The sequence below is a fragment of the Sulfitobacter sp. PS-8MA genome (genome assembly GCF_040933935.1).
In the GTDB taxonomy this organism is placed as follows: Bacteria; Pseudomonadota; Alphaproteobacteria; order Rhodobacterales; family Rhodobacteraceae; genus Sulfitobacter.
In genome coordinates this window covers 779,095-961,616 of the sequence record NZ_JBFQYJ010000007.1, presented here as the reverse complement: position 1 = coordinate 961,616, position 182,522 = coordinate 779,095, and the positions used below count along the sequence as shown (strand labels likewise).

At 63.6% G+C, this 182,522-nt stretch carries 175 protein-coding genes, 2 tRNA genes, 1 other RNA gene and 7 pseudogenes (1 of these 185 running past the window's edge); 79 read left to right on the top strand and 106 right to left on the bottom strand.

Going from position 1 to position 182,522, the window contains the following annotated elements; genetic code table 11:
• From AB4M76_RS18275 to mgtE, 4 genes and pseudogenes are all read right to left on the bottom strand, one after another.
• A pseudogene (locus tag AB4M76_RS18275) lies at positions 1-218 on the bottom strand (SLC13 family permease); the annotation flags it as partial.
• Between the two features lie 94 nt (positions 219-312).
• A complete protein-coding gene (locus AB4M76_RS18270; protein ID WP_368443505.1) occupies positions 313-1,125 on the bottom strand; it encodes a TIGR00282 family metallophosphoesterase in 813 nt (270 codons plus the stop codon).
• A 71-nt stretch (positions 1,126-1,196) separates the two neighbouring features.
• The gene (locus AB4M76_RS18265; protein ID WP_368443503.1) at positions 1,197-1,766 is read right to left on the bottom strand and encodes a 5-formyltetrahydrofolate cyclo-ligase; all 570 of its coding nucleotides are present in this window, start codon (positions 1,764-1,766) and stop codon (positions 1,197-1,199) included.
• Positions 1,763-3,166: a magnesium transporter gene (mgtE, locus tag AB4M76_RS18260; RefSeq protein ID WP_368443501.1), complete on the bottom strand. Its 1,404-nt coding sequence runs from the start codon at positions 3,164-3,166 to the stop codon at positions 1,763-1,765. Before mgtE ends, AB4M76_RS18265 begins: the two co-directional genes overlap by 4 nt.
• Before the next feature lie 121 nt (positions 3,167-3,287).
• Here mgtE and guaD point away from each other — a divergent pair, with 121 nt between their 5' ends.
• Entirely contained in the window at positions 3,288-4,589 is a 1,302-nt protein-coding gene (gene guaD, locus AB4M76_RS18255) for a guanine deaminase (RefSeq protein ID WP_368443499.1), read from the top strand.
• 28 nt (positions 4,590-4,617) lie between these two features.
• On the opposite strand, the gene AB4M76_RS18250 is transcribed toward guaD, so the two are convergent.
• From AB4M76_RS18250 to AB4M76_RS18235, 4 genes are all read right to left on the bottom strand, one after another.
• Positions 4,618-5,037, bottom strand: a complete 420-nt coding sequence (locus tag AB4M76_RS18250) for a CAP domain-containing protein (RefSeq protein ID WP_368443497.1) — start codon at positions 5,035-5,037, stop codon at positions 4,618-4,620.
• A complete protein-coding gene (locus AB4M76_RS18245) occupies positions 5,034-6,368 on the bottom strand; it encodes an 8-oxoguanine deaminase (protein ID WP_368443495.1) in 1,335 nt (444 codons plus the stop codon). The genes AB4M76_RS18250 and AB4M76_RS18245 overlap by 4 nt, the downstream gene beginning before the upstream one ends.
• A gap of 120 nt (positions 6,369-6,488) precedes the next feature.
• The gene (gene hisN / locus AB4M76_RS18240; protein ID WP_368443493.1) at positions 6,489-7,289 is read right to left on the bottom strand and encodes a histidinol-phosphatase; all 801 of its coding nucleotides are present in this window, start codon (positions 7,287-7,289) and stop codon (positions 6,489-6,491) included.
• 111 nt (positions 7,290-7,400) lie between these two features.
• Positions 7,401-7,772, bottom strand: coding sequence for a helix-turn-helix domain-containing protein (locus AB4M76_RS18235; protein WP_368443491.1), 372 nt, complete (start codon positions 7,770-7,772; stop codon positions 7,401-7,403).
• 664 nt (positions 7,773-8,436) lie between these two features.
• Between AB4M76_RS18235 and AB4M76_RS18230 the strand changes: the two genes are divergently transcribed.
• Positions 8,437-9,213, top strand: a complete 777-nt coding sequence (locus tag AB4M76_RS18230) for a Bax inhibitor-1 family protein (protein WP_368443489.1) — start codon at positions 8,437-8,439, stop codon at positions 9,211-9,213.
• 75 nt (positions 9,214-9,288) lie between these two features.
• On the opposite strand, the gene AB4M76_RS18225 is transcribed toward AB4M76_RS18230, so the two are convergent.
• The 3 genes from AB4M76_RS18225 to AB4M76_RS18215 form a co-directional block, all read right to left on the bottom strand.
• Positions 9,289-9,978, bottom strand: a complete 690-nt coding sequence (locus tag AB4M76_RS18225) for a VIT family protein (RefSeq protein ID WP_368443487.1) — start codon at positions 9,976-9,978, stop codon at positions 9,289-9,291.
• Positions 9,979-9,993: 15 nt separating this feature from the next.
• Complete coding sequence (locus AB4M76_RS18220; protein ID WP_368443485.1) at positions 9,994-10,152, bottom strand: hypothetical protein; 159 nt, start codon at positions 10,150-10,152, stop codon at positions 9,994-9,996.
• A 335-nt stretch (positions 10,153-10,487) separates the two neighbouring features.
• Entirely contained in the window at positions 10,488-11,180 is a 693-nt protein-coding gene (locus AB4M76_RS18215) for a metal-dependent hydrolase (RefSeq protein ID WP_368443483.1), read from the bottom strand.
• 481 nt (positions 11,181-11,661) lie between these two features.
• Here AB4M76_RS18215 and gatC point away from each other — a divergent pair, with 481 nt between their 5' ends.
• From gatC to rpmG, 6 genes are all read left to right on the top strand, one after another.
• Entirely contained in the window at positions 11,662-11,949 is a 288-nt protein-coding gene (gatC, locus tag AB4M76_RS18210; RefSeq protein WP_368443481.1) for an Asp-tRNA(Asn)/Glu-tRNA(Gln) amidotransferase subunit GatC, read from the top strand.
• Positions 11,949-13,436, top strand: a complete 1,488-nt coding sequence (gene gatA / locus AB4M76_RS18205) for an Asp-tRNA(Asn)/Glu-tRNA(Gln) amidotransferase subunit GatA (RefSeq protein ID WP_368443479.1) — start codon at positions 11,949-11,951, stop codon at positions 13,434-13,436. The genes gatC and gatA overlap by 1 nt, the downstream gene beginning before the upstream one ends.
• Before the next feature lie 37 nt (positions 13,437-13,473).
• Complete coding sequence (locus AB4M76_RS18200) at positions 13,474-14,184, top strand: hypothetical protein (protein ID WP_368443477.1); 711 nt, start codon at positions 13,474-13,476, stop codon at positions 14,182-14,184.
• A gap of 3 nt (positions 14,185-14,187) precedes the next feature.
• Positions 14,188-14,877, top strand: coding sequence for an N-acetylmuramoyl-L-alanine amidase (locus AB4M76_RS18195; protein WP_368443475.1), 690 nt, complete (start codon positions 14,188-14,190; stop codon positions 14,875-14,877).
• Positions 14,878-14,888: 11 nt separating this feature from the next.
• Positions 14,889-15,300: RNase P RNA component class A (gene rnpB, locus AB4M76_RS18190), an RNA gene on the top strand.
• Between the two features lie 159 nt (positions 15,301-15,459).
• Positions 15,460-15,627: a 50S ribosomal protein L33 gene (rpmG, locus tag AB4M76_RS18185; protein ID WP_007119221.1), complete on the top strand. Its 168-nt coding sequence runs from the start codon at positions 15,460-15,462 to the stop codon at positions 15,625-15,627.
• A 109-nt stretch (positions 15,628-15,736) separates the two neighbouring features.
• Here the strand turns inward: rpmG and AB4M76_RS18180 are convergent, their stop codons facing one another.
• The 3 genes from AB4M76_RS18180 to AB4M76_RS18170 are packed head-to-tail and all read right to left on the bottom strand — an operon-like array spanning position 15,737 to position 17,216.
• Entirely contained in the window at positions 15,737-16,141 is a 405-nt protein-coding gene (locus AB4M76_RS18180) for a hypothetical protein (RefSeq protein ID WP_368443473.1), read from the bottom strand.
• A complete protein-coding gene (locus AB4M76_RS18175) occupies positions 16,134-16,757 on the bottom strand; it encodes a DUF5671 domain-containing protein (protein WP_368443471.1) in 624 nt (207 codons plus the stop codon). The genes AB4M76_RS18180 and AB4M76_RS18175 overlap by 8 nt, the downstream gene beginning before the upstream one ends.
• Before the next feature lie 3 nt (positions 16,758-16,760).
• On the bottom strand, positions 16,761-17,216 hold the full coding sequence (locus tag AB4M76_RS18170; protein WP_368443469.1) for a nucleoside deaminase: 456 nt from the start codon (positions 17,214-17,216) through the stop codon (positions 16,761-16,763).
• Between the two features lie 62 nt (positions 17,217-17,278).
• Here AB4M76_RS18170 and AB4M76_RS18165 point away from each other — a divergent pair, with 62 nt between their 5' ends.
• The 9 genes from AB4M76_RS18165 to dtd all read left to right on the top strand — a co-directional run bounded on the left by AB4M76_RS18165 (position 17,279) and on the right by dtd (position 25,246).
• Positions 17,279-18,367, top strand: a complete 1,089-nt coding sequence (locus tag AB4M76_RS18165) for a pseudouridine synthase (protein ID WP_368443467.1) — start codon at positions 17,279-17,281, stop codon at positions 18,365-18,367.
• Between the two features lie 95 nt (positions 18,368-18,462).
• The gene (locus AB4M76_RS18160; protein ID WP_246253467.1) at positions 18,463-18,693 is read left to right on the top strand and encodes a hypothetical protein; all 231 of its coding nucleotides are present in this window, start codon (positions 18,463-18,465) and stop codon (positions 18,691-18,693) included.
• A 3-nt stretch (positions 18,694-18,696) separates the two neighbouring features.
• Positions 18,697-19,611, top strand: a complete 915-nt coding sequence (locus AB4M76_RS18155) for a 5-bromo-4-chloroindolyl phosphate hydrolysis family protein (RefSeq protein WP_368443465.1) — start codon at positions 18,697-18,699, stop codon at positions 19,609-19,611.
• On the top strand, positions 19,611-20,807 hold the full coding sequence (locus tag AB4M76_RS18150; RefSeq protein WP_368443463.1) for a toxic anion resistance protein: 1,197 nt from the start codon (positions 19,611-19,613) through the stop codon (positions 20,805-20,807). The genes AB4M76_RS18155 and AB4M76_RS18150 overlap by 1 nt, the downstream gene beginning before the upstream one ends.
• Before the next feature lie 22 nt (positions 20,808-20,829).
• On the top strand, positions 20,830-21,792 hold the full coding sequence (locus AB4M76_RS18145; RefSeq protein WP_368443461.1) for a DUF2927 domain-containing protein: 963 nt from the start codon (positions 20,830-20,832) through the stop codon (positions 21,790-21,792).
• A gap of 36 nt (positions 21,793-21,828) precedes the next feature.
• Positions 21,829-22,950 (top strand): SPFH domain-containing protein, encoded by a 1,122-nt coding sequence (locus AB4M76_RS18140; RefSeq protein ID WP_368443459.1) that lies wholly within the window; start codon positions 21,829-21,831, stop codon positions 22,948-22,950.
• 58 nt (positions 22,951-23,008) lie between these two features.
• Positions 23,009-24,124 (top strand): primosomal protein N' (replication factor Y) - superfamily II helicase, encoded by a 1,116-nt coding sequence (locus tag AB4M76_RS18135; protein WP_368443457.1) that lies wholly within the window; start codon positions 23,009-23,011, stop codon positions 24,122-24,124.
• Complete coding sequence (locus AB4M76_RS18130) at positions 24,121-24,798, top strand: nitroreductase (protein ID WP_368443455.1); 678 nt, start codon at positions 24,121-24,123, stop codon at positions 24,796-24,798. Before AB4M76_RS18135 ends, AB4M76_RS18130 begins: the two co-directional genes overlap by 4 nt.
• 1 nt (position 24,799) lies before the next feature.
• The gene (gene dtd / locus AB4M76_RS18125) at positions 24,800-25,246 is read left to right on the top strand and encodes a D-aminoacyl-tRNA deacylase (protein WP_368443454.1); all 447 of its coding nucleotides are present in this window, start codon (positions 24,800-24,802) and stop codon (positions 25,244-25,246) included.
• Positions 25,247-25,478: 232 nt separating this feature from the next.
• On the opposite strand, the gene AB4M76_RS18120 is transcribed toward dtd, so the two are convergent.
• The 6 genes from AB4M76_RS18120 to AB4M76_RS18095 all read right to left on the bottom strand — a co-directional run bounded on the left by AB4M76_RS18120 (position 25,479) and on the right by AB4M76_RS18095 (position 31,452).
• Positions 25,479-25,739 (bottom strand): hypothetical protein, encoded by a 261-nt coding sequence (locus AB4M76_RS18120; RefSeq protein WP_368443453.1) that lies wholly within the window; start codon positions 25,737-25,739, stop codon positions 25,479-25,481.
• Positions 25,740-25,743: 4 nt separating this feature from the next.
• On the bottom strand, positions 25,744-25,968 hold the full coding sequence (locus tag AB4M76_RS18115; RefSeq protein WP_368443452.1) for a DUF1127 domain-containing protein: 225 nt from the start codon (positions 25,966-25,968) through the stop codon (positions 25,744-25,746).
• Positions 25,969-26,277: 309 nt separating this feature from the next.
• A complete protein-coding gene (locus AB4M76_RS18110; RefSeq protein ID WP_368443451.1) occupies positions 26,278-28,161 on the bottom strand; it encodes an acyl-CoA synthetase in 1,884 nt (627 codons plus the stop codon).
• 135 nt (positions 28,162-28,296) lie between these two features.
• On the bottom strand, positions 28,297-30,105 hold the full coding sequence (locus AB4M76_RS18105) for an ABC transporter transmembrane domain-containing protein (protein WP_368443450.1): 1,809 nt from the start codon (positions 30,103-30,105) through the stop codon (positions 28,297-28,299).
• Between the two features lie 130 nt (positions 30,106-30,235).
• Positions 30,236-31,240: a purine nucleoside permease gene (locus tag AB4M76_RS18100; protein ID WP_368443449.1), complete on the bottom strand. Its 1,005-nt coding sequence runs from the start codon at positions 31,238-31,240 to the stop codon at positions 30,236-30,238.
• 138 nt (positions 31,241-31,378) lie between these two features.
• Positions 31,379-31,452, bottom strand: a tRNA-Gly gene (locus AB4M76_RS18095).
• Between the two features lie 180 nt (positions 31,453-31,632).
• Here AB4M76_RS18095 and AB4M76_RS18090 point away from each other — a divergent pair.
• Together AB4M76_RS18090 and AB4M76_RS18085 are read left to right on the top strand one after the other, a co-directional pair.
• Positions 31,633-31,899 carry a hypothetical protein gene (locus tag AB4M76_RS18090; RefSeq protein ID WP_368443448.1) on the top strand — a complete coding sequence of 89 codons (267 nt, stop codon included), beginning with the start codon at positions 31,633-31,635 and terminating at the stop codon, positions 31,897-31,899.
• A gap of 104 nt (positions 31,900-32,003) precedes the next feature.
• A complete protein-coding gene (locus tag AB4M76_RS18085) occupies positions 32,004-32,570 on the top strand; it encodes a YihY/virulence factor BrkB family protein (protein ID WP_368443447.1) in 567 nt (188 codons plus the stop codon).
• 3 nt (positions 32,571-32,573) lie between these two features.
• Here AB4M76_RS18085 and AB4M76_RS18080 read toward each other — a convergent pair whose 3' ends face one another.
• The 6 genes from AB4M76_RS18080 to AB4M76_RS18055 form a co-directional block, all read right to left on the bottom strand.
• On the bottom strand, positions 32,574-33,158 hold the full coding sequence (locus tag AB4M76_RS18080) for a hypothetical protein (RefSeq protein ID WP_368443446.1): 585 nt from the start codon (positions 33,156-33,158) through the stop codon (positions 32,574-32,576).
• A complete protein-coding gene (locus tag AB4M76_RS18075) occupies positions 33,155-35,395 on the bottom strand; it encodes a molybdopterin cofactor-binding domain-containing protein (RefSeq protein ID WP_368443445.1) in 2,241 nt (746 codons plus the stop codon). The genes AB4M76_RS18080 and AB4M76_RS18075 overlap by 4 nt, the downstream gene beginning before the upstream one ends.
• 2 nt (positions 35,396-35,397) lie before the next feature.
• Entirely contained in the window at positions 35,398-35,856 is a 459-nt protein-coding gene (locus tag AB4M76_RS18070) for a (2Fe-2S)-binding protein (protein WP_368443444.1), read from the bottom strand.
• Between the two features lie 117 nt (positions 35,857-35,973).
• The gene (locus tag AB4M76_RS18065) at positions 35,974-37,089 is read right to left on the bottom strand and encodes a hypothetical protein (RefSeq protein WP_368443443.1); all 1,116 of its coding nucleotides are present in this window, start codon (positions 37,087-37,089) and stop codon (positions 35,974-35,976) included.
• Between the two features lie 72 nt (positions 37,090-37,161).
• A complete protein-coding gene (locus AB4M76_RS18060; protein WP_368443442.1) occupies positions 37,162-38,586 on the bottom strand; it encodes a TolC family outer membrane protein in 1,425 nt (474 codons plus the stop codon).
• A gap of 125 nt (positions 38,587-38,711) precedes the next feature.
• Complete coding sequence (locus tag AB4M76_RS18055; RefSeq protein WP_368443441.1) at positions 38,712-39,365, bottom strand: protein-L-isoaspartate O-methyltransferase; 654 nt, start codon at positions 39,363-39,365, stop codon at positions 38,712-38,714.
• Between the two features lie 143 nt (positions 39,366-39,508).
• Here AB4M76_RS18055 and AB4M76_RS18050 point away from each other — a divergent pair.
• Positions 39,509-39,582, top strand: a tRNA-Cys gene (locus AB4M76_RS18050).
• A 590-nt stretch (positions 39,583-40,172) separates the two neighbouring features.
• Here AB4M76_RS18050 and istB read toward each other — a convergent pair.
• The 7 genes from istB to AB4M76_RS18015 all read right to left on the bottom strand — a co-directional run bounded on the left by istB (position 40,173) and on the right by AB4M76_RS18015 (position 47,222).
• The gene (gene istB / locus AB4M76_RS18045; RefSeq protein ID WP_317388941.1) at positions 40,173-40,901 is read right to left on the bottom strand and encodes an IS21-like element ISPkr1 family helper ATPase IstB; all 729 of its coding nucleotides are present in this window, start codon (positions 40,899-40,901) and stop codon (positions 40,173-40,175) included.
• Positions 40,831-42,399 (bottom strand): IS21 family transposase, encoded by a 1,569-nt coding sequence (istA, locus tag AB4M76_RS18040; protein ID WP_368440053.1) that lies wholly within the window; start codon positions 42,397-42,399, stop codon positions 40,831-40,833. The genes istB and istA overlap by 71 nt, the downstream gene beginning before the upstream one ends.
• A 408-nt stretch (positions 42,400-42,807) precedes the next feature.
• Positions 42,808-43,578, bottom strand: a complete 771-nt coding sequence (locus tag AB4M76_RS18035; RefSeq protein WP_368443440.1) for a thermonuclease family protein — start codon at positions 43,576-43,578, stop codon at positions 42,808-42,810.
• Positions 43,579-44,432: 854 nt separating this feature from the next.
• The gene (locus AB4M76_RS18030) at positions 44,433-45,374 is read right to left on the bottom strand and encodes a cytochrome c (RefSeq protein ID WP_368443439.1); all 942 of its coding nucleotides are present in this window, start codon (positions 45,372-45,374) and stop codon (positions 44,433-44,435) included.
• A 1-nt stretch (position 45,375) separates the two neighbouring features.
• Positions 45,376-45,996, bottom strand: a complete 621-nt coding sequence (locus AB4M76_RS18025; RefSeq protein WP_368443438.1) for a cytochrome c — start codon at positions 45,994-45,996, stop codon at positions 45,376-45,378.
• Between the two features lie 37 nt (positions 45,997-46,033).
• Entirely contained in the window at positions 46,034-46,387 is a 354-nt protein-coding gene (locus AB4M76_RS18020; RefSeq protein ID WP_368443437.1) for a hypothetical protein, read from the bottom strand.
• A gap of 382 nt (positions 46,388-46,769) precedes the next feature.
• Complete coding sequence (locus tag AB4M76_RS18015; RefSeq protein ID WP_368443436.1) at positions 46,770-47,222, bottom strand: ion channel; 453 nt, start codon at positions 47,220-47,222, stop codon at positions 46,770-46,772.
• A 183-nt stretch (positions 47,223-47,405) separates the two neighbouring features.
• Between AB4M76_RS18015 and AB4M76_RS18010 the strand changes: the two genes are divergently transcribed.
• The 3 genes from AB4M76_RS18010 to AB4M76_RS18000 all read left to right on the top strand — a co-directional run bounded on the left by AB4M76_RS18010 (position 47,406) and on the right by AB4M76_RS18000 (position 50,582).
• Positions 47,406-47,726 carry a hypothetical protein gene (locus AB4M76_RS18010; protein WP_368443435.1) on the top strand — a complete coding sequence of 107 codons (321 nt, stop codon included), beginning with the start codon at positions 47,406-47,408 and terminating at the stop codon, positions 47,724-47,726.
• A gap of 148 nt (positions 47,727-47,874) precedes the next feature.
• Positions 47,875-49,845, top strand: a complete 1,971-nt coding sequence (locus tag AB4M76_RS18005) for a copper resistance system multicopper oxidase (RefSeq protein ID WP_368443434.1) — start codon at positions 47,875-47,877, stop codon at positions 49,843-49,845.
• A 26-nt stretch (positions 49,846-49,871) separates the two neighbouring features.
• Positions 49,872-50,582, top strand: a complete 711-nt coding sequence (locus AB4M76_RS18000) for a copper resistance protein B (RefSeq protein WP_368443433.1) — start codon at positions 49,872-49,874, stop codon at positions 50,580-50,582.
• A gap of 239 nt (positions 50,583-50,821) precedes the next feature.
• Here the strand turns inward: AB4M76_RS18000 and AB4M76_RS17995 are convergent, their stop codons facing one another.
• A complete protein-coding gene (locus AB4M76_RS17995) occupies positions 50,822-51,499 on the bottom strand; it encodes a hypothetical protein (protein WP_368443432.1) in 678 nt (225 codons plus the stop codon).
• 185 nt (positions 51,500-51,684) lie between these two features.
• On the opposite strand from AB4M76_RS17995, the gene AB4M76_RS17990 reads away from it, so the two are divergent.
• Positions 51,685-52,149, top strand: a complete 465-nt coding sequence (locus AB4M76_RS17990) for a PRC-barrel domain-containing protein (RefSeq protein WP_368443431.1) — start codon at positions 51,685-51,687, stop codon at positions 52,147-52,149.
• A gap of 150 nt (positions 52,150-52,299) precedes the next feature.
• Here AB4M76_RS17990 and AB4M76_RS17985 read toward each other — a convergent pair whose 3' ends face one another.
• The 10 genes from AB4M76_RS17985 to AB4M76_RS17940 all read right to left on the bottom strand — a co-directional run bounded on the left by AB4M76_RS17985 (position 52,300) and on the right by AB4M76_RS17940 (position 64,497).
• Entirely contained in the window at positions 52,300-53,388 is a 1,089-nt protein-coding gene (locus tag AB4M76_RS17985; protein ID WP_368443430.1) for a C45 family autoproteolytic acyltransferase/hydolase, read from the bottom strand.
• 140 nt (positions 53,389-53,528) lie between these two features.
• Entirely contained in the window at positions 53,529-54,461 is a 933-nt protein-coding gene (locus AB4M76_RS17980; protein ID WP_368443429.1) for a MurR/RpiR family transcriptional regulator, read from the bottom strand.
• Positions 54,458-56,062, bottom strand: a complete 1,605-nt coding sequence (locus tag AB4M76_RS17975; protein WP_368443428.1) for a dipeptide ABC transporter ATP-binding protein — start codon at positions 56,060-56,062, stop codon at positions 54,458-54,460. The genes AB4M76_RS17980 and AB4M76_RS17975 overlap by 4 nt, the downstream gene beginning before the upstream one ends.
• Entirely contained in the window at positions 56,059-56,862 is an 804-nt protein-coding gene (locus tag AB4M76_RS17970) for an ABC transporter permease (RefSeq protein WP_368443427.1), read from the bottom strand. Before AB4M76_RS17970 ends, AB4M76_RS17975 begins: the two co-directional genes overlap by 4 nt.
• Complete coding sequence (locus tag AB4M76_RS17965; RefSeq protein ID WP_368443426.1) at positions 56,859-57,797, bottom strand: ABC transporter permease; 939 nt, start codon at positions 57,795-57,797, stop codon at positions 56,859-56,861. Before AB4M76_RS17965 ends, AB4M76_RS17970 begins: the two co-directional genes overlap by 4 nt.
• A gap of 73 nt (positions 57,798-57,870) precedes the next feature.
• Entirely contained in the window at positions 57,871-59,367 is a 1,497-nt protein-coding gene (locus tag AB4M76_RS17960) for an ABC transporter substrate-binding protein (protein WP_368443425.1), read from the bottom strand.
• A 410-nt stretch (positions 59,368-59,777) separates the two neighbouring features.
• Positions 59,778-60,911, bottom strand: a complete 1,134-nt coding sequence (locus tag AB4M76_RS17955) for a mechanosensitive ion channel family protein (protein WP_368443424.1) — start codon at positions 60,909-60,911, stop codon at positions 59,778-59,780.
• A gap of 3 nt (positions 60,912-60,914) precedes the next feature.
• The gene (locus tag AB4M76_RS17950) at positions 60,915-62,516 is read right to left on the bottom strand and encodes a sodium:solute symporter (protein WP_368443422.1); all 1,602 of its coding nucleotides are present in this window, start codon (positions 62,514-62,516) and stop codon (positions 60,915-60,917) included.
• Positions 62,517-62,575: 59 nt separating this feature from the next.
• Entirely contained in the window at positions 62,576-63,343 is a 768-nt protein-coding gene (locus AB4M76_RS17945) for a PRC-barrel domain-containing protein (protein ID WP_368443420.1), read from the bottom strand.
• Positions 63,344-63,441: 98 nt separating this feature from the next.
• Entirely contained in the window at positions 63,442-64,497 is a 1,056-nt protein-coding gene (locus AB4M76_RS17940; RefSeq protein WP_368443419.1) for a sodium:calcium antiporter, read from the bottom strand.
• Positions 64,498-64,588: 91 nt separating this feature from the next.
• Here AB4M76_RS17940 and AB4M76_RS17935 point away from each other — a divergent pair, with 91 nt between their 5' ends.
• Genes AB4M76_RS17935 through AB4M76_RS17900 form a run of 8 tightly spaced genes read left to right on the top strand, consistent with a single transcriptional unit; the run spans position 64,589 to position 72,940 of the window.
• Positions 64,589-65,278, top strand: a complete 690-nt coding sequence (locus AB4M76_RS17935) for a gluconate 2-dehydrogenase subunit 3 family protein (RefSeq protein WP_368443418.1) — start codon at positions 64,589-64,591, stop codon at positions 65,276-65,278.
• The gene (locus AB4M76_RS17930) at positions 65,278-67,062 is read left to right on the top strand and encodes a GMC family oxidoreductase (protein WP_368443416.1); all 1,785 of its coding nucleotides are present in this window, start codon (positions 65,278-65,280) and stop codon (positions 67,060-67,062) included. The genes AB4M76_RS17935 and AB4M76_RS17930 overlap by 1 nt, the downstream gene beginning before the upstream one ends.
• Positions 67,063-67,084: 22 nt before the next feature.
• Positions 67,085-67,903 carry a cytochrome c gene (locus AB4M76_RS17925; protein ID WP_368443415.1) on the top strand — a complete coding sequence of 273 codons (819 nt, stop codon included), beginning with the start codon at positions 67,085-67,087 and terminating at the stop codon, positions 67,901-67,903.
• A gap of 9 nt (positions 67,904-67,912) precedes the next feature.
• Complete coding sequence (locus AB4M76_RS17920) at positions 67,913-68,413, top strand: cytochrome c family protein (protein ID WP_368443414.1); 501 nt, start codon at positions 67,913-67,915, stop codon at positions 68,411-68,413.
• Positions 68,410-69,351, top strand: coding sequence for a cytochrome c oxidase subunit II (gene coxB / locus AB4M76_RS17915; RefSeq protein WP_368443413.1), 942 nt, complete (start codon positions 68,410-68,412; stop codon positions 69,349-69,351). The genes AB4M76_RS17920 and coxB (AB4M76_RS17915) overlap by 4 nt, the downstream gene beginning before the upstream one ends.
• Positions 69,348-71,885: a cytochrome c oxidase subunit I gene (gene ctaD, locus AB4M76_RS17910; RefSeq protein ID WP_368443411.1), complete on the top strand. Its 2,538-nt coding sequence runs from the start codon at positions 69,348-69,350 to the stop codon at positions 71,883-71,885. The genes coxB (AB4M76_RS17915) and ctaD (AB4M76_RS17910) overlap by 4 nt, the downstream gene beginning before the upstream one ends.
• Positions 71,882-72,211 carry a hypothetical protein gene (locus AB4M76_RS17905; protein WP_368443410.1) on the top strand — a complete coding sequence of 110 codons (330 nt, stop codon included), beginning with the start codon at positions 71,882-71,884 and terminating at the stop codon, positions 72,209-72,211. The genes ctaD (AB4M76_RS17910) and AB4M76_RS17905 overlap by 4 nt, the downstream gene beginning before the upstream one ends.
• 12 nt (positions 72,212-72,223) lie before the next feature.
• Entirely contained in the window at positions 72,224-72,940 is a 717-nt protein-coding gene (locus tag AB4M76_RS17900; protein ID WP_368443408.1) for a cytochrome c oxidase assembly protein, read from the top strand.
• Positions 72,941-72,946: 6 nt separating this feature from the next.
• On the opposite strand, the gene AB4M76_RS17895 is transcribed toward AB4M76_RS17900, so the two are convergent.
• From AB4M76_RS17895 to AB4M76_RS17850, 10 genes are all read right to left on the bottom strand, one after another.
• Positions 72,947-73,585 carry a TrkA family potassium uptake protein gene (locus tag AB4M76_RS17895; protein WP_368443407.1) on the bottom strand — a complete coding sequence of 213 codons (639 nt, stop codon included), beginning with the start codon at positions 73,583-73,585 and terminating at the stop codon, positions 72,947-72,949.
• A 10-nt stretch (positions 73,586-73,595) separates the two neighbouring features.
• Positions 73,596-75,065 carry a TrkH family potassium uptake protein gene (locus tag AB4M76_RS17890; protein ID WP_368443406.1) on the bottom strand — a complete coding sequence of 490 codons (1,470 nt, stop codon included), beginning with the start codon at positions 75,063-75,065 and terminating at the stop codon, positions 73,596-73,598.
• 30 nt (positions 75,066-75,095) lie between these two features.
• Positions 75,096-75,800, bottom strand: a complete 705-nt coding sequence (locus AB4M76_RS17885) for a cytochrome c (protein WP_368443405.1) — start codon at positions 75,798-75,800, stop codon at positions 75,096-75,098.
• 2 nt (positions 75,801-75,802) lie between these two features.
• Positions 75,803-76,237 carry a cytochrome c gene (locus tag AB4M76_RS17880; RefSeq protein ID WP_368443404.1) on the bottom strand — a complete coding sequence of 145 codons (435 nt, stop codon included), beginning with the start codon at positions 76,235-76,237 and terminating at the stop codon, positions 75,803-75,805.
• 3 nt (positions 76,238-76,240) lie between these two features.
• Positions 76,241-77,845: a flavin monoamine oxidase family protein gene (locus AB4M76_RS17875; protein ID WP_368443403.1), complete on the bottom strand. Its 1,605-nt coding sequence runs from the start codon at positions 77,843-77,845 to the stop codon at positions 76,241-76,243.
• A 103-nt stretch (positions 77,846-77,948) separates the two neighbouring features.
• The gene (locus AB4M76_RS17870; RefSeq protein WP_368443402.1) at positions 77,949-78,917 is read right to left on the bottom strand and encodes a Gfo/Idh/MocA family protein; all 969 of its coding nucleotides are present in this window, start codon (positions 78,915-78,917) and stop codon (positions 77,949-77,951) included.
• 223 nt (positions 78,918-79,140) lie between these two features.
• Positions 79,141-79,518 carry a hypothetical protein gene (locus AB4M76_RS17865; protein ID WP_368443401.1) on the bottom strand — a complete coding sequence of 126 codons (378 nt, stop codon included), beginning with the start codon at positions 79,516-79,518 and terminating at the stop codon, positions 79,141-79,143.
• Between the two features lie 10 nt (positions 79,519-79,528).
• Positions 79,529-80,752, bottom strand: a complete 1,224-nt coding sequence (locus tag AB4M76_RS17860) for a cytochrome c (protein ID WP_368443400.1) — start codon at positions 80,750-80,752, stop codon at positions 79,529-79,531.
• Positions 80,749-82,509, bottom strand: coding sequence for a GMC family oxidoreductase (locus AB4M76_RS17855; protein WP_368443399.1), 1,761 nt, complete (start codon positions 82,507-82,509; stop codon positions 80,749-80,751). Before AB4M76_RS17855 ends, AB4M76_RS17860 begins: the two co-directional genes overlap by 4 nt.
• 16 nt (positions 82,510-82,525) lie before the next feature.
• Positions 82,526-83,266, bottom strand: coding sequence for a gluconate 2-dehydrogenase subunit 3 family protein (locus tag AB4M76_RS17850; protein WP_368443398.1), 741 nt, complete (start codon positions 83,264-83,266; stop codon positions 82,526-82,528).
• Positions 83,267-83,454: 188 nt separating this feature from the next.
• Between AB4M76_RS17850 and AB4M76_RS17845 the strand changes: the two genes are divergently transcribed.
• Positions 83,455-84,174, top strand: a complete 720-nt coding sequence (locus tag AB4M76_RS17845; protein ID WP_368443397.1) for a cytochrome c oxidase assembly protein — start codon at positions 83,455-83,457, stop codon at positions 84,172-84,174.
• Entirely contained in the window at positions 84,171-84,683 is a 513-nt protein-coding gene (locus AB4M76_RS17840) for a CopD family protein (RefSeq protein ID WP_368443395.1), read from the top strand. The genes AB4M76_RS17845 and AB4M76_RS17840 overlap by 4 nt, the downstream gene beginning before the upstream one ends.
• On the opposite strand, the gene AB4M76_RS17835 is transcribed toward AB4M76_RS17840, so the two are convergent.
• Positions 84,653-85,168 (bottom strand): DUF2231 domain-containing protein, encoded by a 516-nt coding sequence (locus AB4M76_RS17835; RefSeq protein WP_368443394.1) that lies wholly within the window; start codon positions 85,166-85,168, stop codon positions 84,653-84,655. The two genes, AB4M76_RS17840 and AB4M76_RS17835, sit on opposite strands and share 31 nt — an antisense overlap.
• Positions 85,169-85,189: 21 nt before the next feature.
• Here AB4M76_RS17835 and AB4M76_RS17830 point away from each other — a divergent pair, with 21 nt between their 5' ends.
• From AB4M76_RS17830 to AB4M76_RS17820, 3 genes are read left to right on the top strand one after another with little or no spacing between them, the layout of a single operon-like run.
• Positions 85,190-85,855 (top strand): cytochrome c oxidase subunit II, encoded by a 666-nt coding sequence (locus AB4M76_RS17830; RefSeq protein WP_368443393.1) that lies wholly within the window; start codon positions 85,190-85,192, stop codon positions 85,853-85,855.
• Positions 85,852-88,335 (top strand): cytochrome c oxidase subunit I, encoded by a 2,484-nt coding sequence (gene ctaD, locus AB4M76_RS17825; RefSeq protein ID WP_368443392.1) that lies wholly within the window; start codon positions 85,852-85,854, stop codon positions 88,333-88,335. Before AB4M76_RS17830 ends, ctaD (AB4M76_RS17825) begins: the two co-directional genes overlap by 4 nt.
• Positions 88,332-88,655 carry a hypothetical protein gene (locus tag AB4M76_RS17820; RefSeq protein WP_368443391.1) on the top strand — a complete coding sequence of 108 codons (324 nt, stop codon included), beginning with the start codon at positions 88,332-88,334 and terminating at the stop codon, positions 88,653-88,655. The genes ctaD (AB4M76_RS17825) and AB4M76_RS17820 overlap by 4 nt, the downstream gene beginning before the upstream one ends.
• A gap of 42 nt (positions 88,656-88,697) precedes the next feature.
• On the opposite strand, the gene ptsP is transcribed toward AB4M76_RS17820, so the two are convergent.
• The 5 genes from ptsP to AB4M76_RS17795 form a co-directional block, all read right to left on the bottom strand.
• Positions 88,698-90,941 (bottom strand): phosphoenolpyruvate--protein phosphotransferase, encoded by a 2,244-nt coding sequence (gene ptsP, locus AB4M76_RS17815; RefSeq protein WP_368443390.1) that lies wholly within the window; start codon positions 90,939-90,941, stop codon positions 88,698-88,700.
• A 170-nt stretch (positions 90,942-91,111) separates the two neighbouring features.
• Positions 91,112-92,350 (bottom strand): aspartate kinase, encoded by a 1,239-nt coding sequence (locus AB4M76_RS17810; RefSeq protein ID WP_368443389.1) that lies wholly within the window; start codon positions 92,348-92,350, stop codon positions 91,112-91,114.
• Positions 92,351-92,433: 83 nt separating this feature from the next.
• Positions 92,434-93,078 carry an SDR family NAD(P)-dependent oxidoreductase gene (locus AB4M76_RS17805; protein WP_368443388.1) on the bottom strand — a complete coding sequence of 215 codons (645 nt, stop codon included), beginning with the start codon at positions 93,076-93,078 and terminating at the stop codon, positions 92,434-92,436.
• Positions 93,079-93,088: 10 nt separating this feature from the next.
• Entirely contained in the window at positions 93,089-93,550 is a 462-nt protein-coding gene (locus AB4M76_RS17800; protein ID WP_368443387.1) for a DUF1178 family protein, read from the bottom strand.
• A gap of 90 nt (positions 93,551-93,640) precedes the next feature.
• A complete protein-coding gene (locus AB4M76_RS17795) occupies positions 93,641-94,102 on the bottom strand; it encodes an NUDIX hydrolase (protein ID WP_368443386.1) in 462 nt (153 codons plus the stop codon).
• Between the two features lie 94 nt (positions 94,103-94,196).
• On the opposite strand from AB4M76_RS17795, the gene modA reads away from it, so the two are divergent.
• The 3 genes from modA to modC are packed head-to-tail and all read left to right on the top strand — an operon-like array spanning position 94,197 to position 96,701.
• The gene (gene modA, locus AB4M76_RS17790; protein ID WP_368443385.1) at positions 94,197-94,934 is read left to right on the top strand and encodes a molybdate ABC transporter substrate-binding protein; all 738 of its coding nucleotides are present in this window, start codon (positions 94,197-94,199) and stop codon (positions 94,932-94,934) included.
• Positions 94,924-95,616: a molybdate ABC transporter permease subunit gene (gene modB / locus AB4M76_RS17785; RefSeq protein WP_368443383.1), complete on the top strand. Its 693-nt coding sequence runs from the start codon at positions 94,924-94,926 to the stop codon at positions 95,614-95,616. The genes modA and modB overlap by 11 nt, the downstream gene beginning before the upstream one ends.
• Positions 95,613-96,701 (top strand): molybdenum ABC transporter ATP-binding protein, encoded by a 1,089-nt coding sequence (gene modC, locus AB4M76_RS17780; protein ID WP_368443557.1) that lies wholly within the window; start codon positions 95,613-95,615, stop codon positions 96,699-96,701. The genes modB and modC overlap by 4 nt, the downstream gene beginning before the upstream one ends.
• Before the next feature lie 39 nt (positions 96,702-96,740).
• Here the strand turns inward: modC and AB4M76_RS17775 are convergent, their stop codons facing one another.
• Together AB4M76_RS17775 and AB4M76_RS17770 are read right to left on the bottom strand one after the other, a co-directional pair.
• Positions 96,741-97,508 (bottom strand): EcsC family protein, encoded by a 768-nt coding sequence (locus AB4M76_RS17775; protein ID WP_368443381.1) that lies wholly within the window; start codon positions 97,506-97,508, stop codon positions 96,741-96,743.
• Between the two features lie 51 nt (positions 97,509-97,559).
• Positions 97,560-98,036 carry a GNAT family N-acetyltransferase gene (locus tag AB4M76_RS17770; protein ID WP_368443556.1) on the bottom strand — a complete coding sequence of 159 codons (477 nt, stop codon included), beginning with the start codon at positions 98,034-98,036 and terminating at the stop codon, positions 97,560-97,562.
• A 105-nt stretch (positions 98,037-98,141) separates the two neighbouring features.
• Here AB4M76_RS17770 and AB4M76_RS17765 point away from each other — a divergent pair, with 105 nt between their 5' ends.
• Positions 98,142-98,747, top strand: coding sequence for a flavin reductase family protein (locus AB4M76_RS17765; RefSeq protein ID WP_368443379.1), 606 nt, complete (start codon positions 98,142-98,144; stop codon positions 98,745-98,747).
• Positions 98,748-98,844: 97 nt separating this feature from the next.
• Here AB4M76_RS17765 and AB4M76_RS17760 read toward each other — a convergent pair whose 3' ends face one another.
• Positions 98,845-100,476 (bottom strand): SulP family inorganic anion transporter, encoded by a 1,632-nt coding sequence (locus tag AB4M76_RS17760; protein WP_368443377.1) that lies wholly within the window; start codon positions 100,474-100,476, stop codon positions 98,845-98,847.
• 267 nt (positions 100,477-100,743) lie between these two features.
• On the opposite strand from AB4M76_RS17760, the gene AB4M76_RS17755 reads away from it, so the two are divergent.
• Together AB4M76_RS17755 and AB4M76_RS17750 are read left to right on the top strand one after the other, a co-directional pair.
• Entirely contained in the window at positions 100,744-101,616 is an 873-nt protein-coding gene (locus AB4M76_RS17755) for an S-methyl-5'-thioadenosine phosphorylase (RefSeq protein ID WP_368443375.1), read from the top strand.
• A 166-nt stretch (positions 101,617-101,782) separates the two neighbouring features.
• A complete protein-coding gene (locus AB4M76_RS17750; protein WP_368443373.1) occupies positions 101,783-102,313 on the top strand; it encodes an adenine phosphoribosyltransferase in 531 nt (176 codons plus the stop codon).
• On the opposite strand, the gene AB4M76_RS17745 is transcribed toward AB4M76_RS17750, so the two are convergent.
• The 10 genes from AB4M76_RS17745 to coxB (AB4M76_RS17700) all read right to left on the bottom strand — a co-directional run bounded on the left by AB4M76_RS17745 (position 102,310) and on the right by coxB (AB4M76_RS17700) (position 111,285).
• On the bottom strand, positions 102,310-103,725 hold the full coding sequence (locus AB4M76_RS17745) for an FAD-binding oxidoreductase (RefSeq protein ID WP_368443371.1): 1,416 nt from the start codon (positions 103,723-103,725) through the stop codon (positions 102,310-102,312). The genes AB4M76_RS17750 and AB4M76_RS17745 overlap by 4 nt on opposite strands.
• A 41-nt stretch (positions 103,726-103,766) precedes the next feature.
• On the bottom strand, positions 103,767-104,351 hold the full coding sequence (locus AB4M76_RS17740) for a GNAT family N-acetyltransferase (RefSeq protein WP_368443369.1): 585 nt from the start codon (positions 104,349-104,351) through the stop codon (positions 103,767-103,769).
• Positions 104,351-105,613 carry a M16 family metallopeptidase gene (locus tag AB4M76_RS17735; RefSeq protein WP_368443367.1) on the bottom strand — a complete coding sequence of 421 codons (1,263 nt, stop codon included), beginning with the start codon at positions 105,611-105,613 and terminating at the stop codon, positions 104,351-104,353. Before AB4M76_RS17735 ends, AB4M76_RS17740 begins: the two co-directional genes overlap by 1 nt.
• Entirely contained in the window at positions 105,610-106,998 is a 1,389-nt protein-coding gene (gene thrC, locus AB4M76_RS17730) for a threonine synthase (protein WP_368443365.1), read from the bottom strand. The genes AB4M76_RS17735 and thrC overlap by 4 nt, the downstream gene beginning before the upstream one ends.
• A 4-nt stretch (positions 106,999-107,002) precedes the next feature.
• Positions 107,003-107,689 (bottom strand): SURF1 family protein, encoded by a 687-nt coding sequence (locus tag AB4M76_RS17725; RefSeq protein WP_368443363.1) that lies wholly within the window; start codon positions 107,687-107,689, stop codon positions 107,003-107,005.
• Positions 107,690-107,784: 95 nt separating this feature from the next.
• Positions 107,785-108,591: a cytochrome c oxidase subunit 3 gene (locus AB4M76_RS17720; RefSeq protein WP_368443361.1), complete on the bottom strand. Its 807-nt coding sequence runs from the start codon at positions 108,589-108,591 to the stop codon at positions 107,785-107,787.
• A gap of 35 nt (positions 108,592-108,626) precedes the next feature.
• Positions 108,627-109,202: a cytochrome c oxidase assembly protein gene (locus AB4M76_RS17715; protein ID WP_368443359.1), complete on the bottom strand. Its 576-nt coding sequence runs from the start codon at positions 109,200-109,202 to the stop codon at positions 108,627-108,629.
• On the bottom strand, positions 109,202-109,369 hold the full coding sequence (locus AB4M76_RS17710; RefSeq protein WP_174859925.1) for a cytochrome C oxidase assembly protein: 168 nt from the start codon (positions 109,367-109,369) through the stop codon (positions 109,202-109,204). Before AB4M76_RS17710 ends, AB4M76_RS17715 begins: the two co-directional genes overlap by 1 nt.
• Positions 109,369-110,304, bottom strand: coding sequence for a heme o synthase (gene cyoE / locus AB4M76_RS17705; protein ID WP_368443356.1), 936 nt, complete (start codon positions 110,302-110,304; stop codon positions 109,369-109,371). The genes AB4M76_RS17710 and cyoE overlap by 1 nt, the downstream gene beginning before the upstream one ends.
• Positions 110,305-110,367: 63 nt before the next feature.
• Positions 110,368-111,285 carry a cytochrome c oxidase subunit II gene (gene coxB / locus AB4M76_RS17700; RefSeq protein ID WP_368443354.1) on the bottom strand — a complete coding sequence of 306 codons (918 nt, stop codon included), beginning with the start codon at positions 111,283-111,285 and terminating at the stop codon, positions 110,368-110,370.
• A gap of 179 nt (positions 111,286-111,464) precedes the next feature.
• Between coxB (AB4M76_RS17700) and tldD the strand changes: the two genes are divergently transcribed.
• The 6 genes from tldD (at position 111,465) to AB4M76_RS17670 (ending at position 119,173) form a co-directional block, all read left to right on the top strand.
• On the top strand, positions 111,465-112,886 hold the full coding sequence (gene tldD, locus AB4M76_RS17695) for a metalloprotease TldD (protein WP_368443352.1): 1,422 nt from the start codon (positions 111,465-111,467) through the stop codon (positions 112,884-112,886).
• 96 nt (positions 112,887-112,982) lie between these two features.
• Complete coding sequence (dprA, locus tag AB4M76_RS17690; protein ID WP_368443350.1) at positions 112,983-114,158, top strand: DNA-processing protein DprA; 1,176 nt, start codon at positions 112,983-112,985, stop codon at positions 114,156-114,158.
• A 171-nt stretch (positions 114,159-114,329) separates the two neighbouring features.
• Complete coding sequence (gene topA, locus AB4M76_RS17685; RefSeq protein WP_368443348.1) at positions 114,330-117,017, top strand: type I DNA topoisomerase; 2,688 nt, start codon at positions 114,330-114,332, stop codon at positions 117,015-117,017.
• A 140-nt stretch (positions 117,018-117,157) separates the two neighbouring features.
• Complete coding sequence (locus AB4M76_RS17680) at positions 117,158-117,745, top strand: L,D-transpeptidase (protein ID WP_368443346.1); 588 nt, start codon at positions 117,158-117,160, stop codon at positions 117,743-117,745.
• Positions 117,746-117,845: 100 nt separating this feature from the next.
• Positions 117,846-118,550, top strand: a complete 705-nt coding sequence (locus tag AB4M76_RS17675) for a CoA transferase subunit A (RefSeq protein WP_368443344.1) — start codon at positions 117,846-117,848, stop codon at positions 118,548-118,550.
• Positions 118,550-119,173 carry a CoA transferase subunit B gene (locus AB4M76_RS17670; RefSeq protein ID WP_174859917.1) on the top strand — a complete coding sequence of 208 codons (624 nt, stop codon included), beginning with the start codon at positions 118,550-118,552 and terminating at the stop codon, positions 119,171-119,173. The genes AB4M76_RS17675 and AB4M76_RS17670 overlap by 1 nt, the downstream gene beginning before the upstream one ends.
• A 73-nt stretch (positions 119,174-119,246) precedes the next feature.
• On the opposite strand, the gene AB4M76_RS17665 is transcribed toward AB4M76_RS17670, so the two are convergent.
• Positions 119,247-120,080, bottom strand: coding sequence for a lytic transglycosylase domain-containing protein (locus AB4M76_RS17665; protein WP_368443341.1), 834 nt, complete (start codon positions 120,078-120,080; stop codon positions 119,247-119,249).
• Between the two features lie 362 nt (positions 120,081-120,442).
• Between AB4M76_RS17665 and AB4M76_RS17660 the strand changes: the two genes are divergently transcribed.
• From AB4M76_RS17660 to AB4M76_RS17585, 16 genes and pseudogenes are all read left to right on the top strand, one after another.
• Complete coding sequence (locus tag AB4M76_RS17660) at positions 120,443-120,625, top strand: Flp family type IVb pilin (RefSeq protein ID WP_368443339.1); 183 nt, start codon at positions 120,443-120,445, stop codon at positions 120,623-120,625.
• Positions 120,626-120,744: 119 nt separating this feature from the next.
• Entirely contained in the window at positions 120,745-120,912 is a 168-nt protein-coding gene (locus AB4M76_RS17655) for a hypothetical protein (protein ID WP_368443337.1), read from the top strand.
• A gap of 144 nt (positions 120,913-121,056) precedes the next feature.
• Positions 121,057-121,917 (top strand): Flp pilus assembly protein CpaB, encoded by an 861-nt coding sequence (gene cpaB / locus AB4M76_RS17650; protein ID WP_368443335.1) that lies wholly within the window; start codon positions 121,057-121,059, stop codon positions 121,915-121,917.
• Positions 121,918-122,122: 205 nt separating this feature from the next.
• Positions 122,123-123,559 (top strand): type II and III secretion system protein family protein, encoded by a 1,437-nt coding sequence (locus AB4M76_RS17645; RefSeq protein WP_368443333.1) that lies wholly within the window; start codon positions 122,123-122,125, stop codon positions 123,557-123,559.
• Positions 123,546-124,241 carry an OmpA family protein gene (locus tag AB4M76_RS17640; protein WP_368443331.1) on the top strand — a complete coding sequence of 232 codons (696 nt, stop codon included), beginning with the start codon at positions 123,546-123,548 and terminating at the stop codon, positions 124,239-124,241. Before AB4M76_RS17645 ends, AB4M76_RS17640 begins: the two co-directional genes overlap by 14 nt.
• Before the next feature lie 301 nt (positions 124,242-124,542).
• Positions 124,543-125,787 carry a CpaE family protein gene (locus tag AB4M76_RS17635; protein WP_368443329.1) on the top strand — a complete coding sequence of 415 codons (1,245 nt, stop codon included), beginning with the start codon at positions 124,543-124,545 and terminating at the stop codon, positions 125,785-125,787.
• 23 nt (positions 125,788-125,810) lie between these two features.
• Positions 125,811-127,277 (top strand): CpaF family protein, encoded by a 1,467-nt coding sequence (locus tag AB4M76_RS17630; RefSeq protein ID WP_368443327.1) that lies wholly within the window; start codon positions 125,811-125,813, stop codon positions 127,275-127,277.
• An 11-nt stretch (positions 127,278-127,288) separates the two neighbouring features.
• Positions 127,289-128,251, top strand: a complete 963-nt coding sequence (locus AB4M76_RS17625; RefSeq protein ID WP_368443325.1) for a type II secretion system F family protein — start codon at positions 127,289-127,291, stop codon at positions 128,249-128,251.
• Between the two features lie 10 nt (positions 128,252-128,261).
• Entirely contained in the window at positions 128,262-129,239 is a 978-nt protein-coding gene (locus tag AB4M76_RS17620; protein ID WP_368443323.1) for a type II secretion system F family protein, read from the top strand.
• The gene (locus AB4M76_RS17615) at positions 129,239-129,838 is read left to right on the top strand and encodes a tetratricopeptide repeat protein (RefSeq protein ID WP_368443321.1); all 600 of its coding nucleotides are present in this window, start codon (positions 129,239-129,241) and stop codon (positions 129,836-129,838) included. The genes AB4M76_RS17620 and AB4M76_RS17615 overlap by 1 nt, the downstream gene beginning before the upstream one ends.
• Before the next feature lie 29 nt (positions 129,839-129,867).
• Positions 129,868-130,721 (top strand): annotated as a pseudogene (locus AB4M76_RS17610) (tetratricopeptide repeat protein).
• A 3-nt stretch (positions 130,722-130,724) separates the two neighbouring features.
• Positions 130,725-131,219 (top strand): prepilin peptidase, encoded by a 495-nt coding sequence (locus AB4M76_RS17605; protein ID WP_368443319.1) that lies wholly within the window; start codon positions 130,725-130,727, stop codon positions 131,217-131,219.
• A 118-nt stretch (positions 131,220-131,337) separates the two neighbouring features.
• Positions 131,338-132,641, top strand: a pseudogene (locus AB4M76_RS17600) (ATPase).
• A gap of 52 nt (positions 132,642-132,693) precedes the next feature.
• A pseudogene (locus AB4M76_RS17595) lies at positions 132,694-135,093 on the top strand (ligase-associated DNA damage response DEXH box helicase); the annotation flags it as partial.
• Between the two features lie 328 nt (positions 135,094-135,421).
• Positions 135,422-136,090: pseudogene (gene pdeM, locus AB4M76_RS17590) on the top strand (ligase-associated DNA damage response endonuclease PdeM).
• Positions 136,090-136,511, top strand: a pseudogene (locus AB4M76_RS17585) (PaaI family thioesterase). The pseudogenes pdeM and AB4M76_RS17585 overlap by 1 nt, the downstream one beginning before the upstream one ends.
• Here AB4M76_RS17585 and folD read toward each other — a convergent pair.
• From folD to AB4M76_RS17480, 21 genes and pseudogenes are all read right to left on the bottom strand, one after another.
• A pseudogene (gene folD / locus AB4M76_RS17580) lies at positions 136,508-137,399 on the bottom strand (bifunctional methylenetetrahydrofolate dehydrogenase/methenyltetrahydrofolate cyclohydrolase FolD). The pseudogenes AB4M76_RS17585 and folD sit on opposite strands and share 4 nt — an antisense overlap.
• Positions 137,400-137,474: 75 nt before the next feature.
• Entirely contained in the window at positions 137,475-139,151 is a 1,677-nt protein-coding gene (locus tag AB4M76_RS17575; protein ID WP_368443317.1) for a formate--tetrahydrofolate ligase, read from the bottom strand.
• A gap of 111 nt (positions 139,152-139,262) precedes the next feature.
• Entirely contained in the window at positions 139,263-139,847 is a 585-nt protein-coding gene (locus AB4M76_RS17570) for a sulfurase (protein ID WP_368443315.1), read from the bottom strand.
• Between the two features lie 22 nt (positions 139,848-139,869).
• Positions 139,870-140,523, bottom strand: coding sequence for a hypothetical protein (locus tag AB4M76_RS17565; RefSeq protein WP_368443313.1), 654 nt, complete (start codon positions 140,521-140,523; stop codon positions 139,870-139,872).
• Between the two features lie 169 nt (positions 140,524-140,692).
• Complete coding sequence (gene ftsH / locus AB4M76_RS17560) at positions 140,693-142,609, bottom strand: ATP-dependent zinc metalloprotease FtsH (protein ID WP_368443310.1); 1,917 nt, start codon at positions 142,607-142,609, stop codon at positions 140,693-140,695.
• A 101-nt stretch (positions 142,610-142,710) separates the two neighbouring features.
• A complete protein-coding gene (tilS, locus tag AB4M76_RS17555) occupies positions 142,711-143,982 on the bottom strand; it encodes a tRNA lysidine(34) synthetase TilS (RefSeq protein ID WP_368443308.1) in 1,272 nt (423 codons plus the stop codon).
• A 6-nt stretch (positions 143,983-143,988) separates the two neighbouring features.
• A complete protein-coding gene (gene ybgF, locus AB4M76_RS17550; RefSeq protein WP_368443555.1) occupies positions 143,989-144,837 on the bottom strand; it encodes a tol-pal system protein YbgF in 849 nt (282 codons plus the stop codon).
• Between the two features lie 75 nt (positions 144,838-144,912).
• Entirely contained in the window at positions 144,913-145,437 is a 525-nt protein-coding gene (pal, locus tag AB4M76_RS17545; protein ID WP_368443306.1) for a peptidoglycan-associated lipoprotein Pal, read from the bottom strand.
• A gap of 98 nt (positions 145,438-145,535) precedes the next feature.
• The gene (tolB, locus tag AB4M76_RS17540; RefSeq protein WP_368443304.1) at positions 145,536-146,879 is read right to left on the bottom strand and encodes a Tol-Pal system beta propeller repeat protein TolB; all 1,344 of its coding nucleotides are present in this window, start codon (positions 146,877-146,879) and stop codon (positions 145,536-145,538) included.
• A gap of 1 nt (position 146,880) precedes the next feature.
• Positions 146,881-148,062, bottom strand: a complete 1,182-nt coding sequence (locus tag AB4M76_RS17535; RefSeq protein WP_368443302.1) for an energy transducer TonB — start codon at positions 148,060-148,062, stop codon at positions 146,881-146,883.
• 3 nt (positions 148,063-148,065) lie between these two features.
• On the bottom strand, positions 148,066-148,539 hold the full coding sequence (tolR, locus tag AB4M76_RS17530; protein WP_368443300.1) for a protein TolR: 474 nt from the start codon (positions 148,537-148,539) through the stop codon (positions 148,066-148,068).
• Between the two features lie 3 nt (positions 148,540-148,542).
• Positions 148,543-149,238: a protein TolQ gene (tolQ, locus tag AB4M76_RS17525; RefSeq protein ID WP_368443298.1), complete on the bottom strand. Its 696-nt coding sequence runs from the start codon at positions 149,236-149,238 to the stop codon at positions 148,543-148,545.
• Positions 149,239-149,358: 120 nt separating this feature from the next.
• A complete protein-coding gene (locus tag AB4M76_RS17520; protein WP_368443296.1) occupies positions 149,359-149,757 on the bottom strand; it encodes a YbgC/FadM family acyl-CoA thioesterase in 399 nt (132 codons plus the stop codon).
• The gene (locus AB4M76_RS17515; RefSeq protein WP_368443553.1) at positions 149,754-150,377 is read right to left on the bottom strand and encodes a hypothetical protein; all 624 of its coding nucleotides are present in this window, start codon (positions 150,375-150,377) and stop codon (positions 149,754-149,756) included. The genes AB4M76_RS17520 and AB4M76_RS17515 overlap by 4 nt, the downstream gene beginning before the upstream one ends.
• A gap of 31 nt (positions 150,378-150,408) precedes the next feature.
• On the bottom strand, positions 150,409-151,428 hold the full coding sequence (gene ruvB / locus AB4M76_RS17510; protein WP_368443294.1) for a Holliday junction branch migration DNA helicase RuvB: 1,020 nt from the start codon (positions 151,426-151,428) through the stop codon (positions 150,409-150,411).
• Between the two features lie 70 nt (positions 151,429-151,498).
• On the bottom strand, positions 151,499-152,176 hold the full coding sequence (ruvA, locus tag AB4M76_RS17505) for a Holliday junction branch migration protein RuvA (protein WP_368443293.1): 678 nt from the start codon (positions 152,174-152,176) through the stop codon (positions 151,499-151,501).
• Positions 152,173-152,679 (bottom strand): crossover junction endodeoxyribonuclease RuvC, encoded by a 507-nt coding sequence (gene ruvC, locus AB4M76_RS17500; protein WP_368443291.1) that lies wholly within the window; start codon positions 152,677-152,679, stop codon positions 152,173-152,175. Before ruvC ends, ruvA begins: the two co-directional genes overlap by 4 nt.
• Positions 152,680-152,909: 230 nt before the next feature.
• Positions 152,910-153,254 carry a hypothetical protein gene (locus AB4M76_RS17495; protein WP_368443289.1) on the bottom strand — a complete coding sequence of 115 codons (345 nt, stop codon included), beginning with the start codon at positions 153,252-153,254 and terminating at the stop codon, positions 152,910-152,912.
• 110 nt (positions 153,255-153,364) lie between these two features.
• A complete protein-coding gene (locus tag AB4M76_RS17490; protein WP_368443287.1) occupies positions 153,365-154,237 on the bottom strand; it encodes a 50S ribosomal protein L11 methyltransferase in 873 nt (290 codons plus the stop codon).
• 82 nt (positions 154,238-154,319) lie between these two features.
• Positions 154,320-155,552, bottom strand: a complete 1,233-nt coding sequence (locus tag AB4M76_RS17485) for an MFS transporter (RefSeq protein WP_368443285.1) — start codon at positions 155,550-155,552, stop codon at positions 154,320-154,322.
• Between the two features lie 304 nt (positions 155,553-155,856).
• Positions 155,857-158,046 carry a primosomal protein N' gene (locus AB4M76_RS17480; RefSeq protein WP_368443283.1) on the bottom strand — a complete coding sequence of 730 codons (2,190 nt, stop codon included), beginning with the start codon at positions 158,044-158,046 and terminating at the stop codon, positions 155,857-155,859.
• 122 nt (positions 158,047-158,168) lie between these two features.
• Between AB4M76_RS17480 and fsa the strand changes: the two genes are divergently transcribed.
• The gene (gene fsa, locus AB4M76_RS17475; protein ID WP_368443281.1) at positions 158,169-158,822 is read left to right on the top strand and encodes a fructose-6-phosphate aldolase; all 654 of its coding nucleotides are present in this window, start codon (positions 158,169-158,171) and stop codon (positions 158,820-158,822) included.
• A 55-nt stretch (positions 158,823-158,877) separates the two neighbouring features.
• Here fsa and AB4M76_RS17470 read toward each other — a convergent pair whose 3' ends face one another.
• Entirely contained in the window at positions 158,878-159,798 is a 921-nt protein-coding gene (locus AB4M76_RS17470; RefSeq protein ID WP_368443279.1) for a nitrilase-related carbon-nitrogen hydrolase, read from the bottom strand.
• Between the two features lie 267 nt (positions 159,799-160,065).
• On the opposite strand from AB4M76_RS17470, the gene AB4M76_RS17465 reads away from it, so the two are divergent.
• The 3 genes from AB4M76_RS17465 to AB4M76_RS17455 all read left to right on the top strand — a co-directional run bounded on the left by AB4M76_RS17465 (position 160,066) and on the right by AB4M76_RS17455 (position 162,249).
• A complete protein-coding gene (locus tag AB4M76_RS17465; RefSeq protein ID WP_368443277.1) occupies positions 160,066-160,773 on the top strand; it encodes a DUF484 family protein in 708 nt (235 codons plus the stop codon).
• Positions 160,774-160,826: 53 nt separating this feature from the next.
• Positions 160,827-161,714 (top strand): tyrosine recombinase XerC, encoded by an 888-nt coding sequence (locus AB4M76_RS17460; RefSeq protein WP_368443552.1) that lies wholly within the window; start codon positions 160,827-160,829, stop codon positions 161,712-161,714.
• 106 nt (positions 161,715-161,820) lie between these two features.
• Positions 161,821-162,249 carry a PACE efflux transporter gene (locus AB4M76_RS17455; RefSeq protein WP_368443275.1) on the top strand — a complete coding sequence of 143 codons (429 nt, stop codon included), beginning with the start codon at positions 161,821-161,823 and terminating at the stop codon, positions 162,247-162,249.
• On the opposite strand, the gene meaB is transcribed toward AB4M76_RS17455, so the two are convergent.
• A complete protein-coding gene (gene meaB / locus AB4M76_RS17450) occupies positions 162,240-163,220 on the bottom strand; it encodes a methylmalonyl Co-A mutase-associated GTPase MeaB (protein ID WP_368443273.1) in 981 nt (326 codons plus the stop codon). The genes AB4M76_RS17455 and meaB overlap by 10 nt on opposite strands.
• Before the next feature lie 79 nt (positions 163,221-163,299).
• On the opposite strand from meaB, the gene hrpB reads away from it, so the two are divergent.
• Positions 163,300-165,723, top strand: coding sequence for an ATP-dependent helicase HrpB (gene hrpB / locus AB4M76_RS17445; protein ID WP_368443550.1), 2,424 nt, complete (start codon positions 163,300-163,302; stop codon positions 165,721-165,723).
• Positions 165,724-165,753: 30 nt separating this feature from the next.
• On the opposite strand, the gene msrB is transcribed toward hrpB, so the two are convergent.
• The 4 genes from msrB to AB4M76_RS17425 all read right to left on the bottom strand — a co-directional run bounded on the left by msrB (position 165,754) and on the right by AB4M76_RS17425 (position 168,214).
• Complete coding sequence (msrB, locus tag AB4M76_RS17440) at positions 165,754-166,236, bottom strand: peptide-methionine (R)-S-oxide reductase MsrB (protein ID WP_368443271.1); 483 nt, start codon at positions 166,234-166,236, stop codon at positions 165,754-165,756.
• 68 nt (positions 166,237-166,304) lie between these two features.
• Positions 166,305-166,859, bottom strand: a complete 555-nt coding sequence (locus AB4M76_RS17435) for a fasciclin domain-containing protein (protein ID WP_368443269.1) — start codon at positions 166,857-166,859, stop codon at positions 166,305-166,307.
• A 165-nt stretch (positions 166,860-167,024) separates the two neighbouring features.
• Entirely contained in the window at positions 167,025-167,717 is a 693-nt protein-coding gene (locus tag AB4M76_RS17430; protein WP_368443267.1) for an anti-sigma factor, read from the bottom strand.
• Positions 167,714-168,214 carry a sigma-70 family RNA polymerase sigma factor gene (locus AB4M76_RS17425; RefSeq protein WP_368443549.1) on the bottom strand — a complete coding sequence of 167 codons (501 nt, stop codon included), beginning with the start codon at positions 168,212-168,214 and terminating at the stop codon, positions 167,714-167,716. Before AB4M76_RS17425 ends, AB4M76_RS17430 begins: the two co-directional genes overlap by 4 nt.
• 300 nt (positions 168,215-168,514) lie before the next feature.
• Between AB4M76_RS17425 and AB4M76_RS17420 the strand changes: the two genes are divergently transcribed.
• Genes AB4M76_RS17420 through AB4M76_RS17410 form a run of 3 tightly spaced genes read left to right on the top strand, consistent with a single transcriptional unit; the run spans position 168,515 to position 171,348 of the window.
• Positions 168,515-169,717 (top strand): NAD(P)/FAD-dependent oxidoreductase, encoded by a 1,203-nt coding sequence (locus tag AB4M76_RS17420; RefSeq protein ID WP_368443265.1) that lies wholly within the window; start codon positions 168,515-168,517, stop codon positions 169,715-169,717.
• Positions 169,714-170,493, top strand: coding sequence for an HpcH/HpaI aldolase/citrate lyase family protein (locus AB4M76_RS17415; protein WP_368443263.1), 780 nt, complete (start codon positions 169,714-169,716; stop codon positions 170,491-170,493). The genes AB4M76_RS17420 and AB4M76_RS17415 overlap by 4 nt, the downstream gene beginning before the upstream one ends.
• Before the next feature lie 12 nt (positions 170,494-170,505).
• On the top strand, positions 170,506-171,348 hold the full coding sequence (locus AB4M76_RS17410; protein WP_368443261.1) for an NAD-dependent epimerase/dehydratase family protein: 843 nt from the start codon (positions 170,506-170,508) through the stop codon (positions 171,346-171,348).
• A 107-nt stretch (positions 171,349-171,455) separates the two neighbouring features.
• Here the strand turns inward: AB4M76_RS17410 and AB4M76_RS17405 are convergent, their stop codons facing one another.
• The gene (locus tag AB4M76_RS17405) at positions 171,456-173,630 is read right to left on the bottom strand and encodes a thiamine pyrophosphate-dependent enzyme (protein WP_368443260.1); all 2,175 of its coding nucleotides are present in this window, start codon (positions 173,628-173,630) and stop codon (positions 171,456-171,458) included.
• A gap of 134 nt (positions 173,631-173,764) precedes the next feature.
• Positions 173,765-174,988 carry an acyl-CoA dehydrogenase gene (locus AB4M76_RS17400; RefSeq protein ID WP_368443258.1) on the bottom strand — a complete coding sequence of 408 codons (1,224 nt, stop codon included), beginning with the start codon at positions 174,986-174,988 and terminating at the stop codon, positions 173,765-173,767.
• Between the two features lie 97 nt (positions 174,989-175,085).
• Here AB4M76_RS17400 and AB4M76_RS17395 point away from each other — a divergent pair, with 97 nt between their 5' ends.
• A complete protein-coding gene (locus AB4M76_RS17395) occupies positions 175,086-175,976 on the top strand; it encodes a LysR substrate-binding domain-containing protein (protein ID WP_368443256.1) in 891 nt (296 codons plus the stop codon).
• A gap of 91 nt (positions 175,977-176,067) precedes the next feature.
• Positions 176,068-176,421 (top strand): hypothetical protein, encoded by a 354-nt coding sequence (locus tag AB4M76_RS17390; RefSeq protein ID WP_368443254.1) that lies wholly within the window; start codon positions 176,068-176,070, stop codon positions 176,419-176,421.
• Positions 176,422-176,475: 54 nt separating this feature from the next.
• On the opposite strand, the gene AB4M76_RS17385 is transcribed toward AB4M76_RS17390, so the two are convergent.
• Positions 176,476-176,889, bottom strand: a complete 414-nt coding sequence (locus AB4M76_RS17385; protein WP_368443252.1) for a VOC family protein — start codon at positions 176,887-176,889, stop codon at positions 176,476-176,478.
• 308 nt (positions 176,890-177,197) lie between these two features.
• Here AB4M76_RS17385 and AB4M76_RS17380 point away from each other — a divergent pair, with 308 nt between their 5' ends.
• Positions 177,198-177,671, top strand: a complete 474-nt coding sequence (locus AB4M76_RS17380) for a DUF4188 domain-containing protein (RefSeq protein ID WP_368443250.1) — start codon at positions 177,198-177,200, stop codon at positions 177,669-177,671.
• A gap of 146 nt (positions 177,672-177,817) precedes the next feature.
• On the opposite strand, the gene AB4M76_RS17375 is transcribed toward AB4M76_RS17380, so the two are convergent.
• Positions 177,818-179,374 carry a bifunctional UDP-sugar hydrolase/5'-nucleotidase gene (locus AB4M76_RS17375; protein ID WP_368443248.1) on the bottom strand — a complete coding sequence of 519 codons (1,557 nt, stop codon included), beginning with the start codon at positions 179,372-179,374 and terminating at the stop codon, positions 177,818-177,820.
• Positions 179,375-179,505: 131 nt separating this feature from the next.
• On the opposite strand from AB4M76_RS17375, the gene AB4M76_RS17370 reads away from it, so the two are divergent.
• Genes AB4M76_RS17370 through arsC form a run of 3 tightly spaced genes read left to right on the top strand, consistent with a single transcriptional unit; the run spans position 179,506 to position 181,234 of the window.
• The gene (locus AB4M76_RS17370) at positions 179,506-179,856 is read left to right on the top strand and encodes a DUF952 domain-containing protein (RefSeq protein ID WP_368443246.1); all 351 of its coding nucleotides are present in this window, start codon (positions 179,506-179,508) and stop codon (positions 179,854-179,856) included.
• The gene (locus AB4M76_RS17365) at positions 179,853-180,896 is read left to right on the top strand and encodes a quinone-dependent dihydroorotate dehydrogenase (protein WP_368443245.1); all 1,044 of its coding nucleotides are present in this window, start codon (positions 179,853-179,855) and stop codon (positions 180,894-180,896) included. The genes AB4M76_RS17370 and AB4M76_RS17365 overlap by 4 nt, the downstream gene beginning before the upstream one ends.
• Positions 180,893-181,234 (top strand): arsenate reductase (glutaredoxin), encoded by a 342-nt coding sequence (gene arsC, locus AB4M76_RS17360; protein ID WP_368443547.1) that lies wholly within the window; start codon positions 180,893-180,895, stop codon positions 181,232-181,234. The genes AB4M76_RS17365 and arsC overlap by 4 nt, the downstream gene beginning before the upstream one ends.
• Here arsC and AB4M76_RS17355 read toward each other — a convergent pair.
• Positions 181,231-182,522, bottom strand: the 3' portion of a protein-coding gene (locus AB4M76_RS17355; protein ID WP_368443545.1) for an MATE family efflux transporter. Its footprint extends 22 nt past the window's final position; only the last 1,292 of its 1,314 coding nucleotides appear in the window; its start codon lies beyond the right edge, outside the window — the gene reads right to left on this strand; its stop codon occupies positions 181,231-181,233. The two genes, arsC and AB4M76_RS17355, sit on opposite strands and share 4 nt — an antisense overlap.

Here is a 182,522-nt window from a genome sequence, read left to right as displayed (position 1 = left end):
ATGATAAACATCGCCGCAATGGTCCAGGGCGCGGGGTTCGACAGCACCTCCAGCGCATCGTCATAGGGCAGCACACCAAGCGCCAGCAACAGGGCCGCCCCGGCGATGGCAACCACTTCGGTCGGAAAGGCTTCGCGCAGGAAAAGCACGAACATCATGCCGACGACCACCAAAGTGAGCACCGACGTCTCCATCGGAGAGAAGCTGAAGAATTCCATCAAGAACCTGTCGTTCGGGCAAAGGCGCGTTGTCCAGTTACCCTGATTGCCGCGCATGGCGCAAGCATCACGCGGCGCGCCCCAGGGTCCGTTTTCAGGGCGCGCTGGCCTGCAAAGCACCCCCGTCGCGCACCGGCACAATCCGCGTGGCACGCCCGCTGCGGTCATCGGTCTCGATATAGACCCCCGACAGGGTCGCTTCGCCATTGGCGGGGGTGAAACGCTCCTTTGGCATGCCGGTGATGAAACGCCGCAGCGGCTCGGTCTTCTCCATGCCGATCACCGAATGATAATCGCCACACATGCCCGCATCGGTCAGATAGCCGGTGCCGCCCGGCAGCAGCATCGCATCCGCCGTCGGCACATGGGTATGGGTGCCGACCACAAGGCTCGCCCGCCCGTCGCACCAATGGCCCATGGCCATTTTCTCGCTCGTCGCCTCGCAATGCATGTCGACGATGATCGCCTGCGCCAACCCGCCCAGCGGATGCGCCTTCAACACCGGCTCAAGCGCCGAGAAAGGATCATCAAAGGGCCGTTTCATAAAGACCTGCCCAAGCGCCTGGGTCACCAGAACCTTCTTGCCGTTCTGCGCCGTGAACAGCCGCGCGCCCCTGCCCGGGGCGGATTTGGAAAAGTTCAGCGGCCGGATCACCCGCGGTTCCTGCTCGATAAAGCTCAGCATGTCCTTTTGGTCAAAGGCATGATCGCCCAGGGTCAGACAATCCGCCCCGGCCTCCAGCAGGGTCTTTGCATGCGCCCCCGACAGGCCCATGCCGCCGGTGGCATTCTCGCCATTCACCACAATGAAATCGAGCTTCCAGTCGCGCCGCAGCCGGGTGAGATTTTCTGTGATCGCCCGCCGTCCGGCCCGGCCCATCACATCGCCAAGGAATAGAATTTTCATGGGCTATGGGTTAGGACGCCGAGCCCGCCGCAGCAAGTCTTATTCCACCTGACCGCGCGGCGGCCCGCAGATCAGACCGATGTTCCCACTTCGATCACCCCGGCCTCGGTCACGATCAAATCCAATGGCTCATCGGTCGCTTCCAGCGGAATGTCATCCCATTCCTGCCCGGCAAAGGCGAAACCGATGGCCATGGTTGCCCGCCGGGCGCGCAGCATCGCCAGCGTTCGGTCATAGAAGCCCCCGCCATAGCCCAGCCGCGCACCCCTGCGGTTGAACGCCAAAAGCGGCAGGATCACGATCTCCGGCTCGAAAAAATCATTATGCTCCGGGATCATCGCGCCAAATGTCCCCGCCACCATCGGCGTCTCCGGCGTCCAGCGCGAAAAGGACAGCGGGTGGTTGGGCCGGGTGATCACCGGCACGCCGACCGGCCCATGCGCCGAGGCCTCGGCCATCGCCGGGCGCGGATCAATCTCGGTCCGGATCGGCATGAAGCCCGAAAGCGGCACCCCGCGGTAGCCCGCCAGCACTTCCGAGAGGTACCCCGCCTGCGCCGGCGTCGCCTGTTCAAACAATGGCTTGCGCCGGGCGAAAGCCGCCGCGCGCGCCGCCGCCTTGCCGCCCGCCGCGGCGCTCACAAGAGCACCCAGGCGGCAAGACCGAGGAAGGCAAAGAAACCCACCACATCCGTCACCGTCGTCACAAAGGCCCCCGAGGCCAGCGCCGGGTCGACCCCGATCCGCTCCAGCAAGATCGGGATCCCCGTCCCCGCAAGCCCGGCCACCACAAGGTTGATCACCATGGCGGCGGCAATGACATATCCAAGCGCCGGCGAGCCAAACCAGACCACCCCGACGATCCCCATGATCAGGGCAAAGATCAGCCCGTTGACCAGCCCCACCAGACATTCGCGGCGGATCACCCGCCAGACGTTGGAGCCGGTCAAATCCTTGGTCGCAATCGCCCGCACCGCCACCGTAAGGCTCTGCGTCCCGGCATTGCCCCCCATCGAGGCCACGATCGGCATCAGCACCGCCAGCGCCACGATCTGCGCAATCGCCGCCTCGAACTGAGAGATCACCATGGAGGCCGCAATCGCCGTCACAAGGTTCACCGCCAACCAGGGCAGCCGCTGTTTCGTGGTCTCCGACACCCGGTCCGACAGTGACCCCTCGCCCACACCGGCCAGACGCAGAATGTCTTCCTCATGTTCTTCGTCCAGCACCGCCATCGCGTCATCGATGGTGATCACCCCAATAAGCCGCCCTTCCTCGTCCACCACGGGGGCCGAGATCAGATGGTATTGGTTGAAAGCATAGGCGACATCGGCCTCGGCCCGCGTCGCGGGGATGATCTGAAAGGTTTCCTCCAGAATATCCGCCAGCCGGGTCTCGCGGCGCGAGCGCATCAGCTTGCCCAGCGTGACATTGCCCAGCGGCCGCAGCCGCGGGTCGACCATGACGATGTGGTAAAACTGATCCGGCAGGTCTTCTTCCTTTGTGGCGCGCAGGTGGTCGATGGCCTGGCCCACCGTCCAATGCTCCGGCGCCATGACCACTTCGCGCTGCATCATCCGGCCTGCGGAATACTCCGGCCAGTTCAGCGCCTGTTCGACGGCAACCCGGTCGGTTTCCTCCAGCGCGTCGAGGATGGTTTCCTGCTGGTCGTCCTCCAGATCCTCGATCAGATCGACCACATCGTCGCTGTCAAGCTCGCGCACCGCCTGGGTCAACACCTGCGGCGTCAGGATCGAGATCACTTCCTCGCGGATCGACTCGTCGAGTTCCGACAGGATCTCGCCGTCAAACTCCTGCCCGTAAAGCCGGATCAGCGCCGCCCGGTCGGCCTCGTCAATCTGCTCCAAAAGGTCCGCGATATCCGCCGCATGCAGCGGCTCCATCAACTGGGTCAGATGCGCCTGATCCCCGGCATGCACCGTCTCAAGGATCGCGGCCACCGCCTTGCGATCAAGCATATAGGCCTCGGCCCGATCCTCGGGGGCGGCTGTCGGATCCAGTTCTTCGATCTGCTCTGACATCCAGCCGTCTCCTGCCTGTGGTGGTCGTGGGGCCGACAATAGGCAAGCGCCCTGTCTCGCACAATGCCGCCCGGGCCGCTTCGCTATTGTTCCCCGTCCCGGCGTCACCTAAACCATTGGCATGACAAATCAACGACTCCTTTTGGGCGCGACGCTCACCTATTCCGGCAACCCGATGCAGACCGCCTGGGAAGATGCCGTTCAGATCGACACCAATGGCGGGGTGCTGATCGAAAATGGCCATATCGCCGCCGTGGGCGATGCCGAGACCCTGCGTGCCGCCCATCCGCAGGCCGAGGTGACAAGCTACACCGATGCGCTGATCTGCCCGGGTTTCGTTGATGCCCATGTGCATTACCCGCAGACCGCGATCATCGCCTCTTGGGGCAAACGGCTGATTGACTGGCTGAACAGCTATACGTTCCCCGAAGAGATGCGCCTGTCGGACCCGGCCTATGCCGAAGAGATCGCTTCGCGTTATCTCGACCTGACACTGGCCCATGGCACCACCACCGCCGCCTCCTATTGTACGATCCACCCGCATAGCGCCGATGCGCTGTTCCAGGCGGCGGCGGATCGGGGCCAGCGCATCGTGGCGGGCAAGACCTGTATGGACCGCAACGCCCCCGACGGTCTGCGCGACACGGCGCAATCGGCCTATGACGACAGCAAAGCGCTGATCGCGCGGTGGCACGGCAAGGGACGTGCGAGCTATGCGATCACGCCGCGTTTCTCGCCCACCTCGACGCCCGAGCAGCTTTCGGCGCTCGGCGCGCTTTGGGCGGAACATCCAGGCTGTCTGATGCAGACCCATCTCAGCGAGCAGACCGATGAGATCGCATGGGTGCGGGAGCTCTACCCCGAGGCCCGCGACTACCTCGACACCTATGAGGCGCATGGGCTTCTGGGCGAACGCGGTCTCTACGGCCATGCCATCCACCTTGAGCCGCGCGAGATTGACCGGCTGGCGGAAGTCGGCGGCGCGCTGGTGCATTGCCCGACCTCAAACACTTTCATCGGCTCGGGCCTCTTCGACATGACCGGGCTTGCGCAGCGCGACATCCCCCTCGCGCTGGCCACGGATACCGGCGGCGGCTCGTCCTTTTCGATGCTGCGGACCATGGCGGCGGCCTATGAGGTCGGCCAGCTGCGCGGGACACCGCTGCACGCGGCGCAGTTGATCTGGCTCGGCACCGCAGGCTCGGCCCGCGCGCTGCATCTGCAGGATCAGGTGGGCAGGCTGGCCGCGGGGATGGAGGCGGATATCACCGTGCTGTCGCTCGACTCCACCCCCGCGATTGCGCAGCGGCATGACGCGGCGAAGGATATCTGGGAGAGCCTTTTTGCAACGATCATGATGGGCGATGATCGGGCGGTGAAGGATGTCTGGGTCGCGGGAAAACGTGTCGGTCAGACCCAATAACCACGGGCGGTGGCGAGGCCGCGTCGCCTCAACAGGGCGCGGCCAGGACCATTACCCACACATCATCCCCTGCCCGCGCCAGCCCCATCTCCCGGGCGCGGGTCTCGACCATATTGCGATAATGCCCCGGTGAATTGGTCCAGCCCGTCATCACCGCCTCCAAAGACCGCTGCCCCTTGGCGACATTCTCGGCCACAAAGCACCATTTATACCCCGCCGCCGTCACCCGGTCCCCCACGGTCGCGCCATCGCGCCCTTGGTGACCGAAATACCCATGTTGCGCCATATCGCGGGCATGGGCCTCTGCCGCCTGCTCCAACTGGCTGTTATAGCTCAGCGGCTCCAGCCCTTTCACATCGCGCAGCGCATTGACCGCCTCTACCCCCATCGGATCGGCCAAAGCCGGCAGCGCCGCCAGCGCGAGTATCGCCCCGGAAACCTGTTTCATTCAGCCAGCCCCCTTGCCAGTTCATTCTGCCGCGCCACCTGTGCGGCCAGATCAATCGTCATGACCTGACCATCGCGCACCACCTGCCGGCCCTCAACAAAAAGGTCGCGCACCGCGGTCGGGCCAGCAAGAAGCAGCGCAGCCGGGTCCCAGCTGCCCGCGCTGGCGACGCCCGAGACATCCCAGATCGCCACATCGGCGCGTTTGCCGACCGCCAGCCGCCCGCAATCGCGCCGCCCGAGCACATCCGCCCCGCCCCGCGTGGCCAGCTCCAGCGCTGTGCGCGGGCTCATCGCATCGGCGCCGCGCGCCACCCGTTGAAGCAGCATCGCCTGTCGCGCCTCTGCCGCCAGATTGCCGCTGTCATTGCTGGCCGAACCGTCGACCCCCAGCCCCACCGGCACCCCCGCATCCAGCATCGCCCGCAGCGGCGCGATGCCCGAGCCCAGACGGCAATTCGAACAGGGACAATGCGCCACCCCGGTGCGGCTGCGGGCGAAAAGATCGATCTCCCCCGCATCAAGCTCCACGCAATGCGCATGCCACACATCATCGCCGAGCCAGCCCAGATCTTCGGCATATTGCCCCGGACGGCAACCGAATGTCGCAAGCGAATAGGCCACATCCTCGGCATTCTCGGCCAGATGGGTGTGCAGCATCACCCCCTTGTCGCGGGCCAGCAGCGCGGTGTCGCGCATCAGCTCGCGGCCTACGGAAAACGGCGAACAGGGCGCGAGGCCGACCCGGCACATCGCGCCTTCGGCGGGATCGTGGAAGGCATCGACCACGCGGATACTGTCCTCCAGAATCGCCGCCTCTCGCTCGACCAGCAGATCGGGCGGCAAGCCGCCATCGCTTTCGCCAATGCTCATCGCGCCCCGGGTGGGGTGAAACCGCAGCCCCAATTCGGCAGCCGCGTGGATCGTATCTTCGAGCCGCACGCCGTTGGGATAGAGATAAAGATGGTCCGAACTCAGGCTACAGCCCGACAGCGCCAGTTCCGCCAGCCCGATCTGCGCCGAGACGAACATATGCTCCGGCCCCATGCGCGCCCAGATCGGATAGAGCCGTTGCAACCAGCCAAAAAGCAGCGCGTCCTGTGCGCCGGGCACCGCGCGGGTCATGCTTTGGTAGAGATGGTGGTGGGTGTTGACCAAGCCCGGGGTCACGACGCAGCCTTTGGCCTCGACCACCGCGCCGGTGCTCTGCAAGCCCGCCCCGATCTCGACAATCACCCCGTCGCGCAGCAGCAGGTCAGCGCCGGCAAGCTCGCGGCGGTCGTCGTCCATGGTTACAAGATGGTCCGCCGCGCGGATGAGGATTTCGGCCATAGGTCACACACTCTTCACCTGCCCGTCTCATGAAGAATGTGGGGCCGGTGGAAAACGGGCATGAGAACCGGCCTGCCCTGTCTATAACGACAGGCGGCGGCTTCCGTCAACGCGGGCGGCTTACCTCCGCGAGAGGAGCGCCAAAGCCTGCGCGTGAATCTCTGCATTGGCCGCCGCCACGGCGCAGCCGCCTTCATGCACCGGGTTGCCCTGCCAGTCGGTCACGATCCCGCCTGCGGCCTGCACCACCGCGATCGGGGCCTGAATGTCATAGGCGTTGAGCCCCGCTTCAATCACCAGATCGACCTGCCCCGCCGCGACCAGAGCATAGGCGTAGCAATCCATCCCGTAGCGGGTCAGCAAAGCCTGCGACGCCACGGCCCGAAAGGCGGCGGCTTCCTCGGCATTTCCAACCTCGGGAAAAGTCGTGAAAACAATGGCTTGCCGCAGGTCGCGTGGCGTACGTGTGGCCAGAGGGCGCGACCCCTGCGGGCCGGTCATCGTGGCCCCATCCGGCGCGCCTTCGAAACGTTCCCCGATATAGGGCTGGTCGATGAGGCCATAAAACGGCCCCGACACATCGCTGACCGCAATGAGCACACCCCAGGTGGGCGTGCCGCTCAGAAAACCGCGGGTGCCGTCGATCGGGTCCAACACCCATGTCAGCCCTGACACCCCCGGCTGCGCGCCATATTCCTCCCCCAAGATGCCATCGGCAGGCCGCTCGCGGGCCAGCACCTCGCGCATGGCGCGTTCGGCGGCGCGGTCGGCCTCTGTCACCGGATCGAAACCGGCGCCGAGCTTGTTGTCAGCAATCAGATCAAGCGCGCGAAAATAGGGCAAGATCACAGCCCGCGCCGCATCCGCCATCAAATGCGCCACGCGGCGGATATCGGGGTCAAAATCAGTCGTGTTCACCATATCAAAGGCTTGGCAGTTTGCAGGTCGCTGCGCAAGCCTTAGCCCGCAAATGCCACCGCGTTTCCGCGCCGGAACGGCCCGTAGCCCCTTGAAGGCAAACCAAAGCCGCGATCAAGCCACGTCGCTCAGCACACGCGCCAGTTCAAACAGGCGCCGCCGCTGGTTTTCGGGGATCGCGTAATAGGACCGCACCAGTTCCATCGCCTCTTTATCGCCCATCAAATCGGTCGGCAGCCCCTCTTCCGAGGCGGCTTCGCTACCGTCTTCCTTCAGCCCTTCGAAAAAGAACGACACCGGCACGCCAAGCGCGTCCGCGATATCCCAAAGCCGCGAGGCACTGACGCGGTTCGCGCCGGTCTCATATTTCTGTATCTGCTGGAACTTGATGCCCACCATCTCTGCCAGCTTTTGCTGGGTCATCCCCGTGAGCCAGCGGCGCTGTCGAATACGCTTGCCAACATGCACATCCACCACATGAACCATCTTGCTACTCCTTGTTGAAGGCACCCATCCTGTGCCGCCCCCTGTTTAACGGCGAAATAACCGTTCGCCCCACTGTGCCGCGGTACCGCAGAGGTTGAACCAAGGACCGCATAACAAACATACCGGTTGCACGGCATTCTTCAAAGTCATTTCGCGCAACTGTGATCCACGACGGCCCCTGTCCCCCGGCAACCACAGGCAGAACCGCCCGCCGCGTAGGCCGCGAGAGACGCTCCTGCAACAGCTTGGCCCTGCATTTCATTCGCGTCGTGGGAGAGCAACCCGAAGATGAATCCGCCGTATATCAAAGAGTTCTTGGCGATGCTTGAGACGGGCTGCCCGGAGCAGCGCCAAAGCGCCAGACAGCAAGTAAAGCGGGCGGAAACGGACGTGCGGGGGCGGCAGGGCGATAGGAAAAAAACCGCCGATATGACGCCGAAGCGGCTGCCTCCCCCGCCCGATGGTCTGTCAAGGATTTTCTGTAGCCGCTCAAATCGGCGGGATAACCGCGCCGCAGCCCCCGTTTGGCGCCGAAAATCAGCCTAAAAAAGCGCCCATGATCAGCGGTCAAGAGACTTGAATTCCAAGCCTTCAGACCCGATATTCGACGCAACAACGTGCCGCTGCGCTATCGGCACGCAACTTTGCCAATGGGAGTCACTAAATGGCTGACGTCAATACAATTCGCTCAACCACCGGGTCGCGCGCCTCCGCGATCGATGAGGGTCTGCGCGCGCATATGAACAAGGTGTATGGCACCATGTCGATCGGCATGCTCATCACCTTTGCCGCCGCTTGGGCCATTTCGGGCCTGTCGGTCACCACGGACCCATCCGCTGCCGTGGCACAGTTGAGCCAGGATAAATACCTCACGCAGCTTGGCTATGCGCTCTATGCCTCGCCGCTGAAATGGGTCGTGATGTTCGCGCCCTTGGCCTTTGTTTTCGGCTTTAGCGCGATGATCAACAAAATGTCTGCCGCCACGGCGCAGACGGTGTTCTATGTCTTCGCCGCCGTGATGGGCATTTCGATCAGCTCGATCTTCCTGGTGTTCACCGGCTATTCCATCGCGCAGGTCTTCCTGATCACCTCGATCGCCTTCGCGGGCCTGTCGCTCTGGGGCTACACCACCAAGAAGGACATCTCCGGCTGGGGTAGCTTCCTGATCATGGGTGTGATCGGCCTGATCGTGGCGTCGATTGTGAACATCTTCCTCGCCTCCTCGGCCTTGATGTTTGCGATCTCTGCGATTGGTGTTCTGATCTTTGCCGGGCTGACCGCCTATGACACGCAGAAGATCAAGACCGAATATCTGGCCCATGCGCATCACGGCGACACCGAATGGCTTGGCAAGTCCGCGATCATGGGCGCGCTCAGCCTCTATCTGGACTTCATCAACATGTTCATGATGCTGCTGTCGCTCTTCGGCAATCGCGAATAAGCCTTACGGCGGTAGAAAACACAGGGGCCGGTTCCGAAAGGGACCGGCCCTTTTTCATGGGCGGCCCGTGGCCTGTTAGCCCGCGGCGCCAAAGATCTGGCCGACGGCGGCGGTCACACCCATGGCCAGCCCGCCCCAGAACACCACCCGCCGCACCGCAGGCCAGAGCGGCGCGCCGCCCAGCCCGGCGCCGCCGGCCCCGAGCAGCACCAGCGCCAGCCCGGCCACAAGCGCCACCACCCCGCCGCGCAGCCCCTGCGGCGCAAGGATCGCCGCCAAGAGCGGCAGCCCGCCGCCCAATGCGAAAGCTGCCGCGGATGCGCCCGCGGCTTGCAAAGGGTCGGCCTGCCCGGCAAGGCCGAACATCCCCAGCTCTTCCCGCGCATGGGCGCCCAGAGCGTCGTGATCGGTCATCTGGGCGGCGACTTCGAGCGCGAGGTCACTTTCGACCCCCCGATTCTCCAGCCCTTCGGCCAATTCGCTGAGCTCATAATCCGGGTCCTCGATCAGCGCGACACGCTCGCGCTCCAGATCGGCCTGTTCCACATCCGCCTGGGCCGAGACCGAGACATATTCCCCCGCCGCCATCGACAGCGCGCCGGCGGTGAGACCGGCAAGCCCGGTCAGCACCACATTGTCATGGGTCATGCCCGCCGCACTGACCCCGACCAACAGGCTGGCCGAGGACACGATGCCATCATTCGCCCCCAAGACGGCGGCGCGCAGCCAGTTGCTGCGGTTGATGTAGTGACCTTCTTTGGGCATGGCGCGGGGCGTCGGTCAGTTTGGCTGCCAGATCAGAGGGTCGACCGGATAGATCACCGGACGGTCCCCGCCGAGCCCGGTAAAGCCGACGCTCCCCGTCGGCTGCGCCTGCTGCATCGGCACGCAGGCGGTGGTCAGCAGGATCAGGATGGCGGCACTTACTTTGGCAGACATGGTATTTCCCCCAGCAGGTTGGCCTTATGTATCACGGCTATGGCGGCGCAAGGCAACAGCGTTGCGGCGTCTGCGCACGCTGCGGTCAGCCCTTGGTAAGCGCAGGGGCGTAGAACGCTCGGCAATCGCGATTGCGCCAAAGGGCTTTCCACCCTTCTGGCAGACCATAGGATGAAAGGCCCCATAGGGGTCACGTCAATGCGCTTTGAGGTGCAGGGAAACCTGCTTTGCACATCCGATCTGGCGGCGCCGTCTTTTTTATCTCCCGCCCCCGTTCCTGAATGAAGCCGCCCCCCGATGTCTTTGCCGGACAGCGGGGCTTGCGGCGTGGCCGGTCAGAGCTTGATCGGCTGCATCACCTGCGGCTCGACCACATCGACACCGGGCAGCCCCTCGGCCAGCGCCTCTGCCGATTGCTCCAATAGGTCAAAGGTGCGGTAGTGGCAGGGGATGACGGTCTTGAAATCAAAGTAGCGTTTCGCGGCATAGGCGGCCTGCGCCATATCCATGGTGAAATGCCCGCCCGCCGAGAGGATGCCGATGTCGGGTTTGTGATAATCGCCCATCCAATCCATATCCGCCATGATCGCCGTGTCGCCGGAGTGGTAGATCGTGTGGTCTTCGCCCGAGATCATGAAACCGGTCTCCATCCCGGTGTAGATCGGCCCGTTCTCGCCATCCACCGATGAGGAATGCGAGGCCGGGACCATGGTCACCGCGACATTGCCCGCGCGGATCGTGCCGCCCTTGTTGAAACCGGTGCAATTCTCGACGCCCCGCCCCTCGAACCAGGCCATCAGCTCATACATGCCCGCGACCGGCGCATTGGTGCGGCTGGCGATATCGGCGATGTCCTGGGTGTGGTCGAAATGGCCATGGGTAACGAGGATCTGCGTGGCGCCCTTTATGGCCTCGGCATGCTGGTCTTCGCCCAGCATCGGGTTGCCGTTGAGCCAGGGGTCGATGAGCAGGACCTGATCTTCGATCTCGATGCGGAATGAGCCGTGGCCGAGCCAGATGATGTTCATGGGGGCCTCCTGAGGTTGTTGCTTGCCGTAGACTTGCGCGTCCTTGCGACGGAATCAAGAAGACGGTTCCCTCTGCCACTCCGGCCCGGAATCGAGCCGTAGGCGCCGGGCCGTCGACCGTGACGGCGCAGGCGGGCCGTCAATCATGACGCACCTTTGGCGCGGCGATCAGACGACGATGCCTAATGATGAGATTGCTCCCTTGGCCACAGCCTCAATCGCAACGTCTTTGAAACCAGCTGGCCCGGAATCAAGCCGAAGGCGCCGGGCCATCGCCTGCCCGCCCGGACGGGTAGGCGATTTGGCGAGGCTGGGTGCGACCTCTCGAACACACATCTTGGCTGAGGCATAAAGTGGCACGAGGCCACCGGGGATCGCCAACCCGCGGTCAGGCGCTGGCCCTCCCCTTCCAAACCGCCCCCAAACCCTTGCGAGGCCCGCCCCGGAGCGGTAGAGGACCAACAAAGAGATGGAGATGTTCATGTCGATCGACGAAAACACCGCCGCACGCGTGGCGAAACTGGCCCGGATCAAGGTCGAACCCGATGCGCTTCCGGCGCTGGCGGAAGAGTTCAACAATATCCTCGGCTTTATCGAACAGCTGGGCGAAGTGGATGTCGAGGGCGTGGAGCCGATGACCTCTGTCACCCCGCAACGGCTGAAACGGCGCGAGGATGTGGTCACCGATGGTGACCAGCAGGACCGCGTCTTGGCCAATGCGCCCGATGCCCGTGAAGGGTTCTTTGCCGTGCCGAAGGTGGTGGAATAATGAGTGATCTGAACAAACTCGGCCTCGCCGAGGCCCGCGATGCCCTGCGCAAGGGTGAAACCACATCCCGCGACCTGACCGAAGCCTGCCTCAAGGCCATCGACGGCGCCGGCGCGCTCAATGCCTTTGTGCACCGCACGCCCGAGATCGCGATGGAACAGGCCAGCGCCGCAGACGCGCGGATCAAGCAAGGCGACGCCCCCGCCATGTGCGGCCTGCCCATCGGCATCAAAGACCTCTTCTGCACCAAAGGCGTGCCGAGCCAAGCCGGCAGCCGTATCCTCGAAGGCTTTCTGCCCGAGTATGAAAGCACCGTCAGCCAAAAGCTGAAAGACAGTGGTGCTGTGATGCTGGGCAAGCTCAACATGGATGAATTTGCCATGGGCTCGTCGAACGAGACCTCCGTCTATGGCAATGCGGTGAACCCCTGGCGTCGCGAGGGTGACACAGCGGAACTGACACCGGGCGGCTCCTCGGGTGGCTCCGCCGCCGCCGTGGCGGCTGACCTCTGCCTCGCCGCGACCGGCACCGACACCGGCGGCTCGATCCGCCAGCCTGCGGCTTTCACCGGCACCGTAGGGATCAAGCCGACCTATGGCCGCTGCTCCCGCTGGGGCATCGTCGCCTTCGCCTCCTCGCTCGACCAAGCCGGGCCGATGACCAAGACCGTGCGCGACGCGGCGATCATGTTGGAGGCCATGTGCGGCCATGACGCCAAGGACAGCACCAGCGCCGATCTCGCGGTGCCGGATTTCGAAGCGGCGCTGACCGGCGACATCCGCGGCAAGAAAATCGGCATCCCGCGCGAATACCGCATGGAGGGCATGCCCGCCGAGATCGAAAAGCTCTGGCAAGACGGCATCGCCATGATGAAGGACGCGGGCGCCGAGATCGTCGACATCTCACTGCCGCATACGAAATACGCCCTGCCCGCCTATTACGTCATCGCCCCCGCCGAGGCGTCCTCGAACCTCGCCCGCTATGACGGCGTGCGCTTTGGCCACCGCGCCAAGCTCGACCACGGCGACGGCATCACCGAGATGTACGAGAAGACCCGCGCCGAAGGTTTCGGCCATGAGGTGCAGCGCCGCGTGATGGTCGGCACCTATGTGCTTTCGGCCGGTTTCTACGACGCCTATTACAACCGCGCCCGCAAGGTCCGCACCCTGATCAAGAAAGACTTCGAAGACGTCTTTGCCCAGGGCATCGACAGCATCCTGACCCCGGCCACCCCCTCGGCGGCCTTCGGTCTGGGTGAGATGAAGGACGCAGACCCGGTGGCGATGTATCTCAACGACGTCTTCACCGTGACCGTGAACCTCGCCGGTCTGCCCGGTGTCGCCCTGCCCACGGGTCAAAGCGCGACGGGTCTGCCGCTCGGGCTGCAGCTGATCGGGCGGCCATGGGAAGAGGCAGACCTGCTGTCCTCCGCCTATGCGCTGGAACGGGCCGCCGGTTTTGTGGCCAAGCCTGAGAAATGGTGGTAAACCCGCGGACGTTAGTCATTAGGCAAGAGCGGATCAGATGATCACACGGACACTTCTAGCGATCACGGCGGGCGGTCTTCTGGCGGCCTGCCAACCGGCCATTCCCGACTCCGGGCGCGGCGTGGGCTTTGGCGATGGCGATTTCGAGGCCGAGCAACGCGCCCGCGATGCGGCGCTGGCGGGCAGCAATATCGACAGCGCCATCGCCGCTTCCACGCCGACCGCGACCCCGGCCCCCGAAGCGGGCTCCCCCGAAGCCACCGCGGCTGAGACCGCCCGCGTGCTTGCCGCCACCCGCCCCGGCGGCGCGCTCATAAACGCCAGCCCGTCGAACCCGGCCCCTGCGGTGGTCAATTCCGTCGGCATCTCGAATGAGAACAACTTCGACGCCGTCTCGGACCAGCGCAGCATTGAGGATGACGCCGCCCGTGTCGCCGCGAACCGCGCGCAATATCAGGTCGTACGGCCCGAAGCCCTGCCCGAGCGGCGCGACAGTGGCCCCAATATCGTGGCCTATGCGCTGCAGACAACGCAGTCCGTCGGACAGAAACTCTATAGCCGCATCGGCTTTAACAAGGCGCGCAAATATGAACGGGCCTGTGCCGAATATGGTCATGCCGATCAGGCGCAGATCGCCTTTCTCTCCGCCGGTGGCCCTGAAAAGGACCGCTTGGGGATGGACCCGGATGGCGACGGCTTTGCCTGCGACTGGGACCCATCGCCCTTCCGCCGGGCCGCCCAGGGCTGAAACATGACCCGCGCGCCTGACGTCGTGGCGCATCTCTCGCCCAATTGCGGCCCGCGACGCGGCGGGCTGCGCCCGCATCTGATCGTGCTGCACCACACCGCGATGGACAGCGCCGAAGCGGCGCTGGCGCGGCTCTGCGACGCCTCTGCCGCGGTCTCGGCGCATTATCTGATCTGCGGTGACGGGCGCATCCTGCAACTGGTCGATGAGGACCAGCGCGCCTGGCACGCCGGGGTCGGCGAATGGGCGGGGCAAGACGACATCAACTCGCGCTCCATCGGCATTGAGCTGGACAACCGCGGCGATCATCCTTTTTCCGACCCGCAGATGCGCGCGCTCGAAGCGCTGCTGCCCGGCATCATGGCGCGCCACGGTATCGCGCCCGAAGCGGTCATTGGCCATTCCGACATGGCGCCGGGGCGCAAGGTTGACCCCGGCCCCCGATTCGATTGGGCGCGGCTGGCGCGTCAGGGTCTGGCACGGGCGGCGGGGAACGGCTCTCGGCCCCGGCAGGTCACCGCCGAGAGTTTCCGCCGGGCCGCCCAAGCCGCCGGATACACCGCGCCCTGCGACGATGCCACGCTGCTCCGCACCATCAGGATGCGTTTCCGCCCCCATGGGCGCGGCCTGCTCTCCCCCGCCGATCTTGCCGTGCTGCCGGCCCCCATTGACGCGGCCTGCGCCCCCGTCTAGGGCGGTTGGGCGCGGAAGGCTGGATGGCCGCTTTGGTGCCCGCAGGGGCGCCGGGGAGGAAAGTCCGGACTCCAAGAAGGAACGGTGCCGGGTAACGCCCGGGCGGGGCAACCCGACGGAAAGCGCCACAGAAATGAAACCGCCCCTTGGCCCGGCTTGCCGGAATGCCCAGGGGGTAAGGGTGAAACGGTGGGGTAAGAGCCCACCGCGGGGCTGGCAACAGCTCTGGCACGGCAAGCCCCACCGGGAGCAATGCCAAATAGGGACCGCGCGCCGCTGATCTTCGGGTCAGAGGCGGGGCTCTTCTGCCCCAGCAGGTCCGGGTTGGCAGCTGTAGCCGCATCGGCAACGGTGCGGTCAGAGGAATGGTCATCGCCTGTTTTCGGACAGGTACAGAATCCGGCTTATAGGCCTTCCGCGCAATTTCCTGCTCTTTCGGCACCGAAAGACAGGTTTTTCGACGAAACCGGCGTCTTTTGACCTCGGGCGGGCAAATAGCGGTTGACTCGGGCGCGGGTCTGACTAGAACCCGAAATTCAGAATTCACGCAGGCCTGCGCGGCGCTGCAGCAGGAGAAGACACATGGCGAAGCCAACCACGATCAAGATCCGTCTGAACTCGTCCGCGGGCACAGGCCATTTCTACGTCACCAAAAAGAACGCACGTACCATGACCGAGAAGATGGTCATCAAAAAGTACGACCCCGTTGCGCGCAAGCACGTGGAATACAAAGAAGGCAAGATCAAGTAAGATCGCCTGATTTGAACGGTTTGAAGGGCCACGTGCATTGCGCGTGGTCTTTTGCGTTGGGGGGGCAGAGGTTGGCAGCCTTCAACCTCTGCGAATATCCCTGCCCGGCTCAGCGCTCCTGCATCACCCATTGCCTCGAAGTCGGCACAAGCCGATAGCGCAGGCACCCGCGCGCCCCGTCAAAATCGAGCGGCTCGCGCCGAAGGACCGCTCCCGCCTCCGGTGCCACTTCGAAGGTCGCGCAGACTGCAAATGCGCCCTCACTCTGCTCCAGATCATATTCCTCCCCGGTCAGCGGATCATGCGCCTCCCCCGCCCCGCGACAGGCCCGCGCAAAATCCGCCTGACCGCCGCTCTCGCAGATCACGCCCTGCGCGATTCGCCGCAGGTCCGCCCGCCGTCTGTCGTCGCGGTTTTCGGCCCGCGCATGTTCCGGCCCGCCGACCACGGCGAAACCCGCAGCCAGCGCCGCCAGTCCCAAGACGAGCACGCCCCAGAAAAACAGCCTATGCACCGGCCTCCCCCCGGCGCCCATCGCTGCGGTAATAGCCGAAAATCCCCCCGGCCACGCCTGCCACCACCAGCGCCTTCAGCGCGAATTGCAGCGTGAAATCACCGTTCAGAAAGGCATAGATCACCGCCACCAGATCGCCCAAGAGCACGGCAGCGGCGAAAAGCAGCGTCAGGGACACCATCCAATTGCGAATGGCCGAACGCTGCATTGCCGGGTCTGCCGAGGACCGCCTGCGCTCACGCGCGGCAAGCCAGAGATAGAGCGGCAGCGTCACGATCAGCACCGCCATGGCCCAGCGGATTTGCCGCGCCGCGCCATGGCCCGCGGGGTCGAGCAGCTGGTCGATCAGCGCGTGCAGCAGCCCCACCAGATAGCCCGCGCCAAACAAGAGCGCGCCGAACATCAGCGCATAGACAAAGAAATCCCGCGCCGTGACAATCGGCTGCGGGCGCGGCACCGGCGGGGCGAAAGGCACATCGGCCCAACCGTCAAGCGCCTCCGCCACCTCCTGCGCCGACCAGCCCGCCTGCGTGAGCACCGTGGCAATCTCCGCCCGGCCCCGCCCCGCGCTCAGCGCATCGCGCACGAAGACCGCCAGATCCTTGCTGCTCGCCATGGGTTACCCCCCTCTTTTTGCTTTGAAAAATCCCGACAGAAGGGCTTCGGCTTCGCCCGCTGCGATCCCGTCATAGACCTCTGGCGCATGGTGGCATTGGGGATGGGAAAACACCCGCGCCCCCTGCGCCACGCCGCCTGATTTGGGGTCGGCCGCGCCATAAAACAACCGCGCCACCCGCGCCGCCGCAATCGCCCCCGCGCACATCGCGCAGGGCTCAAGCGTGACATAGAGCGCGTGGTCGATCAGCCGCTCGGACCCCAGTGCGGCACAGGCCGCCCGCAGGGCCAGCATTTCGGCATGGGCGGTGGGATCATGGCGCGCGCGGGTCTCATTGCCCGCCGCCGCCACGATCTCGCCGGTCGGAGAGACCACAACCGCCCCCACCGGCACCTCGCCCCGCGCCGCCGCTGCGCGGGCCTCGGCCAGCGCCTGCCCCATATATGAGCGAAACTCCATTCCGCCACATGGCCGCAAACGCCACCCTTTCGCAAGGGCGTGAAACAGGGTAAGCGCAGTATATGACCGCAAAACCTCCCGCCTCCGGCTCCGGCCCGACCGCTGATTCGTCCGATGCCGCTAAAGGCGACCGCATCGCCAAAGTGCTGTCCCGCGCAGGCATCGCCTCGCGCCGGGAGGCCGAGCGCATGATCGAAGCGGGCCGGGTGCGGGTGAACGGGGAGCAGATCACCTCGCCCGCGCTGAACGTGACCTCCGAGGATCGGATCACTGTCGACAACACCCCCGTCGGCGCGCCAGAGCCGCCGCGCATCTGGCTCTATCACAAGCCCAACGGGCTGGTGACCACGAACGCCGACGAAAAGGGCCGCGAGACGATTTTTGACGCCCTGCCCGAAGACATGCCACGGGTGATGACCGTGGGGCGGCTTGACCTCAATTCCGAAGGGCTCTTGCTGCTGACCAATGATGGCGGGGTGAAACGCAAACTGGAACTGCCCAGCACCGGCTGGCTGCGCCGCTACCGCGCCCGGGTGAATGGCCGCCCGAGCGATGAGATGCTGGAGCCCTTGCGCCGCGGCATCAACATCGAGGGCGAGCAGTTCCAGCCGATGGAGGTAACGATCGACCGCCAGCAGGGCGCGAACGCCTGGCTCACCATCGGTCTGCGCGAAGGCCGCAACCGTGAGATTCGCCGCGCGATGGAAGCCGTGGGCCTGAGCGTGAACCGGCTGATCCGCATCTCTTATGGCCCCTTCCAACTGGGCGAACTGAAGGTCGGCGAGGTCGAAGAACTGCGCCGTAAGGTCGTGCGCGATCAACTGGGGCTGGAGTTGGAAGACCCCTCTGGCACCGCCGCCAAAAAGCCCACCTCCGTGCGTCGCCCGCCCCGGCGCAAGCCCGGCGGTTTCGGGGGCGCGGGCCAGCCCGGCCTGCCGGTCGCGCCCAGCGAAGATGATGCCCCGCCGCCCCGCCGGGGCGGGGGCAAGGCCAAGAATGCGCCCCGCGGCAAGGCGGCGGCGGGCAAGACGGCGGCGGGCAAGACGGCGGCGGGCAAGGCGCCCGCGCGCTCCGGTGGACGACCGGGCGGCAAAGCCGGTGCGCGGCCCTCCGCGCGGCCCGGTGGCAAGGGGCCAAAGCCCCGCCGCTGAGGCCCGCCTCTTTCGGAACGCCGCAGCGCAGCGCCGCGTTGGGCCAGCACTGCCGGGCTACGCCGGCATGAAACCGCCGGAAGAGGAGCGCCGATTTGGCACGTATATTGCTGTTTTTGTTGGTCTTCGCCGCGCTCGCCGTTATCATCCTTGCTGTGGTCTCATTTCTGAGCCGCGCAGCCGACAGCGCCGATGCGGCGCTGCGCCCGATCTGGGGCAGCAAAAGGGGAAATGTCATGGCGCCGACCAGCTTTCAAAAGATCGCCTATGTGGCGCTGCTGCTTGTGTTGCTCGGCGTGACCTCGGGCCTTCTGGGAGGGCTTTGAGCCATGGCGCAACGGTTTGGCGGGCAGTATAGCCCCGATCCCGAAAACACGCCCGGCGACAGGCCCCGCCCCCGGCCAAGGCTGCGCGTCAATCCGGTGGGCGGTCGGGTGAACCTCTTGTTCCTGCCGCCTGTCGTGCTCGCCGTGACCTCCTTCACCGGCGGTGCCAGCACGCTGCTTATGGGGCTGGTCGGCGCCTTTCTGCTGGCCTCTGGTGTCTGGCTGCTGCGCGAAGGGCTGCTGGCCGAAGCCGAATACCACGACCGCAAAGTCGCCCGCCGCCCGGCCTTCCCGCGCAAGATCTTTGCCGCCCTCCTGGCCGGGCTCGGCGCCGCTGTCGCCGCCTATAGCTCCGAGCCGGGCGTCGTGGCCCCGGTGCTCTTTGGCCTTGTCGCAGGCGGTCTGCACCTCGCCGCCTTTGGCATTGATCCGTTGAAAAACAAAGGCATGGAAGGGGTTGATACCTTTCAGCAAGACCGCGTGGCCCGGGTGGTGGATGAGGCCGAAAAACTGCTCGCCAGCATGGGCAGCGCCATCAAACGCGCCGGCGACCGCCGCGCCGAAACCCGGCTCGCCGAATTTCAGGACACCGCCCGCACGCTGATCCGCACGGTCGAGGAAGACCCCCGCGATCTGACCGCCGCGCGCAAATACCTTGTCGTCTACCTGCGCGGCGCGCATGATGCGACGGTGAAGTTTGCCGACCTCTATGCCCGCAACCGCGATGAAAAAGCCCGCGACGATTACCTCGCGCTGCTCGACGATCTGGACGAGAATTTCGCCGCCCGCACGGCGAAATCCCTGCTCGATGACCGCAGCGATCTGAATGTCGAAATTGACGTGCTGCGCGCGCGTCTTTCCCGCGAAGGGGTCCGGTTGGCGCAACCGGCCTCCGATCATACGAAGGATGATATTTGATGACCGATGCTGTCCGCGAAAAAGCCGCCCAATCGCAAGGGCTGGTCGAAGAAGTCAACGCCCATGTCCTGCCCGAACCCGCAAAGGCCGATGCCATCGTGCCCTTGAACAAAGCCGACCCCGCGCAGAGCTTTGAGATCGAAAAGCGCATGGCCGAGATTGACGTGACCGACACCCAGTCGATTGTCAGCTTCGGCTCCAACGCACAGGCGGAACTGCAGGAGATCAGCCAGTCGATGCTTGCCGATGTGCGCAACAAGGACGTCGGCCCGGCGGGCGACAGCCTGCGCTCCATGGTCAGCGCGATCCGGGGGTTCTCGGTCTCGGAACTGGACGTGCGGCGCAAGCAAAGCTGGTGGGAGAAACTGCTGGGCCGCGCCACGCCTTTCGCCAAATTCACCGCCCGTTTCGAAGAGGTGCAGAGCCAGATCGACCGGATCACCGATAATCTGCTCGGCCATGAGCATACCTTGCTGAAAGACATCAAATCGCTCGACCTGCTCTATGAAAAGACGCTGCAGTTCTACGACGAATTGGCGCTCTATATCGCGGCGGGCGAGGCCAAGATCACCGAGTTGGATCACAAGACGATCCCCGCCAAACAGACCGCGCTCGATAAGGCCAAGGACGAGAAACAGGTGATGATGGCGCAGGAGTTGCGCGACCTGCGGGCCGCCCGCGACGATCTGGAACGCCGGGTGCATGACCTCAAGCTGACGCGGCAGGTGACCATGCAGTCCCTGCCCTCGATCCGGCTGGTGCAGGAGAATGACAAGAGCCTGGTGACCAAGATCAACTCGACGCTGGTCAACACCGTGCCGCTTTGGGAGACGCAATTGGCGCAGGCCGTGACCATCCAGCGCAGCAGCGAGGCCGCGGGCGCGGTGCGCGAGGCCAATGACCTGACCAATGAATTGCTCACCTCCAACGCCAAGAACCTGCGCGACAGCAACAAGGTGATCCGTCAGGAGATGGAGCGCGGGGTCTTTGACATCGAAGCGGTGAAACAGGCCAATGAAGATCTGATTGGCACGATCGAAGAATCGCTGCAGATTGCCGATGAAGGCAAAGCCAAACGCGCCGCCGCCGAGCAGGAGTTGCAAGAGATGGAAACCCGCCTGCGTGACACGCTGGCCGCGGCCAAAGCCCGCGAGACGGGGCTTGGCGATGCCACCGGCGGTGCGGTGCCAAGCTGAGATCTGAGTGAGGTTCGCGACGATGTATAGACGTCTGCAGCGGCATCTGCGGACCAGCGTGGTGCTGGCATTGGGCATGGCCCTGCTGGGCTGTGTCGAGCCACCGCAGGCCCCGTCGCGCGTGGTCAAACCCAAGCCGCGCGTCGAGGCACCGCCGGCGCGCCCGCCAAAGGTCGCCCGCCCCACCTCGCAGAAAAGCGCGATGCTGCGGAATTATCTGCACCAGGTGCAGAAAGCGCAGCTGGAACAGGGGCTGCTGCGGCGCGATGGCGGCGGCGATGACACGCCGTTCACCAGCGATATGCTGGCGCGCAACTTTGAGCAGATCGCGCTTTACAACGAATATGACGGCAATTTCGCCGGGCGCGGCGGGCAAAGCCCCCTGCGCCGCTGGGAGGCGCCCATTCGCATGGGCATCCTGTTCGGCGATTCCGTCCCGCCCTCGCAGCGGCGCAGCGATACCGCCAATATCGAAGCCTATGCCCGCCGTCTGGGGCGCATCACCGGCCATCCGATCTCCACCAGCGGCACGCCCAATTTCATGGTGGTGGTGGCCTCCGAGGATGACCGGGTCGAGACGCTGGCGCTGGCCGCGCAGCAGGTCGCGGGGGTCAGCGCGTCCTCCTTGCGCGCCATGCGCAATATGCGCCGCGACACCTATTGCGCCGTGGCCGCCTATGCCGCCGGGGCCAATCCCAATGTCTATACCGCCGCCGTGGCCGTGATCCGCTCGGAAAACCCGGCGCTGCTGCGGCTCTCTTGCATCCACGAAGAACTGGCGCAGGGCTTGGGGCTGGCCAATGACTACCCTGCCGCCCGGCCTTCGATCTTTAACGATGACGATGAATTTGCGCTGCTGACGCGGCAGGACGAGCTGCTGCTGAAAATGCTCTATGATCCGCGCCTGCGCCCCGGCATGACCGCCGCCGAGGTCAACCCCCGCACCCGCATCATTGCCCGCGAGTTGACGGACGGGCCGTTGTAGCGCACCCTTTGGCAAGACGACAGAAGGACCATCCCCATGGGCATTTTCGATTTCCTCTCCGGCCAGTTCATCGACGTCATTCACTGGACCGACGACAGCCGTGACACGATGGTCTGGCGCTTTGAGCGTGAGGGGCATGAGATCAAATATGGCGCCAAGCTGACGGTGCGCGAGGGGCAGGCGGCGGTCTTTGTGCATGAGGGGCAGTTGGCGGATGTCTTCACCCCCGGTCTCTATATGCTTGAGACCAATAACATGCCGATCATGACCTCGCTTCAGCATTGGGATCACGGCTTTCGCAGCCCGTTCAAATCCGAGATCTATTTCGTCAACACGACCCGGTTCAACGATCTGAAATGGGGCACCAAGAACCCGATCATCGCCCGCGACCCCGAGTTCGGCCCGGTGCGCCTGCGCGCCTATGGCACCTATTCGGTGCGCGTCAAAGACCCGGCGCGTTTCCTGACCGAGATCGTCGGCACCGATGGCGAATTCACCATGGATGAGATCTCATTCCAGATCCGCAACATCATCGTGCAGGCGTTTTCGCGCACGCTGGCAAGTTCGGGCATCCCGGTGCTCGACATGGCCGCCAACACCCGCGAGTTGGGGCAATTGGTCGGCAAGGAGATCGAAGCGCAGATCGCGGAATATGGTCTGGCGATGCCGGAGCTTTATATCGAAAACATCTCGCTCCCGCCCGCGGTCGAGGCGGTGATGGACAAGCGCACCTCCATGGGTGTGGTTGGGAACCTCAACGAATACATGCAGTTCCAGGCCGCCGAAGCGCTTGGCCGCGAGGGGGCCGGGGGGGCCGCGATGCAGACCGGCCTTGGCGCGGGTCTGGGGATGAGCATGGCGCAGGCCGCCACCGCACAGGCCGGCCCCTGGGGTGCCCGCCCTGCGCCCACGGCGGCAGCCCCGGTGCCCCCGCCGCCCCCGCCGGTGGAAAAGGTCTGGCATATTGCCAAAGATGGCGCCACCTCCGGCCCCTTCTCCAAGGCGGCGATGGGGCGCAAGGCGGCCGAGGGCAGCCTGGGGCGCGACAGCATGGTCTGGACGCCGGGCCAAGACGGCTGGCAACGGGCCGAGGATGTGGCCGAACTGGCGCAGCTCTTTACCGTGATGCCGCCGCCCCCGCCGCCACCCGCGCCCTGACATCGCGCCGCCGCTCGCGCGCCCTGCCCTCCCCGATTGCTTTCGCAAGGTCTGATCCATGCCCCCTCCCCGTCCGCGCCCTGCAGCCCCGCTCGAAGAGCACCGCTTTCCCTGCGACACCTGCGGCTCGGACATGCGCTTTGACCCTGCGCAGGCGCGGCTGGTCTGCGACCATTGCGGCAATGTCGAACCCATCGACGGCAGCGGTCGCCACGCCGAGGCCATCGCCGAGCAGGATTTCCGGGCCGGTTTGCAAGCCGCCCTGCCCGGCGCCGAGATGGAGGAAACCCGCGTCACCACCTGCCCCAATTGCGCGGCAGAGGTGGAGTTCGAGCCCGGCAAACATGCCACCGAATGCCCCTTCTGCGCCACGCCGATCGTGGTCGACACCGGCACCAACCGCCACATCAAACCCCGCGCCGTGCTGCCCTTTGCCCAATCCGAGGAAAGCGCCCGCAGCGCGATGAAAGACTGGCTCGGCAGCCTCTGGTTCGCGCCCAATGGCCTGCAGCAATACGCCCGCAAGGGGCGGAAGATGCAGGGGATCTACGTGCCCTACTGGACCTATGACGCGCAGACGGCCTCGCGTTATCGCGGCGAACGGGGGACGGTCTATTACGTCACCCGAACCGTCATGCGCAACGGCAAGCGGGTGCAGCAGCAGGTGCCGAAAGTGCGCTGGCGCAGCGCCTCGGGCCGGGTGGCGCGGTTCTTTGACGACGTGCTGGTGCTGGCCTCGCGCTCCCTGCCTAAGACACATACCGATGCGCTGCACCCTTGGGATCTGGCGTCGCTGGAACCCTATGCGCCGGAATATCTCGCCGGTTTCCGGGCCGAAGCCTATGGGGTCTCGCTGGAAGAAGGCTTTGCCCAGGCCCGCGCCCATATGGACCGGGTGATCGAGCGGGACGTGAAATTCGACATCGGCGGTGACCGCCAGCGGGTGCATGACATCCAGACAGAGTTGGGCGACGTGACGTTTAAACACATCCTGCTGCCGGTCTGGCTCGCCGCCTATAAATACCGTGGCAAGACCTATCGTTTCGTGGTCAATGGCCATTCCGGCAAGGTGCAGGGCGAACGGCCCTATTCCGCAATCAAGATCACCATCGCCGTGGTGCTGGGGCTGATCGCTGCCGCCATCCTCGGCTATTTCGTGGCGCAGCAACAATGACCCAGACCTATGACGCATTCACCGCGCTTTTGCGCGCGCGCTATTCCTGCCGCGCCTTCCGGCCAGACCCGCTGCCGGAGGAAATGATCACCCGGATCGTCAGCGCCGCGCGCCATGTGCCCTCTTGGTGCAACGCGCAGCCCTGGCAGCTCACCATTACGCGCGGCGCGGCCACCGAACGGTTCCGCGACACCCTGCTCGACGCCGCAGGCAGCGACACCCCCGTCGCCCCCGACCTGCCCTGGCCCACAGGCTACTCCGGCGCCTATGCCCAACGCCGCCGCAGCTGCGGCTTTCAGCTTTATGACGCGGTGGGCATCGAAAAATCCGACCGCGCCGCCCGCAAGGCCCAGATGCTGCGCAACTTCGCCCTGTTCGACGCGCCCCATGTGGCCATTGTGACCTCTCCCGCCGAGCTTGGCCCCTATGGCGCGATGGACTGCGGCGGCTTTGTCACCGCCTTTACCCTGGCGGCCACGGCCCTTGGCGTCGCCAGCATCCCACAGGCCGCCATCGCCTCCTACGCCCCGCAGGTGCGCGCGCATCTGGGCCTGCCCGATGACCGGCTGGTGCTCTGCGCCATCTCTTTCGGCTATGCCGACCCTGACCACCCCGCCAATGGCTTTCGCACCGACCGCGCGACGCCAGAGGCCATTATCGACTGGAAAGACTGATATGCGCGCCCTGCTGCAACGGGTGACCGAAGCCTCGGTCACCGTGGAGAACGACGTGATCGGAGAGATCGGCCCCGGCCTGCTGATCCTCACCTGCGCCATGCCCGAGGACACGGCAGAAACCGCCGCGAAACTGGCCGAGAAAATCGCCAAGCTCCGGCTTTTCAAAGATGACGCGGGCAAGATGAACCTGAACCTCAGCCAGACCGGCGGCGCGGCCTTGGTGGTCAGCCAGTTCACCCTCGCCGCCGATACCTCGCGCGGCAACCGCCCCGGCTTTTCCGGCGCGGCCAAGCCCGAGATGGCGAAAGAGCTCTACGAAGCCTTCGCCCGGCACCTCGGCACGCTCGGCATTCCGGTTGAGACGGGCCGCTTTGGCGCGGATATGTCGGTGGCCCTGACCAATGACGGCCCGGTGACCATCTGGCTCGACAGCGCGGCCCCCTAGCTTTTCTGGCCGGACATACTGTCAGAGGATCGCAGCCCAACGCTGCCCCTAAAAAAGCAAAGGCCGACAAGCTAGGGAGGAAGCTTGCCGGCCGGTATAACGGGTCCGGGAGGAGGACCGTTAACATGCGGCGTCGGATCAGCGCGGGGGGAGGACCCGGGTCCGACACCTGACAATGCCGCCCCGGGAGGAAGGGCGTGCATTGATCTTGGGACAACGTGTAGCGCGGGGCTTACAGACCGTCGTATTCGTCAAGCACCAGCGCGCGGGCGTGCTGGGGGATGTCTTTGCGGGTGACCCCTGCAGTGGCGAGCTGCTCATCGCTCATGCCGTTCAGCACGGATTGCATCCGCGAGATTTGCATATGCGTGATCGCATTGCCGAAACCGGCGCGCAGCTTGCCACCGAATGTGCCAGCGCCAGTCGACAGGTTGGCCAGAAGGTCACGCAGCGGTGCGCCATGGGAGGCGGTGAGGGTGTTGTGGTTGTTCATCGGTTCAATCCTTCAGAAGTTCTTCACGGGCCAGGCGGCGGATGTCACAGCGGGCGAGGCCGATATCGGCCAATTCGCGGTCGCTGAGCGCCTGAAGCTCGTTCAGGGTTTGGCGATAAGAAGCGCGGCGCGCGCGCGCCTCTGTCATGGCCGTCCAGAGCGACGCAAAGTAGCTCAGCGGCCCTTTAGCGGCGCCGAATTGCGCGCTGCGGTCTGTTGTATGTGCCATCGACATGGTGCGGCTCCTTTTCGAATGCTGCGGTGCAACATCAATGCTGCAATGCGGAGATAGGCCCGCGCCATGGGGTTTTAAACGGCCAAATCTGCATAGGGGCTATGCTCACAGCGAAGGGCAGTGAGGGGTCCGCTGCCCGGGGAGAAAGTCTTTTGGAAAAAGGGTTTACTCAAGGGAAAGGCCGATGGGCTGGACCGCCCCCGCCCATCGAAGCGGCTGGCCCCAAGCGCATCGCAGCAGGGGCAAACGCAAAAGCCGCCGGCCTTTCGGCCAGCGGCTTTACCTATCGTCCTGTCAGGCCGGTCAGCCCGCGGCAGGCTCCCAAGGCCGGGTGAAGACGCTCAGCACCTTGCTGACCTCCTCATGGCTGGCCCCGTTCATCGTGACCTGCGCCACCAGCCCGCGCTTCTTGTCGTCGGTCACCTCGGTCACCCGCGCGGCGCAATCGGCTTTCTGCAAACAATCGTTATAGATCCGGGTGATCGCATGTTTGCGCAGATCGGGCTTAAAGATCTTGCCCACCGCGGTCTTGGGCAGCTCGTCCATGATCGTCAGATGTTTGGGCTGGGCCGCGCGTTCCGTGACCCGTTCCTTCACAAAGGCCAGCAGGTCTTCTTCGCGCGCCTCGCCCCCATCGACCAGTTCGACAAAGGCGCAGGGCACCTCGCCCGCATGGGCGTCGGGCTGGCCGATGGCCCCGGCAAAGGCGACGGATTCATGGCCCAGCAGCGCCTCTTCGATCTCTGCCGGGTCGATGTTGTGGCCGCCGCGAATGATCAGATCCTTGGCGCGGCCGGTGATCCAGATATAGCCGTCGCTGTCGATCCGGCCCAGATCGCCGGTGCGCAGGTATTTGCCGTGGTAGAAGAGATCCTTGTTCTTCTCCTCTTCGACATAGGTGTGGCCGGCATAGACACCGGGGTTCGACACGCAGATCTCGCCGATCTCATCCACATCCGCATCAATCGGACCGTCCGGCGTGCTTTTGATGATGCGCACATCGGAATAGGGAAAGGCGATGCCAATCGAGCCGACCTTCTTGATGCCATCGGTGGGGTTGCAGGAGACCAGACAGGTCGCCTCGGTCAACCCGTAGCCTTCGACCAAAGTGACGCCGGTGGCTTTCTCAAACCGGCGGAAGAGTTCCAGCGGCAGCGGCGCGGAGCCCGAGAAGGCGGTTTTTACGGTGCTGACATCGGCATCGATGGGCCGCTGCATCTTGGCGGAAATCGCCGTGGGCACGGTGATGATAAAGGTGATCTTCCAGCGCTCGATGAGCTTCCAGAAATTGTCGAACACGCCCTCGCCGCGGTAGCCCTGCGGCGTGGGGAAGACCACATGCGCGCCTGAGGCCACGGCCGCCATCAGGATCACATGGCAGGCAAAGACATGGAACAGCGGCAGCGGACACATGATATTGTCGTTTTCCGTGAACAGCAGCCGATGACCCAGCCAGCCGTTATAGATCAGCCCGGAGTATTTATGCTGCGCCACTTTCGGCAGGCCGGTGGTGCCGCCGGTGTGGAAATAGCAGGCGACGCGGTCTTCCTGCACATCCTCGAAATTGAGCGTGGTGCTTTGTTTGGCGATCTCGGCGTTGAAGTTCTTGTAGGTCGCTTGGTTTTCGGCCAGCCCCTTGGGCCGGACCAGCGGCACGATCCAGCTTTTCGGCGGGGTCAGGTAGCGGACAAGATCGACTTCAAGCACGGTATGGACATTGGGCGCGAGCTTGACCGCCTCGGCGGTTTTCTGGGCCACATCCGTCTTTGGGAAAGGCCGCAGGGTGACAACGACCGAGGCGCCCACTTCGCGCAGGATCGCGCCGATCTGCTCGGCGTCCAAGAGCGGGTTGATCGGGCTCACGATCCCCGCCACGGCGCCGCCCAGCAGGGTGATCGTGGTCTCGTTGCAGTTCGGCAGCACATAGGCCACCACGTCTTTCTCGCCCACGCCAAGGCTGCGAAAGAGGTTCGCGGCCTGGGTCACGCGGCCATGCAGTTCCTTCCAGCTCAGCGTCTCGGCCTTGTCCTTGGGGCCCGAGAATATCTGATAGCTGACCGCATTGTGGTCCGGGAATTTCCCGGCCGTATTGCTCAGCATCCCGTAAAGCGTCTTGGCGACATCGCGCTCTTCCCACGGCATTTCCGCCGCAATGGCATTGCGGTCCTCGATCCCGGCGAATGTCATGGTCGTTCCTCCCCTGTTGCCGGTATTCCGGCGCGTTTTCTTCCCACCAGACTGCGGCGAAACGCCCCGCTTCGCAAGCAATCGGATAGAGGAAACGCTGCGTTACGAGGGGTGACGTTGCGCCAGTGGCGGGCTTTACGCGGCCACAGCCCCATCGGTGAACTGAAGCCGCGCCAGACGGGCATAGAGACCATCACGCGCGACCAGTTCCTCATGGGTGCCAATGGCGGCGATGCGCCCGGCTTCCATGACGACAATGCGGTCGGCCTTTTTCACCGTCGCCAGACGGTGCGCCACGATCAGCGTGGTGCGGTCGGCGCTGAGCCGGTCGACGGCGGCCTGCACCAGCCCTTCGCTTTCCGAATCCAGCGCGCTGGTGGCCTCATCGAGCAGCAACACCAGCGCGTCGCGCAGGATGGCGCGGGCGATGGCGATGCGCTGTTTCTGCCCGCCCGAGAGCATCACGCCACGTTCGCCGAGGTAGCTGTCATAGCCTTCGGGCAGCGCGGTGATGAACTCATGCGCGGCAGCGGCGCGGGCGGCTTCTTCGACCTCGGCATCCGTGGCATCCGGGCGCCCAAAGCGGATGTTTTCTGCAGCGGTGGCAGCAAAGATCACCGGGTCTTGCGGCACCAGCGCCACGGCGCGGCGGAAGTGGTCCCGCGCCATCTTGCGCAGGTCCACCCCATCAAGGGTGATGCGGCCAGAGGCGGGGTCGTAAAAGCGCAGGATCAACTGGATGATCGTGGTCTTGCCCGCGCCCGAAGGGCCGACGAAGGCCACGGTTTCGCCGGGCCGAATGTCGAGGTTGATGCCATCAAGGGCCGAGACATCAGGCCGCGCGGGATAGGTGAATTGCACGTTTTCAAAGGTGATATGCCCGGCGACCTTGGCCGGCAGGGTCTGGGCCGCGTCGGGGGCCGGGTCATTGACCGTGTCTTCCGATTGCAGCAGGTCGATCAGCCGCTCGGTGGCCCCGGCGGCGCGTTGCAGCTCGCTCCAGATTTCCGACAGGGCGGCGACCGCCCCGGCGACCATCACGGCATAGATCACGAATTGCACCAGCGCGCCCGCGCTCATCGCATCGGCCCGCACGTCCCGCGCCCCGATCCAGAGCACGCCGACCACCCCGGTGAAGACCAGAAAGATCACGATCACGGTCATCGCGGCGCGGGTCTTGATCCGGCGCTGCGCGGCGTCAAAGGAGGCTTCGGTCATCTGCGCGAACTGGCTCCGACTGGCGGCTTCATGGGTGAAGGCCTGCACCGTCTGCACGGCGGTCAGCGATTCGGAGGCATTGCCGGAGCTGGCCGCGATCCAGTCCTGATTTTCGCGGCTGAGCCCGCGCAGCCTGCGGCCCAGGGTCAGGATCGGGATGATCACGGCCGGCACGATCAGCAGCACCAGCCCGGTGAGCTTGGCCGAGGTCAGCAGCATCAGCCCCAGACCACCGATGAAAATCAGCAGATTGCGCAGGGCGATGGAGACCGAAGAGCCGATCACCGAGAGGATCAGCGTGGTGTCGGTGGTGATCCGGCTCAGCACCTCGCCGGTCATGATGCGCTCATAGAAGGTCGGGCTCATGCCGATCACCCGGTCAAAGACCGCACGGCGAATGTCGGCCACGACACGTTCGCCCAGCCGGGTCACCAGCGCATAGCGCAGCCCGGTGCCGACCGCGAGCAGCCCCGCGATTGCCAAGGCCGCGATGAAATACTGGTCGAGCAATGCGGTTTCATCGACGCTGAAATTGTCGATCACCCGGCGCACGGCTAAGGGCAGCGTGAGCGAGATCACCGCCGTCAGCACCAAGGCCGCCCCGGCGGCCAGCATCAGCCAACGGTAGGGCCGCATGAAGGGCATGAGCGCTGCAAGCGCCCCGATCCGCCGCGATTTTTCGCGTTCGTCTTTGGCAGTCGGGGCGGGCGTGGGCGTGCGGGCCATGGGCAATCCTTTGTCTGTCGACAACGGTCATGGCGCGGGCGTTGGGCGGGTCAAGCAAGACTGCCCCCTCGGGACAATCTGCCGCCCCTGCCCTGCGGCGCCAAGATCAGCGCCGCAGGGGGGATTGGGATCACTCGTTGGGCAGTGTCGGGACGCCGTCTTTCCACTGGTCCCACTCTGCCACGATCCGGTCGACCAAAGGCGCGCCCACAAGGGTGATGTTCGCAACCGTCTCGGCAAAGCCGCCTGCGGTCTCGCCCGGCGCCGGGTCGAGATGCGCGAGCGTGGTTTCATCCGGGTGGCCCTGGTCAAAGTTCACCGCGCCGCGCAGGCTGGCGATCCGGTCGGTGCCATGCAGACGTTTGATGACCAGCGCAATGGCGGCGGCCTCCATTTCGGTGATCATATAGTCGTCCGCACCGTAGAGCTCGGCCATATACTGCGCCTCTTGCGACAGGCCGGGCCCGTGGAAGAAGGTATCGCCGGTCATATGGGTGCCGACCTTGACGCTGGGCGCGGCCTGGGCCGCCGCATCGGGGTAGCGCTGGCGGTATGTCCGGGCGGCATCGGAATCCTGCATCTCGACATCTTCCGACAGTTTCACGCCCCAGGCGACCAGATCCTCGTTCATCTCGAAACGGCGGTAATCCTCATAGCCCGCGCGGGGCATAAAGACGGGCGCGCCCGGCTCGCCTTCCTCGGGGGCCCAGCGGTGGCCAAGGTCATAATCCACCAGCCAGCTGCCCCAGACCACATCGCCAATGGTCCCGCGCGAGGGTGGCGTGCCGGCCACGCCCGAGAGCAGGAAATAGCTCTGTGAGAAGTCGTAATCGGGGTTGAGCAGAATCGCCTGCATGGAGGCCGAGGCGTTCACCTTGCCCATGCCCAGCACCGCGCCGCAGACGCCGTCCGCGTTGCAATACATCTCGGAGAACGCGCCGGGGATCTCTTGGGCTTCGGCCTCGGTCCAGTATGTCTCATACCAATGCTGAAGCTCGCCGGCGCGGTCGCCGCTGTTCTCGCCAATCTCGAACATCGCGCCGATGAAGACTTTGACAGGCAGGGGATCTTGGGCGGCCAACGGTGTGGCCAGCGCGGCCAGAGCGACAAGGCCCGAGGCGGAATATTTCAGCATGATATGTCCTTTATGGATGTGGCCCGCGCGCCGCGCGCAGACAGGGGCTGTCCTTAAAGGGTGACCTAGCGGAAACCAAGCCCGAAGCAAGCCGCTTGGGGCGGTAGCGGCGGGTGATTGAAGTGGGGGGGGAGAGGCTGGAGCGGGCGACGGGAATCGAACCCGTATCATCAGCTTGGAAGGCTGAGGTCTTACCATTACACAACGCCCGCGTTGCGGCTTTGGGTCTATTTTATCGCCGAGGGGTCGTCAAGTGGGGCGCGGCGCCTGTCTGCGAATAGTGGCTCGGCCCGGTTTTGCCAGTCTGCCGGTTTGGCGGTGGCAAGGGCGCGCGTGGCGCACTAGCTTATGCGGCAGGCGAAAGACGCGCCTGAGCAATGACGGGGCAGAGGATGGACGCCAGACCGGCTCATGACCAGAAGCGCGAAGTCGTGATGACCCATGGGATTCTCAGCGAGAACCCGGAGGATCTGTTCCACGGCACCGGCTGGCGGGTCGGGCGCGCGGTGCTGCATGAGGCGATCTTGCGGCTTTGGAGCGATGATGCTTTCGGCATGGCGGGCAATGTGGCCTTTCGCGCCCCTGCTGGCGATATTCCCCTTTCTGATCTTCACCAGTTCGCTCACCGCCTTTGTCGGGGACCGGTCGATGGCCGATGATCTGATCCATTTCCTCATCGCCATCGTGCCCCCTGCGCTGATTGATCCCATTGTCGCGGAGGTGGAAAAGGTGATGACCGTGCCGCGCGGGCGATCTGCTCAGCGTGGGTATCCTGCTGACGATCTGGTTTGCCGTTGGCGGGGTCGATGGCATCCGGGTCGGGCTGAACCGCGCCTATGGGCTGCGCGAGACCCGGTCGACCGTGATGCTCTTTGCGGTGCAGATCGCCATGGTGCTGCTGGCCAGTCTGATCCTTGTGATTGTGGGCTATCTGCTGGTGCTGGCCCCGCGTGCCGGGTCTTGGCTGCATATGCTGATGCCGGGGTTTGACCCCGGGTCGGTGACGGTTGGTCTGATCCGCTTTCCGGTGTCCTTTACCATCCTGCTGATCGCGCTTTTTGCGGCGCATGTGATCCTGCCCGCGCGGCGCACCAAGTTTAACAACATCTGGCCCGGCGTGCTGGTCACCGCAAGCGCCTGGTCGCTGCTGGCGGTGGTGTTTTCCTATTACCTGCGCAGTTTCGGCACCTATGCGAGCTATTACGCGGGCATGGCGGGGATCATCGCGGCGCTGTATTTCATGTATCTTGCGGCGCTGGTGCTGATCTTTGGCGGAGAGTTGAACCGCGCCCTGCGCATTCGGCGGCTGGCGCGGGTGATGCGGGAGTAGGTGCTAGTCCGTCGTGCAGGGTGTGCCGGCAGCGCCCCAGAGCGTGACATCATGGACCAGCGCATCGAGCGTGGTTTTGGGCGCGGACCGCCCTGCGCCGGGGGTGAACCCCCAGGCCACAAAGGCCGAGTTGCGCAGGTGATCGACGAGCGAGGCAATGTCATGGCCATCGTTGCGCTCAGGATCGCGCAACTGGGTACAGACCTCGGCGGAGGTCTTGCCGAACCATTCCAGTTCCACCGGCGGCAGACGCCAAGCATCATCGATATGGGGCGGCGCATGGGGTGTGGTATTCGCGGCGGCGGAGGTGACATGGCAGGCGGCGCAGGGAATGCTTTCCGCCCCGATCCGGCTTTCACCTGCCTGTACCTTCATGCCGTGCACCGCCTCTGGCCCATAGCCCAAGCCCTGCCACATCGGCAGACCGCGCGCGCCCACATGGCAATTGGTGCAGCGCGGGTGCGAGGTGACGGTATAGATCCGCTCCCAGGCGGCAAGGCCCGCGTCGCGGGTCACGCTGTCTTGCGCCGCCTCTTGCGCAGCGGCGGGGGCGGCCAGCAGGGCGACGCAAAGGGTCAGGTATTTCATGCGAAAGCCACCGACTTGGAGAGCGGCAGCGCGCGGATGCGCTGGCCGGTGGCGGCAAAGATCGCATTGGCCAGCGCCGGGGCCGCCGGCGGCACGCCCGGCTCCCCGATGCCGCGCAGCTTGCCGCCGGTTTCCAATCCGCGCACCTGAATCTTGGGGGTCTGATAGAGGCGCAGACCGGCATAGAGGTGGTAATTGTCCTGCTGCGGCACACCGTCCTTATAGGTCAGCTCGCAGTTCATCGCATGGCCCAAGCCCCAGATCACACCGCCCGAAAGCTGTGCCTCAAAGTTCACCGGATCAAGCACACGGCCCACCTCGGCGGCGACGGAGACCTTGTCGATGCGCAGCCCCGCCTCGGTCTGGCTGACCTCAACCACCTCGGCCACCGGCACGCCGAAAGACAGGCAAAAGGCCAGCCCCCGGCCCTGCCCCGGGCCGAGCGCGGCACCCCAGTCGGACATTTCGCCCACGGCCTCCAGCACCCTGCGCGACGGCGCATGGCTGCACAGCCGCAAACGTTCCTCCAGCGGGTCGGCCCCGGCGGCGTGGCAGAGCTCGTCCATGAAGCTTTCGTGCAAAAAGGCATTGCCCGAGGCCCCGACCGAGCGCCATGAGCTGACCGGCACCATGGCAGGCACCCGGTGGCCGGTGACGCGGTAGTGGGGGATGGCGAAGGGCTGATCCCATGCGCCCGCGACGATGGCGACATCGGGGCCAAAGACCGGCTGATGGACGCGGCCAAGCTGCGATTCCATCACCGAGGGGGCGGCGATGGCGAGGTCATAGGCCGTGAGCCTGCCCTCGCTGACCTTGCCCTGCGCGCGGGCCATGGCCAGCGGGCGGGGGAAGTCATGGGTGAAATCCTCTTCGCGCGACCAGACCATTTTGACCGGGGTGCCGGGCATCTGCTGGGCCACTTCGACCGCGCGCATGACATAGTCATCTTCCAGCCGCCGCCCGAAACTGCCGCCTGCCATAAGCACATGGACATGGACATTCTCGGCCTCGACCCCGGTGAGCCGCGCGACATTGGCCTGCATGAAACGCGGGATCTGCGTGGCGGTCCAGATGTCGACGCGGGTCTTGGTGAATTTGACCAGCACGCTCATCGGTTCCAGCGGCGCATGGGCAAGATAGGGGATGCGGTATTCGGCCTTGAGCACTTCGCCTTCGGACAATGCGGTGGTCACATCGCCATCATCGCGGAACTGGCTGTCTTGCGTGTCTTCGGTGAAGGCGGCGGCGACGGCTTCGAACTGGTCCGCCGTGTCGCCGATATAGGGCGATGGCCCCCAGTCGCAGTCCACCGCCTGCGCGGCCTGAAAGGCGCGCCAGGTGTTGTCGGCCACCACCGCCACGCCGCCGGTGATCGGCAGCACCGCCTTGACGCCGCGCATCTTCTCGGCGCGGCCTGCGTCAAAGCCCTGAATAGCGCCGCCCTGTGCCGGGTTGGTGCGGGTGGTGGCAAAGACCATGCCCTCCATCACCATGTCGATGCCATAGGTCTGGGTGCCGGTGGATTTGGCCAGCATATCGGTCCGCATCTGCGGCTGGCCCAGATGCTTCCATTCGGCGGGATCGCGCAGGGTGACATCGGTGACCGGGTCAATCTCTGCCGCCCCGGCGGCGAGATCCTGATAAGCGAGCCGCGCCCCATCGGGGAGGACCACGGCCCCCGCCTCGGTCCTGAGCTGGTCGCGCGGCAGGCCGGTTTGCGCCATTGCGGCGGCGATCAGCGTCTCGCGCGCCACCGCCCCGGCCATGCGCAGCCGGTCGTACATATCCGGCACGGTGGAACTGCCGCCGGTGAGTTGCAGCCCCAGCAGCTTGCCCGCCACATCCGAGGCGCCGCGTCCGGCGCGGGCAAAGAAACTTTCCGAGGTGGCGGCGATGGGCATGCCCTCGGCGCTGACGACGCCGTTGTAATAGACCGGCGAGGGCGGGCCGGGGGTGATCGTGACCTGCGCCAGATCGACGTCCAATTCCTCAGCAATCATATGGGCTTGGATGGAATAGCCCCCCTGCCCCACATCGGCGCGCGGGGTGATCAGGGTGACGCCGCTGGCATCGACTTTGACATAGGGGGTGATGGCGGCGGCGCCCGGTTCCAACCCGTCGAGCAGCGGGTTGTCGAGCTCGCGTTTATAGAGATAGGTGCCAAAGGCCACGCCCCCGGCGATGGCAGCGGAGCCGACAAGGAAGCTGCGGCGGGTGATGGTGCCGAGACGCGACATGCTCAGGCCCCGCGCAATTCGGCGGCGGCGTCATGAATGGCGGCGCGAATCCGGGGATAGGTGCCGCAGCGGCAGAGATTGCCGCTCATCGCGGCATCGATCTGGGCGTCGCTCGGGTCGGGGTTGAGGTCAAGGAAGGCGGCCGCCTGCATGATCTGGCCGGACTGGCAGTAGCCGCATTGCGCGACCTGATGTTTGACCCAAGCGGCCTGCACCACATGCAAAGCCTCAGGCGTGCCGAGCCCTTCGATGGTGGTCACATCGCCCGCCACATCACCGGCGCGCAACTGGCAGGAGCGGACCGCCATCCCGTCGATATGCACGGTGCAAGCGCCACATTGCGCGATGCCGCAGCCGTATTTCGGGCCGGTGATGCCAAGCGTATCGCGCAGCACCCACAGCAGCGGCATGTCGTCTTCGACATCCACCTCATGGACCTTGCCGTTCACCGTCAGCTCCATGCTGTCCCCTTTTGAAGTCTATCGCCTATAATGTAACGATCCATGGGGCCGCAACAAGGTCCGCGCCCAAAGATGGCGCAGCGTCATGGCCAAGGGAACAGCCGAGAGAATGACGCGTTATTCGAGGTCTTGCGCGGTCAGGGCGCGGTGAATCTCGCGGCGCACCAGCTTGCGGACGTTGCGGGTGATCCGCTCGCCCAAGGCACCCTGCAATTCGGCCCGCACGATCTCTGTCACCAGATCGCGCAACGCCTCTTCGTCGAGGAACTGATCCTCGATCCCGATCCCGGCGGCGGCATCGGCCTCAGCCGGTTCCGGCGCGCGCGGCCCACTGTCCGCAAAGCGGCGCACCTGTTCCTCAATCTCGGGGGTGGGGCTGCGCTGCGGCTGTGGCTCGGCCGGCGCGGTCGGGCCGGCGGCCGCCGGCGCTTCGGCCTCGGGCTCCTCGTCATCTTCCCAGGCCATGGCAGGCGGTTCGGTGCCGGAATAGTCATTGTCGCCGGGGCTGTCCGGTTCCCATTCTTCGGAAATCTGGCCAATCGCGGTTTCAAGCGCGGCGATCTTATCGCTCAGCTTGGCCTGCGGCTGGTCCGAGACCACCGGGGTGAATTGCGCCGGGTCAAAGCCCGCGTCATCGGCCATGTCGAAAGCCGGCGTTTGCGCGGCCGTGGCGGGCGTGGCTTCCGCATCCTCCGCATGAAGATCGGCGGGATCATCATGCAGCATGTCATAATCATAGGGCGATATGGCGGGGCTGGCCGAAATCTCCTCCTCCGCTTCGCGCGGCGCGCTGCCTGCGGGCTGCGGCAGGTCCTTCCCGTCAGAGGTCGCGACCCGCAAGGCCGGGGTCAGAACCAGCCGATCGGTGGCGGCGGGCGCCTGCTCTTCCTGCGGGGGGTTCATCACTTTGCGCGAGGTAAAGAAAGGCCGCTCTTTCGAGGCTCTGGGCGCGGCCTCTGCCCCGCGGCGCGTGAACGACGGGGTTTGTGGTTTCGCGCCCTCTGCCGCTACCTCCGCCGCGCTGGATGGTGGCACATGCGGGGTGAAATCCCCAGAGGCGACGGTCGCCTCCGCCGCTGCCCCCGGCGCTGTGGATGGCGCAGCCGCTTGGGGCGCCGCAGCCTGATCAGAAGCGGGCTGGGACGGTTGCTTGGGGCGTTTGTCTTCGGACACCAGACGGCGAATGGAAGACAAGACATCTTCGACTTCCGCGTTTGAAACGGGTTCGGACATATATTCACCACTCTTTCCTCCCCGTCAGCTTAACCGCGCGGGAGGATTCTCACAATGGGGCGCTTTGAATTGTCAGTCTTTTTGCAGCGCGCGCAGCACACGGTCCAGCGCTCTGCCCTGTCGGGAATGCAGCGGCGGCCCGTCTTTCACGAGGTTGTAATAGGCGCTGGCGTCATAGAGCTGCACCGGCAGACGCAGATCGCGGGCGGTCAGCTGGCCGGTTGCCGCCAGCACCGAATAGGCCGCGACATAGAGGTTGGCGCGGGCCGACACGCGGATCACCTCGGCATTGAGCAGCGCCTGTTCGGCATCCAGCACGTCCAATGTGGTCCGCGCGCCAAGGGTGGCTTCTTCGCGCACGCCGCGAAAGGCGATACGTGCGGCGCGAATCTGACGGTCGGAGGCTTCGAGCTGGGCCCGGGCCGAGGAGAGCGCGGCATAGGCATTGCCCACGTCCTGCTCCACATTCATGCGGACCACGTGAAGGTTGGCGCGTTGCGCGTCACGCTGCGCCATGGCGCGGCGCAGGGCCGAGGACAGCGCCCCGCCCTGATAGATCGTCTGGCCCACATCGACCCCAACGGTGCCGCTGCGGGTATAGCGCTCACTGTCAAAGCTTTCGGTCAGCCCATATTGGCCTCTCAGCGTAACCCGCGGCGACATCGCCGCCTCGCTGGCCAGCACTGCCAGATCGGCCCCGGCGACCTGATGCTGGGCGGCAAGGATCGAAGGGTGCTGTCGCACCGCAAGCGCCTTGGCCGAGGCCATTTTACCGGCCACATCTGGCGGGCTCGGCGGTGTGGTGAGCTTGCCGGGCTTGTGACCGACCGCGTTGCGATATTCCTCGACCGCGCGCAGCAGAATCCCTTCGGCCCCGGCCAGACCGCTGCGGGCATTGGCCAGTTGCGCCTCGGCAAGTGCGACATCGGTGCGGGTCACTTCGCCTACGTCGAAACGGTCCCGCGCGGCGCGCAGTTCCTGGGTCAGCAGACGCAGGTTGTTGTTGCGCAGCGCCACGGTTTCCGAGGCTTCGATCACGCCCATATAGGCGGAAACCGCGCGCAGCAGCACCTGTTGTTCGATGTTGAGCAGGGTGTGACGGGTCGCCAGAACGGTCTCTTTCGCCGCCTCGATCCGATATTTGCTGGCCCCGAAATCATAGAGCAGCATCTCAGCGATCAGGTTTATCGAGGTGGATAGATCCTCGATCGATTGGGCGGGCTGCAGGGCGGAACTGCGGCTGGTGCCGAAACTCTGGGTCAGGTTGCCGGCCCATCGCAGAACCGGCTTCAGCGCGGCTTTGGCGGCGGCGACATCCTCATCCGCGGCCCGCAACAGCGCGCGGTTCTGGTCCAGCAGGCCGGAATGTTCATAGGCCCCGACCAGCGCATCGGCCAGCGTTTCCGCAACCGCCGGGCGCGGCAGCGCCAGCGCCAGCCCCAGGGGCAGCGCCAAAGCGAGGGTTTTAAAAGATGTCTTGAAACTGGTTACGCGCATGGCTGGACCACCCTTAAATCAATCTATCAATCTTGCAGGCCGGGCCAAAGACCCCGCCGAAAGGAGCGCCAAGCGCCCGAAATTGGGGCTGCGCTTATCACCGCCCCCATGCGACACAGCATCGGTCAAAGTTGAAAAGCCACCTGACGCTCGAACCCGCGCAACACCGGCGCGCCGGCATTGAACTCGGAGCGCCAAGACAGCTGCGCGCCCTGCTTATACCCGATCCGCACTTCCCCCAGACCCTCTTCCATAAAGAGACAGGCGATGCGCCCGCCGTCCTTGATCTGATCCACCAGCGCCTCGGGCAGCTCTGCCACCGCCCCCTGTATGATCACCACGTCATAGGGACCATGCTGCGGCGCACCTTCGGCCAATGGCCCGACATGAACGACCACGTTATCGGCCCCGACCTGCGCCAGCGCTTCCTGCGCCTCGGCCGCCATGGCCTCGTCCTCTTCCACGGCGACGACGGCTTCGGCCATATGCGCGATCACGGCGCTGGAATAGCCCATGGCACAGCCCACATCGAGCACCAGTTCGTCATTCTCGATCGCCAGGTGATCCAGCATCTTGGCCAGGGTGCGCGGGTCGAGCACCACACGCCCCTGCCCCAGATCGAGGTTTTCCCCCAGATAGGCGGCCTCGCGCTGCGCGGCGGGCACGAAATCCTCGCGCGGCACGGTCAGCATGGCGTCAATGATCGGGAATTTGGTCACATCCGACGGGCGGACCTGCGTATCGACCATGGTGGTGCGGCGGGCGGCGAAATCACTCATCAGCGAAACTCATGTGTTCTAGGTATCTGCGACCTGATGTGCCACATCGCCGGACCAGCGGCAACGGTGCGCGATCATTTTCACGCGCATATGGGTCTTGCGGCCCACAGCGCGATCCGGTAGCACTGCGCCAACCACAGGACGGCGAGTTGGCGGAGTGGTTACGCAGCGGATTGCAAATCCGTGTACACCGGTTCGATTCCGGTACTCGCCTCCATTTATTTTCAATGACTTAGCAGATTTTTGAAGAATTCGCCGCCGCGCGTCTAAACATTCGTCTAAACATTCTGTTTTTGTTCTGTTCGCACTTACCCCTCGAAAATCGCGAGGTAAGACTCTCGCGGCCTCGCTATCGGCAGCCGCCTTCGTCACTATGACCGTTGCGAAATCTGTGCCCGTGCAAGCCTTGTCGGAGCTGTCCGCTAAGGCGCCAGAGCGATCCCCCTAGAACCTTTAGGCCTGGGGCTTGCGCTTGGTGCGCTGCTGCTGCGCTTGGAGCGCCTTAACTTTCTGGCGGACCTTCTTGGTGTAGCGCAACACCATGGCCGGACTTTGGCCCGTCACCGCAGCCACAAAATCATCGCTGCAGCCTGCCTCTACGAGCTCGCAGGCAGCGTTGTAGCGCCAGCTGTGAATATCGTAGTCCAGAACGCCGATGCGCTCCCGAACGCTCCTGTGTCAATCGGCAGGCAATCTTGACCCCCTATCGGCATCCAAAAATGACCCCCCATCGGAGCGCTCGGGTAGCTGGCCCGATGCGGTGTAGCCTTTATACAGCGCAGCCGTATCGGGCCAGCGGGGTTTAGGTCATTCGCGGGTCTTGAAGCGCCAGCTCTCGTTGCCGGTTTCGACGATGTCGCAGTGGTGTGTAAGGCGATCGAGCAGTGCTGTCGTCATCTTGGCGTCTCCGAAGACTGATGGCCACTCACCGAAGTCGAGGTTGGTCGTTACGATGATGGACGTGCGCTCGTAGAGGCGACTGACGAGGTGGAACAGCAGCTGACCGCCAGTCTGGGCGAAGGGGAGATAGCCGAGCTCGTCGAGGATCAGGAAGTCGAGGCGGCACAAGAGATCCGCAGTGCGCCCCTGGCGATCAGCCCGGGCTTCTGCGTCGAGTTTGTTCACAAGGTCGACGATGTTGAAGAAGCGGCCGCGTTTACCACGGCGGATGCAGGCCCTGGCGATGCTCACGGCAAGATGGGATTTGCCGGTCCCGGTGCCGCCGATCAGCACGACGTTGCGTTGATGTTCAAGGAACTCTCCGGAGGCCAGATCGCGCACCAGCGTCTCGTTGACCGGCGTGTTCTCGAAGCTGAACTCATCGACCTCCTTGGCCAGTGGTAGTTTGGCAATCCTCATCTGGTATCTGATCGAACGCGCCTGCTTTTCGCTGATCTCGGCGTGCAGGAGGTCGCCGACGATCTGTTGCGGTTCGTGCTGACGCTTCACTGCTGTCGTGATGATCTCATCGTAGGCGGCCTTCATGCCGTAGAGCTTCAGCTGGCTCATCGCATCCAGCACTTGTGATCTTTCCATGGTTGGGTCTCCTGAGGCTGTCGTAACGTTGGCAATCGGCCACGGGCTGGCAAGTCAGCCGCAACGCGTCCGGCGTATCGATGGTCAACGGCGGCGGCGGCTCACGATGCCGGGCCAAGATGTTAATGATGACGGAGGCGGCGTGAGCCCCTTCATTCAGGGCTTCGGCACAAGCGGCATCCACGGCATCCAGCCCGTCGGTTGGGATCATGCTCAGGATCTGAACCATCTGGCGGTCGCCGTTCGGCACCTTACCAAGCTTGCGCTGCACACGCCTGATTGCTGGCGGCAGCTCCCAGTCCTTGAAGGGCGCACCATTCCTGAGCGCGCCCGGTTTGCGAGCCAGAACAGGGATGTAGTGCAGCGGGTTGTAAATCGACTTATCGCGGCCGAAGGCTCGGTCGTGCTGCCCCACAATCTTACCGTCCTGCCAGAACTCGACTCGCTCGGCATAAGCACGGATCTCAACTGGGCGTCCGACGGCTCGACCATCCACCGAGTAGCGGTTCTTATCGAACCGAACGAGGCAGGTTTTGGACACCGAGGCAGGCAGCGCGTGGAAGCCATTGAAGGGGCCGACATACGGCACCAAGCTGGCTCGTTCTTGCTTGAACACCTCCCAAGTTGTCCGATCCCGGAGCTCGGGGTGCGGGTTGGACTGAGCCCAGGCAACGCACCGGTCTTCAAGCCAAGCGTTCAGTTCGGCATAGCTTTTAAACTTCGGTCGCGGCACGAAGAACCGCCGCCGGACAACGCCGACCTGGTTCTCGACCTGTCCCTTCTCCCAGCCCGAGGCGGGGGTGCAGGCGACCGGATCGACCAAGTAATGTCCGCACATCTGCTGGAACCGGCGATTATAGGCGCGGTCGCGACCGACAAAGATCGTATCCACCGCCGTCTTCATGTTGTCGTAAATCCCCCGAGCACAGGCTCCGCCGAAGAAGGCAAAAGCTTTGTCGTGGGCGTCAAAGACCATCTCCTGTGACTCGCGCGGGTAGGCTCGTACGAACAGCATTCGGCTATGGCAAAGGCGGACGTGCGCCACCTTCACTGTCGTCGTCGCGCCATCGATCACCACGATCTCATGGCTCCAATCAAACTGATAGGCCTCACCGGGATCGAAGGTCAGCGGCACATAGGCAGCGGCTGATGCCCCCTGTTCCTCCTTGGACCATGAGGCCGCGTAGCGCCGGACAGCATCGTAGCCGCCGTCATATCCGAGGGCTCTGAGTTCTTCGAAGACCCTAATCCGGGTCAGCCTCTCACGCTTGGGCTTGCGCGCGTTCACTGACAGCATCTCGTCGAGCTTGTCTTTCCAGGGCCCAATCTTCGGCTGCGGCTGGACCGTCCGCTCGTAGGTGAGCTCCGTCACACCGGATCGGATTACCTTGCGCACCGTGTTCCGCGATACCCGTAACTCCCGGCAAATCTGCTTAATCGGCTTCTTGTCCTGAAAATACGCCCGCCGGATCTTCGCAATCGTCTCCACAACCAACATCCCACACTGTGCTCCCCGATAGCCTCGGGGGCATTATCCACATCAGTGTAAGGGGGTCATTTTTGGACGCCGATCACCCCTCTACGGGGTCAAAATTGCATGCTTGTTCACACCTTGTGCAGCCGATCTCCAGCGCTCTCGAAGGCGGACTGGATTTTTATCTCCTCACACCCCGTCAGGGCGCGTCCGACGCCTCTATACAGGTGCGGCGCTGGCTGCTCGGCATGAGGAACGACACAGACTGAATTGCTCGGCCCTGCATTGTTGCCGTTCGTGTCCGTTGCAGCGAAGGTCTGCGATCCGCCCCACTTGCCGGGGGATTTTGATGGCGCAATTGCACTGTTCATGTCCGCCTTAGGACGAGAACCATTGTTCGCGATGCATAGTTTTTTAGTCCAGTTTCGCCCCCTAGCGCCCACTGGTCTTCTGTGCATCAAATTTCTGCCAAACGTGCATGTGCCCTTTCTGCCGCGCAGCTGCGAGCCAAAGCTTTTTTCGAGCATCTTTGGTCTCAAGCTGCAGGTAAGCACCCCCGGAATATTTCGGCCAGTCGATCGCAAGTCCCTGCTCTACCATCTCTGCTGACAGGTCCCGGCCATCTGAAAGGAAGCACTTCGCTACAGTTCTTCCATAATCATCTTCTTCCAATATTTCCGCCCGAACGTTCTGCCCCTTACATAGCGAGACCAAAGCCCATTTGGCTTTCTTTCCGTAGGGGTGGTCCAATTCAGGCGCGTCAATGCCGAACATGCGTATCTGCGTTTTCTGGATGACCACTGTGTCGCCATCTACAACGCGCGCATGTCCCGAGATGATACGGCAAGCGGGTATTTGCCTGGCCGATTGTTCATCAAAAGTTGCCGCTGGGGTCGACTCTGCATCCTGATTGCCATGGTCCGTATCGGGATCGCTAAGAGCCGGAGGGGCGACATTCTGCGTAAAACCCTCGGCGCGGGGTGGCTCCCCGCTCGAATGATCTGCTGCCGACCTGCGTTGTGGCCCCGCCTTAGTGTACAGCTCTTTGCCACTCTTCAACGGCGCTTTGCGCGTCTTTGGCCAATCGGCGGCCGTCCTATCAAGGCGGCTGGAAGATGGCTTCTCTCGCCCTCGCTCGTTGCCCCAGAATAAAAATGCAGAAACGACAAGAGCCAATATCAGAAATAGAATCAGGAGCTCCACAGTACTTTTTTCTCAGTGTGATCGCCGAGCACAGGTACAGGATTGAGGATGTGCTAAGCGCGGATATTCAACCCGGAACCTTTCCACGTTGTCAACCAAACGGCCCCACGAAGCCTGTAAACATTCTTGATATGTTCCGCAGATTTCAGGCTCTATTCTAAACACAAAATATTATTTTTCAGCAACTTACCTAGCCTTGCAAATCCGTGCACACCGGTTCGATTCCGGTACTCGCCTCCATTTATTTTCATCGAAAATTCGGCATTCGGCTCTCTAGCCAATGCGCTAAAAATTGATCGGTTTACCGACCAACCCACAAACGGCACCTGGTAGAACCTACTGGGAGCCCCCTATCCTACAGCAAGGCTGTGCAGATTGCTCTACGCGGCATCTATTCTACCGATATCCTTCGAATTTCGTGAGGCCACCACGTTAGGATAACCAAATCATCCGCCGGGCTTCTTCCCAAAGCCAATTGGGGCTTCTCATTCATTTAATCTTGCCTTCGTATCCCCGCGCTTAGGCTGATTCAAAGAACATCCGGCACGCAATAAGCGCCGCCACGGCAGTCCCCCCATTTCGCAGGGCTGCAATTGGACGCGAATGCGGTCGGGCGAAAAGCCCGGCATTATGCGTCGCGGGACTGCGTTCAGAGAAGCCATATCTGTTGAAATCTCTTCAGGGCGCGACCGGGCGCGCCCGCTGCTTCAGCCGTTTTTCCGACACAGCCACGGCGCGCATGCGTTCGGCTAGTACGGCCGCGCCCATACGGTATCGTGGACTAGACAGAGCCACGTCCGAATGCTGCCAGATATGCTCTCAAGCATCATGGGGCGGCGCACCGCCCCACCGCCTCATTCCACGGTACTGCCGCTGTCGGGGGTGCCCGCCAATCGGGTGCCATCGGCGACGTCACTATCAAGAAGGTAGGTCGCAATGGCCTCCAGATCCGCCGGGGTCAGAAAGCGCGTGCCGTTTTGGACGACCTCGCCCATGCTGCCGCCGAAGACATCCCCTGACGGGGTCACGCCGCTCTTGAGCGCATAGGCCAGGTTCCTGACCGTCCATCCCCCCGCTGCGAGGTCGGAAGGCAGGATTGACGGTGCCTTGTTCCCCCCCGGCAGGTCGTCGTTGCCGGCGAAGACCGCATCGGGCATCCGTCCTCCGGCGAGGTTGCGTCCGGTATGACAGGCCCCGCAATGCGCCGCGCCGCGCACCAGTTTGCGGCCGCGGTTCCAGACATCGCTCTTGCCGGGGATCGGTTCGGTTTCCGGATCACGGTTGAACAGCGCGCGCCAGGCTTTGAGCCCCCAGCGTTGGTTGAAGGGAAAGCCCACATCATGGTCCGGGGCCGCTTCGGCGACCGGGGCGACGGTTTGAAACGCTGCCCAGAGATCGGCGATGTCCTGATCGGTGAAATCCGCATAGAAGGGATAGGTGAAGGCCGGAAAATAGGGCTCCCCCTCGGGCGAGACGCCCTGCCTTACCGCCTTGGCAAAATCCGTCACCTGCCATCTGCCGATGCCGCCTTCGGGATCGGGCGTGATATTTGGTGGGTGAAAGCTGCCAAAGGGCGTGTTGAGAGGCGCGCCGCCGGCCAGCGGCGCGCCTCCTTGCTCAAAGTTCGTGTGGCAGGCGATACAGCCACTGGCCCGCGCCAGATAGGCGCCGCGTTGCACGTCACCGTCGAGATCTATCGTGGCGGGCGGCGTGCCGATCGGCCAAACGACCAAGGCGGCGATTGCCGCAGCGCCTGTCAGCCCCGCTGCGGCAACTCCTGTCAAAACCCCTCTCATTCTAGTTGCCCTTACTGCGGAAGCGGGTGTGGCAGGCCGCGCAGGTCCCGCTGACTTTCGAGAAAACTTGATCAACGGGCAGTTCAGCGAGGTCTTCGGGGGTCGGCAGATCTTTCGCGGTCTGGCTGTCGCCGCCCATCATGGTAGAGCCGCCCATCATCTCGGAGCCGCCCATCATTTCAGAGCTACCCATCATCTCGGAGCCCCCCATCATGGCCCCAGCGTCTGGCGTCGCCTGAGTGGCCGGTGCAGGCGGATTATCGGCGGCCAGCGCCAGCCCTTTGGCATAAAGCGCCAACTCCTGCGCGAGCCGTTCGAATGCGTCCCATTCCTCCCAAATGTTGTCTTTGGCAACGGAGGGCATGCCGCTGCTGCCTTCGGGAAACAGACGTGTCATATCCTCGCCGGCATGTGTTTCGATCTGCCCCGCTGCGGCGCGGAGACGCTCGGCATCATAGGGCGCCTCACCACTCATCATGGGGGTGATCTGTTTAACGGCCTTGCCCATTGCGACCATCGCGTCCATGCGCTCTTTGACGATCCCGGTGGCACCATTATGCGCCAAGGCAGCCGTGGTCAGGCCCGCCACAAGGGCTGCCGTGATAAGTCCAGTATTCTTCATATTTTAGTCCTTGAGTTCTGAATCCGTGAAAGGGAGATCAGACCCAAAGTCTCGGTGGCGGGGGCTCATAGGCCGGGCCGCTTCCATCGCGGGTAATGGGAGAATGGCGAAAAACCGTGGCCGTGGCGGGGCTGAACCGCAGGGCAAAGATTTGCTCTGCCGGAACCGCCATGAGGGCACAATCCACCCCCAATTCGCATTGCTCAAAGGCTTCCGAGATCAGCGCATGGTCCTCCCCATGCGGCATTGAACTGGCGGCCCCCTCGCCCATCCCGGATGCCGGGGAATGTGCCTCGGCAGCCTGCGGAGAAAGACCAAACACAAGCATCGCGCAGAGCAGCAGCGCGCGCGTCAGGTCCACAAGCCAGATTACATGTCGGTTACCGCTCAAGAGCATTTTTCCTACTGAGGTTCCCGAATGTAGCGCATAATGATCCTCACGTCACCACCCGTCGCATGTAGGCTGGCTGCGGGCGGTCAAATGGCCGAAGTTTCAGCCCTAGGCCGCTCTTTGCGGTATGGGGGTCTCGGTTCATGGACCTTGCGGAAACGGCGGAGTTATTCTTTGTCGACCTGCAGAATATCCGCCGGCTTATCAGCTGGTCCTTGGTGGCGCTGGCGGGCTACAGCTTGATGGCTGTCGCGGTGCTCGGAGTGAGCGCAATTGCGCTGATCGCCCTGCTTGCCTTGCCTCAAACCCTATTTCTGCAGATCATCCTTCAGACCAGCCAAGCCTTCAACTGGCGGACTGAACAAAGCCACTATCGCAGTTCTTATCCCCCCTCTGTCTTTGTCAGCGGAGCCTTACCCGCCATCACCTGCAAAATGAAACTGCCCGAGGCGGTAATCATAAGAAACCCATGGAAGGCTTCGATCCCGGTTATGAACCTCAGATGTCCGTCAGGGTTCAGATCCCCACGCCCCAATGTGGTGAAATTGACCAGAGAGAAGTAATAGTAATCCATGAGCGTGACATTGGCCCTTGGCCCTGAAGCCTCAAGGTCACCGATGTGCAGCCCTTCCGCCGCCCACCAGAAGAACAGCGTATACACCAATGCCTCGACCACATGCGCCATGGTGATGGCGCCGACGGTCAGCCCGAGGTTTCGCCCGGGGCGGTTTCTGCCACTTCGTGCAATGATATCCGATGTTTGTTTGAGGGTGCCGTAATGCAACACGGTGCAGATGGCCACCACAAGGGCCGAGAGGATCATTGCCTGAATCATGAGATTTCAACACCTACCCTCATGGTCTGGTTCCCAGCGACATCTTGGGCGCTGGCAGCGTTCACATTTAACAGGTCACCTGGCTTTGTTCGGATAGTCACGGCTGGGCGGCGCAGAAAATGCGCCTTTAAATCACCACCCCACCATGCTAACGAGCCTCAACCCACCCCCGGACCGGACAACATGTTGAACATAAAGCATAGATTGCTGGCCCTGCTGATGGCGTTGACGATGGCTTTGTCATCGGGGGTTGCCCATGCTGAGGCCGTGATGAACGGCCAGCATGACTGTGTGCATAGCGTTTCCATGTGTGAGCTTCCTGCCGAAACAAGCGAGAGCATGGCCGATTGTATGGCCATGATCGGGCATTGCCTCATCGCCATGGGTGATATTTACGAATTGTCAGAGCCGTCGGTCACGCGGTTTGACGCCTTTCATCCCGCCTTGGCGATCAAGATCGACAGCCCTTTCGTCAGGTTCGAGCCGCCGCCGCCACGCGGCTGACCCGCGCGGGAACCGGCTTTTCATCACGCATGTATGAAACATTAGGCTGCGCCATCAGGTCAGCTCGCCCTTCCGCGCATTCAACTATCCCGACCCGATAAGGCGCATAGTGCGCCCAAATATTTCTGACTATTTGAAAGGAATGGAAATGGATTCCATTGCCATCTTCCGTGCGGCCCTCCTAGGGTTGGCGGTCACGACATCGGCCGGGCATAGCGCCCTTGCCGGAACCTATGATATCAGCGTCGACAATATCCGGATCGATACCGGCGACTTCAAGAAAAAGGGCGTTGGCTACAACAACAGCCAAATTCCGACCGTCTTGCGCTTCAAGGAAGGCGAGAATGTCACTCTGAACGTCAAGAACAACCTGCGGGAGTCCACCTCGATTCACTGGCACGGCCTGATCCTACCCTTCCGGCAGGACGGCGTGCCGGGCATCAGCTTTGACGGCATCAAACCGGGCGAGACCTTTACATACAATTTCCCGATCGAGCAGGCCGGGACCTATTGGTTTCACAGCCATTCAGGTTTTCAGGAGCCCGACGGCGCCTATGGTGCCATTGTTATCGAACCAAAGGGGCATGATCCGATCCATGCCGATCGCGACTATGTGGTGCAATTGACTGACAAACACCCCCATAGCGGCGATAAAATTTTTCGGAACGTCAAGCGCTCCGCTGACTACTACAACCGTTCGCAGCGCACTTTGGCTGATCTGCTGCGCGACAGTCGGGCGAACGGTGTAAAAGAGACACTGAAGGACCGCAAAATGTGGGGCCAAATGCGGATGCTTTCGACGGACATCGAAGACATTCAAGGCTTTACCGCGCTGATCAACGGGCAGAGCACCAAACAGAACTGGACCGGGCTGTTCAGACCGGGCGAGAAGATACGTCTCCGTCTGATCAACTCGTCGGCGATGACTTACTTCGACGTCCGGTTGCCGGGGCTGAAGATGACCGTGGTGCAAGCGGATGGCAATCCCGTGAAACCGGTAGTGGTGGACGAACTCCGCATTGCAGTGGCCGAAACCTATGACGTCATCGTAGAGCCGCGCCAGAATGCTGTGTACTCGATCATCGCTGAATCGATGGGCCGTACCGGGCTTGTTCGCGGCACTCTTTCACCCCAGCCCGGCCTTGCTGGCGGCGTTCCTCGTCTGCGCCCTCAGCCCTCTCTCACGATGGCCGATATGTCTGGCATGATGGGCGATATGGATATGGGCGGCATGGAGATGGATCACATGGACATGGGGGGCATGAAGATGGATGTCTCGGAACTGAAGGGGCCGAGAATGAACCTGACGGACAGCGGGGCGGACGTCGATCCCCATGCTGGCCATGATATGTCGAACACGAAGAAGAAGCCTGCAGAAGCTAACCCGCATGCGGGCCACGACATGTCGGTCATGAAAATGGAAGAACCGGCAGCGGCTGATCCCCACGCAGGCCATGACATGTCGGAGATGACGGCTCAAAAACCAGCGAAGGCCGATCCGCACGCAGGTCACAACATGGGTTCGATGGCAACAAGCAGCAAAGCAAAGTCATCTGCGTCTCGTGCCGGACACAACATGAAGGGCATGGGCAATTCCCACGCGGGGATGTCGATGGGTGGCATGACTGACATGGCCTCGGAAACTGCCTTCTATGTGCCCGGCAGCGGGCTGACGCCCCAGGCGGCGAACGGTGGGAAGTTCCTGTCCTATAGCGACCTGAAAGCGCGCAACCCGCTTTATCGCGACCGCGAAGCGACCCGCGTCATCGAACTGCGTCTCACCGGCAACATGGAGCGCTACACATGGTCGATCAACGGCGTGAAAATGGAGGATGCCGATCCGATCTTCCTCAAATACGGAGAACGCGTGCGCTTCAAATTCGTCAATGAGACGATGATGGCCCATCCGATGCACCTGCACGGGATGTGGTCGATCCTGGACACCGGGAAGGGCAAATGGGACCCCATCAAACATACCGTTAACGTGAACCCCGGCACCACCGTTTTCACCGAAACCGAGGTCGACGCGATCGGCGACTGGGCCTTCCATTGCCACCTGTCCTACCACGCCGAAGCGGGCATGTTCCGCAAAGTCGTCGTCGTCGGCGGCCCGGCATAAGCGCGTTCAATCAAAGGATCAAAAACATGAAAAACCTTCTCGTATTGGCCTCGCTCGCGGGCGTTGCCGCCACCTCAGTTCACGCCGACCCCGGCGTTGCCCCCGTGATCTACGGGTTTCAAGCAGAACAGTTCGAATATCGCTTTGGCGAAGACGACAGTGAGATGCTGGTCTGGGACTTTGACGCAATGATCGGTGATGACGATCTCCGTCTCGTCTTTCGCAGTGAAGCCGAAATGGACGCCGGCTCCGGCGATTTCGAAACACTGGAGAACCAGCTTCGCGCGCAGATGCCGATCTCGACCTTCTATGACGCCGCGTTCGGGATCCACGCCAGTACCCCGACCGCGGGGCCAGAGCGCTATAATCTGGTTGCCGGGGTCAAGGGGCTGGCCCCGCAATGGTTCGAGATTGACGCAGATCTCTACCTTTCAGAGCATCCCTTCGGGCGCTTTGAGGCCGAGTATGAAGCGTTGCTGACAAACAGCCTCATCATAACGCCGAGCATCGAGATCAACCTACCGTTCAAGGATGACATCGAAGCCCTCCAAGCAGCCGGAGGTGCGACCGTCGAACTCGGCGCGCGGCTAAGCTATGATCTGATTGATCGCACGATCTCGCCTTATGTCGGCATGAACTACGAAAAGTCCTTTGCAGGGACCGCCGATCTGATCGAAGCCGCCGGAGAGGAGAGCGATAACTTCTCCGTCGTGATCGGAACACGTCTGTTCTTCTGATCGACGAAAAGGGGCAGCGCTCTACCCGTCGTAGGGCGTTGTCCGACCACGCAGATTACCAACAGCGTTCGACGTTGCGCGGCGTATGAAGAGAACACGGCATTAACCTGCACCGTTGAAAGAATACGCCCGTCGGGTCGGAGCACTGAAGCCGACCTCGACACAAAAGAAAATGCTTCCCGGCCTGTAACAGCCGGGAAGCACCGCTAATTTAACCTGCGAGGATAACCCGCGCAGGATCAGTCAGAACTGGCAGTCTGCGGCTTCCCATCGGGACCATAGTAGACAATCTCGACATCCTTGCGCAGATCCTCTTCCACATCAGAGAACGCCTCTTGGCGCAGCTGTTGTTCGATCTGGGCGCGCACCGCCTCAAGTGGCGGAATTTCTTGCTCGCTGTTGGATTTGATCTCATCATATTTCGCTTCAACAGATTGATCCGTCACGCGATTACCCAGCTCGCGTTGAAGCCAAACTTGGACCATCGCATCCTTCTCGTTCGCAGAATTGGCTTCTTCGACGAGTGCGACGACTTCTGAATCTTCATTGAGCTTATCCGCCAGGGCGGCCTGATAGATCAACTCTTTCGCGATCAGCTGGTTCACCGCCATGGGCACCAGCAATTCTGGCGGCTGTTGCCGAAGCTGCGGGGGCAGCGCTGAAATGGCGCCGGAAACGTCCGAACGGCTGATGTCCTTATCGCCGACGCGCACGACCAGCAGGCCAGCGTCTGCGGAATCCGAGTTATCCGCCATGGTGTTTTCGCCTGCGGTCTTGCCGGTCTCCCCGGCCTCATTCTGCATGGCTTGGGTTTCAGTGTTGGATGTGTCGCTCTGCGAGTCTTGGGCATAGAGCGGTGCCGCGACCAGAGACACGACGAGCGCAGTGGTAGTGGTCAGTTGGGTCGTCAATGGCATGTCTTTGCTCCTTTCGTTGCAACAAGTGCTGACAAAACGGCCAGCCTTTCTTGTTGTTCCGGTTTGGCTAGGAAAGGCGTGGATCGGGCGGGTTGCCGCATGCCCTGGATTCAGCGCTTTATGGAACATCGCCTTCGCCCATTTGTTTTGGTGATGACGCAACCGAATTGAAGGAGGTTCAAACTATGAAACGCATTACCGTTTCCGCTCTGGCACTTACGATGGCGACCGCAGGCTTCGCGGCGGCCGATACCCATCTCACGGACCAGAGAACTTACAGCGGCATCGTGTCTCCCGAGGTCTCGCAAAACACCCTGCGCGCCGAGGCCATGATCGACGCTGACATCTATACGCTTGAGCGCGCGTATGACGAAAACGAATGGTTCGACACCAATTATTACGGTGCGGTCGACACCGATTGGGAAGAGATCGGTGAGGTCGAAGACATCGTCGTCTCCCGCGACGGCCGCATCGTTGGCTTGGTCGCAGAGATCGGCGGTTGGCTGGATATCGGCGATGAAGATGTGATCATCGATATGAATGACGTCCGGATTGTGGGCGACGACCTTGGCGATATTGCCTTTGTGACCCGGCTCAGTGAAGAGCAGCTTGAGTCCCGCCAAGAGGTGGATGAGGCTTGGGGCTGGTAAGCTTTCACTGACCCTATCCGATGGTCTTTTTGAGCGCGATACTTGATAGGTGTCGCGCTTTTCTATTTAGCAAGCATGGGATGCCAACTGCAGATTGACCGAGCCGTTCGAGGGACCCAGCCCTCCCCTGCCCCTCAGGCTATCGCTGCTTTAACCAGTTACTGGCTGATAGTTTGCATCAAACCGTATCTGCTGCCAGTCTGCGCTTCCGGCAATTCCTTTGCGCATCCGCACAGAGGTGCTTTCAGTCATCTCATAGAGCACGGAAGCAAAGGTGCTGGATCCGCCGTTGGTATTGGTGTGCATGCAGATTGGCGCCGTGTCGTCATCAAATAATGTTTGGATGGACGCCGCGTCGTGTAGCCGTGCGCGGTTTTGCTGCAGCCAATCAAGGCGCGTAGCCGAGCTTCGATTGAAGCCGCTCTTAGTCAACCGTGTCTGTGCCGCAGGGTCAACGCCGGTATGCACAAGAGGATGATTGGTGTGCAATAATGCGCCCTCGGAGACCGGCACCGGGGCCGTCCCGCCAGCTGCGCCTTCTAGGGAGGTGATCCCATCCCGGGCCACAAGAGCGAAATGTTGGCCACTGGCGTGCGGCATCGTCATCAAGCGCTGGCGAGCGTCCGGCGCATCGCGGGCTGCCAGGGCGCTGCGTGTGACAAAGGCAACAGGCAGCCCGTCGGACGCGTGGTTCAGCATCAAAAGGGTGTTCACCCCCACCGCAAGTCCCGCGTCGTTAACCCCGGTGAGCCCGATCAGGCCCGCGGCACTCAGCACGATCTGCTGCGGGATATCCGGACCTGCCAGACGCAGGGCGACTTGGGAGCCTTCCATATGCGCGGGCAGATCCATGTTCTGCGCCAATACATGCCCTTCCGCCACGGGCGCGGCGACCAGACTGCACCCCGGCGGCGGTGCAGTCGGGAGCGCGTCATACCACCATTGTTCATCCATCAAATTATAGGCTGCAATACGCTGCAGCGGTTGCCCTGCCCCTTTCGCAATGCCGACCAACTCGTCATATAGGGTCGGCGCTGTCTTGGCGGCCCGCGCCATCAACGCTGTGTTCTCTACAAAGTCGGCGCAATAGGTGTCAAAATCTGCCGGCGCTCGGTTCGCGAGCGCCTGCATGGTCGCGGTCTCCCAATGCGACAGCGCCTCTGCAATGCCGCTGCGTAGGCTCTCGCCGTGCATTTCTCCGCGCTCGGATGGTGTCCCGAAGCAATCGACTACCTGCATGGGTTTTCCTTACTTTTCAAAACTGTGGCCCGGCCCGTGACTTTCGCCGAGGCTGCGGGCCCCGTGAACGGATCCGCGTTATATGGTTTTTTGAGCACCGTCTCACGTCAGCCCTATTGCACACCCGCGTCCTGTAACCTTCATTCAGCATCGCCTTTCGAGCTTATATCGGTGACCGGCCGCATCTGGCGGCTTGGCTCGTAGATAAAGGGATCGAAATGATCGGCCAAATCGCGCATCTCGCGCATCCTTTTGGCCGCCGGTTCGCCGACGCGTGTTGTGATCCCATTGAGAAACAGGCCCAGTAAGGCCGACAGCCCCGCCGTGCTGTCGAGATAGGCCTTGGTAAAGGTTGTTACCGCCAAAACATGCGGTGTGTATTGACGCGGCCAGGCGCTGTAGCGGTCGGTTACCATTATCAGCGGAATGTCGCGCCGCAGACAGAGTTCGGCGATTTTGACCGCCTCGCGGGCATAGGGCAGCACCTCAATCAAGATCACACAAGATTTCTGCGGTGTTTCTAAAAAAAGCTCTGACCAACTGCCGCTGCGACCATCGGCAAACCGAACACCGGGGCGAACGTATTTCAACCGTGTAGCAAAATCCATCGCCATGCCTTTGACCGCCTGAAGACCGACGATGTTGACGTGTTCGGCAGCCTGTGCGCAGTCCAAAGCGGCCTGCCATTGGTCTGTTGTTGCCAACTGGTACACGCCTTTGATCGCCTCAACTTCCAACTGAAGTTGTTCGTCAAGTTCTAGCGCTGTCCCTGCGGGGAGCGCCAAGCGGCGGCTGCGCTGGCTTTTGGTATCTGCTTCGGGCCTGCGGAATTCCGCGTGTACCGCGGCTTTGAACGCCTTGAAGTTCTTGTAGCCCAAACGTCGCACAAAACGGCTGATGGTCATTTCGCTGACCCCCGCGCCGACGGCAAGATCGGCCGCCGTTTCGAACGGCAGGTTGTCGAAATTGCGTTCTACCCAAAGCGCAACCTCGCTTTCGGCCTTGGACAGGTTGCGTGCGGTCTTGATCCTATCGCGTGCGCCGACTTCTGGGGGCTGGGGAGGCTTCGTCATGCGGCATTCCCCTCAAGGTGCGGAATAGCGTCGATCAGGGTGCGGGTATATTCATGTTCCGGCGCGTCAAACACTTTCGCCGTCGGCCCAGATTCGACGATCTGTCCTGCACGCATGACGACCACTGAATTGCACAGGCGCCGAATGACGGCCAGGTCATGGCTTATGAATATCATGCTCAGCCCCCTCTCCTTCTGTAGCTGTAATAAAAGCGCGATGACTTGAGCTTGAAGCGTTACGTCTAGCGCTGACGTCACCTCATCGGCGATGAGCACACGTGGATCGAAGGCGAGCGCCCGCGCGATCGCCACGCGCTGGCATTGCCCCCCTGACAGTTGACTGGGCAAGCGGTTTGCCAAATCGGGCGCCAGGTCGACTTGGCCCATCAGCTCGGCCACACGCTTTGAAAGCACATTACGCGGACACAGATGATGGCGCAGCAACGGTTCGGCTATGGCCGCGCGCACCGTCATGCGCGGGTTTAGCGCCTCAGAGGGGTGCTGGTAGATCAATTGCATCTCGCGCAGATAAGCGATGCGCGCCCGCCCGGTGAGATCGGCGGGGGCGCCGTCAAACAAGATCTCGCCGCGACGGGGTTTGGCCAGACCTACCAGCGTTCGTGCCAGAGTGGATTTTCCCGAACCGCTTTCCCCCACGATGCCCAAGGTCTCACCAGGGTGCAGGGCGAAATCGGCTTTCTCGACGGCCATAAAGCCCCCCTCACGCCCGACGATCCAATCGGTCACTGTGCGGCTGCCATAGCGGACCTGAAGTCCGCGTGCTTCGACCAGTGCAGAACCTGGCAGTACCGCCGCCGGGGGGCGTTGCGGCATCCGGTCTGGATGAGAGGCAATGAGCTTTCGCGTGTAGTCATGGCGCGGCGCATTGATGATCCGGGAAACGGGCCCGGTTTCGACCAGGCGCGAGCGGCGCATGACCAGTAGATCATCGCATACCCGTGCGACCGCGCCCAGGTCATGGCTGACGAATATCATCGATAGATTGTGCTCGCGGCGCAGATGGGCAAGCAGATCCAGTACGCTTTTCTGGACCGTCGCGTCCAAGGCCGTGGTCGGCTCGTCCGCCAAAAGTAGATCCGGCTGGCTGGCCAAAGCCCCGGCGATCATTGCGCGCTGTTTCATGCCGCCAGACAGTTGATGTGGATAGGAATATGCGCAGCGTTCCGGATCAGGGATGCGCACCACATCAAGCAGGCGAAGCACTTCATCCCGGACTGCGAGCCCTTTAAGGCTAGTGTGCTTATGAAGCGTCTGAGCCACTTGATCGCCTACCCGCATCAAGGGGTCCAGATGTGACGAAGGGCTCTGAAAGATCATCGCCACACGTTTGCCGCGCACACGATCAAGCTCCGCCTCAGGCATCCGCAGCAGATCGCGCTCTTCGAACTTGACCTGACCGTTGATCTGCGCCGAAGCGGGCAACAGCCGCATCACGGCACGACAGGTCACAGATTTACCGGAGCCGCTTTCGCCGACGATCCCCAAGGCGGCCCCTGGGGCAAGATCGAAGGACACATTGTCTACGGCCACGGTCGCACCGAAGCGCACAGTCAGGTTTCTTACGGACAGCAAAGATGTCATTGTTCAATCCTTAGCATTCGGGCCAGCCCGTCACCGACCAAGGCAAAACCAACGCCGATAAGAACCATAGCGAGACCAGGGAAGAAGCTGATCCACCATGCGGAGGAAATGTAGCTCTGGCCTTCGGCTATCATCACGCCCCATTCGGCTGCAGGCGGCGAAACCCCCATCCCCAGAAAGCCAAGCGCGGCACCGAATAAGATGACCAGCGTCACATCCGTCATCATATAGACCACGACGGCAGACAGCGAATTGGGCAGCACATGCCGCCATAGGATATAGAGGTGCGAGAACCCCATGGTGCGCGCTGCAAGCACGAATTCGGACTGACGCAGCACCTGCGCTTCCGCGCGCGCCAGCCGGGCGTAGCCTACCCAGCCAACCAATGCGAGCGCGATGAAGTAATTCTCGATCCCCGGCCCCAACACCGCGACAATGGATAGGACCAGCACGAAAAACGGAAACGGCACGGTGATGTCGACCAGTCGCATCGCAATGGTATCAACCCAGCCGCCAAAGTACCCCGCCATCAGTCCGATTGTCATGCCGATCAGCAGGGGCGCGACTACACCCAGCAACCCGATGTAGAGTGCAAGCCGTGAACCATAGATGACCCGACTGTAGGTGTCGCGTCCGACATTGTCGGTGCCAAACCAGTGCTCGGCACCCGGCGGCTGCAGGATCGCTTCGAAATCAATAGCATAAGGGTCGTGGGTCGCGAGCATAGGGGCGACAAGCGCAACCACGCCCCAAAGCAGAACCATGGCTAAGCCCGTCGCAAACATAGGAGAGATTTTCATGGGGCCACCCGAGGGTCGATGAGTGCTGATAAGAGGTCCACTGCCAGCATGACCAAAAGTGTCGTGAGAGCGAACACCAACGTCGCGCCTTGGACCACGAAGTAATCACGTGCGAGAATGCTATCTATCATCAGCTTGCCCATTCCGGGCACCGCATAGACTGTCTCGACGATCACCGAACCGCCCAAGAGATACGCCACGATGACCGCAAACAGGTTTAGGGTCGGCAGGATGGAGTTGGGAAAGACATGGGTCCGGAACACCTGACGCGCGCCCAGCCCTTTGGAAAGGCCGGTCAGCACATAATCGCGGTTCAGTTCACCCAAAAGCGCCGAGCGCAGGGTGCGCACCAAGATGGGCACGACCCAGATCGTCGTGGAAAGCGCCGGCAGAAACAGATGCAAGAGATGTTCCGGGATGGTATCGCCGAAACCGCTTACCGGAAACCACCCCAAGTTGACGCCAAAGAGGCGCGTCAGCAGAAGCGCGAGCCAGAACACCGGGACGGCAAGCCCGAGCACGCCGAGCAGTCGGATGATCTGGTCGGCGGGGCCGTTTTGGCGTTTTGCGGACCAGATAGACAGCACAATGACAGGCGGCAGCGTCAACACGACCGTGTAAAGCACTAGAAACAATGTGACCGGATAATGCTGCGCGATCAGTTGTGAAACTGGCACACGGTAGCGCAAGGAAGACCCAAGATCGCCCATCAGCAGGTTTTTGACGTAGGTGAAATACTGCAACAAGATCGGGTCGTCCAACCCGTAGCGATCTCGGATCAGCGCGATCGTTTCAGGCCCGGCGCGATCTCCGACCAGCAGCCGGATCGGATCCCCCGGCGTCGCGGCCATCAGCACAAAGGTGATGACGCTGACACCAAAAAGCACTGGAATGGCCTGAGCCAGTCTTAAGACAATGAATTGAAGGGTTTTCACGTAGGGCTCTCGAATATGAAAGTCAGGTTCGGATGGCCACGCCAAGAGCCGGCCACCCGCGCGCGTTTGGCCTTTAGCCGTCGGTCAATTCGGCTTCTTCCAGCGTCCATTGCAATGCCGGTGTCAGCCCCAACCCCTTCACGCGATCTGAATAGCCGTTCGCATAGGGCGTATAGTAAAGCGGGATCTGCGCGATCTCACTTACCGTGATCTCTTGAATGCGGCGGTATAGGTCCGCGCGTTTCGCCTCATCGGTTTCGCGCAGCGCTTGTTCGGTCAGCTCGTTGACCTCTTCGTTGTTGTAGCGCGTGTAGTAGGAATGGCTTCCGCAGGTGCCGCAAAGGGCCCAGCGAATGGCCAGATCCGGATCATCGGTTTCATTGAAATACCATGACGAAGTAACGTCATAGTCGGCGTCTGCCATCTTGGACCACCAAAGCCCGGCATCAACACGCTCGACTGTGGTTTTAAAGCCGACAGCATCCCACTGCGCTTTGAGCAGCGTTGCGATCTGTTCGATCGCGGGGGTAATCATCATCGTGATTTCGGTGCCCATGAGGTCGTGTTCTTCCAGTAGGGCACGCGCTGCGGCGGGGTTATAGGGGGGCATGCTGATCGACGGATCGTAGAACTTCAGCGCATTCGAGAATGTCGAGTTTGCCACAGTGGCATTGCCCAGTGTTACGGCTTTTGCGATTGCTTCGCGGTCCAGTGCCATGGTGGCGGCGCGGCGCACGTTTATATCGCTAAAGGGCAGCCTGGTGTGATTGGGCAAGACGAGTTGCAACACAGTAGACGGTTCGAGCTTAACCGATACGCCTTCCGTATTGTTGACCTCCGCGATCTGTGGCCAGGGAACCGCCCGGTCGACGTCGATCTCACCGGCCATTAGCATCGTGGCACGGGCGTTGGCGTCGCTGACCTCAAGCAATTCGACTCTCTCGATCTTTGGCAGACCTTCGCGCCAGAAGTTCGGGTTCGCCGTTAGCGACAAGCTGTCATTGGGCTTCCATTCTTCGACCATGTAAGGGCCAGAACTGACCGGATCGACCACGAAAGCATCCTCGCCGCGCTCTTCGACGTCATCCTTACTCACGATGCCCGCATTGAAAATGTCGAGGTTGGCCAAGATTGGCGCACTGGGATGCTGCAAGGTCCACTGCAAGGTGCGCTCGTCCAGAACTGTGATCTCCTTAATCGGCGCGAAACCCGCTGGATAGGCTGAGTTTTCGTCCTTTGCAGCGCGGTTCAGGCTGAAGGCTGCGTCCTCGGCGGTTATCGGTGTTCCGTCTGAAAATTTCGCGTCTCGCAAATGGAACGTATAGGTGAGGCCATCGTCGGATATCTCGTGCCGCTCAGCCAGCCCCGGCTGGAGATTGCCGTCTTTGTCGGTTCGCATCAGCCGCGAGAAAAGCAGTCCGTAGGCTTCGATATTGCCCCCTCCCGCAGAGACGATGGGGTCAAGCACGGTCACCTTATAGGGTGATGCTATCCGGATCGTATCCTGCGCCATCAGCGCAGTGCCAGAAAACGCCACAGCTGCGGCTGCCATTATCCTTTTGGCGTACATCAAAGTTCCTCCCAATTTTCCCTTATCCAGCTTGTTAGCAAACTATCTAGCTAAATTAAATATGGTATTTTTATCCCAACCGTCGAATCTGGGTTTCGTTTTGTCGATATGGGGCTTTTCAGGGGCTAGCAGATCTGCCTGTGGGGATGGGGAGGGCGGCTCTGCCGGCTTACTGTCGGTTTTTCGCGCGACTATCGTGGATCGCAGCGATAGCTCCGCGTAGTTACACTGATTGCTATGCCGATCAGGCGACAGCGCCTCTTCGCAATTCTGCATGAAGGCCCGCGTGTGGTACCGGGAAGATCCGACAGCATATCAATCCCCGCGCCCTCGAACTGCGCCCTAAGGGCTTTGACCATTGCACCGGCGGGGTCACTCATTCGCGGCAAATCCAACTCCACAGCCCCACGCTATCTGGCTCGCCCATCCCCCTCCGAAACGGGCGCCCCCTCCGCCGCCTCAGCCACATTCCTTCCAAGCTCCGCGCGCAGGCGCGGCAGTGCTTCGGGGTGCTCTTTCTGCAGCCATGTGATCATCTTCTCGCGGATCTCGCAGCGCAGATCCCAAGCCTGCGGGGAGGTTCGGGCGCTGACGAGACCGCGGACGGCGATGCTGTCTTTCTCGGTCTCGGAGACCTGCAAGTTCACCACATTGCCGTCCCAGAGATCAGAGGCTTGCGCCAGCTCCTCAAGCTTCGCCCGCATCTTGTCGATGGGGACCGTGTAGTCGAGATACCAAAACACCGCCCCGATGATCGACGCGCTTTCGCGGGTCCAGTTCTGGAAGGGTTTCTCGATGAAATAGGACAGCGGCACCACCATGCGGCGCCAATCCCAGAGGCGGACGACCACATAGGTGGCGAAAATCTCTTCGATCCAGCCCCATTCCTCTTCGACGATCACCACGTCTTCGAGCCGTATCGGCTGGGTGATCGCGATCTGAAGCCCGGCGATGAGATTGGTGAGAACCGGCCGCGCCGCCAGCCCCAGCACCAGCCCCGCGGCCCCGGCGGAGGCAAAGAGCCCGGCGCCGTATTTCTGCACACTCTCAAAGGTCAGCAGAACCCCCGCGGCGGTGAAAATGCCCAGGATGATGGTTGTGGTGCGGCGCAGCACGCGCGCTTGGGTGACGAATTTTCGCGCCGAGAGGTTGTCTTCGACATCCAGCCGATGGCGCCGCACCGCGCGTTCCGAGAAATGATTGGTCAGCAGGATCAGCGTCCACCCGACCAGGATGATCAGCAGGATCAGGAAGAGATGCCCGAACTTGTCCTGCCAGCCATAGGGCATCCGGATGTTCGGCAAGACCCAGGCCAGGGCCGCGATCACGGCGGCGAGGCGCGACGGCCGGCGGGCGCGGCGCAGGAGCGACCGGCCCGTGGCATTCTCCTGCGCGATGGCGCGGTTCAAGGCGCGGTAGGCCAGCCAATGCAGAAACAGCGCGGCGATACAGGCCGCCAGAACGGCCAACAGGGGCGCGACGAAATTAGGGGCCGCGTCCAGCCGCAGGTTGATCTCTTCGCCCAGACGGTTCAGCGTTTCCATGGCTCACCACCACCAGATCACCATCGCGGCGGTGGCAAGGATAAGGATACCGGCCCAAAGGGTACGGTCCTGCCAAAGCGGCTTTTCCCATTGGGTGAAAATCTCTTTCGCCTCATCCGCTTGCCAGACAAGATCTTCGATATTCTCTTTCTCCTTGGGCGCGGTGGCGTAGGAGATGCCGAAATGCAGGATGATGCCGATGGTCATCATGATCGAGGACATCACCGTATAGTGGATTTCCGGCAGACCCATATAGACCCAGTAGTTTGTCACCTCTTTCAGTACGAAAAGCGGGATGCCGACGACCAGACCGAACATGATCGTCCAGAAAGCCCCGTTGCCGTTCAGCCGTTTGAACATCAGGCCCAGAATATAGACCACCACGATGGTGGGCACGATGTAGGAGAGCGAGGATTGGAAATAGCTGAACAGGCTCTCGAACCCCGCGATCATCGGCGCATAGATCGCGCCAAAGACCATCACCGCCGCGGTGATCAGCTTGCCCAGCCAGACCTGCCGCTCTTCCTTGACGTTAAAGATCGGCTCCGCGAAATCCTTGACCACCAGGGTGGAGGCAGAGTTCAGCGCCGAGTCGAGCGACGACATGATCGCCGCGATCAGCGCCGCCATGATGAGCCCCCGGATACCGATGGGCATCAGCTCAAACGCCAATGTGGGGAAGGCAAGGTCCGGGGTTTCCAGATCAGGGTAGAGCTTCAGCGCGATGACCCCCGGCAGCACCATCAGAAAGATGTTGGGAAGCTTCAGGAAACCGGCAAAAAGCGCACCGATCTGACCTTCCTTGAGGTCTTTCGCCCCAAGGGTGCGCTGCACGACGAATTGGTTGATCGTCCAGTAGTAAAAACCCAGCAGGGTCACGCCCAAGAGCCCGGTCCAAGGCAGGAAGTCATCATCCGCCGGCAGGATCATATGGGTCATGTCTTCGGGCGTGCCGGTGAAGAGCTCTTGCCAGCCGCCGATCTCATCCAGCCCGATCCAGAACAGCGCGGCGGCCCCGATGATCAGCAAGATCGCCTGCACCGTGTCGGTGACAACCACCGCCGACAGCCCGCCCAGAATGGTGTAGATACCCGCCACCAGCGCCAGCACGGCGACGGCGGCCCATAGGTTAAGGTAGCCGGTGACATTGGAGATCACCAAACCGCCCGCGTAAAGCGCGCCGGCGGTGTCGATGAACATGATCGCAAGGATGGTGAAAAGCGAAAACGCCCGGCGCGAGCGGACGTCATAGCGTTCTTCCAAGAACCCCGGCACGGTGGAAATCTTGGCCCGAAGATAAGACGGCAAGATGAAGATCGCGAATAGGATCAGCACCAGCGCCGCGGTCCATTCGTAGTTAAAGATCACCACGCCATTGGCATAGGCACCGCCCATCAGCCCGACAAAGCTGGACCCGGACATATTGGAGGCGAAGAGCGAGAAACCGATCAGATACCAAGGCAGCGAACGACCGGCGAGGAAATAATCCTCCGACCCCCCGGTGTTCTTGCGCGAAATATAAATACCATGGGCCACCACCCCGATGAAATAGAGCACCACAATCGCGTAATCGATCAGGTGAAGGTCAAATTTCGCGCTTTCCATATCAGGTCTCCTGAAAAATCTATTGGTCTGTAATTGCCATCAGGCGGGCAGGCTCTGGCTCAGCCTTCCTCTTCCCAAGGCTCCATGTTTTGCAATTCTTCCTCCGTGGCAGAGACATAGGCCCGCAGGTCGTCGCCGCCGAGGCGGCGCAGCTCGATCATATCAAGGGGCAGGGCCACTTGCGTTTCGCCCATCCCCAGAAAGCCGCCGATATCAAGGATCACCTGATCGATCTTGCCATCATCGGCAAAGGTCACCTGAGAGACTTCGCCGATCCAATTGTCGTTCTGCCCAAAGGCCGCAAGGCCGAGAAACGCTTCGGAATCCAAATCACTCAGCTGAACGATCTCGACTTTTTCTCCGTCCTTGCGCATGTCCGCTGCGCGCAGGCGCACCTCGTCTTCATCGTATTCGGGGGCGGCTTTCAGATCCTCCTTCTGCCCGGTATAGAGCAGGAAGAACTCATTCTCCTCATCCGCATCCGGCAGGAACCGCAGCTCGTCGAGAGACACCACCCGCGTGGCGCCTTTGCCCAGAAAGCCCCCCGCATCCACCACGACACCGCGCAGCGTGCCGTCGCGGGTCATGACCAATTCGGCGATATGGCCGGCCATGGTCCACTCCTCGGCGGGCTCCTTGAGCTCTTCGAGGTCAATCTCCGAGAGCGGCGTGTCTTTCCCCGGCAGGAAGAGCTTATGGCCGGTCACACTCGAAACGGCGATCAATGTGTCTTCGGAGATGAACTGCGGCGCTTCGGGCTCTGACCTGAGAGAGGTGGCGGCAAGGCTCCCGATGAGCGTGAAGGCGAGAAGCGGCGCATGTTTCATGGATCAATCCCCTGCTGTAAATATTGAGCGGCCAAAGCCGGAAGCATCGAGATGGTAACGGGATCGTCAGGGCGAAAGTTCCCTGTGCTCGGCGGAATTTACAGGACCTGCACCCCAAGCGCCCCGGCGTAAATCACCAGCAGGCCGATGCTTTCCCAGCCGATGCCGTGGCGCTGGCGAAAGATCAGACCCAAGGACAGCACCGCAGTCATCATCATCGCGACCGTGAGCCAGAAGAGATCATCCGCGCTGATCGCATGATAGAGCGACCCGTCGCGGTAGCCGATATCCGAGAGGGTCAGGAACAAAGTGTCAAAGGTATTGCCCCCGATGATCCCCCCCACCGCAAGCTGTAGCGCCCCGCGCCGCACCGCGACAAGCGTGGTGACCAACTCGGGCAAGGAGGTCAGCACCGCCGTCATGGTGGCCCCCACCAGCGTATCGGACAGCGACAGCCGGTCCGACAGCTCGCCCGCGATCCGCGCCACGCTCCAGCCCGAGAGCGCCATAAGCACCAGCAGGGTGATGAAAGGCACCACCAAAGCACTGGCCGGTTTCTCGGCCTCCCCGTCGTCTTCCGGCTCATCCGATCTTGTGTCCGAAGTGGCCACCGGATGCCACATTGGCTCATCGCGCAGCCGTGCGGTGGCGCGCAGCCCATAGGCGTAGAGGACAAAGAGCGCGATACTGGCCGGGTGAATGCCCCAGAAAGCCACTTCGGGCGCGGCGAAAGCCATCAGGGGAACGGTGAGCAGCAAAAGCAGCAGCCCCGCCTGAAACACATTGGCCAATTCCGCCGCCGCATGTTCCAGATTGGCCCGGCGGTAGAGCATATCGGCGAAGGCCAAGAAGGCCGTCTGCGCCGCGATCCCGCCGATCCCGTTGGAAAAGGCCAGAGAGGCGCGCCCGTCCAACGCCGAAGTGAGCGAGACGACCGTGCCCGACATCGACGTGGCCGCGCCCAGCAAGGCCGCCCCCACCAGCGCCTCACCCCATCCGGTTCGGTCCGCGATCTGATCGCTGAGACCGGTCATCCGGTATCCGGTAATGAGAATGACCAGCCCGGCGAGACCGCCAAGCGCGAAGAGGATCGGGGTAGAAAGGCTTGCGAACATGGACAGCCAACGCACGGCAGGGCCGATACGTTCACGCAAACTGCTCAAAAGATTTAAAAAGTGCCGGAACCAGACAGGAAGTTTACCGTTGGGGTGATGACAGACCTATTTTCAAGCGGAGCCTCATTTCATGGCAAAGCTCTATTCTCGGCGAGCTATTTTAGCCCAAATCGCGCTTGGTGCCGGCGTTGCAGGTGCCGGACTTCCCGTTCCCCATGCCTTTGCTGCCAAGGACGACAGGCCGTGGGCCTTCTTTACAGATGCCGAAGCGCAATGGACCGCAGCCGTGGCGGATGTCTTCATCCCGCAGGACGATTTCCCGTCCGCCTCGCAGGCCGGGGTGGTGGATTTCATCGACTTTCAGATGGCCACTGCTTACGGCGCGGGCGAAGGTCTCTATCTCGACCCTCCGTTCCCTTCGGGGGCGATCCCCGAACAGGGCTACCAGCTCAAGTTCACCCCCGCGCAGCTGTTGCGGCAGGGGATCGAGCAGGCTGGCCAGCTGGAGGACATCGCCGTGATGGACGCGCCCGCGCGCGCGAGCCATGTCGAGCAGATGTCCGAGCGCGACGACATCGTCGGCACGCTGATCGCAGAGCTCTGGAAGCTGACAAGACAAGGCTACTTCGCCGATCCGATCTATCTGGGCAACCACGACTACGCCGGTTGGCGCATGGTGGGCTTTCCCGGTGCCCATGCCTATTACACCGAACGGGTGGACGAACATCGGCGCTCTGTCACCCCACCGCCGCGCGGCATTGCCCATGACCGGGGCGGCACCCCCTATCCGCCCCGTGCGATTGGCGGAGGGTCCGACTGATGGCGCCAAGAAAGCTTCCCAAGACCGACATCTTGATCATCGGCGGCGGCTGGACCGGCCTCACCGCCGCCTATGAGCTGGCCCATGCCGGGCAGCGCTGCGTGGTGCTGGAGCGCGGCAAGAAACGGCATACGGCGACCTCCTTTGGCGCGCCCGAGGAACATGACGAGTTGAAATACGCCCATCGTTATTCCCATATGATGGACGTCAAGAAAGAGACCCTCACGATCCGCAACAACCGCGACCAGCAGGCGCTGCCGATGCGGCGGCTGGGGTCGTTCCTCCCCGGTTCCGGCCTTGGCGGCGCGGGCATCCATTGGAACGGGCAGCTCTGGCGGCCCCTGCCCTCGGACCTGCAAATGCGCAGCCATTACGAAGAGCGCTACGGCAAGGATTTCATCGGCCCGGACCTGAGCGTGCAGGATTGGGGCGTGACCTATGAGGAGCTTGAGCCGCATTTCGATTTTTTCGAGCGGGTCTGCGGCGCCGCCGGTTTTGCCGGCAATCTGGGCGGCGAGGCTCGCGCCGGTGGCAATGTCTTTGAAGGCCCGCGCAGCGCGGAGTATCCGAACCCACCGATGCGGCAGCCAATCTCCAACACGCTCTTTGGCGAAGCCGCCGCCCGGATGGGGCTGAACCCCTTCCCCATGCCCTCGGCCAATGTGACCCAAGCCTATGTGAACCCCTATGGCGCGCAGCTGCATCCCTGCACCTATTGCGGGTTTTGCGAGCGCTTTGGCTGCGGCTACTATGCCAAGGCCGACCCGATCATCTGCGTTTATGATCGCATCAAGGATCATGAGAATTTCGAGATCCGCTTTGACGCCCAGGTGCTGCGGATCGAGAAGAGCGAAGACGGCAAAACCGCCACCGGGGCGATCTATCTCGATGAGAACGGCGAAGAGGTTTTCCAACCCGCCGACACGATCTGCATGAACGCCTATGCCCTGTGGAACGTGCATCTGATGCTGGTCTCGGGACTGGGCAAACCCTATGACCCCGAAACGCGAACCGGCGTGGTGGGGCGCAACTACAGCTATCAGACCGTTGCCGGGGTCGATGCCTTCTTTGACGATAGCGTGAAGACGGACCCTTACATGGGCGCGGGCGCGCTTGGGGTGGTGATCGACGATTACAACGGCGACAACTTCGACCACAGCGAATTGGGGTTCGTCGGCGGCGGCTATATCGCCTGCAAGCAGTACCACGGGCGGCCCATCGGCTATCAGCCGGTGCCCGAGGGCACGCCGAAATGGGGCGCGGAATGGAAGCAGGCGGTGCGCGAGAACTACAACCACCATGCCGATCTGGTGGTGCATGGCTCCTCGGTCTCGACGCATGAAAACTATCTCGACCTCGACCCCACATGGACCGACGCCTATGGCCGCCCGCTGCTGCGGATGACCTTCGACTTCCCCGAGAACGACCGCAAAATGTCGGACTATGTCATGCAGCGCGCGATGGAGGTCGCGCGGGAGATGGACAATGTCACCTCCGTCAGCGGCAGCAACCTCGCCGGGGTCGACAAACATTATGACATCGTCCCCTATCAGACGACCCATAATGTCGGCGGCGCGGTGATCGGCACCGACCCCGAGACCAGCGTGGTGAACCGCTATGGCCAGATGTGGGACCATCACAATGTCTTCGTCTTTGGCGCCTGCTTGTTTCCGCAGAACCTTGGCTACAACCCCACCGGCCCGCTGATGGGCCTCGCCTATTGGACGCTGGAACATATGAAACGCGATTACCTGCCCAACCCTGCCCCTTTGATGGATGCCTGAGACAGATCGAAAGGACCGACCCATGACATTCCGCACCGTTCTGACGACCTGTAGCGCTCTCGCCGTTCTGGGCATCTCGGCCGGGTTTATCCGGGCGCAGAACTATGAAGCCGCGCCGGGGATCACCGCGATGGAGCAGCGTTTGCAGGATGATGTGCTGCGTTTCAATGCCACGGTGAACACCGAAGTGGACGATGATGTGCTTGAACTGGGGCGGCTCGTGGCGATGGGCGGGTCCGAGGCGGGCGACAGTGGCATGGCCTGTATCACCTGCCACGGCGGCGATGGCACCGGCGACGGCTCGGGCGCCTTCCCAAGGCTCGCGGGACAGGCCGGCTGGTACACCTATAAGCAGCTCAAGGACTACGCCTCGGGCGACCGGCAGAACCGGGTGATGTCGGGCATTGCCCAGAAACTGACCGAAGAGGAGATGGAGGCCGTCGCCGCCTATTATGCCACGATCTCGGCCCCCTATACGCCGCCTCTGGGCGATGTGGATGGGATGACCCTGCAATGGGGCGGGCAATTGGGCGCGGTGGGTTCCGCCGAACGCGGGGTGCCGGCCTGCGTCAATTGCCACGGGCCGAGCGGCCTCGGCAATCCGCCCTCTGTCCCCTATCTCGCCGGGCAATATGCCAGCTATATGGAACATCAATTGCAGATGTGGAAGGAAGGCAAGCGCGACAATGATGTGGACAATGTCATGTCCGCGATCGCCAAGAAGATGACCCAGCATGACATCGAAGCCGTCAGCGCCTATTACAACCGCGTCCGCCCGACCCAGCCGCTGCCGCCTGAGACCTCACCGCTGTTGGAGCCGTCCACGGCGCCCACGCAGTGAGTTGACGGGATGCGTGTTTTCACCGTCATATCGGTTGTGCTGCTCACGGCGCTTGCGATGGTCTGGTCGGCCCTGCCGCCCCAGAGCAGTCTGGCAGCCGCGATGGCCGGCCCGGTGCGAGAGACGTCGCAGCAGATTTCGGACTGGTACCGGATCAACATCCGGCAGGGGCTGATCGAAGAGACGCCCGACTATGAAGCCGCCTCGCGCCGGTTTCTCGATGCCGACCCGGCGCGCGGGGTGGATTTGATCAAGCTGAACGGCTGCGGCGCCTGCCACCGGGTGCCGGGCCTGCGGGAGGCGCAGGGCACGGTCGGCCCCGATCTGCATGATTTCGCGCGGCAATCCTATGTCGCGGGCGTGCTGCCCAACCGCCCCGGTGATCTGACCCGCTGGCTGATGAACCCGCCCGCCCATAGCCCCGCCACGGCGATGCCGGACTTGGGCCTTGAACGGGATGAGGCGCGGGATATCGCGGCCTATCTGCTAGGATCGGAGGCGCGGGAATGAGCGAGACCGCACAGTCCACCCTTGGCGAATTTGGCGTTCAATCGGCCCTGTCGCCAGAGGGTGTCGGCGCCAGCGCGATCAACGGGCTGACCATCGGCATGACCGTCGCTTTCGGGGTGATCTTTGTCCTTTTGCTGCTCTTTGTCTGGGCCGTCCTGTCAGGCAGGCTTGCCCCGCAGAAGTGGTGGATCTGGGCGGGTGGCATCGCATTGCCGCTGGTCTCGGTGCTGATCCTGATGGGCTTTTCCACCGTGATCCTGCAACGCATCACCTCGGAAGACCCCGAAGCGCTGGTCATCGAAGTCACCGGCAAGCAGTTCTGGTGGGATGTGGTCTATGACCCCGAAGGCTGGGCGCTGCGCGGCGCCAATGAGATCGTCATCCCCAAGGGCCGCCCGGTCACATTCCGCCTCAAATCCACCGACGTGATCCATTCCTTCTGGGTGCCCAAGCTCACCGGCAAGATGGACATGATCCCGGGACGGGTGAACAGCCTGCCGGTGATGGCGACCGAGACCGGGCGGTTTCGCGGGCAATGCGCGGAGTTCTGTGGCCTGTCGCACCCCGAGATGGCCTTTGAGGTTGTCGTGATGGAGCCCGAAGACTTCGACGCATGGATGCAGCGCAGCAGCGGCGAAGCCCGCGACGCCGCCACGACAGAGCTGACCCGCGGGCGCGAGGTCTTCATCGAAGCGGGCTGTGCGGCCTGCCACAGCATCCGCGGCGTGGCCGAGACCGGCACGCTGGGGCCTGACCTCAGCCGCGTCGGCGGGCGCGGCAGCCTTGGCGCCGGAATGTACCGCATGAACCAAGGCACGCTGGCGGGCTGGATCGCGGACCCGACCGCGATGAAGCCGGGGGCCAAGATGCCTTCTTACAACCATCTGCCGGGGCCGGACCTACGCGCGCTCTCGGCCTATCTGGCGAGCCTTAAATGACTGACCGTACCGCATATGTCGTGGATCTGCCCGAAGACCAGAGCTATTCCGGCAGCGCCAAGGGCGAGCCCGAGAAGAGCTTCGAGCAGATCTGGGACTACCCGCCGGGGATCCGCTACCTATCTTCGGTCAGTCACCGGGTTGTGGGCAAACGGTTCTTGGTCACCGGGTTCGTCTTCTTTCTGATCGCCGGGTTCCTCGCCCTCTTGGTGCGCACTCAACTCATCGTGCCGGACAACACTTTCCTCGATTCCGAGACCTATAATCAGGTCTTTACCATGCATGGCACGATCATGATGTTCCTCTTCGCGATTCCCATGCTGGAGGGGTTTGCGGTGCATCTCATTCCGCTGATGGTCGGCGCCCGCGATCTGGTCTTCCCACGGCTCGGGGCCTTTGGCTATTACTGCTACCTCTTCGGCGGCATCATCGTGCTGTCGTCCTTTCTGTTCGACGCGGCACCCGCGGGCGGCTGGTTCATGTATGTGCCGCTCTCGACCAGCGCCTATACCCAAGACCTCTCGGCGGATTTCTGGCTCATCGGCATCACCTTCGCCGAGATTGCGAGCGTGACCGCCGCGGTGGAGATCATCGCCGCCATCCTCTGCACCCGCGCGCCGGGGATGAGCCTGACGAAAATGCCGATCCTGATGTGGTATCTCTTGATCACCGCCTTCATGATCGCCGTGGGCTTTCCACCGCTGATCATCGGCTCGATCCTGCTGGAGGCCGAACGCCTGCTCGGCCTGCCCTTCTTCGACATTGCATTGGGCGGCGACCCGCTGCTCTGGCAGCACCTCTTCTGGCTCTTCGGCCACCCGGAGGTCTATATCATCTTCCTCCCCGCCGCCGGCATGGTGGCGACGATGCTGCCGACCTTTGTGGGCAAGCCGCTCTTTGGCTATGGGTTCGCCGTGGCGGCGGTGGTGACGATGGGGTTTCTGAGCTTCGGCCTCTGGGCGCATCATATGTTCGCCACCGGCCTGCCGGTGATGTCGCTGACGCTCTTCTCGGCGGCCTCGACCATGGTGGCGATCCCGACCGGGGTGCAGATCTTCTGCTTCCTCGCCACATTGGCGCAGGGCCGGCCACGCATGGATGTGCCGATGCTCTTTATCCTGGGCTTTCTGTTCATCTTTGTGATCGGCGGCTTCACCGGCGTGATGGTGGCCGCCGTGCCCTTTAACCTTCAAGCCCATGACAGCTACTTTATCGTCGCGCATCTGCACTATGTTCTGATCGGCGGGTTCATCTTTCCGATGTTCGGCGCGCTCTACTATTGGATGCCGCAGTTCACCGGGCGCATGATGTCCGAGACCATCGGGCGTTGGGTGTTCTGGCTGATGTTCATCGGTTTCAACATCGCCTTTTTCATGATGCATCTGACCGGCCTGCGCGGGATGCCGCGGCGCATTGCCAGCTACCCCGAAGGGCTGGGCTGGGACCGGCTTAACATGCTCTCCTCGATCGGCTCTTATATCCTCGCGGCGGGGGTGCTGCTCTTTGTCTTTGACTTCTTCTGGCACCAGCGCCACGGGCTGCGCGCGCCGCGCAACCCTTGGGGGGCCGGCACGCTGGAATGGCTCTATCGGCCGATCCCGCCGGGGTTCAACTTTCACGCCATCCCCGAAGTCCGCTCGCGCGAGCCGCTGTGGGACCAGCCTGAACTGTTGGACCGTCCGGGCCCGCAGGTCGAAGGCGCGCTGCGTCCCTGTACCGATCACCGGCGCGAGACCATGGGCAATGATCCGATCACCGGCGCGCCGATGCAGATCGTGCGGCTGCCGCATCCGACATGGACGCCGCTGATCTCGGCCTTTGGTCTGGCCCTGGGCTTTGGCGCCACGCTGGCCTCGGCCTATTGGCTGGTGGCGGTGGGATTTGCCCTAGCGCTCATCGGGATCACCGCCTGGATCTGGGAGCCGTCGGACAGTGGTGTGCGGCGCGAGAGCGGGCTGCGCGGGCTGCGCCTGCCGGTCAATGTCGTCGATCCGCGCAGCCATCTGCATATCGCGGTGGTGGGCACCATGCTGATATCTGCGGCGCTCTTTGCCTCGCTGCTCTTTGCCGGGCTTTATCTGTGGAACACCCAGCCCCATTGGGCCGAGACCACCCCCCCTGCCGCGCCGCTGATGGCCGCGCTGGCGGCGGGTGCGGCGCTGATCTTGCTGCTGCTCGGCTGGGCCAGCCGCCGGGCGGCCTATGGGGCCAAGGTCACCCCGGTGATCGCGGTTGATCTGGGGCTGGCCCTGACCGCGGCGGCGCTCGGCCTGCTGCTGTTCTACGCGATCCGGGTGGTCGACCCCTATGGCTCGGCCTATGCCGCCGTGGGCTGGGCGCTCTTCGCCTTCGTGGCCGGATACCTTGCGGTGCTGGTCTATTGGGCGCTTATCAATGCGCTGCGCAAAGCCGTCGGCGCGGTGAAGCCGGGGCAGATGTTGCCGAACCTGCTGATCGGCACCTATGCCCGCGTGGTGGCGATCATGGGCGGGGTGACCGCGGCGGCCTACCTTCTGGCGGGGGGCGCGCTATGAAAAACCTGACCCTCGGTATCGCCAAACCCGTGCTGCTCTGGGCGCTGCATTTTGCGGCGATCTACGCGTTGATCTCGGCCGCCTGCGCGCCACGGGCGCTGCTGTCGCAGGACCAACTGTTGATGGTGTCGGTTATCGCCACTGTGGCGGTGGTGATCTTGCAGATCATATGGATGTGGGGCGCCCATAGCCAAGGGCGCCGCCCCGGTCTGACACCAGATGCCTTTGCCCTTGCCCGCGCGGCCTGGTGGGCGGGGCTGATCTCGCTCATCGCAAGCCTGGCCAACCTCTCGCCCGTGCTGATCCTGCCGGGCTGTCACGGTTAGAAAGGACGTATCATGGAACCCGATCCCTATACCCCATTCTGCGGCACCCCGCCCCTGCCGGGCGAGTTGCTGACCCGCTGGACGCTGGACCCAGCCCTGCTTGCCGGATTGGCGCTTTTTACCGTCGCCCTATGGGTCACGGCGGAGCGGCGCAGGCAGTCGATGACGGGGGCTGCACTGGTGGCTTTCCTGTTCATCTCCCCGCTTTGTGCGGCCTCAATGGCGCTGTTTTCCGCCCGGGTCGGGCAGCATATCCTGCTGACGCTGGTGGCCGCCCCGATCATCGCCGCCGCCTTGCCACGCCTGCGCCTGCCGGTCTGGCCCATGGCCCTGCTCTTTGCCGTGCTGTTCTGGGTCTGGCATCTGCCCGCGCCCTATGCCGCGACCCTGCGGTCGGATGGGGTCTATTGGGCGATGCATCTGTCGCTGACCGGCGCTGCTATCGCGCTTTTCGCCGGCTTCCGGGGCGCAGGCGCCCGGGCGGCGGTGCCCGCGGTGTTCACCGCCGCGCAGCTGACGGCTTTCGCGGTGACACTGACACTCGCCCCCACCGCCTGGCACGATTGGCACGCAATGACGGCGCTGCCTTATGGCCTGTCGTCGCTCGCTGACCAGCAATTGGCTGGCGCGCTGATGTGGGTCGCTGGCGGGGGGCTCTTTATGGTGCTGGTGGCGCTGCAGGTGCGGCAGTTCCTGCGGCAAGACGCCGTGCCGCAGGGGGCCGCCTGAGCGGCATTACCCGGCAAAGGTCTTTTCAAGCGCGTCCTGCGCCTCGCGCTTCAGCACGATGATCAGAATATCGCCCTCTTGCAGGGTGATCTCCTTGTCGGGCAATTGCTCCGCCCCGTCGCGGATCAGGGCCACGATGCGGCCCTCGCCCGGCAGGTTCAGCGCCTGCCCGGCAAGACGTTCGGGCACGCTGACCCGGGTCAGCATCAGACCCTCTTGCAGCAGCGGCTCCTGCGCCGCCTCGCCGCCGTTGTCCAGAGCCTCCACGATGTCTTCGGCCACTCTGGCATGGGGGTTGATCACATCGTCCAGCCCCAACTCGCCACAGACGCGCAGCAAGGCGTTGGAGGTGATCTGCGGGATCACCCGGCCATAGCCGATGGAGCGGGCGATCAATGCGGCCAGAATGTTGATCTCGGAGGCGTTGGTCACAGCGATACAGACGTCATCTTCGTCGCGGAACGCCTCGCGCAGCACGTCGGGGTTGCTGCCGTCGCCCTCGATCATGCCGCAGTCGATCCGTTCCGCCGCCTGTTCCAGCAGGTCGCGCGACTTGTCGACCAAGACGACCTCGTGGTCGCTCTCGATCAATTGCTCCGCGATGGCGAGGCCAAAGCTCGACGCGCCGACGATGACGATGCGCATGGGTTTTCTCCTAACTTGCTCTGGCCCAGCTGCGCGGCAGCAGCAGCGCCAGCACGGCGATGAATTCCAACCGCCCCAACCACATGGCAAAGGCGACCGAGAGTTTCAAATCGACAGGCATATCCGGCCCCACAGCACCGGTCGACAGACCCACCGTAGAGAGGGTTGAGATACTGTCAAACAAGGCGGGCAAGGGGGCATAGCCATGGGCCAGAAAATGGAACCACAAGAGCCCCGCAAAGCTGAGGTAGATCAGCACGAAAGCCAAGAGCCTGACCAATGCTTCGGCGGAAACGGGGTGGCCCTCATGGCGCAGGGGCACCACCGCATGGTCGGTCAGACGCACATGCTGCACCGCATGAACCATGGCACCGATGCAGACATGCAGGCGGCTCAGCTTGAGCCCGCCCGCGGTCGATCCGGCGTCGCCGCCCCAGAGCATCGCCAGCAGCAGGATCAACAGCGCCGGCCCGGCGTCATAGACCGGCCCGGTCGAGAAACCCGCCGTGGTCAGCCCCGAAATCAGGTTCAGCGCATGTTCGTAGAGCGTCAGCTCGCGGTCGGTGGAGATGATCGCAACCGCCGCCAGATAGACCACCAGCATGACCGCCAGCGCCGCCGCGACCCGCTGCGCCGAGCCCAACTGCCAGGCCTCGCGAAACCGCCCCTGACCGAGATGGACAAAGACCAGCAAAGAAACCGCGCCCAGCACACAAGACAGCATCACCATGCCCTGTCCCAGCGGCGAATAGCTGGCCAGACTGTCGGCGCGGGGGGAAAAACCGGCGGTGGAGATGGCCGATAGCGTCAGCACCAGCGCCTCGCGCCAATCGGGGATCACCAGTATGGTCAGCGCCACCATCGCCAGGGTCAGCGCGCCATAGACCGTCAGCAATTGCCGCGCCTGTTGCCGGGTCGAGGAAATCCGGTCGCCCTGCGGAATGTCGACCCGCCCCAGCCGCCGCGCGGGCCGCCCGCGCGGCAAGAGCAGAGCCAGCACCGCCGTGGCGATCACCAGCCCGCCGCACCATTGCATCCAGCCGCGCAACACATGACCCGCGAAGGGCCAGCTTTCCGCCTCCTGCGCCACGGTGAGCCCGGTGGTGGTGATGCCGCTGACCGCCTCGAAAAAAGCATCCACCGGGGGCATGCCAAGCACGACAAAGGCAGGCAGAGTAAGCAGCGCCGCGATCAGAAACACCAGCGCCACGGTCATCATCGCCTCAAGCCCGCGCAGGTCGTCGGGCAAGGGGTGACGGCGGGCCGCCAGATGCACAGCCCCGGCCAGCAGTGCCGGGGCCAGCAGCACCGCGGCAAGCAGCCAATCCCCCTCAACCAGCGCCCAGGCCCCCGGTGGCAGGCAGAGGACGCCGAAGATCGGGGCATGTTTGGCGATGGTGAGCACAATCACGCGCGGCCGCGCCACGGTCATCAACGCCGCAGACCCCGACCGAAAGAAGGATGCCGGGCGGATCGCCATCAGGCCGGAGCCGTCAGCGCCCGCCGGACCTTACTGCGCATCGGGGGGCGTCTGCTGATAATATAGCGCGACGGCCCTGATCTCATCCGGGGTAAGCGATTTGGCAATCTGCTCCATCACCCCCAGCGGCCCATTGGCGCGGTCGCCCTCGCGCCAGGCGACCAGTTGATCGGCGATATATTGCGCCGATTGCCCGTTCAACCGCGGGATCGCAGCGCCGCTGGTATCCCCGCCACCATGGCACTGGCTACAGGCGGTCACCGTGTCGCTGCCCGTGGCCGCGAGGGCCCCGCCCTGCTGCACCAGATCGGTCGGCGCGCTTTGCTCGAACGTGGACAGTTTCGGCGCGACCGAAGCATAGTAATCCGCCACGGCCTGCCGCTCTTCCTCGGTCAGCTGCGTGGCGATGGGCACCATGATGGGCGAGAAACGCGCGCCCGACATGAAGGCTTCGAGCTGCTCTGCCAGATAGTCAGCCGGCAGCCCCGCCAGCCCCGGCATATCGCCCAAGCCGGCGCCCGCGTCATCCAGACCGTGGCAGGCCATGCATTTCATCCCGACGCCGCCCTTCTGCGCGCCGCCCGAGGCCACGGTGCGGCCCAGAGCGGTGTCCGGTGTCCGTTCGCTGCCGCCCTCGGCCCCGTCAAACAGCGGCGGCGGGGTCTGGGCCACAGCGGCCATGGCGGCGGTCAGGGCGGCGGTCAGAGCGATGGGCAAGAAATAGGTCAGTCTCATGATCACCCCTCATCCAAATCTGCGAACTCTTCGCGCATCCGGCTGACATCCTCTGCCGTGATGTCGGCGCTGTAGTCATTGCCCATATTGGTCTGAATATAGGACACCACCGCCGCCACCTGTTCGTCATCCAGCCAATCGGCAAAGGACGGCATCGCGCCATTCCCCTCAAGGATCAGGTTCACCGGGTAGCGCGCATGGCCCAATCGGGGATTGGCGGCGAGCGCGGGGTATTTCCCGGCGCCAAAGGCACCCTCCCCCTCCGGACCGTGACAGCCGGAACAGGCGCGGCGGTAAAGCTCGGCCCCATCGCTGTCGGTAAATTTCTCTAATGTCGAGCCAAGATCACGGCGCCCGACATCGACGGGCGAGTCTTCCTCCTGCGCGAGGCTCGGCCCGGACAAGACCAGCAGCAATGGCAAAATGGCATAACGCATGGCTTATCCCTCCTTCACAGCACGGTCATGGACCTGGCGCACCGCGTCCAGCGCCGAGAGCAGCGAGCCTTCCTGCCAGCCCGGCAGATAGCTGATATGCTCGCCCGCGCAAACGAAGCGGTTGTCCATCGTGGCGGCGATCTCATAGTCGCGGCCCCGGTCGTCCCAGTCAGAGTAACAGCCCAGCATCCAAGGCACCCGGTGCCAGCTGAGCACCACGCCATTGCTGAACTCGTCCCGGTACTGCGGGTGGATCTTGGCGCCCTGTTCCAGCACGGTTTCCAGCCGCTCTTCCGGCGTCATGGAGTTGAAGGCATAGGCCTGCGGCCCGTAGACATAGGCACCCAAGAGCACGCCCGGCCCGTTTGCATGCATCTCTGCCGAGGGGTAGCTGATTTCGGCGATCGGCAGATCGGTCAGGGTGATCCCGCCGTAGATCTGCTCATCGCGCTCCCAGAAGCGGCGTTTCATTTCGAGCCCGGCCTTTACGGCCTCGTGGTAATGCAGGGCCCGCATCACGCGGCGCATGTCGGCGGAAACATCCACATCAAGCTGGCTGAGGACCGTAAAGGGGATCGTGCAGATGCAGTAATCCGCCGTTTCCACCCCGCCTTCGCCTTCGCCATCGGCGCTGGTATATTCCACCTCGACGCCATTCTCGGTCTGCCTGATGCGCTCGACCTTGGCGTTATAGGTGATCGTATCCTCCACCTCGCGGGCAAAGGCATGGGCGATTTCTTCCATGCCCCCCACCGGCTGGAACATCGGCGCGTGATGGCGGTAGGTGGTGTGGTTGCGCATCTTTTCCCAAAAGCGGGACTTCAGCAGATCGGTAAGCTCAATCGGCTCGGAAGGCTCTGGTGCGGCATTGTAAAGCCCGCCCCCCGGCGCGCCCCCCTCGGGATAGCCACGGTATTCGGAGGTGTCGAGACTGGCCTCATAGCTGTAATCATTGTTCAGGATGCCAAAGGATTTCAGCGATTCCAGCAGGATCTCGGTGTCTTCCTTGGTCAGCGCGGAATCGAGCCGCCCCTTATCCACCGACTTTGCCAAAAGCTCGGTGATCTGCCCGACATAATCGGCCCAGGCATGGCCATAGCGGATCGGCTTGCCGCCAAAAGCGGTCTGGGAATGCAGGTAGGCGTTCTGGTTTTCCTGAACGAATACTTCCAGCGGCACGTTCAACCGATGGCAATAGTCGAGCAGCGCCAAATGGTGATGTGGAATGCGCCAAGGGCCGATGTTGATATACTGCCCCTTCGAGAACTCGACCTTCTGTTTGAACCCGCCAAGCTCCTCAAACTCATCGCCGCCCTTGAGCGTCCAGCAGCGCCCCCCGGCGCGTTTTTGATATTCCAATATGCTGACCTCATAGCCCGCATTGCGCAGTTCCAAAGCCGCGCACATCCCGGCAAGACCCGCCCCCAGCACCACGACCTTGCGCCCCTGCGGCGCGCCAGAAAGATCGATCGGGCCTTTATAGGGGCTTTGCCGTGCATGGCCTAGCGAAGACATCGCATGCAGCATGGTGGAAGAGCCAGCGGCCAGACCGATCATCTTGAGAAGATCACGGCGAGAGGGGGGCCGGGCGTTGGAGGGGTGGGACATGAGGGACCGCTCCTATATCGGATAAATATGTAGAACAATTAGGGAGCCAACGCTTGTGATGCGAAGTGGTTCCACCGCAAAGCGAAACTTTCGGGCGGCGCGTTCACTGTAAACGCAGCCCCATTTCATCCAGCACCACATTCACCTGCGCGGCCTCCAGCGGCGGCACCAGGCCCGGTGCGGGCCGCCCTTCGAGCACGTCCAAAAAGGGCTCGATCCCTGCCCCCGCGTCCAAGGGCGACAGGGCGGTCGTCCCTGTCGCTATCGGGTTACCGCGCCGACCGGTTTCCAACCTGCCATCGCGCAGGCGGGCCCAGCCCGTTTCACCGACGAGATCCAGCTCAAGGCGCATTTCACTGTCCGTCCAGCCGGCCTCCACCACCCCGGTGGCGCCGGTTTCAAACCTCAGTATCCCTGCGCCGTGATCATCCACCGGCCAGCCTAGCATATTGCCCGTCACCGCCTGCGCGCTGCGGATCGGCCCCAGCAGCCATTGCAGCGCATCGATGCAATGCACCGCCTCATCCGCAAAGCCGCCGTAGCAGGCCAGCCCCGGATCGGTCATCCAGCCGGTCAGATCCAGCCAATCGGCATAGCCGCCATCATGGGCAAAACGCAGGCGCAGCTCGATCACCCGGCCAAAGGCTCCCCCTTCTATCTGCGCGTGCAAGCCGCGCAGCGCCGCATTGGTGCGGAGAAAATACCCGGTGTGAAGCGTGCATTCTCTGGCGATGGCCAGTTCAGCGCACCGCCGCGCCGCCTCGGCGGAGCCCGCCAATGGCTTTTCGACAAAAACCGGAAGGCCCGCCTCCAGCGCCGCGGTGATGTCCGCCTCATGAAAGACCGTCTCGCTACAGATCACCACCCCCTCACAGCCCGACCGCGCCAGACCGTCGGTGAGGTCTTTTTGCTCCAGCCACGCTGCCCCCAGATCCTGACACAACCGCTCGCCCCGCGCGGGATCGCGGTCCGCCACATGCGACAAACGCCAGCCCCGGGTTTGCAGATGCTCTAAATGATCCGGGAGATGGACATGGGCCCCACCCAGTAGCGCAAGTGTTTGCTGTGTCATATCCCACCTGTAATTGCCGGTCAGAGAGACAACGATTGCGCGGCGTCATTGATCCAACTTTGCGCGATAAGAACACCGGGTTTACATGTTGAAGTCCATCAATCGCGAAGCGGAACATGAAGGAACCTACCCTTAGACCGTGGCCGCAGGTGAAAAGCACCACTGCTCTGGTGGATCAATTGGTTTGCGCAGAACAGCTAAAACGGCACCGCGACGCAAAACCCTAATAGATAATGCCTGCCGCGGCGCAGTCTTGCGCAGTTACCGCAGAGAGATCCGGTGTCTCGCCTGTCCCCTCTCCCGAAGCGAGGCGGTCTGCTGTGATGCTGCGGGATGCAGCGAATGGCTCTCCCTCACCCGCCTCCCCGTCTCCCGTGCTCTCTGCACCCTCCTCCGCGTCTTCTCGGTCCGTGGTCTCTGCCGCCTCGCCCTCTCCCTGCAAGCCGCGGCAATGTTCGATGATGGCACTCATGACGGCGCGGTCGTCTGTCTCGTACTCCTCCGTCCCCAGATAGAGCGGCGCGGCATCTGCGGTTGCCGACAAGCAAAAGGCGAGCGTCAGGCCCAGCGCTATGGGGGTGAAAATCGGCTTGTGACACATTGGACGGCCCTCAATGTTCTTCGGAGAGATATTCGCGCATCTCGGCCACCGCCTCGGTCGAGACCGCGCCGCTGCGGCGGTCGCCGCTGTTGCGCAGATAGGTCAGCAGGTCGGCGATCTGCGCGTCGGTCAGCTTCCAGGCGAAGGGCGGCATGGCGAGCATGCTGGGGATCGTTTCGGTCGGCTGTGCCCGGGCGCCGCCTAGGATGATGCGGATGGCGGTCGAGGGATCCTTGGCATGCAGCTTGTTCGACGTGCTGAGCGGGGCGAAGAAATAGGGCACGCCCGAGGCATCGGCGGCATGGCAGGCGGCGCAATTGTCGAAGTAGAGCCCTTCGCCGGCCGCCATCCGCGCCGTCTCGGGCGCCTCTTCCGGCTCGCGCAGCTCATCGTCGAGGCTCTTGAGATAGGTGGCGACGGCGCGCAGGTCGGTCTCGTCGAGGAACTGGGTCGAGATCGAGACGACCTCGCCCATGCGTTGCATCGGGGCGGTGTGCTCGGCGCGGCCGTATTTCAGGAACTCGAAGATGTCGTCCTCGTCCCAATGGGCGATGCCGCCGTTTTCGCCGCCGCGGATGTTGGGCGCGAACCAATTCTCCAACGTGCCGCCGCGCAGATATTCATCGTCCTTGCTGGCGCCCAAAAGGTTCTTGCCCGTGTGGCAGCCACCGCAATGCAGCGGCCCGTCGACGAGGAACCGCCCGCGGTTCCATGCCTCGAAGCGGTCGGGATCGGTCACGAAGTCCTCATCCTCGAAGAACAACAGTTTCCAGCCGCTCACCGACAGGCGGATGTTAAGCGGGAAGGGCAGCTCGTTCTCCTCTTCCTCCACATGTACCGGTTCGAGCGATTGCAGATAGGCAAAGATCGCATCGGTCTGGCCACGGGTCATCAGGGTGAAATAGGGATAGGGCATCGCCGGGTAGAGATGGCGGCCCTCGTCGTCGATCCCCTCGTTCAGCGCGTTGTAGAAATCCTCGCGCGACCAGCGGCCGAGCCCGGTTTCATCGTCGGGCGTGAGGTTTGAGGAATAGATCGTGCCAAAGGGTGTCGACAGCGCCCGCCCCCCCGCGAAGGGGATGCCGTCGTTTTCGATATCCGTGTGGCAGGCTTTGCAGTCGCCAGCTTGCGTCAGATAGCGGCCACGCTCCACTTCCGAGGAGGAAAGCTCCTGCGCCTGTGCCGACCCGAAGGTGGCGCTGCAGAGGGCGGTGATCAGCGCCAGCCGTCTCATGTCTGCACCAGCGGGCCGGGATCGGCCATATATTGATCGATGATCGCCGCCACCGACCAGTAGGCCAGCGCCGCGACGGTGCCGGTGGGGTTGTAGCCCGCGTTCTGCGGAAACAGCCCCGCCCCGGCGACGAAGAGATTGTGCAGGTCCCAGCTCTGGCAATAGCGGTTGCAGACGCTGGTCTGCGGGTCGGTGCCCATGATCGTGCCGCCGGTGTTATGGGTGGTCTGATAGGGCATCGTGTCGTAGGAGCCCTTGCGCTCGGCCACATTGACCTCGCGCCCGCCCATGCCGCGGGCGATCTCTTCGGCGAAGGGGGTGATATGGGCGGTCAACCGGCGGTCGTTGAGAGTGAAATCATAGGTCATGCGCAAGAGCGGCCTGCCATGCCGGTCGGTATAGGTCGGATCAAGATCGAGGTAATTGCTGCGATGCGCCATCGAGGCGCCATGCACGCCGACGCTGGTGGTCTTGAGGAAATTGGCCCGGACCGACTGCTTCCATTCGCTGCCCCAGCCTGGCACGCCGTCGGGCACCGGGTGGCTTTCGATCGGGCGGGCGTTGGTGGTGTAGCAGGCGACATAGCCGCCGCCGATAAAGCCCAGCCCGGAATGGTCGAAATTGTCGCCGTTGTATTCATCCACCACCATGCCGAGCGCGCCGGCGCCGACGAAACCGTTGGTATATTCCTCGTCATAGAAGACCGTCGCGCCGGACATCACCTGATAGCAGTAGTTCTTGCCCACCACGCCCGCGCCGGTCTGCGGGTCATAGGGCGTGCCGATCTCGGAGAGCAGCATCAGCCGGGTGTTCTCCAGCGGATAGGCGCAGAGCACCACGACCTCGGCAGGCTGGAAGAACTCTTCGCCGCTGGTATCGACGTAAGTCACCCCGGTGGTGCGCGTGCCATCGCCGGACTTCTCGACCGAAAGCACTTCGGAATCGGTGCGCAGGGTGAAATTCTCTCGCTGCATCAGGACCGGGATGATCGTGGTCTGCGGCGAGGATTTGGAGTAGTTGCCGCAGCCATGTTTCTCGCAGAAACCGCAATAGGTGCAGGGCGCCAGCTGCAGTCCCAGCGGGTTGACATAGGCGCGCGACATATTGGCCGAGGGCACCGGGAAAGGGTTCAGCCCCAACGCCCGCGCCGAGGCCTCGAAACGGTCCTGCGAAAAGGTCATCTCCATCGGCGGATTGGGGTATTCATCGCTGCGCGGCCCCTCGAAAGGGTTGCCGCCCGCCCGGATCTCGCCGCGCAGGTTGCCCGCGGTGCCGCAGATGCCGCAGATCTTCTCGAAATAGTCGAAATGCGGCTCCAGCTCGTCGTAGGTGACACCGTAGTCCTGGATCGTCATCTCTTCGGGCAGCGGGCCGTAGCGCTCTTCGTTGTGGCTCTTGGCGACAAAGTCCGAGGGCAGAAAGCGGTAGGTCTGGCCGTTCCAATGCACGCCCGAGCCGCCCACCCCATTGCCGGGCAGGAAGGAGCCCCAATGCCGCATCGGCAGGGCGGTCTGCGCGCCGTTGTTGCGGAAGGTGACGGTGGATTGCGACGCCTCCTGGAACATGCCGTGGCGCCAGTAATAGCGCAGCTCGTCCTGCGCGAAGGTGGTGGCGAAATCCTTGGGCGTGTCGCGCCATGGCCCGCGTTCCAGCGCCAGCACCTCCATCCCGGCGGCGGTCAGCTTCTCGGCATAGATCGCCCCGGTCCAGCCGAAGCCGACCAGAACCACATCGACCTTGGGAAGCTGTTTCGTCATGGGGTCACCTCGTCTCTCACTCAGGAACGTTCCAGCCGGGGCGGCCCATCAGGCTCACCGGCGGCAGGTCGATGCGCGCGCCGTTGTGGCCCACGAAATCGCGGTAATCATAGCGGGCGCCCGGAAAGCCCACGTAATGCCAGGCCACCATGTCGCGGTTGCCGCCGTAGATCGGATCGGCGAAATAGCCCTCAATGGTGTTTTTCAGGATCAGGTCAAAAAACGCCTTGGCCGAGACCCCTTCGAAGGTGATTTCCTCGTCATCCATCCCCTTGAGAATTTCGTCCTGCTGCGCCTCCGTCAGCGCGGCAAAGCCGGCGTCATGCTGGGCGCGGCTATAGGCGTCAAGCTCGGCCAGGGCATGGCGGTAAAGCTGTGCCGGGGGATGTTCGCTCTGATAGCCTTGGGTCGCGGTGCCTTCGAGGAAAGGGCCTTTCATATACCAATGCTGGCCGCGCCCGTAGAACCCCGCCATCTGCCGGTCGAGAAAGGTGATCACATCGGCCTCGATCGCGCCCGGCCCGTCCTCGTCCGAGGGGATCAGCCGTGCGCAGATGGCGGCGACGGCCTCGCGCTCCTCGGGGGTGAAAAAGCGGTCCTCATAGGTGCCATAATAGGGCGGCTGCCCCTTCAGCGGCTCCCAGGGCATCCCCGCGCCCCGGCCATAGAGCGCGCCGAAAACAGCCGAGGGGGCGGCAATGGCGGTGCCACCGATGAGCAGGGACTTCAGGATTCTGCGACGCGTCGGAAAAGACAAGTGACCCCTCCAAATGGTGCATGAGACAGGGGCTGAATGCGCCCTGTGGTAGAAAGTGGATCGGTTTCACAGCGGGTCAAGAAAATTTGATGGGCAGGATGTGAACCAGACCGCGCCGCATTTCGTTTGGAACGAAGCGCGCGCGCGCGGCGTTCTTGTAAGGGAACGACGGAAGGGAAAAGAAGACCTTGCTCAGCGACGCTTGGATTCGAACCTATTGTGGCCCGGCCCCGCTGCCGGAGAGCCTTTGGCTGCGCTGGAACTTCGACCCGCTGCTTCTGACCACCCTGCTCCTGCTTTTTGTTGTCGTCCTGCGCGCCCGTAGTGGTCACGGGATGCTGGCCGTCGGCGTTCTGGTGCTGGCCTTCGTCTCGCCGCTTTGCGCGCTTTCTTCGGCGCTGTTCTCGGCCCGGGTGGTGCATCATGTGCTGCTCGTCGCCGTTGCCGCGCCGCTCTTGGCCTGCGCATGGCCCGCGCGGCGCGCTGGTGGGGCGATGCTGGCCTTTGCGGTCTCGACGGTGGTGCTTTGGCTCTGGCATCTGCCGGTCGCCTATGACCTCGCGCTGTCGCATGTCGGGGTCTATTGGCTGATGCAGATCAGCCTTCTGGGCTCTGCCCTGTGGTTCTGGCGCGCCGTCTTTGCGCAGGGGCGCAGTCCGGTCGAGGCCCTCACCCTGCTGATCGCGGGCTTTGCGCAGATGGGGCTTCTGGGCGCGCTGCTGACCTTCGCGCCCGAGGCGCTTTACGCCGCCCATGCCCTCGCGCCGCTCAATTGGGGCTTTTCCCCGCTGACCGACCAGCAGTTGGGCGGCGTCCTGATGTGGGTGCCGGCCGGCTTGCCCTATGCCATCGCTGCCGGGGCCGTGGCCCGGCGCGGCTGGGCGACGCTGCGGGCTGGCGCTACGTGAGCGGCTGGTTTCCGGTTCTGATCACCCTCTTCAAGGGCGTGCATATTGCCGCGCTCATCCTGTGGTGCGCCGGGCTTCTGGCCCTGCCTCTGATGCTGTCGCGCCATGACCCTTCCGCGTCGCGCGACTATTACGGGCGCATCCGCCGGGCTACCCATACGACCTATGCCATCCTTGTCACCCCCGCCGCCGTTGTCGCGGTGGTGGCGGGCACTTGGCTGATCTTTTTTCGCGAAGTCTTCGTGCCTTGGCTCTATGCTAAGCTGCTCTTTGTCGCGGCCCTTGCCGCTGCCCATGCCTGGATCGGACATCTGGTGGTGCAAGTGGCCGAGAAACCGGAAAAGCACCGCCTGCCCCCGCCCTATCTGCCGATCACCGCCGTCGGCATCCCCGTCATCGCAATCCTCATGCTGGTCCTCGGCAAACCTGATCTCTGGAACTTCCCCCTGCCCGACTGGCTACAGGAACCGCGCGGCGGTCAATTGCCCTTCGACGTGCCCAAACGATAATCAAAGACCAATTTACCCCCATGCCAACCCGTGAACCCCACCATTACCGCGCCGAGCCCCGACAGGAGGATGCCGAAAGGCAGCACCGCCTCTTGGTAGCCATAGAGCCTGTGGCCCCAGTTCGCGCCCAGCACCGCCAGCAGGGTGACGGCGATGATCGCATGGGTCCAGGCCGCGGCGCGCGAGCGGATGCCGCTCACGAGCAGAAGCTCGGCGGTGCCGGAAAACCCCGCCAGCACGCCGAAAAAGAACGCCGTCCCCGCCGCCCAGAGCGCAGCCCGCGCCCAGAAGGCATCGCCGGTCCACCAGTAGAGCAGATCGGCCCCCAGCAGGCAGAAGGACAGCGCGATGGGAAAGGCCACGCTCATCGCGTGGATCGGGTGCCCTTCGAGCGCGATGCGGGTCTCGGTCTCCTCATAGCCGGGTTGGGAGGCGATCGGGTCGATCAGCCGGTCCTCGGTCGGCTCATTGCTTTGGTCGCTCATCGGGGCAGGCTCCTTCGCGGGGTGATTGCTGGCACAACGTGCAGCCTGCTGATTGGTTGCAGCGGTGATCTGTCGGTGGTCGATCCGGCAGGTCCGGCGGCGCGCGCTATCGCCACGCTCTGGTGGGTGATGCTGATCGGCGCGGGGCTGATCCTGGCGTTGGTGGGGGCTTTGGTCATCGGCGCTTTCCGGGCGCCTGCGCGTGACGGCGCTGCCGGGCGGGACGAGAAATTCTGGATCATCGGTCTGGGTCTGTGTTTCTCCATCACGGTGCTTGCCGCGCTGCTGGCCTATGGGCTGATCGCCGGCGAGCGACTCATGCCCCGCGCGGCGGCGGATGTGGTGCGGGTCGAGGCCGAGGCCTGGCAATGGGCTTGGCGCTTTTCCTATGACGACCGCCCCGGCCATGTCACCGAGAACCTGCTGCATATCCCCGCCGGGCGGCCCGTCGATGTGGCGATCACCAGCCGGGACGTGGTGCATAGCTTCTGGGTGCCGCGGCTGGCCGGAAAGCTCGATGCCATTCCCGGTCATGTCAATGTGCTGCGGATCGAGGCCGATGCGCCCGGCACCTACCGTGGCCTCACCGCGGAATACAATGGCCCGGGCTACAGCCGCCATACCTTCACCGTCGAGGCCCATGACCCGGCGGGCTGGGCCGCCTTTACCGCGAGGGAGACACCATGAACGCGCTGCGCCGTCACCGCGAGTTGGATGCGATCTGGGCCTCCGAGTCGGGCTGGAAGGGCTGGACCAGCAGCGTGAACCATACCGACCTCGGGCGGATGTTCCTTGCCACCGCCTTTTTCTTCTTCCTCGTCGGCGGGGTGCTGGCGATGCTGATCCGCGCGCAACTGGCGACACCCGATTCCGCCTTTGTCGATGCCGGTGCCTTCGCGCAGTTCTTTACCATGCATGGCACGATCATGATGTTCCTTTTCGCCATCCCCACCTTCGAGGGGTTGGCGATCTATCTGCTGCCGAAAATGCTGGGCACCCGCGACCTCGCCTATCCCCGGCTCACCGCCTATGGCTACTGGTGCTACGCCTTCGGCGGGGCGATGCTGCTGGTGGCGCTGTTTTTCGGCATCGCGCCCGATGGCGGCTGGTTCATGTATCCGCCGCTCACCGGGCCGCTCCATTCGCCCGGCATCAACACCGATTTCTGGCTCATCGGCATTACCTTCGTCGAGATCTCGGCGATCTGCGCGGCGGTGGAGTTCACCGTCTCGATCCTGAAATACCGCGCGCCCGGCATGTCGCTCGACAAGATGCCGATCTTTGCCTGGTACGCGCTGGTCACCTCGCTGATGATCCTCACCGGCTTCCCGCCGCTGATCCTTGGCTCGGTGCTTTTGGAGGTCGAACGCGCCTTTGGCCTGCCGTTCTTTCAGGCCGATCTGGGCGGCGACAGCCTGCTCTGGCAACACCTGTTCTGGCTGTTCGGTCATCCGGAGGTCTATATCATTTTCCTGCCCGCCGCGGGGGTGATCTCCACCGTGATCCCGGTGATGGCGCGGACCACGCTGCTGGGCTACGGCTGGATCGTCGCGAGCGCCTTGGCGCTGGCCTTCCTCAGTTTCGGGCTCTGGGTGCATCACATGTTCACCACCGGCATCCCGCATATGGGGCTGGCGTTCTTCTCGGCCGCCTCGACGCTGGTGGCGGTGCCGACGGGGGTGCAGGTCTTTGCCTGGATCGGCACGATGTGGAAAGGGCGGCCCGAGTTGCATCTGCCGATGCTGCATATCCTCGGGTTCTTCGTCACCTTCGTGATCGGCGGGCTGACCGGCGTGATGGTGGCCGTGGTGCCCTTTGACTGGCAGGCCCATGACACCGCCTTCATCACCGCGCATCTACACTATGTGCTCTTCGGAGGTTTCGTCTTTCCGATCCTCGCCGGGATCTACTACTGGCTGCCGCTGGTGAGCGGGCGCAAGCGGCTGTTTCGGCTCGGCGAACTGGCCTTCGCGCTGATCTTCCTTGGGTTTCATGGCACTTTTCTGGCGATGCATTGGGTCGGGTTGCTGGGCCAGCGGCGACGGATCGACACCTATGACGCCGAGACCGGCTGGGGGGTGATCAACTTCATCTCCTCGGTGAGCAGTTTCATCATGGCGATCGGCCTTGCCATGGTGTTGGTCGATATCGTCATTCACGGCTTCGTGGCAGTGCGCGGACGGCGCAACCCCTGGCGCGCCGGGACGCTGGAATGGGCCGGCATGTCGCCACCCGCCGCCTATAATTTCGCCAGCCTGCCCGAGGTTGACGCGCGGCGCCCGCTGCACGAGACCCCGGACCTCGCCAACCGGCTGGCCAAGGGCGAAGGCTATCTTGGCGTGCCGAGAGCAGGCCGGCGCGAGACCCTGATGGTGGATGCCGCCAGTGGCCGCCCCGAGGCGCTGGTCATCTACCCCGGCAACACAAGGCTGCCGATCCTGATGGCGGCGGTGACGGGCGGCTTCTTCCTGTCGATCCTGCTGAAACTCTTCTGGCTTACCCCATTGGCGCTGGCCGGCGTGGCGGCATTGGCGCTGCTCTGGGTCTGGCAGTTGGGCGCGCGGGAGGATCAAGGGCCGCAGAAAGTCGGGCGCGGCACCCTGTTGCCGCTGGCGCGCGAGGGCGACAGATCGCCGGGCTGGTGGGGCTCGACCTTCCTTCTGGTGGCCAATGCCACGTTCTTCGGCTCGCTGCTCTTTGGCTATGCCTTCCTCTGGACCGTCGCGCCCGGCTGGCCCCCGGCGCAATGGCTCGCCCCCTCCTGGGTCGAGCTTGCCCTCGGCAGCGGCGCGGCGCTGGCAGCGGCGGCGGCCCAGCATCTGAGCGCCCGTCGCAACCGCGCCGGTGCCACCCCGATGGCCGCCCTTGCCCCGGCGCTGCTGGCCACGGCGGTCACCGGGGGGGGCTTTGCGCTGATGCTATTGCGCCTGCCGCCGCCGGACAGCCACGCCTATGCGGCGACGCTGATGGTCCTTACGGCCTATGGGCTGGCCCATGCGCTGCTCGTGCTGCTGATGCAGGGCTTTCTGATCCTGCAGGTCCGGCGCGGCTATACCTCGCCACGGCGCCGGACGGGGTTTGCCGTGGTGGCGCTTTGGTCGGATTATCTGGCGGCGATCACGGTGCTGATCCTGCTCGCCGCCCATCTGCCGGGGATGATCGCGTGAGAGAGCTTTTCCGCATCCTGCTGCCGCTGCTGCTCTGGCTTGCCAGTTTCAGCGCGATCTATGGGCTGCATGGTATCGGCTGTGCCTTTGACTGGACCGATGTGACCCTGCCCGCCCTGTCGCTGTTCCGCTGGGCGCTGCTCTCGGCCTGGGCGGGGGCCATCCTGCTGCAACTGCTCCTGATGTGGGCCGCGGCAAGGCCGCGTTCCGCGGCGCCGCGCGGGTTCTATCGCTGGGTCCGCCTTGCGACCGCATGGACTGGCCTGGTCGCAACGCTCTGGACCCTATCCCCCATCGCCCTCTCCACCTCCTGCGGCTAGGGCGCGCCGAGGCGTTCCGCGCCGCTCAGCCGACCCGGCGCGTCAAGTCTGATGCTGCTGGCGCACGTAGTCCATCACCGCGCCGCGCACCGACATCTCGCCGCGTTCGCGGGCGGCGTGGATCACCTCGCGCACATCGTCGAGATTGCAACGCCGCAGCAGGCTTTTGACCGGGCCGATGGAGGCCGGGCGCATCGACAGCGTGTTCAGCCCAATCGCCGCGAAACAGAGCGCTTCGACCGGACGCCCGGCATCTTCGCCGCAGAAAGACAGCGCCGTGCCGGTCTCGGCACAGCGTTCCACGATGTTTTCGAGGAAGGTCAGGAACGACACATTCAACGTGTCATAGCGTTTGCGCACGCGCTCGTTTTCACGGTCCGCGGCAAAGAAGAATTGCTTGAGGTCATTGCCCCCGATGGAGAGAAACTCGACCTCTTCAAAAAATTTCTTTGGCGCAAAGGCAAGGCTGGGGGTTTCCAACATGGCGCCGATCTCGACCTTTTCGGGCAGGCGGTGGCCAAGGATACGCTCGCGCTCCATCGCCTTGTCCATCTCGTCCCGCGCGGCGCGGAACTCTTCGAACTGCGCGACAAAGGGAAACATCACCGCCAAGGGCCGCCCGCCGGCGGCGCGGATCAGCGCCTGAAGCTGCATCCGCATCACGCCGGGTTTGTCCAATCCTACCCGGATCGCCCGCCAGCCGAGCGCGGGGTTCGGCTCGTCATTGGGTTTCATATAGGGCAGCACCTTGTCCGACCCGATGTCGAGCGTGCGGAACACCACGCGTTTGCCATGGGCGGCATCCAGCACGCGGGCATAGAGGGCGGCCAGCTCGGTGCGGCGGGGCATCTGGTTACGGACCAGAAATTGCAGCTCGGTGCGGAACAGCCCGACGCCCTCGGCGCCCGATCCTTCGAGTGACGGCAGGTCCGCCATCAGGCCCGCGTTCATCTGGAGACTGATCACCCGCCCGCATTTCGTCTCGGCCGGTTTGTCGCGGATCGAGGCGTAGCGTTCCTGTGCTGCGGCCTGCATGGCGATCTTGTCGCGAAAGGCGGTGGCGACGTTTTCATCCGGGCGTAGATGCACAACCCCCTGTTCCCCGTCGATCATGATATGGTCGCCATTGAGCGCGTCATTGGTCACCCGATTGGCATGAACGATCAGCGGAATCGCCAGCGCCCGCGCCACGATCGCCGCATGGCTGCCGACCGAGCCGCCCTCCAGCACGATGCCGCGCAGCGAGCGGCCATAGTCCAGCAGCTCCGCCGGGCCGATGTTGCGCGCCACAAGGATCGGGTCCACCGGCATCTCGGCGCCGGTGTCACTGCCCTGCCCGGTCAGATTGCGCAGCAGACGGTTCGACAGGTCGTCGAGATCCGACAGCCGCTCGCGCAGATAGGCGTCACTGACCTGCCCCAAACGGGCGCGGGCCATGGATTGCTCTTTCTCCACCGCGGCCTCGGCGCTGAGACCGCTTTGAATATCCTCCACCATGCGCCGCATCCAGCCTTTGGAATTGGCAAACATGCGGTAGGCTTCGAGCACCTGTTGCTGTTCTTTGTCGGCGGTAAGGCTTAACAATTGGTCAACGCTGACGCGCAATTGCTCGACCGCCTCGGTCAGACGCTCGGTCTCGCGCTCGGGATCGTCGGCGATGGGGTTCGAGACGACGACACGCGGCTCATGCAGCCAGACATGCCCCTCGGCCACGCCCTCTTGCGCCACCGTGCCGCGAAACAGGACCGGCTGGCTGTGCCGCGCCGACATCGCCGCCCCTTCGCCGACGAAAGCGCCCAGTTCGGCCATTTCGGCCAGCACCATGGCCACGACCTCAAGCGCATAGACCTCATCGGCGGAAAATTCCCGCGCCGCCTTGGACTGTACCACCAGCACGCCCAGCGTTTCGCCCAGCCGTTGCACCGGCACGCCGAGGAAGGAGGAATAGATCTCCTCCCCCGTCTCCGGCATGAAGCGAAAGCCCGCCGCCTGGGGCGCATTGGGCGTGTTGATAACGCTGCGCCGCTTGGCCACGCGGCCAACCAGACCTTCGCCCAGTTTCATCCGGGTTTCATGCACCGCGGCGGCGTTCAGACCCTCGGTGGCGCAAAGCTCCAGCGTGTCTTCGTCGCGGAACAGATAGATCGAACAGACCTCGCAACCCATGGAATTGGCAATGAGATGGGTGATCTTATCCAGCCGCGCCTGACCCGCAACATCGCCCGCCATGGCATCGCGCAGACGCCCCAGCAGCTTTCGGCTTTCGGTTTCAATACGTTCGGCCATCGGATCTGTCCCTGCCCTTCTGGTTCAGGGTTTAGCGCACTCACGCAAAGATAGAAATGCAATTTGCGTAAAACCGATCGGGGCAGGCCGCAGAGGTGCTGCCTTTTGCGGCACCCTGCCGCCCGCCCCGACCCAGCGGTTCAAAGCCGCCTGATAATTGGGCAGCCCTCTTAGGCGGCCTTGTCGAGTTCAAAGGCGTCATGCAGCGCCTGCACGGCCAGTTCCATATATTTGCGGTCGATCAGCACGCTGATCTTGATCTCGGACGTGGTGATGACCTTGATGTTGATGCCCTCATCCGAGAGCACTTTGAACATCTTGGCCGCCACGCCGGTGTGGCTGCGCATCCCGATGCCCACGACCGAGACCTTGGCCACGCCCTTGTCGGCGACGAGTTCCTGGTAGTTGATGATCCCGTCTTCATGCGCCTTTTGCATGGCTTTCTCGGCCCGGGCCACCTGATCGACGGGGCAGGACCACGTCATATCGGTGCGGCCTTCTTCGGAGATATTCTGCACGATCATATCGACATTCACGCCCGCATCGCTGAGCGCGGTAAAGATCGTTGCCGCGATGCCGGGCCGGTCGGCCACGGACAAGAGAGTCAATTTCGCTTCATCACGGGAAAACGCGACCCCGGCCACCACATTGCTTTCCATGATTTCCTCCTCATCGCAGACCAGCGTTCCGGCTGCGTCCGATTGTTCCTCGAAACTGCTGAGCACCCGCAGCTTGACCTTATACCGCATCGCCAGTTCGACCGAGCGGGTTTGCAAGACTTTCGCCCCGAGCGAGGCCAGTTCAAGCATTTCTTCAAAGGCGATCTTATCAAGTTTGCGCGCCTTGGCCTCGACCCGTGGGTCGGTGGTATAGACGCCGTCGACATCCGTGTAGATGTCGCAACGTTCCGCGCCAAAGGCGGCGGCAAAGGCCACGGCGGTGGTGTCCGACCCGCCCCGGCCCAGCGTGGTGATCCGGCCCTGCGGGCTGATGCCCTGGAAACCCGCGACCACGGCGACCTTCATGCCCTCGCCAAATTTGGCGGTGATATTGTCGGTGGGGATTTCCTCGATCCTTGCGGCGGAATGGGCGTCGGTGGTGCGCACCGGCACCTGCCAGCCCTGCCAGGAGCGCGCCGGCACGTCCATTTCCTGAAGCGTCAGCGCCATGAGCCCGGCGGTGACATTCTCCCCGCTCGACACGATGGCGTCATATTCACGCGCGTCATAAAGCGGCGAGGTCTCACTGACGAAACCCACCAGCTTATTGGTCTCACCGGACATGGCCGAGACGATGACGATCACGTCATAGCCCTTGGAGACCTCAACGCCCACGCGTTTCGCCGCGCGGCGGATACGGTCCAATGTGGCGACCGAAGTCCCACCGAATTTCATAACCAGAACAGGCATTTTGTCCCCCGCGCAACAGTCCAGCGCGGTCTAAGCCGCGGGACCGGCAGAGGCAAGCCTATTTCACACCCAAGGGCGGGGGATCAGAAAGGATGCGCGCGCCCGTCCCATGTCTCGAACGCGCCGCTATGGGAAAGATCGAGCGCCGCGATACGCTCGGCCAGCCCCTGCGCCGAAGCCTGCGCCGTGATGTCGCCCGAGGCCCCGCCCATATCCGTCTGCACCCAGCCGGGATGGTAGATGCCCACCGCGATGCCGTCAGATTTCAGATCGACCGCCAGATTACGCCCCAGATTGATCGCCGCCGCCTTGGAGGCACGGTAGATATAGCTGCCGCCGGGAGCTTTGGTCTGCGAGCCCATCTGCGAGGCGATGATCGCGATTTTGGCTCCCGCTGCCGCGCGGAGATTGTCGAGCAGGCTTTGCACAGTCAGGAAAACCCCGGTGACATTGGTAGCAAAGCTCTGCGCCCAAAGCTCCGCACCAAAACCGCTTTGCAGATCATCGCCCTTGTCGAGATAGACACCCGCATTGCAGATCAGCAGGTCCAGCGGGCGGCCCTTGAGCGTGGCGGCGAAAGCCGCGTGGCTTTGCGGGTCGGTCACATCCAGCTTGGCCTCTGCCCCGGCCCCGCGTGCGGTGCCGATCACCTCTTCCCCGGCGGCCCTGTACTGCGCGGCCAAAGCCGCTCCGATGCCGCGGCTTGCGCCGGTGATGACGGTGGTCATGGGCGTTCCTTTAGGAAAGTTCGCGTTTGGGTTTGAACGGCAGCGGCATCAGCGGCACGCCTTCCGCGACCAGAGCGCGGGCCTGATCGAGCCGCGCTTCGCCGTAGATTGACCGTTCGGGGCTGCGCCCCTCATGCATGGCACGGGCCTCTTTGACGAAGTTCTTGCCGACGTAATCGGCACTTTCCTCCACCTTGCGCCGCAGGCTGGCGAGGGCCTGTTCGACCTCGCTTTGCGGTTTGGAGAGCGTGGGGGCGGTCTGAGTGGCTGGGTCTTTCTTGGCCGACACGTCAGCCTCCGGCGTTTCTTTAGAGGTCACGCGCGGCGCCATCAGGGATTTGCTGACCTCGGATGAGCCGCAGACAACGCAGGCCAGATGCCCCGCGCGGGCAAGGCTGTCAAAGGCCGCGGCGGACTGGAACCAACTGTCGAAACCATGCCCGGCTTCGCATTTCAATGCATAACGGATCATCTGCGCAGTCCTTAACTCTGCTCTTTAAATGGGCTGCGGCGGCGATGAGGTCAAGCGCATGGGGCGCCGCCCTGCCCCTCCGGCTGCGCCTTAACGCGCGGCAGACTTGGGGTCGAAATGCAGGATCAACCTTGCCAGATCGGCGTTATCGAGCAAGCCTGCCGCCTTTTTCGGCGAACACCAGCGCCGCTGGCGTTGCCCCGCTTCGGGGTAGTGTTTGGCCAGCGCCTTGACCTTTACCGGATAGAGCAGCGCCAGACAGGCAATCGGCCCTTTGGGCCCGGCTTTGGTATAGCTGTAGCTCCCCAAAGGCTCCGCCCCGGCCTTGCCCTGCACGCCCGCTTCCTCCCAGGCTTCCACCAGCGCACTCTCCTGCGGCGGCTTGCCCGCCATCGGCCAGCCTTTGGGCACGATCCAGCGTTTGCGCCCGCGCGAGGTGACAAGCAATACCTGCAGCCTGCCCGCCTTGCGCCGCCAGCAAAGCGCTGCCAGCTGCAGGCGTTGACCGGCCTTGTCGGCCGGGTTGCGCGTGATCGGCGTCTGTGTCGTCATATGCGTCCTGTCAAATCACCGTGAGCCTAGCGCGCGGCCAGCGCCTTGACCATATGCGCTTGCTCCGCCCCGGCGCATCAAAGATAGTGCGGGCATGAACCGGATCGCCGCTTTTTTCATCTTCATCTGCACCCTCGCCACGCCGCTCCGTGCGGGGGCAGAGCCCCCCGTCACGGTCTTTGCCGCCGCCAGCCTGCGCGGCGTGTTGGAGGAGATCGCCGCCGCCTTCCCCGGACCCTTGTCGTTGGCCTATGGTGGGTCGGGCACCATGGCCCGGCAGGTCGCGGCGGGCGCGCCGGCGGATGTGGTGCTGCTGGCCAGCAGCGATTGGATGGATTGGCTGGAAGGGCAAGGACGCCTGCAGGGGCCGTCCCAGATTTTCGCCCGCAACCGTCTGGTGCTGATCGCCCCTGCGGGGGCCGCCCCGCTTGCGGAGGCAGAGATTGCCCCCCGGCTGGGGGACCGCGGACGGCTTGCCATGGGCCAGCGCGTGGCGGTGCCGGCGGGGGTCTATGCGCGGCAGTGGCTACAACAGGCGGGGCTTTGGGATGCCTTGCAAAGCAGATTGGCCGAGACCGACAATGTTCGCGCCGCCCTGGCACTGGTGGCACGGGGCGATGCGCCTTTGGGCGTGGTCTACGCCAGCGACGCGCGGGCCGAGCCGCAGGTTGAAGTGGTCATGGAAATCCCCGACGAGGCGCATGATCCGATCACCTACCCCGCAGCGGCGCTGACCCCCGAGGGCGCGGCGCTGGTCGCCTTCCTGATGAGCGACACGGCGCAGGCGATCCTCGCGGATCACGGGTTCTTGAAGGCTGACCATGGGTCTTGATGCCGCCGCCTGGGAGGCGCTGCTGCTGTCGCTGCGGGTGGCGAGCGTGGCGATGCTGCTGTCGCTGCCGCTGGCGCTTTGGGTGGCCTGGATATTGGCGCGCAAAGAGTTTCGCGGCAAGGGTCTGCTGAGCGCGCTGGTGCATCTGCCGCTGGTGCTGCCGCCGGTGGTGACGGGCTATCTGCTGCTCCTGGCCTTTGGCCGCAATGCGCCGCTGGGGCGGCTCTTGGAGAGCTTTGGCATCGGCCTTGCCTTTCACTGGACCGGCGCGGTGCTGGCGGCGATCATCATGGGCTTTCCGCTGATGGTCCGCGCCATGCGGCTCGCGATCGAGGCGGTCGACCCCAAGATCGAAGCCGCCGCCGCCACCCTGGGCGCGCCGCGGGTCAGCGTCTTTGCCCGCGTCACCCTGCCGCTGATCCTGCCGGGCATTCTGGCGGGGGCGGTCATGGGCTTCGCCAAGGCGATGGGCGAGTTTGGCGCCACGATCACCTTTGTCGCCAATATCCCCGGCCAGACCCAGACCCTGCCCAGTGCGATCTGGACCGCCTTGCAGGTGCCCGGCGGGGAAAGCCGGGCGTTGGTCATGGCGGCGCTGGCGGGGCTCGTGGCCCTGCTGGCGGTCCTGGTGTCCGAGGCGCTGGCGCGGCGGGTGGCCAAACGTATTTCGGGGGCGCGCTGATGCTGGAAGTGGCGCTGCACCACGGTTTCGCGGGCTTTGACCTTGATCTCGCCTTCGATGCCGGGGCCGGGATCACCGCGCTTTTCGGGCGCTCCGGGGCGGGTAAGACGACGGTGATCGACGCCGTGGCCGGGCTGCTGCGCCCCGAGGCCGGGCGCGTAGTGCTGGATGGCCGGGTGCTGTTTGACGCCGCAGCGGGCATCTGGGTGCCGCCGCACCGCCGACGGCTGGGCTATGTCTTTCAGGACGCGCGGCTGTTTCCGCATCTCACCGTCGAGCAGAACCTGAGGTTCGGCGCGCGTTTCGCGCCGCGGGGCAGTTCGGGCGCCGGGTTTGACGATGTGGTGGCGCTGCTCGGGCTGGCCGGGCTGCTGGGCCGCGCGCCTGCGACGCTCTCGGGTGGGGAAAAACAGCGGGTGGCGCTTGGCCGGGCGCTGCTCAGCCATCCGCGGATGCTGTTGATGGACGAGCCTCTGGCCAGTCTTGACGGGCCGCGCAAACAGGAAATCCTGCCCTATCTGGAACGGCTGCGCGACGGTGATCTATGCCTGCCGATCCTCTATGTCAGCCATGCGGTGGACGAGATCGCCCGGCTGGCCGACCGTTTGGTGCTGCTGCAGGACGGGCGTCTGCGGGCGCAGGGCGCGCTGTTCGACGTGATGGCCGACCCCGCCGCGGTGCCGCTTTTGGGCGTGCGCGAGGCCGGGGCGGTGCTGGAGGCGGATGTCATCGCCCATGCGCCGGACGGGCTGTCGACCCTTGCGATCAGCGCGGGCCAGTTGGAACTGCCGGGCGTCCAGGCCCCGCTGGGCGCGCGGGTGCGGCTGCGGGTCTTGGCGCAGGATGTGATCCTGTCGCGCGACCGGCCTCGGGGGCTGTCTTCGGTCAATATCCTGCCGGTGCGGGTCGAGGCGGTGCATCCCGGTGATGGGCCGGGGGCGGCGATTGCCCTGACGGCGGGCCGCGACCGTTTGCTGGCGCGGGTGACCGCGCGGGCGGTGCGCGAGTTGGACCTGCGCGCGGGGGTGAATTGCTATGCGATCCTCAAGGCCACCACCGTGGCACCGGGCAGCATCGGGCGCTAGGCGGAGCCCCCCTCTGTTTGGCCAAAGAGAATGGGGGGATCAGAGTTTGGGAGCTGTCTGACCCATTTTCTGACGCAGACGCGCGACCAGTTCTTCTTGGGAGAGGTCCGCGTCGATGGCCAGTTTGCGCATGCCGAAATGCACATGGGCCATGTCCTGGTAATAGCTGGTATAGGCATAATTCGTCGCGGCACCGGCCACCGCGCCGAGCACCGGCACCGCCTGGGCGGCGAGTTTTTGGCCCAGCACCACCGCAAGGCGCGGGGCGACACGGGCGATCACCGCGTTCATGGCGCGACCGGTAAGCGCCATGCGCACGGTGAGGAACCCCAGATCGGCGCCGTCATCCTCGGCCAAAGGGCCGGCGGCGGTGAAGACATGGACACAGTCGAATTGCACGTTTTCCGCCGCCGGATCAAAACCATGTTCCGCCGCGACCCCTTGGATCACGCGCAGCAGCAGCGTCGTGGTGACCGGAAGCTCGGCCAGTGCCGTGGGCAAACCCCCTGCCCCGCCAGCCGCGCCCATGGCGGTGGAGACCGCTTGGTTGAGCCACCCCTGCTGGTCTTTCACATAGCTGCGGCTGGAATGGGCGGCCTGCATGGCATGGTTCAGCGCCTTCATCGTGGCGCTTTCGAGGTTGCGGCGCACCGGGGAGGGCAGCCGGTCGATCAGCCCATCCGCGCTGCCGCCGATCAGGTTGAGCACATGGATGCCCACGCCGCCCGCCTGTTTGTAGCGGCGCGCGATCTCATCGAGCCGCGCGTCAACGTCGACGGTGCTGGGCAGGTTGCTTTCGATCTTCATGGGCGTCCCTCATTCCACTTGGCCTCAATGTGGGTCGGCGGGCGGGGAAAATCAAACCCAGCGGCAGACTTTGCCGGTGATGCCGGTCCAGGCATCGGGCGTGAGGGCGCGGCCCAGCACGCGGGCGGGGTTCGTGGGGGGCGGCATTTCGACATCTGGCAGCAGGGTAAAGCCGAAACGGCTGTAATAGGGCGCATCCCCCACCAGCATCACGCGTTGCCAGCCCAGAGGCGCGGCCCGGGCCAGAGAGGTCGCGATCAGCGCCGCGCCCAGCCCCTCGCCCTGACGCGTGGGGTGGACCGCGACCGGGCCCAGCAGCAGCGCCTCGGCGCCGCCGATCCGCACCGGCCAATAGCGGATCGCCCCGGCGAGGATGCCGCCGCTGTCACGGGCCACATGGCTCAGCCCCGCCACGGGCGGCACGCCATCGCGCAGCCGGTAAGAGGACAGCGCCTCACGCCCCGGCGCAAAACAGGTGTCATAGAGGGCTTCGACCTCCCAATGATCGTCTGGCACCTCCGGGGTCATCTTATAGGGGGATTGGTGCAAGGCCGGGGGCTTTCGAAAGCAATTGCGGGTGGCGTCGGACGTAGCATGAGGCTAGCCATGGGTGCAAACCATCAAGGAGTGCCCATGTTCTACCGCCCCGAAGACGGCCACGGCCTGCCGCATAACCCTTTCAACGCCGTCGTCAGCCCGCGCCCAATCGGCTGGATCTCAAGCCGCGATGGGCAGGGCCGCGACAATCTTGCGCCCTATTCGTTTTTCAATGCCGTGGCCTATGTGCCGCCGCAGGTGATGTTTGCCTCGACCAGCGCCAAGGAGGATGTGGCGGGGACCAAGGATTCCGTCTCCAACATCCGCGAGTCCGGGGTGTTCTGCGTCAATATCGTGGAATATGCCGCGCGGGATGTGATGAATGTGACCTCTGCCGGATTGCCGCATGGCACCGATGAGTTCGAGCGCGCCGGGATCACCAAGGCGGAATGCGAGCAGATCGCCTGCGCCCGGGTGGCCGATGCGCCTGCGAACTTGGAATGCAAGGTGACACAGATCGTGCAACTGCCGGGGGAAGCGAATTTCGTGGTGTTTGGCGAGGTGATCGCCGTGCATCTGCGCGATGATTGCATCGTCGACGGGCGGTTTGACGTGACGCAGTTCCAGCCGCTGTCGCGTCTGGGATACCGTGATTACGCCGCGGTCCGGGATGTGTTTGAGTTGAAACGACCGGATGATTGAGGGCTGAGAGGGGCGCCTGCGGCTTGAGTCCGGGCCGGGGTGGAAATCGCAACCAAGTTGCAGAAAACCCGGCACCTATCGGTGCCGGGTTTTCTTGTCAGTGCCCGCCCAGAACCCCGGTGCGCACGTCGTAATCCACCGCCAGCTCGTAATGCGGGTCATCGTCGCTGTCGACCATGAGATGCCCGGCCTTGGTCAGCAACCGGTGGCAATCGCGGCTCAGGTGGCGCAGCTGCAAACGCTTGCCCGCCGCCTCGTATTTCGCCGCCATGGCCTCAATCGCCTGCAGGGCGGATTGGTCCACCACCCGGCTGTCGGCGAAATCGACGATCACCACCTCGGGGTCATTCTCCACGTCGAAAAGCTCGGCGAAACCATCGGAAGAGCCAAAGAACAGCGGGCCGTGGATCTCATAGACCTTGGCGCCCTTTTCGGTCACCGAATCCCGCGTTGTCGCATGGATGCGGCGCGCGTTGTTCCAGGCATAGGCCAGAGCCGAGACGATCACGCCCACGACCACCGCCACGGCAAGGTCTTCCATCACCGTGACCACGGTCACCAAGAGGATCACGAAAGCGTCCATCGCCGGCACTTTGCGCAGGATGGTGAGCGAGTTCCACGCGAAGGTGCCGATCACCACCATGAACATCACACCCACGAGCGCGGCCAGAGGGATCAACTCAATCACCGAAGAGCCGATCAGGATGAAGAGCAGCAGGAAGACCGCCGCCGCGATGCCCGCCACACGGGTGCGGCCGCCGGATTTCACATTGATCATCGACTGGCCGATCATCGCGCAACCGCCCATGCCGCCGAAGAAACCGGTGACCGTATTGGCGACCCCTTGGGCGATACATTCTTGGCTCGCCCCGCCGCGCTTGCCGGTCAGATCGCCCACAAGGTTCAACGTCAGCAGGGATTCGATGAGCCCGATGGCGGCCAGAATCACCGCATAGGGCAGGATGATCTCAAGGGTTTTCCAGGTCAGCGGCACCATCGGGATGTGGAACTCCGGCAGCCCGCCCTGGATCGAGGCCAGATCGCCCACGCGTGGCACATCAAGGCCAAAGCCGATCACCAGCGCCGCGATCACCCCGATGCCAGCGAGGGGTGCGGGAATGATCTTGGTGATGCGCGGGGTGATCCAGATGATCGCCATGGTGGCGGCCACCAGCCCCAGCATCAGATAGAGCGGCTGGCCCGAGAGCCATTCCCCGCCGCCCATGCCATGGCCGGTGTCGACCATGGTGCCGGGGACTTTGAACTGGCTCATCTGGGCCAGGAAAATCACGATCGCCAGACCATTCACGAAGCCCAGCATCACCGGATGCGGCACCAGCCGAATGAACTTGCCCCATTGCATGACGCCGGCGAAAATCTGCAACAGCCCCATCAGAACCACGGTGGCAAAGAGGTATTCGACCCCATGCTGCGCCACCAAGGCGACCATCACGACCGCCAGCGCGCCCGTCGCCCCCGAGATCATCCCCGGACGCCCGCCGATCAGCGCGGTGATGAGACCCACGAGGAAGGCAGCATAGAGCCCGACCAGCGGATGCACCCCGGCGACAAAGGCGAATGCCACGGCCTCTGGCACCAGCGCGAGGGCCACGGTCAGGCCGGACAGAAGTTCAATACGCAGGCGTCCGATGGAGAACCCTTCCTCCGGCATCCAGCGCAGGTCGGTCACATCGAGGTTCTTGGCAAAATTATGCAGCGTGGCGCGCATGGGGGCGTCCTTTGACTTTCGGAAAACGGATCGGGGCGCCGGGGCCGCAGCGGCGCGGCGCTTTTGGCTGCACCTAGAACAGTTTTGCCGCGAGGGGAAGCCTTTTGGCCGCAGCACGGTCTTTGCGAAACCTGAGGTAACGGGCCGGCATCGGGGCACAAGACGCGCAGAGACCTCTGACGAGCCGGGGCGAAAACACTTGAATCCTGTGGGTTTCTATGAGGTTCTCTGCGGCAGGCGCATTGCAACCAAGACATAGGCACTTCCATGACAGACACGAAAATCGCCGTGATCGGCGGCTCCGGCCTTTATGACATCGACGGGCTACAGGATGCCGACTGGATCACGGTGGAAACGCCCTGGGGCGCGCCCTCGGATCAGGTGCTGACCGGGACGCTCGACGGGGTGGCGATGGTGTTCCTGCCCCGCCACGGGCGCGGCCATGTGCATACGCCGACCTCGGTCCCCTACCGCGCCAATATCGACGCGCTGAAGCGTTTGGGCTGCACCGATGTGATCAGCGTTTCGGCCTGTGGCTCCTTTCGCGAGGAAATGGCCCCCGGCGATTTCGTGGTGGTGGACCAGTTCATCGACCGGACAACCGCGCGGGAAAAGAGCTTTTTCGGGCCGGGCTGCGTGGCCCATGTGAGCGTGGCCCATCCGACCTGCCCGCGCCTGGGCGATGCCTGCGAGACCGCGGCGCGGGAGGCGGGCATCAATGTGCACCGCGGTGGCACCTATCTGGCGATGGAGGGGCCGCAGTTCTCGACCCTGGCGGAATCCAGGATGTACCGCGAAAGCTGGGGCGCGGATGTGATCGGCATGACCAATATGCCGGAGGCGAAATTGGCCCGCGAGGCCGAGCTTTGTTACGCGAGCGTGGCGATGATCACCGATTATGACAGCTGGCATCCGGACCATGGTGAGGTCGATGTGACACAGATCATCGCCACGCTGATGGGCAATGCCGACAAGGGCCGCAACATGGTCGCGCGCCTGCCCGCGCTGCTGGGGGCCGGGCGCGCGCCCTGCCCGCATGGCTGTGACCGGGCGCTGGAATCTGCGATCCTGACCCAGCCCGATGCCCGCGACCCGGCGCTGGTGGCCAAGCTGGACGCGGTGGCGGGGCGGATGCTTTGACCGCGGGCCAAGGCGCGCGCGGCGGGCGGCGGACGGTATTTGAGAAAGGATGAAGGGAGGGGGTTTGGCGCCCCTTCTCTGCCGGGGCGCGGCGCGCAGATGGGGGGTTCGCCCGGGGGACGCGCTGCGCTATGACGGTTCGGATTGAACGACGCGAAAGGGCGGCATGAAACAGGTTCAGGACTATATTCGCACGATTGTCGATTTCCCGCATGAGGGGATCATGTTTCGGGATGTGACGACGCTTTTTGCCGACCCGCGCGGGTTTCGCATGGCGATTGATCAGATGCTGCATCCCTATGCCGGGATCGCGATTGACAAGGTGGTGGGGCTGGAGGCGCGCGGCTTTATCCTTGGCGGGGCGATTGCGCATCAGCTCAGCGTGGGCTTTGTGCCGATCCGCAAGAAGGGCAAGCTGCCGGGAACGGTGATCAGTCAGGAATATCAGCTGGAATATGGCGAGGCCATTGTCGAGCTGCATGACGATGCGATCAAACCGGGCGAGAAGGTCCTGGTGGTGGATGATCTCTTGGCCACGGGCGGCACGGCGGAGGCCGGGATCAAACTGATCGAGCGTTTGGGCGGCGAGATCCTGTCCTGCGCCTTTATCATCGATCTGCCGGAGCTCGGTGGGCGCAAGCGGTTGGAAGCGCTTGGCAAAGAGGTTCATGCGCTCTGTGCTTTTGACGGGCTTTAGCCGCGCAGCACGGCGCCGGGGTTCATGATGCCCTTGGGGTCGAGTGCGGCTTTGATGGCGCGCATGGCGGCGAGTTTGGCGGGGTCGCCATAGCGTTCCAGGTCCTCGACCTTGAGCCGCCCGATGCCATGTTCGGCGCTGAAAGACCCGCCGAGCTCCTGCACGAGGTCATGGACAAGGCGTTTGACCGCGCCGCGCCGGTCTTCGTAATCGGCGCGGGTTTTGCCTTTGGCGGGGAAGACGTTGTAGTGCAGATTGCCATCGCCGACATGGCCGAAGCAGTTGATCCGGAAGTCACCGAGGGCGGTGAGCGCTTCGGTGGCGCGGGCGATGAATTCGGGGATCGCGCCCAAGGGCACCGAGATGTCATGGCTGGAGACCGAGCCGACGAGCCGGTTGGCTTCGGGGATGGATTCGCGGATGGTCCAGAAATCCTGGGCCTGCTGGGCGTTCTGGGCGATCAGACCGTCCGAGACGAGCCCCGCGTCGAGCGCGGCGGCGAAGAGGGTTTCGAGGGCAGCATCGGTGTCGATCTCGCCCGGGGTGCCGATCTCGACCAACACGCTCCATTCCGGGGCGGCGGCGAAGGGCTGGCGGATCTTTGGCAGGGCCTCGTTCAGGAAATCGTAACCTTGATGGTGCATCAACTCGAAGCCGCTGATCATTTCGCCCATATGGTCGCGGGCGAGGGACAGGAGCGACAGCGCCGCGGCGGGGCTGTCGACCACCAGAAGCGCCGTGCCACTGCGGGCGGGGCGGGCGTAGAGTTTCAGCGCGGCGGCGGTGATGATGCCGAGCGTGCCTTCGGCGCCGATCAGCAGATGGCGCAGATCATAGCCGGTGTTGTTCTTGCGCAGGCGGGTGAGGCCGTGCCAGATCTGCCCGTCGGGCAGAACCGCTTCGAGGCCGAGGCAGAGGTCGCGGGCATTGCCGTAGCGCAGCACGCCGGTCCCGCCTGCATTGGTCGAGAGCGTGCCGCCGATCCGGGCGGTGCCCTCGGCGGCAAGGGAAAGTGGGAACAGGCGGCCTGCTTCTTCGGCGGCGCTTTGGACATCGGCGAGGATCACGCCGGCTTCAGCGACCATGACGTTCTCCTCGGGCAGCACGGCGCGGATGCGGTTCATGCGTTCGAGCGAGAGGATCAGGGGCGCAGGCCCGGGGCTGCTGATCTGGCCACCGACGAGCCCGGTGCCGCCGCCGTAGGGGACGACCGGCACCTGTGCTGCATGGGCGGCGCGGATCAGGGTGGCGACTTCAGCGCTGTCGCGCGGCAGGGCCAGCAGGCCGCCCTGCCCGGCGTAGCGGCCGCGGGGTTCTTCAAGGTAGCGCGGCGCAGGCGCGCGCAGCACATCCTCGGGCAGCTGGGGGCGCAGGGTATCGGCGAAGGCGGTGTCGGCGGGGTTCAATGTCATGGCGTCTTGATCGGGCGCGGGCGGCGCAGATGCAAGGGGTTTTAACCCGCCGCCGTGCGGCCGCGTCGGTCCTTGCGCAGGGCGGCATAGAGCACATGGGTGCGCCAGCGGCCATCAATTTGCAGGTAGCTTTGCGCGACGCCCTCATATTTGAAGCCGGATTTTTCCAGCAGCCCGCGCGAGGCCTGGTTTTCCGGCAGGCAGGCGGCTTCGATGCGCGACAGGTCCAGCCGGGTGAAGGCCTGATGCACCGTCGCCTCGATCGCCTCGCGCATGTAGCCTTGGCGGGCAAAGGGCTCGCCCGTCCAATAGCCCAAAGTGCCGGATTGCGCGGGGCCGCGGCGGATATTGTCGAGGGTGATCGCGCCGACGAGGTTCTGGTCGCTGCGCCGGATCAGGAAGAGCGGCATGGCGTTGCCCGAGGCCACCGAGCGCTGCGCCCAATAGACCCGGTTGGTGAAAGCCTTGCGGGTGAGGTGATCCTCGGCCCAGGTCGGCTCCCAGGGGCGCAGATAGTCATTGCTGGCGCGGCGCAGGGCCGACCAGGCGCGGTAGTCGGCGTGGATCGGCGGGCGCAGGGTCAGCCGGTCGGTCTCGATCCGCAGTTTGCGTCGGCCCAGCAGCATCAGGCCGCGCGTCTGTTGTGAAGATCATCCAGCGTCGGCGCGGCGTCGACGGGCCCGTAGAGTGCCAGCGCCGCCGGGGCTTGGGTGGCCATGCGTTCGGCAAAATCGCGCACATCGCCGGTGGTGACCGCGTCGATCTGGGCCACGGTCTCGTCCAGCGGCGGGATCCGGTTCCAGATCTGGAGCAGGCGGGCCAGACGTTCGGCGCGGTTCGACGGGCTTTCCAGCCCCATGAGCAACCCGGCCTTCATCTGCGCCCGGGCGCGGGCGACTTCGGCGGGCGACATGTCGGAAGCGGCGCGCTTCATCTCATCGATGGTGATATTGGCCAGTTCGGGCAGCTGCTCGGCGCTGGTGCCGGCGTAGATCGTGGTCATGCCGGTGTCGGCATAGGCGCCGGCCTGGGCAAAGATCGTGTAGCAGAGGCCGCGATTTTCGCGGATTTCTTGGAACAGGCGGGAGGACATCCCACCGCCCAAGGCAGAGGCGTAGATTTGCGCGATGTAGATGTCGTCGGAGCGGTAGCCGGGGCTTTCAAAGCCGAGCGCGAAATGGGCCTGTTCGAGCTGTTTGACCTGCCGGAACTCACCGCCGCCGAAGCGGGCGCTGTCGATCTGGTAGAGCTGTTTCGCGGGCATGTCGCCAAAGAGGTTCTCGGCCAGCCTGACGATCTTGTCATGATCCACCGCACCGGCGGCCGAGAGGATCATCTGCTCTGGCCCGTAGTGATCGGCGATGAAACGTTGCAGATCATCGCGCGAGAAGGCCGAGACCCGCTCGCTTGGCCCGAGGATGGTGCGGCCAATGGGTTGGTCGGGGTAGGCTTGCTCCTGCAGCCAGTCGAAAATCACATCGTCGGGCGTGTCGAGCGCCTGGCCGATCTCTTGCAGGATCACGCCGCGTTCGACCTCGACCTCCGATGGGTCCAGCACCGGGTTGCGCAGGATGTCGGCGATCACGTCGAGGCCAAGCGCCACATCGTTTTCCAGCACGCGGGCGTAATAGGCGGTGACTTCGCGCGAGGTATAGGCGTTGATATAGCCGCCCACGTCCTCAATCGCCTCGGCGATTTGCAGCGAGGAGCGGGTTGCGGTGCCTTTGAAGGCCATATGTTCGAGGAAATGCGCGATGCCGTTCTGCTGCGGCGTCTCATGCCGTGCGCCGGCGTTCACCCAGACGCCGATGGCAGAGGAGGCCATGCCGTCCATATGTTCGGTGACGATGCGAAAGCCGTTGGGCAATGTGGTCTGGTTCAAGCTCACGCCGGGAGGTTTCCTTTGATATGCGCTTTGAGCGCGTCGAGGTCATTGGGCAGCCGGGTGAAACGTTCTTCCCGGTCGAAAAGGTCCGCCATGCGCGGCGGCAGCGGGGGGCGGATGCCGGTGGCCGCCTCAACAGCATCGGGGAATTTGGCCGGATGCGCGGTGGCGAGGGTCACCATCGGGGTGGCCGGGTCGCGCAGCTCATCCGCGACTTTGACGCCGACGGCGGAATGCGGGCAGAGCAGCTCGCCCGTGGTGCGGCGGCGGTCGGCGATGGTGGCGCTGGTTTCCTCTTCCGAGGCGCGGCCCGAGCGGTAGATGTCTTGCAGCGCCTGCATGGCACCTTGGGAGACGTCGAAACCGCCCTGCCCCAGTTCATCCATCAGCTGCGCCACGGCACCGGCGTCGCGGTCATAGGCGTCAAAGAGGGCGCGTTCGAAATTGGACGAGACCTGAATGTCCATCGACGGGCTGATCGAGGGGGTCACGCCGCCTTTGTGATAGCCTTGGCCCGAGAGGCAGCGGTGCAGGATGTCGTTCTGGTTGGTGGCGACGACGAGATCGGCAATGGGCAGCCCCATGCGCTTGGCGATATAGCCGGCGAAGATGTCGCCGAAGTTGCCGGTGGGCACGGTGAAGCTGATCTCACGCAGGGGCGCGCCGAGGCTGGTGGCGGCGGTGAAGTAATAGACCACCTGCGCCAGCACCCGGCCCCAGTTGATCGAGTTCACCCCCGCCAGCCGCACCGAATCGCGGAAGTCGAAATCGTTGAACATGTCTTTAAGGCGTGCTTGGCAGTCGTCGAAGTCGCCGTCGATGGCCAGCGCGTGGACGTTAGTTTCCGTGGGCGTGGTCATCTGGCGGCGCTGCACGTCCGAGACCCGGCCATGCGGGTAGAGAATGAAGACATCCACATTGTCGAGCCCCTTGAAGGCTTCGATCGCGGCCGAGCCGGTGTCGCCAGAGGTGGCGCCGACGATGGTGACGCGCTCGCCCTTGCGGCCCAGAGCGGCTTGGAACATCTGGCCGATCAACTGCATGGCGAAGTCTTTGAACGCCAGTGTCGGCCCGTGGAACAGTTCCAGCAGGAAGTGGTTCGGGGCGAGTTGCACCAGGGGCGCGCGGGCGCTGTGGCCGAAGCCCTCGTAGGCGCGGGCGATGATGGCGCGAAATTCTTCGTCGGTGAAAGTGTCACCGATGAAGGGGCGCATGACGGTGAAGGCCACCTCTTCGTAGCTTTGGCCCTGCAGGGCGCTGATCTGTTCCGCGCTCAGCGTCGGGATGGTTTCGGGCACGTAGAGGCCGCCGTCTCGGGCAAGACCGGTCAGCATCGCCTCTTCGAAGCTGAGGACGGGGGCGGAACCACGGGTGGAGATATAGCGCATGGGGTCAGTCGACTTTCGGCGTTGCAGGGGCGCGGCGGCGGCGCAGGAAAAGGAGGGTCATCGCCAGCCAGATGGCGGCGAGGGAAAACCAGGTGATCGCATATTGCAAGTGGTCGTTGGGGATGCGGGCGGTATCGACGGGCAGCGGCGTGACCTTTGGATCGGGGCCTGTGCCCGCGCGGGCGACGACGAGGAGCGGCTCGGTACCGAGCGCCTCCGCCATCTGCGGCACGTCGCGGGCGAACCAGATGTTGCGGTCGGTGTCGGCCTCGGGGGTGAAACTGTCGACCTCTTGCGGCCATTGCAGATTGCCGGTGAGATTGGCCGGGCCCGCGGGGTCGATGGCGTCTTTGTTCCGCGTCGGCGTGAAACCGAGATCAATGAGGATGCGCCGCCCGTCCTCCAGCGTCATCGGCGCGATGATGCGGTAGCCCGCGCCCTTTTGCTTTTGGCTGACCAGCACATGCAGCGCCTCGGCGCCGACCTCGCCGCGCACGGCGACGGGCAGATAGGCGTCGGCCGCGGGGTCGGGCTGCGCCGGCAGGGCGACGGGGGCGGCGGTGATACGGGCGTTGATGTCAGCGATGATGTCTTCTTTCCACGCCAGCCGCTGTACCTGCCACAGGCCAAGCCAGACAAGGATCGCTGCCCCGCCAAGACCGACGATGATGAAGAACAGGCTGCGCCGCATTCGAATCTCTCTGGCTGAAACGACAAACGCGCGAAGAAGGCTTCGCGCGTTTGGGTTTTAAGGGTGTGGGGCGCGGATGCAACCCCGCCTTATGTTCAGGGCTGGCCCCACATGTAGACGGCAAAGAAGAGGAACAGCCAGACCACATCGACGAAGTGCCAGTACCATGCCGCCGCCTCGAAGCCGACGTGGCGTTCGGGGGTGAAATGGCCGCGCATGGCGCGCAGCAGGCAGACGAAGAGGAAGATCGTGCCGATCACCACGTGGAAACCATGGAAACCTGTCGCCATGAAGAAGCTGGAGAAATACATGTCGCCGCCGAAGGTCCAGTCATCATGGACCAGCAGCTCATAATATTCGTAGGCCTGCAAAGCGGTGAAGAGCACGCCGAGGATCACCGCGATGGTCAGGCCCGAAATCAGGTCCTTGCGGTTGTTCTCATGCGCCAGCGCGTGGTGCGCCCAAGTCACGGCACAGCCTGACAGCAGCAGAACCAGCGTGTTGATCAGCGGCAGGTGAAAAGCGTCGACCGCGTGAATCTCGGGCTTCACATACTCGGTCCCGGCGTATTCATACATCGGGTAGAGCGCCTGTTTGAAGAAGGACCAGAACCACGCCACGAAGAACATCACTTCGGACATGATGAACAGGATGAAACCATAGCGCAGGCCGATCCGGACAACGCCGGTGTGATCGCCGACTTCGCTTTCGGTTACGACCTCGGACCACCATGCGAACATGACGTAGAGCGTGGCAACAAGACCTCCGAGGAAGACATAGGGCGTGACGCCATGCATCCAGAGCACGGCGCCGCCCAGCATGGCGAATCCGGCCAGCGAGCCCAGCAGCGGCCAACTTGAGGCGGGTAGGATATGGTAATCGTGGTTCTTTGCATGGGCCATGGTGGCGGGTCCCTCACCTTTGTTCATTCAGGTCGTTAATTTGTTGCTGTGACGCTGTCCTGATCGAGGGCGGCATAGCCTTCGGGCAGGTCAATTTCGTAGAATGTATAAGACAGTGTGATGGTATGTACAAACTTCCCATCGCGGTCATCGACCATTTCGGGGTCGACAAAGAAGCTTACCGGCATCTGCACCCGCTCACCCGGCGCAAGCACCTGTTCGGTAAAGCAGAAACAGTCGATCTTCTCAAAGAACGGCCCGGCGGTATAGGGGGTCACGTTATAGCTCGCCTGCCCCGCCACCGGTTTGTCGGTGGGGTTATAGGCTTCATAGAAGGCCAGGCCGGTCTCGCCGATGCGCACTTCCATCTCGCGGACCACGGGTTTGAACTCCCATGGCATGCCGTCATTGAGCGAACCGTCAAAGCGCACCTTGACCGTCTGGTCGAGCACCTCATCGCTGCCGACGGAGACCTGGCCGGGGGTGCCGCCAAAGCCGGTGACCCGGCAGAACCAATCGTAAAGCGGTACTGAGGCCCAAGCCATACCGCCCATCAGCACGACAACGCTGACGGTTTGCATCACTGTTTTTTGGGGACCGGAAAGCGCCATTACTGGGTCACCTCACGCTGGTTGGGGGGGAGTTCGAAATCGGTTTGGGTGATCTTGACGTAAGTCAGCGCCATCACCAGCACCACAAAGGCCGCCAGCATCAGGCCGACGCCGACATTGCGGCCCCGGCGGCGCTGATGCAGCTCGTGTTCGGGACGTATGCTCATTACCAGCCCCCCAGTCCAAAGGCCCGCAGCGCGGCTTCGCCCAGGATCGCCCCGAAATGCAGGAAGAGATAGGCCAGCGACAGGCGGAAGAATTTGCGTTCCTCGGCGTAGTCGTCGCCCTCGGCCATCACCTCGTCCCGGTTCCAGATGCGCCATGCGCCGAGCAGGAAGGCCGCGTTCAGCACCAAAGCCACGGCAAAGTAGAAGATGCCGCCAATCGCGGTAAAGGCCGTGCCAATCGCCAGCGCGGCCAGCAGCGCGGTATAGACCAGAATATGCAGACGCGTTGCCGGGCGACCATGGGTCACCGTCAGCATCGGCACTTTGGCATCGTCGTAATCCGAGCGCATGAAGAGCGCCAGCGCCCAGAAATGCGGCGGGGTCCACATGAAGATCAGCGCGAACATCAGCCAGGCCTCGACCGAGAAGCTGCCCGTGGCGGCGACCCAGCCGATCACCGGCGGGAAGGCGCCCGCGGCGCCGCCGATGACGATGTTCTGCGGCGTCAGACGTTTCAGCCACATGGTGTAGAAAACCGCGTAGAACAGGATCGTGAAGAGCAGCATCCCGGCGGCCAGCAGATTGGTCGCCAGCCCCAGCATCATCACCGAGAGGCCCGAGAGGGCCACGCCCAGCACCATCGCCTCGCCCGGCTGCACCCGGCCTGCGGGGATCGGGCGGTTGCGGGTGCGGCGCATCACCCGGTCAATGTCGGCATCCCACCACATGTTCAACGCCCCCGAGGCACCGCCGCCAATGGCGATGAACAGGATCGCGGAGAAACCGACGACAGGGTTCACGGAGACTGGCGCAGCCAGCAACCCCACCAGCGCGGTGAAAACAACCAGCGACATGACGCGCGGTTTCAGCAGAGCGAAATAATCCCCCAGCTGCGCGTCGTACTCGGTTGTTGGCGTATTGGTAATGTCAGTCATCCCGAACCTTTCAGGTGGAACACGGGGCGCGCGCGCAAAGCAGGCGCGCCCCGCGGAACGGACTTACTTGGAAGCGACGGTCAGCGGCTGTTCGATGCCCGCATATTCCGCCTTGGCCTTGCCCAGCCATTCGTCATAGGCCTCTTCCGACACCACTTTCACGGTGATCGGCATATAGGCATGGGCCTGACCGCAAAGCTCGGAACACTGGCCGTAGTAGACGCCCTCTTGCTCCGGGGTGAACCACAGTTCTGCCAGTCGGCCCGGCACGCCATCCTGTTTCACGCCGAAGGCGGGGATGGTCCAGGAGTGGATCACATCGCTGGCGGTGACCTGGAACACGATGGTCTTGCCGACGGGCAGAACGATGGCGGTGTCGGTCGCCAGCAGCCAGTCTTCGCGGGTATAGCCTTCACGCTCCAGCTTGGCGATCATCGCGTCGTCCAGCACAAAGGGGGTGACCCCTTCGTCTTCGTCGCCCAGCGTCGCCGGGGCGCCGATCATATAGCTGTCAAAGCCGAAATCTTCGTCGACATATTCATAGGTCCAGTACCACTGGTTGCCGATCGCCTTGACCGTGATATCGGCCTCGGGGATTTCCTGCTGGCGGAACAGGATGGGCAGCGAATAGGCACCGATCAGCACGAGGATGAGAATCGGCCCGATGGTCCAAGCCACCTCGATCGGGGTGTGATGCGTGAAGGACGAGGGCGTGGGGTTGCGCTTTCTGCTGTAGCGGAACATCACCCAGATGATCAGAGCGGTCACAAAAATCGTGATCAGCGTGATGATCACGAGAATCAAATAGTCGAGGCTGTGCAGATCCCGCGCCACTTCGGTCACGGCGGGTTGAAAGCCGGTCGCGCCGTCAACAGGTCTGCCGATGACATCAAGCCCGTCAACGCGCAGGCTGTCCTGAGCCAGTGCAGGCAGGGCCGCAAGGCTGGCCATGAGACCGGAAAGGGGGAGTAGATGTTTCATATGTCGTCCTGATCTTGTGACCCTTGTGAAGCCGAAAAGACGCCCGAGGCGCGGCTGCGACGCGGTGCCGTTGTAATCCTGGATGCTTACAATCATATTCTGCGTACAAGATAAAGTCACATGCTTGCGTCATAGGGACGCGCACAGGAGTTTTGTGGCAGCAAGTGAGGATATCTCCGATGAGCAGCGCCCCTTTCACCCCGTTTGAAGCCGATTTGGACCGAGAGACCGCTCTGAGCGTATTGCGCGAGGCCGTGGCCGGGGCCGATGACGGCGAATTATTCCTCGAACGCCGCCGCTCCGAAGCGCTGGTTTTCGATGACGGGCGGCTCAAGACCGCGAGCTATGATGCCGCCGAGGGCTTTGGCCTGCGCGCGGTGCGTGGCGAGGTGGCCGGCTATGCGCATTCGACCGAATTGAGCGAAGCCGCGCTGCGCCGCGCGGCGGAGACCGCGCGCTTGGCGGTGGGCGATGGCGGCGGCCGCTGGGCCGATGCGCCGCAGGCCAGCAACACGCGGCTTTATACCGATGAAGACCCGATCGCGGGCCAGAGCTTTCCGGTCAAGATCGACACGCTGCGTGAGATCGACGCCTATGCCCGGGCGCTCGATTCCCGCGTCGTGCAGGTGAGCGCGACGATTGCCGCCAGCCTCCAAGAGGTCGAGATCCTCCGCCCCGAGGGCCATTCGGTGCGCGATATGCGCCCGATGACGCGGGTCAATGTCTCGGTCATTGTCGAGCAGGACGGCCGCCGCGAAAGCGGCGGGGTTGGCGGCGGCGGGCGGATTGGCCTCGATGGGATGCTGGCGCCCGAAGACTGGCAGGCCAAGGTCCGCGAGGCGCTGCGCATCGCCTGCGTGAATCTGGAAGCCGTCCCGGCCCCGGCGGGCGTGATGGATGTGGTGCTGGGCCCCGGCTGGCCGGGCATCCTGCTGCATGAGGCCATCGGCCATGGGCTAGAGGGGGATTTCAACCGCAAAGGCTCCAGCGCCTTTGCCGGGCTGATGGGCCAGCGCATCGCGGCCCCCGGGGTCACGGTGCTCGACGATGGCACCATTCCGGACCGGCGCGGCTCGATCTCGGTCGATGACGAAGGCACCCCCTCGGCGCGCAATGTGCTGATCGAGGATGGTGTGCTGGTCGGCTATATGCAGGACCGCCAGAACGGGCGGCTGATGGGCGGCGCCTCGACCGGGAACGGGCGACGGCAATCCTATGCGCATATCCCGATGCCGCGGATGACCAATACCTATATGCTGGGCGGTGACGCCACCCCCGGTGACATTGTGGCGGACCTCAAAGACGGGATCTATGCCGTGGGGTTCGGCGGCGGGCAGGTCGATATCACCAACGGCAAATTCGTCTTCTCCTGTACTGAGGCCTACCGGGTGCAGAATGGCAAGGTCGGCGCGCCGGTCAAGGGCGCAACCCTGATCGGCGATGGCGCCACCGCCCTGCAACAGATCCGCGCCATCGGCAATGACCCGACGCTCGACCCGGGCATGGGCAACTGCGGCAAACAGGGCCAATGGGTGCCGGTGGGTGTCGGCCAGCCGACCCTGATGATCGGCGGTCTGACCGTCGGCGGCGCGGCCAGCTAAGCACTCGCATGAGTTGAGGAAAATGGGTGGAGATTCATTTACCAGTTGTTAAGCACTAAATCTTATACCTGATTCTGCAACGGACGGAGCTTCGGGATGACTGACAAGGACCTACATCCTTCTTCCACTCACCCCCCACTCCCACCCACCCAGGAAGATGAACAGTTCGCCCGTCTTCGTCTGTTGCGCTCGCGCCGGGTCGGCGCTTCGACGTATAAACGTTTGCTGACCGAACATGGCACTGCGCAAAACGCGCTGGCCGCGCTACCTGAGGTAGCGCGTGCCGCGGGCTTATCTGACTACCGCATCTGCCCCAAAGGCGTGATCCAGGCCGAACTGAACGCGGCCCATGCCGCCGGCGCGCGGCTGCTGGTGCAGGGCGAACCGCCCTACCCTGACCTCTTGCACGATCTGGCGGATGCGCCGCCCTTCCTGTGGCTGCTCGGCGATCCGGCTTTGCTGATGCAGCCAATGATCTCCATCGTCGGCGCGCGCAATGCCTCATCCCTGGGGCTGCGCATGGCACGCCGTCTGGCCGAGGATCTTGGCGATGCGGGCTTTGTCGTCGTCTCTGGCTTGGCGCGGGGCATAGATGCTGCGGCCCATGACGCGGCGCTGAAAACCGGCACCATCGCCGTTCAGGCAGGCGGGGTCGACGTCATATACCCGACCGAGAATGCGGCCCTCGCCCATGAAATCGCCGAACGGGGGCTGCGCCTGTCGGAACAGCCCATGGGTCTGCGGCCCATGGCGCGGCATTTCCCCAGCCGCAACCGCATCATCTCCGGGCTCAGCCGCGCGACGCTGGTGGTGGAGGCGGCGGCGCGTTCGGGCAGTCTGATCACCGCCCGCGATGCGCTGGATCAGGGGCGCGAGGTGCTGGCGGTTCCCGGCCACCCGCTCGACGCGCGCGCGGCGGGCTGCAACATGCTCATTCGCGACGGGGCGGTGCTGGTGCGTTCGGCGGCGGATGTGCTTGAAGTGCTGGCCGGATTGAACAGCAGCGGCCCGGCAGGCAAAGCCTCACCGGCCAAGACATGCCGCGCACCAACGCCGCCGGCGCGTCCGCCAAAACCCAGCCGCAGCCTGCGCCAGATGGCGAAGCTCCACCGGCAGATCCTCTCGCGCCTCGGCCCTGCCCCCCTCGCCGAAGATCAGTTGATCCGAGACCTTCAGGTGCCCAGCACCGACGTCGCCCCGGCACTTGTCGATCTGGAGCTGGAGGGAGAGATCGAACGACAACCCGGCGGTTTGCTCAGCCGTATCGGTTGAGGGTAGCGCTGCCCCAAAGCGATGGATCACCGGCGATATCCCCTGTCGCGGCCCCTCAGGTTGCCCCCCGCAATCTCACCTTGCCCACCATCTGCATTGACAATCACCCCCACGATCCCACATGAGACAGCGCAAAGCCGCCCCCATTTTTGATCCAAGGTGCCTGTATTTATGCCCGTCGTCGTTGTCGAATCCCCCGCCAAGGCCAAAACGATCAACAAATATCTGGGTGACGATTACACCGTTCTTGCCTCCTACGGCCATGTGCGTGACCTGCCGCCAAAGGATGGATCGGTCGACACCGACGCCGATTTCGACATGAAATGGGAGGTCGCCAGCGACAGTAAGAAACATGTCAAAGCGATCGCCGACGCGCTGGCCCAAGACAACGCATTGATCCTCGCGACGGACCCCGACCGCGAAGGCGAGGCGATCAGCTGGCATTTGCAAGAGGCGCTGACCAAGCGCAAATCGATCAAGAAAGACACGCCGGTGAGCCGCGTCGTCTTTAACCAGATCACCCAAAAGGCCGTGACCGAGGCGATGCAGAACCCGCGCCAGGTCGATATGCCACTGGTCGAGGCCTATCTCGCCCGCCGCGCGCTGGACTATCTGGTGGGCTTCAACCTCTCCCCCGTGCTCTGGCGCAAGCTGCCGGGTGCCAAATCCGCAGGCCGGGTGCAATCGGTCACACTGCGTCTGATCGTTGAGCGGGAGATGGAGATCGAAGCCTTCCGCGCCCGTGAATATTGGTCGGTCAAGGCATTGCTCGCCACCCCGCGCGGTCAGGAGTTCGAGGCGCGTCTGGTCTCGCTCGCCGGCAAAAAGCTGGAGCGGTTCGATCTGGCCGATGCGACACAGGCCGAAATGGCCGTGCAGGCGATCACCAGCCGTGCGCTGAAAGTCATGAATGTCGAGGCCAAACCGGCCAGCCGCAACCCCGCCGCGCCTTTCATGACATCCACCCTGCAGCAGGAAGCCAGCCGCAAATTCTCCATGGGCGCGCGGCAGACCATGTCCACTGCCCAGCGGCTCTATGAGGCCGGTCACATCACCTATATGCGGACCGACGGCATCGACATGGCGCCCGAGGCTGTCTCGATGGCGCGCGACGCGATCAAGGACCGTTTCGGCGCCGATTACGTGCCGAAAGAGCCGCGCATCTATAAAAACAAGGCCAAGAACGCGCAGGAGGCCCACGAATGTATCCGCCCCACGGATATGACGAAGGACGCCAAGACGCTGAAGCTCGACGCCGATCAGGCCAAGCTCTATGACCTGATCTGGAAACGCACCCTCGCCTGCCAGATGGAAAGCGCCCGGCTGGAGCGCACCACGGTTGACGTTGGCAGCGAGGATGGGCAGGTCGGCCTGCGCGCCAATGGTCAGGTGGTGCTTTTTGACGGTTTCCTGCGCGTCTATGAAGAAGGCCGCGATGATGTGGTCGACGAAGATGACAAGCGTCTGCCGCAGATTCACAATGGCGACGCGATGGACAAGCGCAGCGTCACGCCGGAGCAGCATTTCACCCAGCCCCCGCCGCGCTATACCGAAGCGACGCTGGTCAAACGCATGGAAGAGCTCGGCATCGGCCGTCCTTCGACCTATGCCAGCATCGTCACCACGATTCAGGACCGTGAATATGTCCGCAAGGACGGCAACCGCCTGATCCCCGAGGATAAGGGCCGGCTCGTGACGGCTTTTCTTGAGAACTACTTCCGCAAATATATCGGCTATGATTTCACCGCCGATCTGGAAAACCAGCTTGATAAGGTCAGCGCCGGGGATGCCGCCTATAAGGAAGTGCTGCGCCGCTTCTGGCAGGATTTCTCGGCGGCGATTGCCGAAACATCCGAGCTGCGGATCACGGAAGTGCTGGAGAAGATCAACGAGGTGCTGGAGCCGCATCTCTTCCCGCCGACCGAGGACGGCAGCGACCCGCGGCTGTGCCCGAACTGCGGGCTGGGCCGCCTGTCGATGCGCACCGCCCGTTCGGGCGGCGCTTTCATCGGCTGTTCGAACTACCCCGAATGCCGCTACACCCGCCCCTTCGGTCCGCCCGACCCGGAGGCCGAAGCCAGCGCGATCCCGCCCGACGGCAAGCTTCTGGGCGAAGATCAGGGCGATGAGATCCGCGTCTTCAAGGGCCGCTTTGGCCCCTATGTGCAGCGCGGCCCGGTGACCGAAGAGAACAAGAAACCCCCGCGCCAGTCGATCCCCAAGGAATGGCCCGCCGAAGAAGTGACGCTGGAACAAGCGGTTATGCTGCTGTCCCTGCCGCGTCAGATCGGCCCCCACCCCGAGGACGGGGTGATGGTCTGGGCCAATATCGGACGCTACGGGCCTTACATCAAACATGCCGAAAGCACCTCGGACCGGGGCGGCACCAATGCCAATCTTGAGGGCATTGACGAGGTCTGGACCGTGGGCATGAACCGCGCCGTGCAGCTGCTGGCCGAGAAAGTCGCCAGCCGGGGCGGCCGCGGCAAGGCCGCCAAACCGATCCGCGAGATGGGCGAGCACCCGGATATGGGCGGCGCGGTCAATGTCATGGAAGGCAAATACGGGCCCTATGTGAAATGGGAAAAGGTCAACGCCACGATCCCGAAAGAGATCGAACCGGCAGATCTGACCATGGAACGCGCGGTGGAATTGATCGAGGAAAAGCTCGCCAAATCCCCCGCCAAGCGCAAGGCGGCAACGAAGAAGAAAGCGCCCGCGAAAAAGCCTGCGGCGAAGAAACCGGCGGCAAAGAAGGCTGCGGCCAAAAAGCCTGCGGCGAAGAAAGCCCCTGCGAAAAAGACCGCGGCCAAGAAACCGGCCGCGAAAAAGGTCGAAGCCAAGACCGACGAGGCCTGACCCCTGCAAGGCAACCGCGCCGCTCGGCGCGGTTCCGCTGGTCCTGCGACATTGCATCGCATATCATGAATATGTGATTTGCCTTTCCCCGATGGTTTCCCGATCAACCACGCGGCAAGACCAAGAGGAAAGGCAGTAACATGTCAGGCATGAAGTTTACCCGGCGTCGCGTGCTCGTAACCAGCGGCGCGGCGCTGATGACCCCGTCGATCCTGAGCGCACAGGAAGTGGGCCAAGCCGCCCGCGAACTCTCCAATGAACCGCCCGTGTCGCGCAACGCGTCGAGCTTCTCGACGCAGCGCTGGCAGGATCACTTTGACAGCCTCGGCAAAGGCGCCATTGTCGCCGACACCACCAGCCGCGCGCTGCATTACTGGAGCGCGGATGGCCAGACCTATAAGGTCTACCCCACTTCCGTCCCCGCCACCGAAGAGCTCACCAAACGCGGCTATACCGAGATTGTGCGCAAGAAAGTCGGGCCGGACTGGACCCCCACCGCCTCGATGATGGAACGCTTCCCGCATTACAAATACATGCCGCCCGGCCCCGACAACCCGCTCGGCACCCATGCGATGTACCTCAGCTGGCCCGCCTATATCATCCATGGCACCCATGACACGCGCAAGATCGGGCGGCGGTCCTCGGACGGCTGCATCGGGCTTTACAATGAAAAGATCGAAGAGCTTTTCGGCATGTGTCCGATTGGCACCCAGGTCCGCATTATTTGACCGTGTGCGGGGGTGGCCTTCCCTTGCGTAGCTCCACGTAATTGACACTGCGGCAGTGCAGCGTCACATATGGCGCAACGTAACCAAGGAGAGGTCGCCCGTGAAGAAAATCTATGGATCTGCCGCCGAAGCGCTGGAAGGCGTATTGACGGATGGCATGCTGATCGCCGCCGGGGGCTTTGGCCTCTGCGGCATTCCTGAGTTGCTCTTGCAGGCAATCAAGGAGAACGGGGCCAAAGACCTCACCTTTGCCTCCAACAACGCGGGCGTTGATGATTTCGGCATCGGCATTCTGCTGCAATCGCGGCAGGTGAAGAAAATGATCTCTTCCTATGTCGGTGAAAACGCCGAGTTCATGCGCCAGTATCTGAGCGGTGAGCTGGAGCTGGAGTTCAACCCCCAAGGCACTTTGGCCGAGCGCATGCGCGCCGGCGGCGCGGGCATCCCGGGCTTCTATACCAAGACCGGCGTCGGCACCCAGATCGCCGAGGGCAAGGAAGTGAAACAGTTTGGCGGTGAGGATTACATTCTCGAAGAGGGCATCTTTGCCGATCTCAGCATCGTGAAAGCCTGGAAAGCCGACGACACCGGCAACCTCGTCTTCCGCAAGACCGCGCGCAACTTCAACCCGCCCGCGGCCATGTGCGGCAAAATCTGCATCGTCGAGGTCGAAGAGATCGTCCCCCGCGGCAGCCTTGACCCCGACCACATCCACCTGCCGGGCATCTATGTGCATCGCATCATCCAAGGCGAGCATGAGAAACGCATCGAAAAGGTCACGACACGCAAGCGGGAGGACGCATAATGCCTTGGGATAGAGATCAAATGGCGGCGCGGGCCGCGGAGGAACTCGAAGACGGCATGTATGTGAACCTCGGCATCGGTATTCCGACGCTGGTGGCGAACTACGTCGGCGACAAGGACATCACGCTTCAGTCCGAAAACGGCATGTTGGGCATGGGCCCCTTCCCTTACGAGGGCGAGGAAGACCCCGACCTCATCAACGCTGGCAAACAGACCATCACCGAACTCAGCCGCACCGCCTATTTCGACAGCGCCATGTCCTTTGGCATGATCCGCGGCGGCAAGATCGCGGCGGCGATCCTTGGTGCCATGGAAGTGGCCGAGAACGGCGATCTGGCGAACTGGATGATTCCCGGCAAGCTGGTCAAGGGCATGGGCGGCGCGATGGATCTCGTCGCCGGCGTGCGCAAGGTCATCGTCGTGATGGACCACCAGAACAAGGCCGGTGAGTCGAAGCTGCTGAAAGAATGCACCCTGCCGCTGACCGGCAAAGGCGTGGTCGACCGGATCATCACCAACCTTGGCGTGCTGGATGTGGTCGAAGGCGGGCTCAAAATCGTCGAATGCGCCGATGGCGTCACCGAAGACGAGCTGCGCGCGGCCACTGAAGCCACGATCGTCTAAACAAGAACCTCCCCCGCCCCCCCTTTTGGGGTCCGGGGGAGGGAACCCCCGGCGGCCCGCCGCAAACGCCCGGTCAGTGCATCGCCGCGAAAACGCAGCCATCGCTGATCAACTCGGGCGGTGTTTTGCAAAGCCCTTTCGCCACCTGAAACGCCGCCAGCACCTTGGGCACATATTCCCGCGTCTCGGCAAAGGGCGGCACCCCCGCATGTTTGCGCACCGCCCCCTCACCCGCGTTATAGCCCGCCAGCACCAGAATCGGATCACGGTCGAACTCGCCCATCAACCAGTCGAGATATTTGACCCCGCCGGTGATATTCTCGCCCGCGATCATACTGTCGGCCACGCCAAATCGGGCGGCGGTGGCGGGCATCAGTTGCATCAACCCCTGCGCCCCCGCCCGGCTCACCGCCTCGGGCCGGCCCGAGGATTCGACGCTGATCACCGCCAAGACCAAAGCCGGCGACACCTGCGTGCCGACCGTGGCGCGCAGAATGTCGATCCCGTTCTGCCCAGCAATGTCCTGCATATGCTGCAACCGGGGAGACGGCACGCGCGCCCCTGCCCCGGCCAAAGCCGCCAAGGCCGGCGCAAGCCTGCCCGCCCCGGCGCGGTCTGCGGCGGGGGATATCTTCTCCCAGAACCAATCGAACTGCCCCGCCGCCAAAGGCGCAATCGCCCCCGAAGGGCTTGCGACCACCGCGGGCCCAGTCTCGACTGCAGCCGCCGCTGAGGCGCGGGCCGCCGGATCGATCTGAACCGTGATGCGTTTGGCACCCTTTTTGGGGGGTGCCACCCGTTTGGCGGAGAACTCGGGAAAGGGTTTCGGCCCCTCAGCCCATGAAACACGGGGAAAAGGCGCCGCGCAGAGCGCCGCGATCAGTGTGAATGCGAATACTCGATACATCTGCCTGCTCAATCCAACGTCTGATGCGTTTTCTGGGTCCAATATTCCACGAAACGGAGAATCGGGCCAGCCATTGTGGCGCCAGATCATGGCGGTTTCGCCCTATTTGGCCCAAAAGCGGCAGGGCAACAGGGTTGGAACGCTGGCTTCGATCTAGTTTTTCGTATGTTTTCTGCAGGTTAAAGAAAGTTCCGCAAAAACCGTGGCGTAAACGAAAAAGTCACATTTGCCGCCAAATTCGCGCCCCATTCCCAAGGCTATATAGGGTCATACCAAGTCGGACAGCTTCGAATGAGAGACCGGGGCAGACAAGACGGCGCGGTTGAAGACTTTAAATTGAGTGATCCTTGGAGGGACATGACATGATGAACTTTATCAAAAACTTCCGTAAAGACGAAGACGGTGCTGTGACAGTTGACTGGGTCGTTCTGACCGCTGCAATCGTTGGCCTGGCTGTGGCAGCATTCACAACAATCGACACGAATACCGACGCCCTGATTGGTCAGATTGAGGGCGACCTTGCTGGCGCAAAACGGGCGGAGTAAGAGCACCGAAGCGACCATCTCTTCTGTATTGAGAATGCTTATCTATGAAGCCGCCTCCCTATGTGGGGGGCGGCCCCCTAGACTAGCGCGATGCAGCAGGACCTAATGGATATATTTCTATGCGCCGGATCTTTAAAAAATTCGCAGATGATCAGAGTGGCGCAGTAACCGTCGATTGGGTCATCTTAACCGCCTCGATAATCGGCTTGACGGTCATCCTCGCGGGCATCGTGACAGACAGCGTCGACGACGTTGTTGCATATATCTTGATAAAGCTTGCCAGCTAATCGCAAGCCCCCCCCCGGGAGCGCAGCGCTGCAACACTCCTTCGCATCGCCCCCATACCGACTAAATCTCGTCACATTTAACTGCTAGATAGCTTGCTGACAAAGACGGGCCCAGCCCCGCTTCCATAGCAAAGAGGTAACAACATGCGAGCCGTATTCGGACTGGTCCTTTTGGTAGGTATCGCACTTGCCGGTGGGGCCGTATATTTGGCGCAAGACCAGATCGCTCAATATCAGGCGGCTAACGCGCAAGCCCAAGCCGCACTCGCGCAGGTTGTGCCGACGAAAACCGTTTGGGTCGCAGACAAGCCGCTGAAATACGGCCAACCGCTGACCCGCGAGGACGTGCGTGAGGTCAAATGGCCAGAGGACGCGATCCCTGAGGGCAGTTTCCTAGCGGAGACCGAGCTCTTTCCCGAAAACACCCGCGAGCAGCGCGTAGTGTTGCGCAATATCGAGAAAGACGAAGCGATTCTGGCCGTCAAAGTCACCAAGCCTGGTGAGGATTCGGGCCTGACATCGCGTCTGGCTCGCGGCATGCGCGCCTTTACCATCAAGGTCGATGTGTCCTCCGGTGTGTCCGGCTTCTTGCGCCCGGGGGACAAGGTCGATGTCTATTGGACTGGCCGCGTCAATCTGGATGGTCAATCCAGCAATGGGGACGTCACCAAACTGATCGAACCCGCCGTGCCGCTGATTGCCATCGACCAGAGCGCCGACGCGCTGGTGATGGAGGAAGCCTCAATCGCCAAGACCGTGACCGTGGCTGTGAACCCTCAGCAGGTTGCCGCTTTGGCACAGGCGCAGTCGACCGGCAAACTGTCCCTCTCGCTGGTGGGGGTGAATGACGACACCGTGGCCGAGGCCATCGAAGTCGACCAGCGCTCGCTTTTGGGGATCGAGGCACAGGAGACCATTGCCGAGATCGCCAAAGAGAAAGTCTGCACAATCCGCACCCGTCGTGGCGCCGAAGTTGTGCAGATCCCAATTCCCTGCACGAACTAACATGATAACAAGCGCTTAATATGCCTTTACCAAAGCGCCGCAGCCTCCTGCGGCGTTTTGCGTTTCGCGCCGCTGTTGCCAATAGCCCACATGCACTGCACCGGCGAAGCGCTTGATTCTTGCAATAAAATTGGAATTGCCTCAGAGTGCCCGGAACGAAGGGCGCAAAGACCCATCCCGAGGCGTGATCAAAAAGGCAGGTCACATGAAAATCGACAGATTTCTGAAAGCAACTCTTATCGGGCTGACATTGGGCGCCATGCCATTGGCCATGAGCCTGCCCAGCATGGCGAGCGCAGATACGCTGCGGGTGGTCAAACGGGGCACGACCTCAACGCTCGACGTGCCGATGAACCGCGCGGTGGTGGTGGAAAGCGACATTCCCTTCGCAGAGCTGAGCATCGCCAACCCCGGCATCGCTGACATCTCTTCGCTGTCAGACCGCACCATCTATGTCTTGGGAAAATCCCCCGGTTTAACGACCCTGACGCTTTTGGATGCGGCGGGCCAGTTGATCACCAATGTCGATGTGCGCGTTGCGGCCGACGTGTCGGAGTTCAAGGAACGCCTGCGGCAGATCCTGCCGGGGGAGAGGATCGAAGTGCGCACCGCCAATGACGGTATCGTGCTGTCGGGGGTTGTCTCCTCGACCCAGCGGTTGCAGCGGGCGCTGGATCTGGCCGAACGCTATGCGCCCGAACGGGTCAGCAATTTGATGAGCGTCGGCGGCATTCAACAGGTGATGATGAAGGTGCGCTTTGCCGAGATGCAGCGCAATGTATCGAAATCGCTTGGCTCGTCGCTGGCGTTGAACGGCTCCATCGGCGGCACCGGGATCAATGGCGGGACCGGCACGACGAACACCTCTGGCAGCGTTGGCAATTCGCTCGGCGGCACGATCCCCTCTGTCAACCAGAACGCCGGCGCGGTGCTGTTTGGCTTTAACGCAGGCTCCACACAGGTCGGTATCCTGCTCGAAGCGCTTGAGGCGAAAGGCGTTGTCCGTTTCCTTGCCGAGCCCAATCTGGTTGCCCTCTCGGGGCAAGAGGCGAAATTCCTAGCCGGCGGTGAATACCCGGTGCCGGTGGCGCAATCGGGCGATCGCATTTCGGTCGAGTTCAAACCCTTCGGTGTCGAACTGGCCTTTGTGCCCCGCGTTGTCGACAAGGAGCTGATCAATCTTGAGATGAACGCCGCCGTCTCGGCGATTGACCCGACCAACAGCATCGCTCTGGGCAATGGGGTCGAAGTCTCGGCCTTTACCCGCCGCGAAACCTCCACCACCGTCGAGATGCGGGACGGGGAGAGCTTTGCCATTGCGGGCCTGCTGACGGATGATTTCACCGACAATTCGCGGCAACTGCCGTGGATCGGCGATGTGCCGGTGCTGGGCGCGCTGTTCCGCTCGGCGGATTATCAGCGCAGCCAGACCGAGCTTGTCATCATCGTGACCGCCCATCTGGTCAGCCCGACACGGGGCGAAGCCCTTGTCTTGCCCACCGACCGTATCAGACCGCCCAGCGAAAAAGACCTGTTCTTGCACGGCCGCACCGCCGCAGACACCCGCACGCCGCGCAAAGGGGCGGCAGGCGAAGTCGCCAAGCAGGATTTTCAAGGCTCCTATGGCTATGTACTGGATTGATCCGATGACACCTATGACAGCCAGACCGATCAAACTGATCGCCAGCGCCGCCGCTTTGGTCGGGATCACCGCCTGCGCCCCCACCAATGACCCGGTCTATACCCAGTTTCACCGCGAAGCGGGTTCGATTGTCGACACCGGTCAGTTTGGCAATGCCACGCTGCACAACCGGCAGGTGCTGACTGGTGAAAAGCGGGTGACCTATGACATGGCGAACCGTTTCGCCAGCGAAGTGCGCTCGACCGTGACCTTTGCGTTCAATTCCGCCCGGCTTGACGGCACGGCGCAGGCCATTCTGCGCCAGCAGGCCGATTGGATACGGCAATTCCCCGAAATACGGTTCCGGGTCTACGGCCATACCGATCTGGTCGGCTCCAACGCCTATAACCGCGCGCTTGGGCTGCGCCGCGCGCAGGCGGTGGTGTCTTACCTCAGCACATTGGGCATTTCCCGCAGCCGACTTGAAGCGGTGGTCTCTTTTGGCGAAACCCAGCCTTTGATCGTGACGCAGGGTCGCGAGCGGCGCAACCGGCGCACGGTGACAGAGGTCAGCGGTTTTGTGCAGGGCCATTCGCAGTTGCTGGATGGCAAATACGCCGAAGTCATCTACCGCGAATATGTGGCCAGCGCCGTGCCGGCATCGACGCTCAGCAGCATGGCGACCGATGCCGGTGGTGAGTAACCGGCCGCGCCAGAACAGCTAGACCATGCCCCGCGCCCGCCTTCGGGCGGCGGGGTTTTTCATGCAGCCCCCTGCCCCGGGGCGGCATGTCCAATCGCCCGCGAACGCCGGGATCGTTTCACAATACCCAACAATAGAAACTTTTTAGCCCCAATCTCGCCCCAGTTGGCTGTGATATTCGCTCCAGTAGGACAATTGTGCCCGGTCAAAGCGCCCGGCACGGGCAAGGCCCAAGGTCGACAAGACGACAGAACGTCGTCACGGCCTGAGGTTAAGCCATTGATGTAAAGGACAAAAGGTCATGAGCAGCAGTATGCCCCAGCCCGAAGCAGCGCCAATTGTCGCCTGTACCATCAGCCGCGATGTGCAAAACTTCGACCTGTTAATTGAAGATATGGAATCGACCCTCGGCGAAAGCTGGGGTGATCTTGGCTTTGCCGAAGCGCTGGCCTTCTTTGGTCAACCCGAAGCCGAAGCGATGGAATTCGTGGCACTGGCCATGGATGAGACCGACGAAGACAACCTCGTCTTGATGGGGGAGATCATCTCTCAGGCCAAGGCGCGCGACATTTCGGTCATCTTGATCGCCGAAGACGTCACCCCCGCCGCCCTGCATTCGCTCTTGCGTCAGGGCGCCGATGAATTCGTCCCCTACCCGCTGCCCGAAGGCGAGCTGGCCCAGGCCATCATCCGCCTGCGCGATGGCAGCAGCGCCGCCGCGCCGGAACCGGCAGAGGCCAGCGGCCCGCAGTTGAAAGCAGGCGCGCAGAAGGACGGTGCCCTGATCGTGGTGCATGGTCTGGCCGGCGGCACCGGTGCCACGACATTGGCGGTCAATCTGGCTTGGGAGCTCTCCATGGCGGATAAGAAGAACCCGCCATCGGTCTGTTTGCTGGACCTTGATCTGCAATATGGATCGGTCGCCACCTACCTTGATCTGCAACGCCGCGAGGCGGTCTATGAGATGCTCTCGGACACCGAATCGATGGATGAGGAAATCTTTGGCCAAGCGTTGCAGACCTTTGGGGACAAGCTGCAGGTGCTGACCGCGCCTTCCGAGATGCTGCCGCTTGATCTGATCACCAATGAGGATGTCGAGCGCATCCTGAGCATGGCCTGCAACCAGTTCGACTATGTCATCGTCGACATGCCTTCGACGTTGGTGCAATGGTCCGAGACCGTGCTGACCCATGCCCATATCTATTTCGCGACCTTGGAGTTGGACATGCGTTCGGCCCAGAACGCCCTGCGCTTCAAACGTGCGCTGCAATCCGAAGAGCTGCCGGTGGAAAAGCTGCGCTATGTGATGAACCGTGCGCCCAAATTCACCGATCTCAGCGGCAAGAGCCGGGTCAAGCGGATGGCCGAATCGCTGAGCATTTCGATTGACCTGCAACTGCCCGATGGGGGCAAGCCGGTGACACAGGCCAATGACCACGGCCAGCCGCTCGCCAGTTCCGCCGCCAAAAGCCCGTTGCGGCGCGAGATCGCCAAATTGGCCAGTTCCATCCACGACCTCAAGGGCGATCAGGCCCAAGCGGCCTGAGCCTCTAGCGAAAGTACGTAGCGATGTTTTCCAAGTACAAGAAACCCACCGCCACCGCGCCCAAGGCGGCCCCCGCGACGCCTGCAAAGGCGGCAAAGGTTGTCGAAGCCGCGCCGATCGCGGCAGCGCCCGCCCCCGCTGCGGCCGCCAAACCGGCCACCATGCGCCGCGCGCTGAAACCCGCCGCCGCGGCCCCGGTGGACCGCGAGGTCAAGCGCAAGCAACGCATGAGCGAGATCAAACTCGAACTGCACCGCGCGCTTTTGGACAACCTCAACCTCGCCGCGCTGGAACATGCGAGTGAGGCGGACCTGCGGCAGGAAATTAACGACATCGCGGTCGAAATCCTGTCGGAAAAAAGCATCGTGCTGAACCGCGAAGACCGGATGACGCTGAACTCCGAGCTTTATGACGAGGTCACCGGCCTCGGCCCGCTGGAGACGCTGCTGAAGGACGAGACGGTCAACGATATTCTGGTCAACGGCCCGCAGCAGATTTTCGTCGAACGCGACGGCAAACTGCAACTGACCGATGTGACCTTCAAAGATGAAAAGCACCTGTTGCGGATCATCGACAAGATCGTCTCTGCCGTGGGCCGCCGGGTGGATGAAAGCAATCCTTACGTCGACGCCCGCCTCAAGGATGGCTCGCGGTTCAACGCCATGGTGCCGCCGGTGGCGGTCGATGGCTCCTTGGTCTCCATTCGGAAGTTCAAGAAAGACAAGCTCGGCATTGACGATCTGGTCAACTTCGGCGCCTTTTCCGAAGAGATGGCGGCCTATCTTCAGGCCGCCGTGGCGACCCGGCTCAACATCATCGTCTCGGGCGGGACCGGCTCGGGCAAGACCACCACGCTCAACGCGCTGTCGTCTTTCATCGACAATGCCGAACGCATTCTGACCATCGAAGACACCGCCGAACTGCAACTGCAACAGACCCATGTGGGCCGGATGGAGAGCCGCCCGCCCAACGTCGAAGGCAAGGGCGAGGTTTCGCCCCGCGACTGTCTGAAAAACGCCCTGCGGATGCGCCCCGACCGGATCATCGTGGGCGAAACCCGTGGCGAGGAAGTCATCGACATGCTGCAGGCCATGAACACCGGCCACGACGGCTCCATGACCACGATCCACGCCAACTCTGCCCGCGATGGGATCAGCCGTCTGGAAAACATGATCGCCATGGCCGGGATCGAAATGCCGCTCAAAGCCGTGCGCAGCCAGATTTCTTCGGCGGTGAACCTCATCGTGCAGGCCTCGCGTCTGCAAGACGGCTCGCGCCGCATGACCTCGATCACCGAGATCACGGGGATGGAGGGCGAGGTTATCTCGATGCAGGAAATCTTTCGCTACCAGCGCGTGGGCCTGACGCCCGAGAACAAGATCATCGGCCATTTCACCGCCACCGGCGTGCGCAGCCATTTCGCCGAACGCTTCCGCATGTGGGGCTATGACCTGCCCTCCTCCATCTACGAACCCGTCGCGGCCCAGTAAGGAACGATCCCATGAGTGCCGAACCTATTATCTACGGTCTGATCTTTATCGGCGTGCTGGTGCTGGTCGAAGGCCTGTATCTTGTCGCTTTTGGCAAATCCATCAGCCTCAACAGCCGGGTGAACCGTCGGCTTGAAATGTTGGAAAAAGGCGCGCGGCGCGAAGAGGTGCTCGACAAGCTGCGCAAGGAAATGCAGCAGCATATGAAGGCGCGGTCGATCCCGCTTTATTCACTGCTCTCGGACAAGGCGCAGAAGGCGGCGATTGCCTTCACCCCGAAACAGCTTTTGTTGATCATGGCGGGTCTCTCGGCGCTGGCGTTCCTCGGGCTGACCATCGGCACGCAGAGCAGCGCCCCGGTGCGCCTGCTTCTGGCGATCTTCATGGGGGTCGGCGCGGTGTTCTTTTGGGTTTCCCATAAGGCCGGCAAGCGGATGGCGCTGATCGAAGAGCAACTGCCCGACGCGGTGGAGCTTATGGTGCGCAGCCTGCGGGTGGGGCATCCTTTCTCCAGCGCGATTTCCATCGTGTCGAAAGAAATCCAAGACCCGCTGGCCTCGGAATTCGGCGTGATCTCGGATGAATCCGCCTATGGCCGCGACGTGGGCGAAGCGCTCAAGGACATGGCGGAACGGCTCGACATGCAAGACCTGCGCTTTCTCGCGGTGGCGGTGACCATTCAACAGCAATCCGGCGGTAACCTGGCGGAGATCCTCGCCGGGCTGGCCAAGGTGATCCGCGCCCGCTTCCGGCTGTTCCGCCGGGTCAAGGCGATCACGGCCGAGGCGAAATGGTCGGGCAAATTCCTCTCGGCCTTCCCGCTGGTGGCGCTGGTTGTGATCAATCTGGCCGATCCGCATTACTATGATGAAGTGCGCGACCATGCGCTGTTCATTCCCGCCTGTTTCGCCGTGGGCATTTTTCTGGCGCTGAACCTTTTCGTGATGCGCATTCTGACCAACATCAAAGTCTGAGGGATCGGCCATGGAACTTTTCGATCAGATCAACGACCGCCTGAGCGACACCCTCGGCCCGATGGGGCTTATCATCATCATCGGCGTGCTGGGTCTGGCGCTTGTCGCAATCACCATCGTGCTGATGCTGCGCCAGCCCGAAGACCCGCTGGCCAAATTGAAACGCACCTCCTCTGCGCCTACGGGCGAAGCCTCGCGCCAGCAGTTGCGGCAATCGGATCAGAACGCGCAGCTGCAGAAATTCGCGAAATTCCTTGAGCCGGAGGACGGCGCCGAGCTGAGCGCGAAACAGTTGATGCTGCGACAGGCGGGCTATCAGTCCCGCGATGCGGTGCGCCTCTACTACTTCGCCCAATTCGCACTTGGCATGCTCGGTCTGATCGGCGGCATGGTCTATATGAATTTCCTCGGCGGCAGCGCCGGCATGACGACGCAGAAAACCATGATGTACACCATCGGCCCCGGTGCGATCGGCTATTACCTTCCGAAATACTGGGTGCGCCGCCGCGTCGATGCCCGCAAGGAGGAAATCACCCAAGGTTTCCCCGATGCGCTCGACATGATGCTGGTCTGCGTCGAGGCCGGGCAGTCGCTCGATCAATGTATCGTCCGCGTGGCCAAGGAACTGCGCGCCTCCTACCGCGCCCTCAGCGAAGAGTTTGAGATCGTCGCCTATGAGATGAAAGCTGGCAAGGATAAGATCTCCGTGCTCAACGACATGGCCGAACGCTGCGGCGTGCAGGATGTGTCCTCCTTTGTGACCGTGCTGATCCAATCCGCGGCCTTTGGCACCTCCATCGCAGATGCGCTGCGGGTCTATGCCGGCGAGATGCGTGACAAACGGGTGATGCGGGCCGAAGAAGCGGCAAACAAGTTGCCAACCAAGATGACCCTTGCCACTATGGGCCTGACTGTGCCACCGCTCCTGATCATTCTGGTCGGCCCGTCGGTGCATGGCATTACGGAACTGGGCAAAATGGGAAACTGATGGATCGCTCATACCGGCGCGGCAGGGCCCGCGCCGCCCTCACCGGGGCTCTCTCTGCCCTCTTGCTGGCCGCCTGTTCCCCGGGCGGCTTTTCCGCCTTCGGCGCGGATGACAGGCCGCAGGGGGTCTATGCCCCCGGCGTCGACCAAAAGGCCGAGGCCGTCGACGGGCTCGAAGTCGGCCATCGGCTGATCGCGGCGGGGGAATATGAACTGGCGATCAAATCCTTCAACCGTGCCGCTTTGGAACATGGGCTGAACGGCGAGATCCTCTCGGCCCTCGGAAGCGCCAATCTGGGGCTGGGCCGATTGGGCCAGGCCGAAACCCTGCTGCGCCGCGCGGTGAAACAGGACGCGGAAGAACCCGAGGTCTGGAACAACCTCGGCGTGGTGCTGATGGAACGCGGCGAGACGGCGGAGGCCGAACAGATCTTCCGTAAGGCCTATGCGCTCGATAATGGCGAAAGTGACGCAATCCGGGACAATCTGCGCTTGGCACTCGCAAAAACTGAAAATTCTGTTATGACAGAAGTCAATGAAGATAATTACAAATTGGTGCGGCGCGGCAGCGGGGACTACCTGATCCGCCCGACATCATGACCAAGGCAGAGCAGTAAAAAGGACGCAAAATGCGCCATCCCATTCTTCTGGCCGTCTGCACGGCAGGCGTCACCGCTGTGGCAGGCTGCGGTGAGAAAGATGCAAACGCCACCGTTGAACGCGCCTTCAAGGACGTCAATGTGGTGGATGAGACCAACCTTTCCGATGTCATGCTGACCGTGGCCGACCCCAATGAGGCGGTGAGCTACTTCGCACGCTCTGTCAAGGAAGACCCCGACCGCATGCGACCACCAGCGCGGGCTGGCCACCTCCCTCGCCCGGGCCAAGCGCCGGACCGAGGCGGTGAGCGCCTGGGAAAAAGGTCACCAAAATGCAGGGCGCCACGCCCGATGACAATGTGGAACTGGCCGACGCGCTGATCCGTGCCGGCGACTGGGCACGGGCCGAGACGGTGCTCAACAGCATCCCCCCCACCCATGAAACCTTTGCCCGCTACCGGCTGGAGGCGATGGTGGCCGACAGCAAAGAACAGTGGCACCGCGCCGACAGTTTCTATGAAATCGCCGTTGGCCTGACCACCACCCCTGCGGCCGTGATGAACAACTGGGGCTATTCCAAGCTCACCCGTGGCGACTACCCGGAGGCGGAGCGGCTCTTTGCCGAGGCGATCCGTCAGGACAACACGCTTTTTACCGCCAAGAACAACCTTGTCATGGCCCGCGCGGCGCAGCGTGACTACACCCTGCCGGTGATGCCGATGGAGCAATCCGAGCGCGCGCAGCTGCTGCATACGATGGCGCTTTCGGCGATCAAACGCGGCGATGTGGCCACCGGCAAAGGGCTGCTGCAAGAGGCGATCGACACGCATCCCCAGCATTTTGAGGCCGCCGTGCGCTCGCTGCGCGCGTTGGAAGCCGGCTGAGCCATGGCGATCTCGGCCACGGTGGCGCTGTGGTTCCTGCCTTTCGTGCTGCCTCTCTGTCTCTATGTCGCATTCACCGACATGAAACAGATGCGCATCACCAATCAGGCAGTGGTCCTCTTGGGGCTTATCTTTCTGGTGCTGGGCCTCTTCGTCCTGCCCTTTGAAACCTATCTCTGGCGGCTGATGAGCCTGATCATCGTGCTCGCCCTCGGCATCCTGCTGAATGCCGCAGGCGTGATGGGCGCGGGCGATGCGAAATTCGCCGCCGCCGCCGCCCCCTATGTCGCGCTTGGCGATCTGCGCCTGCTGATGGCGCTTTTCATGGCGGTGCTTCTTGCCGCCGCCGCCACCCACCGCGCGGTGAAATATTCCCCCCTGCGCCGCCTCGCGCCCGAATGGCAAAGCTGGCAGGAGACCAAGAAATTTCCCATGGGCCTCGCCCTTGGCACGGCGCTGGCGCTCTATCTGATCCTCGGGGCGCTCTACGGCCGTTAAGACAAAATTTACCCCGTCCGCTGACGCCCCCGTTGTTTCCACATTCACGCCATATTCAACCGCTATGTCTCAGGCTCATCGCGCCGCAGCCCCTGTCTGTTTTGCAAGGAACCCGCTCATGAATGTCTCATCCAACACCGTCCTTGCGCCGCCACCGCCCAAGCGGCTGGAAGACATGAAGCTGCCGGTCGTGATGATGCGCGACATTCTGTTAAAGACGATCTTCCGCAAGAATATCGAGATGGTGAGCGATCTGGCAAAGGCGCTTTGCCTGCCGGTGCAGGTGACACAGGAGATGATCGACCACGCCCGCGGCCAGCGTCTGATCGAGGCCACCGGCACGCTGAATGCCCATAACGGCAACGAACTGGGCTATCAGCTCACCGATGGCGGCAAGGCCCGGGCCCTGGACGCTTTGGCGCAGTCGGAATATTTCGGCGCCATGCCGGTGCCGCTAGAGGTCTACCGCGAACAGGTCAAACGCCAGTCGGTGCGCAACCTGCAGATCACCCGCGCCCAGCTGACCGAGGCCATGGGCCATCTGGTCCTGCCCGACAGCCTGCTCGACCACCTGGGCCCCGCGGTTTCCGCCGGGCGCTCGATCCTGATGTACGGCCCCCCCGGCAACGGCAAATCGAGCATTTCCAACGGCATCCGCGACGCGCTTGGCGACAGGGTCTATGTCCCCCGCGCCATCGAATACGCGGGGCAGGTCATCACCGTCTACGACCCGATCGTGCATTCCGCCGCCGAAGCCGAGGTCCAGGACCCGACCTCCCTGCGCCGCGTCACGCGCTTTGACAGCCGCTATGTCTGCTGCGAACGCCCCACGGTGATCACCGGCGGCGAGTTGACGCTCGACATGCTCGATCTGGTCTATAATCCCACCGCGCGCACCTATCAGGCCCCGCTGCAACTCAAGGCCACCGGCGGTATCTTCATCGTCGACGACCTTGGCCGCCAGCAGGAACCGCCGCAGAGCATCATCAACCGCTGGATTGTCCCGCTGGAAGAAAACAAGGACATTCTCGCCCTGCAATCGGGGGAGAAATTCGAGGTGCCCTTCGACACGCTGGTGATCTTCTCGACCAACTTTCACCGAACGAGATCTTCGATCAGCCGCCCTGCGCCGATCTTCTTCAAGATCAAGATCGACGGGCCGGACCAGCAGAACTTCCTCAAGATCTTTGCCATGGTGCCAAGAAACGCGGCATGGCGCTAGGATGAGGCCACGCTGGTGCATCTGCTCAAGGTCAAATACCCCGCCATCGACAATGTCTATGCCAACTACCAGCCGGTGTTTCTGATCGACCAGATGATCGCGATCTGCGAGTTTGAAGGCTGCCCTATCAGATGAGCCCGGATCTGGTGGACCGTGCCTGGGCCAATATGTTCGTCAAGGACGAGGTCATCGTAAAGTAAACCCCCGCGTTTTGGGGCTGGCAGCGCAGGCCCCAAAGACTACATCACTGACATGCGCGCCCTCCCCCCCAAATTCGCCGATTGGTTCGCCCAGAATGGCTGGTCCCTGCACCCGCACCAGCAAGAGATGCTGGACCGGGCCGAGGCCCCGCCCTCTTGCTCATCGCCCCCACCGGCGGCGGCAAGACGCTCGCGGGTTTCCTGCCCACGCTGGTCGATCTCGCCGAGGCACCGCATGAGGGGATGCACACGCTCTACATCTCACCGCTGAAAGCGCTTGCTGCGGATATCAAACGCAACCTCACCCGCCCGGTGGAGGAGATGCACCTGCCGATCCGCATCGAAGATCGCACCGGCGACACCTCGCAATCGCGCCGCCGCCGCCAGCGCGCCGACCCGCCGCATATCCTGCTGACCACCCCGAAAGCCTCGCGCTGCTGACCTCTTACGAGGACGCCGCCCGCACCTTTCGCGGGCTGAAACGGGTGGTGATCGACGAAATCCACGCGCTCGCCGAAAGCAAACGCGGCGATCAGCTGGTGCTGGCGCTGACCCGGCTGCAAGCGCTCTGCCCCGATCTGAAACGGGTGGGCCTCTCGGCCACCGTCGAAGACCCCGCCGCCATCGCCCCATCTCATGGCCCGCCACCCCGATCCCTGCGAAGTGCTGCTGGCCGACCCCGGCCCGCCCCGGACATCCAGATGCTGCGCACCGAAGAAGCCCCGCCATGGGCCGGGGCGGCGCGGCCTATGCGATCCCCGCCGTGCTCGATCAGGTGCGCCGGCACAAGACCACGCTGATCTTTCACAACACCCGCGCTCAGGCCGAGATCTTCTTTCACAATCTCTGGCTCGCCAATGAAGACGCCCTGCCCATCGCCATCCACCACGGCAGTCTTGACCGCGCACAGCGCGAGAATGTCGAAGCGGCCATGGTGCGCGGCGACCTCAAAGCCATCGTCTGCACCGGCACGCTGGACCTCGGCATCGACTGGGGCGATGTGGACCTGATCATCCAGATCGGCGCGCCGAAAAACGTCAAACGGCTGGTGCAACGCATTGCCGCGCCAACCACCGCTACAAACGCCCCCTCAAAGGCGCTGCTGGTGCCCGCCAACCGCTTTGAGGTGGTCGAATGTGTCGCCGCCCTCGAAGCCGTGCTGGAGGGCGCGCTCGACGGGGACCCCCGCGGCCCCGGTCCTCGCGACGTGCTCTGCCAACATATCCTCATCACCGCCTGCGCGGGTCCCTTCGACGCCGACGCCCTGTTCGGCAGATCCGCTCTGCTGGCGCCTATGCCGCCCTCTCCCGCGCCGCCTTCGACGCCTGCCTCGATTTCTGCGCCACCGGCGGCTACGCCCTGCGCGCCTATGACCGCTGGCAGCGGCTGCTGCAACGGCCGACGGCATGTGGCACTGCGCGACCCGCGCAGCGCCCAACGCATCCGCATGAATATCGGCACGATTCAGGACACCGACAAACTCAAGGTGCGCATGCAGCGCAAACGGGGTGGCAAACCCTTGGGCGAAATCGAAGAAGGCTTCGCCGCGACCCTGACCAAAGGCGACACATTCCTCATCGGCGGCCAGATCGTGCGCTACGAAGGGCTGCGCGAAACCGTTGTCGAAGTCAGCCGCAACGCCGCGAAAAAACCCAAAGTCGCCACCTTCGGCGGCACCAAATTCGCGACCTCGACCCAACTCTCGGCGCGCGTGCAACAGATGTTCACCCAAGAAAGCTGGCCCGAACTGCCCCCCACACCGCCGATTGGCTGGCCCTGCAACGCGAGGTCAGCCAGCTGCCGCAGCCGGGTGAAATGCTGGTCGAAAGCTGCCCCCATGACGGCGCCGAACAAACCGTCTTTTACGGGTTCGCCGGGCGCAACGGGCAGCAAACACTCGGGCTCTTGCTCACCAAACGCATGGAAGATCTGGGCCTGCGCCGCTCGGCTTTGTCGCTACCGACTATGCCACACTGATCTGGGCCTGGACGCGGTGGATGACCCCGCCCCGCTGGTCGATCCGGCCGCCCTGCATGATGGTCTCGACAGTTGGCTCGCCGGCAATGCGGTGATGAAACGCACCTTTCGCGCCGCCGCGACGATCGCCGGGCTCATCGAACGCAACAGCCCACAGGCGCGCAAATCCGGGCGGCAGGCGACCTTCTCCAGCGACATCCTCTATGACACGCTGCTGCGCTATGAGCCGGACCACCTGATGCTCGACATCACCCGCGAAGAAGCGCTGCGCGGGCTGGTCGACTTTGGCCGGATCGAAGAGATGCTCGCCCGCATCGCCGGGCGCATCGAACACCGCCGCCTGCCCCGGGTCAGCCCCCTTGCCGCGCCGCTGCTGCTGGAAGCAGGCCGCGTCCCGGTCGAAGGTGCGGCGCAGGAACGGATGCTGGCGGAAGAGGCCGCGCGGTTGATGGAAGCCTCGGGGCTCGCGCAGCTGACCCCGCCGCCTTCGAACATCCCCGGCGGCGGCAGGTCTCCTGAACACCGGTCGTGCGCGGGCGGATCTGTCGTGCAGCGGTATTTGAAAAAGGATGAAGAGGATTAAGAGTTTTTTAACCCAACGGACGCATTCTATCTCGGCGGTACAGGCTGCGGAGCCGATGACCGCAAGGATGAAGGCGCGTCTCATGTGGGGCAGCAATCCGGTCATGGGGCGCGCTTTCTACCCTTCATCCTTTCTTAAATACCGCTGCGCTCCCCTCACCGCCTGCGCGACGCTGTTTTGACCCCTTGCCAAATCAGCCGCAATTGCAGATGAACAAAGGATGAACGGACTCGACTTTTCATTCGCCGGCGCGGCGCTGACGGCGCTTGGCTCCGGCGCGCTTTGGTGGCCCGCCAAGGCATGCTCTGCGTCAGTGATTTACATCTGGGCAAGTCTGAGCGCATTGCCGGCGCGGCGGGGCGGCCCTCCCCCCCTATGAGACCCGCGATACGCTGACCGCCTTGCCGCCGATCTGGCGGCGACCGAGCCGCGCCATGTGGTCTGCCTGGGCGACAGTTTTGACGATCTCGGCGCGGCGCAGGCCCTGCAGGAACCGGAACGGCTGTGGATTCTGCGCCTGCAGGCCGGGCGGCGGTGGGACTGGATCGAGGGCAACCATGACCCGGGCCCGGTGGGTCTGGGCGGCGCGCATCTGGCGGAACTGCAGCTTGGCCCGCTTACCTTTCGGCATATCGCGGACCCTGCGCAACGCGCCGAGGTGTCGGGCCATTATCATCCCAAAGCCTCGGTCTATACCCGCAAGCGCAGCATTTCACGGCCCGCCTTTCTGTTTGACAGCGATCGGCTGATCCTGCCGGCCTATGGCACCTATACCGGGGGGCTGCGCAGCGGGTCGGACACGCTTTGCAATCTGATGCAGCCGAATGCCTGTGCGATCTTGACCGGGCCGCAGCCGGTGGCCATTCCTATGCCGCGAAAGGCCAGTTGATGAATGAAATGGAAAAACGCATTCGCGCGCGGTTTGACGCGCAGACGATGATGCAGACCTTCGGCGCCGAAGTGGTCGAGGTCGGCGAAGGGCTAGTTCAGATCGCCGCGCCGGTCTTGCCCTTGGCCTGCCAGCAACAGGGGTTTGGCCATGCCGGGCTTTACCTTTTCGCTTGGCGATACGGCGGCGGGTTTTGCTGCGCTGACGATGATGCCACCTGAGATGGACGTGGTTACATCGGAGATCAAGATCAACCTCTTGGCCCCGGCCCGCGGTGATCGGCTGGTGGCCACCGGCCGGGTGGTCAAACCCGGGCGGCGGCTTTGTGTTGGTCACCGCAGAGGTGCAGGCAATCACCGGGGGCGAGGCCAAGTTGATCGCCATTTTGCAAGGCACGATGGTGCCGGTGAACCCGGCCTAGGCGGTCAGCCCTTCGGGTTCGTCCAACCCGTTGGCGCGGCAGCAGGCGGTGACCGTAATTGGCCAGCAAACAGGCGATGGTCATCGGGCCGACCCCGCCCGGCACCGGGGTGATGGCGCCGGCGCGGTCTTTTGCGCTGTCGAAATCGACGTCCCCGACCAATTTGGTCTTCTCGCCGATCTCGATCCGGTTGATGCCCACGTCGATCACGGTGGCGCCTTGCTTGATCCAGTCGCCGGGCACCATTTCGGGCCGGCCGACAGCGGCCACCACGATGTCCGCCCGGCGCACGACATCGGGCAGGTCGCGGGTGCGGCTATGGGCCATTGTCACGGTGCAGCTGTCGCCCAGCAGCAGTTGCGCCATGGGTTTGCCGACGATGTTGGAGCGCCCGATCACCACCGCCTCCATCCCCGAGAGATCGCCGTGATGCGCGCGCAGCATCATCAGGCAGCCGAGCGGCGTGCAGGGCACCATGCTTTTCTGCCCGGTCCCCAACAGCCCCACGTTGGAGATGTGGAATCCGTCCACATCCTTGGCTGGCGAGACCGCGTTCACCACCCGTTTCTCATCCATATGCTCTGGCAGCGGCAGTTGCACGAGAATGCCGTGGATTTCGGGATCACTGTTCAGATCGTCAATCAGCTTGAGCAGCGTCTCCTGATCCACGGTCGCCGGCAGCTTGTGTTCGACGGATTTCATCCCCACTTCGCGGGTCATCTTGCCCTTGGAGCGGACGTAGACCTGGCTGGCCGGGTCTTCGCCGACCAGCACCACCGCAAGGCCGGGGGTGAGCCCGTGATCGGCCTTTAGCCGGGCGACATGGCCAGCCACCTTTTCGCGAACTTCGGCCGCAAAGGCTTTACCGTCGATGATTGTTGCTGCCATATCCGTCTCTCTTTCGCCAGTGCTGAGGTTGAACAGGCCCTACATCACCGCGCCAGAGCCTGTTTGCAACCCGTCTTAGAACAGCCCTTCGACATCGCCATCGGCATTGAGCTTGATCGCCTCGGCCGAGGGCACACGCGGCAGGCCCGGCATGGTCATGATCTCGCCGCAGATCACCACGACGAACCCCGCCCCCGCCGAGAGCCGCACTTCGCGCACCGGGACCGAAAAATCCCGTGGCGCGCCGCGCAGCTCGGGGTCGGTGGAGAAACTATATTGGGTTTTGGCCATGCAGACCGGCAGATCGCCGTAGCCTTGGTCCTCCCAATCCTTCAGCTGGGTGCGGATTTTCTGGTCGGCCAGCACTTCGTCGGCGCGGTAGATGCGTTTGGCGATGGTTTCGATCTTGCGGAAAAGCGGCATGTCATCGGGGTAGATCGGCGCGAAATTGGCGCTGTCGCCATCCGCGATCTCGGCGACGCGCGTGGCCAGATCGGCAGCCCCTTCGGAGCCCAGCTCCCAATGGCGCGACAGAATCGCCTCGGCCCCCTGCTCGGCCACGAAGTCTTTCACCGCCTGCACCTCGGCTTCGGTATCGGTGACGAAGTGGTTGATCGCCACGACCACCGGCACGCCGAAGGATTTGACGTTTTCGATATGCTGGCCAAGGTTGGCGCAGCCCTTTTGCACGGCCGCGACATTCTCGGCCCCCAGATCGGCTTTGGCCACGCCGCCGTTCATCTTCATCGCCCGCACGGTGGCGACCACGACGACGACGGACGGCGCAAGCCCCGCCTTGCGGCATTTGATGTTCATGAATTTTTCGGCACCGAGGTCCGCGCCAAAGCCGGCTTCGGTCACCACGTAGTCAGCCAGTTTCAGCGCCGTGGTCGTGGCGATGACCGAGTTGCAGCCATGGGCGATATTGGCGAAAGGGCCGCCGTGCACGAAGGCGGGGTTGTTCTCAAGCGTTTGCACGAGGTTCGGCTGCATCGCGTCTTTCAGCAGCACCGTCATCGCGCCATCAGCCTTGATATCGCGGGCAAAGATCGGGCTGCGGTCGCGGCGGTAGGCGACGATCATCGCGCCCAAGCGTTCTTGCAGGTCGCTGAGATCTCTGGCGAGGCAGAGGATCGCCATGACCTCGGAGGCCACGGTGATGTCAAACCCCGTCTCGCGCGGGAAACCGTTCGGCACGCCGCCCAGAGACGCCGTGATCTGCCGCAGGGCGCGGTCGTTCATATCGACCACGCGGCGCCAGACGACGCGGCGGGTGTCGATTTCCAACTCGTTGCCCCAGTAGATATGGTTGTCGATCATCGCCGCCAGCAGGTTGTGGGCCGAGGTAATGGCGTGGAAATCGCCGGTGAAATGCAGGTTCATCTCTTCCATCGGCACCACTTGGGCATAGCCGCCGCCGGCGGCCCCGCCCTTCATGCCGAAATTCGGCCCAAGGGAGGCTTCGCGGATACAGACCGCCGCCTTTTTGCCGATGCGGTTCAGCCCATCGCCCAGCCCCACGGTGGTGGTGGTCTTGCCTTCGCCCGCCGGGGTGGGGTTGATCGCGGTGACGAGGATCAGCTTGCCATCCGGGCGATCCTGCACAGAATCGATGAAGCTTTGGCTGATCTTCGCCTTGTCATGGCCATAGGGCAGCAGGTCATCGCTGGAGAGCCCCAACTTCTCACCGATCTTTTGAATAGGGCGTTTTGCCGCTTCTCGCGCGATCTGAATGTCGGATTTAAAAGCCATGAGATTCCCCTGTTGCCGTTGGTCGCGATCTTGATGAACAAGACTTACAGGCACAAGGCTATGATGAGAGGCCGTGTTTCCGACACTCAAGCGGCGCGAAACGGCGCGGGGTCAGTCGAGATGCGGCCAGACCGGCTGGTCCGGGACAAAGAGCCGCATTTCATCGCCAAGCGCCAGCGGCCCTTCGCGTTCGACCCAGGCGGTCACCCCGCGTTTGCCCTGCGCCGCCGCGCGAAAGCCTTTGCCGTGGCCGGGCCGCTCATTCTCGATCTCGCGCGCCGGGAAGTTGCAGGGGCCGTTTTCCACATCAATCACCAGCGTGGTGCCTTGGGCCGTCTGCAAACGCGACCCGGGCGGGACGAGGGTGAAATCCGCAATGCCCTCCAGCACGATCGACGCGCCGAGCAGCGCCGGATCGAGCTTTGGCAAATTAATCGCTGCAGCGATCTGCGCCATCTCTTCGGCAGAGAGGATCGACAGCTGGCGGGTATTGCGGATTTCGGTGTCTTTCGGATGCAGATTGCGCACGCGGACACAGGCCGGGCGGGTGAGCCCGGCGTGAAAGTCCCCTTCAAACCCTGCGTAACCCGCGAAAGCCTGCGCCAGCGGGGCGGAGCGGATGTTCTCGCGCTGCGCGGGCACGGCCCCGAGCCAGGTGATCCGTCCGATGTGGTTGGTGCTGCGAAGAGCGGGCATGCGCTGTCCTTTGCCTGTCAGCCTATTGGCGGTTCAAATGGACCGTGAAACCGCCGCCGCTGATGGAGGCTCTGGCCAATGTGCGGGCGGTATAGACCAACTCCATCCCGAAGGATTTCAGATAGAAGGGCGCGACATAGCCCGGGCCCATCACGACGCGGTAGGACATGTCGCATCGCTCCCTGTCGCCCTCCCGCTGCACGGCCTCGGGCGCGATCTGCACCACGCGGCGGCCGTCATAGGCGGCCAGCGGCGCGGGGCATGTTTCGGCAGTGGCGAGGGCGGCGAAGAGTTCCGGCGGAAAGATCACCCCCGCAGGGACTTTCGCCGCCTCGGAAATCTCCGTCCGTTCCGAGGGCGGCGCCACCGCGACCGAGGTCACCTGACCGGCGCTGCGGGTGATGTCGATATCGCGGGTTTCACTGCCCCGGTTCGTGCCAAGGTAGCTGACCTGATCGCCTTGGGCCTGTGTCACCGCGCTGAAGGTGCCATTCTTGATGCCAAAGGGGGCATTGTCCAAGGCCAGAAGAAACGCCGCATTCCGGCTGTGCCCGTTGAAGGTCAAGGTTCCCAATTGACGCCCGGCGAGCGAGACGCTGTAGCTTTGCTCCCCTGCCCAAGTCGGCCCGGCAAGCAGCGCGAGGAAAGCGGCGGTGAGGCGGAAGTGGCGTTTCATAAGAATCCGTCGGTCTAGAACTCCGGTTCAGGTGTAGCTGCTCTTGTGCCGTTATGCGACAGTCGAATGCGCGGGCGGTTACCGGCCTGCGCCGCGTCATGCCCGGACACGGCGAAACGAAAAGACCCCGCCGAAGCGGGGTCTTTCTTATGTGTCTTGAAGGATCGGATCAGACCGAAGGCTCAGGCTCCATCCCGCCATCCTTCGGCGGGGTTTTCTTGCCCTTCGCCTTGGGGATCGCGGTGACGCTGGGCGCGCTGCCCGCGTCGGAGTTGTCGTCGTTCGGGTCTTCGCTGGGCGGCAGACCGTCCATCACCCGTTTGATCTCATCCCCGGTCAGCGTTTCATATTCCAGCAGACCCTGCGCCAGACGCTCGAACTCCACCTCTTTCTCGGTGATGATCTTCAGCGCGTGGTCATAGCCGTCCTGAATGAATTTCTGGACCTCTTTTTCCACCAGTTCCTTGGTATTGGCAGAGACCGAGAAGCCTGCCGTGTTGCCCTGATAACCCTGCGCAGCCTCGGAATAGTCGATATTGCCGACCTTGTCGGACATGCCCCATTGCAGCACCATCGCCCGCGCCAGCGCGGAGGCTTGCTGAATGTCGCCCGCCGGGCCGTTGGACACGGAATCGGGACCATATTTGTGGATTTCCGCCGCCTTGCCCGCCATGGCCATGGCTAGGCGCTGGTGGCATTCGTCCTTGAACATGTTCAGGCGGTCGATCTCAGGCAGGCTCATCACCATGCCAAGCGCCCCGCCGCGCGGGATGATCGTGGCCTTATAGACCGGATCGCATTTCGGCAGCGTCATGCCGACCAGCGCGTGACCGGCTTCGTGATAGGCAGTCATTTCCTTCTGCTCGGCGGTCATCACCATCGAGCGGCGCTCTGGCCCCATCATCACCTTGTCCTTGGCCTGCTCAAAGTCGACCATGGTGACAAAGCGGCGGCCCACACGGGCGGCCATCAAAGCGGCCTCATTCACGAGGTTCGCCAGATCCGCCCCCGAGAAGCCCGGCGTGCCGCGCGCAATGATGCGCAGGTCAACATCCGGCCCCAGCGGGGTCTTGCGGGCGTGGACCGAAAGGATCTTCTCGCGGCCTTTGATGTCGGGGTTGGGCACGGTGACCTGACGGTCAAAGCGGCCCGGACGCAGCAGCGCAGGGTCAAGCACGTCGCGGCGGTTGGTCGCGGCGAGGATGATGACACCTTCGTTGCTCTCAAAACCGTCCATCTCGACCAGCAGCTGGTTCAAGGTCTGCTCACGCTCGTCATTGCCGCCGCCATAGCCGGCACCCCGGTGACGGCCCACGGCGTCGATCTCGTCGATAAAGACGATACAGGGGGCGTTTTTCTTGGCCTGTTCGAACATGTCGCGCACCCGGCTGGCACCGACACCCACGAACATCTCGACAAAGTCGGAGCCGGAAATGGTAAAGAACGGCACGCCCGCCTCCCCGGCAATGGCGCGGGCCAGCAGCGTCTTACCGGTACCCGGAGGGCCCACCAGCAGCGCGCCTTTGGGAATCTTGCCGCCGAGACGCGAGAACTTCTGCGGGTTGCGCAGGAATTCGACGATCTCTTCAAGTTCCTCCTTGGCCTCGTCGATGCCCGCCACGTCGTCAAAGGTCACGCGGCCCTGTTTCTCGGTCAGCATCTTGGCCTTGGATTTGCCAAAGCCCATGGCACCGCCTTTGCCGCCGCCCTGCATCCGGTTCATGAAATAGATCCAGACACCGATCAGCAGCGCGATGGGCAGCAGCGACATCAGGAAGGTCTGGAAGCCGGATTGCTCCTGCGGGCGGGCCTTTACCGGGATATCATTGTTGATCAGCAGCTGCGTCAGCTCGGCATCCTCAGGCTTGATCGTCAGGTAATCAGACCCATCCGCCGCACGGAACCGCACCTGCTCGCCATCAAGTGTCACATTGCGCACATCGCCATCCTGCACAGAGGCGACAAACTCGGAATAGCTGACCTCGTTATTTTGCAGCGACCCGCTGGACCCGCTGAACAGGTTAAACAGCGCGAGCACCAGCAGCATCAGGACGACCCAGAAGGCGAGGTTACGAACATTTCCCAAGGAAATTCTCCTAAATTCACATAGCCGCAGGCAAGTCCTGCGGCCCAAGGGGCGCCCGTTGAGGCAACCACCATACTAAGATAGACATGATGCGCTCATGTTCAATGCGATAATGGCGCGGTTTTGAACCACGCCGCATCGCGTTCAAGCTGCACATGCCATTTCTCGTCTAGCCCGGCAAGGGGCGCTGCGAGCAGCCGGTCGCCCTGCCAGAGCGCCGGGGTCGACAGCAGCATGGCGCGCGGGCGGCCGGTGTCGCGCCATTCGGGGCATTGGGCCAGCCCCTGCGGGCCGAGGGCGCGCAGTTCAGCACCTGCGGGCGTGGCGGCATCAGAGGTCGCACGCCAACGGCTGTCCCAAATGTGATCCGCTGGCACAACATGCGCAGCTACGGCGTTATATTCGCGGAAAATCCAGATTTCCCCGCGCCGTAAAAGCGCCTGACAGCCATCCAAGGTCGCCGCCTGCCCCTCTGCCAAACGGGCGATCAGGGCGGCAACGGGGGCGCGGCGGGGCGCATAGGGGCGGCCGCTGATCCAGCCTAGAGCGCGCAGGATCAAACGGCGGCGAATTTCTTCTGGGGCCGCGAAAAAACCCTCGGCCTCGGCCACCACGGCCCCGGCCTCGATGCGCAGAAACTCGCTCGCGGCGCGGTCGGTCTGATGGTCAAGCGCGGCGCGGGCGCTGGCCATATTGCGCGCGACTTCGACCAGGGCCTCGGCATCAAGGCCAAGCGGTTCGAGCTGGGCGAGGGTTTGGCGGGCCTGAATACGGGCGTAGTGGAGATCGTCGTTGCTGGGGTCATCGACCCATTCCACACCCGTTTCTCGCAGGTAATCGCGCAGTGCCTCGCGGCGCAGAGAGAGCAGTGGGCGCAGCCATGTGATCCCATGCCGCCTGCTGCGCGGCGCCATGGCCGACAGCCCATCCACCCCCGCACGTCGCGCCAGCCGCATCAGCACGGTTTCGGCCTGATCATCAGCGGTATGGCCAAGCGCCACGAAAGGCAAATCCCGCCGCCCGGCCCACTCCGCAATCAGCCGGTAGCGCGCTTGCCGCGCTTCGTTCTGGAGGTTGCCCTGCCCGTCCCAGCCCCGCCAGCGCAGGGTCTCATGGGGCAGACCAAGGGCTGCGGCATGGCGGGCAACGAACGCCGCCTCTGCCGCCGCCTCGGGCCGCAGGCCGTGATCGACGGTGGCGACCTCCAGATCGGTCCCGGCCGAAGCGCAAAGCCGGTGCAGCAATGACAGCAAGGCCATCGAATCGCCTCCGCCCGATACGGCAACACCGAGGCACGGGGGCAGCGCCCCCCCAAGCCCCGCCATCAGCTTTTCAGCCAGACCTGCGCTGGCCGGGGCGGCGGCTTTGGTCACGGTGGCTTATGAACAGCCCAGCGTCTGGCGCTGCGCTTCGGCTTGGCTGACCTGCGGCGCATCGGGAAAGCGCACGGCGACTTCGGACAGGGTCACACAGGCTTCTTGCGTCTGCTCCAAACTGCCCAGCGACCGGCCCAGTTCAAACAGCGACTGCGGCGCGACCGGCCCTTCGGGATCGGTGCTGAAGGCGGCGAGAAAGGCGCGGGCGGCTTCGCGGTTGTCGCCTAAGCCCGTCAGCGCCTCGCCGCGGCGCAGCTCCGCTTCGGCGGCTAGCGGGCCGCCGGGATAGGTCTGATTGAAGGTCGCAAAGAGATCGGCGGCGCTGCGAAAGTCACCGGAGGCGAGCGCCTCCTGCGCCCGCTCGAAATCGGCCTTCTCGCTGACCGCCAGCTCTGCCTCGTTGAAGGGGGTGACAATGCCGTTGGACGGGGCCGCCCCATCGCCGGGGGTGAGCGGAACCACCTCGCGGCCCGTGTCGGTTCCCGGTGCCGCGACAGCAGGTGCCGCCCCGCCGCCGAGGGTCGAGGTCTCGCCAAGCGCGCCCAGATCGCCGCCCTCAAGCTCAACCAAACGGTATTCCAGATCGCCGATCCGGTTGGTGCCATCCGCCACCACCCGGTTGATCCGGTTTTCCATCTCCTCGGTCTTGGAGGTCAGGCGCTGCAATTCGCTTTCCATCGTGCTGACCCGTTCCAGCACCGAATTGCCCCCGGTTTCGACAGAGGCCCCGCCGGTGGTCGACAGCTCGCGGCGCAGCTTTTGCACTTCGACGTTCAGAATGGTGAGCTGCTGGCGAATATCGGCCAGCGTCTCCCCATTGTCCTGCGCCATGAGCGCGGCGGGGGCGGTCATCAGCCCGATCACCGCGACGAAGATATATCGCTTCAGCACATTGGCCTCCTTCACTTGGTCATCGCGTGGCGCGGGTTAGCTGGTCAGCCCACCACCGGCGAGCACGGTCACGGCGCGGCGGTTCTTGGCATAGCAGGCCTCTTCCGAGCAGATCTCGATCGGGCGTTCCTTGCCGTAGCTGATGGTTTTCAACCGCGAGGCCGCGATGCCTTTGGAGATCATATATTCGCGCACCGCATTGGCCCGACGGCCGCCAAGCGCGATGTTATATTCGCGCGTGCCCTGCTCATCCGCATGGCCTTCGATCACGGCCTGATAATGCGGGTTGGATTGCAGCCAGGCCACCTGCCCGTCCAGCGTGGCGCGCCCGGTGTCGGTCAGGGTCGACTGGTCAATGAGAAAGAGCACCCGGTCGCCCACGGCCTGCTGGAAATAGGCGGTGGAGGTGGGGTCATTCGCGCTGCCCGGCACGATACCGGCATTGGCACCCGCGCCCGCACCGGCCCCGCCCATGCCATCGGCACCGAAACGGTCCGGGTTGGTACAGGCCGACACGGCCAGCGCGGAAATCAAAAGCGTGCTCGTCAGAATGCGTTTCATGGGGTCTGCCCTCTCTGTGGTGGCGTTATTCTTGCTGGTGTTAGCACAGGCGCGGGGCCATGGGAATTGCCCGCGCCTGCGGGGGAATTTACATCGGCTTAGTTCTGCAGGGGCGACCAGGACGGATCGGACCCGCCCTCGGGCGTGCGCACCGGTTTCAGGTTACGCCCCGAGATATCGACCGAATAGAGCGAGGATGAGCCGCCGGCACCTTGGGTCTCACGCGCGAACATGATGACCCGGCCATTGGGCGCCCATGTCGGGCCTTCGTCAAGGAAGGAAGCGGTGAGCAGCCGTTCCTCGGAGCCATCCGTGCGCATCACTCCAATGTGAAAGCGGCCCTTGTTCTGTTTGGTAAAGGCCACCAGATCCCCGCGCGGCGACCAGACAGGCGTGCCGTAACGCCCTTCGCCAAAGGAAATCCGCGTCGCCTCACCGCCGGTTGCGGGCATGATATAAAGCTGCGGGCTGCCCGAACGGTCACTTTCAAAGACGATCTGGCTGCCATCGGGCGAGAAGCTGGGCGCCGTCTCAATCGCGGGTGTTTGGGTCAGCCGCACCGATTGGCCGGAGTTGATGTCCATCGAATAGATGTCGGTATTGCCGCCATTGCTCAGCGAATAGACCACGGTCTGACCGCTGGGCGAGAAGCGCGGGGCGAAGGCCATGCTGCCTGCGGCACTCTCCAAGGCGCGGCGCTGCACCGAGCCGATGTCGAGCACATAGATCCGCGGGAAGCCGCTTTCATAGCTGGTGTAGAGCACCCGCTGGCCATCGGGCGAGAAACGCGGGGCCAGCACGATGGAGCCGGATTCGGTCAGATATTTCAGGTTGGCCCCGTCGTAATCCATGATCGCCAGTCGTTTCTGACGGTCGTCCTTGGGCCCGGTTTCAGAGACATAGACCACGCGGCTGTCGAAATAGCCGCCCTCACCGGTGATCCGGCTATAGACCGCATCGGCCACCTTATGCGCCATGCGCCGCCAGCCCTCGGTGGTGCCGGAAAACTGCAACCCGCCCTGCCCGTTCGCGTCGAGCAATTCCTCGCCCGAAAACACGTCATAGACGCGGAATTTCACATTCACGCTGTTGCCGCTGACATTGACCGCCCCGGTGATCAGCGCCTGCGCGTTGATCGCCTTCCAATCGGCGTATTCCACCGGCGCGTTGAAATCGCTGACGGTGGAGATATAGGCGCTGGCCGGGATCTCGCGAAACAGGCCGGTGCCGGTCAGATCGTCAGAGACAACGCGGGCGATGTCGGTCGCAAGCTGCCCCGCCTCGCCGCTTTCGGGCTGAAAGCTGGGCACGGCAAAGGGCAAGGGCTCGATCGTCGGATCGTCGATCACGATGCGCAGCGGTTCGGCACGGGCCGGATCGGGGGCCAGCGTGAATACGGCGGCGGCGCTCAGCGCCAGCAGTCCCAGAAGTCTCGTCAGCATGTTATCGGCTCCTCATTGGGTCGAATGTCATCTCGATGTCTTGCCATTGGCTGTATTTTTCCTGCGGCAGGTCGTAGCCCCGGCTGCCGCAGCGGATCACCGCGCGTTTGGCGGCTTCAAAGGCTTGGCGGGCGGCGGCATCGCTGCCGCCACTGGAACTCAGCAGCCGGATCGAACTGGCAACAGGTGTGCCGTCCTGATTCATCTGCAATCCCACGATCACGGTGGTCCGCGCCGCCTCTGTCGAGAGCGCGCCGATGTTCCAACAGGCCGACACCGCCACGCGCAGCGACTCGCGTTCGCCCGAGGACAGCGGCGGGCCGCTCGGCACCGGGGCCTCGGCCTCCGGCTGGCCGAGCACTTCGCTCAAAGCGTCCGCGATGGCGTCTTCGGTCGAGCTTGGCGTCTCGGCGGGTTCCGGCTCCGGCTCTGGCTCCGGGGTCGGGTCGGGCTCCGGCGCAGGTTCGGGCTCTGGCGCGGGGGCCTCCGCAGGTTCCTCCGGCGCCTCGGCCACCTCGACCGGCGGCGGGGGCGGCGGGCGGCGGCCCGGCGGACGTGCGGAGGCCGCCGGGGCCTTGTCGGCCTCGGTCACGATCTCGGTGGTGCTGTCCTCCGGCGTCTGCGCCTCTTGCGGCTCTTCCACCTCGGTTTCCGCCTCGGCCTCGGCATCGGGGGTCACGGCGGGCTGTTCGTCGAGATCGGGGCGGACCTCGGGGTCGGGCTGTTCCACAGGCTCCGGCGCCACACGCGGGGCTTCGCGGGGGGTGGCTTCGGGCGCGATTTCAGGCACCAGAACGGCGGTATCGCCAATCGGCTCGGGCATTTCGGGGGCGGTGTCGTCGACCTCGGTCTGCGGCGGCAGTTCCAGCTCGGTCACCTCTGGCGGCGCGTCCTCGGGCGGGATCTCGGTCTGTACCGGGTCGGACTGCTCAATGGCCGTGTCGGGCTCCGCCGTGACATCGGGGGCCTCCTCGGTCACCTCTGGCGGCGCGGGCTGGGCGACTTCGACGGTGGAATCGGGCGCCTGCGGCCCTGCCACCAGCGCGTCATATTCCGCGGCAGAGATCACCGAGACCTCGGTCATCTCGACCGGGTCCGGCTCGGAGGTGAAGATATTGCCAAACAACAGCCAACCGATAAGACCCAGATGCCCGGCACCTGATATGTAATGCCCGGTATGCACCGCTCAGCCACCCGACGTGTCGCTGCCGTCCAACGCCGGGCCGCCGATGTCAGTCACCAGACCGATGTTGGAAAAGCCGCCTGCGTTGAGCGCGCCCATCACTTCCATGACCTGCGCATAAGGCACATTGCCATCCGCGCGCAGGAAGACCCGGTCGCTGGCCCGCTCTGAGGCAATCGCCCGCAGCTTGGTCACCAGCTGGCTGCGCGGCGTGTCGGTGGTTTGGATCTGCACCGCGCCCTGAGCGGTGACGGTGACGGTCAGCGGCTCTTCCTGGTCGGCGGGCAGCGCGCTGGCGGCGGTTTTCGGCAGTTCCACCGGCACGCCCACGGTCAAGAGCGGGGCCGCGACCATGAAGATAATCAGCAGCACCAGCATTACGTCGACAAAAGGCGTGACGTTGATCTCGGCCATCGGTTGGCTGCGACCGCGTCTGCGCCCCCGTCCGCCCTGTTTCTTGATGACACCTGCGCCCATGGCTTAACTGTCCAACTGGCGGCTAAGGATGGTGGCGAACTCATCCGAGAAGGCTTCGTAATTGCCGAGGATGCGGTCACTGTCGGCGCTCAGCTTGTTGTAGAAGATAACCGCGGGGATCGCGGCCAGCAGGCCGATGCCGGTGGCCAGAAGCGCCTCGGCAATACCGGGGGCCACGACGGCAAGATTGGTGTTCTGCTGGGCGGCGATCTCGATGAAAGAGTTCATAATGCCGAAGACGGTGCCGAAAAGGCCCACGAATGGCGCGGTGGAGCCCACGGTGGCCAGCACCGGCAGACCTTTCTGCAGACGCTCGGCTTCCTTGGAAATCGCCACATCCATCGAACGGTCGATCCGCGCGGTGGCGCCGGGGATCATCGCGCCATCCTCGCGGTGCGAGCGGCGCCATTCCGACATGCCGGCGGCAAAGATTTTCTCCGACGGCCCGTCGGGATCGGCGCCAATGGTGTCGAACAGCCCGTCCAGCGGCTCGCCCGACCAAAACGCCTGATCGAACTGCGCCGCCTCAGCGCGGGCTTTGCGGTATTGGATGGTTTTCTGAATGATGATCGACCACGACCAAAAGGAGACCGCGATCAGCATGATCATCACCAGTTTAACCGTCAGTGTCGCCTTCGCGAACAGCCCCCACAGGGAGAAATCAATCCCCTGTGCCAATGCCAGCGTCTCTGCTTCCATTTGCCTATGCTCTTTTCCTGCCACCCCTTACGGGGCAATCTGCCTCTTGGGCCGTATTTTTCCGGCCTCAATTTGGGGCAAAGCTAACGGGTTGCAACCGGGATTGCCAGAATTATGGTATCAGCCCGCGGGATCACTGTCTGACAGGCGAAGTTTCGCTGGCAAACGGGTGGGTTTTCCGGCTGTTGTCATGCAAACGGCGGTCACTTTGGCGCGAAAGATCACCTTGCCATCGCGCAGCACGTCTTGATCGAACACCCAACGCACCGGCCCTTCGGCCTGATGGGTGGTCTGCACCTCCAGCCGGTCGCCAAAGCGCGCCGCCCCGATGTAATCCGCCTCCACCCGCGTCACGGCAAAGACCAGCCCGTCCTCGCGCATGGCGCGCTGGTCGAGGCCGATCTGCTCGACGATATCCGACCGCGCCCGTTCGATATAGCGCAGGTAGTTGGCGTAATAGACGATGCCCGCCATGTCGGTGTCCTCATAGAAGATGCGGACGGGAAAGACATGGCTCATGATGCCACCTGCACCCGCGCGGCAAGGCGCAGCGCATGGCTGGCATCATTGGCGGCGCCGGGCATCACCGGATCATAGGCGGCGCGGATCACGTCGGCCACCTCGGGGCGCAGCACCAGCGCCTCTTCGGCCAGCGCCAAGGGCGATTGCTCATGAAAGGCGTCTTCGGACCAGAGCAGGATGATCTGCACCGCCTGGCTCAGCGCCAAGACCTGCGCCGACATATCGCGCAGGCTCTCGTCCATGCGCAGGAACACGAATGCCGCCTTGATCGCGCCGTTTTCGTCGAAGCGGAAGAAGCGGTATTGGTTCGCCCCTGCCGCCTGCAAGCGTTCGACCTGCGCCGCGAGGTCCGGCACCAGACCCTCCATCCCCGGCACGTCGAGCAGCTCTGCCCAATCGGCAAAGAAGAACATCATCAGGTTGCTGCCCAGCTCGGGATCGGTCTCGGCCATCTCATGCCCGGCAAGCTTCGCCACCGCCTCCAGCGCGCCTTTGACCACCGGCAGGGCCGCGTCCTCGACCCCAAAGACCACCGGCGCGATGGGGCGGCCCCAGCGGGCAAAGGCGAACTGCCCGTCGCGGCGGGTGAAAAGGGTCTCGATCTGCTCTGCGGTCATCGTCATCTGTGTTCCCTTCGCTCCGGGGGCGTCAGCCGAAAAGGTCGCTTTGCCCCTTTGGCGCGGCCATGCCGAGATGGCTCCACGCCTTGGCCGCCAACATTCTGCCGCGCGGGGTACGCTGGATCAGCCCCTGCTGCAACAGGAAGGGCTCGATCACCTCCTCCAGCGCATCGCGGCTTTCCGACAGCGCCGCCGACAGGGTTTCGATCCCCACCGGGCCGCCTTGGTAATTCTCCGCCATCAGCCGCAGGTAGCGCCGGTCGGCCCCGTCAAGGCCCAGATGATCGACCCCGAGCCGCGTCAGCGCCATATCGGCCAGTTCCCGCGTCACCCGACCATCGCCCTCGACCACCGCGAAATCCACTACCCGGCGCAACAGCCGCCCGGCAATGCGCGGCGTGCCGCGGGCGCGTTTGGCAATCTCGCGCGCGCCGCCTTCGTCGGCAGGGGCGCCGAGTTTGCGGGCATTGCGGTCCACGATGATGTAAAGCTCATCCTCGGTGTAGAATTGCAGCCGTGTCGGGATGCCGAAACGGTCGCGCAGTGGCGTCGTCAGCAGCCCCATGCGGGTGGTGGCCCCGACCAGCGTGAAGGGCTGCAACTCGATCCGCACGGTGCGCGCGGCGGGGCCTTCGCCGATCACGAGGTCCAGCTCGAAATCCTCAAGCGCGGGGTAGAGCACCTCTTCCACCGCCGGGTTCAGACGGTGAATCTCGTCGATGAACAGCACATCGCGGGCTTCGAGATTGGTCAGGATCGCCGCCAGATCGCCGGCCTTGGCCAACACCGGGCCAGAGGTCATGCGAAAGCCCACGCCCAACTCCCGCGCCATGATCTGCGCCAGCGTGGTCTTGCCCAAGCCCGGCGGCCCGTGAAACAGCGTGTGGTCCATCGCCTCGCCGCGCTGGCGGGCCGATTGGATGAAGACCGCAAGGTTGGCCCGCGCCTCGGCCTGGCCAACGAACTCCGACAGCATCTGAGGCCGCAGGGCGCGGTCAAAGTCTTCGGGCATCGGCTCGGGCCGCACGGTGGGGTCAATGTCACTCATAGGGCCTCGTTATGCCGTAGGCTGTGTGGTTCTTCCAGCGGAAGGTTCACGCAGCATCTGTCGTGCCGGGTCACCCCTTCGGCGCCAGCAATTTCAGCGCCGCGCGGATGAGCACCTTGGTGTCCGCCTCCGGCGTCTCGCCCGCTGCCTGCGCCACCGCTCCTGCCGCATCGCCCGGCGCGTAGCCCAAGTTGCCAAGCGCCGAAAGCGCCTCGGATTGCGCCGAGGCATTGGGGGCTGCGGGTTTCGGTGCAGGGCGCGGGGCGGCGGCTTCGATCACGCTCTCGTCGGCAGCGGCCTGCGCTTCGCCCAGAGCATCGGCCACCGTGCCGGTCATCGCCATGACGCCCGGCGCCTTGTCCTTGAGGTCCAGCACCACGCGCTGCGCGATCTTGGGGCCGACGCCTTTCGCCGCCTTCACCGCGTTCCAGTCGCCCAAGGCAATGGCACGGCTGACCCCATCCGGCCCCAAGGTGCCAAGGATCGCCAGTGACGCCTTGGCCCCCACCCCCTGCACCGAGGTCAGCAGCCGGTGCCATTCCTTCTCCACCAGCGTCTGAAAGCCAAACAGCTGCATCAGATCTTCGCGCACCACCAGATCGGTATAGAGCGCCACGACCTCGCCCACGCCCGGCAGCGCCGCCATGGTGCGGTCGGAGACATAGACGAGGTACCCCACGCCGCGCACATCGATCAGCAGGTGATCGGCGGCGCGGTAGTCGATGCGGCCGGAAATCTTGCCAATCATGCCCGCGCCCTCGCCACCGCCTGTGCCAGCGTGCTGGCCCCGCCGTGATGCGCGTGGCAGATCGCGATGGCCAAAGCATCCGCCGCATCCGGCCCCGCGATCTCGATCCCCGGCATCTGCATCCGCACCATATGTGCCACCTGTCCCTTGTCGGCATGGCCGACGCCGACCACGGTCTTCTTGACCTTATTGGGCGCGTATTCCCCCACCGCGATGCCAAATTGCGCCGGCACCAGCATCGCGATGCCCCGCGCCTGGCCCAGCTTCAGCGTGCCGGCCCCGTCCTTGTTCACGAAAGTCTGTTCCACCGCCGCCGCGCCGGGGCGGTAGCTGGCGAGCACCCGCGTCAGCTGCCCATGCAGCGACAGCAGCCGCGCCGCGAGGTCTTCGCCCTCGGACTGGCAGATGCCATTGGCGACATGGGCGATTCGGCTGCCCGCCACATCGATCACGCCCCAGCCAAGGTTGCGCAGCCCCGGATCTATGCCGATCACCCGTATCATCTCTGCCCTCGTCAGATTTATTGCTTTTCGGAGCATTAGCACGAAAGGCGAACATCCGCCAAGGCTTTGCGCGTGCAGCGGCTGGGGGTGCATGACTTCAGTCGGGTGGCGAGATTGAGCTGCCGGGCAGGTCGCCCCCGATATCGCGCAAAGAGGCGTCGGCCCAAGGCAAAAGCCGTAGCCGGATTCCTCCGCTACGGCCTCTTTACACTACGAAGGCTTCTTCGCGATCAGCGCAGGATTGGGCCGACCGTGCCGGCCAGCGCTTCGGTCAGCGGATCGATCGCCACCAGCTTTGCCCCGAACTGCGCGAGGCTTGGCCCATTTTGCAGCCGTGACAGCCGCTCGTTATAGGTGACCGGGCCGATCGCCGCGAGGGTGAAGGCTTTGAAGACGAAATAGACCAGAACGATCAGAAACAGCCCTTTAAAGGGAAACCCTCGGCGGGCGCGTTTGGGCAGAACCGTCATCAGCCCGTCGCGGCCGACGCGGGTGACATAGCCCTGCTCCATCTTGCGGTGCTTGCGCCCCAGCAGTTCCAGACGTTTGGTGAACTGAGCGTGATCCACGGTCATGACAGTCTCCGTCGCAAGTCGGCCCCCACCGTTTGCTGCCAATTTGACTAAAGACCAAATGTGGCAAGAAAGCGGCAAAAGGGCCGAATGCAACGAAAATGAGGCGTAAATTATGCGGTTTTTTGCAGCGTGAGCGTCGTCCAGTCACCAATGCTTTCGCGCTGCAGCAGATTGATGCCGGATCGTGCATAAACCTCGATCACCTCATCGGCCTGTTCGTTCAAGAGACCAGAGAGAATCGCATAGCCCTCAGGCTGGAGCGCTGCGGCCATATCGGGGGCCAATGCCACCAGCGGGCCTTTGAGGATATTGGCAAAGACCAGATCAAAAGGGGCCGCCTCGGCCAGGGTCGGATGGTCGAAGCCCGCCGCCTCGACGCAGATGACGCGGCCGGTGAGCCCGTTGGCATCCACATTGGCCTGCGCCACCTCGACGGCGACCTCGTCAATGTCGCTCGCCAGCACCGTCTCGGGCCAGATCCGCGCCGCGGCCATGGCCAGCACCGCGGTGCCGCAGCCGATGTCGGCGACGTTCCTGCCGTGGAACCCCTCGCCCGCCAGTCGGTCCAGCGCCTTGAGGCAGCCCAGCGTGGTGCCGTGATGCCCGGTGCCAAAGGCCATGGCGGCTTCGATCAACAGCGGCTCGCAATCTTCGGGCACCTTGTCGGCGTCATGGCTGCCGTAGACAAAGAAACGCCCGGCTTCGACCGGGGCCAATTCGCGGCGCACATGGGCGACCCAATCGGTCTCGGGCAGTTCCGAGATGGTGAACTCCTTGGCCCCCATTGCGGCGGCCAGCACGGCCAATGCGGCGGTGTCGGGTTCTTCCTCGAAATAGCCGCCGACTTCCCACAGGCCCGAGCCGTCCTCGACCTCGAAGACACCGACGCCGGTGGGCTCAGGGGTCAGCCGCTCCATCGCTTCGCCCAGAGCATAGGCGGGGTCGCGGCCTTCGAGGGTGGTCAGGGCGGTGAAAGTGGGCATGGCGCGGTCCTTTGCTGCGGTGCGGTTGGGTTTCGCCTAGGGCCGCGGGCGCGTCGGGTCAAGCCATGCTGGTCTTTGCGCGCTATTCGGCCAGCTGCGGCACGGCGCGCTGAAAGATCGTCTCATGCCCCGGCGCCGGGTGGCGCGGGATCAAGAGCGACAGCATCAGCGACACCGCCGCCATGCCCGCCGCGAGGAAGAACACGGCCGCCGGCGAGGCGAGCCACAAGAGCCCCAAGCCCACCGGCAGGAAGACCGCCGCGATATGGTTGATGGTAAAGGCCACCGCCGCCGTGGGGGCGATGTCTGCGGGGTCCGCGATTTTCTGAAAATAGGTTTTCAGCGCCAGCGCGAGGGCAAAGAACATATGGTCGAGCACATAGAGCGCCGCCGCGATGACCACGCCCCAGCCAAGGTAGTAGACCCCGCCATAGGCCAGAAAGACCATAATCAGCCCGATATATTCCACAGCCAGCGTGCGACGCTCGCCGAAATGGCCGACCGCGCGGCCCATCAGCGGGGCGAAGATCATATTGGCGATGAGGTTGATCAGATAGAGCGTGGTGATCTCATGGACCTGAAAACCAAAGCGTTCGACCATCATGAAACCCGCGAAGACCACGAAGATCTGCCGCCGCGCGCCCGACATGAATTGCAGCGCATAATAGAGCCAGTAGCGCTTGCGCAGGATCATCTTCTTGCTCTGCACGGTGGGGGATTCAAACTGCGGATAGGCGATCATCGCGGTGACGGCGATCACCACGGTGATGCCGCCGCCGATCATATAGACGATGCTGTAGCTGAGATCGAGCGTCTCCCAAAGCGCCATGATCGCCAGATAGGCCACCAAGGTGGCGAGTGATCCGGCGGCCATGAGCCAGCCGATCATCCGCGGGGCGTCTTCGATCTTGAGCCATTGCAGTTGCAGCGATTGGTTCACCGTCTCGTAGTAGTGAAAGCCGATGGAGCTGAGCATGGTGATGGTCAGGATGCCCCCCATCGAAGGGAAATAGGCCGTGACCGCCGTCGCCGCGCCCAGCAGGGTGAGGGAGACCAGACCCAGCACCTGTTCGCGCACAAACAGCAGGATGGCGATGACCCCGATGGCAAAGAAACCCGGAATTTCACGCACCGTATGCAGCAGGCCGATGTCGGACCCGTCGAAGTCTGCCACTTCGATGACGAAGTTATTGAGCAGCGCCGACCATGTGTTGAAGGCGATGGGCATGGCCAGCGCCATGAGAAACAGCAGGGCCACGGGGCGGCGCCAGAACGGCAGGCGCTTGGCCTCTTCGAGGGTGATGAAACGGGTCATGCGGATTTCAATACGCCGCGGTATCGGGGATGGCGAGAGAAAAGAGGGCAATAGGCGCCACGGCCGGGCGGCGCCAGACCGGGGACTGGCGCCGCCCGGCGGCCTTCAGGGCTCGGTGCCACCGGCCCGGACTCAAGCCGCAGGCGCCGGGCCATCGCCTGCCCGCCCCCCGGGTAGGCGATTTGGTGAGGCGGGGTGGAACCTCGCAAAGGCACATCACGGCTGCACCATAAAGTGGCATGAGGCCCCCTCGGATCGCCGACCCGCAGGCAGGCGCTGGCCCTCATCTTCTGGCCAGCCAGCCTCAGTAAAAACTCTGCGGATCGATATCCACCGCCAGCCGCAGATCGCCCTTGAGCCGCAGCGCCCCGACCCAGCGGCCCAGCGCCTCCTGCAAAGCCACGCCTTTATCCGCCTTCACCAGAAGCCGCACCCGGTGCCGCCCGCGCACCCGGGCAATCGGCGCAGGCGCGGGGCCAAAGACCTGCGCGCCCACCGCCCGCAAAGGTGCGTCATGCCGCGCTAGATGGTTGCCCAGATCAAAGACCGCCGCCGCATCGCTGCCGCTAAGGATGATCCCCGCCATACGCCCGTAAGGCGGCACCCCGGCCTGACGGCGCTCTCCGGCCTCCGCGGCCCAGAACTTCTCCTCCTCACCCGCCAAAATTGCCCGGATCACCGGATGCTCGGGCTGATAGGTCTGCAAGAGCGCCGCCCCCGGCGCTTCGGCCCGGCCTGCTCGCCCCGCCACCTGCCGCATCAGTTGAAACGTCCGCTCCGCCGCGCGCAGGTCCGACCCGGTCAGCCCCAAATCAGCGTCGATCACCCCGACCAGCGTGAGCTTGGGAAAATTATGCCCCTTGGCGACCAGCTGCGTGCCGATGATGATATCCGCCGCCCCTTCGGCGATCCCCGCGATCTCGGCCTTCAGCGCCCGCGCCGAGCCGTACATGTCCGAACTCAGCGTTGCGATCCGCGCCTCGGGCCAGAGTTCCGCAGCCTCCTCGCCCAGCCGTTCCACCCCGGGGCCGATGGGCGCAAGCTTGCCCTCGACCTCGCAAGAGGGGCAGACCTCGGGCATCGGCTTGGTCTCGCCGCATTGGTGGCAGACCAAACGTTTCAGAAACCGATGTTCCACCATCCGCGCATCACATTGGTCGCAGCCGATCTGTTCGCCACAGGCGCGGCAGAGCGTGATCGGCGCATAGCCGCGGCGGTTGATGAAAAGCATCGCCTGTTCGCCGCGTTCCAGCCGCGCATCGACCTCGCGCTTCATCTCGGGCGAAATCCACTTGTCCCCCGGCAAACCCGCCTGCCGCATATCAATCGCGCCCATCTGCGGCATCACCGCCGGGCCGAAACGCGAGGTCAGCTCAAGCCGCCGATATTTCCCCGCCTCGGCATTGGCCCAAGTCTCAAGGCTCGGCGTCGCACTGGCCAGCACCACCTGAGCCCCGCAGATCGAGGCGCGCAGCACCGCCATGTCGCGGGCGTTATAAAGCACCCCGTCCTCTTGCTTGTAGGAGGTGTCGTGCTCCTCATCCACCACGATCAGCCCGAGGTTCTGAAACGGCAGGAACAGGGCCGAGCGCGCCCCGATCACCAGTTGCGCATTGCCCTGCCCCACCATCCGCCAGATGCGGCGCCGCTCGGTCATGGTGACGCCGGAATGCCACTCGGCGGGCTTGGCGCCGAAGCGCTCTTCGACGCGGTCGAGGAATTGTTCGGTCAAGGCGATCTCGGGCAGCAGCACCAGCGCCTGCCGCCCGGCCTGCACCGCCGCCGCCACGGCTTCGAGATAGACCTCGGTCTTGCCCGAGCCAGTCACCCCGCGCAGCAATGTCGTGCCATAGGTCTCGGCCTTGATCCCCTCCCGCAGCACCGCCGCCGCCTTCGCCTGATCCTCGGTCAGCGCCTTGCCGGGCAGGCTGGGGTCGAGCGGGCGGAACGGCAAGTCACGCGGGCTTTCCTCTTCGCGCACGGCGCCTTGCTCGACCAGCCCCTTGACCACCGACGGCGTCACCCCGGCCATCTCCGACAATTCCTTCAGCGTGAAGGCCAGATCGCCGTATTCCTCCAGCACCGCCATGACCCGCTGGCGGGCGTCGGTCATGCGGCTGGGCACCCCCTCCCCAGCCCGGTAGATCTTGCGCATCGACGGCGGATCGCCCAGACCCGGCGCGCGGGTGGCGAGCCGCAGCATGGCGGGCAGCGGCGTCAGCGTATAGGCGGCGGACCGCAGCAAAAACTCGCGCATCTCTTCGCGCATCGGCGGGGCATCCAGCACCCGGATCACATAGCGCACCTTGTTGATGTCATAGTCCCCGGCCCCCGGCCCCCAGACCACGCCCATCACCTTGCGCGGCCCCAGCGGCACTTCGACGAACGCCCCCGCATGGCAGCCGCCCTCAGGCGCGCGGTAGTCCAGCGCACGGCCCAAAGGCTGGGTGGTCATCACCGACAGCAACTCGCCATGATGGTAGAATTCAGCCATGTCCGCCGTATGCTCCGCCTCGCTTGTGGGAATTGAGGCTTTAAGCATCGCAGATCATGCGGTAAAGCCAAGGCAACCGATTGCCCCCCGGGCGATCACATTCCAGACCGGAAGGAAAGCCCATGAAATTCTTCGTAGATACTGCCGAGATCGACGCCATTGCCGAGTTGAACGACCTTGGCATGGTCGATGGCGTGACCACCAACCCCTCGCTGATCCTGAAATCGGGCCGCGACATCCTCGAAGTGACCAAGGAAATCTGTGACCTCGTCGATGGTCCGGTCTCTGCCGAGGTCGTGGCGCTGGAATCCGACGCGATGATCGCCGAAGGCCGCAAACTGGCCGAGATTGCCGAGAACATCACCATCAAGCTGCCGCTGACATGGGACGGGCTGAAAGCCTGTAAGGTCCTGTCGGGCGAGGGGCATATGATCAATGTCACGCTCTGCTTTTCGGCCAACCAGGCGCTGATCGCGGCCAAGGCGGGGGCGACCTTCATCTCGCCCTTCATCGGGCGTCTTGATGACATCAACCTCGATGGGATGGACCTGATCCAGGACATCCGCGTCATCTATGACAACTACGGCTTTGACACGCAGATCCTCGCCGCCTCGATCCGCAGCGTGAACCATGTGCTCGACGCGGCCCGCATCGGCGCCGACGTGATGACCGCGCCGCCCGAGGTGATCAAGAAGCTCGCCGCGCATCCGCTGACCGACAAGGGTCTGGAGCAATTCACCGCGGATTGGAAAAAGACCGGCCAGAAGATCCTCTGAACCGGCCCTTTCTGAACAGATGACCCCCCCTGCCCCCGGCAGCGGGGGTTTTTCTTTAGGCGGCTTCGCCCTCGACCGTCAGATGATCGCCGGACCACAGGCCGGGCCGGACCTCGGCCTCCGCGGCCCCGTGACGGATGCGGCGGCATTGCCCCACCGGGATCCCCACGGCCTGCAACACCAGATCCGTGCCATGCGCCGCCGTTTGCGGCGGCAGCGCCGCATGCAACCCGTCCAGCGCCACCGAAACATCACAGGGCAGATAGACGCTGGCCCCGCCCACGCCGGTGTCCTGCTGCCAAGGCGTCAGCGGCGCACCGACAGCGCCGACACAGCAGACCGCGGTCTGCAATTCGATCGCCCGCGCCCGGGCACAGCTGAAGACGCGGTTGTAGCCGGTGATCATGTCGGTCTTGGCCGGGATGAGCACCAGATCGAGGTCCAATCCCCCCAGTTTCGACCAGAGCGCGGTATATTCCGCGTCAAGACAGACCGCGATGACACAGCGCAGCCCCTGCCATTCAAAGACATTGATCCCCGTGCCCGCGATGGTCACGCCGCTGGCGCCATTGGCCTCCAGGGGCGTGAGGCTCAGCTTGTTTTGCACCTGCAAACCGCCCTCGGGGGTCAGGAACCAGGCTTGGTTGAGGTAACCTTCGGGCGCATCGGCCGAGGGGAAGGCCACCGGGAAGGTCCCGGGCAGCAGGGCCACCCCGGTCTCGCGCACCATGCGGCGCATCTCGTCACGCGCCTCGACGGCGGTTTCGGCCAGCCAGCCCAATTGTTCTTGGGCGGGCAGCCCGGCGGGGGCAAAGCTCAGCCATTGCGCGCAGCAGAACTCGGGCATCACCAGCAGCGCCGCACCGCGGGTGGCGGCCTGTTGCAACCGTGCTTCAACCCCCGACAGCCAGCCTTGCAAAGACTCCGGCGCGACCTGAAGATTGGCCGCCCAAAGATCGACGGAAACATGTTCCATGAAAGCTTTCCTCCCCCGGCACCGGCCCCTTTGCACCGCATCCGGGGATCTGCGGCGGGGCGTTCATGGCACGCGCAGCCTTCCGGCCAAAATCCGCGCGTCGACGGGGGCCAACCCGCTTTGACCGCTTTTGTTCCGCGCCACTTCGATCTACATCCGCGAAACGCGAACTGGCACAAAGACCACAGGCCGCAGGACACCGCTTTAATTGGGGCAGATTTCACCGCCCCTTCATGCTATGACACCGCAAACCAAAATGAGACGCAGATGAGCAGCAGCCCTAAAATCGACGACGCCCTGCGCGAGGCGATCATTTCCGCGCCGGATGTTATTCTTGACGACAGCGACGTGATGCAGGCCCTGATTGCGGCCAATGAAAAGGCGATGGGCGGCAATATCGTCGATCTGCGCGGCATCGCGATGGAACGGCTTGAGACCCGCCTTGACCGGCTGGAGGACACCCACCGCAGCGTCATCGCCGCGGCCTATGAGAACCTCGCCGGGACCAACCAGATCCACCGCGCCATCCTGCAAATGCTGGACCCGGTGGAGTTCGAGACCTTTCTGCGCAATCTCGGCGGCGAAGTGGCGGATATCCTGCGCGTCGATGTGGTGAAACTGGTGCTGGAATCGGTACAGAACGACAATGACCCGGCGGTGCAGCGTTTGGGCGATGTGCTGACCGTGGCCGAGCCGGGCTTCATCGACGATTACCTAAGCCAAGGCCGCGGCGGCATGGTGCGTCAGGTGACCCTCAGGGCGCTGCAAGACGGCTCCGAGACGCTCTATGGCACCAAGGCGGGCTGGATCCGTTCCGAAGCCTGCCTCAAGCTCGATTTCGGCGCGGGCCGCCTGCCCGGGCTCTTGGTCATGGGCGCGGAAGACCCGCATATGTTCGGGCCGCAACAGGGCACCGATCTGCTCACCTTCTTCACCGGCGTGCTGGAACGTTCCATGCGCCGCTGGCTGTCTTGAGCGAGAAGGCAAATCCGCTGTTGATCAGCCCCGCGGCGCGGGATGCCTTGCAGATGTGGCTGGACCATCAGCGGGCGCTCAAGGGTGCGGCGGAAAACACGGTGACCGCCTATCAGGGCGATGTCACCGAGTTTCTCTCCTTCATGACGCTGCATAAGGGCGACAGTCAGGGCCTTGGCGCGTTGGCCAAGATCACCATCAGCGACATGCGCGCCTGGATGGCCAGCACCCGCAGCACCGGGGTCGGCTCACGCTCGGTGGCGCGCAAGCTCTCGGCGGTCAAAGCCTTCTACCGCTGGCTGGCCGAGCGCGAAGGCTTTGAGCCCACCGCCGTGCTGCTGACCCGCTCGCCGAAATTTCAGAAAAAACTCCCCCGCCCCTTGGCCGAAGACGCCGCCCGCGCCCTGATCGATTGTGTCGAGACCCAAGCCCGCGCCCCATGGGTCGCAGCACGCGATGTGGCCGTGCTGACCCTGCTCTGGGGCTGCGGGCTGCGGATCTCCGAGGCGCTGGCGCTCAAGGGCGGCGACGCGCCTTTGCCCGACACGCTGCGGATTCTTGGCAAGGGCGGCAAGGAACGCGTCGTGCCGGTGCTGCCTGCCGCGCGCAATGCGGTGGCCGATTACCTCGCCGCCTGCCCCCACCCGCAGGCGCAAGAGGCACCGCTGTTCCGCGCCATTCGCGGCGGGGCGCTGAATGCGCGGGCGGTGTCGCAGGTCATGGCCGATGCGCGGATGCAACTGGGCCTGCCGGCCAGCGCCACCCCCCATGCGATGCGCCACAGTTTCGCCACCCATCTGCTTGACGCCGGCGGCGATCTGCGGGCCATTCAGGAACTGCTGGGCCATGCGTCGCTGTCGACCACACAGGCCTATACCGCCGTCGATACCGCGCGGCTGATGGAGGTCTATAACAGCGCCCACCCCAAGGCCGGGCGCTGACCCTCTTGCACCCGGCGCGCCAATCGCCATATTGGGGCCAAGCGAGGACGACCTCCCCCCTTTGGGAAAACACTCGGGACGACCCGACCAACACCGGGACCGACCCATGCGCAAAACCGCCGACCGCATCCGCCACGCCATCAGCTTCGAAGTCTTGGCGCTTTTGATCGTCACCCCTGCCGCCGCGTTGATTTTCAACAAACCTCTGCATGACATTGGCGTCGTGACCGTGGTCAGCGCCAGCATCGCCACGGCGTGGAACTATCTCTACAACCTCGGCTTTGACCACGCGATGAGACGCTTGCGGGGGACGGTGCGCAAGACGGTGCCGATCCGGGTGCTGCATGCCATCACCTTTGAGGTCGGGCTGCTTTTCGTGCTGATGCCCTTCATCGCATGGTATCTGGGCGCGTCCCTGATGGAAGCCTTTCTGATCGACGTGAGCTTTGCGGCCTTCTACCTGATCTACGCTTTCGTCTTTAACTGGCTCTATGATGTGATCTTCCCGGTGCCGGAAACCGCCCCTCAGACCTGATCGCTGCGCAGGCGGCGGACGAATGCCGCCGCGGCCTCTGCCGGGTCGCGCGTGCCCTGGGCCACCGCATCGCTGAGCCGCGACAGATCATCCTTCGCCTGCGGTGTTTCCATCTGTGCCAGCAGCCGTTGTTTCACGTCCTGCTCAAACCAATAGCGCGCCTGCGCGGCCCGTGTGTGGTCCCAAAACCCGTTCTCGCGCCGCCAGTCGACCAATTCTTGCAGCGCCGCCCAGGTCTCGTCCAGCCCGTGTTCTTCCTGCGCCGATACCGCCAGTGCCCGGGGGTAGCCCTCGGGGTCTTGCGGGCGTTTGCGCAGCAGGCGCAGGGCGCCGGAATAGTCAGCACGGGTGCGGGCGGCGGTGGATTTCAACTCGCCATCCGCCTTGTTGATGACGATGAGATCGGCAATCTCCATGATGCCGCGTTTCACGCCCTGCAACTCATCCCCGCCCGCGGGCGCGAGCAGCAGCACAAAGGCGTCCGACATTTCCGCCACCACGGTCTCGGACTGGCCGACGCCCACGGTTTCGATCAGCACCACGTCAAAGCCCGCCGCCTCGCAAAGCCGCACCGCCTCGCGCGAGCGCCGCGCGACACCGCCGAGATGGGTCTGGCTGGGCGAGGGCCGGATGAAGGCGCGCGGCTCACGGCTGAGCCGGTCCATCCGCGTCTTGTCGCCGAGGATCGACCCGCCGGAACGGGTCGAGCTTGGGTCCACCGCCAGCACCGCCACGCGTTTGCCCTGCGCGGTGAGCATCATGCCAAAGCTCTCGATGAAGGTGGATTTCCCCACCCCCGGCGTGCCCGAAAGCCCGATCCGCAGCGCTTGGCGGTCGGTGGGCAGGGCCGCCAGCAGTTCCGCCGCCGCCGCGCGATGATCCGCGCGGCCCGATTCCACCAGTGTGATCGCCCGCGCCAATGCGCGGCGCTCGCCTGCGATGATGCCCTTGGCCAGTCCGTCGATATCCATGGCCAACTTTTGCGGGGGCGGCGCGGAATTGTCCATCCCCACCCTTGGCGCGGCCACGGCTTTGCCCGATAACTGCGCCATGTCCAACGCTGATTTCGCCCTGCCCATCGACGCCGTCCTGCCGGATGTCATCACTGCCCTGCGCGGCACGGGCTGCGTGGTACTGCAAGCGCCGCCGGGCGCGGGCAAGACGACGCGGGTGCCGCTGGCGATGCTCGACGCCGGGGTCACCCAAGGCCGCATCCTGATGCTGGAGCCGCGCCGCCTCGCCGCCCGCGCCGCCGCCGCGCGCATGGCCGAGAGCCTCGGCGAAGAGCCCGGCCAGACCGTCGGCTTTCGCGTGCGCGGGGCTTCGGCGGTATCGAAAGCGACCCGTATCGAGGTCGTCACCGAAGGCATTCTGACCCGGATGTTGCAGGACAACCCCGACCTGCCCGGCGTCGGCGCGGTGATCTTTGACGAATTCCACGAACGCTCGCTCAATGCCGATCTCGGCCTCGCGCTCTGCCTCGAAGTTGCGGGTGCCTTGCGTGACGATCTGCTGCTGGTGGCCATGTCCGCCACGCTCGACGCCGCACCGGTGGCGGAACTGATGGACGCCCCCACCGTGACCTCGGAAGGGCGCAGTTTCGAGGTGGAACCGCGCTGGCTCGACAAGCCGATGGGCAAGCAGCGGCTGGAAAATGCGGTGGCCGATCTGACGCTGAAGGCGCTTGATGAGGCCCCCGGCTCGGCGCTGGTCTTTCTGCCCGGCGAGGGCGAGATCAGGCGGGTCGAGGCGCTGCTGCGCCCGGCCTTGCCGAAGGATTGCACCCTCGCCCCGCTCTTTGGCGCGCTGGATTTCAAAGCCCAGCAGGCCGCCATCGCCCCCGCCCCGTCGGGCCGCAAGGTGGTGCTCGCCACCTCCATCGCCGAAACCTCGCTCACCATCGAAGGCATCCGCATCGTCGTCGACGCGGGCCGCGCGCGCCGGGCGCTGTTCGACCCCTCCTCGGGCATGTCGCGCTTGGTCACCGAACGTGTCACCCGCGCCGAGGCCACCCAACGCGCGGGCCGTGCCGGGCGGGTCGAGGCGGGGGTGGCCTACAAGCTCTGGACCCGCGGCGAGGAAGGCGCGCTCGCCGCCTTCCCGCCCGCAGAGATCGAGGCCGGCGACCTCACCGGCTTTGCGCTGGAACTGGCGCTCTGGGGGGCGCAGGCGGAGGAGTTGAGCTTTGTCACCCCGCCTCATGCCGGGCGGCTGGCCGAGGCGCAGGCGGTGCTACAGATGCTCGGCGCCTTGGACGACAGCGGGCGCATTACCGAACACGGGCGGGCGCTGGTCAAACTGCCGCTGCACCCGCGTCTGGCGCATATGGTCGCCCGCGGTGGGCCGCGCGCCCCGCTGCTCGCCGCCCTTCTGGCCGAACGGGACCCGATGCGCGGCGCGCCGGTGGACCTGTCGCTGCGGATGGACGCGCTGGCCGGCAAACGCACCGCCACAGCGCCCCATGCCCCGACGCTCTCCCGGATCAAGGCCGAGGCCAAACGGTTGGGGCGAAGGGCCAAGCGCGAGGGGCCGGACAGCCTCGGTGTACTGGCGGCGCTGGCCTATCCCGACCGCGTCGGGCTGCGCCGCAAGGGCGAGGCGCCGCGCTATGTGCTGTCGGGCGGCAAGGGCGCGATCCTGCCCGAGGCCGACCCGATGGCAGGCGCGCGTCTGCTGGTAGCCACCGACCTCGACGGCGACCCGCGTGAGGCGCGTATCCGGCAGGCGGCGCTGATCAGTGATGCCGAGCTGCGCGCCAGTTTTGCCGATCAGATCCACTGGCAGGACGTCTGCATATGGTCGCGCCGCGAGGGCCGCGTGCTGACCCGGCGGCAAGAGGTCTTTGGCGCGCTGGTGCTGGAGGACCGCACATGGCCCGATGCCCCCGCCGATGCGGTGGCGGTGGCGATGCTTGACGGGGTGCGGCAACTGGGGCTGAACCCCGGCAAGGCGGCGGCGCTGTTTCTGGCCCGCGCCCGGCTGATGCCCGCGCCCTTTCCCGATTTCAGCGACGCGCATCTGATGGAAACCCTCGACGACTGGCTGCTGCCGCATCTCGCAGGCGTGCGCAGCAGTGGCGATTGGAAAGGGTTCGATCTGACGCCCGCCCTGAAAGCCCGGCTGACTTGGGCGCAGCAACAGGAGTTGGACCGCGCCGCACCTGCGCATTTCGAAACCCCGCTGGGGCGGCGCGTGGCGATCGACTATAGCGGAGAGACCCCCGGCATTTCCCTGCGCCTTCAAGAGATGTTTGGTGTCACCCGGCACCCGATGGTGGGCGACCAACCGCTGCAGGTGACCCTGTTGTCGCCTGCCCAGCGTCCGGTACAGGTGACCACGGATATCCCCGGCTTCTGGGCCAGTTCCTATGCCGATGTGCGCAAGGATATGCGGGGCCGCTATCCGCGTCACCCCTGGCCCGAAGACCCGACGGTGGCGGACCCGACCCTGCGCGCCAAACCGCGCGGCAGTTGATCGGGCCAGACACCGCTGGCCGGCGCGGCTTTAGGCGGCGGTAAAGGTCAGGGATACGCCGTTGATGCAATGGCGCTTGCCGGTCGGCTCTGGCCCATCGTCAAAGACATGGCCCAAATGGCTGCCGCAGCGGTCGCAGTGAACCTCGGTGCGCCGGATGAAGAAGGAATTGTCGGGCATCGTTTCAACCGCATTGTCGAGCGGCTGGTAGAAACTGGGCCAGCCGGTGCCGCTTTCGAACTTGGTGGCGGCGTCGTAGAGCGGCTGATCGCAGCCTTTGCAATTGAAGGTGCCGGGGCGGGTCTCGTCATTCAGCGGGCTGGTAAAGGCCCGTTCGGTATCGCCTTCGCGCATCACCGCATATTCCAGATCGGTCAGCATCGCACGCCATTCGGCCTCGCTGCGGGAGATCTCGAAATCGCCCTCCACATAGGCCGCTGTCGCCCCGCGCGTGCCCAGCCCCACGGCGGTTGCGCCCAGAATGCTTGATGTCAGAAAATGACGTCTGTTCATTTTATGTCCTCCGTCGGGGTGAGCATGATGGCGGGCCGTAGGGTTTACCGCCCGCCAGATCTTAGGTCTTACTTGGGGACCAGCACCGAGTTTACAACATGGATCACCCCGTTGGACTGGTTCACATCTGCGATAGTCACACGGGCGGCATTGCCGCTTTCGTCAAGGATATAGATGTTGTTGCCCTTGACCTGAGCCGACAGCGCATCGCCCGAGACGGCGTTGAAATGGTAGAACCCATCGCTGGACGCCCGCGCCTTGGCGGCGATATCCGCGGCGGACCAGTCACCGGCCACCACATGTGCGGTCAGCACCTTGGTCAGCATGTCCTTGTTTTCGGGCTTGAGCAGCGTGTCAACGGTGCCCGCGGGCAGCGCGGCAAAGGCGTCGTTCACGGGGGCGAAAACGGTGAAGGGGCCTTCGGAGGCCAGCGTGTCCACCAGACCGGCGGCCTTGACGGCGGCCACGAGCGTGGTGTGATCGGCCGAGTTCACGGCGTTTTCGACGATGTTCCTGTTCTCGAACATATCCGCACCGCCGACCTGCGGGTTGGCGGCAATCGCGCCAGTGGCCAGAAGCGCAGCGGTGGCGGTGGCGGCGGCGAGTCTCTTGATGTTGATCATTGGGTATCCTCCTCAAATGCCCCCCGTTGTGGGCGGCGATACTGAACCCACGAAGCGAATGAGAAAGGAGTTTCAGGAAAGTTGAGAAAACTTCGAAATTCTTGTAATTGACTGTATTGATTGCGTTTTAAAAGGGCACCCGCGCCAATGCGCAGGGGCTGCCGCCTACAGTTCAGCAACCGCCCCGGCGGCCATGACCTCGCCCGTTGGCACCCCGCCCGGCGCGCCGCCCGGGGGCTCGTCGGTGATCGCCAGCGTGATCTGCGCGGCCTCGGCAGCAAGATCGGCCGGCAGGGCCACGCGGTTCACATCCGCCTCGGGCAGCACGCCCAGGGAGATCGGCGCGCGGTCGGGCAGGATCGCCCAAAGCTCAAGCACCCGCCCCTCGGGCGCGGTGCCAGAGACCCGGCGCAGGGCAATATCGCCGCGCGACATATCCATCACGGCCAGCAGTTCCAATGCGCTGTCTTCGGCCACCATGCGGGTGGCATAGACCTCATCCGCGGCCTCTTCGCCCGGCTCTTGCAGCAATGGCAGGGCAAGGAATGCCACCGTGGCAAGCGCGGCAAAGCTGATCCCCTGCCAGACCCAGAGACGCTGCATCAGCGGCAGGCGCCGCGCCGGGAAGAGCCGCGCCATCAGCACCTTGCGCGCCCGCGCGGGCGGGCTGACCGGGGCAATGTCCTCTGCCATGGCGGCGAAACGCTCCTGCCAATCGGCCACACGCCGGGCGAAGCCGCGGTCTTGCAACATACGGCTCCGGGCCGCCGCGCGCTCTTCGCCCTCGGTCAGGCCAAGCGCCACTTCGGCGGCGAGCATGTCGTCGTCCTCGGGCGGTGTGCTGGGGTGATCGCTCATAGGCTCATACACTCCCGCAGGCTCAGCAACCCACGGCGCAGCCAGGTGCGCATGGTGTTGAGCGGCACGTTGAACCGCTCGGCCAGATCGGCATAGCTGTCACCATCCAGATAGGCGCCGCGCACCGCCGCCCCCCGGTCGGCCTCCAACTGATCGAGACAATCGGTGAGCTTGGAGGCTTCCGAAGAGGCCACCGCCGATTGCTCCGGGGTCGGCCCCGGTGCCGCCAGCGCCAACCCCGGCGTGTCGATGTCCTGATGCCCCTTGCGCCGCGCGCGCAGACGGTCGATCGCGGTGTTGCGGGCAATGGTGATCAGCCAGGTCATCGGCGACAGACCATTGGCCTGATAGCGGTCCGCATTGTTCCAGATCTTGACGAAAGTATCCTGCATGGCGTCCTCTGCTGCGGCCCGTGTATCCAACACACGCAGGCTGACCCCAAAGAGTTTCGCCGACACCCGATCATATAGCGCCTCAAAGGCCGCGCGATCGCCCATCGCCACCTGCGCAATCAAGCGCTCAATCTCATCGCGGTCACTGCTCAAAGGCCACTCCCTCAGGTGGTCAGAGGATCAGGCGACACCACGTCCGCCCGCGTTTCAAAGTGAGACTCTCGCCGCAAAAGTCAACGTGGCCGCGCGTGTCTTACAGATCATCTACCACCCTGCAACATCCCCCCGCCTGCGCGCAACCCTGCGCAGAAAAAGGAAAATACACTTCTGCATTCACAGAGATTGCGGCCCTCCAATGCTTAGGCTACCCAGTTCGCAAGAGGAATGCGCAAGGGGAGAATGTGCATGGAAAACGCGTTGAAACCGTCTTATGACGTGGTGATCGTGGGGGGGGCCATCTATGGCTCGGCGCTGGCATGGTGGCTGACCAATACGCCGGGGTTTGATGGCGATATTCTGGTGGTCGAGCGTGACCCGACCTATGAATTCGCCTCGACCAGCCACACCAATTCCTGCATCCGCCAGCAGTTCAGCAGCCGCGTGAACATCCAGATTTCGCAGTTCGGGGCCGAGTTCATCAAGAACTTCCGCCACTTCATGCATGACGACCCCGAAGTGCCGGAGCTGGCCCTGCAGAGCTTTGGCTACCTCTATCTTGCCGATACGCCCGAGTTTGCCGAGACCCTGCGCGAGACACAGGCGATCCAAGCCGCGATGGGGGCACATACCAAACATATGACCGCCGAGGAACTTGGCGCCCGCTATCCCTTTTACATGCTCGACGACATTATCGCGGGCAATCACAACACGGTGGACGAGGGCTATTTCGACGGCGGCACCATGTTCGACTGGTTCAAACGCATGGCCAAGCGGCGCGGCGTGACCTTCGCCCATGACGAGGTGACGGGCATGACGCTGAACGCAGCGGGCAGCGCGGTGGAGGCGGTGACGCTGAAATCCGGCGCCAAACTGTCCTGCGGCACTGTTGTCAACGCCTCCGGCCCGCGCGCGGCGGCAACGGCGCAGATGGCGGGGATCACCCTGCCCGTGGTGCCGCGCAAACGCTACACCTTTATCTTTGACGCCGCCGAGCCGCTGGAAATGGACCTGCCGCTGACCATCGACCCCAGCGGCGTGCATATGCGGCAAGAGGGCAAATACTACATGGCCGGCTGCCCGCCGGATGAGGATGTCGATGTGGCCTATGACGATTTTGGCTTTGATCATTCCATTTGGGAGCAAAAGGTCTGGCCCGCCATTGCCACAAGGGTTCCGGCCTTTGAACGGGTCAAGGTGATCAATGAATGGGTCGGGCATTACGCCTTTAACACCGTCGATCAGAACGCGATTCTGGGGCGGCATGACAGGGTGGAAAACTTCGTCTTCATGAACGGGTTTTCCGGCCATGGTCTGCAACAGGCCCCCGCCATCGGGCGCGGCATTGCAGAGCTGATCACCCATGGCGCCTACCGCACGCTCGACCTCACACCGCTGGACTACGGGCGCATCACCCGGTCCGAGAAATTCATCGAAAGGGCCGTGATATGAAACTTCCCGAGAACAAGTTCCTCAGCGCCCTGCGATCCGGGCAAAAGCAACTGGGGCTTTGGGTCTCACTGTCGGACGGCTATGCCGCCGAGGTGGTGGCCCATGCGGGCTATGACTGGGTGATGCTCGATATGGAGCATGCGCCGAGCGATATGAAATCGGTGCTGGGCCAGTTGCAGGCGTTTTCGGGCAGTGACACCACGGCGCTGGTGCGGCCCGATTGGAACGATACGGTCAAGGTCAAACGGCTGATGGACCTCGGCGCGCCGGGGCTGCTGTTCCCGATGGTGCAAACGCCAGAGGAAGCCCGCGCCGCCGTCGCTGCCTGCCGCTATCCGCCGCGTGGTATGCGCGGGGTGGCGGGGCTGAACCGGGCCAACAACTTTGGCCGGGTCGAAGACTACTATGCCGAGGTCGAAAACCAGACCGCCATCCTGATCCAGTTGGAGACCCGCGCCGCGGTCGAGAACGCCGCCGCCTTTGCCGAGGTTGAGGGGATCGACGGCATCTTCTTTGGCCCGGCCGATATCGGCGCCGATATGGGCCATCTGGGACAGACCCTTCACCCCGAGATCTGGGAGCTGATCCGCCCGGCGGCCAAGCTGTTGATGGACAAAGGCATTCCCGTCGGCACATTGGTCACCGACCCCGATTTCGCGGCAGAGCTGCTGAACGAAGGTTTCACCTTTGTCGCCTGCGGCACCGATGCGGGCCTGCTGGCGCGCGGTGCGGATGCCTTGCAGGCCAGCGTTCACGACAAGATTTCAAAGACTTGAAAGGATAACGAGATGAAATTCAAAAAACTGGTCCTGACCGGCGCCGCCGGACGGCTGGGCTCCTACCTGCGCGAGCCGCTGGCGGCGATGTGCGAGGAATTGGTCAGCACCGACATCGCGGACGACATCGGCAAGCTCTACGAGGGCGAGCGCTACGCCAAGGCCGATCTGGCGGAATACGACCAGATCGCGCCGCTGATCGAAGGCGCAGATATGGTCGTGCATTTCGGCGCCATCGTGGATGAAAAACCTTTCATGGAGCTGCTCGGCCCGAACTTCGTCGGCTCCTACAACGTGTGGGAAGCGGCCTATCAAGCGGGCGCACGGCGCGTGGTCTATGCCTCGTCGATCCATGCGGTCGGGATGCATAAGAAGTCCGATTTCATCGGCATCGATGCCCCGCATAAGCCCGACACTTTCTACGGTCTCGCCAAATGTTTCACCGAAGACCTTGGCTCCATGTATTGGGACAAGCGCCAGTTGGAATCCGTGCATCTGCGCATCCTCAGCGCCGCACAGGTCAACAATTCCCGCGCGCTCGGCTCATGGCTCAGCTATGACGATCTGATCCATTTGGTGACCCGCGCGGTGGACACGCCCTCGGTCGGCTTCTCGGTGATCTACGGCGTGTCGAACAACGACCGCGCCCCGGTGGACAATTCCAAAGCCTCTTTCCTCGGCTACCGCCCCAAGGACAACGCCGAGCAATTCGCCGCAGAAGTGCTGGCCGAAGAAGGCCCGGTCGACATCACCGACCCCGGCCAGATGTGCCACGGCGGCCCCTTCGCCAAGGTCGATCTGGGCGAAAGCGGCGTCGCGCAGATGAAGATCGTGGACGACAAGAAAGAGACCTGAGCAGGTCCCTGAAAAGGCCGTCACGATGCTGCAACGCCCGTTGCGATCGGGACGGCCCGGCAAGCGTCGATAAGGCCCGGACCCTTGGTTCCGGGCCTTTTTGCGCCCTAGCCCAGCACGTCCTTCGCCGCCGCCACGATCCCCTCCCGCGAGGGCAGGGTCGCCGCATAGGCGGGCCCCGTGGCGATGAAACTGTCTTCTGCCGTCAGCCGCGCGAAGCGCTTCACACCACGCTCCGCCATCAGCGCCATCAGCGCCTCGGCCTGCCCGCCGGTGCGGCGGCATTCATCCACGATCAGCACCGGCCGATCCCCAATCGCCTCTAGCAATGCCGCCTCCGGCAAAGGTGCCAGCCAGCGCAGATCAATCACCCGCGCGTCCACGCCCTGTTCCGCCAAATCATGCGCCGCCTGCTGGCTCAGGTAATGGCCGTTGCCATAGCTCACGATGGCCAGATCGGCACCATCGCCACTGACGCCAACCTCGCCCAGCCCGATCCGCTGGTCCGGCGCCGGGTAGCGCCGCATCCAGCCGCCGTCCCCTTGCTCCATCAGGTCGCGCATCGGATAGAGCGCAATCGGCTCGACAAAGACCACCACCCGCTGCTCCTCACGCGCCAAGCGGTGCGCCTCGCGCAGCATCATCGCGGCCTCATCCCCCGCCGAGGGGCAGGCGATGATGATCCCCGGAATATCGCGCAGCACGGCCAGCGAGTTGTCGTTGTGGAAATGCCCGCCAAAGCCTTTCTGATAGCCCAGCCCCGCGATGCGCAGCACCATCGGGTTGCTCCACTGCCCGTCCGAGAAGAACGGCAGCGTCGCCGCCTCGCCGCGCAACTGGTCCTCGGCATTGTGCAGATAGGCAAGGAACTGGATCTCGGGCATCGGCACGAAGCCGTTATGCGCCATGCCGATGGCCAGTCCCAGAATGCTCTGCTCATCCAGCAGCGTGTCGATCACCCGGCCCGGGCCAAAGCGGCTCTGCAATTTCTGGGTGACGCCATAGACCCCGCCCTTGCGGCCCACATCCTCGCCCATCAACATGGTCTCGGCGTGCGCCAGCATCAGATCATGCAGCGCCCAGTTGATCAGCCGCGACATCGGCTGCGAGTTATCCATCTGCGCCATGTCACTGCCGAAGGTCTCGGCCCGCGCCTCGGCGCTCGGCCCGTTGCTGGGGGCGCAGGCGCGCTTGGGCGGCACAAGGCTCGCCATCACATCCGAGGCCGTCTTGAGCCGGGGGCGTTTGACCACCTCATCGGCGGCCTTGGCCACCGCGTCCTGCGTGTCACGGTAGATCGCCAGCGCCGCATCGGCGGCCATCCCCGCCTCGACCAGAAGCCGTGCGGAATGCAGCAGAGGATCATTCGCCTCATCCGCCTCGACCTCGGCCCGCGGCAGATAAGACGTCGCCACATCCGCCCCGGCGTGACCATAAAGCCGCACCGTCCGCAGATGCAGGAAAGCCGGCTTGCGGTGCACCCGCACATAATCCGCCGCCTCCTTTGCCGCAGCATATGCCGCATGTAGGTCCAACCCATCGCCTTCGAAATACTTCAGCCCCGGACGCCCCGACATCGAGGCTTTGATCCAGCCCGTCGGGGTCTTGGTGGAAATCCCGATGCCATTGTCCTCGCAGACAAAGAGCAGCGGCAAGGGCACGCCTTGCACGGCGGTCCAGGAGGCCGCATTGATCGCCCCCTGCGCGGTGGAATGGTTCGCCGAGGCATCGCCGAAACTGCACATGGCAATCGCATCGCGCGGCAGGATCGCATGTTCAGGCCGGTTGCGCCGGGCCATGCCGATGGAATGCGCCGCCCCCACCGCTTTCGGCAGATGGCTGGCGATGGTGGAGGTCTGCGGCGGGATCATCAGCGGCCGCGAGCCCAACACCTTATGGCGCCCGCCACTGGTCGGGTCTTCTGCCGAACAGGCAAAGCTCAACAGCATGTCGCGCAGCATGTCCTGCCCCTCGATCTGATCGGCGCGGGCAATCTGAAAGGCGGCATCGCGGTAGTGCAAAAAGGCGATGTCATCGACGCGCAATGCCGCCGCCACCGCCGCCATCCCCTCATGGCCCGAGGAGCCGATGGTGTAGAACCCCTGCCCCGCCTTTTGCATCACGCGGCTTTGCAGATCGAGCGCCCGGCTCAGCACCTGCGCCCGGTAAAGCTGCTCCAGCGCGTCCCGGTCGAGCGCCTTTTTGTCAGAGGTGGAAACGGGAAAATCCTCCGCCGCAACGCGACGAAGGAAGTTCTCATGAACGATTGCAACGCGGTCCATGGGGCCTCTCGGTATATAATTTCTTGCCATCGGCGAACGTATTTTTGGCCAAAAAGAGAGACAGGCTGCCGCTCTTTTTGGCCTCAAATACTTGGTGGGGGTTTGGGGGGCGCAGATCCCCCCGTAACCGTTGTTTAAAAGAACGCCTGCAAACCAGTCTGGGCGCGGCCCAGGATCAGGGCGTGGACGTCATGGGTGCCCTCATAGGTGTTCACGGTCTCAAGGTTCATCATGTGGCGGATCACCTGGAACTCACCCGAGATGCCGTTGCCGCCGTGCATGTCCCGCGCCATCCGCGCCACGTCGAGCGCCTTGCCGCAGTTGTTGCGCTTGACGATGGAGATCATCTCGGGCGCGGCATTGGCGGCGTCCATCAGACGGCCCACTTGCAGCGAACCCTGCAGGCCGAGCGAGATTTCGGTCATCATATCGGCCAATTTCTTCTGGAACAGCTGCGTCTGCGCCAGCGGCTTGTTGAACTGCTTGCGGTCAAGCCCGTATTGGCGCGAGGCGTGCCAGCAGAATTCGGCGGCGCCCATCGCCCCCCAGGAGATGCCGTAGCGGGCGCGGTTGAGACAGCCGAAGGGCCCTTTCAGCCCCTGCACATGCGGCAGCAGCGCGTCTTCGCCAACCTCGACCCCGTCCATGACGATCTCCCCGGTGATGGAGGCGCGCAGGGAAAGCTTATTGCCGATCTTCGGCGCGCTCAGACCCTTCATGCCTTTCTCCAGCACGAAGCCGCGGATCTTGCCGTCATGCGCGTCGGATTTGGCCCAGACCACAAAGACATCGGCGATGGGCGAGTTCGAGATCCACATTTTGGAGCCGGTCAGCTTATAGCCATTCTCGGTCTTCACCGCGCGGGTCTTCATGCCGGCAGGGTCGGAACCCGCATCCGGCTCGGTCAGGCCAAAGCAGCCGATCCATTCGCCCGAGCAGAGCTTGGGCAGGTATTTCTGGCGCTGCTCTTCGGAGCCATAGGCATAGATCGGATACATCACGAGGCTGGCCTGCACCGACATCATCGAGCGGTAGCCGCTGTCGACGCGCTCGACCTCGCGCGCAACCAGACCGTAGGAGACATAGTTGCCGCCCAGACCGCCGTATTCCTCGGGGATGGTGACGCCCAGAAGGCCCATCTCGCCCATCTCGCGAAAGATCTCGGCGTCGGTTTTCTCGTCGGCGAAGGCTTCGATCACGCGCGGCTGAAGTTTTTCCTGCGCATAGGCATGGGCAGAATCGCGGATCATGCGCTCGTCTTCGGTCAACTGGCTGTCGAGGCGGAAAGGGTCCGTCCAGTCGAAGGTCCCAAGATCGGGTTTGTCCTTGGCGCGCAGCGCGGGGGCGTCGGCAGTCATGTGGCATCCTTTCGGGTGATGTGATTTGCGGCAGTATTGCAAATCGCGCAGGGGAACTCTATCGCTGCTTTGTCCTGATTTCATGAGAAAAAGTCATATGATCGCGCCGCGCCGTTTCTTACCCTCGATCTCTGCCCTGCTGTCCTTTGAAGCGGTCACCCGGCTTGGCACGGCCACCGCGGCGGCGCAGGAATTGAACCTGACGCAAAGCGCTGTGAGCCGTCAGATCAAGACGCTGGAAGAGCAGCTAGGCGTGGCGCTGATGATCCGGCAGGGGCGTCGGTTGACGCCGACGCAGGCGGGCTTGGCCTATGTGACACAGGTGCGCGACATTCTGAACCGCCTGGCGCAGGCTTCGGTCTCGGCGCGGACCAATCCGGTGGGCGGCACGCTTAATCTGGCGATTCTCCCGGCCTTTGGCATGCATTGGCTGGCCCCGCGTCTGCGCGATTTCGCCCGCGATCATCCGGAGGTGACGGTGAACCTCTCGACCCGGCTGCGCCCCTTTGCCTTTGACGGCAGCCGTTTTGATGCGGCCATTCATTTTGGTCATGAGGACTGGCCCGGCGTGCGCTATCTTCCGCTGCTGCCGGAAACCGTGGTGGCGGTCTGCGCGCCCGATCTGCTGTCAGAGCCGCTGGAGGATGCGCGCGAGATCAGGCGGCTGCCGCTCTTGCATCTGGAAACCCGCCCGCGCGGCTGGGCGCGCTGGCTTGGCACCCTGGGCGAGACCGAAGACCCGCCCGTCGGCATGATGTTCGACCAATTCTCAACCATGGCGCAGGCCGCGATCCATGGCCTCGGCGTGGCCCTGCTGCCGACGTTTTTTGCCCAACCCTACCTTAACGACGGGCAACTTGTGCTGGCCGCCGCGCAGACCACCCAGAGCATCGGGAATTACTACCTCGTCTGGCCCGAGGACCGGGATGAAAGCGCCGCCTTGCTGTCCTTTCGCAACTGGCTGGCGCAACAGGCCGATCCCGGCTGACGCCTTTGCCCCCGGCGCCCAAGTTATGCCGCATTCCCACGGTAAGTGAGGGCATATTGGCCCGCACCGGGCATCCAGAAGGAGCATGATGATGCTGAGTAAATTCCGCAAAGGCGCCGCTGCGCTTGCGGTTGTGGCGACCGCTTTTTCCGCCACCAATGCCTCGGCCGAAAGCCGCACCATAGTCATCGTTGAGGGCGATTATTTCCCCGCCTTGACCCATGTCCAACCGGGCGATGAACTGGTCTTTTACAACAACACCACCGTCAGCCACACCGTCACCGGCGCGGGCGAGGTCTGGACCAGTGGCGCGATCCCGGCGCAGGGGTCTTTTGCCTTGACGGTCAATGCCGACACGCCCGAGACCTTTAGCGGTTCGGCCCCGGGCGACACCGCCACACTGCTGGAAGGTGCGATCACCTTCGCGCCCGCCCCGGCGGATTAACCGCCCCGGCTTGCGCCTTGGTCCGCCCCGCCCAATGGCGGGGCTTTCGCATGGCTACTGCGCGAAAACGCGGTCCATATCCGCAAAGCCCTTGATCTCGATCGGGTTGCCCGAGGGGTCGCGGAAGAACATCGTGGCCTGCTCGCCCGCCTCGCCTTCGAAACGCAGCGACGGCTCGATCACGAAATCGACCTCTGCCCCTTTCAACCGTTCGGCCAACGCCTTCCAATCGTCCATCTGCAAAACCACCCCCAAATGCGGCATTGGCACCATATGCTCGCCAACCTTGCCCGTCGCCGCCGTGGCGAAAGGCGTGCCCAGATGCAGGGAAATCTGGTGGCCAAAGAAGGAATAATCGACCCAGGTCTCGGTCGAGCGGCCCTCGCTGCAGCCCAGAACATCGCCGTAAAAGGCGCGGGTCTGGTCGAGGTCGCGGACGTTATAGGCAAGGTGGAAGGGGGTGAGCATGGCGGTCTCCTATCTATCTGCCGCCTGTGTAGCCTGCGGGGACGGAGGCGCAAGGGGGCCAAGCGCTCGGGCGCGGGGTGGCAGGGTTGAATGCGTTGGGGCCGGGGAAGCGGGAGGGGGTGTCCGCGGTGGGGCAAGCCGCTTGGCGGATGGGTTGGTGACCGCGACGAGATTGGGCTGGGAGCATCGGCGAGGGGGGGGGTGTCTGGATTAGACCCATATCGTCTGGTTGAGAAAAATCATTTGCATAGACCATCCGGTTCTGCGCAACCTTGTCGATCTGAGAAAAAGCTCAAAGGCCCAAAACCATGGCAACAGTGAGCAGCGAAAGATTGGCGGCCCATATCGAAGGTGACTTTGTAGTCTTTCTGATAGGCATAAGGATCAATAAGCCGTGGAAACTGCATAAATGGGTGCCAGTGATTACGGCCATGCCAAAGATGTTGAAAGAGCTTGATGCCCTGCCTTCGAACGAGACCGGCTTTCTAGGACATACCGGTTTGAGTATGGGCGTGATTGTCCACTATTGGCGTAGTTTTGATCATCTTGAAGCCTATGCCCGCTCTAAAGAGCATGCGCATTTTCCTGCGTGGAGCGCCTTCAACAGACGCATGAAAAGTAGCCGAGAAGACGTCGGAATTTGGCACGAGACCTATCAGGTAAAGGCCGGACAATACGAGGCTGTATATTCCGGGATGCCACCCTTCGGTTTGGGAAAAGCATCCGAGCTTGTTCCTGCGACGGGAAGTCGGAGTGAAGCACGCATGCGCTTAAATGGGTGACGCTGTCTCGCTGCTCAAACGGCAGCTTCGTCCGCTGAGCGCCCCCCAGACAACGAATGCCCACAAGCAGTCATCTGCGCCCCTCCAACACATCCGCCAAAAGGCGCGCCCGCATCCGGGCGCGCCCCTCTTAACAATCCATCGCCTCACTTCATGGTGATGCGGCCATCGGTATAGGGCTTATAAGTCCCGTCCTTCGCCAGATACTCCGCCGTGACATCCGCCAGATCGGGGCCGTAGTCATAGGCGTTGTCGGCGTCTTTGAACATCGCGTAGCCGTCGCCCCCGTTGCGGACATAGTTGTTGGACACCACACCATAGGTCTTTTCGGGATCAATCGGCGCGCCGCCGACCATGACATCGCTGATCCGGCTGCCCGGCTCGGCCTTGGGGTCAAAGGCGAATGACATGCCCGCGACCTGCGGGAAGCGCCCGGCCTGCTCCTCGTGCTGGCTCACGCCGTTCTCCAGCGCTTCGATCAATGTCGCGCCGCTGACCTGAAAGGTCGAGAGCGTGTTCTGGAAGGGCAGCACGGTGAGCACTTCGCCCATGGTCACCTCGCCCGCGTCGATGGAGGCGCGCAGACCGCCGGAGTTGGAGATCGCCACGTCGATGCCCTGATCCTTGACCCGGTCCAGCATCGCGTCAGAGACAAGATTGCCCATCGAACATTCCTGCGCCCGGCAGCTGCCGCGCTCCCCGTCAATCGCCTCGGAGGTCTCGGCCACCACCCGGTTGCGGATTTCGTCGAGAGGTTTGGCGGCCTCGGCGATGCGGTCCACCGTGGGTTGATCCTCGGTCACGGCGGCGTCCATGATCAGCGGCTCGCCTTCGGCCGTGGTGATGTTGCCTTCGTCGTCAAAGGTGACATTCAACTCGCCGAGAAACTTGCCGTAGGCATAGGCCTGCACAATCGCGGTCTCACCCACCATGGTCGGATAGGGCCCCTCGGCGCGCTCGTTGCTGTTGCTCAGAAGCGTGTTTGTATGGCCGCCCACAATCACGTCGACGCCACTGGTTTCCGCCGCGACCTTTTGGTCGACGCCATAGCCCGAGTGGCTCAGCACGATGATCTTGTTCACGCCTTTGGCGGTCAGCAGATCGACCTCGCCCTGCACCGCGGCCACCGGATCGGAAAAGGTGATGTTATCGCCGGGGCTGGCCAGCTCATGGGTGTCTTCGGGCGTGAGGCCGATGAGGCCGATCTGTTCGCCGCCCTTCTCGATCACGGTGGATTTTGCCAGCTTGTCGGCGAGCAGCGGCTCGCCCGAGACATCGGCGTTGGACATCAGCACCGGAAAGTCTACCGCATCCATAAAGCCGCGCAGCACTTCGGGGCCATCGTCGAATTCATGGTTGCCCACGGTCATCGCGTCATAGCCCATCTTGTTCATCATCTCGGCCGCCAGCTTGCCCTTGTATTGGGTGTAAAAAAGCGTGCCTTGAAACTGGTCACCGCCATCGACGAGGATGCTGTTCTCGGCGCGGTCGCGGGCCTCGGTGATGGCGGTCATCAAACGGCCCGAGCCGCCGAAACATTTGCCTTCGCCGTTGTCTTCGGCGTTGCATGGCCCGTCATATTTGCTGATCGGCTCAAAGCGCGCGTGGAAATCATTGGTGTGCAGAATGGTGAGCTTATACTCTGCCGCCGCCATGCCTGTGGTCAGCGCCAGCACCGCGCCTGCGGTCAGGAATCGTTTCATCGGTTGGTCCCCTGTTGATTGTTCTATCGGCATCGTGGCGCGGGGCGTGGGTTCTGTCAAAGATCATATTGCCTGCCCCTTGGTCACCCTGCGCCTCTTGACCCTGCGTCCTGCGGCGGGCATCAGAAGCCATGCTGATTTTCAAGATATTCCGCGCCGACGAATGGACGGCGCTGCGCGAGAACGGGGCCACCGATGGGGCGCCGATTGATGTGGCCGATGGCTATGTGCATTTCTCCACCGCTGAACAGGCCGCAGAAACCGCCGCTAAACATTTCGCCGGGGTTGACGGGCTGTTCCTGCTTGCGGTGGACAGTGAGGCGCTTGGCGATGCGCTGGAATGGGAGCCCTCGCGCGGCGGGGCGCTGTTTCCGCATCTCTACCGGCAGTTGACGATGGATGACGTGCTCTGGGCGCAGCCGCTGCCGCTGGTTGATGGGGTGCATCAGTTCCCCGCAGGATTGGGCGACGCGCAAGCATGACGCCGCTGCTAGAGAAACTGGGCCTGCGCGCCCTGCATCGGCTTGACCCCGAAGCGGCCCATGGTCTGGCGATCCGCGCGCTGCGCGGGCGGCTGGCCCCGGCCCCCGGCCCGCAAACCTCGCCGCGTTTGCGGACCACGCTGGCGGGGCTGGACCTGCCGAACCCGGTCGGGCTGGCGGCGGGCTTTGACAAGAACGCCACCGCCGTCGCCCCCCTGTCGCGGGCCGGCTTCGGCTTTATCGAGGTGGGTGCCGCCACCCCCCTGCCCCAGCCCGGCAACCCGCGCCCGCGGCTGTTCCGCCTGACCGAAGACCGCGCCGCGATCAACCGTTTCGGCTTTAACAACGACGGGATGCAGGCGATCTGCGCGCGGCTCTCGCGCCGGGGCACGGGGGTGCCGGTGGGGCTGAACCTTGGCGCCAATAAGACCAGTGCAGACCGCGCCGCCGATTTTGCCAAGGTGATGACCGTGGCGCGGGATCACGTGGATTTTGCCACGGTCAATGTCTCCTCGCCCAATACCGAGAAACTGCGCGACCTGCAGGGCAAGGCCGCCCTGGCCGCGCTGCTCGAAGGGGTGATGGAAGTGCGGGGTGCCACGCCGGTGTTTCTGAAAATCGCCCCCGATCTGACCGAGGCCGAGATCGAGGATGTGGCCGAGGTCGCCCAGACCGCTGGTGTCGCCGCGATCATCGCGACCAATACCACGCTCGACCGCAGCGGCCTTGCCAGCGTCCATGCGCAGGAGGCGGGCGGCCTGTCGGGCGCGCCGCTGTTTCAGCGTTCCACCCGCGTGCTCGCACGGCTCGCGGGGCTGACGGACATTCCGCTCATTGGCGTGGGCGGTGTTTCGGACGCGGAAACCGCCTATGCCAAGATCTGCGCCGGGGCCTCGGCCCTGCAACTCTATACCGCGCTGGTTTTCGGCGGGGTCGGTCTGGTGCAAGAGATCACCACAGGGCTGGACGAACTGCTGGCCCGCGACGGTTTCGCCACCGTGGCCGAGGCGGTGGGCAGCAAGCGCGCGGAGTGGCTGTGATTACCCTTTGGCACAACCCGCGCTGCTCAAAGTCCCGGCAGACGCTGGCGCTGATCGAAGCGGCGGGCGTGTCGGTGACGCTGCGCCGCTATCTCGAAGACGCCCCCTCGCGCGAGGAGATCATCGCCGCGCGGGAGGCTCTGGGGGTGCCAGCCATCGAGATGGTGCGGACCGGCGAGGCCGCGTTCAAGGAATTGGGCCTCACCAAGGACAGCCCCGAGGATGCATTTCTCGACGCCATGGCGGCCCATCCCATCCTGATTGAACGCCCGATCGCCTTTCGCGACAGCCGCGCGGTGATTGGCCGCCCGCCGGAAGTGGTAAAAGCCCTGCTCTAACCCGCCGCGCGCTCCAGCGCCGGGTAGCGCAGCCCCAGCGTGATGCCCCGCACCACGAAGGAGATGAGCAGCGAGGCCCAGAGCCCGTGGTTGCCCAGGCTTGGCACCAGCGCCGCCGCCACTGCCGCATAGAACAGAAAGGACAGCAGCATCATGTTGCGCATATCGCGCGAGCGTGTGGCCCCGATGAAAATCCCATCCAGCATATAGGCGGCGCAGCCCAAGAGCGGGGCCGCGACCATATAGGGCAGATAGACCCGCGCCAGCACCTGCACCTCGGGCGCCTTGGCCATCAGGTCAATGATCGCCCCGCCCGCCAGCGCAAAGGCGACGGCCAGCAGGACACTCACCAAAAGCGCCCAAGCCGAGGTCAGCAGCGCCCCGCGCCGCAGCACATCCCGCTGGCCCGCGCCATAAGCCCGCCCGACGATGGCCTCAGCCGCAAAGGCGAAACCATCGAGCCCGTAAGAGGTGATCATCAGGAATTGCAGCAACACCTGATTGGCCGCCAAGGTCACATCGCCCAGCCCCGAGCCCATGAAGAGAAACGACACAAAGATCGCCTGCAACAGCAGCGAGCGGATCAGGATGTCGGTGTTCACCTGCATCATCCGTTTCCAGCGCGGGCGGTCAAACACCTGCACCCAGTCGCGCCAGGCGGGCTGCGCAAAGGCCGCGCGGCAGAACCACAGGCCAAGCACAGCCCCGCTCCATTCCGCGAGGAAAGTGGCAATCGCCACCCCCTCGACGCCCCAGCCAAGCCCCAGCACGAACCACAGGTCGAGCAGGATGTTCAGCCCGTTCATCCAGACCTGCAAGACCAGCACCGCGCGGCTGCGCTCCTGCGCGATGAGCCAGCCGGTGATCGCATAGATCGAGATTGCCGCCGGGGCCGACCAGATGCGGATCGCCATATATTGCCGCGCCAGCCCTTCGACCTCTGCCGAGGCCGGGGCGATCTGAAAGGAGGCCCAAAAGAGCGGCAGTTGCAGCGCCATCAGCGCCAGCCCCGCGCCCGCGCCAATCAGCAGACCGCGGGTCAGCAGGGCCGCGACCTCGCCGGTTTCGCCATTGCCGGCGGCCTGGGCGGTCAGCCCCACGGTGCCCATGCGCAGAAAGCCGAAAATCCAGTAAAGCGCCGAGAGGATGATCGCCCCCAGCCCGACCGCGCCGATGGGCGCCGCGGCCCCCATCTGGCCCACAACGCCGGTATCGACCGCGCCAAGGATCGGCACGGTGGCATTGGAAATCACGATCGGCACGGCGATCTTGAGCACCCGGCGGTGCG

Excerpts from the sequence above, each read along its gene's own strand:
- AB4M76_RS18270 (WP_368443505.1), bottom strand. The coding sequence starts at position 1,125 with ATGAAAATTCTATTCCTTGGCGATGTGATGGGCCGGGCCGGACGGCGG.
- mgtE (WP_368443501.1), bottom strand. The coding sequence starts at position 3,166 with ATGTCAGAGCAGATCGAAGAACTGGATCCGACAGCCGCCCCCGAGGAT.
- guaD (WP_368443499.1), top strand. The coding sequence starts at position 3,288 with ATGACAAATCAACGACTCCTTTTGGGCGCGACGCTCACCTATTCCGGC.
- AB4M76_RS18250 (WP_368443497.1), bottom strand. The coding sequence starts at position 5,037 with ATGAAACAGGTTTCCGGGGCGATACTCGCGCTGGCGGCGCTGCCGGCT.
- AB4M76_RS18245 (WP_368443495.1), bottom strand. The coding sequence starts at position 6,368 with ATGGCCGAAATCCTCATCCGCGCGGCGGACCATCTTGTAACCATGGAC.
- hisN (WP_368443493.1), bottom strand. The coding sequence starts at position 7,289 with ATGGTGAACACGACTGATTTTGACCCCGATATCCGCCGCGTGGCGCAT.
- AB4M76_RS18235 (WP_368443491.1), bottom strand. The coding sequence starts at position 7,772 with ATGGTTCATGTGGTGGATGTGCATGTTGGCAAGCGTATTCGACAGCGC.
- AB4M76_RS18230 (WP_368443489.1), top strand. The coding sequence starts at position 8,437 with ATGGCTGACGTCAATACAATTCGCTCAACCACCGGGTCGCGCGCCTCC.
- AB4M76_RS18225 (WP_368443487.1), bottom strand. The coding sequence starts at position 9,978 with ATGCCCAAAGAAGGTCACTACATCAACCGCAGCAACTGGCTGCGCGCC.
- AB4M76_RS18220 (WP_368443485.1), bottom strand. The coding sequence starts at position 10,152 with ATGTCTGCCAAAGTAAGTGCCGCCATCCTGATCCTGCTGACCACCGCC.
- AB4M76_RS18215 (WP_368443483.1), bottom strand. The coding sequence starts at position 11,180 with ATGAACATCATCTGGCTCGGCCACGGCTCATTCCGCATCGAGATCGAA.
- gatC (WP_368443481.1), top strand. The coding sequence starts at position 11,662 with ATGTCGATCGACGAAAACACCGCCGCACGCGTGGCGAAACTGGCCCGG.
- gatA (WP_368443479.1), top strand. The coding sequence starts at position 11,949 with ATGAGTGATCTGAACAAACTCGGCCTCGCCGAGGCCCGCGATGCCCTG.
- AB4M76_RS18200 (WP_368443477.1), top strand. The coding sequence starts at position 13,474 with ATGATCACACGGACACTTCTAGCGATCACGGCGGGCGGTCTTCTGGCG.
- AB4M76_RS18195 (WP_368443475.1), top strand. The coding sequence starts at position 14,188 with ATGACCCGCGCGCCTGACGTCGTGGCGCATCTCTCGCCCAATTGCGGC.
- rpmG (WP_007119221.1), top strand. The coding sequence starts at position 15,460 with ATGGCGAAGCCAACCACGATCAAGATCCGTCTGAACTCGTCCGCGGGC.
- AB4M76_RS18175 (WP_368443471.1), bottom strand. The coding sequence starts at position 16,757 with ATGGCGAGCAGCAAGGATCTGGCGGTCTTCGTGCGCGATGCGCTGAGC.
- AB4M76_RS18170 (WP_368443469.1), bottom strand. The coding sequence starts at position 17,216 with ATGGAGTTTCGCTCATATATGGGGCAGGCGCTGGCCGAGGCCCGCGCA.
- AB4M76_RS18165 (WP_368443467.1), top strand. The coding sequence starts at position 17,279 with ATGACCGCAAAACCTCCCGCCTCCGGCTCCGGCCCGACCGCTGATTCG.
- AB4M76_RS18155 (WP_368443465.1), top strand. The coding sequence starts at position 18,697 with ATGGCGCAACGGTTTGGCGGGCAGTATAGCCCCGATCCCGAAAACACG.
- AB4M76_RS18150 (WP_368443463.1), top strand. The coding sequence starts at position 19,611 with ATGACCGATGCTGTCCGCGAAAAAGCCGCCCAATCGCAAGGGCTGGTC.
- AB4M76_RS18145 (WP_368443461.1), top strand. The coding sequence starts at position 20,830 with ATGTATAGACGTCTGCAGCGGCATCTGCGGACCAGCGTGGTGCTGGCA.
- AB4M76_RS18140 (WP_368443459.1), top strand. The coding sequence starts at position 21,829 with ATGGGCATTTTCGATTTCCTCTCCGGCCAGTTCATCGACGTCATTCAC.
- AB4M76_RS18135 (WP_368443457.1), top strand. The coding sequence starts at position 23,009 with ATGCCCCCTCCCCGTCCGCGCCCTGCAGCCCCGCTCGAAGAGCACCGC.
- AB4M76_RS18130 (WP_368443455.1), top strand. The coding sequence starts at position 24,121 with ATGACCCAGACCTATGACGCATTCACCGCGCTTTTGCGCGCGCGCTAT.
- dtd (WP_368443454.1), top strand. The coding sequence starts at position 24,800 with ATGCGCGCCCTGCTGCAACGGGTGACCGAAGCCTCGGTCACCGTGGAG.
- AB4M76_RS18120 (WP_368443453.1), bottom strand. The coding sequence starts at position 25,739 with ATGAACAACCACAACACCCTCACCGCCTCCCATGGCGCACCGCTGCGT.
- AB4M76_RS18115 (WP_368443452.1), bottom strand. The coding sequence starts at position 25,968 with ATGGCACATACAACAGACCGCAGCGCGCAATTCGGCGCCGCTAAAGGG.
- AB4M76_RS18110 (WP_368443451.1), bottom strand. The coding sequence starts at position 28,161 with ATGACATTCGCCGGGATCGAGGACCGCAATGCCATTGCGGCGGAAATG.
- AB4M76_RS18105 (WP_368443450.1), bottom strand. The coding sequence starts at position 30,105 with ATGGCCCGCACGCCCACGCCCGCCCCGACTGCCAAAGACGAACGCGAA.
- AB4M76_RS18100 (WP_368443449.1), bottom strand. The coding sequence starts at position 31,240 with ATGCTGAAATATTCCGCCTCGGGCCTTGTCGCTCTGGCCGCGCTGGCC.
- AB4M76_RS18090 (WP_368443448.1), top strand. The coding sequence starts at position 31,633 with ATGGACGCCAGACCGGCTCATGACCAGAAGCGCGAAGTCGTGATGACC.
- AB4M76_RS18080 (WP_368443446.1), bottom strand. The coding sequence starts at position 33,158 with ATGAAATACCTGACCCTTTGCGTCGCCCTGCTGGCCGCCCCCGCCGCT.
- AB4M76_RS18075 (WP_368443445.1), bottom strand. The coding sequence starts at position 35,395 with ATGTCGCGTCTCGGCACCATCACCCGCCGCAGCTTCCTTGTCGGCTCC.
- AB4M76_RS18070 (WP_368443444.1), bottom strand. The coding sequence starts at position 35,856 with ATGGAGCTGACGGTGAACGGCAAGGTCCATGAGGTGGATGTCGAAGAC.
- AB4M76_RS18065 (WP_368443443.1), bottom strand. The coding sequence starts at position 37,089 with ATGTCCGAACCCGTTTCAAACGCGGAAGTCGAAGATGTCTTGTCTTCC.
- AB4M76_RS18060 (WP_368443442.1), bottom strand. The coding sequence starts at position 38,586 with ATGCGCGTAACCAGTTTCAAGACATCTTTTAAAACCCTCGCTTTGGCG.
- AB4M76_RS18055 (WP_368443441.1), bottom strand. The coding sequence starts at position 39,365 with ATGAGTGATTTCGCCGCCCGCCGCACCACCATGGTCGATACGCAGGTC.
- istB (WP_317388941.1), bottom strand. The coding sequence starts at position 40,901 with ATGGAAAGATCACAAGTGCTGGATGCGATGAGCCAGCTGAAGCTCTAC.
- istA (WP_368440053.1), bottom strand. The coding sequence starts at position 42,399 with ATGTTGGTTGTGGAGACGATTGCGAAGATCCGGCGGGCGTATTTTCAG.
- AB4M76_RS18030 (WP_368443439.1), bottom strand. The coding sequence starts at position 45,374 with ATGAGAGGGGTTTTGACAGGAGTTGCCGCAGCGGGGCTGACAGGCGCT.
- AB4M76_RS18025 (WP_368443438.1), bottom strand. The coding sequence starts at position 45,996 with ATGAAGAATACTGGACTTATCACGGCAGCCCTTGTGGCGGGCCTGACC.
- AB4M76_RS18015 (WP_368443436.1), bottom strand. The coding sequence starts at position 47,222 with ATGATTCAGGCAATGATCCTCTCGGCCCTTGTGGTGGCCATCTGCACC.
- AB4M76_RS18010 (WP_368443435.1), top strand. The coding sequence starts at position 47,406 with ATGTTGAACATAAAGCATAGATTGCTGGCCCTGCTGATGGCGTTGACG.
- AB4M76_RS18005 (WP_368443434.1), top strand. The coding sequence starts at position 47,875 with ATGGATTCCATTGCCATCTTCCGTGCGGCCCTCCTAGGGTTGGCGGTC.
- AB4M76_RS18000 (WP_368443433.1), top strand. The coding sequence starts at position 49,872 with ATGAAAAACCTTCTCGTATTGGCCTCGCTCGCGGGCGTTGCCGCCACC.
- AB4M76_RS17995 (WP_368443432.1), bottom strand. The coding sequence starts at position 51,499 with ATGCCATTGACGACCCAACTGACCACTACCACTGCGCTCGTCGTGTCT.
- AB4M76_RS17990 (WP_368443431.1), top strand. The coding sequence starts at position 51,685 with ATGAAACGCATTACCGTTTCCGCTCTGGCACTTACGATGGCGACCGCA.
- AB4M76_RS17985 (WP_368443430.1), bottom strand. The coding sequence starts at position 53,388 with ATGCAGGTAGTCGATTGCTTCGGGACACCATCCGAGCGCGGAGAAATG.
- AB4M76_RS17980 (WP_368443429.1), bottom strand. The coding sequence starts at position 54,461 with ATGACGAAGCCTCCCCAGCCCCCAGAAGTCGGCGCACGCGATAGGATC.
- AB4M76_RS17975 (WP_368443428.1), bottom strand. The coding sequence starts at position 56,062 with ATGACATCTTTGCTGTCCGTAAGAAACCTGACTGTGCGCTTCGGTGCG.
- AB4M76_RS17970 (WP_368443427.1), bottom strand. The coding sequence starts at position 56,862 with ATGAAAATCTCTCCTATGTTTGCGACGGGCTTAGCCATGGTTCTGCTT.
- AB4M76_RS17960 (WP_368443425.1), bottom strand. The coding sequence starts at position 59,367 with ATGTACGCCAAAAGGATAATGGCAGCCGCAGCTGTGGCGTTTTCTGGC.
- AB4M76_RS17955 (WP_368443424.1), bottom strand. The coding sequence starts at position 60,911 with ATGGAAACGCTGAACCGTCTGGGCGAAGAGATCAACCTGCGGCTGGAC.
- AB4M76_RS17950 (WP_368443422.1), bottom strand. The coding sequence starts at position 62,516 with ATGGAAAGCGCGAAATTTGACCTTCACCTGATCGATTACGCGATTGTG.
- AB4M76_RS17945 (WP_368443420.1), bottom strand. The coding sequence starts at position 63,343 with ATGAAACATGCGCCGCTTCTCGCCTTCACGCTCATCGGGAGCCTTGCC.
- AB4M76_RS17935 (WP_368443418.1), top strand. The coding sequence starts at position 64,589 with ATGGCAAAGCTCTATTCTCGGCGAGCTATTTTAGCCCAAATCGCGCTT.
- AB4M76_RS17930 (WP_368443416.1), top strand. The coding sequence starts at position 65,278 with ATGGCGCCAAGAAAGCTTCCCAAGACCGACATCTTGATCATCGGCGGC.
- AB4M76_RS17925 (WP_368443415.1), top strand. The coding sequence starts at position 67,085 with ATGACATTCCGCACCGTTCTGACGACCTGTAGCGCTCTCGCCGTTCTG.
- AB4M76_RS17920 (WP_368443414.1), top strand. The coding sequence starts at position 67,913 with ATGCGTGTTTTCACCGTCATATCGGTTGTGCTGCTCACGGCGCTTGCG.
- coxB (WP_368443413.1), top strand. The coding sequence starts at position 68,410 with ATGAGCGAGACCGCACAGTCCACCCTTGGCGAATTTGGCGTTCAATCG.
- ctaD (WP_368443411.1), top strand. The coding sequence starts at position 69,348 with ATGACTGACCGTACCGCATATGTCGTGGATCTGCCCGAAGACCAGAGC.
- AB4M76_RS17905 (WP_368443410.1), top strand. The coding sequence starts at position 71,882 with ATGAAAAACCTGACCCTCGGTATCGCCAAACCCGTGCTGCTCTGGGCG.
- AB4M76_RS17900 (WP_368443408.1), top strand. The coding sequence starts at position 72,224 with ATGGAACCCGATCCCTATACCCCATTCTGCGGCACCCCGCCCCTGCCG.
- AB4M76_RS17895 (WP_368443407.1), bottom strand. The coding sequence starts at position 73,585 with ATGCGCATCGTCATCGTCGGCGCGTCGAGCTTTGGCCTCGCCATCGCG.
- AB4M76_RS17890 (WP_368443406.1), bottom strand. The coding sequence starts at position 75,065 with ATGGCGATCCGCCCGGCATCCTTCTTTCGGTCGGGGTCTGCGGCGTTG.
- AB4M76_RS17885 (WP_368443405.1), bottom strand. The coding sequence starts at position 75,800 with ATGAGACTGACCTATTTCTTGCCCATCGCTCTGACCGCCGCCCTGACC.
- AB4M76_RS17880 (WP_368443404.1), bottom strand. The coding sequence starts at position 76,237 with ATGCGTTATGCCATTTTGCCATTGCTGCTGGTCTTGTCCGGGCCGAGC.
- AB4M76_RS17875 (WP_368443403.1), bottom strand. The coding sequence starts at position 77,845 with ATGTCCCACCCCTCCAACGCCCGGCCCCCCTCTCGCCGTGATCTTCTC.
- AB4M76_RS17870 (WP_368443402.1), bottom strand. The coding sequence starts at position 78,917 with ATGACACAGCAAACACTTGCGCTACTGGGTGGGGCCCATGTCCATCTC.
- AB4M76_RS17865 (WP_368443401.1), bottom strand. The coding sequence starts at position 79,518 with ATGTGTCACAAGCCGATTTTCACCCCCATAGCGCTGGGCCTGACGCTC.
- AB4M76_RS17860 (WP_368443400.1), bottom strand. The coding sequence starts at position 80,752 with ATGAGACGGCTGGCGCTGATCACCGCCCTCTGCAGCGCCACCTTCGGG.
- AB4M76_RS17855 (WP_368443399.1), bottom strand. The coding sequence starts at position 82,509 with ATGACGAAACAGCTTCCCAAGGTCGATGTGGTTCTGGTCGGCTTCGGC.
- AB4M76_RS17835 (WP_368443394.1), bottom strand. The coding sequence starts at position 85,168 with ATGAGCGACCAAAGCAATGAGCCGACCGAGGACCGGCTGATCGACCCG.
- ctaD (WP_368443392.1), top strand. The coding sequence starts at position 85,852 with ATGAACGCGCTGCGCCGTCACCGCGAGTTGGATGCGATCTGGGCCTCC.
- ptsP (WP_368443390.1), bottom strand. The coding sequence starts at position 90,941 with ATGGCCGAACGTATTGAAACCGAAAGCCGAAAGCTGCTGGGGCGTCTG.
- AB4M76_RS17810 (WP_368443389.1), bottom strand. The coding sequence starts at position 92,350 with ATGCCTGTTCTGGTTATGAAATTCGGTGGGACTTCGGTCGCCACATTG.
- AB4M76_RS17805 (WP_368443388.1), bottom strand. The coding sequence starts at position 93,078 with ATGACCACCGTCATCACCGGCGCAAGCCGCGGCATCGGAGCGGCTTTG.
- AB4M76_RS17800 (WP_368443387.1), bottom strand. The coding sequence starts at position 93,550 with ATGATCCGTTATGCATTGAAATGCGAAGCCGGGCATGGTTTCGACAGT.
- AB4M76_RS17795 (WP_368443386.1), bottom strand. The coding sequence starts at position 94,102 with ATGACGACACAGACGCCGATCACGCGCAACCCGGCCGACAAGGCCGGT.
- modA (WP_368443385.1), top strand. The coding sequence starts at position 94,197 with ATGAACCGGATCGCCGCTTTTTTCATCTTCATCTGCACCCTCGCCACG.
- modB (WP_368443383.1), top strand. The coding sequence starts at position 94,924 with ATGGGTCTTGATGCCGCCGCCTGGGAGGCGCTGCTGCTGTCGCTGCGG.
- AB4M76_RS17775 (WP_368443381.1), bottom strand. The coding sequence starts at position 97,508 with ATGAAGATCGAAAGCAACCTGCCCAGCACCGTCGACGTTGACGCGCGG.
- AB4M76_RS17770 (WP_368443556.1), bottom strand. The coding sequence starts at position 98,036 with ATGACCCCGGAGGTGCCAGACGATCATTGGGAGGTCGAAGCCCTCTAT.
- AB4M76_RS17765 (WP_368443379.1), top strand. The coding sequence starts at position 98,142 with ATGTTCTACCGCCCCGAAGACGGCCACGGCCTGCCGCATAACCCTTTC.
- AB4M76_RS17760 (WP_368443377.1), bottom strand. The coding sequence starts at position 100,476 with ATGCGCGCCACGCTGCATAATTTTGCCAAGAACCTCGATGTGACCGAC.
- AB4M76_RS17755 (WP_368443375.1), top strand. The coding sequence starts at position 100,744 with ATGACAGACACGAAAATCGCCGTGATCGGCGGCTCCGGCCTTTATGAC.
- AB4M76_RS17750 (WP_368443373.1), top strand. The coding sequence starts at position 101,783 with ATGAAACAGGTTCAGGACTATATTCGCACGATTGTCGATTTCCCGCAT.
- AB4M76_RS17745 (WP_368443371.1), bottom strand. The coding sequence starts at position 103,725 with ATGACATTGAACCCCGCCGACACCGCCTTCGCCGATACCCTGCGCCCC.
- AB4M76_RS17740 (WP_368443369.1), bottom strand. The coding sequence starts at position 104,351 with ATGCTGCTGGGCCGACGCAAACTGCGGATCGAGACCGACCGGCTGACC.
- thrC (WP_368443365.1), bottom strand. The coding sequence starts at position 106,998 with ATGCGCTATATCTCCACCCGTGGTTCCGCCCCCGTCCTCAGCTTCGAA.
- AB4M76_RS17725 (WP_368443363.1), bottom strand. The coding sequence starts at position 107,689 with ATGCGGCGCAGCCTGTTCTTCATCATCGTCGGTCTTGGCGGGGCAGCG.
- AB4M76_RS17720 (WP_368443361.1), bottom strand. The coding sequence starts at position 108,591 with ATGGCCCATGCAAAGAACCACGATTACCATATCCTACCCGCCTCAAGT.
- AB4M76_RS17715 (WP_368443359.1), bottom strand. The coding sequence starts at position 109,202 with ATGGCGCTTTCCGGTCCCCAAAAAACAGTGATGCAAACCGTCAGCGTT.
- AB4M76_RS17710 (WP_174859925.1), bottom strand. The coding sequence starts at position 109,369 with ATGAGCATACGTCCCGAACACGAGCTGCATCAGCGCCGCCGGGGCCGC.
- cyoE (WP_368443356.1), bottom strand. The coding sequence starts at position 110,304 with ATGACTGACATTACCAATACGCCAACAACCGAGTACGACGCGCAGCTG.
- coxB (WP_368443354.1), bottom strand. The coding sequence starts at position 111,285 with ATGAAACATCTACTCCCCCTTTCCGGTCTCATGGCCAGCCTTGCGGCC.
- tldD (WP_368443352.1), top strand. The coding sequence starts at position 111,465 with ATGAGCAGCGCCCCTTTCACCCCGTTTGAAGCCGATTTGGACCGAGAG.
- dprA (WP_368443350.1), top strand. The coding sequence starts at position 112,983 with ATGACTGACAAGGACCTACATCCTTCTTCCACTCACCCCCCACTCCCA.
- topA (WP_368443348.1), top strand. The coding sequence starts at position 114,330 with ATGCCCGTCGTCGTTGTCGAATCCCCCGCCAAGGCCAAAACGATCAAC.
- AB4M76_RS17680 (WP_368443346.1), top strand. The coding sequence starts at position 117,158 with ATGTCAGGCATGAAGTTTACCCGGCGTCGCGTGCTCGTAACCAGCGGC.
- AB4M76_RS17670 (WP_174859917.1), top strand. The coding sequence starts at position 118,550 with ATGCCTTGGGATAGAGATCAAATGGCGGCGCGGGCCGCGGAGGAACTC.
- AB4M76_RS17665 (WP_368443341.1), bottom strand. The coding sequence starts at position 120,080 with ATGTATCGAGTATTCGCATTCACACTGATCGCGGCGCTCTGCGCGGCG.
- AB4M76_RS17660 (WP_368443339.1), top strand. The coding sequence starts at position 120,443 with ATGATGAACTTTATCAAAAACTTCCGTAAAGACGAAGACGGTGCTGTG.
- AB4M76_RS17655 (WP_368443337.1), top strand. The coding sequence starts at position 120,745 with ATGCGCCGGATCTTTAAAAAATTCGCAGATGATCAGAGTGGCGCAGTA.
- cpaB (WP_368443335.1), top strand. The coding sequence starts at position 121,057 with ATGCGAGCCGTATTCGGACTGGTCCTTTTGGTAGGTATCGCACTTGCC.
- AB4M76_RS17645 (WP_368443333.1), top strand. The coding sequence starts at position 122,123 with ATGAAAATCGACAGATTTCTGAAAGCAACTCTTATCGGGCTGACATTG.
- AB4M76_RS17640 (WP_368443331.1), top strand. The coding sequence starts at position 123,546 with ATGTACTGGATTGATCCGATGACACCTATGACAGCCAGACCGATCAAA.
- AB4M76_RS17635 (WP_368443329.1), top strand. The coding sequence starts at position 124,543 with ATGAGCAGCAGTATGCCCCAGCCCGAAGCAGCGCCAATTGTCGCCTGT.
- AB4M76_RS17630 (WP_368443327.1), top strand. The coding sequence starts at position 125,811 with ATGTTTTCCAAGTACAAGAAACCCACCGCCACCGCGCCCAAGGCGGCC.
- AB4M76_RS17625 (WP_368443325.1), top strand. The coding sequence starts at position 127,289 with ATGAGTGCCGAACCTATTATCTACGGTCTGATCTTTATCGGCGTGCTG.
- AB4M76_RS17620 (WP_368443323.1), top strand. The coding sequence starts at position 128,262 with ATGGAACTTTTCGATCAGATCAACGACCGCCTGAGCGACACCCTCGGC.
- AB4M76_RS17615 (WP_368443321.1), top strand. The coding sequence starts at position 129,239 with ATGGATCGCTCATACCGGCGCGGCAGGGCCCGCGCCGCCCTCACCGGG.
- AB4M76_RS17605 (WP_368443319.1), top strand. The coding sequence starts at position 130,725 with ATGGCGATCTCGGCCACGGTGGCGCTGTGGTTCCTGCCTTTCGTGCTG.
- AB4M76_RS17575 (WP_368443317.1), bottom strand. The coding sequence starts at position 139,151 with ATGGCTTTTAAATCCGACATTCAGATCGCGCGAGAAGCGGCAAAACGC.
- AB4M76_RS17570 (WP_368443315.1), bottom strand. The coding sequence starts at position 139,847 with ATGCCCGCTCTTCGCAGCACCAACCACATCGGACGGATCACCTGGCTC.
- AB4M76_RS17565 (WP_368443313.1), bottom strand. The coding sequence starts at position 140,523 with ATGAAACGCCACTTCCGCCTCACCGCCGCTTTCCTCGCGCTGCTTGCC.
- ybgF (WP_368443555.1), bottom strand. The coding sequence starts at position 144,837 with ATGACCGCCCCCGCCGCGCTCATGGCGCAGGACAATGGGGAGACGCTG.
- pal (WP_368443306.1), bottom strand. The coding sequence starts at position 145,437 with ATGAAACGCATTCTGACGAGCACGCTTTTGATTTCCGCGCTGGCCGTG.
- tolB (WP_368443304.1), bottom strand. The coding sequence starts at position 146,879 with ATGCTGACGAGACTTCTGGGACTGCTGGCGCTGAGCGCCGCCGCCGTA.
- tolR (WP_368443300.1), bottom strand. The coding sequence starts at position 148,539 with ATGGGCGCAGGTGTCATCAAGAAACAGGGCGGACGGGGGCGCAGACGC.
- tolQ (WP_368443298.1), bottom strand. The coding sequence starts at position 149,238 with ATGGAAGCAGAGACGCTGGCATTGGCACAGGGGATTGATTTCTCCCTG.
- AB4M76_RS17520 (WP_368443296.1), bottom strand. The coding sequence starts at position 149,757 with ATGAGCCATGTCTTTCCCGTCCGCATCTTCTATGAGGACACCGACATG.
- AB4M76_RS17515 (WP_368443553.1), bottom strand. The coding sequence starts at position 150,377 with ATGACCGCAGAGCAGATCGAGACCCTTTTCACCCGCCGCGACGGGCAG.
- ruvB (WP_368443294.1), bottom strand. The coding sequence starts at position 151,428 with ATGAGTGACATTGACCCCACCGTGCGGCCCGAGCCGATGCCCGAAGAC.
- ruvA (WP_368443293.1), bottom strand. The coding sequence starts at position 152,176 with ATGATTGGCAAGATTTCCGGCCGCATCGACTACCGCGCCGCCGATCAC.
- ruvC (WP_368443291.1), bottom strand. The coding sequence starts at position 152,679 with ATGATACGGGTGATCGGCATAGATCCGGGGCTGCGCAACCTTGGCTGG.
- AB4M76_RS17495 (WP_368443289.1), bottom strand. The coding sequence starts at position 153,254 with ATGACCGTGGATCACGCTCAGTTCACCAAACGTCTGGAACTGCTGGGG.
- AB4M76_RS17490 (WP_368443287.1), bottom strand. The coding sequence starts at position 154,237 with ATGCCCACTTTCACCGCCCTGACCACCCTCGAAGGCCGCGACCCCGCC.
- AB4M76_RS17485 (WP_368443285.1), bottom strand. The coding sequence starts at position 155,552 with ATGACCCGTTTCATCACCCTCGAAGAGGCCAAGCGCCTGCCGTTCTGG.
- AB4M76_RS17480 (WP_368443283.1), bottom strand. The coding sequence starts at position 158,046 with ATGGCTGAATTCTACCATCATGGCGAGTTGCTGTCGGTGATGACCACC.
- fsa (WP_368443281.1), top strand. The coding sequence starts at position 158,169 with ATGAAATTCTTCGTAGATACTGCCGAGATCGACGCCATTGCCGAGTTG.
- AB4M76_RS17470 (WP_368443279.1), bottom strand. The coding sequence starts at position 159,798 with ATGGAACATGTTTCCGTCGATCTTTGGGCGGCCAATCTTCAGGTCGCG.
- AB4M76_RS17465 (WP_368443277.1), top strand. The coding sequence starts at position 160,066 with ATGAGCAGCAGCCCTAAAATCGACGACGCCCTGCGCGAGGCGATCATT.
- AB4M76_RS17460 (WP_368443552.1), top strand. The coding sequence starts at position 160,827 with ATGTGGCTGGACCATCAGCGGGCGCTCAAGGGTGCGGCGGAAAACACG.
- AB4M76_RS17455 (WP_368443275.1), top strand. The coding sequence starts at position 161,821 with ATGCGCAAAACCGCCGACCGCATCCGCCACGCCATCAGCTTCGAAGTC.
- meaB (WP_368443273.1), bottom strand. The coding sequence starts at position 163,220 with ATGGATATCGACGGACTGGCCAAGGGCATCATCGCAGGCGAGCGCCGC.
- hrpB (WP_368443550.1), top strand. The coding sequence starts at position 163,300 with ATGTCCAACGCTGATTTCGCCCTGCCCATCGACGCCGTCCTGCCGGAT.
- msrB (WP_368443271.1), bottom strand. The coding sequence starts at position 166,236 with ATGAACAGACGTCATTTTCTGACATCAAGCATTCTGGGCGCAACCGCC.
- AB4M76_RS17435 (WP_368443269.1), bottom strand. The coding sequence starts at position 166,859 with ATGATCAACATCAAGAGACTCGCCGCCGCCACCGCCACCGCTGCGCTT.
- AB4M76_RS17430 (WP_368443267.1), bottom strand. The coding sequence starts at position 167,717 with ATGAGCGATCACCCCAGCACACCGCCCGAGGACGACGACATGCTCGCC.
- AB4M76_RS17425 (WP_368443549.1), bottom strand. The coding sequence starts at position 168,214 with ATGGGCGATCGCGCGGCCTTTGAGGCGCTATATGATCGGGTGTCGGCG.
- AB4M76_RS17420 (WP_368443265.1), top strand. The coding sequence starts at position 168,515 with ATGGAAAACGCGTTGAAACCGTCTTATGACGTGGTGATCGTGGGGGGG.
- AB4M76_RS17415 (WP_368443263.1), top strand. The coding sequence starts at position 169,714 with ATGAAACTTCCCGAGAACAAGTTCCTCAGCGCCCTGCGATCCGGGCAA.
- AB4M76_RS17410 (WP_368443261.1), top strand. The coding sequence starts at position 170,506 with ATGAAATTCAAAAAACTGGTCCTGACCGGCGCCGCCGGACGGCTGGGC.
- AB4M76_RS17405 (WP_368443260.1), bottom strand. The coding sequence starts at position 173,630 with ATGGACCGCGTTGCAATCGTTCATGAGAACTTCCTTCGTCGCGTTGCG.
- AB4M76_RS17400 (WP_368443258.1), bottom strand. The coding sequence starts at position 174,988 with ATGACTGCCGACGCCCCCGCGCTGCGCGCCAAGGACAAACCCGATCTT.
- AB4M76_RS17395 (WP_368443256.1), top strand. The coding sequence starts at position 175,086 with ATGATCGCGCCGCGCCGTTTCTTACCCTCGATCTCTGCCCTGCTGTCC.
- AB4M76_RS17390 (WP_368443254.1), top strand. The coding sequence starts at position 176,068 with ATGCTGAGTAAATTCCGCAAAGGCGCCGCTGCGCTTGCGGTTGTGGCG.
- AB4M76_RS17385 (WP_368443252.1), bottom strand. The coding sequence starts at position 176,889 with ATGCTCACCCCCTTCCACCTTGCCTATAACGTCCGCGACCTCGACCAG.
- AB4M76_RS17380 (WP_368443250.1), top strand. The coding sequence starts at position 177,198 with ATGGCAACAGTGAGCAGCGAAAGATTGGCGGCCCATATCGAAGGTGAC.
- AB4M76_RS17375 (WP_368443248.1), bottom strand. The coding sequence starts at position 179,374 with ATGAAACGATTCCTGACCGCAGGCGCGGTGCTGGCGCTGACCACAGGC.
- AB4M76_RS17370 (WP_368443246.1), top strand. The coding sequence starts at position 179,506 with ATGCTGATTTTCAAGATATTCCGCGCCGACGAATGGACGGCGCTGCGC.
- AB4M76_RS17365 (WP_368443245.1), top strand. The coding sequence starts at position 179,853 with ATGACGCCGCTGCTAGAGAAACTGGGCCTGCGCGCCCTGCATCGGCTT.